Origin of the sequence: Sphingomonas sp. AX6, assembly GCF_902506605.1 — a bacterium.
Classification (GTDB): Bacteria; Pseudomonadota; Alphaproteobacteria; order Sphingomonadales; family Sphingomonadaceae; genus Sphingomonas.
Genome location: NZ_LR733979.1, coordinates 111579 through 342264 on the forward strand (window position 1 = coordinate 111579; position 230686 = coordinate 342264).

General features: G+C 64.6%; 213 protein-coding genes, 4 tRNA genes, 4 pseudogenes and 1 riboswitch (2 of these 222 only partly in view). Of the genes and pseudogenes, 126 read left to right on the plus strand and 95 right to left on the minus strand.

From position 1 onward, the window contains the following. The 23 genes and pseudogenes from rsmH to ENHY17A_RS00670 form a co-directional block, all read left to right on the plus strand. Positions 1–398: the 3' portion of a 16S rRNA (cytosine(1402)-N(4))-methyltransferase gene (rsmH, locus tag ENHY17A_RS00560; protein ID WP_443018275.1), read on the plus strand. It extends 571 nt beyond the left edge of the window; the window shows 398 of its 969 coding nt (coding positions 572–969); the start codon falls outside the window, past its left edge; its stop codon occupies positions 396–398. Then, positions 398–1096: a hypothetical protein gene (locus ENHY17A_RS00565; RefSeq protein WP_159709288.1), complete on the plus strand. Its 699-nt coding sequence runs from the start codon at positions 398–400 to the stop codon at positions 1094–1096. Before rsmH ends, ENHY17A_RS00565 begins: the two co-directional genes overlap by 1 nt. Continuing rightward, positions 1093–2814, plus strand: coding sequence for a peptidoglycan D,D-transpeptidase FtsI family protein (locus tag ENHY17A_RS00570; protein WP_443018276.1), 1722 nt, complete (start codon positions 1093–1095; stop codon positions 2812–2814). Before ENHY17A_RS00565 ends, ENHY17A_RS00570 begins: the two co-directional genes overlap by 4 nt. Continuing rightward, positions 2811–4226 carry a UDP-N-acetylmuramoyl-L-alanyl-D-glutamate--2,6-diaminopimelate ligase gene (locus ENHY17A_RS00575; protein WP_159709289.1) on the plus strand — a complete coding sequence of 472 codons (1416 nt, stop codon included), beginning with the start codon at positions 2811–2813 and terminating at the stop codon, positions 4224–4226. Before ENHY17A_RS00570 ends, ENHY17A_RS00575 begins: the two co-directional genes overlap by 4 nt. 169 nt (positions 4227–4395) lie before the next feature. Beyond that, complete coding sequence (locus ENHY17A_RS00580) at positions 4396–5769, plus strand: UDP-N-acetylmuramoyl-tripeptide--D-alanyl-D-alanine ligase (protein WP_159709290.1); 1374 nt, start codon at positions 4396–4398, stop codon at positions 5767–5769. Next, positions 5769–6839, plus strand: a complete 1071-nt coding sequence (gene mraY / locus ENHY17A_RS00585) for a phospho-N-acetylmuramoyl-pentapeptide-transferase (RefSeq protein WP_159709291.1) — start codon at positions 5769–5771, stop codon at positions 6837–6839. The genes ENHY17A_RS00580 and mraY overlap by 1 nt, the downstream gene beginning before the upstream one ends. Next, positions 6836–7333, plus strand: coding sequence for a hypothetical protein (locus ENHY17A_RS00590; protein ID WP_159709292.1), 498 nt, complete (start codon positions 6836–6838; stop codon positions 7331–7333). Before mraY ends, ENHY17A_RS00590 begins: the two co-directional genes overlap by 4 nt. Further along, positions 7330–8559 carry an FtsW/RodA/SpoVE family cell cycle protein gene (locus tag ENHY17A_RS00595; protein WP_443018277.1) on the plus strand — a complete coding sequence of 410 codons (1230 nt, stop codon included), beginning with the start codon at positions 7330–7332 and terminating at the stop codon, positions 8557–8559. The genes ENHY17A_RS00590 and ENHY17A_RS00595 overlap by 4 nt, the downstream gene beginning before the upstream one ends. After that, complete coding sequence (gene murG, locus ENHY17A_RS00600; protein ID WP_159709293.1) at positions 8556–9692, plus strand: undecaprenyldiphospho-muramoylpentapeptide beta-N-acetylglucosaminyltransferase; 1137 nt, start codon at positions 8556–8558, stop codon at positions 9690–9692. Before ENHY17A_RS00595 ends, murG begins: the two co-directional genes overlap by 4 nt. Positions 9693–9744: 52 nt before the next feature. Then, entirely contained in the window at positions 9745–11175 is a 1431-nt protein-coding gene (gene murC, locus ENHY17A_RS00605) for a UDP-N-acetylmuramate--L-alanine ligase (RefSeq protein ID WP_159709294.1), read from the plus strand. Continuing rightward, positions 11172–11369, plus strand: coding sequence for a hypothetical protein (locus tag ENHY17A_RS00610; RefSeq protein WP_159709295.1), 198 nt, complete (start codon positions 11172–11174; stop codon positions 11367–11369). The genes murC and ENHY17A_RS00610 overlap by 4 nt, the downstream gene beginning before the upstream one ends. A gap of 107 nt (positions 11370–11476) precedes the next feature. Beyond that, positions 11477–12349, plus strand: a complete 873-nt coding sequence (gene murB / locus ENHY17A_RS00615; RefSeq protein WP_159713950.1) for a UDP-N-acetylmuramate dehydrogenase — start codon at positions 11477–11479, stop codon at positions 12347–12349. A gap of 145 nt (positions 12350–12494) precedes the next feature. Continuing rightward, positions 12495–13433: a D-alanine--D-alanine ligase gene (locus ENHY17A_RS00620; RefSeq protein ID WP_201296321.1), complete on the plus strand. Its 939-nt coding sequence runs from the start codon at positions 12495–12497 to the stop codon at positions 13431–13433. Continuing rightward, complete coding sequence (locus ENHY17A_RS00625) at positions 13430–14320, plus strand: cell division protein FtsQ/DivIB (protein WP_159709296.1); 891 nt, start codon at positions 13430–13432, stop codon at positions 14318–14320. The genes ENHY17A_RS00620 and ENHY17A_RS00625 overlap by 4 nt, the downstream gene beginning before the upstream one ends. A 31-nt stretch (positions 14321–14351) precedes the next feature. Next, a complete protein-coding gene (gene ftsA, locus ENHY17A_RS00630) occupies positions 14352–15611 on the plus strand; it encodes a cell division protein FtsA (RefSeq protein ID WP_159709297.1) in 1260 nt (419 codons plus the stop codon). A 123-nt stretch (positions 15612–15734) separates the two neighbouring features. Beyond that, entirely contained in the window at positions 15735–17240 is a 1506-nt protein-coding gene (gene ftsZ, locus ENHY17A_RS00635) for a cell division protein FtsZ (RefSeq protein WP_159709298.1), read from the plus strand. Between the two features lie 395 nt (positions 17241–17635). Further along, positions 17636–19567, plus strand: coding sequence for a CHAT domain-containing protein (locus ENHY17A_RS00640; RefSeq protein WP_159709299.1), 1932 nt, complete (start codon positions 17636–17638; stop codon positions 19565–19567). Positions 19568–19652: 85 nt separating this feature from the next. After that, positions 19653–20855, plus strand: coding sequence for a deoxyguanosinetriphosphate triphosphohydrolase (locus tag ENHY17A_RS00645; protein ID WP_236547674.1), 1203 nt, complete (start codon positions 19653–19655; stop codon positions 20853–20855). Positions 20856–21077: 222 nt separating this feature from the next. Continuing rightward, entirely contained in the window at positions 21078–22571 is a 1494-nt protein-coding gene (locus ENHY17A_RS00650) for a DUF1800 domain-containing protein (RefSeq protein WP_159709300.1), read from the plus strand. A 4-nt stretch (positions 22572–22575) separates the two neighbouring features. Then, positions 22576–23730, plus strand: a complete 1155-nt coding sequence (locus ENHY17A_RS00655; RefSeq protein WP_159709301.1) for a DUF1501 domain-containing protein — start codon at positions 22576–22578, stop codon at positions 23728–23730. Positions 23731–23889: 159 nt separating this feature from the next. Beyond that, a pseudogene (locus ENHY17A_RS00660) lies at positions 23890–24179 on the plus strand (SDR family oxidoreductase); the annotation flags it as partial. A gap of 85 nt (positions 24180–24264) precedes the next feature. Next, the gene (locus ENHY17A_RS00665) at positions 24265–25278 is read left to right on the plus strand and encodes a sugar kinase (protein ID WP_159709302.1); all 1014 of its coding nucleotides are present in this window, start codon (positions 24265–24267) and stop codon (positions 25276–25278) included. A gap of 4 nt (positions 25279–25282) precedes the next feature. Further along, positions 25283–26833 (plus strand): carboxylesterase/lipase family protein, encoded by a 1551-nt coding sequence (locus ENHY17A_RS00670; RefSeq protein WP_159709303.1) that lies wholly within the window; start codon positions 25283–25285, stop codon positions 26831–26833. 143 nt (positions 26834–26976) lie between these two features. Here the strand turns inward: ENHY17A_RS00670 and ENHY17A_RS14660 are convergent, their stop codons facing one another. The 3 genes and pseudogenes from ENHY17A_RS14660 to ENHY17A_RS00680 form a co-directional block, all read right to left on the minus strand. Further along, on the minus strand, positions 26977–27321 hold the full coding sequence (locus tag ENHY17A_RS14660; protein WP_236547991.1) for a cupin domain-containing protein: 345 nt from the start codon (positions 27319–27321) through the stop codon (positions 26977–26979). A gap of 36 nt (positions 27322–27357) precedes the next feature. Then, positions 27358–28089: pseudogene (locus ENHY17A_RS14665) on the minus strand (ThuA domain-containing protein); the annotation flags it as partial. 30 nt (positions 28090–28119) lie between these two features. Beyond that, the gene (locus ENHY17A_RS00680) at positions 28120–29520 is read right to left on the minus strand and encodes a pectate lyase family protein (protein WP_236547675.1); all 1401 of its coding nucleotides are present in this window, start codon (positions 29518–29520) and stop codon (positions 28120–28122) included. Between the two features lie 259 nt (positions 29521–29779). On the opposite strand from ENHY17A_RS00680, the gene ENHY17A_RS00685 reads away from it, so the two are divergent. The 6 genes from ENHY17A_RS00685 (at position 29780) to ENHY17A_RS00710 (ending at position 39668) form a co-directional block, all read left to right on the plus strand. Next, positions 29780–32662, plus strand: a complete 2883-nt coding sequence (locus ENHY17A_RS00685; protein WP_159709305.1) for a TonB-dependent receptor — start codon at positions 29780–29782, stop codon at positions 32660–32662. Continuing rightward, positions 32659–34314 (plus strand): family 43 glycosylhydrolase, encoded by a 1656-nt coding sequence (locus tag ENHY17A_RS00690; protein ID WP_443018278.1) that lies wholly within the window; start codon positions 32659–32661, stop codon positions 34312–34314. The genes ENHY17A_RS00685 and ENHY17A_RS00690 overlap by 4 nt, the downstream gene beginning before the upstream one ends. A 135-nt stretch (positions 34315–34449) precedes the next feature. Next, positions 34450–35868 (plus strand): glucuronate isomerase, encoded by a 1419-nt coding sequence (uxaC, locus tag ENHY17A_RS00695; protein ID WP_159709306.1) that lies wholly within the window; start codon positions 34450–34452, stop codon positions 35866–35868. After that, complete coding sequence (locus tag ENHY17A_RS00700; RefSeq protein WP_159709307.1) at positions 35865–37298, plus strand: mannitol dehydrogenase family protein; 1434 nt, start codon at positions 35865–35867, stop codon at positions 37296–37298. Before uxaC ends, ENHY17A_RS00700 begins: the two co-directional genes overlap by 4 nt. Then, positions 37295–38797 carry a UxaA family hydrolase gene (locus ENHY17A_RS00705; RefSeq protein ID WP_159709308.1) on the plus strand — a complete coding sequence of 501 codons (1503 nt, stop codon included), beginning with the start codon at positions 37295–37297 and terminating at the stop codon, positions 38795–38797. Before ENHY17A_RS00700 ends, ENHY17A_RS00705 begins: the two co-directional genes overlap by 4 nt. 76 nt (positions 38798–38873) lie before the next feature. Next, positions 38874–39668, plus strand: coding sequence for a DUF72 domain-containing protein (locus ENHY17A_RS00710; protein ID WP_201296322.1), 795 nt, complete (start codon positions 38874–38876; stop codon positions 39666–39668). Between the two features lie 12 nt (positions 39669–39680). Here ENHY17A_RS00710 and ENHY17A_RS00715 read toward each other — a convergent pair whose 3' ends face one another. The 5 genes from ENHY17A_RS00715 to hemC all read right to left on the minus strand — a co-directional run bounded on the left by ENHY17A_RS00715 (position 39681) and on the right by hemC (position 44687). Beyond that, a complete protein-coding gene (locus ENHY17A_RS00715; protein WP_159709309.1) occupies positions 39681–40787 on the minus strand; it encodes a CaiB/BaiF CoA transferase family protein in 1107 nt (368 codons plus the stop codon). A gap of 138 nt (positions 40788–40925) precedes the next feature. Next, positions 40926–42110, minus strand: a complete 1185-nt coding sequence (locus tag ENHY17A_RS00720; RefSeq protein ID WP_159709310.1) for an acyl-CoA dehydrogenase — start codon at positions 42108–42110, stop codon at positions 40926–40928. Between the two features lie 17 nt (positions 42111–42127). Further along, positions 42128–43069, minus strand: a complete 942-nt coding sequence (locus tag ENHY17A_RS00725; protein WP_159709311.1) for a hypothetical protein — start codon at positions 43067–43069, stop codon at positions 42128–42130. Between the two features lie 32 nt (positions 43070–43101). Further along, positions 43102–43776: a uroporphyrinogen-III synthase gene (locus ENHY17A_RS00730; protein WP_159709312.1), complete on the minus strand. Its 675-nt coding sequence runs from the start codon at positions 43774–43776 to the stop codon at positions 43102–43104. Next, complete coding sequence (gene hemC, locus ENHY17A_RS00735; protein WP_159709313.1) at positions 43773–44687, minus strand: hydroxymethylbilane synthase; 915 nt, start codon at positions 44685–44687, stop codon at positions 43773–43775. Before hemC ends, ENHY17A_RS00730 begins: the two co-directional genes overlap by 4 nt. Positions 44688–44752: 65 nt before the next feature. Between hemC and tsaD the strand changes: the two genes are divergently transcribed. Then, entirely contained in the window at positions 44753–45790 is a 1038-nt protein-coding gene (gene tsaD, locus ENHY17A_RS00740; RefSeq protein ID WP_159709314.1) for a tRNA (adenosine(37)-N6)-threonylcarbamoyltransferase complex transferase subunit TsaD, read from the plus strand. Beyond that, positions 45787–46764: an NAD(P)H-dependent glycerol-3-phosphate dehydrogenase gene (locus tag ENHY17A_RS00745; RefSeq protein ID WP_159709315.1), complete on the plus strand. Its 978-nt coding sequence runs from the start codon at positions 45787–45789 to the stop codon at positions 46762–46764. Before tsaD ends, ENHY17A_RS00745 begins: the two co-directional genes overlap by 4 nt. Positions 46765–46890: 126 nt before the next feature. Here ENHY17A_RS00745 and ENHY17A_RS00750 read toward each other — a convergent pair whose 3' ends face one another. Beyond that, on the minus strand, positions 46891–48768 hold the full coding sequence (locus ENHY17A_RS00750) for an AsmA family protein (RefSeq protein ID WP_159709316.1): 1878 nt from the start codon (positions 48766–48768) through the stop codon (positions 46891–46893). A gap of 42 nt (positions 48769–48810) precedes the next feature. Further along, complete coding sequence (locus tag ENHY17A_RS00755) at positions 48811–48972, minus strand: DUF1674 domain-containing protein (protein WP_159709317.1); 162 nt, start codon at positions 48970–48972, stop codon at positions 48811–48813. Between the two features lie 62 nt (positions 48973–49034). Between ENHY17A_RS00755 and htpX the strand changes: the two genes are divergently transcribed. Genes htpX through ENHY17A_RS00775 form a run of 4 tightly spaced genes read left to right on the plus strand, consistent with a single transcriptional unit; the run spans position 49035 to position 53731 of the window. Then, positions 49035–49994 carry a zinc metalloprotease HtpX gene (gene htpX / locus ENHY17A_RS00760; protein ID WP_159709318.1) on the plus strand — a complete coding sequence of 320 codons (960 nt, stop codon included), beginning with the start codon at positions 49035–49037 and terminating at the stop codon, positions 49992–49994. After that, positions 49991–51292 carry an RsmB/NOP family class I SAM-dependent RNA methyltransferase gene (locus tag ENHY17A_RS00765; RefSeq protein WP_159709319.1) on the plus strand — a complete coding sequence of 434 codons (1302 nt, stop codon included), beginning with the start codon at positions 49991–49993 and terminating at the stop codon, positions 51290–51292. Before htpX ends, ENHY17A_RS00765 begins: the two co-directional genes overlap by 4 nt. Positions 51293–51338: 46 nt before the next feature. After that, entirely contained in the window at positions 51339–52004 is a 666-nt protein-coding gene (gene rpe, locus ENHY17A_RS00770; RefSeq protein ID WP_159709320.1) for a ribulose-phosphate 3-epimerase, read from the plus strand. After that, a complete protein-coding gene (locus ENHY17A_RS00775) occupies positions 52001–53731 on the plus strand; it encodes a heparinase II/III family protein (protein WP_236547676.1) in 1731 nt (576 codons plus the stop codon). The genes rpe and ENHY17A_RS00775 overlap by 4 nt, the downstream gene beginning before the upstream one ends. A 92-nt stretch (positions 53732–53823) precedes the next feature. Here the strand turns inward: ENHY17A_RS00775 and msrA are convergent, their stop codons facing one another. From msrA to pabB, 4 genes are all read right to left on the minus strand, one after another. Then, positions 53824–54495, minus strand: a complete 672-nt coding sequence (gene msrA / locus ENHY17A_RS00780) for a peptide-methionine (S)-S-oxide reductase MsrA (RefSeq protein ID WP_236547677.1) — start codon at positions 54493–54495, stop codon at positions 53824–53826. Positions 54496–54565: 70 nt separating this feature from the next. Next, positions 54566–54721, minus strand: a complete 156-nt coding sequence (locus ENHY17A_RS00785; RefSeq protein WP_159709321.1) for a hypothetical protein — start codon at positions 54719–54721, stop codon at positions 54566–54568. 185 nt (positions 54722–54906) lie between these two features. Next, positions 54907–56106 carry a pyridoxal phosphate-dependent aminotransferase gene (locus tag ENHY17A_RS00790; protein WP_159709322.1) on the minus strand — a complete coding sequence of 400 codons (1200 nt, stop codon included), beginning with the start codon at positions 56104–56106 and terminating at the stop codon, positions 54907–54909. Between the two features lie 42 nt (positions 56107–56148). Next, the gene (gene pabB / locus ENHY17A_RS00795; RefSeq protein ID WP_159713968.1) at positions 56149–57927 is read right to left on the minus strand and encodes an aminodeoxychorismate synthase component I; all 1779 of its coding nucleotides are present in this window, start codon (positions 57925–57927) and stop codon (positions 56149–56151) included. Positions 57928–58113: 186 nt separating this feature from the next. Here pabB and ENHY17A_RS00800 point away from each other — a divergent pair, with 186 nt between their 5' ends. Then, complete coding sequence (locus ENHY17A_RS00800; RefSeq protein WP_159709323.1) at positions 58114–58776, plus strand: MBL fold metallo-hydrolase; 663 nt, start codon at positions 58114–58116, stop codon at positions 58774–58776. Beyond that, positions 58773–59786, plus strand: a complete 1014-nt coding sequence (locus ENHY17A_RS00805; RefSeq protein ID WP_159709324.1) for a histone deacetylase family protein — start codon at positions 58773–58775, stop codon at positions 59784–59786. The genes ENHY17A_RS00800 and ENHY17A_RS00805 overlap by 4 nt, the downstream gene beginning before the upstream one ends. 109 nt (positions 59787–59895) lie before the next feature. Here the strand turns inward: ENHY17A_RS00805 and ENHY17A_RS00810 are convergent, their stop codons facing one another. After that, positions 59896–60333: an MAPEG family protein gene (locus ENHY17A_RS00810; RefSeq protein WP_236547678.1), complete on the minus strand. Its 438-nt coding sequence runs from the start codon at positions 60331–60333 to the stop codon at positions 59896–59898. A 218-nt stretch (positions 60334–60551) separates the two neighbouring features. Between ENHY17A_RS00810 and rpmF the strand changes: the two genes are divergently transcribed. The 5 genes from rpmF to ENHY17A_RS00835 all read left to right on the plus strand — a co-directional run bounded on the left by rpmF (position 60552) and on the right by ENHY17A_RS00835 (position 63523). After that, positions 60552–60731, plus strand: a complete 180-nt coding sequence (rpmF, locus tag ENHY17A_RS00815) for a 50S ribosomal protein L32 (protein WP_159713972.1) — start codon at positions 60552–60554, stop codon at positions 60729–60731. A gap of 38 nt (positions 60732–60769) precedes the next feature. Next, entirely contained in the window at positions 60770–61828 is a 1059-nt protein-coding gene (gene plsX, locus ENHY17A_RS00820; protein ID WP_159709325.1) for a phosphate acyltransferase PlsX, read from the plus strand. Beyond that, on the plus strand, positions 61825–62793 hold the full coding sequence (locus ENHY17A_RS00825) for a beta-ketoacyl-ACP synthase III (RefSeq protein ID WP_159709326.1): 969 nt from the start codon (positions 61825–61827) through the stop codon (positions 62791–62793). Before plsX ends, ENHY17A_RS00825 begins: the two co-directional genes overlap by 4 nt. 90 nt (positions 62794–62883) lie before the next feature. Next, on the plus strand, positions 62884–63183 hold the full coding sequence (locus tag ENHY17A_RS00830; protein ID WP_159709327.1) for an integration host factor subunit alpha: 300 nt from the start codon (positions 62884–62886) through the stop codon (positions 63181–63183). 7 nt (positions 63184–63190) lie between these two features. Continuing rightward, a complete protein-coding gene (locus tag ENHY17A_RS00835; protein ID WP_159709328.1) occupies positions 63191–63523 on the plus strand; it encodes a MerR family transcriptional regulator in 333 nt (110 codons plus the stop codon). 47 nt (positions 63524–63570) lie between these two features. Here ENHY17A_RS00835 and ENHY17A_RS00840 read toward each other — a convergent pair whose 3' ends face one another. From ENHY17A_RS00840 to nadB, 4 genes are all read right to left on the minus strand, one after another. Continuing rightward, entirely contained in the window at positions 63571–65091 is a 1521-nt protein-coding gene (locus ENHY17A_RS00840) for a lipopolysaccharide biosynthesis protein (protein ID WP_159709329.1), read from the minus strand. Between the two features lie 2 nt (positions 65092–65093). Next, a complete protein-coding gene (gene polA, locus ENHY17A_RS00845) occupies positions 65094–67880 on the minus strand; it encodes a DNA polymerase I (protein ID WP_159709330.1) in 2787 nt (928 codons plus the stop codon). A 47-nt stretch (positions 67881–67927) separates the two neighbouring features. Then, positions 67928–69121 carry a serine hydrolase gene (locus ENHY17A_RS00850; RefSeq protein WP_236547679.1) on the minus strand — a complete coding sequence of 398 codons (1194 nt, stop codon included), beginning with the start codon at positions 69119–69121 and terminating at the stop codon, positions 67928–67930. A 171-nt stretch (positions 69122–69292) separates the two neighbouring features. Next, positions 69293–70903, minus strand: coding sequence for an L-aspartate oxidase (gene nadB / locus ENHY17A_RS00855; protein ID WP_443018279.1), 1611 nt, complete (start codon positions 70901–70903; stop codon positions 69293–69295). A 226-nt stretch (positions 70904–71129) separates the two neighbouring features. Here nadB and ENHY17A_RS00860 point away from each other — a divergent pair, with 226 nt between their 5' ends. After that, positions 71130–71705, plus strand: coding sequence for a LolA family protein (locus ENHY17A_RS00860; protein ID WP_236547680.1), 576 nt, complete (start codon positions 71130–71132; stop codon positions 71703–71705). Between the two features lie 428 nt (positions 71706–72133). Beyond that, a tRNA-Leu gene (locus tag ENHY17A_RS00865) sits at positions 72134–72220 on the plus strand. A gap of 78 nt (positions 72221–72298) precedes the next feature. Here the strand turns inward: ENHY17A_RS00865 and ENHY17A_RS00870 are convergent. Both ENHY17A_RS00870 and ENHY17A_RS00875 read right to left on the minus strand, forming a co-directional pair. Continuing rightward, positions 72299–74704: a glycoside hydrolase family 2 TIM barrel-domain containing protein gene (locus ENHY17A_RS00870; RefSeq protein ID WP_159709331.1), complete on the minus strand. Its 2406-nt coding sequence runs from the start codon at positions 74702–74704 to the stop codon at positions 72299–72301. 134 nt (positions 74705–74838) lie between these two features. Further along, positions 74839–75999, minus strand: a complete 1161-nt coding sequence (locus tag ENHY17A_RS00875; protein ID WP_159709332.1) for a phospholipase D-like domain-containing protein — start codon at positions 75997–75999, stop codon at positions 74839–74841. A gap of 134 nt (positions 76000–76133) precedes the next feature. On the opposite strand from ENHY17A_RS00875, the gene rpoZ reads away from it, so the two are divergent. After that, entirely contained in the window at positions 76134–76478 is a 345-nt protein-coding gene (gene rpoZ / locus ENHY17A_RS00880; RefSeq protein ID WP_159709333.1) for a DNA-directed RNA polymerase subunit omega, read from the plus strand. 209 nt (positions 76479–76687) lie between these two features. Here rpoZ and ENHY17A_RS00885 read toward each other — a convergent pair whose 3' ends face one another. Further along, positions 76688–77365 carry an RlmE family RNA methyltransferase gene (locus tag ENHY17A_RS00885; protein ID WP_159709334.1) on the minus strand — a complete coding sequence of 226 codons (678 nt, stop codon included), beginning with the start codon at positions 77363–77365 and terminating at the stop codon, positions 76688–76690. Continuing rightward, positions 77362–78423, minus strand: a complete 1062-nt coding sequence (locus ENHY17A_RS00890) for a Ppx/GppA phosphatase family protein (RefSeq protein WP_159709335.1) — start codon at positions 78421–78423, stop codon at positions 77362–77364. The genes ENHY17A_RS00885 and ENHY17A_RS00890 overlap by 4 nt, the downstream gene beginning before the upstream one ends. Positions 78424–78572: 149 nt before the next feature. Between ENHY17A_RS00890 and ENHY17A_RS00895 the strand changes: the two genes are divergently transcribed. Continuing rightward, positions 78573–78646, plus strand: a tRNA-Gln gene (locus ENHY17A_RS00895). 165 nt (positions 78647–78811) lie between these two features. Here the strand turns inward: ENHY17A_RS00895 and ENHY17A_RS00900 are convergent. The 3 genes and pseudogenes from ENHY17A_RS00900 to ENHY17A_RS00910 all read right to left on the minus strand — a co-directional run bounded on the left by ENHY17A_RS00900 (position 78812) and on the right by ENHY17A_RS00910 (position 81366). Next, positions 78812–79558: a 5-deoxy-glucuronate isomerase gene (locus tag ENHY17A_RS00900; protein ID WP_236547681.1), complete on the minus strand. Its 747-nt coding sequence runs from the start codon at positions 79556–79558 to the stop codon at positions 78812–78814. Positions 79559–79748: 190 nt separating this feature from the next. After that, positions 79749–80335: pseudogene (locus ENHY17A_RS14880) on the minus strand (nucleotidyltransferase family protein). Continuing rightward, the gene (locus ENHY17A_RS00910) at positions 80332–81366 is read right to left on the minus strand and encodes a LacI family DNA-binding transcriptional regulator (RefSeq protein WP_159713980.1); all 1035 of its coding nucleotides are present in this window, start codon (positions 81364–81366) and stop codon (positions 80332–80334) included. Before ENHY17A_RS00910 ends, ENHY17A_RS14880 begins: the two are co-directional and overlap by 4 nt. 114 nt (positions 81367–81480) lie before the next feature. Here ENHY17A_RS00910 and ENHY17A_RS00915 point away from each other — a divergent pair, with 114 nt between their 5' ends. Both ENHY17A_RS00915 and ENHY17A_RS00920 read left to right on the plus strand, forming a co-directional pair. Next, the gene (locus ENHY17A_RS00915; RefSeq protein ID WP_159709336.1) at positions 81481–82275 is read left to right on the plus strand and encodes a 2-keto-4-pentenoate hydratase; all 795 of its coding nucleotides are present in this window, start codon (positions 81481–81483) and stop codon (positions 82273–82275) included. Positions 82276–82299: 24 nt separating this feature from the next. Next, entirely contained in the window at positions 82300–83601 is a 1302-nt protein-coding gene (locus tag ENHY17A_RS00920; protein ID WP_159709337.1) for an MFS transporter, read from the plus strand. 371 nt (positions 83602–83972) lie between these two features. Here ENHY17A_RS00920 and ENHY17A_RS00925 read toward each other — a convergent pair. Beyond that, positions 83973–84047, minus strand: a tRNA-Gly gene (locus tag ENHY17A_RS00925). A 166-nt stretch (positions 84048–84213) separates the two neighbouring features. On the opposite strand from ENHY17A_RS00925, the gene ENHY17A_RS00930 reads away from it, so the two are divergent. Next, complete coding sequence (locus ENHY17A_RS00930; protein ID WP_443018280.1) at positions 84214–85125, plus strand: tetratricopeptide repeat protein; 912 nt, start codon at positions 84214–84216, stop codon at positions 85123–85125. After that, positions 85122–85730 (plus strand): LON peptidase substrate-binding domain-containing protein, encoded by a 609-nt coding sequence (locus tag ENHY17A_RS00935; protein WP_268893982.1) that lies wholly within the window; start codon positions 85122–85124, stop codon positions 85728–85730. Before ENHY17A_RS00930 ends, ENHY17A_RS00935 begins: the two co-directional genes overlap by 4 nt. An 8-nt stretch (positions 85731–85738) precedes the next feature. On the opposite strand, the gene ENHY17A_RS00940 is transcribed toward ENHY17A_RS00935, so the two are convergent. Then, positions 85739–86953 (minus strand): TCR/Tet family MFS transporter, encoded by a 1215-nt coding sequence (locus tag ENHY17A_RS00940; protein WP_159709338.1) that lies wholly within the window; start codon positions 86951–86953, stop codon positions 85739–85741. Positions 86954–87152: 199 nt separating this feature from the next. Further along, complete coding sequence (locus tag ENHY17A_RS00945) at positions 87153–88370, minus strand: UbiH/UbiF/VisC/COQ6 family ubiquinone biosynthesis hydroxylase (protein ID WP_159709339.1); 1218 nt, start codon at positions 88368–88370, stop codon at positions 87153–87155. Positions 88371–88670: 300 nt separating this feature from the next. On the opposite strand from ENHY17A_RS00945, the gene ENHY17A_RS00950 reads away from it, so the two are divergent. Beyond that, complete coding sequence (locus ENHY17A_RS00950) at positions 88671–90986, plus strand: DNA translocase FtsK (protein ID WP_159709340.1); 2316 nt, start codon at positions 88671–88673, stop codon at positions 90984–90986. Between the two features lie 156 nt (positions 90987–91142). Here the strand turns inward: ENHY17A_RS00950 and ENHY17A_RS00955 are convergent. Further along, positions 91143–91622: pseudogene (locus ENHY17A_RS00955) on the minus strand (ABC transporter ATP-binding protein); the annotation flags it as partial. Between the two features lie 165 nt (positions 91623–91787). Further along, the gene (locus ENHY17A_RS00960; RefSeq protein ID WP_159709341.1) at positions 91788–92714 is read right to left on the minus strand and encodes an ABC transporter ATP-binding protein; all 927 of its coding nucleotides are present in this window, start codon (positions 92712–92714) and stop codon (positions 91788–91790) included. A 197-nt stretch (positions 92715–92911) separates the two neighbouring features. On the opposite strand from ENHY17A_RS00960, the gene ENHY17A_RS00965 reads away from it, so the two are divergent. Continuing rightward, positions 92912–93145, plus strand: a complete 234-nt coding sequence (locus ENHY17A_RS00965) for a zinc-finger domain-containing protein (protein WP_159709342.1) — start codon at positions 92912–92914, stop codon at positions 93143–93145. A gap of 18 nt (positions 93146–93163) precedes the next feature. Next, a complete protein-coding gene (gene tldD / locus ENHY17A_RS00970; RefSeq protein WP_159709343.1) occupies positions 93164–94591 on the plus strand; it encodes a metalloprotease TldD in 1428 nt (475 codons plus the stop codon). 4 nt (positions 94592–94595) lie between these two features. On the opposite strand, the gene ENHY17A_RS00975 is transcribed toward tldD, so the two are convergent. Together ENHY17A_RS00975 and ENHY17A_RS00980 are read right to left on the minus strand one after the other, a co-directional pair. Further along, a complete protein-coding gene (locus ENHY17A_RS00975) occupies positions 94596–94892 on the minus strand; it encodes a CcdB family protein (protein WP_159709344.1) in 297 nt (98 codons plus the stop codon). Continuing rightward, positions 94892–95137, minus strand: coding sequence for a type II toxin-antitoxin system CcdA family antitoxin (locus tag ENHY17A_RS00980; RefSeq protein WP_159709345.1), 246 nt, complete (start codon positions 95135–95137; stop codon positions 94892–94894). The genes ENHY17A_RS00975 and ENHY17A_RS00980 overlap by 1 nt, the downstream gene beginning before the upstream one ends. Before the next feature lie 51 nt (positions 95138–95188). On the opposite strand from ENHY17A_RS00980, the gene ENHY17A_RS00985 reads away from it, so the two are divergent. From ENHY17A_RS00985 to ENHY17A_RS00995, 3 genes are all read left to right on the plus strand, one after another. Then, positions 95189–95404, plus strand: a complete 216-nt coding sequence (locus ENHY17A_RS00985) for a putative signal transducing protein (RefSeq protein WP_159709346.1) — start codon at positions 95189–95191, stop codon at positions 95402–95404. A 144-nt stretch (positions 95405–95548) separates the two neighbouring features. Then, positions 95549–95887, plus strand: coding sequence for a P-II family nitrogen regulator (locus tag ENHY17A_RS00990; protein WP_159709347.1), 339 nt, complete (start codon positions 95549–95551; stop codon positions 95885–95887). Between the two features lie 20 nt (positions 95888–95907). Beyond that, a complete protein-coding gene (locus ENHY17A_RS00995) occupies positions 95908–97254 on the plus strand; it encodes an ammonium transporter (RefSeq protein WP_159713986.1) in 1347 nt (448 codons plus the stop codon). Positions 97255–97662: 408 nt separating this feature from the next. On the opposite strand, the gene ENHY17A_RS01000 is transcribed toward ENHY17A_RS00995, so the two are convergent. Beyond that, positions 97663–98589 (minus strand): peptidylprolyl isomerase, encoded by a 927-nt coding sequence (locus ENHY17A_RS01000; RefSeq protein ID WP_159713988.1) that lies wholly within the window; start codon positions 98587–98589, stop codon positions 97663–97665. 108 nt (positions 98590–98697) lie between these two features. Here ENHY17A_RS01000 and ENHY17A_RS01005 point away from each other — a divergent pair. Next, positions 98698–98788, plus strand: a tRNA-Ser gene (locus ENHY17A_RS01005). A 39-nt stretch (positions 98789–98827) separates the two neighbouring features. Here ENHY17A_RS01005 and ENHY17A_RS01010 read toward each other — a convergent pair. From ENHY17A_RS01010 to ENHY17A_RS01020, 3 genes are all read right to left on the minus strand, one after another. Next, a complete protein-coding gene (locus tag ENHY17A_RS01010; protein WP_159709348.1) occupies positions 98828–100072 on the minus strand; it encodes a serine hydrolase domain-containing protein in 1245 nt (414 codons plus the stop codon). Between the two features lie 243 nt (positions 100073–100315). Further along, positions 100316–101212 carry a hypothetical protein gene (locus ENHY17A_RS01015; protein WP_159709349.1) on the minus strand — a complete coding sequence of 299 codons (897 nt, stop codon included), beginning with the start codon at positions 101210–101212 and terminating at the stop codon, positions 100316–100318. A gap of 27 nt (positions 101213–101239) precedes the next feature. After that, positions 101240–102697 (minus strand): oligosaccharide flippase family protein, encoded by a 1458-nt coding sequence (locus tag ENHY17A_RS01020; protein ID WP_159709350.1) that lies wholly within the window; start codon positions 102695–102697, stop codon positions 101240–101242. A gap of 145 nt (positions 102698–102842) precedes the next feature. On the opposite strand from ENHY17A_RS01020, the gene ENHY17A_RS01025 reads away from it, so the two are divergent. Together ENHY17A_RS01025 and ENHY17A_RS01030 are read left to right on the plus strand one after the other, a co-directional pair. Beyond that, positions 102843–104039 carry a glycosyltransferase family 4 protein gene (locus ENHY17A_RS01025; protein WP_159709351.1) on the plus strand — a complete coding sequence of 399 codons (1197 nt, stop codon included), beginning with the start codon at positions 102843–102845 and terminating at the stop codon, positions 104037–104039. Then, a complete protein-coding gene (locus ENHY17A_RS01030; RefSeq protein ID WP_159709352.1) occupies positions 104036–104962 on the plus strand; it encodes an NAD-dependent epimerase/dehydratase family protein in 927 nt (308 codons plus the stop codon). The genes ENHY17A_RS01025 and ENHY17A_RS01030 overlap by 4 nt, the downstream gene beginning before the upstream one ends. Positions 104963–104980: 18 nt before the next feature. Here the strand turns inward: ENHY17A_RS01030 and ENHY17A_RS01035 are convergent, their stop codons facing one another. From ENHY17A_RS01035 to ENHY17A_RS01055, 5 genes are all read right to left on the minus strand, one after another. After that, the gene (locus ENHY17A_RS01035; protein WP_159709353.1) at positions 104981–106456 is read right to left on the minus strand and encodes a right-handed parallel beta-helix repeat-containing protein; all 1476 of its coding nucleotides are present in this window, start codon (positions 106454–106456) and stop codon (positions 104981–104983) included. Between the two features lie 5 nt (positions 106457–106461). Continuing rightward, complete coding sequence (locus ENHY17A_RS01040) at positions 106462–107766, minus strand: HlyD family type I secretion periplasmic adaptor subunit (RefSeq protein ID WP_159709354.1); 1305 nt, start codon at positions 107764–107766, stop codon at positions 106462–106464. 1 nt (position 107767) lies between these two features. Next, entirely contained in the window at positions 107768–109501 is a 1734-nt protein-coding gene (locus ENHY17A_RS01045; protein ID WP_328799117.1) for a type I secretion system permease/ATPase, read from the minus strand. Then, entirely contained in the window at positions 109498–111189 is a 1692-nt protein-coding gene (locus ENHY17A_RS01050) for a TolC family protein (protein WP_159709355.1), read from the minus strand. The genes ENHY17A_RS01045 and ENHY17A_RS01050 overlap by 4 nt, the downstream gene beginning before the upstream one ends. A gap of 177 nt (positions 111190–111366) precedes the next feature. Further along, complete coding sequence (locus ENHY17A_RS01055; RefSeq protein ID WP_159709356.1) at positions 111367–114249, minus strand: beta strand repeat-containing protein; 2883 nt, start codon at positions 114247–114249, stop codon at positions 111367–111369. Positions 114250–114634: 385 nt separating this feature from the next. On the opposite strand from ENHY17A_RS01055, the gene ENHY17A_RS01060 reads away from it, so the two are divergent. From ENHY17A_RS01060 to ENHY17A_RS01070, 3 genes are read left to right on the plus strand one after another with little or no spacing between them, the layout of a single operon-like run. Beyond that, positions 114635–115888: a glycosyltransferase gene (locus tag ENHY17A_RS01060; protein ID WP_159709357.1), complete on the plus strand. Its 1254-nt coding sequence runs from the start codon at positions 114635–114637 to the stop codon at positions 115886–115888. Beyond that, on the plus strand, positions 115881–116966 hold the full coding sequence (locus tag ENHY17A_RS01065; RefSeq protein WP_159709358.1) for a glycosyltransferase family 4 protein: 1086 nt from the start codon (positions 115881–115883) through the stop codon (positions 116964–116966). Before ENHY17A_RS01060 ends, ENHY17A_RS01065 begins: the two co-directional genes overlap by 8 nt. Then, a complete protein-coding gene (locus tag ENHY17A_RS01070) occupies positions 116963–118090 on the plus strand; it encodes a glycosyltransferase family 4 protein (protein WP_159709359.1) in 1128 nt (375 codons plus the stop codon). Before ENHY17A_RS01065 ends, ENHY17A_RS01070 begins: the two co-directional genes overlap by 4 nt. Before the next feature lie 18 nt (positions 118091–118108). Here ENHY17A_RS01070 and ENHY17A_RS01075 read toward each other — a convergent pair whose 3' ends face one another. Beyond that, a complete protein-coding gene (locus ENHY17A_RS01075) occupies positions 118109–119398 on the minus strand; it encodes a hypothetical protein (protein ID WP_159709360.1) in 1290 nt (429 codons plus the stop codon). After that, complete coding sequence (locus ENHY17A_RS01080) at positions 119395–120411, minus strand: glycosyltransferase family 2 protein (protein ID WP_159709361.1); 1017 nt, start codon at positions 120409–120411, stop codon at positions 119395–119397. The genes ENHY17A_RS01075 and ENHY17A_RS01080 overlap by 4 nt, the downstream gene beginning before the upstream one ends. A gap of 100 nt (positions 120412–120511) precedes the next feature. Here ENHY17A_RS01080 and ENHY17A_RS01085 point away from each other — a divergent pair, with 100 nt between their 5' ends. Then, positions 120512–121399, plus strand: coding sequence for a hypothetical protein (locus tag ENHY17A_RS01085; protein ID WP_159709362.1), 888 nt, complete (start codon positions 120512–120514; stop codon positions 121397–121399). On the opposite strand, the gene ENHY17A_RS01090 is transcribed toward ENHY17A_RS01085, so the two are convergent. The 5 genes from ENHY17A_RS01090 to ENHY17A_RS01110 all read right to left on the minus strand — a co-directional run bounded on the left by ENHY17A_RS01090 (position 121396) and on the right by ENHY17A_RS01110 (position 128342). Further along, positions 121396–122646 carry a sugar transferase gene (locus tag ENHY17A_RS01090; protein WP_159709363.1) on the minus strand — a complete coding sequence of 417 codons (1251 nt, stop codon included), beginning with the start codon at positions 122644–122646 and terminating at the stop codon, positions 121396–121398. The genes ENHY17A_RS01085 and ENHY17A_RS01090 overlap by 4 nt on opposite strands. 127 nt (positions 122647–122773) lie before the next feature. Continuing rightward, on the minus strand, positions 122774–123997 hold the full coding sequence (locus tag ENHY17A_RS01095) for a hypothetical protein (RefSeq protein WP_159709364.1): 1224 nt from the start codon (positions 123995–123997) through the stop codon (positions 122774–122776). Continuing rightward, a complete protein-coding gene (locus tag ENHY17A_RS01100) occupies positions 123975–126137 on the minus strand; it encodes a GumC family protein (protein WP_159709365.1) in 2163 nt (720 codons plus the stop codon). Before ENHY17A_RS01100 ends, ENHY17A_RS01095 begins: the two co-directional genes overlap by 23 nt. A 14-nt stretch (positions 126138–126151) precedes the next feature. After that, complete coding sequence (locus ENHY17A_RS01105) at positions 126152–126862, minus strand: polysaccharide biosynthesis/export family protein (RefSeq protein ID WP_159709366.1); 711 nt, start codon at positions 126860–126862, stop codon at positions 126152–126154. Between the two features lie 76 nt (positions 126863–126938). Then, positions 126939–128342, minus strand: a complete 1404-nt coding sequence (locus ENHY17A_RS01110; protein WP_159709367.1) for an O-antigen ligase family protein — start codon at positions 128340–128342, stop codon at positions 126939–126941. A gap of 117 nt (positions 128343–128459) precedes the next feature. Here ENHY17A_RS01110 and rfbC point away from each other — a divergent pair, with 117 nt between their 5' ends. Genes rfbC through rfbA form a run of 4 tightly spaced genes read left to right on the plus strand, consistent with a single transcriptional unit; the run spans position 128460 to position 131902 of the window. Then, positions 128460–129053, plus strand: coding sequence for a dTDP-4-dehydrorhamnose 3,5-epimerase (rfbC, locus tag ENHY17A_RS01115; RefSeq protein WP_159709368.1), 594 nt, complete (start codon positions 128460–128462; stop codon positions 129051–129053). A 9-nt stretch (positions 129054–129062) separates the two neighbouring features. Beyond that, entirely contained in the window at positions 129063–130115 is a 1053-nt protein-coding gene (gene rfbB / locus ENHY17A_RS01120; RefSeq protein WP_159709369.1) for a dTDP-glucose 4,6-dehydratase, read from the plus strand. A gap of 9 nt (positions 130116–130124) precedes the next feature. Beyond that, positions 130125–131036, plus strand: a complete 912-nt coding sequence (gene rfbD / locus ENHY17A_RS01125) for a dTDP-4-dehydrorhamnose reductase (RefSeq protein ID WP_159709370.1) — start codon at positions 130125–130127, stop codon at positions 131034–131036. Next, on the plus strand, positions 131033–131902 hold the full coding sequence (gene rfbA, locus ENHY17A_RS01130) for a glucose-1-phosphate thymidylyltransferase RfbA (RefSeq protein WP_159709371.1): 870 nt from the start codon (positions 131033–131035) through the stop codon (positions 131900–131902). Before rfbD ends, rfbA begins: the two co-directional genes overlap by 4 nt. Before the next feature lie 3 nt (positions 131903–131905). On the opposite strand, the gene wecC is transcribed toward rfbA, so the two are convergent. The 3 genes from wecC to ENHY17A_RS01145 are packed head-to-tail and all read right to left on the minus strand — an operon-like array spanning position 131906 to position 135776. Next, the gene (gene wecC, locus ENHY17A_RS01135) at positions 131906–133204 is read right to left on the minus strand and encodes a UDP-N-acetyl-D-mannosamine dehydrogenase (protein ID WP_159709372.1); all 1299 of its coding nucleotides are present in this window, start codon (positions 133202–133204) and stop codon (positions 131906–131908) included. After that, positions 133188–134321: a non-hydrolyzing UDP-N-acetylglucosamine 2-epimerase gene (wecB, locus tag ENHY17A_RS01140; RefSeq protein ID WP_159709373.1), complete on the minus strand. Its 1134-nt coding sequence runs from the start codon at positions 134319–134321 to the stop codon at positions 133188–133190. Before wecB ends, wecC begins: the two co-directional genes overlap by 17 nt. A 54-nt stretch (positions 134322–134375) precedes the next feature. Next, positions 134376–135776 carry a helix-turn-helix domain-containing protein gene (locus tag ENHY17A_RS01145; protein WP_159709374.1) on the minus strand — a complete coding sequence of 467 codons (1401 nt, stop codon included), beginning with the start codon at positions 135774–135776 and terminating at the stop codon, positions 134376–134378. A 158-nt stretch (positions 135777–135934) separates the two neighbouring features. Here ENHY17A_RS01145 and ENHY17A_RS01150 point away from each other — a divergent pair, with 158 nt between their 5' ends. Beyond that, on the plus strand, positions 135935–136090 hold the full coding sequence (locus tag ENHY17A_RS01150; RefSeq protein WP_201296324.1) for a hypothetical protein: 156 nt from the start codon (positions 135935–135937) through the stop codon (positions 136088–136090). Between the two features lie 126 nt (positions 136091–136216). Continuing rightward, positions 136217–137812: an isocitrate lyase gene (locus ENHY17A_RS01155; RefSeq protein ID WP_159713992.1), complete on the plus strand. Its 1596-nt coding sequence runs from the start codon at positions 136217–136219 to the stop codon at positions 137810–137812. A 90-nt stretch (positions 137813–137902) separates the two neighbouring features. Here the strand turns inward: ENHY17A_RS01155 and ENHY17A_RS01160 are convergent, their stop codons facing one another. Continuing rightward, on the minus strand, positions 137903–138277 hold the full coding sequence (locus ENHY17A_RS01160) for a hypothetical protein (RefSeq protein WP_159709375.1): 375 nt from the start codon (positions 138275–138277) through the stop codon (positions 137903–137905). Here ENHY17A_RS01160 and ENHY17A_RS01165 point away from each other — a divergent pair. From ENHY17A_RS01165 to ENHY17A_RS01175, 3 genes are read left to right on the plus strand one after another with little or no spacing between them, the layout of a single operon-like run. Further along, complete coding sequence (locus ENHY17A_RS01165; RefSeq protein WP_159713994.1) at positions 138276–139097, plus strand: sterol desaturase family protein; 822 nt, start codon at positions 138276–138278, stop codon at positions 139095–139097. The genes ENHY17A_RS01160 and ENHY17A_RS01165 overlap by 2 nt on opposite strands. Further along, positions 139027–139449 carry a DUF2141 domain-containing protein gene (locus tag ENHY17A_RS01170; RefSeq protein ID WP_236547992.1) on the plus strand — a complete coding sequence of 141 codons (423 nt, stop codon included), beginning with the start codon at positions 139027–139029 and terminating at the stop codon, positions 139447–139449. The genes ENHY17A_RS01165 and ENHY17A_RS01170 overlap by 71 nt, the downstream gene beginning before the upstream one ends. Next, complete coding sequence (locus tag ENHY17A_RS01175; protein WP_236547684.1) at positions 139446–139769, plus strand: hypothetical protein; 324 nt, start codon at positions 139446–139448, stop codon at positions 139767–139769. Before ENHY17A_RS01170 ends, ENHY17A_RS01175 begins: the two co-directional genes overlap by 4 nt. Here the strand turns inward: ENHY17A_RS01175 and ENHY17A_RS01180 are convergent. Further along, a complete protein-coding gene (locus ENHY17A_RS01180) occupies positions 139766–140062 on the minus strand; it encodes a transcriptional regulator (protein WP_236547685.1) in 297 nt (98 codons plus the stop codon). The two genes, ENHY17A_RS01175 and ENHY17A_RS01180, sit on opposite strands and share 4 nt — an antisense overlap. Further along, a complete protein-coding gene (locus ENHY17A_RS01185) occupies positions 140059–140508 on the minus strand; it encodes a hypothetical protein (protein ID WP_159709376.1) in 450 nt (149 codons plus the stop codon). The genes ENHY17A_RS01180 and ENHY17A_RS01185 overlap by 4 nt, the downstream gene beginning before the upstream one ends. A 124-nt stretch (positions 140509–140632) precedes the next feature. After that, a riboswitch (TPP riboswitch) is annotated at positions 140633–140740 on the plus strand. Between the two features lie 34 nt (positions 140741–140774). Between ENHY17A_RS01185 and thiC the strand changes: the two genes are divergently transcribed. Next, positions 140775–142781 (plus strand): phosphomethylpyrimidine synthase ThiC, encoded by a 2007-nt coding sequence (gene thiC / locus ENHY17A_RS01190; RefSeq protein WP_159709377.1) that lies wholly within the window; start codon positions 140775–140777, stop codon positions 142779–142781. Between the two features lie 147 nt (positions 142782–142928). Here thiC and ENHY17A_RS01195 read toward each other — a convergent pair whose 3' ends face one another. Then, on the minus strand, positions 142929–143948 hold the full coding sequence (locus ENHY17A_RS01195; RefSeq protein ID WP_159709378.1) for a ParA family protein: 1020 nt from the start codon (positions 143946–143948) through the stop codon (positions 142929–142931). 149 nt (positions 143949–144097) lie between these two features. On the opposite strand from ENHY17A_RS01195, the gene ENHY17A_RS01200 reads away from it, so the two are divergent. Continuing rightward, a complete protein-coding gene (locus ENHY17A_RS01200) occupies positions 144098–144769 on the plus strand; it encodes an SOS response-associated peptidase family protein (protein WP_159709379.1) in 672 nt (223 codons plus the stop codon). Positions 144770–144806: 37 nt separating this feature from the next. Here the strand turns inward: ENHY17A_RS01200 and ENHY17A_RS01205 are convergent, their stop codons facing one another. Further along, on the minus strand, positions 144807–145079 hold the full coding sequence (locus tag ENHY17A_RS01205; RefSeq protein ID WP_159709380.1) for a DUF3253 domain-containing protein: 273 nt from the start codon (positions 145077–145079) through the stop codon (positions 144807–144809). A 99-nt stretch (positions 145080–145178) separates the two neighbouring features. Here ENHY17A_RS01205 and ENHY17A_RS01210 point away from each other — a divergent pair, with 99 nt between their 5' ends. Beyond that, positions 145179–145976, plus strand: coding sequence for an exodeoxyribonuclease III (locus tag ENHY17A_RS01210; protein WP_159709381.1), 798 nt, complete (start codon positions 145179–145181; stop codon positions 145974–145976). Beyond that, positions 145973–147034 (plus strand): GTP cyclohydrolase II, encoded by a 1062-nt coding sequence (ribA, locus tag ENHY17A_RS01215; protein WP_159709382.1) that lies wholly within the window; start codon positions 145973–145975, stop codon positions 147032–147034. Before ENHY17A_RS01210 ends, ribA begins: the two co-directional genes overlap by 4 nt. On the opposite strand, the gene ENHY17A_RS01220 is transcribed toward ribA, so the two are convergent. The 3 genes from ENHY17A_RS01220 to ENHY17A_RS01230 are packed head-to-tail and all read right to left on the minus strand — an operon-like array spanning position 147031 to position 149658. Continuing rightward, entirely contained in the window at positions 147031–148320 is a 1290-nt protein-coding gene (locus tag ENHY17A_RS01220; RefSeq protein ID WP_159709383.1) for an Hsp70 family protein, read from the minus strand. The two genes, ribA and ENHY17A_RS01220, sit on opposite strands and share 4 nt — an antisense overlap. A 4-nt stretch (positions 148321–148324) precedes the next feature. Further along, on the minus strand, positions 148325–148990 hold the full coding sequence (locus ENHY17A_RS01225) for an HAD family hydrolase (RefSeq protein ID WP_159709384.1): 666 nt from the start codon (positions 148988–148990) through the stop codon (positions 148325–148327). Beyond that, on the minus strand, positions 148987–149658 hold the full coding sequence (locus tag ENHY17A_RS01230; RefSeq protein WP_159709385.1) for a YggS family pyridoxal phosphate-dependent enzyme: 672 nt from the start codon (positions 149656–149658) through the stop codon (positions 148987–148989). The genes ENHY17A_RS01225 and ENHY17A_RS01230 overlap by 4 nt, the downstream gene beginning before the upstream one ends. 22 nt (positions 149659–149680) lie before the next feature. Between ENHY17A_RS01230 and ENHY17A_RS01235 the strand changes: the two genes are divergently transcribed. After that, the gene (locus ENHY17A_RS01235) at positions 149681–150202 is read left to right on the plus strand and encodes a thiamine phosphate synthase (protein WP_159709386.1); all 522 of its coding nucleotides are present in this window, start codon (positions 149681–149683) and stop codon (positions 150200–150202) included. 192 nt (positions 150203–150394) lie between these two features. On the opposite strand, the gene ENHY17A_RS01240 is transcribed toward ENHY17A_RS01235, so the two are convergent. Then, entirely contained in the window at positions 150395–150982 is a 588-nt protein-coding gene (locus ENHY17A_RS01240; RefSeq protein WP_328799119.1) for a hypothetical protein, read from the minus strand. A 292-nt stretch (positions 150983–151274) separates the two neighbouring features. Between ENHY17A_RS01240 and ENHY17A_RS01245 the strand changes: the two genes are divergently transcribed. The 4 genes from ENHY17A_RS01245 (at position 151275) to holA (ending at position 155823) form a co-directional block, all read left to right on the plus strand. Beyond that, entirely contained in the window at positions 151275–151709 is a 435-nt protein-coding gene (locus ENHY17A_RS01245) for a DUF3576 domain-containing protein (protein ID WP_159709387.1), read from the plus strand. Positions 151710–151817: 108 nt separating this feature from the next. Next, positions 151818–154313 carry a leucine--tRNA ligase gene (gene leuS / locus ENHY17A_RS01250; protein WP_159709388.1) on the plus strand — a complete coding sequence of 832 codons (2496 nt, stop codon included), beginning with the start codon at positions 151818–151820 and terminating at the stop codon, positions 154311–154313. Further along, a complete protein-coding gene (gene lptE, locus ENHY17A_RS01255; RefSeq protein WP_159709389.1) occupies positions 154310–154813 on the plus strand; it encodes an LPS assembly lipoprotein LptE in 504 nt (167 codons plus the stop codon). Before leuS ends, lptE begins: the two co-directional genes overlap by 4 nt. Next, positions 154810–155823, plus strand: coding sequence for a DNA polymerase III subunit delta (gene holA / locus ENHY17A_RS01260; protein ID WP_159709390.1), 1014 nt, complete (start codon positions 154810–154812; stop codon positions 155821–155823). Before lptE ends, holA begins: the two co-directional genes overlap by 4 nt. Before the next feature lie 163 nt (positions 155824–155986). Here holA and ENHY17A_RS01265 read toward each other — a convergent pair whose 3' ends face one another. From ENHY17A_RS01265 to ENHY17A_RS01290, 6 genes are read right to left on the minus strand one after another with little or no spacing between them, the layout of a single operon-like run. Next, positions 155987–156904 (minus strand): ParB/RepB/Spo0J family partition protein, encoded by a 918-nt coding sequence (locus tag ENHY17A_RS01265; protein ID WP_159709391.1) that lies wholly within the window; start codon positions 156902–156904, stop codon positions 155987–155989. Then, on the minus strand, positions 156901–157680 hold the full coding sequence (locus ENHY17A_RS01270) for a ParA family protein (RefSeq protein WP_159709392.1): 780 nt from the start codon (positions 157678–157680) through the stop codon (positions 156901–156903). Before ENHY17A_RS01270 ends, ENHY17A_RS01265 begins: the two co-directional genes overlap by 4 nt. Then, complete coding sequence (gene rsmG, locus ENHY17A_RS01275) at positions 157677–158294, minus strand: 16S rRNA (guanine(527)-N(7))-methyltransferase RsmG (RefSeq protein WP_159709393.1); 618 nt, start codon at positions 158292–158294, stop codon at positions 157677–157679. Before rsmG ends, ENHY17A_RS01270 begins: the two co-directional genes overlap by 4 nt. Further along, positions 158291–160129: a tRNA uridine-5-carboxymethylaminomethyl(34) synthesis enzyme MnmG gene (gene mnmG, locus ENHY17A_RS01280; protein WP_159709394.1), complete on the minus strand. Its 1839-nt coding sequence runs from the start codon at positions 160127–160129 to the stop codon at positions 158291–158293. Before mnmG ends, rsmG begins: the two co-directional genes overlap by 4 nt. Positions 160130–160186: 57 nt before the next feature. Further along, positions 160187–161479: a tRNA uridine-5-carboxymethylaminomethyl(34) synthesis GTPase MnmE gene (gene mnmE / locus ENHY17A_RS01285; RefSeq protein ID WP_159709395.1), complete on the minus strand. Its 1293-nt coding sequence runs from the start codon at positions 161477–161479 to the stop codon at positions 160187–160189. A gap of 7 nt (positions 161480–161486) precedes the next feature. Next, positions 161487–161726: a DUF6489 family protein gene (locus tag ENHY17A_RS01290; protein ID WP_159709396.1), complete on the minus strand. Its 240-nt coding sequence runs from the start codon at positions 161724–161726 to the stop codon at positions 161487–161489. 146 nt (positions 161727–161872) lie between these two features. On the opposite strand from ENHY17A_RS01290, the gene ENHY17A_RS01295 reads away from it, so the two are divergent. Then, positions 161873–162574 carry a dienelactone hydrolase family protein gene (locus ENHY17A_RS01295; protein WP_159709397.1) on the plus strand — a complete coding sequence of 234 codons (702 nt, stop codon included), beginning with the start codon at positions 161873–161875 and terminating at the stop codon, positions 162572–162574. A gap of 58 nt (positions 162575–162632) precedes the next feature. Here ENHY17A_RS01295 and ENHY17A_RS01300 read toward each other — a convergent pair whose 3' ends face one another. The 4 genes from ENHY17A_RS01300 to hemE all read right to left on the minus strand — a co-directional run bounded on the left by ENHY17A_RS01300 (position 162633) and on the right by hemE (position 166466). Beyond that, complete coding sequence (locus ENHY17A_RS01300; RefSeq protein ID WP_159709398.1) at positions 162633–163325, minus strand: TerC family protein; 693 nt, start codon at positions 163323–163325, stop codon at positions 162633–162635. A 189-nt stretch (positions 163326–163514) separates the two neighbouring features. Further along, complete coding sequence (gene rho / locus ENHY17A_RS01305) at positions 163515–164771, minus strand: transcription termination factor Rho (RefSeq protein WP_159709399.1); 1257 nt, start codon at positions 164769–164771, stop codon at positions 163515–163517. A 179-nt stretch (positions 164772–164950) separates the two neighbouring features. Continuing rightward, positions 164951–165406: a CopD family protein gene (locus ENHY17A_RS01310; RefSeq protein WP_159709400.1), complete on the minus strand. Its 456-nt coding sequence runs from the start codon at positions 165404–165406 to the stop codon at positions 164951–164953. Positions 165407–165410: 4 nt separating this feature from the next. Continuing rightward, a complete protein-coding gene (gene hemE, locus ENHY17A_RS01315) occupies positions 165411–166466 on the minus strand; it encodes a uroporphyrinogen decarboxylase (protein WP_159714004.1) in 1056 nt (351 codons plus the stop codon). A gap of 322 nt (positions 166467–166788) precedes the next feature. Here hemE and ENHY17A_RS01320 point away from each other — a divergent pair, with 322 nt between their 5' ends. The 11 genes from ENHY17A_RS01320 to ENHY17A_RS01370 all read left to right on the plus strand — a co-directional run bounded on the left by ENHY17A_RS01320 (position 166789) and on the right by ENHY17A_RS01370 (position 173678). Further along, complete coding sequence (locus tag ENHY17A_RS01320; RefSeq protein WP_159709401.1) at positions 166789–167604, plus strand: pyruvate, water dikinase regulatory protein; 816 nt, start codon at positions 166789–166791, stop codon at positions 167602–167604. After that, positions 167601–168197, plus strand: coding sequence for a Maf family protein (locus tag ENHY17A_RS01325; protein WP_159709402.1), 597 nt, complete (start codon positions 167601–167603; stop codon positions 168195–168197). Before ENHY17A_RS01320 ends, ENHY17A_RS01325 begins: the two co-directional genes overlap by 4 nt. Beyond that, a complete protein-coding gene (locus ENHY17A_RS01330) occupies positions 168194–169024 on the plus strand; it encodes a shikimate dehydrogenase family protein (protein WP_159709403.1) in 831 nt (276 codons plus the stop codon). Before ENHY17A_RS01325 ends, ENHY17A_RS01330 begins: the two co-directional genes overlap by 4 nt. Next, entirely contained in the window at positions 169021–169611 is a 591-nt protein-coding gene (gene coaE, locus ENHY17A_RS01335; protein ID WP_159709404.1) for a dephospho-CoA kinase, read from the plus strand. The genes ENHY17A_RS01330 and coaE overlap by 4 nt, the downstream gene beginning before the upstream one ends. Positions 169612–169622: 11 nt before the next feature. After that, positions 169623–170312, plus strand: coding sequence for a DNA polymerase III subunit epsilon (gene dnaQ, locus ENHY17A_RS01340; RefSeq protein WP_159709405.1), 690 nt, complete (start codon positions 169623–169625; stop codon positions 170310–170312). A gap of 66 nt (positions 170313–170378) precedes the next feature. Continuing rightward, positions 170379–170960 carry a ribosome hibernation-promoting factor, HPF/YfiA family gene (gene hpf, locus ENHY17A_RS01345; RefSeq protein ID WP_159709406.1) on the plus strand — a complete coding sequence of 194 codons (582 nt, stop codon included), beginning with the start codon at positions 170379–170381 and terminating at the stop codon, positions 170958–170960. A 72-nt stretch (positions 170961–171032) separates the two neighbouring features. Next, positions 171033–171500, plus strand: a complete 468-nt coding sequence (locus tag ENHY17A_RS01350) for a PTS sugar transporter subunit IIA (RefSeq protein ID WP_159709407.1) — start codon at positions 171033–171035, stop codon at positions 171498–171500. Further along, the gene (locus ENHY17A_RS01355; RefSeq protein ID WP_159709408.1) at positions 171487–171960 is read left to right on the plus strand and encodes a PaaI family thioesterase; all 474 of its coding nucleotides are present in this window, start codon (positions 171487–171489) and stop codon (positions 171958–171960) included. Before ENHY17A_RS01350 ends, ENHY17A_RS01355 begins: the two co-directional genes overlap by 14 nt. Next, positions 171957–172298 (plus strand): DUF1491 family protein, encoded by a 342-nt coding sequence (locus ENHY17A_RS01360; RefSeq protein WP_159709409.1) that lies wholly within the window; start codon positions 171957–171959, stop codon positions 172296–172298. The genes ENHY17A_RS01355 and ENHY17A_RS01360 overlap by 4 nt, the downstream gene beginning before the upstream one ends. Before the next feature lie 350 nt (positions 172299–172648). Continuing rightward, the gene (locus tag ENHY17A_RS01365) at positions 172649–173137 is read left to right on the plus strand and encodes a cell wall hydrolase (protein ID WP_236547686.1); all 489 of its coding nucleotides are present in this window, start codon (positions 172649–172651) and stop codon (positions 173135–173137) included. Positions 173138–173186: 49 nt separating this feature from the next. Then, positions 173187–173678, plus strand: coding sequence for an MmcB family DNA repair protein (locus ENHY17A_RS01370; RefSeq protein ID WP_159709411.1), 492 nt, complete (start codon positions 173187–173189; stop codon positions 173676–173678). Positions 173679–173710: 32 nt separating this feature from the next. Here the strand turns inward: ENHY17A_RS01370 and ENHY17A_RS01375 are convergent, their stop codons facing one another. After that, a complete protein-coding gene (locus ENHY17A_RS01375) occupies positions 173711–174307 on the minus strand; it encodes an ankyrin repeat domain-containing protein (RefSeq protein WP_159709412.1) in 597 nt (198 codons plus the stop codon). Positions 174308–174364: 57 nt separating this feature from the next. Here ENHY17A_RS01375 and ENHY17A_RS01380 point away from each other — a divergent pair, with 57 nt between their 5' ends. From ENHY17A_RS01380 to ENHY17A_RS01390, 3 genes are read left to right on the plus strand one after another with little or no spacing between them, the layout of a single operon-like run. Further along, positions 174365–174985, plus strand: a complete 621-nt coding sequence (locus tag ENHY17A_RS01380; protein ID WP_236547687.1) for an SCO family protein — start codon at positions 174365–174367, stop codon at positions 174983–174985. Then, positions 174973–175419 (plus strand): YcgN family cysteine cluster protein, encoded by a 447-nt coding sequence (locus ENHY17A_RS01385; protein ID WP_159714006.1) that lies wholly within the window; start codon positions 174973–174975, stop codon positions 175417–175419. Before ENHY17A_RS01380 ends, ENHY17A_RS01385 begins: the two co-directional genes overlap by 13 nt. After that, the gene (locus ENHY17A_RS01390; protein WP_159709414.1) at positions 175416–176093 is read left to right on the plus strand and encodes a M48 family metallopeptidase; all 678 of its coding nucleotides are present in this window, start codon (positions 175416–175418) and stop codon (positions 176091–176093) included. Before ENHY17A_RS01385 ends, ENHY17A_RS01390 begins: the two co-directional genes overlap by 4 nt. 25 nt (positions 176094–176118) lie before the next feature. Here ENHY17A_RS01390 and ENHY17A_RS01395 read toward each other — a convergent pair whose 3' ends face one another. The 6 genes from ENHY17A_RS01395 to ENHY17A_RS01420 form a co-directional block, all read right to left on the minus strand. Further along, entirely contained in the window at positions 176119–177315 is a 1197-nt protein-coding gene (locus ENHY17A_RS01395) for an acetyl-CoA C-acyltransferase (protein WP_159709415.1), read from the minus strand. A gap of 78 nt (positions 177316–177393) precedes the next feature. Then, on the minus strand, positions 177394–178179 hold the full coding sequence (locus tag ENHY17A_RS01400) for a crotonase/enoyl-CoA hydratase family protein (protein ID WP_236547688.1): 786 nt from the start codon (positions 178177–178179) through the stop codon (positions 177394–177396). Between the two features lie 37 nt (positions 178180–178216). Further along, positions 178217–178846: a winged helix-turn-helix transcriptional regulator gene (locus ENHY17A_RS01405; RefSeq protein WP_159709417.1), complete on the minus strand. Its 630-nt coding sequence runs from the start codon at positions 178844–178846 to the stop codon at positions 178217–178219. 10 nt (positions 178847–178856) lie between these two features. After that, positions 178857–179798 (minus strand): HEAT repeat domain-containing protein, encoded by a 942-nt coding sequence (locus tag ENHY17A_RS01410; RefSeq protein WP_159709418.1) that lies wholly within the window; start codon positions 179796–179798, stop codon positions 178857–178859. Beyond that, positions 179798–180739, minus strand: a complete 942-nt coding sequence (locus ENHY17A_RS01415) for a hypothetical protein (RefSeq protein ID WP_159709419.1) — start codon at positions 180737–180739, stop codon at positions 179798–179800. The genes ENHY17A_RS01410 and ENHY17A_RS01415 overlap by 1 nt, the downstream gene beginning before the upstream one ends. Before the next feature lie 10 nt (positions 180740–180749). Further along, positions 180750–180905 carry a hypothetical protein gene (locus ENHY17A_RS01420; protein WP_159709420.1) on the minus strand — a complete coding sequence of 52 codons (156 nt, stop codon included), beginning with the start codon at positions 180903–180905 and terminating at the stop codon, positions 180750–180752. A 166-nt stretch (positions 180906–181071) separates the two neighbouring features. On the opposite strand from ENHY17A_RS01420, the gene ENHY17A_RS01425 reads away from it, so the two are divergent. Together ENHY17A_RS01425 and ENHY17A_RS01430 are read left to right on the plus strand one after the other, a co-directional pair. Continuing rightward, positions 181072–181533: a PaaI family thioesterase gene (locus ENHY17A_RS01425; RefSeq protein WP_159709421.1), complete on the plus strand. Its 462-nt coding sequence runs from the start codon at positions 181072–181074 to the stop codon at positions 181531–181533. Continuing rightward, entirely contained in the window at positions 181530–181910 is a 381-nt protein-coding gene (locus ENHY17A_RS01430; protein ID WP_159709422.1) for a PaaI family thioesterase, read from the plus strand. The genes ENHY17A_RS01425 and ENHY17A_RS01430 overlap by 4 nt, the downstream gene beginning before the upstream one ends. 146 nt (positions 181911–182056) lie before the next feature. On the opposite strand, the gene ENHY17A_RS01435 is transcribed toward ENHY17A_RS01430, so the two are convergent. Continuing rightward, positions 182057–183223 (minus strand): PQQ-dependent sugar dehydrogenase, encoded by a 1167-nt coding sequence (locus tag ENHY17A_RS01435; RefSeq protein ID WP_236547689.1) that lies wholly within the window; start codon positions 183221–183223, stop codon positions 182057–182059. A 156-nt stretch (positions 183224–183379) separates the two neighbouring features. Here ENHY17A_RS01435 and ENHY17A_RS01440 point away from each other — a divergent pair, with 156 nt between their 5' ends. From ENHY17A_RS01440 to ENHY17A_RS01510, 15 genes are all read left to right on the plus strand, one after another. Then, a complete protein-coding gene (locus ENHY17A_RS01440) occupies positions 183380–185089 on the plus strand; it encodes a sulfatase-like hydrolase/transferase (protein WP_159709423.1) in 1710 nt (569 codons plus the stop codon). Between the two features lie 156 nt (positions 185090–185245). Continuing rightward, positions 185246–185788: a ribosome maturation protein RimP gene (gene rimP, locus ENHY17A_RS01445; RefSeq protein ID WP_159709424.1), complete on the plus strand. Its 543-nt coding sequence runs from the start codon at positions 185246–185248 to the stop codon at positions 185786–185788. Positions 185789–185796: 8 nt separating this feature from the next. Further along, positions 185797–187470, plus strand: a complete 1674-nt coding sequence (nusA, locus tag ENHY17A_RS01450; RefSeq protein ID WP_159709425.1) for a transcription termination factor NusA — start codon at positions 185797–185799, stop codon at positions 187468–187470. A gap of 177 nt (positions 187471–187647) precedes the next feature. Next, the gene (locus ENHY17A_RS01455) at positions 187648–188355 is read left to right on the plus strand and encodes a DUF448 domain-containing protein (RefSeq protein ID WP_159709426.1); all 708 of its coding nucleotides are present in this window, start codon (positions 187648–187650) and stop codon (positions 188353–188355) included. 4 nt (positions 188356–188359) lie between these two features. Then, entirely contained in the window at positions 188360–191092 is a 2733-nt protein-coding gene (gene infB, locus ENHY17A_RS01460; protein WP_159709427.1) for a translation initiation factor IF-2, read from the plus strand. Positions 191093–191150: 58 nt separating this feature from the next. Then, positions 191151–191390 carry a type II toxin-antitoxin system RelE family toxin gene (locus ENHY17A_RS01465; protein WP_159709428.1) on the plus strand — a complete coding sequence of 80 codons (240 nt, stop codon included), beginning with the start codon at positions 191151–191153 and terminating at the stop codon, positions 191388–191390. Positions 191391–191398: 8 nt separating this feature from the next. Further along, a complete protein-coding gene (locus tag ENHY17A_RS01470) occupies positions 191399–191770 on the plus strand; it encodes a helix-turn-helix transcriptional regulator (RefSeq protein ID WP_159709429.1) in 372 nt (123 codons plus the stop codon). Positions 191771–191786: 16 nt separating this feature from the next. Continuing rightward, complete coding sequence (gene rbfA / locus ENHY17A_RS01475) at positions 191787–192194, plus strand: 30S ribosome-binding factor RbfA (protein WP_159709430.1); 408 nt, start codon at positions 191787–191789, stop codon at positions 192192–192194. 37 nt (positions 192195–192231) lie between these two features. Further along, positions 192232–192840, plus strand: a complete 609-nt coding sequence (locus tag ENHY17A_RS01480; protein WP_159709431.1) for a thymidine kinase — start codon at positions 192232–192234, stop codon at positions 192838–192840. A gap of 10 nt (positions 192841–192850) precedes the next feature. Then, entirely contained in the window at positions 192851–193204 is a 354-nt protein-coding gene (locus ENHY17A_RS01485; protein ID WP_159709432.1) for a DUF6491 family protein, read from the plus strand. A 49-nt stretch (positions 193205–193253) separates the two neighbouring features. Continuing rightward, positions 193254–195767, plus strand: a complete 2514-nt coding sequence (gene gyrB, locus ENHY17A_RS01490) for a DNA topoisomerase (ATP-hydrolyzing) subunit B (protein ID WP_159709433.1) — start codon at positions 193254–193256, stop codon at positions 195765–195767. A 91-nt stretch (positions 195768–195858) separates the two neighbouring features. Then, a complete protein-coding gene (gene crtY, locus ENHY17A_RS01495) occupies positions 195859–197019 on the plus strand; it encodes a lycopene beta-cyclase CrtY (protein ID WP_159709434.1) in 1161 nt (386 codons plus the stop codon). Continuing rightward, positions 197019–198497: a phytoene desaturase gene (locus ENHY17A_RS01500; RefSeq protein WP_159709435.1), complete on the plus strand. Its 1479-nt coding sequence runs from the start codon at positions 197019–197021 to the stop codon at positions 198495–198497. The genes crtY and ENHY17A_RS01500 overlap by 1 nt, the downstream gene beginning before the upstream one ends. Next, a complete protein-coding gene (locus tag ENHY17A_RS01505; protein WP_159709436.1) occupies positions 198494–199075 on the plus strand; it encodes a TIGR00730 family Rossman fold protein in 582 nt (193 codons plus the stop codon). The genes ENHY17A_RS01500 and ENHY17A_RS01505 overlap by 4 nt, the downstream gene beginning before the upstream one ends. Before the next feature lie 111 nt (positions 199076–199186). Next, positions 199187–200131: a phytoene/squalene synthase family protein gene (locus ENHY17A_RS01510; RefSeq protein ID WP_159709437.1), complete on the plus strand. Its 945-nt coding sequence runs from the start codon at positions 199187–199189 to the stop codon at positions 200129–200131. 111 nt (positions 200132–200242) lie between these two features. Here the strand turns inward: ENHY17A_RS01510 and ENHY17A_RS01515 are convergent, their stop codons facing one another. Next, positions 200243–200647 (minus strand): hypothetical protein, encoded by a 405-nt coding sequence (locus ENHY17A_RS01515; RefSeq protein ID WP_159709438.1) that lies wholly within the window; start codon positions 200645–200647, stop codon positions 200243–200245. A 69-nt stretch (positions 200648–200716) separates the two neighbouring features. Continuing rightward, positions 200717–200953, minus strand: a complete 237-nt coding sequence (locus ENHY17A_RS01520; RefSeq protein WP_159709439.1) for a hypothetical protein — start codon at positions 200951–200953, stop codon at positions 200717–200719. Positions 200954–201050: 97 nt separating this feature from the next. On the opposite strand from ENHY17A_RS01520, the gene ENHY17A_RS01525 reads away from it, so the two are divergent. Together ENHY17A_RS01525 and katG are read left to right on the plus strand one after the other, a co-directional pair. After that, positions 201051–202868, plus strand: coding sequence for an ABCB family ABC transporter ATP-binding protein/permease (locus tag ENHY17A_RS01525; protein WP_159709440.1), 1818 nt, complete (start codon positions 201051–201053; stop codon positions 202866–202868). Positions 202869–203026: 158 nt separating this feature from the next. Continuing rightward, the gene (gene katG / locus ENHY17A_RS01530; RefSeq protein WP_159709441.1) at positions 203027–205222 is read left to right on the plus strand and encodes a catalase/peroxidase HPI; all 2196 of its coding nucleotides are present in this window, start codon (positions 203027–203029) and stop codon (positions 205220–205222) included. Positions 205223–205286: 64 nt separating this feature from the next. Here katG and ENHY17A_RS01535 read toward each other — a convergent pair whose 3' ends face one another. From ENHY17A_RS01535 to ENHY17A_RS01545, 3 genes are read right to left on the minus strand one after another with little or no spacing between them, the layout of a single operon-like run. Next, positions 205287–206078 carry a hypothetical protein gene (locus tag ENHY17A_RS01535; RefSeq protein ID WP_159709442.1) on the minus strand — a complete coding sequence of 264 codons (792 nt, stop codon included), beginning with the start codon at positions 206076–206078 and terminating at the stop codon, positions 205287–205289. Further along, on the minus strand, positions 206062–206286 hold the full coding sequence (locus ENHY17A_RS01540) for a helix-turn-helix domain-containing protein (protein ID WP_159709443.1): 225 nt from the start codon (positions 206284–206286) through the stop codon (positions 206062–206064). The genes ENHY17A_RS01535 and ENHY17A_RS01540 overlap by 17 nt, the downstream gene beginning before the upstream one ends. Continuing rightward, on the minus strand, positions 206286–206786 hold the full coding sequence (locus ENHY17A_RS01545; protein ID WP_159709444.1) for a DUF2975 domain-containing protein: 501 nt from the start codon (positions 206784–206786) through the stop codon (positions 206286–206288). Before ENHY17A_RS01545 ends, ENHY17A_RS01540 begins: the two co-directional genes overlap by 1 nt. A 123-nt stretch (positions 206787–206909) precedes the next feature. Between ENHY17A_RS01545 and recQ the strand changes: the two genes are divergently transcribed. From recQ to ENHY17A_RS01570, 5 genes are all read left to right on the plus strand, one after another. Further along, on the plus strand, positions 206910–208682 hold the full coding sequence (recQ, locus tag ENHY17A_RS01550) for a DNA helicase RecQ (protein ID WP_159709446.1): 1773 nt from the start codon (positions 206910–206912) through the stop codon (positions 208680–208682). 11 nt (positions 208683–208693) lie between these two features. Then, positions 208694–209125, plus strand: a complete 432-nt coding sequence (locus tag ENHY17A_RS01555) for a TIGR01244 family sulfur transferase (protein WP_159709448.1) — start codon at positions 208694–208696, stop codon at positions 209123–209125. A 13-nt stretch (positions 209126–209138) separates the two neighbouring features. Further along, entirely contained in the window at positions 209139–209546 is a 408-nt protein-coding gene (locus tag ENHY17A_RS01560; RefSeq protein ID WP_159709450.1) for a hypothetical protein, read from the plus strand. A 161-nt stretch (positions 209547–209707) separates the two neighbouring features. Then, positions 209708–210667 (plus strand): sterol desaturase family protein, encoded by a 960-nt coding sequence (locus ENHY17A_RS01565; RefSeq protein WP_159709452.1) that lies wholly within the window; start codon positions 209708–209710, stop codon positions 210665–210667. Continuing rightward, positions 210601–212184 carry a GMC family oxidoreductase gene (locus ENHY17A_RS01570; RefSeq protein ID WP_159709454.1) on the plus strand — a complete coding sequence of 528 codons (1584 nt, stop codon included), beginning with the start codon at positions 210601–210603 and terminating at the stop codon, positions 212182–212184. The genes ENHY17A_RS01565 and ENHY17A_RS01570 overlap by 67 nt, the downstream gene beginning before the upstream one ends. Positions 212185–212398: 214 nt before the next feature. Here ENHY17A_RS01570 and ENHY17A_RS01575 read toward each other — a convergent pair whose 3' ends face one another. Then, positions 212399–212800, minus strand: coding sequence for a DUF1489 family protein (locus ENHY17A_RS01575; protein WP_159709456.1), 402 nt, complete (start codon positions 212798–212800; stop codon positions 212399–212401). Between the two features lie 36 nt (positions 212801–212836). Beyond that, entirely contained in the window at positions 212837–214246 is a 1410-nt protein-coding gene (mgtE, locus tag ENHY17A_RS01580) for a magnesium transporter (protein WP_159709458.1), read from the minus strand. A gap of 139 nt (positions 214247–214385) precedes the next feature. Between mgtE and ENHY17A_RS01585 the strand changes: the two genes are divergently transcribed. Further along, positions 214386–214832, plus strand: a complete 447-nt coding sequence (locus ENHY17A_RS01585; protein ID WP_159709460.1) for a peptidylprolyl isomerase — start codon at positions 214386–214388, stop codon at positions 214830–214832. A 93-nt stretch (positions 214833–214925) separates the two neighbouring features. On the opposite strand, the gene ENHY17A_RS01590 is transcribed toward ENHY17A_RS01585, so the two are convergent. Beyond that, entirely contained in the window at positions 214926–215819 is an 894-nt protein-coding gene (locus tag ENHY17A_RS01590; RefSeq protein ID WP_159714010.1) for a LysR substrate-binding domain-containing protein, read from the minus strand. Positions 215820–216151: 332 nt separating this feature from the next. On the opposite strand from ENHY17A_RS01590, the gene ENHY17A_RS01595 reads away from it, so the two are divergent. Further along, positions 216152–218440, plus strand: coding sequence for a CDC48 family AAA ATPase (locus ENHY17A_RS01595; RefSeq protein ID WP_159709462.1), 2289 nt, complete (start codon positions 216152–216154; stop codon positions 218438–218440). Here ENHY17A_RS01595 and ENHY17A_RS01600 read toward each other — a convergent pair. Both ENHY17A_RS01600 and ENHY17A_RS01605 read right to left on the minus strand, forming a co-directional pair. Beyond that, positions 218391–219692 (minus strand): MFS transporter, encoded by a 1302-nt coding sequence (locus ENHY17A_RS01600; RefSeq protein WP_159709464.1) that lies wholly within the window; start codon positions 219690–219692, stop codon positions 218391–218393. The genes ENHY17A_RS01595 and ENHY17A_RS01600 overlap by 50 nt on opposite strands. Continuing rightward, on the minus strand, positions 219689–220009 hold the full coding sequence (locus tag ENHY17A_RS01605; protein ID WP_159714011.1) for an antibiotic biosynthesis monooxygenase family protein: 321 nt from the start codon (positions 220007–220009) through the stop codon (positions 219689–219691). Before ENHY17A_RS01605 ends, ENHY17A_RS01600 begins: the two co-directional genes overlap by 4 nt. A 181-nt stretch (positions 220010–220190) precedes the next feature. On the opposite strand from ENHY17A_RS01605, the gene ENHY17A_RS01610 reads away from it, so the two are divergent. From ENHY17A_RS01610 to ENHY17A_RS01620, 3 genes are all read left to right on the plus strand, one after another. Continuing rightward, entirely contained in the window at positions 220191–220814 is a 624-nt protein-coding gene (locus ENHY17A_RS01610) for a class I SAM-dependent methyltransferase (RefSeq protein ID WP_159709466.1), read from the plus strand. 63 nt (positions 220815–220877) lie between these two features. Further along, positions 220878–221297 (plus strand): peptide-methionine (R)-S-oxide reductase MsrB, encoded by a 420-nt coding sequence (msrB, locus tag ENHY17A_RS01615; protein WP_159709468.1) that lies wholly within the window; start codon positions 220878–220880, stop codon positions 221295–221297. 68 nt (positions 221298–221365) lie between these two features. After that, positions 221366–223480 (plus strand): transglycosylase domain-containing protein, encoded by a 2115-nt coding sequence (locus ENHY17A_RS01620; RefSeq protein WP_159709470.1) that lies wholly within the window; start codon positions 221366–221368, stop codon positions 223478–223480. A gap of 18 nt (positions 223481–223498) precedes the next feature. Here ENHY17A_RS01620 and ENHY17A_RS01625 read toward each other — a convergent pair whose 3' ends face one another. The 6 genes from ENHY17A_RS01625 to ENHY17A_RS01650 form a co-directional block, all read right to left on the minus strand. Continuing rightward, positions 223499–224023, minus strand: coding sequence for an SRPBCC family protein (locus tag ENHY17A_RS01625; RefSeq protein WP_159709472.1), 525 nt, complete (start codon positions 224021–224023; stop codon positions 223499–223501). Next, positions 224016–224426 carry a VOC family protein gene (locus ENHY17A_RS01630; RefSeq protein ID WP_159709474.1) on the minus strand — a complete coding sequence of 137 codons (411 nt, stop codon included), beginning with the start codon at positions 224424–224426 and terminating at the stop codon, positions 224016–224018. The genes ENHY17A_RS01625 and ENHY17A_RS01630 overlap by 8 nt, the downstream gene beginning before the upstream one ends. Further along, positions 224423–224788 carry a DUF1428 domain-containing protein gene (locus ENHY17A_RS01635; RefSeq protein ID WP_159709476.1) on the minus strand — a complete coding sequence of 122 codons (366 nt, stop codon included), beginning with the start codon at positions 224786–224788 and terminating at the stop codon, positions 224423–224425. Before ENHY17A_RS01635 ends, ENHY17A_RS01630 begins: the two co-directional genes overlap by 4 nt. After that, positions 224785–225114, minus strand: coding sequence for an ArsR/SmtB family transcription factor (locus ENHY17A_RS01640; protein WP_159709478.1), 330 nt, complete (start codon positions 225112–225114; stop codon positions 224785–224787). Before ENHY17A_RS01640 ends, ENHY17A_RS01635 begins: the two co-directional genes overlap by 4 nt. Before the next feature lie 52 nt (positions 225115–225166). Continuing rightward, positions 225167–226456, minus strand: a complete 1290-nt coding sequence (locus ENHY17A_RS01645) for an adenylosuccinate synthase (protein WP_159709480.1) — start codon at positions 226454–226456, stop codon at positions 225167–225169. Between the two features lie 65 nt (positions 226457–226521). Next, positions 226522–229926 carry a PAS domain-containing protein gene (locus tag ENHY17A_RS01650; RefSeq protein WP_236547690.1) on the minus strand — a complete coding sequence of 1135 codons (3405 nt, stop codon included), beginning with the start codon at positions 229924–229926 and terminating at the stop codon, positions 226522–226524. Positions 229927–230036: 110 nt separating this feature from the next. On the opposite strand from ENHY17A_RS01650, the gene ENHY17A_RS01655 reads away from it, so the two are divergent. Then, positions 230037–230686 carry the 5' portion of a fumarylacetoacetate hydrolase family protein gene (locus tag ENHY17A_RS01655; RefSeq protein ID WP_159709482.1) on the plus strand. The gene runs 358 nt beyond the window's last position, so the window shows 650 of its 1008 coding nt (coding positions 1–650); it begins with the start codon at positions 230037–230039; its stop codon lies beyond the right edge, outside the window.

Here is a 230686-nt window from a genome sequence, read left to right on the forward strand (position 1 = left end):
CGCTGGGGCATAAACCTCACGACAAAAAAGACCCGGCGACGCGCAGTTTTCAGGCGATCCGCATCCATGTGAATCGCGAACTGGGCGAACTGGTCGATGGGTTGGAAGCCGCCGAGCGCGTGCTGAAGCCCGGCGGTCGGCTGGCTGTGGTCACCTTTCACAGCCTGGAAGACCGGCTGGTGAAACAGTTTTTCCGCGAGCGCTCCGGGTCGCAACCGGCGGGATCGCGGCACCGCCCGGAACTGGGGAGTAATCGGCTCCCCAGTTTCGACAAACCGGCCCGCGCAGTGCGGGCAAGTGAAAGTGAATTGGCGCGTAATCCGCGCGCGCGTTCGGCGACGCTTCGGGTCGCGCGCCGGACCGCCGCGGAAGCCTGGTCGAATAAAGGGGACGGATAATGGCGTTGGGCTTCAAGGGCATGGGGTGGTTCCTGTGCGGTCTCGTGGTGGCGCCCGGCTGCTACGTGGTCATGTCGCAAGTCGCGGCCGAACGCGCGCGTGTCGAAAGCGTCGACCGGGCGATCCGTCAGGCGAAGCGCGACATCCGCAACCTGGAAACCGAGTTCAAGACGCGCGCCAACTTCGCACAGCTCGAGCGCTGGAACGGTGAAGTCTTCGCGCTCGGCGCCCCCCAGCCCGAACAATTCGCAGGCGACATCGCCGAACTGGCGGCGCGCGGCATGGGTGAGGGCGATGCCGGTATGCGCTATGCCAGCTATGTCGTGCCGACGATGACGGCGGAAATCGACGACGCGGTGCGCGGCGGCATTCAGCGCGCGCAGATCGCCGAACGCGAAGCCAGCCAGTCGCCTGCGCCTGTGCAGACCGCTTCGGTTGCGGCAGCGACTCCGGCGCGCCAATTATCCGATGCGACGCCCAAGGCGGCTGCACCGAAACAACAGGCCGCTAAGCCGACTCGCGTCGCGGCTGCACCGGCGACCAAGCCCGTTCGCACCGCGTCGGCACCCGCCGCAAAGCCTGCGCCGCGCCAGCAACGGCGCGCCGAAGTCGCATCGCTTGACCGCAAGCTGCTGAGCGATTCGACGATGGGCGACCTGATGAAAGCCGCGCGCACGGAGGCTCGTCCCCGCAATTGATCGTCCTGACCGCCCCGCAGATGATCGACCGGCGAGGTGCCGGGTCACGCAATCCGATGGTCGTCGCCGCTCATGCGCGGTTGATGGTGCTGATGCTCGTCTTCACGGCGTGCGTCGCAGTGGTGATTTTCCGGCTGGCGCTGCTGGCGATTACGGTCGAGCCTGCAAGCGCGGCGACTGCTGCCAACGCGATGGTGCCGCTGCGCGGGGATGTGGTGGACCGCAATGGTGCGCCGTTGGCGCGCACGATCGATGCCTGGTCGATCGGGATTCACCCCAAGAAAGTGATCGGCGACAAGGCGGCACTGGCAGCACAACTCGCCGCCGTGATCCCGGACCGGACCGAAGCGCAGTACCGCCAGATCCTCGAATCGGACTTTACCTTCACCTATCTGAAGCGTCGTGCGCTTCCCGAACTGGTGGCGGACGTCAACGCGCTGGGCGAGCCCGGCATCGCCTTTTCGCGCGAGCCCGAGCGGCTCTATCCCCAGGCGACGATGGCCGCGCACGCGCTCGGTTATCTCAGCCGTGAAGGCGAGGGGATGCGCGGCATGGAGCGTGCGCTTAACGCGCAGCTCACCGATCCCACGGCGCGCGCCGCACCAACCCAATTGTCGATCGACGTGCGCGTGCAGGCGGCGCTGCAAAGCGAATTGTCGCGCGCGATGGCCAAGCATTCGGCGGCGGGCGCGGGCGGCATCGTGCTCGACGTCAATACCGGCGAAGTCGTCGCGATCGCGTCGCTGCCGACCTTCAACCCCAATAACATCGCCGGTGCCACCGACGACATGCTGCGCAACAACATGACGCAGAGCCAGTATGAACTGGGATCGACGTTCAAGCCGATCGCAATGGCAGGCGCGATGGATGCCGGCGTCGTCACGTCGATGGCGAAGCGGTACGACGCGACCGCGCCCCTGCAGGTCGGACGCTTCCGCATCCGCGACGATCATCCGCAGAATCGCTGGTTGAACGTGCCCGAATTGCTGGTTCATTCGTCGAATATCGCCACTGCGCGGATCGCCGAGGAAATGGGGCAGGCGCGGATGGAGCAACTGTTTCGCAACCTGGAATTCGACGAAGCGCCGAACATCGAAATCCGCGAAAAGGGCAAGCCGATCTGGCCGAGCTATTGGGGTCGGACCACGGTGATGACTACCGCTTATGGCCACGGGATCGCGGTGACGCCGCTGCATCTGGCCCAGGCCTATGCCGCGTTGGTCAATGGCGGCATCCTGCGCCCGGCAACGATGCTCAAGGTCGAATCGGGTCGGGCCTCGCCCGGCAAGCGCGTCTTTTCGCAGAATACGAGCTGGCGGATTCGCCAGATGCTGCGGATGATCGTGACCGAAGGTACGGGCCGTCGCGCCGAAGCGCCCGGCTACCGCGTCGGGGGAAAGACCGGGACGGCTGAAAAGCCGGGATCGGGTGGCTATAGCCGCAGCGTGAACGTCTCTACCTTTGCCGCCGCCTTTCCGATGGATTCGCCCCGTTATGTCGTCATCGCGATGCTCGATGCGCCCAAGGGCACGTCGGACACGTTCGGATTCACGGGAGCCGCCTGGACGGCAGCGCCGGTCGTGTCGCGCGTTATCCAGCGCACGGGGTCGATGCTGGGGGTGATTCCCGATCGCGGCACCGACATCGACACGGCGGAACTCAAGTCGCTGATGTGGCGCGCGCCGGGCGAGCGCGAAGCGATGGCGAACGCGGAATGAAGCTGTCCGCGCTTGCAGCCGGAGGGGGCGATGCGACCGTGACGGGCTTTGCCATCGACCACCGCAAGGTCGCGCCCGGCACGATCTTCGGTGCGTTCGAAGGCGCGCGGGTGAATGGCGAGGATTTCATCCACGCGGCGATTGCGTCAGGGGCGATCGCGGTCGTCGCTCGGCGCGAGGCCAGGGTCGAGGGCGCGCTGCACATCCCCGCCGACTCCCCGCGCGCCTGCTTCGCCGAACTGGCGGCGCAATTCTTCGGGCCGTTTCCTGAAATCTCGGTCGCGGTGACGGGCACCAACGGCAAGACATCGACGGTCGAACTGACGCGACAATTGTGGCGAATGGCGGGGCATCACGCCGCCTCGATCGGGACGCTTGGCGTCACCACGCCCGACGAGCGCGTGACGACCGGGTTGACGACGCCCGATGTCGTTACCTTCCTGTCGAATGTCGCCGGATTGCAACGCGAAGGCGTGACGCATCTGGCATTCGAAGCATCGAGCCACGGGCTGACCCAGTATCGCACCGAAGGGTTGCGGGTGAAGGCGGCCGCGTTCACCAACCTCAGCCGCGATCACCTCGATTATCATGGCGACATGGCGGCCTATTTCACCGCTAAGCTGCGGCTGTTTGCCGAGGTGCTCGACGCCGATGGCACCGCGGTCGTGTGGGCCGATGATCCCCAGTCGGAACGTGTCGTCGATCTGGCCCACGCGCGCGGCAACAAGCTGATGACCGTGGGCACGCATGGCGACACGTTGCGGCTGGTCAGCCGCGCGCCGACCCTGCTCGGGCAGGGACTGGTGATCGAGCATGAGGGGGTTGAGCATAAGGTCAACCTGCCGCTGATCGGTGCCTATCAGGCGGCAAACGCGCTGGTCGCCGCCGGGCTGGTGATCGCAACCGGCGGCGAGGCGAAGGCAACGCTGCCGGCGCTATCGCGGCTTCAGCCGGTACGCGGGCGGTTGGAACGCGCGGTGATCGCGCGGTCGGGTGCGCCGGTCTATGTCGATTATGCGCATACAGCCGACGCGCTGGAAGCGGCGATTGCGGCATTGAAGCCCCATGCGACCGGCAAGCTGATCGTGGTGTTCGGTGCAGGCGGCGACCGCGACGAGGGCAAGCGGGAGGACATGGGCAAGGTCGCGGTGGCCGAAGCCGATGTGGTGATCGTCACCGACGATAATCCGCGCAACGAAGACCCGGCGGTTATTCGCGCGATGGTGATGACGGGCGCGGTCGGCGCGACCGAAATCGGCGACCGGCGTGCGGCGATCCGCGCGGCGATCGAGATGGCGGGCGCGGAAGACATCGTCCTGATCGCGGGCAAGGGGCATGAACAGGGGCAGTTGGTCGGCGATCTGGTGCTGCCGTTCGACGACGTGGTCGTTGCGCGCGAGGAAGCGGCGTGATGGGTGTGCCGCAAACGATGATCTCCCTCCCACCTCGGGGGGAGGGTCGGGGTGGGGGTAGCGATTGCATTGGCAATCGCGCGCCGCGCCGTGCCGCTTCCCCCATCCAACTGCGACTAGGCAGCAAGCTGCCTAGTCATCGTATCCTTCCCCCCTTCGGGAGGAAGAAATGATTGGGCTATGGAGCGCCGCCGATATTGCTGCCGATAACGGCGGCACGGCATCTGCCGACTTCACCGCCACACAGGTCGCGTTCGATTCACGCGAAGTTACGCCCGGAACGCTGTTCATCGCGCTAAGGGGCGAGGCGACCGACGGGCACAAATTCCTGACCCAGGCATTCGATCGCGGCGCGTCGGGGGCGATCGTATCGGAGGATTGCGACCACCCGCACGTCCGTGTCGCCGATACGATGGCGGCGCTCGAGGCGCTGGGCATCGCCGCCCGCGCCCGCACCGATGCGAAGATCATCGGCGTCACCGGGTCGGTCGGCAAGACCGGGACCAAGGAAGCCTTGTTCGCCTGTCTCGATCGGATTTCGCGCGGTGCCGCGCACCGATCGGTCAAAAGCTACAACAATCATACCGGCGTGCCGCTGAGTCTGGCGCGGATGCCCGCTGACACGCGGTTCGGCGTGTTCGAAATGGGAATGAACCATGCGGGCGAGCTTGCGGCGCTGACGCGAATGGTGCGTCCGCACGTCGCCGTCGTTACGACCATCGCGCCTGCGCACACCGAATTCTTTTCGGGCGAGGAAGCGATTGCCGATGCCAAGGGTGAGATCTTCGAAGGGCTGGAACCCGGCGGCGTCGCGATCATCCCTTATGATAGTCCGCACCGCGACCGGCTGATCGCCGCGGCCAGTCCTCATGCGGCGAAAATCGTCACCTTCGGGTTGAGCAAGGACGCCGACGTTCATCCGATCGAACGGATGGCGGCACTGGGCGGTGGCACTTTCGTTTCCGCACGTGTCGGCGATAAGGAATTGAGCTTTACGCTCGCGCCCCCCGGCGAGCATTGGGTCGCCAATGCGATGGCCATTCTCGCTGGGGTCGATGCGGTGGACGGCGACCTGGCGCAAGCGGGGCTGGCGCTGGCCGAACTCGAGGGGCTGGCCGGGCGCGGCGCGCGACTGACGGTTGCGCTGCCAGGTGGCGAGGCACTGGTGATCGACGAAAGCTACAACGCCAATCCGGCATCGATGCGCGCGACGCTGAAGGTGTTGGGTGTGGAACCCGCCACGCGTCGCATCGCGGTGTTGGGCGAGATGCGCGAACTGGGCGACGACAGCGACGCCTATCACGCCGCGCTCACAGCACCGCTCGACGAAGCGAGCGTTTCCTACGCCATATTGGTGGGCGGCGGCATGACGGCACTCGCCAAGGCGCTTGAGGGTCACACCGAATTCGTCCATGTGGCGACCGCCGCCGAGGCACGGGACGCGCTGGACGCGATTCTGTCGCCGGGCGACGCCGTCCTCATCAAGGGTTCGAACGCAGTCGGGCTGTCGGCACTCGTCGCCAGCCTGTCGGGAAGGGGCTGATGCTTTACCTCATTGCCGAATATCTGGGCTTCCCCAGCGTCTCGAACCTGATCCGATATCTGTCGTTCCGCGCGGGTGCTTCGGTTGCGACCGCGTTGTTCGTCGGCCTGATCATCGGCCCCAAATTCATCGGCTGGCTTCGCGTTCGCCAGGGCAAGGGGCAGCCGATCCGCGAGGACGGCCCGCAATCGCATCTGGCGAAGCGCGGCACGCCGACGATGGGCGGATTGCTGATCCTGACCTCGCTGACCTTTTCCGTCCTGCTGTGGATGGACCTGTCCGATCCGTCGGTGTGGGCGTGCCTGTTCGTGCTGATCGGCTTCGGCATGATCGGCTTTCTCGACGATTACGACAAGGTTCGCAAAGCCACGACCGCAGGCGTTTCCGGGCGCATCCGGTTGCTCGGCGAGTTTGCGATTGCGGGCGTCGCGAGCTGGATCATCATCCAGCAATCGGGGACGATGCTGTACGTGCCCTTCTTCTCGCATATCTCGATCGATCTGGGCTATTTTTACATCCTGTTCGCCGCGTTCACGATCGTCGCGTTCGGCAATGCGGTGAACCTGACCGACGGGCTCGATGGGCTGGCGACGATGCCGGTCATCATCGCCGCGGTCGCGCTGATGGTCATCACCTATCTGGTCGGCAATGCGCGCTTCGCCGAATATCTGGGCATTCCGCATGTGCCGGGCGCAGGCGACCTCGCCATTTTCTGCGGCGCGATCGTGGGGGCGGGGCTGGCGTTCCTGTGGTTTAACGCGCCCCCCGCAGCCGTGTTCATGGGCGATACCGGCAGCCTCGCGCTGGGCGGCGCGCTGGGTGCGATCGCAGTGGTGTCCAAGCACGAACTGGTGCTGGCGATCATCGGCGGGCTGTTCGTGGTCGAGGCGCTGAGCGTCATCATCCAGGTGTTCTTCTACAAGCGCACGGGCAAGCGCGTGTTTCGCATGGCGCCGATCCATCATCATTTCGAACAACTGGGCTGGTCCGAGCCGACCGTGGTGATCCGTTTCTGGATCATTGCGCTGGTGCTGGCGCTGGCTGGCCTGTCCACGCTGAAATTGCGGTGAGCACGGGCGTCCCCCTCCACGCCAACGTGTTCGTGTGCGGGGTGGGTCCGCGCACCGCGAAGCTGATCGCGCATATCCTGAGCGATGCGGGCGCGGTGCGGCTGATCCGTGCCGATGACGAACCCGCAGGCGGCGTGACGGTGCTGACCGGGGTCGATCCCGGCATCGATGTTTCGCGTGACGCTTTGATCGTCCAGCATTTGCTGGCGCGACCCAAGAGTGCGCCCTTGGTGGTCGGAATCGGCGACGTGCGCGCGGGGACGATTGCGCGCCAGGTTGCGATGGCAGGCCGGGCCGAGGAATTGCATAAGGTCGCACCCGGCGTGTGCCTGAACGCATCGCGCTGGCCGGGATTACAGGGACCGGGCGACGATCTGGTCGCACTCTGCGCAATTGCCGCGTGCGAGGCGCTGGACGTGGATCAGTCTATGATCGACAAGGGGCTGGAAAGCTTTGGCGCGAATATTGCGCCGACCGTGGGGGCGGGAACATGACCGATGTGTTGCGCGGGACCGGAGGCGTATCGACCGGTCGCCTGCGCGAGAAATTCGACCGCCGCGTCGGGCGTTCCAGTCGCTCGCCGCTGGCCATGTGGTTCTGGGAAATCGACCGCGTATTGCTGTTGATGGCGCTGTTCCTGATCGCGATCGGGCTGATTGCGGTCGCGGCTGCGTCGCCTGCCTCCGCCGACCGTTATTCGGACATCCAGCACCGCATCGCGCCGATGGAATATTTCTGGAAACAGGCGGGCTGGGTCGGATTGTCGATCCCGGTGATGCTGGTGGTGTCGATGCTGCCGATCACGCTCGCGCGGCGACTGGCGCTTCTGGGCCTCGTTGTGTTTGCCGCATTTCTGGCACTGACGCCCGTGCTGGGCGTGACCGTCAACGGTGCCAAGCGCTGGATTTCGGTCGGGATCGGCCAGTTTCAGCCTTCGGAATTCCTGAAGCCGATGTTCGTGGTGACGACGGCCTGGCTGTTGTCGTTCCGGGCCAAAGACCAGACGCTGCCGGTCGTGCTCATCACCGGCGCGCTGACCGCGGTGATTGGCGGCCTGTTGATGCTCCAGCCCGATTTCGGACAGACGGTGGTGTTCGGCCTCATCTGGCTGACCATGCTGACGGTGGCGGGCACCTCTCACAAGATCATCGGCACGTTGCTTGGCGCGGGCGTCGGCGGCGTGGTCGCGGCATATTTCTTCTACGACACCGCGCGAATCCGCATCGACGGCTATCTGTTCGGCGAAGGCGGGCAGGTGACCGACACGTATCAGACCGACATGGCCCATTCGGTGCTGACCGCAGGCGGCGTGGTGGGAACCGGCCCCGGTGGGGGACGCGTCAAGTTCCTGCTGCCCGAGGCGCATACCGATTACATCTTTGCGGTGATCGGCGAGGAATTCGGGCTAATCGCGTGCGCGATCGTCGCGTTGCTGTTCCTGGGGATCGTCATCCGCGTGTTCGTCAAATTGCTGGACGAGGAAGACCCGTTCCGCGTGCTCGCCGCAGCAGGTCTAGCCGCGCAGTTCGGGCTACAGGCGCTGATCAACATGGCGGTCAATGTCGGGATCGCACCGTCCAAGGGCATGACGCTGCCCTTCATAAGCTATGGCGGGTCGTCGATGGTGGCGCTGTCGATCGCGATGGGACTATTGCTCGCCTTCACGCGGCGGAACCCGTATCTGTCGCGATCAACCTATAATGTGAGATATGGTGGATGAGCCGTTCGCGGCATTTCGTACTGGCGGCCGGGGGCACCGGCGGCCACATGGTTCCCGCAGCGGCACTCGCAGCGGAATTGCGCGCGCGCGGGCATCACGTCGCATTGGTGAGTGACGAGCGCGGCGTGCGCTTTCCCGGCCTGTTCGACGGTGTGCAGACGCATGTCCTGCCCGCCGGGCGGTTTGCAGGCGGGCCAATCGGTTATCTCCGCGCGGCGCGCAAGATGGTGGAGGGTCGCGCGATGGCGATCCGCCTGCTCGACAGCTTCCGGCCCGCCGCCGTGATCGGTTTCGGGGGTTATCCGGCGTTCCCGACCCTGCTCGCGGCGTTCCATCACAAGATCCCGACGATCATCCACGAGCAGAATGCGGTGCTCGGCCGCGTCAATCGGCTGGTCGCGGGCAAGGTCGATGCGATCGCCACTTCCTATGCCGATGTCGCGCGTTTGAAGCCGCGTCACGCCGCCAAGACGCAGCTAATCGGCAACCCGGTGCGCGCCGAGGTGCTGGAATTGCGTCACAAGCCCTATCCGATGCTCGACGAGGAAAGCATTTTCCGCGTGCTGGTGACCGGCGGCAGCCAGGGCGCGAGCGTGCTGAGTCAGGTGGTACCCGATGGCCTTGCCATGCTCCCTGTCCATTTTCGCCGTCGCCTGCAAGTGACGCATCAGGCGCGGATCGAGGACATCGACGCGGTGCGCGCCAAATATGCCGAGCATGGTATCCCGGCTGAAATCGCCACTTACCTGCCCGATATGCCCGAGCGGCTGGCCTGGGCGCATCTGGTGATCGCGCGCGCGGGTGCATCGACGATTGCGGAACTGACGGCGGCCGGACGTCCTGCCATCCTGGTGCCGCTTCCGACCTCCACCGACGATCACCAGACCGCGAACGCGCGGGAGATTTCGGATGCGGGCGGGGCGCGCACGATCCAGCAGCGCGCGTTCACGCCGGGCGAACTCGCCAAGCAGATGCAGAAACTGGGGCTTGAACCCCGTGCGCTCGAGAATGCTGCGGGCCGCGCCAAAAGCTGCGGTCGCCCCGATGCGGTGCGTGACCTGGCCGATCTGGTCGAGCGGGTCGACGGATCGCAGACCGCTGGTCCCGTCGCGCTGTCGAGGGCGGCGGCATGAGGGGCCCTTCGACAAGCTCAGGACAGGCAACACCTTTCATCGGAGGTATCCGATGAAAGGTGTTGCAACCGATATCGGCACGATCCACTTCATCGGCATCGGTGGGATCGGCATGTCAGGCATCGCCGAGGTGATGCACAATATGGGTTATAGCGTTCAGGGGTCGGACGCCGCCGACAGCTATGTGATCGAGGGGCTGCGCAAGCGCGGCATCCCCGTTGCCATCGGGCAGGATCCGGCCAATCTGGGCGACGCGGCGGTGGTCGTCACGTCGACTGCGATCAAGCGTGGCAATCCGGAAGTCGAGGCCGCCTATGCAAACCGCATTCCCGTGGTCCGCCGCGCGGAAATGCTCGCCGAACTGATGCGCCTGAAATCGACCGTCGCGGTCGCGGGCACGCATGGCAAGACGACGACGACCAGCATGATCGCCGCGATCCTCGATGCTGGCAATATCGACCCGACCGTCATCAATGGCGGAATCATCAACCAGTACGGATCGAACGCACGGCTGGGCGACAGCGAGTGGATGGTGGTCGAGGCCGACGAGAGCGACGGCAGTTTCCTGCGGTTGGACGGCACGATCGCGGTCGTCACCAACATCGATCCCGAACATCTCGACCATTATGGCTCGTTCGAGCGCGCCAAGGACGCCTATGTCGAGTTCGTCGAGAATGTGCCTTTTTACGGCGCGGCGTTGCTGTGCCTCGACCATGCCGAGGTTCAGGCGATCATCCCGCGCGTCCGTGACCGGCGGATCGTGACCTATGGATTCGCCGCCAGCGCCGATGTGCGGGGCGTCAACGTCCAGCCCTATCCGGGCGGCAACCGGTTCGAGGCGATCATCCGCCACCGCGACGGCACCACGCGGTCGATCGAGGACATCGACCTGCCGATGGCGGGGCGGCACAATGTCCAGAATGCGCTGGCCGCGGTCGGCGTCGCGCTGGAAATGGGTATCGACGACGCGACGATCCAGACCGGCTTCAAACAGTTTGGCGGGGTCAAACGCCGCTTCACCAAGGTAGGCGAGGTTGGCTTCGACGGCGCGGACCCGGCGATCGTGATCGACGATTACGGCCACCATCCGGTCGAAATCCGTGCAGTGCTGTCGGCGGCGCGGGAGAGTGCAACCGGTCGCGTGATCGCGGTGGTTCAGCCGCATCGCTATTCGCGGCTGGGCAATCTGATGGACGACTTCGCGCAAGGGTTCAATGACGCCGATCAGGTCTATGTGACCCCGGTCTACGCCGCGGGTGAGGCGCCGGTCGAGGGGGTCGATGCGGAGGCCTTGGTCGCGCGCACCGCCGAACGCGGCCACCGCGCGGTCGAGACGGTCGCTGATGCGGATGCGCTCGCACGGGTGCTGGCCGATCAGGCGCAGCCCGGTGACCTGATCGTATGTCTGGGCGCGGGCGACATCACCAAATGGGCGGCGGGCCTGGCTGATGCGGTGAACGCACAGCGGAAGGTCGCGGCATGAGCGACTGGTTCTCCACCGCGATCGAAATGCAGCGCGAAATTCTGCGCGCGCAGCAGGCGCAGGTCGATGCCGCGCAAAAGATGCTCGATGCGGGCAAGCAGATGACCGACTTTCAGGTAGCGGGCCAGAAAGCCGCCGATGCGAATATGGCGGCGTGGAAGGCCTGGGCCGGGCTGTGGGGTGTGAAGAAGTGAGTGGCTCCGCTACCTCTGCGCCGCATTCTCCGTTCGTTTCGAGCGAAGTCGAGAAACGTGAGTCCGGCGCTCGCGAGCGTTTCTCGACTTCGCTCGAAAGGAACGAGATCAGGGGGAAGTTGACGGCGGATGCCCCGCTTGCCCCTCTGGTTTGGTTCAAATCGGGCGGCGCTGCGCAGTGGCTGTTCGAGCCAAAGGATGTGGCCGACCTCCAGGATTTTCTGCGCAACCTTGACCCGCAGACGCCGGTGATGGCGCTCGGACTCGGCTCGAACCTGATCGTCCGCGACGGCGGGGTGCGCGGGGTCGTGATCCGGCTGGGCAAGGCATTCGCCACCGTTGAGCAGGTCGATGCGACAGCGCTGAAATGCGGCGGCGGGGCGAGCGGCATCCTCGTGTCGTCCAAGGCGCGCGACGCGGGCATTGCTGGCGTCGAATTCCTGCGCTCGATCCCCGGCACGGTCGGCGGTTTCGTGCGGATGAACGGCGGTGCTTACGGGCGCGAGACGGCGGATGTGCTGGTCGAATGCGAGGTCGTGCTGCGCTCGGGCGAGTTGCGGACGCTGGCGGTCGATGCGCTTGGCTATAGCTATCGTCATTCGGAATTGCCCGAGGGCGCGGTGGTCGTCTCCGCCACCTTTCGCGGTTCACCTGGCGAGCCTGCCGATATCCAGATCGAGATGGATCGCATCGCCACCTCGCGCGAGGCATCGCAACCGCTACGCAGCAAGACCGGGGGGTCGACCTTCAAGAACCCCGACGGCGACAAGGCGTGGCGGCTGGTCGATGCGGCGGGCTGTCGCGGGCTGACGCGCGGCGGGGCTCAGGTGAGCGAGAAGCATACCAATTTCCTGATCAACACCGGCGATGCGACCAGCGCCGATATCGAGGGACTGGGCGATGACGTTCGCGCACGGGTGAAGGCGGCGTGCGGGGTGGAATTGGAGTGGGAAATTCAGAGAGTTGGAGTGATTGCGTGAGTGTTTCGGGTGAATTCCTCCCCCATCGGGGGAGGGGGACCATGCGTAGCATGGTGGAGGGGGTTGGCCGCGGGAGTTGCGCTGTGTGGCAGACCCCCTCCGTCAGCGCTTCGCGCTGCCACCTCCCCCGGTGGGGGAGGAATTGATGGCGCATCCCCTGCACATCGTGGTCCTGATGGGCGGCTGGTCCGCCGAGCGGGAGGTGTCGCTGATGTCGGGCGCGGGCGTTGCCGACGCGTTGGAATCGCGCGGGCACCGGGTCACGCGGATCGATATGGACCGCAACCTTGCCGCGCGGCTGACCGAAGCGAAGCCGGACATTGTGTTCAACGCGCTGCACGGCACGCCTGGCGAGGATGGGACGGTACAGGGGATGCTTGACCTGATGGGCATCCGCTATACCCATTCGGGCCTCGTTACCTCGGTCATCGCGATCGACAAGGTGCTGACAAAGCAAGCGCTGGTGCCGCACGGCATTCCGATGCCCGGCGGGCGAATCGTCAAATCGGCCGACCTGTTCGAGCGCGATCCGATGACCCGGCCTTATGTGCTGAAGCCGGTCAATGAGGGCTCGTCGGTCGGCGTCGCGATCGTCACCGACGAAGGCAATATGGGCAGCCCGATCTCGGCGCAGGCGAAAGGCCCTTGGCAGGAATTCGACGAATTGCTCGCCGAACCCTTCATTCGCGGGCGTGAACTGACGACGGCGGTGCTGGGCGATCAGGCGCTGGGTGTGACCGAGCTGATCGTCCGCAATGGTTTCTACGATTACGACGCCAAATATACGGATGGGCTGACCCAGCATGTCTTCCCCGCGCAAATTCCCGACGACATCGCCGAGGCGTGCAAATCGCTCGCGGTCGAAGCGCACCGGCTGCTCGGCTGTAAGGGCGCATCGCGCTCCGATTTCCGCTGGGACGATGAACGCGGCGTCGATGGGCTATTCCTGCTGGAGGTGAATACGCAGCCCGGCATGACACCGCTCAGCCTTGTCCCCGAACAGGCGCGTCATTGCGGCATCGATTATCCCGAGTTGGTCCAGCGCATCGTCGATGAAGCGATGAAGGATGCGCCCGCGACATGAGCGCAGCGCGCCGCCCCTCCGCTCGAAAGAAGGTCAGCCCCAAGCGGCGGCCGCAGCGGTCGCGCGCGCGCAAGGCATCGATGATGGACCACGCCATCGCCGCGCTGCCTTTTGACGAAGCGACACTCAGGAAGATCGCGACCTGGTCGATCCTGGGCTTTGTCGGCGCAGTCGCATTGCTGATCGCGTCGGTCACCGGCGCGCTGGGCGCGGCGGGTACGGCGATGGCCGAGGGGATCGGGCGCGCGGGATTCAAGGTCAAGGAAATCGAGGTCACCGGCATCGACCGGATGGAGCGCATGTCGGTCTATGCCATCGCGCTCGACCAGCAATCGCGGGCGATGCCGCTGGTCGATCTGGATCAGGTCCGCGAACGGCTGCTCGATTATGGATGGATCGCGGACGCGCGCGTTTCGCGCCGCCTGCCCGATACGCTGGTGATCGACATCGTCGAGCGAGAGCCGGCAGCGATCTGGCAACATGAAGGCCAGTTGATGCTCATCGATGCGACTGGCGTGCTGCTGGAGCCGGTCGCCGCTAGCGCGATGCCCGATCTGCCGCTGGTGATCGGGGAGGGGGCGAACGCACAGGAGCCGGCGTTCCAACGTCTGATCGCCGCCGCGCCTGCGCTGAAACCGCAAGTCACCGCTGCGACCTGGGTGGGCAGCCGCCGCTGGGACTTGCGCTTCGAATCGGGCGAAGTGCTGGCGCTGCCTGAAGGCGAGCAGGAATCGGCCAAGGCTTTGGTCGAATTCGCACGCCGTGACGGGACGCAGGGTTTGCTGGGGCGCGGATATGTGCGATTCGACATGCGCGATCCGACGCGGCTGGTGGTGCGGATGCCGAACCAGGTGACGCGCGAGATTTCAGGTGAAGGTGGCGGCTGAGTATTTGCCGCATTTGGGGAAGTTTGGGGAAATGGCGAAAACGGCACCCGAGGGGTTGATCACGGTCCTCGACATCGGATCGTCGAAGGTTTCGGCACTGATCGCGCAAAAGGGCGATGGCGGCGAACTGGTCGTGCTCGGCACCGGCCAGCGCGAGAGCCGCGGCGTGAAGCGCGGCTACATCGCCAACATGACCGCGACCGAAATTGCGGTGCGCGAGGCGGTGGAACAGGCCGAACAGATTGCGGGGTTCAACATCGAGAATGTCTGGGTCAGCTTTTCCGCAGGCGGGCTGATTTCCGACATCGTCAAGCTTGAGGTCGATCTGGGCGGGCACCGGGTCGAGCAATCGGACATCGACGAGCTGCTCAAGGCCGGGCGCAACGCGATCGACCCGGCAGGACGCATGGTGTTGCACGCGCAGCCAACCCGCTATTTGCTCGACGGGCTGGCGGGGGTGAAGCAGCCGCTGGGGCTTCACGCCGATCGGCTTGGCGTCGAAATCCATGTCGTCGCAACCGACGGCTCGCCAGTCCGCAACCTCGACCTTTCAGTGCGGTCGGCGCATCTCGACGTGAAATCGATCATCGCCGCCCCCGTTGCGACCGGGCTTGCGTGCCTCTCCGAAGAAGAGCGCGAACTGGGTGCGGCGTTGATCGAAATCGGCGCGGGCGTGACCAATGTGTCGGTGTTCCAGGGCGGCGTGCTGACCGGGCTTGCCTCCATCCCGATCGGCGGCGCAGACATTACCGACGATATCGCCGCGGCGTTCGGCACCTCGCGCGCTTATGCCGAGCGGATGAAGTGTTTCTACGGCTCTGCCAATATGAGCCCGCGCGACAACCACGACATGATCGACGTCGCCCCCGTCAATGCCGAGGAAGGTGTCGAGGGCACGCGCATCACCCGTGCGCAGTTGATCGCCACCGTGCGCCAGCGGCTCGACCGGTTGATGGCGGAGATCCAGAAGGAACTGCGCAAGCTCAACTTCGACGACCCCGTCGGGCGGCAAGTGGTGCTGACCGGCGGCAGCGCCGAACTGAAAGGGATTGCCGATTATGCGCAACAGGCGCTGGGGCGCACCGTCAGGATCGGTCGACCCCGCGGATTGACCGCTTTGCCCGAAGCGCATGGGGGTCCGGCCTTTGCGACGCTCGCCGGACTTGCCATGTTTGCGGCGGCCGATCCGGTCGACCTGCGCAGCCTGCAATCGGCGCATCAGGTCGTGACCCGGCCAAGCCCGACGACGATGTTCAAACGACTGATGACCGCGATCAAAACGAATTATTAAGATTATGCTTCCGCATCGTTACTTTGCTACTAGAGTCGGTGGGGTCGTTCGTGCAACACGGGGCAATTACGCTATATCTAGTGTCGTCGGCGTATCAGGCGGCACGCGGGGAGATTTCAAGAAATGACGATCGAATTCCTTCCGCCCGACGTCGATGAATTGACGCCGCGCATTTCGGTGATCGGGGTTGGTGGCGCTGGGGGCAATGCCATCGCCAACATGATCCGGGCAGAGGTCCAGGGCGTCGAGTTCCTGGTCGCCAACACCGACGCGCAGTCGTTGAAGCAATCCTCGGCACCGCAGCGTATCCAGCTGGGCGCGAACATCACGCAAGGGCTGGGCGCGGGCGCACGCCCCGAAATCGGGCGCGCCGCTGCGGAAGAAACCATCGATCAGGTGCAAAAGGCGCTCGAGGGCAGCCATATGTGCTTCATTGCAGCGGGCATGGGCGGCGGCACCGGCACCGGTGCGGCACCCGTCATCGCGCAGGCCGCGCGTGAGATGGGCATCCTGACCGTCGGCGTCGTGACCAAGCCGTTCGCGTTCGAAGGCAAGCGTCGCTCGAAAGCCGCCGAAAGCGGCATCGAGGAGCTTCAGAAGTACGTCGACACGCTGATCGTCATTCCGAACCAGAATCTGTTCCTGATCGCCAATGCGAATACGACCTTCAAGGAAGCGTTCGAAATGGCGGACGAAGTCCTGCAACAGGGCGTTCGTGGGATCACCGATTTGATGGTCATGCCTGGCCTCATCAACCTCGATTTCGCCGACGTGCGGTCGGTGATGCAGGAAATGGGCAAGGCGATGATGGGCACCGGCGAAGCGAGCGGTGACACGCGCGCGATCGAAGCCGCGCAAAAGGCGATCGCCAACCCGCTGCTTGAAGGCGTCAGCATGAAGGGCGCCAAGGGCGTCATCGTGTCGATCACCGGCGGCGAAGACATGCGCCTGCTCGAAGTCGATGAAGCCGCAAACCACATCCGCGAGCTGGTCGACGACGACGCCAACATCATCTGGGGTTCGGCATTCAATCCTGACCTCGAAGGCAAGATCCGCGTGTCGGTCGTCGCGACCGGCATAGAGGCCGACGAAGGCGCGGTCGCGGTGCCGGTTCAGGCGCGCGATTCGGCCCAGACGCGCAGTTTCTCGTTCGGCGGTCCGCGTCGCGAGGCGGCCGCTCCAGTGGTAGCCACGGTCGCTTCGGAAGCCACCGCCAGCGAAGCGGAACAGGATGACGCCCCGCTCCATCTCGATGCGCCCGAGGGGAGCGAAGATGCCGCGCCGATGCCCAGCTTCGTCGATCCCGACGTGGCGGATGAGGGCGACGAATTGCTGTTAGGTGGCGAAGCGGTCGTGCCAGAGGCCGCCGAAGCGCCCAAGCCCGCTGCCAGCTTCATCGACGATGCCGTGCTGGGCGAGGAAACCCCGTCGCGCAACTGGCTGAGCGGCAGTGATGACAATGCCGACGAGGAAGCGGCACCGGCACCGCTCCCCACTTCCAAATCGGCAGGCGGCACGCTATTCGAACGCATGGCAGCCGCGACCCGCCGCGAAGCGCGCAGCGGTGAGGGCGAAGAGCGCGATCCGCTCGACATCCCGCGCTTCCTGCACCGCCAGAACAACCAGTAGATCCCCGCACCGGGTTGAAATGCGAAAGGCCGGGCCTACGCCCGGCCTTTTTGCGTGGGGAGCAGGGGGTGACCCGTACCCTTTCCGCTTGTTTCGAGCGAAGTCGAGAAACGCCCCCTAAGCCTGGATCACGTTTCTCCACTTCGCTCGAAACAAACGGTGGGAGGTCACGGCTTGACGGCTAACGATTAGCCGCCCTGTTTTATCACTTCCTCGAAGGCGATGAATGATGGAATAGTGTTTTATCCGGCATCATCATTCTCAAAGAGAATGCACCGATGGCACCCGGTTTCCCCGCAACCTCACACCTCGTCGCCCCCTCGGCTCGGTTGGCCGACGCGCATGATCCTTGTCATTGCTGGTTCAGGCGCGAACCGCTCTAAGGGTCGGTAACCATGACACATCCGACCCGAATCCGCCCCGGTATCCGCCGGTACGTGATCGCGCTGGCCCTGCTGGCCGGGGTGGCCGCGCCGTCGATGGCCGCCGCACAAGCGATGATCGCGCCGACATCGACCCCGACCGCCGATGCGCTTGCATCGCATATGCGTGCGCTTGCGGCAGACGCTGGCAACCTTCGCGCGCTGATCGGTGCAGGCGAAGCGAGCGCCAAGCTGGGTGACGGTGCGGCGGCGATGCAATTCTTTGCCCGTGCCGAGCGAATCGATCCGCGCAATCCGCGCATTGCCGCCGGTCGCGGTCGTGCATTGGTGGCGATGGAGCGGCCAGGTGAGGCGCTTAAGTATTTTGCCGAGGCCGAGCGGCTGGGGCTTTCGCCCGCCGACTACGCAGACGACCGCGGCTTGGCGTACGACCTGATGGGCTATCCTGCCAATGCGCAGGCCGATTACCGGCTGGCATTGTCGCGCGGGTCCGACGACGAGATCACGCGGCGACTGGCGCTGTCGTTGGGGATCAGCGGCAAGCGCGAAGAAGCGGCACGGCTGCTCGACACGATGCTGCGCGCCAATGATCGTCAGGCATGGCGGGTACAGGCGATGGTGGTCGCGATGGACGGCGACTTCGCGATGGCCGACCGGATCGCGGCGAGCATGATGCCGGGCTTCGGGCCGAACCTCGCGCCCTTCTTCCGCCGCTTGCCTGCATTGTCGCCGGGCGACCGTGCCTTTGCCGGGCATTTCGGCCAGTTGCAGCGCACGCCGCAGCGCATGGCCGACGCCAGCATGGCCCCGCCGATGGGCGCGCAGGCATCGACACCGACGATGCTTGCCGATGCGGGCACTGCGCGCCGCGAGGCGGAGGCCCGCGTCGAACCACGCACCACCCGCAACGCGCGCGCGCGCGAACGTACCCAGATGGCCGATAATCGTGCGTCGCGGCGCGCCACCCGCGACCCGCAAAGCGCAGTGCGCGCCGCGGTGGTCACCGACGTGCGCGAACCGGTTCAGCTTGCCGCCGCCGAGCGTCCGGCCCCGACGCCTGCGCCGTCCGCCCGCCAGTCGAATGCCGCGCTTGCGCAACTTGCGTCGATCGTGCCCTCGGGTCCGTCGTCGGTCGCGGCACCGCCGGGCGCGATGGTGCAGGCCGTACCCAGCGCTTCCGCACCGGGCGTGACGCTGGCCGCTTCGTCGGACGAGGGTCCGGTCGGCGCGCGGCTGTCTACCGATTCGCGCGGGGTGCTTAGCCTCACTCGTCCGGCCGAGCGCGCGCTGGAGATGCCGCCGAGCATGGCTGCCACGACAGCGCCCACCGCCAGCGCACCGCAACCGGCATTCGGGACTGCGGTATCGCCAGCGACGGTGACCGCTCCCGCCAATGCGCGGGTGGTCGGCGACAATGACGATGTCATCGGCCGGATCATGCGCGGCATTTCGGTGCCCGGTTCCGAACTCGGCGTTGCGCCGATGCCCGGTTCAGCGCCAGCGCCTGGCATCGCAGAGCCGATCGCGGCAGCGCCGGAGCCGAAGTCCGAACCCGCTTCGATCGAGAAGGTCGAAACTCCGCCGCCAGCCAAGGTTGTCGAAAAGCCTGCGGTTAAGGCGACCGCAAAACCGGTGCCCAAGCCCGCAGCGAAGAAGCCCGCCGCACCCGCGGACCCCGCACGCCACTGGGTTCAGGTCGCAGGCGGAGCACGCGCCGCCGACCTATACAAGGACTGGGACCGGCTGGCGAAGCAATCGCCCGCCGCGTTCAAGGGAAAGCAGGGCTGGACGACGCCCCTTCGCGCGACTAACCGCCTGCTGGCAGGTCCATTCAAGACTTCCGGTGAGGCGCAGACTTTCGTGAACGCAATCGCAAAAGACGGAATTTCAGCCTTCGCCTGGGAAAGCGAAGCGGGCCAGAAGATCGAAACGCTCAACCGCTGATGCAACGCAAAGCCTGCTTGGGTCCGCTCACGCGGACGCGGCACCGGCCCACTCCCCCACCCGGCCTCCCAGCGGCAGTATCTTAGTGGCAGGCCGGGTGGGGGAGTGGGCCGGTGCGGCTCCCAGAAATCTGGCGCCCTGGGCTTCCCACCCGGACGCGAGCAAAGGACGCCGCCACGAGGAACAAAACACGACCGCGCGCGGCCCGCGCGACGCGTTCCAGCGCGACCGCGACCGCATCATCCATTCGATCAGCTTTCGCCGGTTGCGGCACAAGACCCAGGTGTTCCTGGCCCCCGATGGCGATCACTTCCGTGTCCGGCTGACCCACAGCCTGGAAGTCGCGCAGATCGGTCGCACCGTCGCGCGCGCGCTGTCGCTGAACGAGGACCTGACCGAGGCACTGTGCCTGGCGCATGATATCGGCCATCCGCCGTTCGGCCATGCCGGTGAGGAGGCGCTGGAGGATGCGTTGCGCGGGGCGGGTGGTTTCGACCATAATGGGCACACGCTGCGGGCGCTGACCCGGCTCGATTGCCCCTATCCGATGTGGCCGGGGTTGAACCTCAGTTGGGAAACGCTGGAGGGGCTTGCTAAGCACAACGGCCCGGTGTTCGAACCTGGCTGGGCGCTGGCGGCGGAGGATGCCGATTTCCCGCTCGACCTGACGGCGCATTCGTCGCTGGAGGCGCAGGTCGCGGCGATCGCCGACGACATTGCGTATGACAATCACGATATCGACGATGGTATCCGCGCCGAGCTGCTGACGCACGATCAGGTAATGGCGGTCCCGCTGATCGCGCGCGGCTGGGACCAGGTGCGCGCGCGTTTTCCGGACATCGCAAGCGAGCGACTAGTCGGCGAATTGGTGCGGTCGCAAATCGGCGCGATGGTCAACGACCTGATCGAGGAAACGCGGGCTCGGTTGGCCGACGCGAAGGTCGAGTGCGCTGATGACATTCGTGGGGCGGGGCGATGCCTATCGGGCTTTTCCGAGGAAATGCGCGACGCCGAGCGCGAGCTGAAACGTTTCATGTACGCCAATCTCTATCGCCATCCGCGCCAGCTTGCGGCAGCCGATGCGGCGCGGGTGGTGGTGGCGGGATTGTTCGCCGCTTATGCCACCGACCCGGCGACGATGCCCCCCGAATGGCGCGACCGCTTGCCGGATAGCGAACCCGATCGCAGCCGCCACATCGCCGATTTCATCGCTGGCATGACAGATCGTTATGCGGTCTCGCGTTACCGCGAGGTCGTGGGAGAGATCGAGTTGCCTGAGGGGTTTTGATTCCCCGTCATTCCCGCGGAGGCGGGAATGCATTGCCGCCGACATGGGTTATGGGTTCCCGCCGTCGCGGGAATGACGAGTGAAAACGGCGATGCCACAATTTTTACGACATCATTTGAACCACGCCCAGCCGTCCCAAATCCACGACAAACCGCTTTCCGGGCATAATTCTGCGACAAATGAAGCGCATCCTCCTGGATGAACACGGGAAAGGTGTCCGCGATGGAAGCCAGTATTGCCCTTAATCGCTTCGGACTCGGTGGCAGGCCGGGAGAGGTGGCGCCCGAAAACCCGAAGCGCTGGCTGCTCGACCAGCTAAACCGTTACGAACCGCGCCCGCCCGCGATCGCCACCGCGCCGACCACCGCGATGGTCGCACAGGGCCTCGCCGACTATTTCCAGCAACTCCGCCAGGGCCGGATGCAGTTGTTTCAAGCGGGCGGCCAGAGCACAACCATTCAAGCTGATGCGCCCGCGACGATGCAACCCGCGGCGATGCCCGGCCAGCGCCAGCGTAACCCCGCGATGCGATCGCTCCGCATGGAAGCTGCGCGCGAAACCCGAGCCGACGGGCGCGGCCACTATATCGATGCGGTGGGCGCGCGAATGGAGGCGACGATGCGCACGCCTGCGCCCTTCGTCGAACGGCTGGTGCATTTCTGGGCCAACCACTTCGCGGTGTCCGCCGACAAGCTGACGGTGGTCGGACTGGCGGGAACGATGGAGTTCGACGCGATCCGTCCGCATGTGCTTGGCAAGTTCGCGGATATGCTGATGGCGGTGGAGCGCCATCCGGCGATGCTGCTCTATCTCGATCAGGCGCAATCGGTCGGGCCGGATAGCCCGCTGGGGCAACAGGTCGCGAACCGGGGCCGCCGCCAGGTCGGGCTCAACGAGAATCTCGCGCGCGAAATCATGGAGTTGCACACGATGGGTGTCGGCAGCGGCTATGCGCAGGCCGACGTCACCGAATTCGCGCGCGCGATGACCGGCTGGACGGTTGCGGGTATCGGCAATGGTCAGGCCGCGCGGATCGCGGGGACGCGGGGCGAACCCGGTGAATTCGTCTTTGCTGCTCGTATCCACGAACCGGGCGCGCGCACGATCCTCGGCAAACGCTACGATCAGCAGGGCGTGGCACAGGCGAACGCAGTGCTTGCCGATCTGGCGACGCATCCCGCCACCGCAAAACACGTCGCGACCAAATTGGCGCGCCATTTCGCGGGCGACACCCCGCCCGCGCCGCTGGTTGCCAAACTCGAACGCGCGTTTCTGTCTTCGGGCGGCGACCTGCCGACCGTCTATCGCGCGTTGATCGATGCGCCGGAAAGCTGGGCGGCGGGCGCCCCCAAGTTCAGGACGCCATGGGAATGGTCGGTATCGACGATGCGGGCGCTGGGTGCGCAATCGGTTGACGGGCAGGCGATGACCGGATTGCTCAACCAGCTTGGCCAGCCAGTGTGGCGGCCAGGTTCGCCGGCCGGCTATGACGACATCGCCGCAAGTTGGGCGGGGCCGGACGCGCTGATGCGCCGGGTCGAGGCTGCGGAGCGCATCGCGTCACAAATCCGGGGCGATGTCGATCCCCGCGCCCGCGCCGCGCAACTGTTCCCCGACGCGCTGTCCGATGCGACCGCGCAAGCCATTTCGCGCGCCGAAAGTCCTGCGCAGGGTCTGGCGCTGATGCTCGTCTCCCCTGAAATGCTGCGGAGGTAACGCCATGTTCGATCGACGCAAATTCATCCTGGGCGGTGCGGCAGGCGCGCTGTCCCTCGGCTTCGCGCCGCGCATGGCGTTCGCGCAGGCGGCGACCAACAAGCGGTTCGTCTTCATCATCCAGCGCGGTGCGGCAGACGGCCTTTCCACGCTCGCGCCAATCGGCGATCCGGCGTTCGCGGGCATTCGGGCTGCGCTGGCAGAGGATTTCGCGGGCAGCGCCGCGCACAAGATCGATCCGATGTTCGCGCTGCACCCGTCGCTTGGCGGGCTGGCCAAATTCTATCAATCCAAACAGGCACTGTTCGCGCATGCCATCGCTTCGCCCTATCGCGACCGGTCGCATTTCGACGGGCAGAACGTCCTCGAATCGGGCGGCAACCGGGCCTATGCGCGCAAGGACGGGTGGATGAATCGCATGCTCGGGCTGCTGCCGAGCGAAAGCGCGCGCGCGATCGCGGTCGCCGCCACCGTGCCGATGGCGCTTCGCGGCGAACGCGAGGTCGCGTCCTATGCTCCCTCCAACCTTCCCGATGCGTCGGACGATGTGCTCCAGCGCGTCGCCATGCTATATCAAGGCGACGCACAGCTTCACGGCATCTGGGAACAGGCGACCGCGACGCGGCTGCTCGCAGGCGATCTCGCCGCCGACAATGGGCGCAACGCCGCGGCGACGGGTGCGCTGGCGGCGCGACTGATGCTGCCCGACAACGGCGCGCGGATCGCGATGATCGAAACCGGCGGCTGGGACACGCACGCTGGCCAGCGCGCGCGGATCGGCGCGCAGTTGCGCGGGCTCGACGCGATGGTCGGCGCTTTGCAGACCGGGCTGGGGGATGCTTGGGGCGAAACGATGGTCCTCGTCGCGACCGAATTCGGCCGCACCGTCGCGGTCAACGGCACCGGCGGCACCGATCACGGCACGGGTGCAAGCGCGATGCTGGTCGGCGGCGCGGTAAAGGGCGGGCGCATCCTGTCCGACTGGCCGGGATTGGGACAGGCCGCGCTTTACGAAGGTCGCGATTTGAAGCCGACGCTGGGGCTGGATGCATTCATATCGAGCGCGGTAACGGCGCATTACGGGCTGGACCCGGCGCGGGCGATGACGGCATTGTTCCCGGATAGCCCCAAGGCGCGTGCGATTGAGGGATTAGCTTAGCGCGAGCCGCCCTTTTCCTGAGTTGCACTCCCCCAAAATGCCGTTCGTTTCGAGCGAAGTCGAGAAACGTGTCACAAGCGTTCAGCCCACGTTTCTCGACTTCGCTCGAAACGAACGGGAGGTGGGAGGGCGCAGTCGAGCGAATTTGCCGAATCTTCNATACCGCGTCCAAATCGGGGATTGGCGGGCTGACCAAGCTGCTCGCCTGCGAATGGGCCGCAAAGGGCATCAACGTCAACGCCATCGCGCCGGGATATATCGCGACCAACAATACCGCCGCCCTCCAAGCCGACGAGACCCGCAACCGCCAGATCATGGACCGCATCCCCGCCGCGCGCTGGGGCGAGCCAAGCGACCTTGGCGGGGCCGCGGTGTTCCTCGCGTCCGACGCCGCGCGCTACGTCCAGGGCCACATCCTCGCCGTCGATGGCGGGTGGCTGGCAAGGTGAACTTTACCCGCCCCGTTGGTGCTGAGCTTGTCGAAGCACCTTCCTTCTCTTTAGAGGTTCGAAGCGTTCGAACGGGGAGAAGTCAGTGACCAAAGGCCGCATCGTCTGTTTCGGGGAATTGCTGCTGCGCCTCACCGCGCCGGGGCGCGAGTTGTTGATGCAGTCGGGGCGGCTCGACGTGCATGTCGGCGGGGCGGAGGCGAATGTCGCGATCGGGCTGGCCTGTCTCGACCACCCGACCGCCATGGTCAGCGCGGTGCCCGACAATCCCCTGGGACGCGGGGCTATCGCCGCCTTACGCGCGCAGGGCGTGGACACATCCGGGGTACAACTGCGCGACGGGCGGATGGGGCTATATTTCCTTTCGCCGGGTGCTGGCTTGCGCGCGTCGGACATCGTCTATGACCGCGCCGCGTCGGCCTTTGCCGAGGCACCCGCCGATGCGTTCGATTGGGACGCATTGCTCAACGGCGCGGCGCGGCTGCATCTGTCGGGGATCACGCCTGCGCTTGGCCCTGCGACCGCCGCCGCCGCGATTGCCGCTGCCGAAGCGGCACAGGCGAAGGGCATCGCGGTGTCGTTCGACGGCAATTACCGCGCGCGGTTGTGGGAGGCGTGGGATAGCGATCCGAAGTCGGTGCTAACGAAACTGGTGAGCCTGGCCGACCTGTTGTTCGGCAATCACCGCGACATCTCGCTGTTGCTGGGGCGCGAATTTTCGGGCGATGGTGCCGATCGTCGGCGCGAGGCGGCGGAAGCGGCGTTCGCGGCCTTCCCCAACCTCCAGCGCATCGCGTCCACTGCGCGGCATGTTGACGACGCCGACCGCCACCGCATCGCCGCGCGGGTCGATACGCGCGAGCGCGGTTTTCAGACCGACGAAGTGGTGGTCGCGGGGATCATCGACCGGATCGGCGGGGGCGATGCGTTCGCGACCGGCATCCTGCACGGCGTTCATTCGGGGCAGGGGCTGGAAGATACGGTGCGCTCCGGTCTCGCGGTCGCGTGCCTGAAACATTCGTTGCCCGGCGATGCGAGCCTGTTCCGGCGTACCGACATCGACGCCTTTCTCGAAGGCGGGCTGGACGTGAGAAGGTAACGCGATGGTCGATCGGCGAGCGGTGCTGGGGTTGGGCGCGGGGCTGTCGCTGGTCCCGTTCGCCGCCGGGGCGCAGCGCGGCGATCCGGTTGCAACTGGCAAGTCCGGGCGCTGGCAGGGCACGCGCGAAGGCAATCTCTCGGTGTTTCGTGGCATCCGCTACGGTGCGGATATGAGCCGCCGCCGGTTTCAGGCACCGGTCGCGCCGAAGCCCGTCCGCGACATTCTACAGGCGACCGAGTTCGGCCCGTCCTGCCCGCAGCGCGGCGGCAGCGACCTGACGCAGCGCGAGGATTGCCTGTTCCTCAACGTCTGGACCCCCGGCACCGATGCGCGCGCCAGCCGCCCGGTGATGGTCTATTTCCATGGCGGCGCCTATTCGGGTGGGACGGTGATCGAGCCGCTGGTGTTTGGCCAGCATCTGGCCGGGCAGGACGTGGTCGTCGTCACCGTCAATCACCGGTTGAATGCGCTGGGCTATCTCTATCTCGACCGGCTCGCGAAGGGCTTTGCCGATAGCGGCAATGCCGGGCAGCTCGACCTGATCCTCGCGCTTCGATGGGTGCGCGACAATATCGCCGGGTTCGGGGGCGACCCGGGGCGGGTGATGGTGTTCGGGCAATCGGGCGGCGGCGCGAAGATCGCGACGCTGATGGCGACGCCTGCCGCCAGGGGACTGTTTCATTCGGCCGCGACGATGAGCGGGCAGCAGGTGACGGCGTCCGGGCCGCTCAATGCGACGCGGCGGGCGGAGGCGTTTCTCGCGCGGTTGAAGGCACGGCCCGGCGATCTGATCGACATGCCCGTCGAGCGATTGATCGAGGGGTTGGAGGCCGAAGATCCGATTCTGGGCGGCGGCGTCTATATGGGGCCGGTGCTCGACATGAAGTGGCTGACGCGCCATCCCTTCTGGCCCGACGCGCATCCGCAAGGGAATGCAATCCCGCTGATCCTTGGCAATACCAAGGACGAAACGCGCGCCTTTATCGATCCGCGCGGACCTGCGATGCAGGGGTTGGCCTGGGACAATCTGGCCGCGCGGCTGACGCCGCAGCTTCGGCTCGACGCGCATCCCGAATGGGTGGTGGCCGAGTTTCGCGCGCGCTATCCCGCGATGTCGCCTGCCGACCTGTTCTACGCTGCGACGACGGCGGGGCGCAGCTGGCGCGGGCAGGTGATCGAGGCTGAGGAGCGGGCACGGGCGGGGGCACCGGCGTGGGTCTATCGATTCGATTTGCAGTCGCCGGTCGATCGCTTGCGCGGTGCGGCGCATACCGACGATATTCCGTTCGTGTTCGGGACGCTCGACGCGTCGGGATCGAAAAGCGGGACGGGGCGCGCGGCGAGAGCTTTGTCGCAGGCTATGATGGAGGCATTCGTCGCGCACGCCGCGCGCGGCGATCCGAACGGGGCGGGGCTGCCCCGCTGGCCGCGGCACACGTTGGGCGAACGGCAGACGATGATGTTCGATGCCAAGGTTCGGGTGGAGAATGATCCGCGCGGCTGGGAGCGCGAATTGTTCTCGCGGTTTCAGTATATCCAGCCGGGGAGCTGAGCATTTCCTCAGCTTACGTCACCCCGGCCGAAGTGCCGGGGTCCACTTAGCCGCTAGCGTGTTGTAACCATTTCGAGCGCACGCTTGCCGGTCGGTAGACCCCGGCACTTCGGCCGGGGTGACGGTTATGGGGTGAAAACGCCCTATTTCTCCGAAATCGGATAGCTGATGATCAGCGACAGCGGCTCGCTCCCCACTTGCCGGATACCGACTTCGGCACCGGTATAGAGATACGCCGCCATGCCCCGTTTCAACCGCCGGGTGACGCCGTCCGAGGTCACATCGCCTTCGCCCGCCAGCACGTAATACACCTCGTCATGGTCGATGGGGTGGATGCCGATCGCAGCACCGACATGCAGGTCGCGGCGGCGGAATTCCATCGTGCGCGCGGGCACGGCGTCGGAGATGCGGTAGGCGGTGCTCATGCCGATCGCCCCGTGCGGTGGGGGTTCGTCGCGAACCTTGTCGCGCTGGTCGATGACCACCATCGCGGGTGCCTTGGCCGTGCCCGCAGCCCAGGCCAGGCCACCGCGCACATGCGCCAGGACGCGAGGATCGGCCCAGCTTTCCGGGCGGTGACCGAGCCCGGTATAGAAGACGCGCCCGCCTTCGAACCGGTGTGCCCAGGCAAGCGCGACGGGATTGGGGTCCTTCTCCCCGATCGATGCCGGGTCGAGCGTCAGCAGCATATCGACCGAGGGCGACAGGTCGGCGAACCAATACCATTCGTCCTCGATCCGAAAGGCGTCGGGGAGGGGGGCGGTCGAGGGGTGGGCGCGGGGCGTTTTCGTGACCGCGCCCTCGGGCGTGCCGTCTGGATGGCGGGCGAAGCGACCGCCGATCATCCGCGTGTACCACGGCCAGTGATGGTGCGAATCGGCCGCCGCGTGGATGGCAACGATCCCGCCGCCGTCGCGCACGAAGCGTTGGAGCGCGTCGCGACGCGCGCCGAGCCACCATTCGCTGGCTGGATCGTCGGGTTTGGTCGTGTTGCTGAGCAGGACGATCGCGTCGAAGCGGGCGAGTGCGGCGGGATCGTCGAACAGCGCGGGGTCTTCGCTAGCGACGACCAGCAAGCCTTCCTGTTTTGCGATCGCGCGTATCGCTTCAGTCGCCGGCTCGATCGACGCGTGGCGATAGCCGGTAGTGTGGCTGAAGATCAGCACCGATGGCGCAGGCGGCACGGACGCCACTTGCGGTGCCGCGCCGATGAGTAGCCATGCGGCCGCAGATAAGGCGATCAGTCTTGCCAGCATAACCCCTCCTGTCGGGTCGTTCCTTTACCCTTATCGCCGCATTTGCGCATCGCGGGCGCTTTGATTTTCCTGGATCGGGCCTTTTTGTCCCGGATAGCGACCCGATTTCGGCTCCATCGTGTCGAGATTCCAGTCGGCGTCGATGAAGGGCGCCTTGGTCGGCTTTTGCTTGGGATAGCCGCCGGTTTCCTTTTCGTCGTCGATGATTTCCCCGCGCCCTTCCGCGATGAAGAACAGCACGCGGATATCGTCGGCATCACGGTCCCAGGGCCGCGCGCCGGCATTGGCGAGCAGATAGGTTTCCAGTTCGGCGGCGGGCATGACCGGCAGTCCCTGTGGCCAAACCACCGGCTGCCTCGCCTCGATCAGCTTCGCTTTGGTGACGCCGTAGCGGCCGAATTGCGGAAGCGGTTCGCCATATTTATCGACCGCGATGTTGTCGCGCGCGTGATAGCGCAGGTCGCCATCGCCCCCCAGCATCATGAACGGCAGGCTATCGTCGGTGGACGGGCCTGCGCGCATCACGTTGCCGACCGCCGAGAGTTCGCCAAGCTGATACGGCACGCCCGCCCATTCGAGCGCCATCAGGTTGTAATGCACCGCGCGCGTGCCGGGGTCGTAGATGAAATTGTTGACCACGGCGGCATGGACCCCGCCCTTCAACAATGGCGAGCGTTCGACATTATGGGCGTAGATATTGCGATAGATCAGGATGCCGGTGGCATTGTCGTGGATCAGCGAGCCTTTGGAATGCTCGCCCTTGGGATGGGTCGAATCGGCCAGCCCTTCTGCGAGCAGATTGTAGCTGAAGGTGATGTTGTGGCTGGTGCCCTTGCGCCATTCCTCGACCGTATCGCCGGTAAAGCGCGGCCCCGAAGCCGAAAGATTCTCGTCCGGCGCCCAGGTCATGGTGCTGTGATCGACGATCACGTTGCGCGCGCCGACGGTGGATAGCGCATCGGGCTCCCATCCCGACCGCTTGGCACCGCCATCGGCACCGGGACGAATACGGATATGACGAATGATGACGTCGTGCGTCTTCACATCGAACCCGCCGCGGATGAAGGTGACGCCGGGCGACGGCGCGGTCTGACCGGCGATGGTCAGATAGGGTTCGGTGATGTCGAGCGCGGTCATCCCCATGTCGATCACGCCGCCGACTTCGAACACGATGATGCGCGGACCCTTGGTTTCGACCGCCGCCTTGAACGATCCGGGGCCGTCGGGGTTGAGATTGGTAACTCGGATGATGCTTCCGCCGCGCCCCCCTTGCGTGGCCGCAGCCCAACCCTGGGCACCAGGAAACGCAGGTTTCCCCGCATTCTGTACCGCCGGATTCGGCGATGAGCGATCGCTCACTTCGGCCTGCGCGGCGAAGGGAAGGGCGGGGATCGTTGCCATAAAGGCTACGGTCGCGAGCCATTTCATCATCGTCTCTCCTATTGGTTGACCCTTCTTGACACGGGCCGTTGTTCGTAACAATGTCGCTATGACACCGGTTACTCAAGCACTAAAACGGGTGTCGGATCGCGAAAACGCGACAGATCGGCGAGAGGATGCGGAAATCGGGCGCGACAGCGCCCCCTTCCTCAACCCGAAAAATCGAAGACTCCGGCGATTCGCGTCGGGTCTCGCAGGATTTGACTACCGGTGTCAGCTAAAGGCTGACCGGCGGGAGAGGGGATAGAAGATGGCCGATCGGAACCGCGCGCGGATGTTGACGCGATGGATGGGGGCAACCTCGTTGATGGTGATGGCGCAGGTGGCTCATGCGCAGGAGGCAGGCGCGCCGGTCGATCCCGAAGTCACGCAGGCCGAAGCGCAGGTCGCTCAGGAAGCGGACGGCACAGAGGTCGTCGTTACCGGTTTTCGTGCCTCGCTCGACGCCGCGCTCAACGTGAAGCGCGAATCGGTGGCGGCGGTCGATGCGATCATTGCCGAGGACATTGCCAAATTCCCCGACCAGAACCTGGCCGAATCGCTGCAACGCATCCCTGGCATCTCGATCCAGCGCGACGGCGGCGAGGGGCGTGCGATCACCGTTCGCGGGCTGGGCGCGCAATTCACGCGCGTCCGCGTGAACGGGCTGGAGACGATCGCAACCTCGCATGACGGCGCATCGTCGAACCGCGATCGCGCGTTCGATTTCAACGTGTTCGCGTCCGAACTGTTCAGTTCGCTGGTCGTGCGCAAGACCGCCGAGGCTTCGCTGGACGAAGGGTCGCTCGGCGCGGTGGTCGATCTAAACACCGGCAATCCGCTAGCGGGAAAGACGGGCTTCACCTTCGTCGCATCGGGGCAGGGATCGTACAACGACCTGTCGGAGACGGTCGGACCGCGGCTGGCAGGGCTGATTTCGTGGAAGTCGCCCGACGGCACGCTGGGCGCATCGGTGTCGGCCGCCTATCAAAAAACCGAGACGCTGGAGTTGGGCAACAACACCGTGCGCTGGGCGCAGGCGCGGTTCGATTCGGTTGCAGGCGTGCCGTGTTTCTTCACGACCGCGACCAGCACGGTGCGCGCGTCGAACAGCGGCGGCGTCTACCGCCCCAGCGCCGGCTGTGATGCGGCGGCGCTTGCCTTCCACCCGCGTATTCCGCGTTATGGCGCGGTCGAACATAGTCGCGAGCGGCTGGGGATCACGGGCAGCGTCCAATGGTCGCCGACCGATGCGACCCGCGTGTCGATCGACGGGCTCTATTCCAAGTTCAACCAGGATCGCCGCGAAAAATGGGGCGAAGTCCTGCTGCGGTCGAACGAACGCTCGATCGATGTCGTCGATTATCAGGTCGATGGCGACGGCAACATGATCTCTGCCACGCTCAACGATGCGTGGGTCAGGACCGAGCATTTCCTGAAACAGTCCGAAACCGAATTCTATCAGATCGGCGCGACCTGGGATCAGGATGTTACCGAAAATTTCCGCTTCACCGCGCTCGGCGGCTACTCGAAATCCAATGCCAGTGTGCCGGTCGAGACGACGGTGGTGTTCGACGATCGCGATGCGCAGGGGTATCAGTACGACTATACCGACATGGAATTCCCGCGGCTGACCTTTGGGACCAGCGTTACCGATCCCGCCAATTTCCAGCTCGCCGAAATCCGCGATCGGCCTTCGGACAACATCAACCAGTTCCGCACCGCGCAACTGCGCACCGAATGGGACGTGGCGGAGGGCTATATGCTCAAATTGGGCGGTATGTGGCGGCGCTATGATTTCGACATTACCGCGTTCACGCGCGACACCGCGGTGTGCGGCAATGGCGGGCGGGATCTGGTGCTGGGCACGATCACTTGTTCGCCGACATCGGCGTTCGGACCCAGCGCGGTGTATGGATTCCCCGTCACCGCTGCCTTGTCCGAACTGTTCCAGCTTGGCCGCGCGGGCCAGCCATCGGGCAACAGCAACAGCTGGCTGATCCCCAATCTCGACGCGGCCACCGCCTTCACCAACCTCTATGGTCGCACGGCTCGCATCGATGCGGGCAATAACCGCGGCGTAGTCGAGGAAACCTATGGCGGTTATTTCCAGGTCGATGCCAAGGGAGAGTTGGCAGGGTTGGAATATGCCGCGAACGCGGGGATGCGTTATGTCCGCACCGATCAGTCGTCCTATGGCATCAACAGCGGCGTCGTTGCCACGGTCGAGCGTAGTTACGACGATTGGCTTCCGTCGATGAACGTCGCGCTGTTTCCGCACCGCGATTTCATCATCCGCGGCGCCGTGGCAAAGGTCATCACGCGCCCGTCGCTTGGCAATCTGACACCGGGCGGGTCGGCCGACGGGTTCAATTTCCGCGTGACCAACGGCAACCCGTTCCTGGAGCCGTTCCGCGCCACCACTTACGACCTGTCGTTCGAATGGTATTTCGCGCCCCAGGCGATCGCGTCGGTCGCGTTGTTCAAAAAGGACATCGCCAGTTTCCCCGTCGGGATCACACGGACGGGCACTTTCACCGAAACCGGGCTGCCGGCATCGGTGTTGGTGCCGTCGTCGCCCGCCGCGCTCAACCCTGCGCTCCAGTCGCAGCCGATTTGGACGATCGCGACAACGGGCAACGGTGCCGGTGCGGAATTGAAGGGGATCGAACTTGCGCTCCAGGCCCCCTTCACGTTCCTGCCTGGGTTCCTGTCGAACTTCGGGGGGATCGTGAACGCGACCTTCGTCGATTCCTCGGCCACCTATACCCAGCAGGGACCGGCGATCGTGCCCGGCGGCGGTCTCCCGTCGCAGTCGTTGGAATCGACGCTCTATGGCCTGTCGAAAGAGTCGTTCAACGCGACGCTATACTATGAGGACGACCGGTTCAGTGCGCGCACCTCGGTCACCTATCGCGGTCCCTATGTCGATGGCGGGTCGGGCACCGGCAATATCTTTGAAGGCTATGAAGGCATCACCAATGTCGACGCGTCGATCCGCTACAAGCTGACCGACTGGGTCGAATTGTCGGTGGAGGGCACCAATCTGACCGACGCCTATCGTCGCCGTTGGGTCGATGTCGATGCGCGCCGCAATTATGAGAACAATCATTTCGGGCGCACCATATTGTTCGGCGCGCGCGTTAAATTGTGAGCATCGACAGGCGTGATGCACTCGGCCTGATCGGACTTGGCGCGGCGGGGATTTCCCTGCCGCGTGTAGCGTTCTCGCTTGGCGCGGACCAGGGATCGCGCGCCACCTCTTCGCTCGATCCGCACACCGCGATGCAATGGGCGCGGGGGATCGAGGGTCAGCGCAAGGCCGATCTGGGCGATGGCAATTTCCTCAACCCCGTCTTCTCGGGTGACCGGCCCGACCCGACGATCCTGCGCGACGGCGAGGATTATTACCTGACCTTTTCCAGCTTTGACGCCTATCCCGGCATCGTCATCTGGCACAGCCGCGATCTGGTGAACTGGCGTGCCGTCACCGCGGCGCTTCGGACCCCGATCGGATCGGTCTGGGCGCCCGAATTGTGCAAGCATGGCGACCGGTTCTACGTTTACATCCCGGCGCGCTTTCCCGATTACAAATCGATCTATGTCATCCATGCCGAGCGGATCGAGGGGCCGTGGTCGGAGCCCATCGACCTGAAACTGCCGCTCCACATTGACCCCGGCCATGCGGTGGGAGAGGAGGGCACGCGCTGGTTGTTCCTGTCGGGCGGCGACCGGGTGAAGCTGGCACCCGACGGGCTGTCGACGGTGGGCGGAGTCGAGCATGTCTATGACCCGTGGCGCTACCCCGAGGACTGGGTGGTCGAAACCTTTGCGCCCGAGGGGCCGAAGATCGTCCGGCGCGGCGATTATTACTATATGACCACCGCGGTCGGCGGGACGGCGGGTCCGCCGACCGGCCACATGGTCATCATGGCGCGGTCGCGGACCATCGACGGGCAGTGGGAGCACGCGCCCAACAATCCTCAGATCCGAACGCAAAGCGCGACGGAGAAATGGTGGTCGCGCGGTCATGCGACGCTGTTCGAGGGGCCGGGGGGGCAGTGGTGGATGATCTATCACGGTTATGAAAACGGCTATTGGACGTTGGGGCGGCAAGCGCTGCTCGAACCCGTTCGATGGACCCCGGACGGCTGGATCGAACCGCTGGGCGGCGACCTGTCGAAACCGCTCAAAAAGCCAGTGGAACGTGACGCGGTGCCGCACGGCCAAGCGCTGTCGGACGATTTCTCGACCGACAAATTCGGGGTGCAATGGAGCTTTTACGATCCGGCCAAGGGCGAAGCGTCGCGACTGCGGCGTGACAGCGGCATGCTGCATGTGAAGGCCAAGGGTACGACCCCCGGCGATTGTTCGCCGATCACCTGTATCGCGGGAGACCAGGCGTACCGGTTCGAATGCGACATCGAGGTCGATGACGGCGCGGAAGCCGGATTGCTGCTATTCTACAACCGGCGGCTCTATGCTGGCCTTGGCCTCGGCGCGAAGGGGTTGGTGATGCACCGGTACGGCCTGCAACGCCCGCGAGGTGCCATACCGGGGCAGCGTGAGGCAGGCGCCGCCGCCGTGCGCAGGCTGCGCATCCGAATGTTGAACGACCGCAACATCCTGACCATCCACACCAGCGCCGATGGCGGCGCACATTGGCAGAAGTTCGACGTCCAGATGGAAGTATCGGGCTATCACCACAATGTCGCGTATGACTTTCTCAGCTTGCGTCCCGCGCTTTATGCGGCGGGGAAAGGAGAAGCGCGCTTTCGCGATTTTCGGTTCGAAGCGTTGCCGTGACGGGCAGGCATGGGGATCGCCTTTAGGGCGTGATCGGAAAACTGCGCTCGATATCGACCGATTTATCGGCCAAATCATCCTGCGAGCGAGTATCATGCCGAACTCCGTGCCATTCAGTCCAACGGAAAGCGCCCAGTGACCGAACAACTCCAGCTTCATTCCGACCGCCTGTTTCCTGCCGATCCGGGCACGCGCGCGATCGCGCGGCGGCTGTATGAAAGGGTCGCCGATCTGCCGATCCTGTCGCCGCACGGCCATACCGACCCCAGATGGTGGGCGACGGATGCGCCGTTCGACAACCCCACCGCGCTGCTGATCACGCCCGATCATTATGTATTCCGGATGCTCTATTCGCAGGGGATCGACCTGGAGGCGTTGGGGATCCCGCGCGCCGATGGCCGTGCCGCCGACGTCGATCCGCGCGCGGTCTGGCACATCCTGGCGAACAACTATCACCTGTTCCGAGGCACGCCGTCGCGGATGTGGCTGGACTGGGTGTTTTCGAAAAGCTTCGGGATCGATGTCGCCTTGTCGGCGGCGACCGCCGATCATTATTACGACACCATCGACGCGGCGCTGAAGACCGACGCGTTTCGCCCGCGCGCGTTGTTCGAACGCTATAACATCGAATTGATCGCCACGACCGAAGGGCCGCTCGACGATCTGCGCCACCACCGCGCGATTGCGGAATCGGGCTGGAAGGGCCGTGTCATCACCGCCTATCGCCCCGATGCAGTTGTTGATCCGGAATTCGAGGGGTTTGCCGATAATTTGAAGGCGTTCGGTGAACTAACCGGCGAAGAGGTCTCCACCTGGGCAGGCTATCTCGCTGCGCATCGCAACCGGCGCGCCTATTTCGCGGAGGTGGGCGGGGCGACCTCGACCGATCACGGCCATCCTACGGCCGCCACCGCCAATCTGTCCGACGAAGACGCGGCTCAGCTATACCAGCGCGTGACAGCGGGCAGCGCGAGTGCGGCGGACGCCGAAACCTTCCGCGCGCAGATGCTGACCGAGATGGCAAAGATGAGCCTGGACGACGGACTGGTCATGCAGATCCATCCGGGTAGCTGCCGCAACCACAATGCGAAATTGTTCGACCGTTATGGCCGCGACAAGGGGGCGGATATTCCGACCCGCACCGATTATGTCGGGGCGCTCAAACCCATGCTCGACGTGGTCGGGAACGAGCGCGATCTGACGATCATTCTCTTCACGCTCGACGAAAGCGTCTATGCCCGCGAACTGGCACCGCTGGCGGGGCATTATCCTTGTTTGAAGCTCGGCCCGTCCTGGTGGTTCCACGACAGTCCCGAAGGGATGCGCCGGTTTCGCGAGATGACCACCGAGACCGCGGGTTTCTACAACACCGTCGGGTTCAACGACGATACCCGCGCGTTCCTGTCTATACCCGCGCGGCACGATGTCGCGCGGCGGATGGATTGCGGGTTCCTCGCGCGGCTGGTCGCCGAACACCGGATCGGCGAGGACGAGGCGCACGAACTGGCCCACGCGCTGACCTACGAATTGGCCAAGGCGGCGTATAGATTATGAGCGTGCGGCTCGATCGGTCGGCGTCGGCCAGCGCCCGCGATGGCGTTCTGTGGCCCGCATACGATCCGGGCGAACATGGCACCGGCATAATCCACCTGGGCATCGGCGCATTCCACCGCGCGCATCAGGCGGTCTATACCGATGATGTGCTGGCGAGCGCAGGCGGCGACTGGCGGATTACCGGCGTTTCGCTCAGGTCCGCCAGCGTGCGCGATCAGCTCGAGCCCCAGTACGGCCTCTACGCCGTGCTCGAACTCGGCAATGCGGGCGAGCGGTTGCGCGTGATCGGTGCGGTGGACCGCGTCCTGGTCGCGTCCGAACAGCCCGATGCGGTGATCGCCGCGATCGCCGATCCGGCGACGCACATCGTCTCGCTGACCGTCACGGAGAAGGGATATTGTCACGATCCCGCGACCGGGCGGATGGATCCGCACCATCCGGCCATCGCGCGGGAATTGACGGGCGGCGCGGTAGAGACCGCGATCGGTTATCTGGCAAAGGGTTTGCGCGCGCGCGCCGACGCGGGTGACGGGCCGGTGACGTTGCTGTCTTGCGACAACCTCCCGCACAATGGCGTGGTGTTGGGACAGGTACTGCGAGATTATCTGACCGCCTCCGACCCCGACCTGATCGACTGGATCGATGCGCATGTCCGCACGCCTGCGACGATGGTCGACCGCATCGTCCCCGCGAGTACGCCCGACGACCTCGACCGGGTGGAGGCGTTGCTCGGGCAGCGCGACGAAGGCGCGGTCAAGGCGGAGCCGTTCAGCCAATGGGTGATCGAGGATGATTTCGCCGGGCCGCGCCCTGCGTGGGAGACGGCAGGCGCGCAATTCGTCGCCGATGTTCGCCCGTTCGAACTCGCCAAGCTCAGGATGCTCAATGGCGCGCATTCGACGCTTGCCTATCTGGGGTTGATTGCCGGTCATGAAACGGTGGATCAGGCGGTCGCCGACCCCGCCATCCGGGATGTGGTCGATCGATTGATGCGCGAGGAGGCGGCGACGACATTGCCGGTAGTCGCGGGGCTCGACCCGCACGCCTATGCCGACGCGCTGCTCGCCCGCTTCGCCAATCCGGCGCTGCGCCACAAGCTGATTCAGATCGCGATGGATGGTTCGCAGAAGCTGCCCCAGCGGCTGCTCGGCACGATTGCCGATGCGCGCGCGAAGGGCATCGATCCGCATGCTGCGATCACCGGCGTCGCGGCTTGGATGCGCCATGTGGAACGCGTTGGCCGCGCGATCGACGATCCGATGGCGGACGCGCTTGGCCGTATTCCGGAAAGCGCTGCCGATGATGCCGCACTGATCGACGGCCTGTTGGACGTGCGCGCGATCTTCGGCGACCTGTCGGATGCCGACTGGCTGCGCGCCGCGCTCCGCTCCGCGATCGCGCGCCTTCCGATCGGTCGCGAGTCGGCATGAGCCGGTTGCTACACCCGAACCCGGGCGATCCCGTCGCCATCGCCCTCGATGCACTCGCACCTGGCGACACAGCAGGCGACGTAACCGTGCGCGACGCCATCCCGGCCGGGCACAAGATCGCGGTGCGCGGCATCGCGGCAGGCGAGCCGGTCCGCAAATTCGGCCATGTCATCGGTCGCGCCACGCGCGCGATTGGCGCGGGCGAACACGTCCATGTCCACAACCTTGCATTCGAGCCACAAGCCACGGCTCAGGGGATCGCGCGCGACGTGCCGCCCGCATTGCCACCGCGCGACGCTTGGTTCGACGGCTATCTCCGCGACGATGGCCGGGTCGGCACACGCAACTTCATCGGCATCCTGACGTCGGTCAATTGTTCGGCCAGCGTCGCGCGTGCGGTTGAACGGCACTTCACCCCCGAACGCCTTTCGCCCTTCGCGAATGTCGACGGGGTCGCGGCGTTCACCCACCAAAGTGGTTGCGGGCTGGCGCATGACGGCCAGGGGATCGCCAATCTCCGCCGCACGATCGCCGGTTATGCGCGCCACCCCAATTTCGCAGGCATCGTCCTGATCGGGCTGGGATGCGAAGTGAATCAGGTCGATCCGCTGTTGAGCGAAGCGGGGCTCACCCCCTCAGACAGCTTGCGCGTGGTCGGTATTCAGGACACCGGCGGCACCCGCGCCGCCATTGCGGCAGGCATTGCGGCGGTGGAGGCGATGCTGCCGCTGGCGAACGCGGAACGTCGTAGCCGGATGTCTGCGGCGCATCTGACCATCGGCATGCAGTGCGGCGGATCGGACGGGTATTCCGCGCTGACCGCCAACCCCGCGTTGGGCCGCGCCGCCGACCGGTTGGTCGCAGCGGGCGGGCGGGTGGTGTTATCCGAAACGCCGGAAATCTTCGGTGCCGAAGACCTGCTGCTCGCCCGCGCCACCAATGGCGAGGTCGCCGAAAAACTCACCGAGCGGATCGACTGGTGGCAGGATTACGCGTCGCAGCACGGTGCCGACCTCAACAACAATCCCTCCCCCGGCAATATCGCGGGCGGGATCACCACCATCCTCGAAAAGTCGCTGGGCGCAGTCGCGAAGGCGGGGTTGAGCCCGCTCAACGCGGTGATCGACTATGCCGCGCCGATTACCGCGCCTGGCCTGACCTTCATGGATTCGCCCGGTTACGACCCGGCATCGGCGACGGGCCAGATCGCGGGCGGCGCGAATCTGGTCGTGTTCACCACCGGTCGCGGTTCGGTGTTCGGATCGAAGCCTGCGCCGACGATCAAGATTGCGTCCAACTCCGCGCTCGCCGCGCATATGGCCGAGGATATCGACCTCGACTGCGGACGATTGCTGTTGGGTGAGGTGACGCTCGACCAATTGGGCGACGAGATGTTCAAGCTCATCCTGCGCATCGCCAGCGGCACGCCCAGCGCGTCCGAGCAAAGCGGGCTGGGGGGTGAGGAATTCGTCCCCTGGGTGCCGGGGGCGATGTTCTAGGTCGGCGCCTTCGTCCCAACATTTCACGGAAAGTTCCGGGCTGCCCCGCCGGGTCGTACCCGCTATCCTCCGCCAGATGACTCACATTCGAATCGGCATTGGCGGCTGGACCTACGAACCGTGGCGCGGCGGCGTGTTCTATCCGGAGGGCCATCCGCAGAGACGCGAACTGGAATATGCGTCGCGCGCGGTGACCGCGATCGAGGTCAACGGCACCTATTATTCGAGTTTCAAGCCCGACACTTTCGCCAAATGGGCAGCGGAAGTGCCCGACGATTTCGTGTTTGCCGTCAAGGCGTCGCGCTATGCGACCAACCGCAAGCGGTTGGACGAAGGCGGCGAATCGATCGCGAAGTTTCTGGGTCAGGGGATTACCGAACTCGGCCCGAAGCTGGGGCCGATTCTGTGGCAATTGGCCAATACCAAGAAGTTCGACCCGGATGAGATTGCCGGGTTCCTGAAGCTGCTGCCTGCGAAACAGGATGGTGTAGCGCTGCGCCATGCGGTGCAGGTGCGGCATGATAGTTTTCATGTGCCCGAATTTGTCGATCTGTGCCGGGCAGCGGGCGTGGCGATCGTCTACGCCGAGTCGGGCGATTACCCGGCGATCGCCGATGTGACGGGCGATTTCGTCTATGCGCGGCTGGAGAATGCGGAAAGTCGGTTCGCGGCGGGTTATGCGCCGTCGAAGCTGGACGAATGGGCGGATGCGGCTCAGGTCTGGGCAAAAGGTGGCGTGCCCGATCGGCTGCCGGTATTTGGCGGGGCGGCGGAGAAACGCGCACGCGACGTGTTCGTGTTCATGATCAACGGTGCCAAGGAAAAGGCACCCGCGGCGGCGCAGGCGTTGATCGAGCGGGTCAAACGCTGACGAACGGATGGTTTAAGGCCGCTCCGGGCTCGCCTTGTCCGAAACCATCCTTTCGCCGTCGATCACGATCGGGCTGGCGACACCGGGCAGGCCGTCCAGCATCACCTGCATCCCGCGCGCGATCACTTGCGGATCGGCGAAGACCTCTGCCACCGTGTTGATCGGGCCTGCGGGGATGCCTGCAGCCTCGAGTTTCTCGTAGAGTTCGGCCTTGTCCCAGGCCCCGATCGCGGCGGCGAGGACGGGGATCATTGCGCGGCGGTTCTCGACCCGTCCCGGGTTGGTCGCGAACCGCAGGTCGTCGGCGAGATCAAGGGCGAGGACCGCGCACAGCCGCCGGAACTGGCCGTCATTGCCGACCGCGATGATCAGGTCGCCATCGGCGCAGGCAAAGGCCTGATAGGGGGCAAGGTTGGCGTGGCCGTTGCCCATGCGGTGGGGGACGTTGCCGCTCGCCATCCAGTTGAGCGCCTGGTTGGCGAGCACCGCCACCTGGGTATCTAGGAGCGCCATGTCGATATGCGCGCCCTTGCCCGTCGCGTCGCGCTGGCGGAGCGCGGCGAGGATCGCGACAGCGGTATAGACGCCGGTGAAGATGTCGGCATAGGCGATGCCCGCTTTCTGGGGCGCGCCGTCGGGCTCCCCGGTCAGCGACATGATGCCGCCCATCGCCTGGATGATGAAATCGTACCCGGCGCGCGGTGCATAAGGCCCGGTCTGCCCGAAGCCGGTGATCGAGGCGACGATCAGGCGCGGGTTGAGGGTGCGGAGGCTGGCGGGATCGAGACCGTATTTGACGAGGCCGCCGACCTTGTAGTTTTCGATCACCACGTCGGCTTCGGCGACCAGCGCGCGGATTTCGGCCTGGCCTTGCGCCGTGGTGATATCGACCGCGCGGCTCGTTTTCCCGCGATTGGTCGAATGGAAATAGGCGGCGTCGAGATCGTGGCCGTCCGCATCGTGGAGGAAGGGCGGCCCCCAGTGACGCGTGTCGTCGCCTGCGCCGGGACGTTCGATCTTGACGACCTCGGCACCGAGATCGGCCAGGAGTTGCCCGCACCATGGCCCGGCGAGGATGCGGGCGAGTTCGACGACCTTGATGCCGGAGAGGGGTTTCATCTCATTCCCCATCCGTCACCCCAGCCAAAGTGCCGGGGTCCACCGTCCGGCAAGCGACGCGTCCGTTGCGTACGCGGCCCGGTGGATGCCGGAACAAGTCCGGCATGACGGAAAATGGGGGGCAGTCCCGCGCGAAACTCAAAAAGCCGCGATCCCCGTGATCGCGCGGCCCAGGATCAGGCCGTGGACGTCGTGCGTGCCTTCGTAGGTATTGACCGTTTCCAGGTTGATGGCGTGGCGCAGGACGTGGAATTCGGCGGCGATGCCGTTGCCGCCGTGCATGTCGCGCGCGACGCGGGCGATATCGAGCGCCTTGCCGCAATTGTTGCGCTTGATGATCGAGATCGCTTCGGGCGCGAGCGTGCCGTCGTCGAACATGCGGCCTGCACGCAGGCAGGCGTTGAGGCCGAGCGCGATTTCGGTCTGCATGTTGGCGAGCTTCATCTGGACGAGCTGGGTCGCCGCGAGGGGTCGCCCGAATTGCTGGCGTTCGAGCGTGTAGCTGCGTGCCGCCTCCATGCAGAATTCCGCCGCGCCCATCGTGCCCCAGGCGATGCCGTAGCGTGCGCGGTTGAGACAGCCGAACGGGCCTTTCAGCCCCTGTACCTCGGGCAGCAGCGCGTCCTCGCCGACTTCGACGCCGTCCATGACGATTTCGCCGGTGATCGACGCGCGCAGGCTCAGTTTGCCCTCGATCTTGGGCGCCGAAAGCCCCGCCATGCCCTTTTCGAGGACGAAGCCCTTGATCCCGCCGCCATGCGCATCGGATTTCGCCCAGACCACGAACACATCGGCGATCGGCGAATTGGTGATCCACATCTTGGTGCCCGTTAGCCGGTATCCGCCGTCGATCTTTTCCGCACGGGTCCGCATGCCGCCGGGATCGGAGCCCGCATCGGGTTCGGTCAGACCGAAACAGCCGACCCATTCGCCGCTGGCGAGCTTGGGCAGGTATTTGCGCTTCTGTTCCTCGGTTCCGTAGGCGTTGATCGGGTGCATCACGAGGGACGACTGTACGCTCATCGCCGAGCGATAACCGCTGTCCACCGCCTCTACCTCCCGCGCGACCAGCCCGTAAGAGACATAGCCTAATCCTGCGCCGCCATATTCTTCCGGGACGGTCGCGCCGAGCAGGCCGAGCTGACCCATTTCGCGCATGATCTCACGGTCGAAATCCTCGTCGAGATAGGCGCGGGTGACGCGCGGGAGCAGGCGTTCACGGGCATAGCTGCGCGCCGAATCGCGCACCATGCGCTCTTCGTCGGTCAACTGTGCGTCGAGCGCGAAGGGGTCCTGCCAGTCGAAGCGGCCCATATCTGCCATGTCGAATTCGTCCTTGTTCAGTTCGTGGGCGGCACGGTGCCGGGGGCGGCACCCGGTGCCGGTGCGCCGTCGACCGGCGCTGCGTTTCCGGGGAGGATGGTGGAGAGATCGGGCACCTGAATCGGCGGCGCGGCGGGCAGGATCAACCGGCCCTGACCCTGGATCGCCGCGGTCTCGATCCGGTCGAGCGCGCGCCTGGCATTCACGTACCGGCGCGCCGCCAGCATCCAGCTCTGCGCCTCGTTCGCGCCGGGCAGGCGTTCGATCTCGGCAATCGCGCCTTCGACCTGGCCTTCGTTCAGGCGCTGGCGGGCGCGTTCGAGGCGGTCTGCGGGGCGCGGGCTTTGCGATCCGCGCTGGCGAATGACGATCAGGCTACCGAGCGAACGGCGGCTTGCCGGCCCCCACCCGTCGGACAGATCGGTGCGGATCAGCGAGGGCGCGATCGTGTCGAGCGCCTCGCGCAGGTCGCCGATCGTCACCGGTTCGCGCGCGTTCCTCGTCACCACCGCGACCGCCTGGGGTTCCGATTCGGCGAAGCGCAGCCGCAACTGATCCTCGATATAGCCAAGCGCCAGCCCGCGATCGAGCGCACGGCGGGCGGCGAACGCGACCATCAGCCCTTCGGCGCGCGAGGCGAAGCCCGATGCGGTGCGAGAGCCCGTATCGACATCGTCCAGCCGTCGTTCGAGTTCGGCGATCCGCATCGTCAGCGTATCTGCCCGCGCCTGAAGCGCGACGGGATCGTTGGGGGAGGGCTGTTCGGTCGGCACGGTCAGCGCGGTTTCGACCGGCGCGGGTTCGGCGCGTTCGTTCAACCACCAGCGCATGCCCAGCGCCATCAGCGCGAGTCCTGCGACGAACGCGATCATCGCGACGATCAACACCGGGCTGACGCCCCTGGCGCGGGTCTCGCTGGGTATGGCGGGCGGCAGGTCCGTCCCGGTATCTAAGCTCATGGGCGTCCTTATCCCCGTCGCTCGTGCCAGCGTCAATCGGCGAGGGCGGTTGCGACCGCCAGCAGCGCGGCATCGTGAGGCTGTTCAGCGGCCTTTACGGTTTCCCAGCCCGATCCCGAAGCGTCGGCCACCGCCTCGCTGATCGCGGCGATGGCAATCGATCCGCGGTCCAGCCCGCCTGCATCGACGGCGAGCGCCAACCGCATCGCGGCGCGTGGGGAATGAAGCAGGGCGACGCAGCCGACCAGCCGGGTGATGTCTTCGCACGTCACTGCGACCGCTTCACTGGCATAGACGATGCGCACATCGGACAGGTGCAACGCATCGACGATCATCCGGTCGCGTCCCGCCAGATGCAGCGCGCGGCCGATGCGGTGCTGACCGAGGGTTTCCGAGAGTTCAGCCAGCCCGCCGCTGCCGATGGCGGTAACCTTCAATCCCGCCGCCTCTGCGGCCAGCGCCGTCGCCTTGCCGACCGTGAACACCGGCAGATGCGCATAGTCATAGAGCCGCGGCCCGGCGTTGCGCACCGCATTGGCGCTGGTCAGCACCAGCGCATCGTGCGTCGCCGGGTCGGCGGGGGTCCACGCCAGCGCGCGAATTTCAAACAGGGGCAAGCGGATGACGCGCAGCCCCAGCGCGAGTGCGCGGCCAGCGGTCGCGGCATTGCCGGGTTCCGGCCGCAGGATCGCGACCGGGCGGCTCACGGCCCGGCGAAAAGCTTGGCGACGGCGTGCGGCGCGCGTTTCAGCAGGTCGCGGGCGAGCGCTTCGGCAGCGGCGTCGTCATCGCCATCGCTGATAATGTCGCCGGTGATATGGTCGCTGCCGTCCTCGGCCAGCAGTTCCGCGCGAATCGTCAGCTGGTCGTCTTCGATCTGCGCAAGTGCCGCGACCGGCGAGTGGCAATCGGCCCCCAGCACCGCGAGCAACGCGCGTTCGGCCATGACGCAGCGCCAGGTCGGCTTGTGGTCGATCGCGTCGACGATGCGGCACGCGTCCTTGTCGTCGGCACGCACCTCGATCCCGACCGCGCCTTGCGCAGGCGCCGGGAGCAGGTCGTCGATGGCATGGCCGATGTCGGACTGGCCCAGCCGGTCGAGTCCGGCGGCGGCGAGCAGGGTTGCATCGGCTTCCCCTGCTTCCAGCTTCGCCAGTCGGGTCGCGACATTGCCGCGGAAGAGCAGGATTTTCAGGTCGGGGCGCAGGTTGAGCAATTGGGCCGCGCGCCGGGGCGAACTGGTGCCGACCCGTGCGCCCTTCGCCAGCGCCGCGATCGTTTTCGCCCCGATCAGCTTGTCGCGCACATCGGCGCGCGGCAGCATCGCTGCGATGCGGATGCGGGTCGGACGAATCGTCTCGACGTCCTTCATCGAATGCACCGCGCAATCGATGTCGCGGTCCAGCAGCGCACGGTCGAGTTCCTTGGTCCACAGCGCCTTGCCGCCGATTTCGGCCAGTGCGCGGTCCTGAACCCGGTCGCCGGTGGTCTTGATCGGCACGATCTCGACGTGCTCGTCGGCCCAGCCATGCGCAGCGATCAAGCGGACACGCACCATATTGGCCTGGACGAGCGCCAGCGGCGAACCGCGCGTGCCGATGCGGAAAGGTGCAGTCATGCGAATAGCGCCTAGAGGATCGCCCGCCCCTTCGACAAGCGTGCGGATCGGGCTATGGGTGGGATATGGCACTCATCCTCGGGATTGAATCGAGCTGCGACGAAACCGCCGCCGCAATCGTCGGCAGCGATCGGCAGATATTGTCGCACCGACTGGCGGGACAGGAATCGCGCCACGCCCCGTTCGGTGGCGTCGTCCCCGAAATCGCGGCGCGCGCGCATGTCGAAGCGATCGGGCCGCTGGTCGAAGCGGCGCTGGCCGATGCAGGGGTAAGGCTGGATCAGGTCGATGCGATCGCCGCGACCGCCGGGCCGGGATTGATCGGTGGCGTCATGGTGGGCCTCGTCACTGGCAAGGCGCTGGCGCTGGCGTCGGGCAAGCCGTTGGTGGCGGTCAATCATCTCGAAGGACATGCACTTAGCCCGCGATTGTCGGATCCCGATCTCGAATTCCCCTATCTGTTGCTGCTGGTGTCGGGCGGGCATTGCCAGTTGCTGCTGGTCGAAGGAGTCGGGCGGTATCGGCGGCTGGCGACCACGATCGACGATGCGGCAGGCGAGGCGTTTGACAAGACGGCGAAGCTGCTGGGGCTGGGCTTTCCGGGCGGGCCGGCGGTCGAGGAAGCGGCGAAGGCGGGCGATCCTTGGGGCGTGCCGCTGCCGCGTCCACTGGTCGGGACGGCGGAGCCGCATTTCTCGTTCGCGGGGCTGAAGAGCGCGGTACTGCGTGCGCGCGATGCGGGCACGCACAGCGCAGTAGATATTGCGGCGTCGTTCCAACAGGCGGTGGTTGATTGTTTGCTCGACCGCACGCGGCGAGCGCTTTCGACCATCGAAGGCGCGCCGACCGCACTAGTCGTCGCGGGCGGGGTGGCTGCCAACCGAACGATCCGCGCCGCGCTGGAGGGGCTCGCATCCGAACACGGCTTGCGTTTCGTCGCGCCGCCGCTGTGGCTCTGCACGGATAATGCGGCGATGATCGGCTGGGCCGGGGCGGAGCGGTTCGCGGCCGGATTGACCGACCCGCTCGACGTTGCGGCGCGGCCACGCTGGCCGCTCGATCCGACAGCAGAGAAGGCGCGCGGCGCGGGGGTGAAGGCATGAAGATTGGCGTGATCGGCGCGGGCGCATGGGGCACCGCGCTGGCGCAAGTGGCGGCGTCGGGCGGCGAGGACGTGGTGCTGTGGGCGCGTGAGGTCGATGTCGTCGATTCGATCAACGAAGCCCACGAAAACCGGCTGTTCCTGTCGGGCGTGACGCTGTCGTCCGCGATCCGCGCGACGTCGAATTTCGCCGACCTCGAGGGCTGCGATGCACTGTTGGTCGTGGCACCTGCCCAGCATGTCCGTGGCGTGTTGACCGAAGCGTGGGTCGGCGCGACGCCGTTGGTGCTGTGCGCCAAGGGGATCGAGGCGGGGACCGGGCTGCTGGTGGGCGAGGTTGCTGCTCAGGCCGCGCCTGACGCGCCAATCGCGGTGCTGTCCGGCCCTACTTTTGCGCATGAGGTGGCCAAGGGATTGCCGACTGCGGTGACGCTGGCGTGCGGCGACGACGCGCTGGGGGCGGCGTTGGCCGCTCGGTTGGCGGCGCCGACGTTCCGCACTTACGCATCGCGCGATGTGATCGGCGCGGAGATCGGCGGGGCGGTCAAGAATGTGCTCGCCATTGCTTGCGGCGTGGTCGAGGGTGCGGGGCTGGGGCTCAATGCCCGCGCCGCGACGATCGCGCGCGGTTTTGCCGAGATGACACGGTTCGGAGTCGCGCGCGGCGGGCAGGCGGAAACGCTAGCGGGCCTGTCGGGTCTGGGCGATCTGGTGCTGACCTGTTCATCGACCAATTCGCGCAATTTTTCGCTGGGCGTCGGACTGGGTCAGGGCAAGGCGGCGGGCGAGTTGCTGGCCGATCGGCGCACGGTGGCCGAGGGGGCCTTCACCGCGCCGGTTCTGCGCGGGGAAGCGCGCAAGGCCGGGGTGGAGATGCCCGTGACCGAAGCGGTGTGCGCGTTGCTCGACGGTGCACCGGTCGATGCGGTGGTGCGCGATTTGCTGGCACGGCCGTTGAAGGCGGAGGGGTATTAACGCCTCCCCGTCGGGGGAGGGGGACCAGCCGAAGGCTGGTGGAGGGGGTGCCACGGGCGTTGGGCTGCGTGGTGATCCCCCTCTCCGTCAGCGCTTCGCGCTGCCACCTCCCCCGATGGGGGGAGTTTATTTCAGCGCGCGCAACGCCAGCACGCCGCAATTGGCGTCGGTCGCCAGCGGCGGTTGCTTGCCCGTGATCGCCTTGCCCAGCAAGCGGAATACCGTGCCGACGCTCCGCGCATTTTGCGGCGGGAAGGCGTCGGGATTTTTGATCGTGCCGCCGATCGGCAGCGGGCGATCGTAGCGAAGCAGACTGCGTTGCTTCGGCGCGCCGGTCAGCGACCAGTTCAGGCGATCGGTCTTCATGTCGATCGTGCCGGTCACGTTCGCCTGGCTTTTCGACGTATCCACCACCAGCGGGTTCAGCCGCCCGGTGCCGCCGCGCAAATCCATGCGGAAGACGAGGCAATTGAGCCGTGCGCGCTCGTCCGAATCGCCGGTCACCCCGCGCCCGATGTCGAGGCCGATGAACGATGCCATCCGCCCGGGCAGCACGCCATTGGTCGCAACCAACCCGACCATCCCGTTCGAGTTCGCCACCGCCTGGCGCAAGGTTCGCCCCGGACCCGTCAGCACGGCACGCCCGCGCAAGCTGCCGGAAATATCGCCATGTCCGGCAAAGGTCGCGAGTGTCGAATCGGACAGTTTGAGGTCGAGCGTCAGCATCGGCACCTCGCGCCCGCGCGCGTCGATGAAGATGCGGCCCGACACCCCGCCGCGTGTCAGCGCCGCGGACAGCGGCTCGACCGTCAATTGCCGGTCGTCCATCGTCAACACACCGCGTGCTGATCGGAATGGCGCGGGTTGGCGCCAGAGCAGGCGGCGCAGATTGAATTCGATCCGCCCGTCGGTGGTGTCGATATTGCCGATATTGATGTCGGTATCGGGCACCACGCGCGGGCCGGTGCGTGCGGCTTTCGCAGCGCCGCGCGCGCGTCCGGCATCGTCGGCTAGGTCGTCGAAATCGAAGCCCGACGAATCGAGCTTGCCGGTGAGCTTCGTGCGCCCGCCGCGCTTCTCGACGGTCAATTCGCCCGAAAAGTTCGACCGTCCGACCGTTCCGTCCAGATTGGTGACGATCCAGTCCGGGCTGCGACGCTCGATATCGGCGGTAAACCGGACCGGTTGGGTGCCGGGCAGGCCCGCTTCGAGGATCGCATCAAGCGTTTTGAGCGAATCGCCGCGTGCAGTGACCTTGCCGGTGAATCGCCCGGTGTCGAGCGCTTGCGCCATGCGGCCATCAAGCCGCATCGATTGCGAGTCGCCGGTGACCTCGGCGCGGAACGGCCAGGGACCGTCGGTGATCGGCGGGGCGACCGCGACGATCCGTACCTGTCGGTCGCGCACCATGCCGCGTCCGCTGACCCGCAGGCCCTGGGCATCGAACGCGATCCGCACGGTCGCCGACCGGTTGCGCTGGGCATCGTCGTAGCGAACGACCGCATCCTCGATCGTCAGGTCGTTCAGGCGAGTCGGCGATCCGCTGCCCGCATCATCCTTTCGGTCGCGTTCCCAGTTGCGGCGGCCCTGTTCGTCGCGGATCAGATGCGCGCGAAGCCCGGCGATGCGGATGCCGTCGGGTCTGGCCTGGCCCCGGATCGCGCGCAGCACCGGCACGCGGAAGCGCGCTTCGGACAGCGTCAGCAGGTCGCCTTTCCCTGCCCAGTCGGGTTGGGCGATATGCACGTCGCGGACGATGATGGTCGGCGTAAAGGAAAAGGCTTCGGCCCGCTCGACGCTGCCGACTCGCGCGGGTGCACCCGTGGCGTCGGTGATCGCGGTTTCGATGCGGGGCTTGAGCCAGCCAACCGGGGCTGCTGCAATCGCCAGCACGGCGAGAAGCAAGAGTGCCACCAGGCCGATCGCGATCCGGATCGCCCAGACGCGCAGCTTCGCATGGCGGTGATCGGCAGCGGCAACCGATCCGGCATCGTCAGTCGTCAACCCTGCACTCCCCCCAAGCGCGTCGGCGCCGCAAAACCGGCGTCAAAAATCCACCGCTATGCCTTTTCGTTCCCAGTCGCCATAGCGAACCGGATCGGCGCCCAGCGGATCATCCGTTGGCCGCACGAGCGGCTCGGGTTTCGGCACCGGAGGGCTTTTCGACAGATGGGCAGGCGGCTTCACATGATCGGGCCGTTTGGCCATGGCGGATATCCTTGCGAAAATCGGGACTTTCCCCACATTATGGGGACAAGGAGTGACTTCAAGTGAACGGTTTCAAGACGACGATGCTGCTGGCGGCGATGACTGCCCTTTTCATGGCGCTGGGCTTCACGCTCGGTGGGCGCGGCGGCATGATGATCGCGCTGCTGGTGGCGGTGGGGATGAACTTCTTCACCTATTGGAACGCCGACAAGATCGTGTTGAAAATGCACGGCGCACGCGAAGTCGATGATGCCAGCGCACCCGAATTCGTGAGCATGGTGCGCGGCCTTGCCCAGCGCGGCGGGTTGCCGATGCCGAAAGTCTATATCGTCGATACGCCGCACCCCAATGCGTTTGCGACGGGCCGCAATCCCGAAAACGCCGCCGTCGCCGCGACGACGGGGTTGATGAACATGCTGACCCGCGACGAGCTGGCCGGCGTGATGGCGCACGAGCTGGCGCATGTGAAGAACCGCGATACGCTCATCATGACGATGGTCGCGACGATTGCGGGTGCGATTTCGATGCTCGCCAATTTCGGGCTGTTTTTCCGCGGCGGCGACAGTCGCGGCAACATGATCCCGATGATCCTGGCAGTGATCGTCGCGCCCTTCGCGGCGATGATCGTTCAGATGGCGATCAGCCGCACGCGCGAATATGGTGCCGACAAAGGCGGTGCGGAGATTTCGGGCAATCCCCGCGCGCTGGCGTCGGCACTCGCCAAGATTTCGCGCGGCGCGCAGGCCGTCCCGAACGAGACGGTGGAGCGCAATCCTGCGGTGGCGCAGCTCTATATCGTGCCCGCGCTGCGTGGACGCGGCGGCGACAGCCTGTTTTCGACGCACCCCGATACCGGCAACCGCATTGCGGCGCTTGAGGCGATGCATGGCGAGCTGGGCGGGGCGGCGGCGTTCGTGCCCGAACAGGTCGCGCGCGTCGAACGTGAAGTCGGCAGCGCGCCCGGCATTCCCTCCGTCCGCCGCAAGCGTTCGAGCGCCCTCAACCCGACGCTGCGCAATTGAGCCTGAACCTAAACCGCCCGCGCCTGGCGCCCGAAGCGCCGGGGGTTCCCGCACGCCGTGCAGCACTTCGCCTGATCGATGCGGTGCTTCGCCGCGGTCAGGCGTTGGAGCAGGCGCTGGATGGCGCTGCCAAGGATTTGGAGCTGCGTGAGGATCGCGCGCTTGCCCATGCGCTGGCCGCCGCCGTCCTGCGCCGCACCGCCGATCTCGATACGCTGATCGACAGCGCGACGCGGATGAAGCTGGCCGACGATGCCAAAGCGCGCACCGTACTGCGCATGGCGCTCGCGCAGGTGCTCGACATGGGCACGCCGCCACATGCCGCGATCTCGACCGTGTTGCCGCTGGTCGATGGCGGCCCGCGCAAGCTGGTCCACGGCGTGTTCGGCACACTGATGCGTGGCGAGGTGAAGCTGCCTGAATCGGTCGCGCTGCCGCCGCCCGTGTCGCACCGCTGGCGCGGTTATTGGGGGAACCAGGTCGTACGCGATGCGGGGCAGGCAATCGCCGCGCCTCCGCCGCTCGACCTCGCGCTCGCCGATCCTTCCCGGACCGAGGAATGGGCGACCCGGCTGGAGGGCATCAGCCTGATGCCCGGTCATGTCCGCCTGCCCGCGGGCGCAGCGGTGCCGTTTCTCGAAGGGTATGACGAAGGCGCGTGGTGGGTGCAGGATCTGGCTGCAACTTTGCCCGCGCGCCTGCTCGGTCGGGGCAAGGGGCGGGTGCTCGATCTGTGCGCCGCGCCCGGCGGCAAGACCATGCAGTTGGCGGCGGCGGGTTGGAATGTCACCGCGGTCGATGCGTCGGAAAGTCGTCTGGCGCGACTTTCCGAGAATCTGGCGCGCACGAATTTGAAGGCCGACGTGGTCGCCGCCGATCTGCGCAACCGCAACTGGCAACCCGAAGGCGAGGCCGATGCGGTGCTGCTCGATGCGCCCTGTTCGGCGACCGGCATCTTTCGCCGCCACCCCGACGTCCTCCACCGGGCGCACGGGCGGCTGATTGCGGAAATGGCCGAGCTTCAGGGGCAATTGCTCCACCGCTCGGCAAAATGGGTGCGGCCCGGCGGGACGTTGGTGTTCGCGACCTGCTCGCTGGAGCCGGTCGAGGGGGAGGAGCAGGTGAAGACCTTGCTCAACAGCCGCCCCGATTTCGCGATTGAGCCGGTGGGTGTCGAGGAACTGCCCGAGGGAGTGACGCCGCAGTCGGAGGGCTGGGTGCGGATTTTGCCGGGGATGCTGTCGGATGCCGGGGGGCTCGACGGGTTCTTCATGGTGCGATTGAGACGTCAGGACTGACCCACCAGCCTTGCGACCGCGCCTCTACATGCTAGAGGATCGGTCCATGCCCGCTAAACCCGTCCGCATCGCGCCGTCCATCCTCTCCGCCGATTTTTCGAAGCTGGGGGAGGAGGTTCGTGCGATCGATGCGGCGGGCGCCGACTGGATTCACGTCGATGTGATGGACGGGCATTTCGTCCCCAACATCACCATCGGCCCCGCAGTGGTGAAGGCGCTGCGCCCGCATACGACCAAGCCCTTCGACGTCCACCTGATGATCGCGCCGGTCGATCCGTATCTGGAGGCGTTCGCAGAGGCCGGGGCGGATTGCCTGTCGGTCCATCCCGAATCGGGGCCGCATCTCCACCGCACGCTCCAGACCATTCATTCGCTCGGCAAGCGGGCGGGGATCGTGCTCAATCCTGCCACGCCGCTGGAGGTCGTTGCCCCCGTCATCGACCTGCTCGACCTGATCCTGGTGATGAGCGTCAATCCCGGCTTTGGCGGTCAGAAATTCATCGACAGTCAGTTGCGCCGAATCGAAACCCTGCGCGTGATGATCGATGAGAGCGGTCGCGACATCGACCTGGAAGTTGATGGCGGCGTCGATCGTACCACCGCACCGCGTGTGATCGCCGCGGGTGCCGACGCGTTGGTGGCGGGGACCGCGACCTTTACCGGCGGTCCGTCCGCCTATGCCGACAATATCGCCGCGTTGAGAGGCGCGTGACGACCGAGCCCGACCTCGAAGCCGATGGAATCGATCAGGGCAAGCGGCTGATCCGCAGCGGCGGCGACAAGGGATTGTCGCTGGCAGAGCGGATTTCGGAGCGGCTCCAGCGGCTGGCATGGCGGACACCGCTGCATAGCGTGCGACTGCGCGGGCGTTATCCGCTGAAGCTGATCGCGGTCGCCGACGATCCGTTCTTCGGTGACGTGACGCGCGGCCAGGCGCTGCTCGACGGCATGGTCAGCCATTTGGGCGAGACGCAGAATCTCAGCGGCCTCAACCTCAGCCGCCCCAGTTTTTCGCCGCGCTTCGCCGACTATCTCCACAGCTTCGAATGGTTGCGCGACCTGTCGAGCGTGGCGACCCGCGCCAATGCGGTGCCGATTGCAGAGGCGATCATGCGTCAATGGCTCTCCGCGCATGCCGACAAGGTGTCCGATCCGGCGTGGCGCGCCGATCTGTGGGGGCGGCGGATGCTGTTCTGGATCGCACATGCGCCGCTGATCCTCTCCTCCAGCGACCTCGTCTATCGGTCGAAGGTGCTGAACACGCTGGCGCGCGGCAGCCGCCACCTGGAGCGCACCGCCGACAAGGCCCCCGAAGGCTTGCCCCGCGTCGCCGCATGGTGCGGGATCATGGCATCGGGGCTGATGATCCCCGGCGGCGATCCGCGGCGTGGGTGGTGCGAGACGGGGCTGTTCCGCGCGATCGACAGCGCGATGTTCGACGATGGCGGGACGATCGGGCGTTCGCCTGCGTCGCAGCGCGAGATGGTGATGCTGCTGACGATGGTGCGCGAATGCTATGCTGCGCGTCGTCTGGACTCGCCCGAACGGCTGCAGATTGCAATCGACAGTCTCGTCGCGGCCATGCTGGGCGTCTGCCACGGCGATGGTGGGCTGGCGAGTTGGCAAGGCGCCGCACCCATATCGGGCGAGATGATCGCGCAATGCGTCGAAGCCTCCGGCGCGCGCGTCAGACCCTTACGACAGGCGCGCGAATGGGGTTATCAGCGGCTGGTCGGTGGCAAGTCGGTGCTTATCATGGACGCTGCCCCGCCCCCCCTGGCTCGCGTGTCGGAGGGTGGCTGCGCTGCCACCCTGGCGTTCGAATTTTCCGACGGTCCGGCGCGGGTGATCGTCAATTGCGGGGGCGGGCGTCAGGCGCATGTCATCGTGCCACCACCGCTTGCTGCCGGGCTGCGGACGACGGCCGCGCATTCGACGCTGACGCTGGCGGACAGCAATTCGACCGCGATCCATCCCGACGGGACATTGGGCAAGGGGGTGGGCGAGATCGAACTCAGCCGCGTTGAGGCCGACAATGCCGCACGGATCGAGGCGAGCCATGACGGTTATGTCCGCCGCTTCGGCCTGATCCACCGGCGTCAGGTTACGCTGTCGAAGGATGGCGGCGATGTGCGCGGAGAGGATATGCTGCTGCCGTCGGGGCGCAAGCGTAAACGCGGCGACGTGCCCTTTGCCATCCGCTTCCACTTGGGCGCGGGCGTTCAGGCCTCGCCGACCGCGGACGGATTGGCAGCGTTCCTGCGCCTGCCGGGCGGCGGACTGTGGCAGTTTCGTGCAAAGGACGCGGTACTGGCGATCGAGGACAGCCTGTGGATCGGCTTCGACGGTCGCCCGCGCGCAATCAGTCAGATCGTGCTCACCGGCACCGCGCCTTCGGGTGGCGCGCATGTGAGCTGGGTCATGCACAAGGCCAAGTAGCGACCCGCTGTACTCCTGCGAAAGCAGGAGCGTTGGCAACCGGCGTCGTCCCTTGTAATCCAGCGCTTCTGCTTTCGCAGGAGTACGGCGGACTATTTGGACAGGCTCGGAAACCCCGCCTTGAACGCGGCGACCTTGGGTTTGTCCCAGCGCAGGATGTACGGATGCGCGGGGTTCTTGCGCATGAAGTCCTGATGATATTCCTCGGCCGGGTAGAACGCCCCGCTCTCGATTCCCGTCACGATGGGTGCGGGAAACGACTTTGCCGCGCCCAGTTGCGCGATATAGCGCTTTGCGACCATGGTCTGCGCCGATCCTTGCGGAAAGATCGCCGAGCGATAGCTGCGGCCGACATCCGGTCCCTGTCGGTTCAACTGGGTGGGGTCGTGGACGACCGAGAAGAAGATGCGCAGCAGCGTGCCGTAGGTGACTTGCGCGGGATCATAGACGATCCGGATCGCCTCTGCATGGTCGGTCGTCTCCGCTGCGACCTGCTTGTAATTGGCGGTTGCCCTCGTCCCGCCGGCGTAGCCGCTGGTTACCGATCGCACACCCTTTACGGCTTCGAATACCGCTTCGGTGCCCCAGAAACAGCCGCCGGCAAACACCGCGGTTTGAAGCTTACCCTCGGGCTTCACGTCCGCCTTGGGCGCAGGGATCGGCACGGCGCGTTCGGATGCTGGCGCACCGGTCAACGCGACGGCGGCGAGTGCAACGGCACCGCCGAGGGCAAGGATCGTCTTCATCGATGGAATATAGGTCATATGGGGTCCCGTCACAAAGGCTGACGAGACGGGTTCGGCATCGGCCAGCCCGGCGTTACACCGGACGTCGTTAGCCGACCGGCGTCACCACTGCCGACTGGGTATAATCCACGGGGATGGGCGCATCGACATTATGCGTCAGCTGCACACCGACCAGCGCGACCGCGCCGAGTGCAAATCCGCCAATGAAGTGCCGGAAAAATCCGGTGCGCTTGATCGTCCGCATGGTCATCCCCTTATCGGGCAAGTGGTTAACGAGCCGCAAATGCCGATCCCGTCTTCGTCACCCGGTCAGCTACGTGCCGAATGAAAGATGGGATGCGAACATCCGCTTTTGGAGGGATAGATTTAATGCAGGTTAGCTGAACCGGCGCTTGGCGGCCCGTTCATCCGCCAGTCGGGTTTGTCCGCTCAGGACAGCGCCTTGCAGGCTTCCTGGATCCGCGCGCACGCTTCGCTCAAGGCCTCGTCGCTGGTCGCGTAACTAATCCGCATCGCAGGGGAGAGGCCGAAGGCGGCACCCTGCACGGTCGCGACACGGGCTTCGTCGAGGAGATAGGCGACGAAATCCTCGTCGCTGTCGATGCGCTTGCCCTTGGGAGTCGATTTGCCGATCAGACCCGACAGTTCGGGATAGACGTAGAAGGCGCCTTCGGGCGTCGGACAAGTCATGCCGTCGATTTCGTTGAGCGCGGAAACCACCAGATCGCGGCGGCGCTGAAAAGCGCTATTGCGCTCTGCGAGGAACGACTGGTCGCCGTTCAATGCGGCGACGGCAGCGGCCTGGGCGATCGAACACGGGTTGCTGGTCGATTGCGACTGGAGCTTGGCCATCGCCTTGATCAGGCGTTCGTCGCCGCCCGCAAAGCCGATCCGCCAGCCGGTCATCGCATAGGCTTTCGAACAGCCGTTCACCGTCAGCGTGCGGTCGTAGAGGTTGGGGCAGACCTGCGCGATGGTCGCGAATTCGAAGCCCGGATAGACGATGTGTTCGTACATATCGTCGGTGAAAATCCAGACATGCGGGTGGCGCTCCAGCACCGCGCCCAGCGCCTTCAATTCGTTCGCCGTATAGCCCGCGCCGGTGGGGTTGGACGGCGAATTGAGGATCACCCATTTGGTCTTGGCGGTGATCGCGGCGTCGAGCTGGTCAGGCGTGATCTTGTATCCCTGATCCGCGCCTGCGGCCACGAACACCGGCTTGCCGCCCGCAAATTGCACGACGTCCGGGTAGCTGACCCAGTAAGGCGCTGGCACGATCACCTCGTCGCCCGCGTCGATCGTCGCGACGAAGGCGTTGAACAAAGTGTGCTTGCCGCCGACATTCACGCTGATCTGGCTGGGTGCGTAGGTCAGGCCGTTGTCGCGCGCGAATTTGGCGGCGATGGCTTCTTTCAGTTCATGCGTGCCATCGACATTGGTGTATTTGGTCTGGCCCGCGCGGATCGCCGCGATGGCAGCCTCTTTCACGAAATCGGGCGTGTCGAAATCGGGCTCGCCCGCGCCCAGCCCGATCACCGCGATCCCCTGGCGTTTCAGCTCGTTGACGCGCGCGGTGACGGCAAGCGTGGGCGAAGGCTGGATACGGCCGAGCGCGGCGGAGGTCTGCATGGTTCTGGTGGCCCGTTTCGCTGGAGAGTGGCGAGCGTGCCGTTAGCGCGGTGCGTGCTGCGGCGCAACCAGTCGCGCAATCATCAGCCCGCGAAGGGCATTGCCGATGTAAAATTCTTGCGTGAGATCGGCGGCGGTCAATTCGCCTTCGATGGCGCGACCTGTCGCGATCAGTTCGGCGCGGAGGACGCCGGGGAGCAGGCCATGCGCTGGCGGGGTCACCAGCACGCCGCGCTTTTCGACGAAAAGGTTGGTGAAACTGCCTTCGGTCAGCCGCCCTTCGGGGGTGGCGAACAGCACGTCGAACGCGCCGGATGCATGGCGCGCGGTGTCGTAGAAGGTGCGGTCGGTCGTCTTGTGGTTGAGCCGGAAATCGTGCGGCGACACCGGCAGGGGGGCGATTGCCACCTCGACCGGTCCATCGGGCGCGGGCGGCATCGCGGCGATTTCGATCGCGATCGCCCCGCTCTTGGCGAGCAACAGCCGTACGCGCGACGGGGCGAGCAGGCGAAAGGTCGCAACCTGAAGCGCATTGCGCGCGGCATGGCGATCGAAAGCGAAGCCGAAGGTCGCGGCACTGGCGCGCATTCGTTCCAGATGGCGTTCGAGCAGGACGACGCCGCTGAGGGGGTCAAATGCCATCGTCTCGATCAGGTCGAAACCGCGTTGCCCCGCGGTGACGAACGCGCCCTTCGCCAGACATTCGGCCCATTCCTCATTCGCACGAGAATCGGCGACGATGCCCGAGCCGAGACCCATCTGGAACGGTTCGCCGTCCGCCGCCCACAGCGTGCGGATCGCGACGTTGAACATTGCATCGCCTGTCGGATCGATGCGTCCGATCGCGCCGGTGTAGGGGCCGCGGGGAACGCCGCGTTCGACCGTCTCAATGACCTGCATAGCCCGAACCTTGGGTGCGCCGGTGATCGAGCCACAGGGGAACAATGCTTCGATCGCGTCGACGGCATCGCGGGCGGGGGCCAATGTGGCAGTGACGCCCGACACCATTTGATGCACGCTGGGATAGGTCTCCACCACGAACCGCTCGGGCACTTGCATGCTGCCCGGCATCGCAATCCGGCTGAGGTCGTTGCGCAGCAGATCGACGATCATCAGGTTTTCGGCGCGCTGTTTCGGATCGCTGCGCAGCAAATCGATGGCGGCGCGGTCGGCATCGAGGCTGGCCCCGCGCCGCGCGGTGCCCTTCATCGGGCGGGCGCGGAGGTTGCCGCCCTCAAGCGCAAAGAACAATTCAGGGGAGAAGGAGAGCAGCCATGCGTCCTCGGTCCGCACCAGCGCGCCGAACGGTGCTTGGGCGCGGCGTCTGATCGCGGCGTAGAGCGCGAGCGGATCGCCTTCGCTGGCGACCCGCGCCTGAAAGGTCAGGTTCGCCTGATAGATATCGCCTGCCGAGATATAGTCGGCCACCTGCGCCGCCGCCGCGAAATAGGCGTCGCGCGTGACCAGCGGTTGCGGTTCGCCCACCCAAGCCCCTGCTGCGTCGGGCAGCAGCGTCACGAGATCGGCGTTGGCAATCTCATGATAACCCTCGAACAGGCCGAACCATGCGACCGGCAGCGTCCCCGGTGCGACCGGCCCGCCCTTGGGCTCGAACGCCGGACCTGCACCATAACTGAGCCACCCTGCGGCGTGGAGGCCATCTTTCGATGCCTCCCGCAATCGCGCCATAAGTGGCGGCACCTCTTCCGTCCGGTGCGCCTGCAAATGATCGACCGGATGGCGATAGAGCCGCGCCGGACCGCCGCCGGATCGGGCATCGTCGAGCAGGACGAACGGACTATCGGCGGAAATCGGCCCCATCCCGTCGTCGATGCCGTGCTTAGGTCCAGGCTTCAACCCCTCGACCGTCTCTTGTACTCCTGCGAAAGCAGGAGTGGTGGCGGCAAGAGGGGGTGGGACTGTGCTTGTTGCCAACACTCCTGCTTTCGCAGGAGCACGCATGGCCCGATGTTGCCGCCCTGCGTCCCGTTGCCTATGTCGCCTGTTATGGAACAGCCTCCGCTTCGTGCCGCCATCATCCCCGTGACCCCGCTTCAGCAGAATTGCTCGCTGATCTGGTGTACGAAAACGATGCGCGGCGCGTTCGTCGATCCGGGCGGCGACTTGCCGCGGCTGAAGGCGGCGATGGCGCAGCACGGGGTGACCATCGAGAAGATCCTGCTGACTCACGGCCATATCGACCATTGCGGCGAAGCGGGGACGCTGGCCAAGGAACTGGGAGTGCCGATCGAGGGGCCAGAGGAGGCCGATCGATTCTGGATTTCACGGCTGGATGAAGACGGCAAGAATTACGGCATCCGCGGCGCCGTGTTCGAACCCGACCGCTGGCTGGTTCAGGGCGATACAGTGACGGTCGGCGAACTGACGCTCGACGTCTATCATTGTCCCGGCCACACGCCGGGGCATGTCGTTTTCCACCATCCGGCGTCGAAGCTGGCGCTCGTCGGTGACGTGCTGTTCCAGGGTTCCATCGGCCGGACGGATTTTCCGATGGGCAATCACCAGGATCTGATCGATGCGATCGTCACTAGGTTATGGCCGCTGGGCGACGATACCGCCTTCATTCCGGGGCATGGCCAAATGTCGACCTTTGCGCATGAGCGGCGCAGCAATCCGTTCGTCGCGGATGCGGCGTTGGCGTCCGCGTGATCAAGGTTTTCGACCCCCGCCAATTGACCCACGCACCCGCGCAGGAGTTCCATAATGGCGGCTGGGCACCGCATGCCGATGTGCCGAGCCGCGCAGAGAGCATTGTTGCCGCGCTTGGCGATACCAAGCCTCCGCGCGATTTCGGGCTCGATCCGATCCGCGCAGTGCATGCGTCCGACTATCTCGATTTCCTGCAATCGGCCCATGCGATGTGGCGCGATTCCGGTCGGGAAGGCGATGCGGTAGGCTATGTCTGGCCGGTCGTCGGTCGTCGTCCGCTCAACCTGTCGCGAATCGACGCGCTGCTGGGGCGGTTCAGCTATGATGCGGGAACGCCGATCACGCCCGACAGCTGGAATGCCGCTTATTGGGGTGCGCAGACCGCGCTGACGGCGCTTGCGCCGGTGCTGGATGGCAGCGCGCGGTCGAGCTTCGCGCTGTGCCGCCCGCCCGGCCACCATTCCGGCGCGGATTATCTCGGCGGTTATTGCTACCTGAACAATGCCGCGATCGCTGCACAGGCGGCGATCGATGCCGGGCAGGGGCCAGTTGCGATCCTCGACGTCGATTATCATCACGGCAACGGCACGCAGGATATTTTCCTCGGCCGCGGCGATGTGTTCTTCGCGTCGATCCATGCCGATCCGGCGACCGATTATCCCTTCTTCTGGGGCCATGCAGATGAACGCGGTGAGGGGGCGGGAGAGGGCACGACGCTGAACCTGCCGCTGCCGCGGGGCACCGATTTCGCGGCCTATCGCGGGGCATTGGCGCGCGCGCTGGAGGCGATCGCAGCGTTCGGCGCACGGACGTTGATCGTTTCCTACGGTGCCGACACGTTCGAGGGCGATCCGATCTCCTACTTCAAGATCCGCACGCCCGATTATGCCGATATGGCGGCGGACATCGCCGCATTGGGACTGCCGACGCTGATCGTCATGGAGGGCGGCTATGCCGTCGATGCGCTGGGCGCGAATGTCGTGAGTTTCCTGAGCGGCTTTGAGGTTTAACGAAGTCCCCCTCCACCGTTTGTTTCGAGCGAAGTCGAGAAACATGGACTGGCGCTTCGTCAGGGTTTCTCGACTTCGCTCGAAACGAACGGGATGGGTAGAAGTGAAGTCACCCCATGGCAGGCGGCAGGGGGATCGCCACACCGGGCGCGCCACCGCTCGCCAGGATCACGATTGCATAGATTGCGAGTCCCGCGGTTACGGCAAACGTCACGATGATCCCGAAGCCGCGCGCGGGCATCACGCCGTCCATGCCGATCGGGTGCGCGATCCGCGCCAGCACGAACGCCACCGCCGCGACCCACAATCCGATGTTTTCCCCGCGCGCCGTCTCCGTCAACGCCAATAGAATCAACACCACCGGCGCGAATTCGGCGAAGTTCAGTTGCGCGCGCATCCGCGCCGTCAATCGTTCGTTGCCGCCATCGCCGATGCTGATCTTTTCCGCGCGGCGCACCGCCCCGATTCGCATCGCCAGCCACAGGTTGATGAACGCACATGCCGCCGCCGCGCTCAGCGTCACCGGCAAGGTCAGGCCACCCATCATCGTCTCTCCCCCTTGGTTCTTATCTCGTTTCGTCGGCGTGCCACCGATGGCCAGCGCTTGCAACGCCGCGGAAATTCGGTATAGGCACCCGCTCGCCTCGCGACCTCGCTATCCCGCTGGTCCGGCGGTGGCCGGTGACGGTCGCTTGTCCGGAAAAGCGCGGTCGGCGTATCGCGACACCCGATTCGTTTTTGATCGATTTCGTAAAGGTTGCCGAGATGGCCGTTCCAAAAAGAAAGACTACGCCTTCGCGGCGCGGTATGCGTCGTTCACACGACGCGCTGACAGTGCAGGCATTCCAGGAATGCTCGAACTGCGGCGAACTCAAGCGCCCGCACACCCTGTGCTCGGCGTGCGGCCATTATAACGGCCGCGAAGTCATCTCGGTCGAAGGCTGATACGCCTCCCACCCCGTTAGTTGAGGTTGGACCCGCGCATGTCTGCAAGCTCCAGAATCGCCGTCGATGCGATGGGCGGCGATGAGGGGCTTGCGGTAATGCTGGCTGGCGTTGCGCGTGCGCGACGCCGGTTCGATGGTCTGCGTTTTCTGTTGGTGGGTGACGAGACGGCGATTCGCGCCGGGCTCGAATCGCATCCCAATCTGACCGCCGCCTCCGAAATCGTCCACGCGCCCGACCAGGTCGGCGCGAACGACAAGCCGAGCCAGGCGATCCGCCGCGCCAAGACCACATCGATGGGCATCGCCATCGATCTGGTGAAGCGGGGGGAGGCCGCCGCGGCGGTCTCGTCGGGCAATACCGGCGCGCTGATGGCGATGGCCAAATTGTCGCTGCGGACGATGAAGGACATCGACCGCCCGGCGCTTGCCGCATTGCTCCCCAGCCTGGGCAAGACCGACACGGTGATGCTCGATCTGGGTGCCAATACCGAAGTCGATGCCCGCAACCTGATCGAATTCGCGGTGATGGGCGCGGCCTATGCACGCACCGCGCTCGACCTCGAACGCCCGCGCGTCGCCCTGCTCAATATCGGCACCGAAGAGGGCAAGGGCACCGACGAAATCCGCGATGCCGCCGCCGCCCTTCGTCTTGCCGTTCACCTGCCGATGGAATTCGTGGGCTTCATCGAGGGCAACCGGCTGTCGCGCGGCGAAGTCGATGTCATCGTTTGCGACGGGTTTTCCGGTAATATCGCGCTGAAGACGATGGAGGGCACCGCGCGGTTCGTGGCGGACCTGTTGAAGCGCGCCTTCTCAAGTTCGGTGCGATCGAAGCTCGGCTTCCTGATCTCTCTGCCCGCGACGCGGTTGCTGCGCGATCATCTCGACCCCAACAATCACAATGGTGCGGTGTTTCTCGGCCTCAACGGGCTAGTGGTCAAAAGCCATGGCGGCGCGAATGAGATGGGCGTCGAGAACGCGATCGCGGTCGCGGCCAAGATGGTTCGCGACGATCTGACGACACGCATCCACGAAGATCTTCGCCATTTCGAGGAAGATGCGCGCGCCGCGCAAGGCGGAGTGCTCGCCAAGTGATCCGCTCGGTCCTCAAGGGTACCGGCGCCGCATTGCCGCGCAATCGCGTATCCAATGCACAACTGGCGGAACGCGTCGATACGTCCGACGAATGGATCGTCGAGCGCACCGGCATCCGCTTCCGCCACATCGCGGAAAGCGACGAGACGACCGGCACGCTCGCGACCGAGGCCGCGCGCAAGGCGATCGACGCGGCCGGTCTGGTCGCAACCGACATCGACCTGATCGTGCTGGCGACCGCCACCCCCGACCAGACCTTTCCCGCCACCGCGACCAAGGTTCAGGCCGCGCTCGGCATCGACGATTGCGTCGCGTTCGACGTGGCGGCGGTGTGCTCCGGCTTTCTCTATGCGGTACAGGTTGCCGACGCGATGATCCGGTCGGGCGTCCATACCCGCACGCTGGTGATCGGGTCGGAGACGTTCAGCCGCATCCTCGATTGGGAAGACCGCACCACCTGCGTCCTGTTCGGCGACGGCGCGGGCGCGATCGTGCTGGCAGCGGAGGACAGCGACGCCGAACAACCGCGCGGAATATTGGCCACCAAGCTCCATGCCGATGGGCGGCACAATGATCTGCTCTATGTCGATGGCGGGCCGTCGACCACGGGCACGGTCGGCAAGCTGCGCATGAAGGGCCGCGAAGTATTCCGCCACGCGGTCGTCAATCTGGCCGCGGTGATGAACGAAGCGCTGGCGGGTCTGGACCTGACGGCCGACGATGTCGATTGGGTGGTCCCGCATCAGGCCAACGCCCGCATCCTCGACGCCACCGCGCGCAAGCTTAACCTGTCGCCCGACAAGGTGGTGGTGACGGTCGATCAACACGCCAACACCTCGGCTGCGTCGGTGCCGCTGGCGCTCGACACCGCGATCCGCGACGGGCGGATCAAGCCGGGCGATCTGGTGGTACTCGAGGCGATGGGCGGCGGCTTCACCTGGGGCGCTGCGGTCCTGCGAGTCTAAACTGGGACAAGCGGCAGATGGGGGCGGCTTTCGCTGCCGCTAAACCCATGCTATCATGGCCGATCACGGCATTTCGGGGGTGGAAACCACATGGCGGCAGGCGAAACTCTGACACGGGCCGATCTGGCCGATGCGCTCAACCGGGAAATCGGACTGTCGCGTGCCGACAGCGCGGAAATGGTTGAGAAGATCCTGTTCCACATGTGCGAATCGCTGTCGCGCGGCGACAATGTGAAGATTTCGGGGTTTGGCACCTTTGTCCTGCGCGACAAGGGTGAGCGCGTCGGCCGCAATCCCAAGACCGGCGTCGAAGTGCCGATCGCACCGCGCCGCGTCCTCACCTTCCGCGCCAGCCAGATGATGCGCGACCGCATCGTCTCGGCGGGCTGAACCCCGCTTGGCCGGTTCCGACAAGGCAGAGGGTGCGTGGCGCACCATCGGTGAAGTCGCGGCGGAAATCGGCCTTCCCCAGCATCGGCTGCGCTATTGGGAAACGCGCTTTCCCCAGTTGAAGCCGCTCCAGCGTGGCGGGCAACGACGCTATTACCGGCCCGAGGACGTCGATCTGGTACGCCGGATCGACCGGCTGCTGAACCATGAAGGCTATACGATCGCGGGGGTGCAGAAGCTGCTTGCGGGCGCGCGCCGCGCGCCGCGTAGCGAGGTCGTGGACCAGCGCGCGCAGTTGCGGCTGATCCGTGATCGATTGAAACGGGCGCTTAGCCAGTAACCTTATCGCTCGTCACCCCGGCACTTCGGCCGGGGTGACGGAAGGGGTCAACCCGCCTTCGCGCCCGGATCGGGGGGTGCCTCGGGCCGCGGCAATTTCTTGAACAGCGCGCGGTCTTCAGGCTGGAGTGCCCATTTGCCCAGCACGAAGAAATAGACCGCGAGGATCATCGGGATGCCGATAATCAGTTCCGCCCATTCTGGCAGTTGCGTGACGAAATAGCCGGTGACGAGTGCCGCGAGGATCGCCCAGACGAACGGCCATCGCAGCCCCGATACGGGGTGTTCGAGAATGCGTTTCAGGAACCAGCTTTTGAGCACCGATCCCACCGCGAGCGACGCTGCCAGTGCAACCGCCGGCCCCGCCGCCTGCCACGTTTCCGGCCATCCGAGATCGCGCATCACGAAGACAAGCGCGAAGCTGAGCGCGATCTGGAAACTGAGCAGGATCGCCGACAACATCAGATTGCGGTGCCGCGCAACATAGACCAGTCCGGCTTCTGCCACAGCGCCCTGGGCGGCCAGCACTTCGGCGGCGAGCAGGAAGCAGAGCGCGCCCGCACCGACGACGAATTCGGGGCCGATCACCCCCATCACGCCCTCTGCCGGGATTCCGCCCGCGAGTGCCAGCGCGGCCTGGGCGGCCATGATCCAGAAGCCGACCTGGCGGATCTGGCGCGCGACCGCCGCCTTGTCGTTATCCGCCAAGCTGCGCGTAATGACGGGGCCGAGCACGGGATCGAAGCTGGTCTTGAGCTTTTGCGGCAGCGACGCGACCTGCTGCGCCATATAATAGATGCCGACCACCGCGGGGGAGAACAGCAAGCCCAGAATGAAGCGATCGACGTTGCGCGTGCCCCATTCCAGCGCATCGGCCCCGGCCAGCGGCGCGTTGCGGCGGGCAAGCGCGAACATCTGCGACACGCGCGGATTCCACCCCTTGGGCAGGCCGTAGCTTTTGATGAAGGGGATCATCGACGCGATCAGCGCAGCGGCCATCGACAGGACATAAGCGATGATCAGCCCGTCGCGCGACGACACATAGGACAGCCCCCACGCCGCGATCGAGATCGTCCAGGGTTCGACCACGGCACGCGCGGTCACGCTGGCCTTCACATTATGGCGATAGGCGAGTGCGGCAAGGCTGACATCCGACCAGGCGAGCGCGAAGATCACGCAGGGCAGCAGCCATTCGAGGCCGATGACTTCCGAATTCGGGTACATCGCCTGGGGAAAGACGAACAGGATGGCGCTGGCGATCATCGACAGGACGAGCGCGACCGCCAGTGCATCCCACACGACATGCGCGTGCGGGCGATCGGTGCTGGACAATGCCTGTGCCAGACCACGCTTTAGGCCCAACGTCGCCAGCAATGCCGCAAGTTCGACCACCACGACCGCCAGCGCGAACCGCCCGACGATTTCCGGGCCATAAATCCGCCCCGCGATGAACAGGAACGGTAGCCGCGCGAGCAATCTGAGCGCGAAGCCGAACACATTGGTCCGCCCGCCGCGTGCCAGCGCGTTGATATCGTCCGATGGCGGCTTTGCGCCTTCGGTCGGGGCCATGCTCAATGCGCGGCGCCCCAGCTTGGACCGACGCCGATTTCGACGCCCAATGGCACCGTCAGCATGATCGCGGGTTCGGCGGCGGTTGCCATGACGCGCTCGATGACGGGTCGCGCGGCGTCGACATCGCCTGCGGGCAATTCGAAAACGAGTTCGTCATGCACCTGCATCAGCATCCGCACGTTCGGCAGGCCCGCCTCGGCAAGCGCCGGGCCCATGCGGACCATCGCGCGTTTGATGATGTCGGCACTGGTCCCCTGAATGGGCGCATTGATCGCTGCGCGTTCCGCGCCCTGGCGTTCGTGCTGGAGCTTCGATTTGATCCGCGAGAAATGCGTCTTGCGCCCGAACAAAGTGCGGGTGAAGCCATGTTCGCGCACGAATTCCAGTGTCTCGGCAATATAGCGGTTGATGCCGGGAAAGCGCTCGAAATAGCGGTCGATCATCGACTGGGCTTCGTCCGCCGACACGTCGAGCCGCCCGGCAAGCCCCCAGCGCGAGATGCCGTAGAGGATGGCGAAGTTGATCGTCTTGGCGCGCCCGCGCGTCTCGCGATTGACCTCGCCGAACAATTCCTGCGCGGTCATGTTGTGGATGTCATCGCCTCGCGCAAAGGCATCGCGCAGCGCGGGCACTTCGGCGATGTGCGCGGCCAGCCGCAATTCGATCTGCGAATAATCGGCGGCGAGGATGACGTTGCCGGGCTCCGCCACGAATGCATCGCGAATCTGGCGACCTATTTCGGTGCGGATCGGGATGTTCTGCAAATTCGGGTCGGTCGATGACAGCCGCCCGGTCTGCGCACCGGTCAGCGAGTAGCTGGTGTGGACGCGGCCAGTCCGCGCATCGATCTGTTGCTGAAGCGCGTCGGTGTAGGTGGATTTGAGCTTCGACAATTGCCGCCAGTCGAGCACCTTGCGCGCGATTTCCACGCCGTCGCCCGCCAGCCGCTCCATCTCGTTGACGTCGGTCGAATAGACGCCGGACTTGCCCTTGCGACCGCCCTTCAGCCCCATCTGCTCGAACAGCACGTCGCCCAGTTGCTTGGGGCTGCCGATGGTGAACTTGGTGCCTGCGATCTCGTGGATTTCGATTTCCAGGCTCGCCATCTGGGCCGCGAACTCCTCCGACAGACGCGACAGCACCTTCGCATCGACCTTCACTCCGGCCATCTCCATGTCGGCGATGACCGAGACGAGCGGGCGATCGACGCGTTCATAGACCCGCGTGACTTCCTCGCGCGTCAGGCGCGGTTTGAAGCGCCGCCACAGGCGGAGCGTCACATCGGCGTCCTCGGCGGCATAGCGGGTGGCGGCTTTCAGATCCACTTCGTGGAAACCGATCGCCTTTTTGCCCGTGCCGGTTACGTCCTTATAGGCGATGCAACTGTGCGAGAGGTGGGTGGCGGCGAGTTCGTCCATGCCGTGGCCATGCAGACCCGCATCGAGATCGAAGCTCATGACGATCGTGTCGTCATAGGGCGCAACATTTATCCCCAGCTTTCGCAGGATGATGAGGTCGTATTTGAGGTTGTGCCCGATCTTGAGCACGCTTGGGTCTTCCAGCAGCGCTTTCAGCTTGGGGAGCGCGATGTCCGCCGACAATTGCACGGGGTTTTCGGCGAACATGTCGCTGCCGCCATGGCCAAGCGGGATATAGCAAGCGAGGTTCGGGTGGAGCGCCATCGAAACGCCGACCAATTCCGCCGACATCGGGTCTTTCGCCGTCGTCTCGGTATCGATCGCGATCCAGCCCTGATGACGGGCGATCTGAATCCAGCGGTCCAGCGCCGCCTCGTCCGTCACCGTCTCGTAATTGTCGTGATCGCACGGCGGGTCGTCGGGCAGGTCGGGCGCGGCGGCGGTGGTGGCCTCGGCCGTTGCGGGCGCATCGATACCCGCAGGCGCATCGCGCGACGCCAGCTTGGCGAGCAGCGAGCGAAAGCCGTGATGCTCCAGAAACGCGCGCAACGGCGGCTCCGGAATGCCTTTCAGCTCCAGTTCTTCAAGCGCATCGGGCAACGGCACGTCGCAGGCGAGTTCGACCAGCTTTCGCGACAGCCGCGCGGCGTCGGCATGTTCGATGAGGTTGTCGCGCATCTTCGACGGCTTCATCGTCGCGGTCGCGGCGATCACCGCCTCGACATCGCCATGCTCGTTGATCAGATCGGCGGCGCGTTTCGGCCCGATCCCCGGCACCCCGGGGACATTGTCGACGCTGTCGCCCATCAGCGCGAGTACTTCGCCCAATTTCTCCGGCCCAACGCCGAATTTCTCGCGGACATACGCCGGACCCAGCGTCCGGTTGTTCATCGTGTCGAGCATGTCGACCGAATCGTCCGTCAACAATTGCATCAGATCCTTGTCCGAACTGACGATGGTGACCGACCAGCCTTGCGCCAGTGCCGCCTTGGTATAGCTGGCGATCAAATCGTCGGCTTCCCAGCCCTGTTCCTCGATGCAGGGCAGCGAAAAGGCGCGGGTCGCGTCGCGGATCATCGGGAATTGGGGGACCAGATCTTCAGGCGGCGGCGGGCGATGCGCCTTGTACTGGTCGTACATTTCGTTGCGGAAGGTGTGGCTCGACTTGTCGAGGATGACCGCCATGTGGGTCGGCCCGCCCTCGTCCTTGGCGCCCTTGTGCAGCGCGTCGGCAAGCTTCCACAGCATCGTGGTATAACCATAGACCGCCCCCACCGGCTCACCATGTTTGTTGGTGAGCGGCGGCAGCCGATGATACGCACGAAAGATGTAGCCCGATCCATCGACCAGGTAGAGGTGGTTGGCCATCGCTGCGACTTAGCAAGCCCCGCGCGCGCACGCGAGATGCGATTAGGTCACATGCCTGTTTGGGTTTGGCCCGATCGTGTCCCGCCCGCCGCCATCCGGTCGGGGCGGTGGTTGGCGGCGACCGTGGCGGCGACGCGCTGCATCAAATCCTGACGCTGCGGAACCGATCGGCTGGTCTCGCCGATCAGTACGGCGACCGCATAGCTTTTGCCGTCGGGCGCGGTCATGATGCCGACATCGTTGAAGCCTGCGGTGCGCGGCGGCAGATCCTGGCCGGTGCCGGTCTTGTGGCCCCACAGCCAGCCCGAGGGCGTTCCCGCCTTGACCCGAGAGCGGCCCGTGCGCGTGTTCTGCATGGTCGAGACCAGCCAGGTGGTGGAGGCCGCCGACAACAGATTGCCTTCCTTCAACCGTGCCAGCGCATCGACCATCGCGTGCGCGCTGGCACCGTCTGGCGGATTGGCGACATAGGCGTTGAAGGCGCGGCGGCGAACCTCCATCGGTAAGGCTGCGCGCGCGGTATAGAAATTGCGACCGACGCTGTACGATTGATTCCAGGTCAGCCCCGCGGTCCCCGCTTGCAGCAGACGCTCGCCGGGACCGAATTTGATGCTGCCCAGCGATTTTCGCCGGATGAATTCATTGACCGCCGAAGGTCCGCCCGCCAGCGTCAGAAGCCGGTCATTGGCGGTATTGTCGCTCGATGTGATCGCACGGCGCAGCAGGTTTTCGACCGTGGTGGTGTGCGATCCGTTGCGCACCACCAGCGACGCGATCGGCTGGTGAAACAGCGTCAGGTCCTGACGGGTGATCGTCACCGAGTCCGACAGATCGATCCGCCCGCGATCGCGTTGATCGAGGATGGTCATCGCCACCCACATCTTGCTGACGCTCTGCTGGGGCATCGGCTGGTCGCCATTGGCGCTGACCGTCCAGCCATCGTCGATCGATCGGATGGCGATGCCGACGCGGCCGCCGAAATCGCTGTGCATCCGTTCGATGTTCGACACCAGCACGGCGGGCGGCGCGGCGGGGCGCGGCGGGGGTGGCGGCACGGGAATGGCGACGCGGTTGGTCGGCTGCACGACGAACGGGCGAGACGCAGGCGTAGCGGCAATAGATCGGGTTATTGGTGCGGGCTCTGCACGGGCGGCACCGGCCGGAATGATCCCTTCATGTAGCGCGCAGCCGAGCAGCACGACAGGGGCCAGCCCCGCAATGGTCATCGCCCGCTGTTTCACCGTAAATGCCTGAAAAAAACCCAACGCTTCTACTCGCCCCTTGCCCGTGTGCGATCATGCGCGCTTGCGAGTCCTCCCGGCAAGCCGGGTTCCACGCCCATGCGACGAATGTTGCCAGCTTAGCGACGAATTGTGAATCCCCCTGAAATATGGGGATTCTATCGCAGGCGATCAGGGGACGAGGATCGTATCTTCGGCGCATTCCGACTGTTCGGGATAATCGAGCGTGTAATGCAGGCCCCGGCTTTCCTTGCGGTGGAGCGCGGACTTTACGATCAGTTCGGCCGATTGGAGCAGGTTGCGCAGCTCGATCAGGTCGGGGGTGACGCGGAAATGGCCGTAATAATCGGCAACTTCCTCCTGGAGCAGCTTGATCCGGCTGGCGGCGCGCTGGAGCCGCTTGGTGGTGCGGACGATGCCGACATAATTCCACATGAAGCGGCGGATTTCGGTCCAGTTCTGCTTGATGACCACTTCTTCGTCGCTGTCGGTCACCCGGCTTTCGTCCCAGCCGCGGATGGGGGGGACGGGGGTCAGGTCATCCCAGCTTGCCGCGATGTGCTTCGCAGCACTTTCGCCGAACACGAAACATTCGAGCAATGAGTTGGACGCCAGGCGATTCGCACCGTGCAAACCCGACTGGGTGCATTCGCCCGCCGCATAAAGCCCGGGCAGATCGGTGCGCCCGTCGCGGTCGATGACGATCCCGCCGCACGTGTAATGCTGCGCGGGCACCACCGGGATCGGCTGCGTCGTCATGTCGATGCCCAGCCCCAACAGCTTGGCATGGATGGTCGGGAAATGCTCGCGCACGAATTCGGGCGGCTGATGACTGATGTCGAGATGGACATAGTCGAGGCCCAGCCGCTTGATCTCGTGATCGATCGCCCGCGCCACCACGTCGCGCGGCGCGAGTTCGGCGCGGGGGTCGAAATCGGGCATGAATCGGTGGCCCGTTTCGGGGATTTTCAGCTGCCCGCCTTCGCCGCGAACGGCCTCGGTGATCAGGAAATTCTTGACCTCAAGGTTGAACAGGCAGGTCGGATGGAATTGCATGAATTCCATGTTCGAGACGCGTGCGCCTGCACGCCAGGCCATGGCGATGCCGTCGCCGGTCGCGCCCCTGGGTGCGGTGGAGAATTGATAGGTCCGGCCTGCGCCGCCGGTCGCCAGGATCGTCGCGCGCGCGGTGAACAGGTTGACGTGGCCCGTGACCTTGTCGACCGCATAGGCACCCCAGACGCAGCCCGCGCCCGAATAGCGTTCCTCGTGACGGCTGGTCGCCAGGTCGATCGCGACCTGATTGGGGACGAGCGTGATGTTGGGATGGGCCTCTGCCGCGCGGATCAGGGCTTCCTGGACCGCCCAGCCGGTGGCGTCGTCGACATGGACGATGCGGCGATGCGAATGCCCGCCCTCGCGCGTCAGATGGAGCGTATCGCCGTCGCTGTTGAACGGCACGCCGAGTTCGACGAGGCGGGCGATGGCGGCAGGGGCGCCCTCGACGACGAATTCGACGATCTCGCGATCGTTCAGGCCAGCGCCTGCGACCATCGTATCCTCGACATGATTGTCGAACGTATCGCCGGGCTCCAGCACCGCAGCGATCCCGCCTTGCGCCCAGGCGGTCGATCCTTCGTTGAGCGCACCCTTGGCCAGCACCGTCACGCGAAAGCGGTCGGCCAGATTGAGAGCCGCGGTCAGCCCCGCCGCGCCCGAACCGACGATCAAGATGTCGCTTTGCCGCGTCTCGCCCAAATCCGTGCCTTCCGATCGCCTCAACTCGAAACCCCTGCGATCTAGCCGCAGTTGCCGCGCACATGAAACAAATCTTGCCCGCACTCCGATAAAGTTGCGGGAACGCAATGAAGGGTGAAGGGGTTGGGCGGGTTCACTATAGGTTCAAGCCAAGGGTCCTATCCCGCCGGGCATGATGTGGAGAAAGAACAACGTGAAACTGCGTGTTGCCCTAAGTCTCGCCGCGGCGGCAGTCGCGGCCCCGGCCCTCATGACGTCGGCCCCGGTCGCAGTCGCGCAAAGCGGCGACCTCGCCGCTGTCCAGCGCCATCTGCAACAGACCGAAAGCATGGTTGCCAGCTTTACCCAGACCGATCGCGCGGGAAAGGTGCTGGCCGGCACCATGACGCTGAAAAAGCCCGGCAAGATCCGGTTCCAGTATCAACAGGGCGTCCCGTATCTGATCGTGGCGGACGGCCGGAACCTGCATTTCCTAGACTATCAGGTGCGCCAGCAGCAGCGCTGGCCGATCGGCGATTCGCCGCTGGGCGTTTTGATCGACCCGCGCCAAGACATCACGCGCTATGCCAAGGTCGTGCCCGGCACCGATCCGCGCGTCCTTACGGTCGAAGCACATGACCCCAAACGCCCGCAATATGGCAGGATTTCCATGATTTTCGCCCGCGACAGCGCAGCGCCCGGCGGATTGCGCCTGCAAGGCTGGGTCGCGCTCGACAGCCAGAACAACCGCACGACGATCCGGTTGAGCGACCAGAAATTCAACGTGCCCGTCAACGACCGGACGTTCCGCTGGAACGACCCGCGTCGCGGTGGGCGGCCCGGTTAAATCGGCAATCTGAACGAATCTTTCAGTCCGTTCATCCCGGCGACAGCTTCGGATTGCTAGTAAAGAACGTGCGGAGAGCGGGGTTCCGGTGTTTCCCCCCTGTTGACCGGACCAAGTCCCTCTCCCGCCTGCGTGACGAACGCTAGGTTGGCCCTCGTTCCATGCCCCCGGAGCGAGGGCCTTTCCTTGTGTGACCGATATTCGGGCCGGGGCGGCCTGCAAACCGCCCTTGTCTGCGCTTCCGGTGCTCACGTGCTGAAGCACGCTGCGCGCCGGTTCTCTACAAGCGCAGTTTTCGGCACGCCCCAGCCCAAATCTCGACCACACAATCCGTAAGCAAAAACGACGTGGCGGCATTGCCAGTCCTCCCACCCTTTGCTAGGGGCTCGCGCCTGCCAGCGGCCGGAGCAATCCGGCGGCGTTTCCGTGCGGCCATGGCGGAATTGGTAGACGCGCAACGTTGAGGTCGTTGTGGGCGAAAGCCCGTGGAAGTTCGAGTCTTCTTGGCCGCACCAGGAAATCGGCAGGAGCACGCACCGGCGGTGGCGTCTCCTGCCCCATTGTCACCAGCAAAAACGAGCGGTGGCTTGGCGCTATTCAGTCGCGCGCAACTGGACGGTGCCGGTCTTCAATCCATCTGCCGTGGCTTGAATCGTGAAGTTTCCCGAACCAGAGCCCCGCACCAGCGCCGCTGCAACGCCATCGTTCGCAGCGCGGCTGTGCGAGGGGAATGGCGTGTGGTCGGTCGACGATGCATTGTCGGTCGCGATCAATTGCCCTGCACCCTTTACCGCAAACCTAAGGCGGTGCGATGCGCGCGGCACCGTGACGCCATTGGCATCAACCACGCGTGCGCGGACATAGGTCATGTCGTCGAACGTCGATCCAACCTCAGGCTTGTCCGGGGCCAGTTCGATTCGCGCCGCGCGGCCCGCGGTGCGCAGGGAGTCGGACAGATTGTTTGCGCCTGCGTCTCTACACACCGCGCGGACTTCGCCGGGGGCATAGGCCACGGACCAGCGGCGGGGGGCGGCATCCTTGTCGAGCGGCAACGAGCCGAGCGACCGCCCGTTCAGCATCGCCTCCACCTGCTGGCAATTGCTGTAAACCTCGATGATCTGCGGGCCGGGTGATCGCGCCTCAGGCGTCCAGTCGTCGAACAGCGCGATCTTTGGCTGGGGTGTGGCGACCGCGATCATCGTCGGCAGCACCGGCTGGTTCGGGCCGCCCGCGCCGTCGGTGGCCGGTCCTGCGGCACCGGGATCGGCGTTGCGTACGACATGGATCACCGGACGATCGGACCACCAGCTTTCGCGTTCCATGCCCCTGATCTTCTGGCGACCGGTGCGGTCGAGCAGCCCCGAGGGGTTCTGGATGTTGGGCCAGCCCGACCGGTTCGCCTCGCCCAGATAATCGATGCCGGTCCACAGGAACATGCCCGCAAAGGGAGCGAAATCGCGTACCGGTAGCCAGTTGCTGCGGTTATGCCCGTTCTCGGTGCCGATGATGCTACGTTTCGGATTCTGCTTGTGCGCCGCGATCAGTTCGTTCTCGCGGTAATTCTGGCCGACCACGTCGAGCATGTCGGCCAGGCCGTTCTCGTAATCCTTGGTCACATTGGGGCGGAACAGCGCCAGTGTCATCGGCCGCGAAGGATCGGCGGCATGGCCGATGTCGAGGATGCTCTGGAGCGCTGTCTTTGCCTGTACCGGATAGGCGGTGTCGTGGATTTCGTTGCCCGCGCTCCAGAGGACGATGCTGGGATGGTTGCGGTCGCGCCGGATCATGTCGAGCGCGTCGCGCTTGTGCCAGTCGCTGAAGAACAGGTGATAGTCCTCGGGCGTCTTGGCAACGTTCCATTGGTCGAACAGTTCGTTCATCACGATCAGCCCGAGTTCGTCGGTCAGGTCGAGGAATTCCGGGCTCGGCACGTTATGCGCCGTGCGGATCGCGTTGACCCCCTGGGCTTTCAACGCACCCAGCCGCTGCCGCCAGACGTCGAGCGGCACCGCCGCGCCGACCGCGCCGCCATCATGGTGCAGCGCGACACCCTTCAGCTTGAAGTTCCTGCCGTTCAGCCAGAAGCCGGTGGCGGGTTCGAACTTCGCCTCGCGGATGCCGAAGCGGACGGCCTGGTCGTCGAGGACGCTGCCGTCGGCGGCGCGTACGCGAATGGCGGCGGTGTAGAGCGCGGGATCGTCAACGTCCCAACGGCGCGGATTGGCGACGCGAACTTCGCGCGCGACGATCGCGGTTCGCCCGGCGGCGACATTGGTGAGCGCCGAGGTCGTCCGCCCCGCTTCGAGCCCGTCGGGGCCGGTCAGGACGACCTCGACCGTCGCGCCGCGCGCGGCGTCGCTCGCATTGTGGATTTCGGTCGAGATTGCCACCGTCGCGCTGTTCTTGGCGATCGTCGGCGTGTGGACGAAGGCACCGCCCTGAGGAATATGCACGTCGCTGGTTTCGATCATGCGAACATGACGATAGATGCCCGAACCGTTGTACCAGCGCGAGGAGGGCGCAGCCGAGGTGTCGGCGCGCACGGCGATCACATTCTTGCCATCGGCGCGCAAATGACGGGTGATGTCGTAGCGCAGGCTGACATAGCCCATCGGCCGGAAACCGACATGGTGCCCGTTCACCCACACGCCGCTGCGCTCCATGATCCCGTCGAACTCGACGAAATAGCGGCGACCGGGCTGAGGCTTGATGTCCAGCGTCCGGCGATACCAAGCGATGCCGGTGGGCAGGAAGCCGTTTTCACCTGCCGCTTTGGCATTGCGGTCGAACGGACCGGCGATCGCCCAGTCATGCGGGACCGACACGGTTTCCCATGCGCTGATATCGGCATCCGCCGTTTCTGCCCCTGCCGGATCGGCCTGAATGAAGCGCCAGTCGTCAGCAAGCGGAGTGGTGACGCGCTGGGCGAGGGCGGCAGCCGGTGGCAACAGCAGCGCAACGCCAAGCGCCAATCCCAAAGCGCGTGTTCGCTTGCTCATCCGCTCCACCCCTTTTGTCAGTCTTCGAAAACCGATCTTGGGCTGAGGCTATCAAAGTGGAAACGACAGTGATAGAGGTAATGTGGAACATGATCCCATATAATGGTAGCCACCATGGATATTAGAGTCGGGCTCTATTTGTCCTTCGGCCCGAAATTCAGCCGCCGCGACACGTTATAATCGAGCACCGTCATCACGAAGAACGCGCCGAACCGGGCAATGCGTTTCCACCAACTGCTGCGCGCGCGGTGCAACTCCCTGGTGATCCGTTCCGAATCGGCGATTTCGCCATCGACATAGGCGCGGACATGATCCGCGAACGCCTTATCCTCGATCCTCAGCATGACTTCCATGTTGATGAAAAAGCTGCGGATATCGAAATTGGCCGATCCGATATGCACGACGTCATCGATGACGATCAGTTTGGTATGGAATTTGGTCAGGCGATATTCGTAGATCTCGACCTGTTTGCGTAGCAGTCCGCGATAGGTGAAGCGGGAGGCCCAGATCGCCATCTGGTGATCGGTTTTGCCCGGCAGCACCAGCCGCACGCGCCCGCGTCGCCCCGCACGGCCGAGTCTTCGCAGGAAACTGACCCCCGGCGCGAAATAGCCCGCGAGAATGTCGATCCGCTTGCCACGCTTCAAATCGTGCCGGATCGCGCGCGCGAAGGGCGACAGCCGCCTTGTCGGTCCGCCATGCAGCCAGCGGACGGTGCCTTCGGGTTCGGACCAGGCGCGAAGCAGCCGCGTCAGCCCTCGAATCGGTGCCTTCGGAAAATGCGTCCAGACATTGAGCGCGTCGAAATAGCCCGCCAGCCGCCGCGCCGCACGCCCCTCGACCAGCAGCCCCAAGTCGCGCCATGCGCCGCTCGCGACGGTGCCGAAATAGGCATCCTCGATATTGAAGCCGCCGATGATGCAGCGCGTCTCGTCGGCGATCGCCATCTTTTGATGGTTGCGCAGCAGATATTTGCGCCCCAGTCGCGGGATGAAGCGGCACAGATCGGCACCAGCTGCTTCCAGCGGAGTAAAGAAATCATCGTCTGCCGCCGATGCGCCCAGCCCGTCGACGATCAGCGATACGCGGACCCCGCGTGTAGCCGCTGCGGCGAGCGCATCGCGCACCCGCGTGCCCGCGGCGTCATCGACGTAGATATAGAAGAGTACGCGCAGCGTTTCTTGCGCGCGGTCGATCAGATCGATCAGCGCCTCCATCCGCCGGGCGCCGGTATCGAGCAGCGTGAAGCGGTTGCCGTCGACGTGAAAGCTGGGTTGCGGGGGGCGATCGTCCATCACCTCCGGCTCATGGCGGGCAACGCCTGGCATCGCAAGCGCCGCCCCCGCACGATTTCTTGACAATCGGCCCGCCTGCCCCTAGTTCGCCAGCCTTTCCGACACCTGTCAGAAGTTTTGCGAAGGAAGCGTTCATGGCGCGCGTCACCGTCGAAGATTGCGTCGACAAGATCCCCAACCGGTTCGACCTGGTACTGCTCGCGGCCCAGCGCGCCCGCCAGATTTCGGGCGGTGCCGAACTGACGCTTGACCGCGACCGCGACAAGAATCCGGTCGTCGCGCTGCGCGAAATCGCCGAGCAGACGGTGCGCCCGAACCATCTGGAAGAATCGCTCGTCGGTTCGCTCCAGAAGGTCCAGATCGACGACGAAGAAGCACCCGACGAAATCGGTTCGCTGTCGGCATCGGCAGAGGCGCTGCGCCTCACCGCCGCCGCGCCGCCGCGCAACACCAATGTCGGTGGCGATTACGAAGGCTGAGGCTTTCGTCGGTTGCCAGGATTAGAAAAGGCCGCTCCGGAATGTCCGGGGCGGCCTTTTTCTTTGGCTTGCGGGTGTGACCAACTCACTTCGGCACCCCGGACCTGTTCCGGGGGCCACTGGGCGGCACGCGTGCGCTCGGTTTACGGAACGATGCGCAAACGGCTTGGTGGACCCCGGAACAAGTCCAGGGTGACGAAGGAGGCGTCTTAGCCCTCTTCTCCCACGTCAACCCGACCCTTGAACCCTTGCGCGATTACATACCATTCGGACGAACCCTTGCGGCTCGCAGGGGGCTTGGCGTGTTTGACCGCAGTGAAGTTGCGTTTGAGTTCGGCAACCAGGTCATGGTCGGCACCGCCTGCCAGTACTTTCGCCACATAAGCCCCGCCGGGGCGCAGGATTTCGCACGCGAACACCATTCCTGCCTCGACCAGCGCCATCGTGCGCAGATGGTCGGTCTGGGCGTGGCCGACGGTGTTCGCGGCCATATCCGACAGCACGATGTCGGCGTCGCCGCCCAGCGCTTCGGTCAGCACGCGCGGCGCGTCGTCCGATAGGAAATCCATTTGCAGGATCGTCACATCCTCGATCGGATCGACGGGCAGCAGGTCGATACCGACGATCGTCGCGCCCTTCGTCTTTTTCTGCACGACCTGGGTCCAGCCGCCCGGGGCGATCCCCAGATCGACGACGCGTTTGACCCCGCGCAACAGGTTGAACCGCTCGTCGAGTTCGAGCAGCTTGTAGGCTGCGCGGCTGCGATAGCCTTCGGCCTTGGCCTTTTTGACATAGGGATCGTTGAGCTGGCGCTCCAGCCAGCGGGTCGATTGCGCGGTGCGGCCCTTGGCCGTCTTGACGCGGGTATGTCCGGTGCTGCGGGTCATGCGACGCGTCCATTCATCAGGCGGCGAAGGATGCCTTCGCGAATGCCGCGATCGGCAATGCCGATGCGTTCGGCGGGCCATAAATCGAGAATCGATTCCAAAATCGCGCATCCCGCCACCACCAGGTCGGCGCGCTCGCGGCCGATGCACGGCACTGTCCCTCGTTCCTCCAGGCTCATCCGCGACAGCCGTTCGCTGACTCCGCGCATCGCCGCCGACGGCACGATCAGACCGTCGATCGCCGATCGGTCGTAACTGGTGAGCTCTAAGTGGACGCTCGCCAGCGTCGTCACCGTACCGCTGGTGCCGAGCAGGCGGTGGCCGTCGCCGTTCGCGGGGATTTTCTCGGCGAAGGGCGCAAACGCTTCGGTCACGACACGCCGCATCCGCGCATAGGCCTCGGCGCGCGCCGCGGCGCTTTCGCCGCCGCCATGCGCTTCGGTCAGCGAGACGACGCCCCAGGGTGCCGAATGCCAGGCGCGGACCCGCGGCACGGGTTCGCTGGCGTCGAGCAGCACCAGTTCGGTCGATCCGCCGCCGATGTCGAACACCAAAGCCGGGCCGTCGCCGGGCTCGAGCAGTGCATGGCAGCCCAGCACCGCCAGCCGCGCCTCTTCCTCGGCGGTGATGATGTCGAGCAGGATGCCGGTTTCGGCATGGACGCGTTCGATGAATGCAGCACCGTTCGACGCGCGCCTGCACGCCTCGGTCGCGACCGAGCGCGCCAGCGTGACGTTGCGGCGCTTCAATTTCTCGGCGCAGATCTTGAGCGCGGCGATGGTGCGTTCGATCGCCGCGTCGCTCAGTTGCCCGGATGCGGCCAGCCCTTCGCCCAACCGCACGATCCGCGAAAAGGCATCGACGACCGCAAAGCCGTCCTTGCCCTGTGGACGCGCGATCAGCAGGCGGCAATTGTTGGTACCCAGGTCGAGCGCGGCATAATGGCGCGCCGATGGCCAGCGGGGGCGAGGCGCGCCCGGATTCGCCGCGCGCGCGGTGGTCGTCTCACGGGTCCGTGGCCCCGATTGGGACGACAGATTGGCGGGATGGTCCCCCATGTCGTCACTCGCTTATATTCTATCCGTCACGGCGCAGTGCCGCTCGGTGGTTGGGGGCGACGCTATCGCAAGCGGTTGAACGGAGCAAGCGCAGTGGCGGGCAGGGGCTTGACCCCGCGAAACGCCCGTCCTATTCGCCGCCGCCTGATTGCCCCGTCGTCTAATGGTAAGACTACGGACTCTGACTCCGTCTATTGAGGTTCGAATCCTCACGGGGCATCCAGACTTTTCCTGACATCGATACGCATCATTTCGTCTTGCGAGGCGAGCGCGGCTTGTGACGTTTGCGTGACAACGCGGTTTCACGGGCATGACAATTCAACGTCAGAACAAAGACAATAAAATTCCACAAATCACGCCATTTGCATAACTTAATGTCACACGACTCTCACAATCGAACCCTAGAGGCGCTGTTGGACGGGCCGCGAACAGTGAGTCGCAGCGCCCGCGACAACCAAAGGGGCCAGGTCGATGAAGCGTTTTTCCACTTTTCTAATCGCAAGTTCGGCGATCGCGCTGACGGCATGTAACGGTGCGGCGGATATCGCATCGCCCGGTGAAGGCGTGATCGTGGTGCCCGCCCCGACGCCTGCCCCCACGCCTGCACCGACCCGCTGTCGCACACGCCGGGAATGACGAGCTGAAAGATCGTCCGCTCGTTGCTTTCTTCAAGACTGCCGCGCTCGAGCGCATTGGCGTCGGAGATACCGAGCTTCCTGGTCTTGAACCCCTGATGCGCTGGGCACGACGCCAGATAGAAGCGCGCGCCCTCACCTGAGAACACCACGTCCGTCGCGCCCATCGTCACGTAGAGGCAGTCCTTGTTGCCCAGCGTGAAGCTCTCGCCATCGACGGTCACCACACCCTCGACCGAGCCGACATTGACCACCGCCATCTCGCGGCGCTCCAGGAACGGATGCCCCTTGGCCGAGGCCGGTTCTTCCTGCGCGGGCAAGGCCACGTCCGCACCCGCCACCGCGACCCCGCCGATCACGAAGCGGTCGGCGTGGGTGTAGTTCAACACGCACTCGCCGTCGCGGAACAAGCCCTGGATCAGATAGCGATCCCGCAACTCCTCGTTCGACACCACCTCCATCATGTCCGGATGCGTGGCGTAGTAAGTGCGGTCGTACATGCGGGCTCTCCATGGAATGCGTTTTGCTCTTGGTAACCGGTGTCAGGTGCGGGTTCAACCCTAACATCTTCGATGCAACAGATTGCAGTCGTTCGCCCGCGCAGAGACTGTTCCGACACCCCTTACGGACCCCAATCCGTCATGCCAGCGAAAGCTGGCATCTCAGGCCGAAGCCACCGACACCCGAAATCTATGCAATCCGCGACACTATGAGGCGCGGATATCGCGCAATCCAGCGCTTGTCGGACACGCGACGGTCGAAAATGGGCAGCTTGCCGGTCGCGAACGCCAGTGTCGGTTTAAGCCGCAACGCAAAAAGATCTTCCATGCCGAACGGCGCATTGATTTCGATCGAACCTGCTGCATCTATCCGAGCTGCCATCGCGGTCGCCGTTTCAGGCCAATATCGCATCGCGTTGGCCACAGAGGTATAGGGCGCATCGCCGTTGCGACGATGCATCCGCGCCTGATTTTTACGGACCACTCGACATCGGGCAACGCAAACCCAAGCTGGCGTTCGATGCGCTGATCCATATCCTCGTGCTTTGCCGCAGGTCCGAACCACACGACATCGCCACTCGACGGACGAGTACCATAGCCGTGGAGATGGTCCCATACGGCATCGCGAACGAAACCCGCCCCGATCCAGCAGTCGGGAAGGTTGAGCGCCGCGACTGCCTCCAATGCGGCCCGTCTGACCTGGTCTTGGAACAGCAGCGTGCAAAGGGAGGCAATCTGGCTCAATTGCTGTCCCCGAAAGTTGCATCGCCCGCTCACCCCGGCGGGGGCGCGACAGAGGCCCGGCGGATCAGCGTCGAGACGAACAGTGCGTCCTCTCCGCCACTTTCGCCATTCTCCTCACCCCCGGCATCGCCAATCAGCTTCAGCGCCGCCGCGCGCGCCATCGTCGCGATCGGCCAGCGGACCGTGGTCAGCGGTGGCCACAGATGCGATGCGATCGAAGTGTCGTCGAAGCCGATGATCGACAGGTCGGCGGGCACGTCCAGGCCCCGCTGCCGCGCGACGTGCAGCGCGCCTGCAGCCATTTCGTCGTTCGAGGCAAAGATAGCGGTTGGGCGCGGCGACAGGTCGAGCAGGCGCTCGGCCGCGCGCATTCCCGATTCGAACGTGTAATTGCCCTGTGCGACCAGCGTCCGCTGAACGCCGATGCCCGCCGCCTCGATCGCCTCTTCATATCCCTGTTGCCGCTCGAACGCCGAACGGAATCCGTGCGGCCCCAGGATCATGCCGATCCGTTTGTGCCCCGCCTGGATCAGGTGATCGACCGCACCGCGCACCGCTTCGCGATCGTTCGACGCGACCATATGCTGCGCATCGTCGAACGGCGCCGATCCCATCCGCACGAAGCGACAGCCGATCTCCGCGCACAGTTCCGCCAGCGCATCATTTTCCGATATCGGCGGGAGCAGCATCACGCCGTAAGGACGCTGGCGTTCGAGGAACAGCCGGATGTCCGTCGCCATGCTGGGCGATCCGCGATCGACCGGGTGAACGATCAGTTCGAACTCGGTGTCGCGCAGCACTTCGAGCAGCCCCTGCTGCACGCCCAGCACCATGTGCGGATTGGGATTGTCGTGGATCAGTCCGATCAGGAAATTGCGCCTGAGCGCCAGTGCGCGTGCCTGCGGATTGGGGACATAGCCAAGCTCGGCAATCACTTCCTCGACGCGCTTGCGGGTGTCGCCGTTCAGGAGCGGCGACTGGTTGATGACGCGGCTGACGGTTTTCTTCGAGACGCCCGCGATCCGCGCGACGTCGTTGATCGTGGGCTGGGCGGTTTTCTTCACATCCAACGGCATAGCGCGCCGATCGGCCACCGCCAATCCATGACGATGCGATAGCCCCTTGCCAATGACACCGGTTTCCGTATTAATCCCGCGAAAGTATCGAAGAGGGGATGCATGAGCCAGGGCAGTCAGATTGCGAGCGCGTTTGTCGACGCGCGGCGCGCGGCACGGGCCCTGCCCGATTATCCCGGCACCCCGCCGACCAGCCTGGACGCCGCCTATGCGGTCCAGAACGATGCGATCCGTTTGTTCGGACAGCCCGTTGCGGGCTGGAAAGTCGGGCGGATCAACCCGCCGCTCGACCGACAACTCGGTAGCGACCGTTTGGCGGGACCGATCTTTCCAGACACCGTCGTCGATGGTCGCGGCACCACTCCAGCTATGCCGGTGTTCGCCGATGGCTTCGGCGCGGCAGAGGCCGAATATCTGATGCGGATCGGCACCGCGCCCGACCCGACACGCACCGACTGGAGCTTCGATGACACCGTTTCCCATATCGACGCGGTGCATGTCGGGCTTGAGATCGCGTCCTCGCCCTTTCCCGGCATCAACGATCTGGGACCGCTCGTCACGATCAGCGATTTCGGCAACAATCACGGGCTGGTGATCGGCGACGCGATCGACGGGTGGCGGGATCGCGGCTTTGTCGGCTGGCCGGTGCGGCTGGAGATCGACGGCGCGGTCGCGGGCGAAGCGACGGCAGAGACGATGCTCGACGGCCCGATCGGCGCGGCCGCCTGGCTGTTCACCACGCTGGCGGCGCGCGGCATCGCGCTGGCCCCCGGACAATGGATTTCAACCGGCGCGGTGACCGGGGTGCATGTCGTGCGCCCCGGTGCAAAGGTCACCGCGACGTTCAAGGATATGGCCGTCAGTTGCTCGATAGAGGCAGCGCGGCCGCAGGGATAAGCCTGCACCAGAGAGAGGATCATCATGGACGCGCAACCCGCCACGGCACCGGGGCCAATCGCGACGAAGGTCGGCAGATATCGCTGGTCGATCATCGCGCTGCTGTTTTTCGCGACCACGGTCAATTATATCGACCGCACGATGCTGGGGCTGCTCGCGCCGATGCTGGGCGACGAGCTGAGCTGGAACGAGAATGACTATGGCAACATCGTCACCGCGTTTCAGGCGGCCTATGCGCTGGGCTTCCTGCTCATGGGCTGGCTGGTCGATCGGTTCGGGCCGAAGATCGGCTATTCGATCGCGATCACGATCTGGACGATCGGTCATGTCATGCACGGCTTCGCGACATCGGTGTTGTCGTTCATGCTGTCGCGGATCGTGCTGGGCGTCGGCGAGGCGGGGCATTTTCCCTCGGTCGTGCGCGCGTCGAGCGAGTGGTTCCCGCAAAAGGAGCGCGCCTATGCGATCGGCTGGGTCAATTCGGCGACCACGATCGGCGTCATCCTGACCGCCCCGACGTTGTGGGTGTTCATGACCTGGCTCGGCTTCGGCTGGCGCGAGACGTTCTTCTACACCGGCATTTTCGGCGCGGTGCTGCTGGTGCTGTGGCTGCTCTTGTACAGCAATCCGCGCGAAAGCGGCAAAGTCAGCGAAGCCGAACTCGCCTGGATCGAACATGACCCGCCCGAAAGGATCGAAAAGATCGGCTGGGGCAAGGTCGTACGCACGCGCGAAGCCTGGTCCTTCGCGACCGCCAAGTTCCTGACCGATCCGGTGTGGTTCCTGATGCTGTTCTGGTTACCCAAATATTTCACGTCCACTTACGACGTCGATCTGTCGGTGGTGCTGCTCCCCATGATTGTCATGTACCTGCTCTCCGATGTCGGCAGCATCGCGGGAGGCTGGCTGTCGTCGCGGCTGATCCACAAGGGCTACACCCCCAATGTCGCGCGCAAGGTGACGATGCTGATCGCCGGGTGCTGCGTCACGCCGCTGCTATTCGTCACCAGCCTGGACAATATGTGGCTGGCGGTGGGCCTGATCGGGCTTGCGCTCGCCGGGCATCAGGCGTTTTCGTCCAACCTGCTGTCGATCCCGCCGGACATGTTTCCAAAGCGTGCGGTGGGATCGGTGATCGGGTTGGGCGGCTTTGCGGGTGGCATCGGCGGCATGATCATGGCCAAATCGACCGGGCTGGTGCTGGATGCGACCGCGGGAAATTACACGCTGATCTTCGCTTGCTGCACGGTGGTTTATTTCCTCGCGGTGGGGGCAATCCATCTGTTGTCGCCGCGGTTGAAGCCGGTGGAGATCGTACGGGTTTAGGCGGCTATTCGGGCGATGCGCGCGTGCTTGCCGGCTTCGGTGGAAGCGTGTCGGGCTGACGCCCCCATGTGTCGGAGGGGTGCATCGCCAAAACCTCACGGGTTCCGACACGGCAAAGCCGCGTCGTCGGTCGGGGCCTTGGCCCCGCCGTCCGTGCGGTCGCTGAAACACAAATTAGCGCAGCTAATTCGCTGCCACCGCTGGAGCGGGTGAAGAGATTCGAACCCCGCGCGTAGCCCGGAAGGGCGTAGCACCAACAAAATATTCGAGGGTTCCGACGTGGCAAAGCCACGTCGTCGGACATCGCCCAGGGCGATGCCGTCCGAACTGCCGCTGAGCACGATTTGGCGCAGCCGAATCGCTGAGGCAGTTGGAGCGGGCGAAGGGATTCGAACCCTCGACCCCAACCTTGGCAAGGTTGTGCTCTACCCCTGAGCTACGCCCGCTCTGGCGCCTGATCCCGGTTACGCGAACCGGGCGGGTAAGGCGGTGGCCTCTAGCAGCGGGTTCCGGGGTCGGCAACCCCCGATACGCAACTTTCGTTCGGGGGTTGGATGCCGCGCACAAAGCGCCCAAATAGAGCGCTTCCAATTCCCCGATCAGGAGCGCCCCTTGGCCACGCTAGGATTGTCCCCGCAGGAACGCGAAGCCGTCGAACAGTTCCGCAAGGACGTCGTCGAACCGTCCATGACCAGCCTCGTCATCCTCGATTTCTGGGCCGAATGGTGCGGGCCGTGCAAGGCGCTGACGCCGACACTGGAAAAGGTCGCCGCCGATTATGCCGACAAGGGCGTGGTGCTGGCCAAGGTCAATGTCGATGAAAACAAGTTCATCGCGGCCCAATTCCAGATTCGATCGATCCCGACCGTCTATGCGATGTTTCAGGGCCAACCGGTCGCCGATCTGACCCAGACGCGCACCGAATCGCAGCTAAAGACGATGCTCGACCAGATATTGAAGCAAATCCCGCTCGATTCGCCTGCGGCGCAGGCCGAAGCCGACATCGAGCCGCTCATCGCCATGGGCGAGGAGGCGTTGGCACAGGGGGATGGCGACCGAGCGCTGTCGATCTTCTCCCAGATTGCGGAGATGGCGCCCGACAATCCGGCCGTCCATGCCGGCACCGTGCGCGCGTTGGTGTCGCTGGGCCGCACCGACGAAGCGCAGCAATTGCTGGATGCGCTACCTGAGGATGTGACCAAAGCCCCCGAGATCGACCGCGCGCGTTCCGCACTAGCCCTTGCCACCACCGCACAGCCGGTCGGCGATCTTGCCGCGCTGGAGGCCGAAGTCGCCGCCAATCCGGCCGACATGGACGCGCGCATGAAGCTTGCCGACGGCCAGATGGCGGCGGGCAACCGCGATGCCGCCGCCGACACCCTGCTTGCGCTAATCGCCGAGGATCGCGACTGGAACGAAGCGGCAGCGCGCGCGCGGCTGCTCCAGATTTTCGAAGTCGTCGGCCTCGAAGACCCCTGGGTCTCCGCACAGCGCCGCCGCCTGTCCGCGACCCTGTTCGGGTGAGCACGCGGCTGTCGATCTTCCCCCTGGGGGGTGCGCTGCTGTTTCCGCACATGCACCTGCCGTTGCACATTTTCGAGCCGCGCTATCGATCGATGGTGTCCGACGCACTCGCTCGCGATCGCCGCATCGGCATGATCCAGCCGCGCGAAGGGGGCGAGAAGCCCGCCTTGTTCGACGTCGGTTGCGTCGGTCAGATCATCGATGTCGAAGCGCATGAGGATGGACGCTACGACATCGTGCTTCAGGGCGTGTCGCTGTTCCGCGTGACGCGCGAGTTGGAAGTGCCAACGCCGTTTCGCCAGGTCGAGGCGGAAATGCTGCCGGCGGAGAGTAAAACCGACTTGTCGCTTGGCGAACGCGCTAGCCTGGAAATGGAGTCGCGCCGCTTTGCCGATGCTCAGGGCTATGCGGTGGATTGGGAAGCCGTCTCTCGGCTCGACGACCAGAGCCTCGTCAATGGTATCGCCCAGATCGCCCCGTTCGACGCCGCATCGAAACAGGCGCTGCTGGAAGCGCCGGATATTGCGACACGCACCGAACTGATCGTGCAACTGATGCAATTCTACGGGCGGCACGGCGATGATGAGGCGGGCACGCTTCAGTAAGTGGGCATTTAGGAGCGCGAGGCCGGAGCCACCCCCCGCCCCGCAAAATGCCCGATCGCAGCACCACCCAGCAACACCACCGCCGCAATCACGAACACCAGCCCCGGCATCGCCACCACCGACACTCCGTACACCGCGCCGAAGAACAACGGCGAGATTACCCCCGCGACGCTCGCCACACTGTTGTTTGCGCCCTGCAACTGACCCTGTTCACGCTCGGACACCAATCGCGTCATCAGCGACTGGATCGTCGGCAACGCCAGCGACCACAAGGCATTGGGCACCAGCGCGGCGATGAACAGCCAGCCGGTCGGGGCCAGCCCCATGCCGAGAATGCCGAACGCGCCGAGCACCAGCCCGACTACCATCGTTCGCCGATCGCCCAGCCGTGCCGACACCCGCCCGACCAGGAAAATCTGCACCAGCATCTCGAGCAAGCCAGCGAACGCCAGCAACAACCCAGTCTCCAGCGGCCCGAACCCGTATCGGTGCGCGGCATAGAGCACGAACACCGCGGAAAAGACGTGGTGCGCGAAATAAAGCATGAAATAGACCCAGGCGAGCCCGGTCAGCTCCGCATGCCGCCGTAGCAGCCGGAACGCGCCCAAAGGATTGGCGCGGCTCCACGCGAACGCCATGCGCCGCTCCTTCGGCAGCGATTCGGGCAGCACGAACAGGCCGTAGAGGAAGGCCAGCGCCGAAAGCGCCGCCGCCACCCAGAACGGCGTGCGCGGCCCCCATTCGCCCAGCACGCCGCCCAGTGCAGGCCCGGCAATGAACCCCGCGCTGAATGCCGCCCCGACCAGGCCATACGCCTTGGCGCGCCCCTCTGGCGGGATGATGTCGGCGAGATAGGCATAGACCGCGGTGAAGCTGGACGAGGTGATCCCGCCGATGATCCGCCCCACCGCCAGCCACCACAAATTGGGTGCCAGCGCCATCAACACCCAATCGACCGCCAGCCCAAAGATCGAAATCAGGATGACCGGACGCCTGCCGAACCGGTCGGACAGCGATCCGATGATCGGCGAGAACACGAACTGCATCAGCGCCCACAACGCGACCATCACCCCGTTCCACCACCCGGCGGTCGATGCGGACCCGGCAAACTCCTCGATCAGGATGGGCAGCACCGGAATCACCAGCCCCATCGCCATCACGTCGAGCGCGGCGGTCACGAGCACGAAGGCGATGGCGGGCCGATGCCGGTTGAGCGCGGTCATGGGGACGGATTCCTGAACCGCAGCGGGAGCCCGCGCGATTCGATTATGGGAGTGGGTAGCAGGTAGCGTGCCGATAACTACTCGTCACCCCGGACTTGTTCCGGGGTCCACCGGGCGGCGGGCAAAACGCTTTGTGCGCGAGCGAAGCACAATCGGCTTAGTGGACCCCGGAACAAGTCCGGGGTGACGAAACGGGACTTTAGACCGTCATCCCCTGAAGCAGTTTCGGCAAATCGCCCGACTCACCGCGCGCTTCGGCCATGAACCGGTTCTTCAGCGGCGGCACCGCATTCACCGCCGAAATCCCGAACCGCCGCACTGCGCTGGCGGTCTTGCCGGGAATACCGAACAGTCGCGTCAGCAGGTCGGTCGATGCCGCCACCATGAACGTATCCAGCCCGCGCCACCGCTCGTACCGCGTCAGCACCTGCGCGTCGCCCAGATCGAGCCCCAGCCGTTTGCCCTCGACCAGCACCTCGACCAGCGTCGCGACGTCGCGATAGCCCAGATTGACGCCCTGCCCCGCGATGGGATGGATACCATGCGCCGCGTCGCCGACCAGCGCGAGCCGTTCGCCGGTGACCTTCGCCGCGTGGTGGAATCCCAACGGATAGCTCGACCGCTGCGTGACCGGGCCAAGCGTACCCAGAAACCCGCCCATCCGTTTTTCCGCCTCGGCCAGCCAACCGCGATTACCCAGCTTGAGCAGACCGGGCGCGTCCTTGGCATCCACCGTCCACACGATCGCCGAACGGTGGCCATTCTCGTCATCCAGCAGCGGCAGGATCGCGAACGGCCCCGCCGGATAGAAGATCTCGAACGCCGTATTCTCGTGCGGGTGTTCGTGGTTCAGCGTCGCGATCATCGCGACATGGTCATATTGCCAGCGCGCGACGTTGATCCCGGCGGCCTCGCGCATCGGCGAGCGACGTCCCTCGGCGGCGATCACCAGCGGCGCATGCACGGTTTCGCCGGATGACAGGGTGACAGATACCCCACCGACGCCGCGCTCGGTCTTCACCGGCAGGGTCTTCATCCGCAGATCAACCAGAGGTGCAGCACTGGCCGCCTCGAACAAGGCCGTCCGCAACCGGCGATTTTCGTACATCACCCCCAAAGCGCCATCATCGGCATCGGGTTCGAAATCGAGCGCCCCAGGCTCCAGCCCGTCGCTCACCCGGATCGCCCGAATCGGACAGCCATGCCCGGCCAGCCGCTCGCCCACGCCGATCGCGTCGAACATCCGGTGGCTGGCGCTCGCGACTGCCGACGCGCGTCCGTCGAAGCCTGCGCCCTGCACCACCGCCGGATCGGCGGGATCGACGATGATCGACGACAGGCCATGCGCGTCGAGTGCCACGCCCAGCGCGCTCCCGACCAAACCGCCGCCAAGGATGATGACATCTGCGCGTTCCATGAACCCGGACTTAGAGGGCGCTCGCACGATGCACAATCAACTCCTCGTCACCCCGGACTTGTTCCGGGGTCCACTACGCCGCTTGCGCGACGCTAGACCCTCTTGCGATGGTGATCGCCGCACGGTGGACCCCGGCACTCCGGCCGGGGTGACGGAGCGCTCATGGAGCACCGGAACCCTCCACCCACCGCAACCAACCTTGACGCCAGCGCCTCGCCAAGCCAAGATTCCCCTTATGTTTCGAGCCCGGGGCGCTCGAATTTCGGCAACCCGTGAAACGAAGCAATAAGGGGGCGGACGATGGCCAGCCGGGCAAGTCCCAGTCTGTGGCGCGATACGATGAAGGCAGGCGCGATCCGATCGACCGCGTTGGCGGGCGCGATCGCGCTGTTCTTCGTCACCATCGCCACGGCCATCGCGATGCTCAGCTATCGCAGCGGCGATCCGTCGTTCAACACCGCGGCCGCCGGCCCGACCCAGAACTGGCTGGGCGCGCCGGGCGCGTATCTGTCCGACCTGATGTTCGCTCTGTTCGGCGTCGCGGCAATCTTCATCCTGCCGCTGGGGCTCAAAATCGCGCTGCGGCTATGGCGGGACATCCCGGTCGGTTCCTGGGCGCGCATGCTGCGCCAGGTGCTGATCGGCGTGGTGCTGATGGGCGCAGCGCTGGCCTTCGTCGCACCCGGCGCGGTGCTCAAACTGCCTGCGGGCTGGGGCGGCATGGCCGGGCTCGCCATTTCCGGCGCGCTTCAACTCGCCATCGGTCTGATCGGCAACGAAGTCGCCGAGGTTTGGACCGCGCGGGGGCTCGCGCTGCTGCTCGGACTGACCGGCATCATCGTCTGGGCACGCGGCATGGCGATCGACTGGCGCGAGGCGCGCATCGCACTTCCCAAGCTCCCGAAGATCGAACGCGCGCCCGCCGCCGACGTGCCGCCCTTCGAGGTCGAGGACGATTTTGCCGACGCGCCGCGCGCTGCCCCTGCCCCGCGCAAGATCGCCGAACCGTCGAACAAGCCCGCGCCCGTCATCGCCGATCGCGCACTGGCACCCGCCACCGCCAAGCCCAAGGCGGCGACCCAGACCTCGTTCGACTTGCGCGACAATTTCAAGCTGCCGTCGCTCGACCTCCTCACCCCCGCACCCGCCAATTCGGCCAATCCCGTCGACAAGGCCGCGCTGGAACGCAACGCCCGGCTGCTCGAATCCGTCCTCGACGATTTCAACGTCAAGGGATCGATCGTCGAGGTCCGCCCCGGCCCCGTCGTCACGATGTACGAACTCGAGCCCGCGCCGGGGATCAAGGCCAGCCGCGTCATCGCGCTGTCCGATGACATCGCCCGCAACATGTCGGCGATTTCGGCGCGCGTCGCGACCATTCAGGGCCGCAACGTCATCGGCATCGAATTGCCCAATGCGCGGCGCGAACCCGTCTCCCTGCACGAACTGATCGGCAGCCAGAGCTTCGCCGACCAGAACGCCCAGCTTCCCATCGTGCTCGGCAAGAACATCGCGGGCGATCCCGTCATCGCCGACCTTGCCCCCATGCCGCATCTGCTCGTCGCGGGCACGACCGGCTCGGGCAAGTCGGTCGGGCTCAATTCGATGATCGTCTCGCTGCTCTACCGGCTGACTCCCGACCAGTGCCGGATGATCATGATCGATCCCAAGATGCTGGAATTGTCCATCTATCGTGGCATTCCGCATCTGCTCGCCGATGTCGTCACCGATCCACCCAAGGCCGTCCGCGCACTCAAATGGGCGGTCGAGCAGATGGAGGACCGCTACCGCATGATGGCGTCGGTCAACGTCCGGTCATTGGGCGGCTTCAACGAAAAGGTGAAGGCGGCCAAGGCCAAGGGCCAGAAGCTCGGCCGCAAGGTTCAGGTCGGTTACGACGACAATGGCCGTCCGATCCACGAGGAAGAAACGCTCGACCTCGAGCCCCTGCCCCAGATCGTGGTGGTGGTCGACGAACTCGCCGACCTGATGATGACCGCGGGCAAGGAAGTCGAATTCCTGATCCAGCGGCTGGCGCAAAAGGCGCGTGCGGCGGGCATCCACTTGATCATGGCGACGCAGCGCCCTTCGGTCGATGTCATCACCGGCGTGATCAAGGCAAATCTGCCCACGCGGATCAGCTTCCACGTCACCTCGAAAATCGACAGCCGAACGATCCTGGGCGAACAGGGTGCCGAGCAGCTCCTGGGCAAGGGCGATATGCTCTACATGCCCCAGGGCAAGATGATCAGCCGCGTCCACGGCCCGTTCGTCAGCGACGAGGAAGTGCAGGCCGTCGCCGACCATTGGCGCGCGCAAGGTCAGCCCGATTATGTCGACGCGGTCACCACCGAACCCGAAGAGGGTGCAGGCTTTTCGCTCGACGGCGCCCCTTCGGGTGAGGACAGCCCCGAGGACCAGCAATTCCGACAGGCGATCCAATATGTCGCGTCCAGCCAGAAAGCATCGACGTCATGGCTCCAGCGTCAGATGCGCATCGGCTACAACTCCGCCGCCCGCCTGATCGAACGCATGGAACGCGAAGGCCTGGTGTCGGCACCCGACCATGTCGGCCGTCGCGAAGTGCTGATGGATGAGGACGGGCGGCCTGGGTGATCGGCTCGCAGCACTCAGGCCGAGGCCGCGCCGCAACCACGCGTCACCCCGGCCGAAGTGCCGGGGCCCACTAGGCAGCAACCGAAGTGCTCAAGTTTTGAAGGCGGGCAAGCGGCTTGGTGGACCCCGGCACTTCGGCCGGGGTGACGAAATGAACTAAGCCGCGACCGGTGCCCGCGTCAGGTTGAGGAACACATCCTCCAGATCGGCCTCGCGCGTGGACACATCGACGATACCGAACCCCGCTGCCTGCACCGCGGCCAGCACTTCGCCAGCGTTCACCTGATCCTTTTGATAGGTGATCGCGAGTGTGCGCTCGCCCTTCAGCGCGATCTTCTGGAAGCAGCGATTGTCAGGCACCGTCGCGACATCACGGTCCACCGTAACCTCGACCAGCTTTTCCTGCGCCATGCCGATCAGCGTCTGGGTCGGTTCGTTGGCGATCAGGCGACCGTGATTGATGATCGCCACGCGGTCGCACAATCGCTCGGCTTCTTCCAGATAATGGGTGGTCAGCACCACCGTCACGCCCTGATCGTTCAGGCTGCGAACATAGGCCCAAAGCTGCTGGCGCAGCTCGATTCGGCACCCGACCATGTCGGCCGTCGCGAAGTGCTGATGGATGAGGACGGGCGGCCTGGGTGATCGGCTCGCAGCACTCAGGCCGAGGCCGCGCCGCAACCACGCGTCACCCCGGCCGAAGTGCCGGGGCCCACTAGGCAGCAACCGAAGTGCTCAAGTTTTGAAGGCGGGCAAGCGGCTTGGTGGACCCCGGCACTTCGGCCGGGGTGACGAAATGAACTAAGCCGCGACCGGTGCCCGCGTCAGGTTGAGGAACACATCCTCCAGATCGGCCTCGCGCGTGGACACATCGACGATACCGAACCCCGCTGCCTGCACCGCGGCCAGCACTTCGCCAGCGTTCACCTGATCCTTTTGATAGGTGATCGCGAGTGTGCGCTCGCCCTTCAGCGCGATCTTCTGGAAGCAGCGATTGTCAGGCACCGTCGCGACATCACGGTCCACCGTAACCTCGACCAGCTTTTCCTGCGCCATGCCGATCAGCGTCTGGGTCGGTTCGTTGGCGATCAGGCGACCGTGATTGATGATCGCCACGCGGTCGCACAATCGCTCGGCTTCTTCCAGATAATGGGTGGTCAGCACCACCGTCACGCCCTGATCGTTCAGGCTGCGAACATAGGCCCAAAGCTGCTGGCGCAGCTCGATGTCGACGCCCGCGGTCGGCTCGTCGAGCACCAGCACGGGCGGCGAATGAACCATCGCCTTGGCCACCATCAGCCGCCGTTTCATGCCGCCCGACAATGTGCGCGAATAGGCATTGGCCTTATCGGCCAGATGCATCGCGCCGAGCAATTCCATCGTCCGCCGCTTCGCCTTGGGAACGCCGTACAAGCCCGCCTGGATTTCCAGCGTTTCAGCGGGGGTGAAGAATGGGTCGAACAGGATTTCCTGATTGACGATTCCGATCGACGCCTTGGCATTGCGCGGGTGTGCGTCGATGTCGAACCCCCAGATGCTCGCGCGGCCTGCGGACTTGTTCACCAGCCCGGCCAGGATATTGATAAGCGTCGATTTACCCGCGCCGTTCGGCCCCAGCAGGCCGAAGATGCTGCCGCGGGCGACGTCGAACGTCACATCGCTGAGCGCCTGCTTGCCGCCCGCATAGGTCTTGGACAGACCGTCGATCTCGATTGCTGCCTGAGTCATGCGCACGCGATAGTCCGCTACGGCGTGCGCGACAACGGGCTCTGGGCAAACACTCCCCCTCCCCGTTCGTTTCGAGCGAAGTCGAGAAATGTGAACCAGGTGTGCGATCGCGTTTCTCGACTTCGCTCGAAACCAACGGAGGGGTGAAGCTCATCGGGATATTGTCGCGGACCCACCCCTTTGCTATCGGCGCAGTCATGATCGCACCGCCCGAAACCACTCGCGTTACCAGCCGCCGCGTCTCCTGCGACGGGGCCAGCGACATTCCCGGCGGCGCGGCGCTCGGCCATCCGCGCGTGTTCCTCGAAATCGACGAGCATGGCTATGTCGATTGCGGCTATTGCGACCGGCGTTTCGTGCTGATCGGCGGGCCTGCAGACGGCGCGGATCAGGGCCACCTCCCCGACATCGCGTCTGGCGCGAGCCTCTAACGCTCCTATATCGGCGGGATGACCATTCCCGCCGACCCCCGCGCCTTTCTCTATGGCAGCACGCTCGACCCCGACGCCGCGCTGAAACTGACCGCAGAGGCGCTGTCGCGTGCCGATGACGGCGAACTCTATCTCCAATATCGCAAGACCGAAGCGTTCGGCTTCGATGACGGCGTCCTGAAGACGGCCTCCTATTCGACCGACTCCGGCTTTGGCCTGCGCGGCGTATCGGGCGAGATGACAGCCTTCGCCCATGCCAGCGAGCTCAGCGCCGACGCGATCCGCCGTGCCGCGCAGACGATGACGCTGATCGACCCCAGCGACCGCGCCCGCGCCGCCCCGCCGCGTGGCAACAACCGTCACCTCTACACCGCAGCCGACCCGATCGAGCTGATGCCCTTCGCCGACAAGGTCGCGCTGTGCGAAGCGATCGACGCCGCCGCTCGCGCCCGCGATCCGCGCGTGGCACAGGTCTCGGTCTCGCTGCTGGGGTCATGGAGCGTGGTCGAAATCGTCCGCGCCGACGGCTTCGTCGCCACGGATATCCGTCCGCTCACCCGTTTAAACGTGTCGATTGTCGTCGAATCGAACGGTCGCCGCGAAACGGGAAGCGTCGGCATTGGCGGGCGCGATCTTTACGCCCCCATCGTCACCCCCGACGCCTGGAACCGCGCGATCGACGAAGCGCTCGCCCAGGCGTTGGTCAATCTGGAAGCCGTCGATGCGCCCGCGGGGGACATGCCCGTACTGCTCGGCCCCGGCTGGCCGGGCATCCTCCTCCACGAAGCGATCGGCCACGGGCTGGAGGGCGATTTCAATCGCAAGGGTACGTCTGCCTTTTCGGGCAAGATCGGCCAGCGCGTCGCCGCGCCCGGCGTGACCGTCGTCGACGACGGGTCGATCCATGGCCGCCGGGGTTCGCTTTCCATCGACGACGAAGGCACGCCGACCCAGGAAAATATCCTGATCGAGGACGGCGTCCTCAAGGGCTATATCCACGACCGCCTCAACGCCCGGCTGATGGGGGTCGAGCCCACCGGCAACGGCCGCCGCGAAAGCTTCGCCCACGCGCCGATGCCACGCATGACCAACACCTTCATGCGCGGCGGAAACGACGATCCCGCCGAACTGCTGAGCCGCGTCAAGAAAGGCATCTTCGCCAAATCCTTCGGGGGAGGGCAGGTCGATATCGTGTCGGGCAAGTTCGTGTTCAGTTGCACGGAGGCGTACCGGATCGAAGACGGCAAGCTGGGCGCGCCGATCAAGGGCGCGACGCTGATCGGCGACGGCCCGACGTCGCTGACCCATGTCCAGGGCATCGGCAACGACTTCGCGCTCGACCCCGGAATCGGCATGTGTGGCAAGGGCGGACAGAGCGTGCCTGCAGGCGTGGGCCAGCCGACCTTGTTGATTGGCGGACTGACCGTGGGGGGAACGGCGGCCTGAAGCTTCAGACCCCGGTCAGCAGCATGTCGAACGCGCCGATGATATCGAACCGGTAATTGCCCAGATGAGTGACGTGCTGTCGCAATTCACCTGTGCGAACCGCCGTCGCGAACTGGGTCACCATCGCATAGCGCTCGCCATCAACATCGAAGACCGGATTTAACCGCGCTTTTCGCTCGGGTGCGTCAGTGATTGGAATGAGCGGGGCGACAATCCGCGTGCCAAGATTTCCCAATGCGTCGGATTGGCAATCGACGAGTAATTCGCCTCGCGCGCCGCGATAGACATCGAACTGCGCCATCAGAACAAACGATAGCGCTCAAGCGGCAGGCCGTTCTGCTCCACCCAGCGATTGACCGATTCGGCCCATTCGCGATTCTCCTCCTTCCACAACCGGTCGCGTTCCTTCTTCGCGGCGTCTCGGATGGCCGCCTCGCTCACCTGCGACAGGTTGATCCCCGCCTGCCGTGCCGCGGCAACCACACCAGTGTCGATCGACAGGTTGACGGGTTTGCGCTTGCCCGATGCGATGGGATCATGCTTCATGCGCAAAGAATATGCGCATCCCCCATGCGCGTCAATCGAAGGAAGATGCGCATGGCACTGGTCGAAATCGGTCGCTTCGACATGTTCGAAGCGCATATTGTCGCCGGTCGGCTGGAGGCATCGGGCATCCCGGCTGTCTGTTTCGACACCGGCGCCAGCATCGCCGACGGCTCCGCATTGCTGATCCCCGTGCGGGTCATGGTCGATGACGAAGACGAGGACGCTGCGCGAGAACTGCTCTCCCGACCCGACGACCAGACTGCCTAAATTTCGGGCACCATTTCGCATCTGCACAAATTTCTGACTGCCCGCGACATTTGCTTTCGCCAAAGGCGTTGAAAACGCGTCGGTTCGACTCTGGCACAACCTTTGCTGCATTGCCCTTGGGAAAAACCAAAACAAGGGGGCGGCATGAAACTGGTCATCGCCATCATCAAGCCATTCAAGCTCGATGACGTGCGCGAGGCACTGACGGAAGTCGGCGTCGCGGGCATGACGGTCAGCGAAGTAAAGGGGTTCGGGCGGCAAAAAGGTCAGACCGAAATCTATCGCGGGGCCGAATACAGCACCAACATGGTGCCCAAGATCAAACTCGAGATCGTCTGCGCCACCGACCTGTGCGACCGCGTCGTGGAGGCGATCCAGGCGTCGGCCAACACCGGCGCGATCGGCGACGGCAAGATCTTCGTTCTCGATGTCGGACAAGCGGTGCGCATCCGCACCGGCGAAACCGATCAGACCGCGCTGTGATGGGGGTCCACATGAACAACATGCTTACCAAAGCCGGCATGGCCGGCGCGACGCTCGCCGCGTCGCTGTTCGCCGCCATGCCCGCCTGGGCACAGGACGTCGCGGAAGCCGCGGCGCCGACGCCCGACAAGGGCGACACCGCCTGGATGATGACCGCGACGGTGCTGGTGATGGCGATGATCGTCCCCGGCCTCGCGCTGTTTTACGGCGGCCTCGTCCGTACCAAGAACATGCTGTCGGTCCTGACCCAGGTGCTTGCGGTCGCCGCGCTCGCGATGATCCTGTGGGTCGTCTATGGCTATGGCCTCGCCTTTGGCGGCGATTTCAACCGGTTCATCTCGACCGGCAAATTCTTCCTGGCGGGCGTCACCGCGGATTCGACGGTCGCGACCTTTACCGACGGCGTGGTCATCCCCGAATTCGTGTTCATCGCGTTCCAGATGACTTTTTCCGCGATCACGGTCGCGCTGGTCGTCGGCGGGCTGGTCGAGCGGATGAAATTCTCCGCGTTGATGGTGTTCGCGCTGATCTGGCTGACCATCGTCTATTATCCGGTCGCGCACATGGTCTGGTATCTAGGTGGCACCGACGAAGCGACGGGCCTGATCTTCGGCTGGGGCGCGCTCGATTTCGCAGGCGGCACGGTGGTTCACATCAACGCCGGCGTCTCGGCGCTGGTCGGCTGTCTGATCCTGGGCAAGCGCCTGGGCTACAAGAAAGACGTGATGGCGCCGCATTCGCTGACCATGACGCTGATCGGCACCGGGCTGCTATGGGTCGGCTGGTTCGGCTTCAACGCAGGGTCGGCCCTTGAAGCCAATGGTTCGGCGGGCCTCGCCCTCATCAACACCTTTGTCGCGACCGCGGCGGGCGTGCTGTTCTGGATGCTGACCGAGCGCGTGTTGGGCCACAAGGGATCGCTGCTGGGCGCGTGTTCGGGAGCGATCGCGGGTCTGGTCGCGGTCACCCCGGCCGCGGGCAATTCGGGCCCGTTCGGCGCGATCCTGCTCGGCGCGATCGCGGCGATCGTCTGCGCGTGGTTCGTGGTGTCGATCAAGCCCAAGCTCGAACTCGACGATTCGCTCGACGTGTTCGGCATCCACGGCATTGGCGGCATCATCGGTTCGATCGGCACCGCCTTCACCATGCTGCCCGCGCTGGGCGGCCCCGGTGACGCCGATTATGCGCTGGGCGGCCAGCTCTATACCCAGGTCATCTCGGTCCTGGTCGCGATTGCATGGGCAGGCGTCGGCTCGGCGATCGCGTTCGGTGCAGCCAAGGCCCTCACCGGCGGACGCGTCAGCGAAGAGGTGGAGCGCGAAGGCCTCGACCTCGGCGAGCATGGCGAACGCGCCTATAATTATTGACGAGCTTGGGGAGGGGGACCGCATCCACCCTCCCCACCCACGGGTTCCTCCTGCGGACGACTGGGCCGGTGAGCGATCACCGGCCCATTTTTTTGAGCGCGGCGCACAACCACTCGTCCCCGTCGCCCCGGCCGACGTGCCGGGGTCCACCAAGCCGCTTGCCCGACGATGACGGTGGAATGCCCAGCGTGCGGCTAAATTGGAAATTGATTCGTGCGGAGGCCCAGAGGGCGCGGAGGGGGTGGGCCTTAAACACCGCGAAGCGGCCCCAACCGGCGATTTGCGAATAGCGTTACAGGCGGCGGCTAACGCGGACTCTCTGCGCCTCTGCGCGAACTCCTTCTTCTCTTCGCGCCTCCGCGTGAATCAATGCATACCGACGAACACCGCGTCTAATCCAGAACCGCCCTACGGCGTCCGCCGCACCGCGGGCATCGCGTTACAAATATCCGCCCCGCCCAGCTGAACGGTAAAGAATGGCGGCTCGCGATTCTCGCGCATCTTCACCCAGGCCGCAAAGCGCGGGTTGTCGGTTGCGCGATACTCGAACCGCGGCCGTTCTCCGACCGGCAACTCGCTCGCCAGCCGCACCGTATCGATCCGCACATATTGCTTGGGATCGTCGTAAATCCCCAGCGCTTCCATCCCCCGCGGCAAGACCGTCAGATGCTCGATCCCTTCGACGATCCGCCCGGCCAGCGCGATGTTGCGGTCCAGATGCCGCGGTCCATGCCCGATCACGGTATAAAGGTCGCTTCCCGTGCCCGTGCTCGGTGCCAGATCGCGCGCCACACCGACCATGCCGTAACAATGCGGCATCCACGACCGATCGCCATCGCCCACCAGCGGCCAACCGTCGGCGCTGTATCCCGATCGTGCGGCATAGGGGTCGCGCCGCGACAGCATCGTCACCCCGTCCCAGCCCGCCCAGTCATATTCGGGCGGCGGATTGGCAACGACCCCCGGCTGCGGTTTCTTCTCGGTCGGATCCCCCCATTGCACGACATAATTGTCCTGCACCCGGTACACGCTTTCGCCATCCCACCACTGCGCCACGGCCAGTTTGCGGATGTTGTCGACATGCACCGGTGCGTATCGCGGCGCCAGCCGGATGACGATCCGCCGGTCGCCCGACAGAGTCATCACCAGCAACTCGTCGGCGGGAATCCCACGCCAATCCTCCGCCGCCGCATCCCATGGATTGAAAGCTGTCGCAGACGCCGGTAAAGGCGCTGCGACGGGCACAGGCGAGGGTTGCGGAACCGCCTGTGGCGCGGGCGACGGCGCAGGCTGGGTTTGAACGAGCACAAGAAGCGCAAACAGGCTGGTCAACATGGCCACCAGTGTTGGCACGACCGCCCGCCCCCACGCAATCACCCTTGCGCTTGCGAACCCCCGCTCGCTCGCCTAGGGGAACCGCCTGTCCAGGCATTCAAACCCTGCGGAGCGGTGGCCGAGTGGTCGAAGGCGCTCGCCTGGAAAGTGAGTATACGTCAAAAGCGTATCGTGGGTTCGAATCCCACCCGCTCCGCCAAGGCCTTAGCCGACCTGAAGTCCTGTACGGCACCACCGGCTATTTCTGCTGATCCTGGTCGAGTTCGAGCCAATCCGTCGGCGGCAGCCCATAGAGCATGTCCATGAATTCGAGCTGAAGTCGCGCCGGCTTGGGCTGGTTGCTGTTCCACAGCATGACGATGCCGCTCTGGTGAAGCGGATCGAACAGGATCAGCGCCCCGTAACCATCGACCGATCCGCGATGTCCCACCAGTTTACGGCCGGCATAGGTAAAGGTTCGCCATCCCAGCCCGTAACCCGCATCGGTCAGCGCGCGGTCCATCGCTCCGCGCCGCCCACGCGGGGGCGTCGCCACGATGGGACGCTGCATCCTTTCGATTGCGGCGGGTGACAGGATTTCCGGCGCACCGGCCAACTGCGCGCGCATCCACAGCAGCAGATCGCGGATGGATGCGTTGACGCCACCCGCCGCCGGGACGCGGTAGTAATTGTCGTTCACGATCGTCGGCACCCGCCCCCGGCGATGCGGCCTTGCCCAACTGGGTGCGCGTTCCAGTCCGGCGCGGCCGATGCTGGTGCGCGTCATGCCGAGCGGCGCGAACAGCCGATCGGCGGCGAACCGGGCATAGTCCCGTCCAGACGCGCGCTCGACGATCTCGGCGGCGGCATCGAATGCGATATTCTGATAGGCATGGCACGTCCCCGGCGGACAATAAGGCGGCAGTGAACCAAGCGCGGCTCGAAGCGCCTTGGGATCCTCACCGGCCTCCAGCCGATCGTCCCAAGCATTTCGGACCAGGCCTGTCCGATGCGAGAGGATGTCGGCCACGCTGATACTGGTCACGCCACCCGGGAGTGTCAGCGTCGTGCCCGACGCCGCCACCGGGGCGTCGAGGGACAAGCGCTTTTCCTCTGCCAGGCCGACCACCAGCGCGGCCGCCACGCCCTTCGAAAGCGATGCCCAACGAAACACGGTGTCCGGGGTCACCGCTGATCCCGACCCGGCCAGCGTCTCCCCATATCCCTTGGCGAAGCGCACCTGCCCCATCTCGATGGTCCCGACCGCCAGTCCCACCATGTCGGGGTCGCGCATCAACGCGACGATGCGATCATCAAGCCGTCGGTAATCGACAAGCGACGGGCGTCCGTCCTCGACCGGATCGGCCGGATGGCGCATCATGGCTCGATCGGATGCGGAGCGCGATGCGGCCTGATCCGGACCATCGCCTCCAGACAGCGCCGCGCCGACCGATAGTGCCAATGCGACCAAGCCCGCCATCAGCATCATCGTTCGCCGCGCCATCGTCACCCCGCCTGAATCCCATACCCGAATAGATTGACGGCGGGTGCTGATCGACAGCGCGACCACCCGCCGCAAATGCTTGGCACGTCGTTGCTTAGACCGGGGGAAGGGCGGTGGAAAGCGCTGGCCTGACGCCCTTCGACCCGGCATCTGGTCGGGTGAGCTGCCAATTGATCCGGCACTTTCGGAAACGGTCGGGCGAAGCGGTGGGAAATCGTCGCCGATGACCGCCGCTTGCAACCGCTAGTCCGCCAACCGGTCCTGACCGGGCACGAACGGCGTCAGCACCGCCGGATCGGCACTGACTTGCGCGGCGCGGATATCGAGCAGCTTCATGCGCAGACCTTGGGGCAAGCGACCGAGCAACTGTGTTTTCCATCCCCCGCCGATCCTATGTCCCTGGATATCCGGGGTGGCACCCTTTTTGGCCCATTCGGCGCTATAGTCGCTTTGCTGGGGGGTGTTCGCAAAGATCGGCACGTCCGACACCCGCTGGGCGATCACGAACAGATACGTTGATCGTCGTGGCGCGTTATACCCCACTCTGCGCCCCGCTGTGGCGGGATCGCGTGCGCGCAGCCAATCGGCGTCGAGGAACATGGGCACCAGAAACACGTCGCGGATGCGGTAGCCATTCTCGCTCGACAAGGTGCGGAAGAATAATTCCGGGCTGAACTGATAGAAACCGTGGCCCATTTCGTTGTTCGACGGCACCGCGATGATCAAATGCCCCCCGACGCGGGGCAGCGCCATGTAATTGGCAAGCGCCGACGAGCAATTGAACACATGTTCCAGCGTCCCGCCGTCGAACACGGTCGAAAACCGCGTTCCCATCTCGGCAGGCAGGGGCTGGTTGAGGTCGTGGACCAGTGTGGCGCCTTCGAAATCGGAGATATCGAGCGAATCGACCTGTCGCGCACCCAACCGACGGAACAACGCATCGCTGAACCGGTTCTCCTGCCCCGACAGCGCCTCGGCCTCCTCCGCCGAGACGGGGTCGCCGAACGATGCGAGCGCGGCCCCCATGTCCGATGGCGAAATCAACAGATCCTGACGCCCGATGGTCAGCGTATCGCCGAAATCCACGCCCGCCGCCTTGGCCGCGAGGAGCAGTTTGACCGTCTGTAGTTCGATACCCATGGCCGCGTTCGTAATGCAGCGCGTTTTCTAAGTCGATGGTGCCGTTGAAATGCGGTTGCGCAATTGCGTTGTCAGGCGCACCATCTCGACGAACAGCGGATGTCCCATGATGCGGAGCGACACCACCCACAACGCGATTCCCCCCGCGATCGCCATCGCGATTGTCGAGAGCGACGTCGCCGGGCTCCAGTCGTTTTGGATCATCACGGCCAGCGCGGGCGCGGTTGCCGCGGCGGCAAGCACCGCCCCGCGCAGATAGACCACGAACAATTCGCGGCGCGCCGCACCCGAGAGTCGAGGGAGCAAGGGCACGAAGAGCGCGACCCCGAGCAGCGCGTCCAACAGCCGGGCGAGCGCCGCTCCCAGCAAGCCGAACGTACAGCCGATCGCGAACGCCGCCAGCCCGACGACCGACCGGATCATCTCAAGCCAGGTCTGTTGCGCCAGCCGATCGCGCAGGATGAACAGCTCGTGGTTCATCGCAAAGCACAGGCAGATCGCCTGCGACAACAGCAGCACCGTCAGCGGCGGCGCCGCCGCGAGCCACCGCTCGCCGAACAGGATGAGGATCACCGGCCCGGCCAGGATCGCCAGCCCGGCCAGCAGCGGCCACAGCAGCGCCAGGACTATATCCAGCCCCTTGAGATAGCTGGTCGACGTGCCGATCCCCGACCGGTGGTCCTCGGCAAGCCGCGGGAACAACACCCGCGCCAAGCTGCCATACAAATTCTGGTAGAGCGTGTTCGTCAGCGCGCTGGCCCGCGAATAGATTCCGAGCGGCGCGAATCCCAGGATGCGCCCCAGGATAAAGTCCGCTGCGCGGGCCGATGCGGTCGAAACCCCGCTGATCGCCAGCGTCTGGAACCCGAACCCGATCATCTTGCGCCATCCGAGGATCGACACCGATACCCCGATATGGCGTCGTCCGAAAATCGAAAAGCCCAGCGCCCCGACCACCGCCTGGGTCAGCCCCCCATAGGCCGCGCTGAGTGCCCCCGCACCGTACCAGGCCGCAACGATACTGACCAACGCCCCCATCACTGCACGCGCGGTCGTGACCAGCGAAATCACCCGAAAATTCATTTCCCGCTGAAGCATCGTGGCGGGACGCAATTCGAATGCGTTCAGCAGCGGAACCACCGACAACAGGTGCAGCACCGATCGCACCTGGGGCTCGCCAGCCGTGATCCAGTCGGAATATCCGGCCGCGAACACGATTCCCGCCAATGCGACGCACAATACGCCGTTCAGCGTGAATGCCGTCGACAGCGTGCCCGGCGTCAGCTTTTCTTCGCGGATGACATAATTGCCGACGCCAAAGGCGGAGATCGCTTGCAGGACACCCACGATTGCTAAGCCCGCGGCGTAGATCCCGATTTCGCGGGCCGTCAGCATCCGGGTCAACAGCACCGTCGCACCGAAGGTCGCGGCAAACGACATCATCTGACCGGTCAGCGACCAGGCGAATGCCGATCGAAGCGACATCAGAGCGTGCTACGCATATCTGGAGAAACCCGAAATTCGCACGGCGACGGGACCGTGTCGCGCGGATAGCCGTCCCCATGCCCGGCTGCAAGCCGCGGAGGCCTGCGCTTGCCAAACCGGCCGGGCTTCGCCAAGGCCAAGCGTAATGAACGACCACCCGTCGAATGGTTCGCGACCGCATGGCGGCGGCATGAAGCGCTGGCTGGACCGGGGCGGGCGCATCCTTCGACAGCGTTGGGCGCGGTTGAACCATGCGGTGGCGCGCAGGCGCGATCTGGCCGCGGTCTTGCAGGACGAACGACCCCATGTCCTGCTCGTCACGAACGACCTCAGCCGCAGCGGCGCACCGCTGCTGGTGTTCGAAATGGCATCGCTGCTGATCGACGACGGCGTCGTCCCGGTGGTCGCGTCCCCCGTCGATGGACCGTTCGCCGCGAAGCTGCGCGACCTCGGCGTCAGGGTCTTCATCGATCCGATGGTGCGGACATCGCCCGCATGGATATCGGCGCTCGCCAGTCACGCGCGGTGGGCCATCTGCAACACCATCGATACCGCAGACGTCGCCCGCACGGTGGCCGAACGCACGCCGGTCCTATGGTATCTGCACGAAGTCTCGCTGCTGGAGGATCGCCTGGCCGACCCCCAGGTTCACGCCGCGGTACTGGGCGTGTCGGTCCTGTGGGCGGGCAGCGCCTTGTGCGCAGAGAAGATCGCCCCGCTGCGCCCCGACGTCACCATCGTCCCGTACGGTGTCGCCCCGCTAGGCGATCCGCCGACCAAGATTCCAGACCGCCCCTTGCGGACCGGCATCTTCGGATCGATCGAGCCCCGCAAGGGCCAGGACTTGGCGGTCGAAGCAATGGCATTGCTGTCGTCCGACGAACGGCGATCGATCGCCCTCACGCTGTACGGCCGCATTCTCGACCGCCCCTTTGCCGAGGACGTGCTTGAACGCGCCCGCGCGCTTGGCGTCGATTATGCCGGCGAGCTGGATCACGGTGCGTACAAGGCCGCGATCGCCGCGACCGACGCGGTGCTGGTCAGCTCGCGCGACGATACCTTGCCGATCGTCTCGATCGACGCGCTGGGACTGGGCCGCATGTTGCTGCTGTCACCTGATGTCGGCACCGCTGCCTGGCTGGAGCCCGGGGTCGATGTTCTGGTCGCACCCGGTGGCGACGCCGCAGGCCTCGCGACGTTGTTGAAAGACGCGCTTTCCCGGATGGCGGAGGCACCCACGATCGGATCGGCGGCACGACGCGCGTTCGACGCCCATTTCTCCCGCACCGCCTTTCGCGACCGGTTGCGAACCGCGGCGGCGCTGTTGGAACGCCCGTCATGACCGCGTCGTTGGCGAACATTCGCTGCGTGGTACTGGGCGGCGGCGGCTTTATCGGCACCAACCTGCGCCTTGCGTTGTCGAATGCCGGTGCGCAGGTGATCGGCTTTGGCCGCCCCCCCCGCTTCGCAGTCGATGCGGGCCAATGGGTCGACGGGGAGTTCGACGACAGCGCCGCCATTGCCGCCGCAGTCCGGGGCGCCGACCGCGTATTCCACCTTCTGGGTGCCGCCGACCCTGGACAATCCAATCTCGACCCGGTGCTCGACGCGCGGGTCAACGTCCCCGCCAGCCTTGCAGTGCTCGAGGCCTGTCGCGACGCAGATGTCGGAAAGCTGGTGTTCCTGTCGTCCGGCGGCACCGTCTATCGTCCGGGACTGGCGCTCCCCATCGCCGAAGACGCGCCGTGCGATCCGATCTCCGCCTACGGCATCGGCAAGCTGACGATCGAGAAATATTGCGCGCTGTTCCAACGGCTTTACGGGCTCGACACCGCGATCCTGCGCATCGCCAATCCATTCGGACCCTATCAGTCGCCCCATCGCGGCCAGGGATTCATTGCCAAGCTGATGCACCGCGCGATGAACCGACAGACCATAGACCTATGGGGGGACGGCAGCGCGATCCGCGATTTCCTGTTTGTGGGCGATGTCGTGACCGCGATGCTCGCGGCTGCGGATCGCCCTGGCGTGCTCGGCCCGATCAACATCGGATCGGGCTTCGGCCGCAGCCTGAGCGACGTGATCGCCGACGTCGAGCAGGTGCTGGGTCACCCCGTCGGGATCAACTATCAGGTCAGTCGCGCCGCCGACACGCCTGCCAATGTGCTCGACATCCGGCGTGCCGCCGATCTGCTCGACTGGCGGCCCGCTTGTCCCTGGGTCGAAGGGTTGCAACGCACACGCGACTGGCTGGCGACGCTCTAGCTCGCCGACGATCCCGGATTATCGCGTGCTCAGAATCTGCGCCAGCGGATTGCCGACCGCTTCGTTGCGTTCCAGGCGAAGCGACCGCGCCTCGACCCGCGCATCCTTGAACAGCATCACCGATTGCGACATGCGCCCGTCGCCGCTGCGAAACCGGTTGCCGCGCATCGTCAGGCCTTTGACCACGCCCGAGACAAAGGCGATCGCAACCCCGCTGCGGTCACCGGCAGCCCCCGCATCCACGAAGTGATTGTCGGCGATCTCGATGCCATCGGCGTCGCGTACCCACATCGCCATGCCGGGCGGCGCGGCACCCACCCGCTCGAACCGGTTGCCCGACAGCGCGATGTCCACATTGGTGCCGCGATAGCCCATCTCTGCATGGCTGGCGCAATCGCGAAACAGGTTGCCCGCCATCCTCATTCCGCGAATGCCGCTGACGATGAAGGGCTTGTCGCACCCCGTGACCTGGTTGTTGCGGAACGTGATGGCATAGGGCCGGTCGCTGCGTACCGCGCCGTCCCCGACGAAACCGAACGCCTGAAACGCTGCTACCCGGTCCCGGATGCGGTTATTCTCGATCAGGATGCCTTGCTGGGGCGTGCGCACGACATCGTTCGGCAGCAGCAGCAGCGAAATCGCCGCTCCCCCGCCCCCTGCGAAATCATTGTCGCGGATGACGATATTGCGGATGACCGCGAACGCATCGGCATTGGGTTCCAGATCGATCGCCCCCGGCTGGGCAATGCCGGTCGCCGGGTTCATCGGATCGCCGGGAACCGCGGTGCCGTCGCCGGCCCGGGTGACGTTCAGGAAACGCGATCGTTCGATTCGAAGACCATCGACGTCGATCACCGATACCGCGTTGCGGTTGTTGGCGTTGATCCCGTCGAACACGCAATTCTCGATCACGACATTGCGATTATGCCGCTCGACCTGGCTGGTGACGCTCGACCCCAGATGAAGGCCGTCGCCGCGAAACCCGCGAAACGCGACTCGCTCGAACCGGACGTCGCTGACACCGTTCAGCATGACCAGATAGGAAAATTCGCTGAACCCCAACCGCTCGACATCGTCGACGAAGCTCAGGTCGCGAAACGTAAGGCCGCGGATGTTCCGCCCCGGATCGGGCGAGCCGCTATCGCCATGCAGGATGAAGGGGTTGCTCGCGCCCGAGCGCGCAATGACCGTTCGCCCGACCCCATCGCCAAACAGGGTCGCACCGCTGGGCAGCGTCGCCGTTGCGGTGTTTCCGATCAGGTAACGACCGCCCGGCCCGCTTCCGCGTCCCGCGGGCGCATGGACCGGTCGCCCCGTCGCAAATGCCCGCGCCAGCGCGGCGCTGTCATCGGAATCCCCTGCCCGACGGAAGTCGGGTAGCGCCACGGAATCCTCTTCCTGGCCACCGGGCGCCGCACGACAGGCAGCGGCGGCAAGCGGCGCGGTGGCGAACATCGATGCGACGAAGCAACGCCGGGTTAGCCCGTCGCGCATCCCGATCACCGTTCCCTGAACGCGTTTTCGGACAATCGGGTGAAGGGCGTCAAAAGGTAACTCATGATCGAACGCTTATCACCGATCAGGCTGACATCGGCAACCATGCCGGGCCCGATCGGTAGCGCCTGCCCGTTGCGATCGACGACGACATTCGCCTGGGTCCGGATGCGCACCGTGTAGAACGTCTCATCGGTTCGCTCGTCCAGGATCGCGTCGGGCGAAATGCCGATCACGCTGCCTTCGAGCCCGCCATAGAGCGAATAGTCATAGGCGGTGATCTTGACGAGCGTCCGCTGACCCTGCCGGACAAAGGCGATGTCCGCGGGCCGGACGCGCGCCTCGATCGTCAATCCCCGGTCGTCGGGAACGATCTCGACCAGCGGCTCGCCGGGACGGACGGTGCCGCCGACGGTATTGGTCAACACCCGGTTGATCCGCCCGGCCAGGGGCGCGCGGATCGTCGTTCGATCTACCCGATCCTCCAGCGCGGGCAGCGCCTGACGCTTGGCCGCGAGTTCGGCCTGCGCGGCCGCCAGTTCCTGCGCCGCGCGCGAGCGCCAGTCCTGCCGCACCTGCGCCAACGTCGCACGCGCCTCTGCCACGCCCGATTCGGCGCGAGCGAGCGACGCGCGCGCCTGGCTCGCCTGGCTGGCAGCCACCGACGCCTGGCGATCGGCCTGCACCAACGACAGACGCGGCTCGATGCCGGATGCGACCAGCGGGCGGATCATTTCGGCCTGATCGCGCGCCCCGTCCCGGTCGGCGATCGCCGCCTGAAGGCTCGCCTGCGCTTCGCCGACGCCGCGTTGCGCCTGCACCAACCGCGCGCTTGCCGCCGAGGTCAGGCTTTGGAGATCGAGCTGGCGCGACAGATACAGCGACTGTTCGATCGCGACCTGTTCCGCCACCGCCAGATCGGCCGATTGGGGGAATTGCGGCGCGCGACCCGCGACTTCCGCTTCCAGCCGCGCCACCTTGACCCGCAACGATTCATAGGCCGACTGATTGGAATTGAGATCGGCGCCCGTCGCGATCGGATCGAGCCGGATCAGCGGCGCGCCCGCCTGTACCACGGTGCCGGTCTTGGCGATGATTTCACGAACGATCCCGCCTTCCAGGTTCGATACCACCTGAAGCTGGGCGGTCGGCACGACCCGCCCCGCGGCGTTGACCGTGCGATCGAGTTCGGTGAAGACTGCCCACAGAACGAATAGGGCGAAGAACCCAAGGATGCCCCATAGCAGCGCATTCGATGCCCAGCGCGGTTTGATCCGCTCCGCATAGTCCTCAAGATGATCGTTCGACATGTTATGCGGCCTTGGGCGGCGCCGCCAGACGGCGCAGGATTTCGTCGCGCGGGCCGTCGGCCAGGATCTTGCCGTCGCGCATCAGGATCACGCGATTGACCAATCGCAGCAACGACATCCGGTGCGTGATCAGCAACAGCGTCCGGCCATCGATCTCGGGCGCGATGCGCTCGATCAGTGCCTGTTCGCTTTCATTATCCATCGCGCTGGTCGGTTCGTCGAACACCATCATGTGCGGGCGACCGGCAAATGCCCGTGCCAGTGCGATGCTTTGCCGCTGTCCCCCCGACAGGCTTTCGCCGCGGTCGGACAGCACCATGTCGTATCCGTTCGCGATCCTGCCGATAAAGTCGTGCGCACCCGACAGGCGGGCGGCCCGCAGCATTTCCTCGTCGTCGATGCCGTCGCGCTCCAGTACGATATTCTCGCGGATCGACCCGGTCAGTAGCACGCTTTCCTGAAGCGCCGTACCAATCATCGAACGCGTATGGCCCAGATCGAGCTGGCGCATATCGGTGCCGTCGAGCTGAACCAGCCCGTCCGTCGGCTCGTACAAGCCAAGTGCCAGCCGGGCCATCGTCGACTTGCCCGACCCGACGCGTCCCAGCAGCGCGACGCGCTCGCCCGGCTTGATCGTCAGGTTGATGCCGTTCAGCGCATTTTCGGCCGCACCGGGATAGCGGAACCCGACCTCGCGCATTTCGATCAGGCCATCGACCTTGGCGGGGCGCAGGGGGGTGGGGTTCGATTTTTCGCTGGGTTGTTCCATCAGCCCGTTGATCTGGCGATACGCCATGCGCGTGCTGGTCAGGCGGGACAGCAGCATCGCGATCTGGGCCAATGGTGCCACCGCGCGCGTGCCGAGCATCGAACAGGCGATCAGCCCGCCCATGGTCAGGTCGCGCGCGACGATCATATACACCCCGACGACGACGATCCCCGCATAGGTCAGCGTCTGCGCGGCATTGGCCACGTTCATGCTGATCGATCCGATCAGCCGCTGGAGCAGCGATTGTTCCGCATGCGCCTCGATCGAGGCGAGCCAGCGTCGCGTCAGCAGCGGTCCGGCACCCGACGTCTTGACGGTCTCGATCCCGCCGATCGTCTCGACCAGAACCGCCTGCTTGCTCAATCCCTGTTTCATCGCGTCCGCTGCCAGCCGGTCCATCGCCGGATAGGTCAGCCATGCACTGGCGAGCACCAGGGGCACCATGATGAGCGGCACGATCACCAACGGACCGCCGATAAAGCCGATCGCGATCATGGTCAGGATGATGAACGGCACGTCGATCATCGTCGACAAGGTGACCGAAGCGAAGAAATCGCGCAGCGTTTCCAGTTCGCGCAGGATCGCCGCCAATGCCCCCGTCGATCCGCGCCGCGCGTCCAGACGCAACGACAACAGCCGGTCGAACGCCGTCGCGCCCACGTCGCGATCGACATTGGCACCGGCGATATCGACGAAATAGGAGCGCAAGGTGCGCAGGACGAAATCGAAGACGATGACGATCAACAACCCGATGCTGAGCCCGATCATCGATGCGGTCGCGTTGTTGGGCAGCACCTTGTCGTACACGGTCATCGCGAACAGCGCCGATGCGAGCCCGAACAGGTTGATCATCGCCGCGGCAAGCCCGACCTTGATATAGACCTGTTTGTTCTTCAGCATCGGACGCGTCAGCCAGGCGGCAAAGCGCGGCGGCGTCGCGACGATTTCCATCTCATGTGGTTTCACTGGTCAGCCTGTCGGTAGGCGCTGTCGATTTCAAGCGCGGTCAGCAGTCGGCCGGTGCGCGCAAGCAGCACATAATGCGCAGCGTCGCGATCGGCCAGGCTTTCGATATAGGCGGCGGCGGCCCCGAAATAGGCGTCGTTGGCGTTGATGACGTCGAACAATGTGCCGCGCGAGATGCGGAACCGCGCCTCGACCGCATCGCGCGACTGGCGCGCCGACAAATAACCCTGTTCGAGCGATTCGGTCTGGCGATTGAGCGCCTGAAGGTCGCTCCACGCGATCGCGGCGTCGCGTGCCGCCTCTTCCTCTACCCGACGCGCGCGCGCCGATGCGCCGGTCGCCCGCGCGGTCGCCTGTTTCACCCGCGACGTGGTGCCGCCGCCCAGACGCTGGCTGAGCGTAATCCGGGCGCGCACGTCATAGTCGCGCTCGGTTTCGAACACGCCGTAGCGGCCGGCGTCGATGCCGGCGCTGATATTGGGCAGGACTCCGCGGCGTAGCGCCTGGGCGTCGCGGGTTGCGGCATCGGCCTGTTCGGACGCACTGCGCACCGCGGGCACGTCGATCGCGGCTGCGCGCGCGGTGGCCTGAGTGGCGGGCAGATCGCCCAGGAACGGCGCGCGCATCAACTGCGCAGGCGCGGCTTGTCCGGTAAGCTGGGCGAATTGCGCCTCGGCATTGGCGACCGCGCGTTCGTAGCGGGCGACGCGGGTGTTGAGCGACGCGAGGCTGCTGTCGATCCGCGCGACATCGACCTGGGCATTGACGCCCTGATCGACGCGCTGGGCGAATTCGCCCTGCCAGCGCGACTGGTTGGTCTGATAGTCGGCGCTGATCCGCAGCAGCGCGCGATAGGTATAGATGTCGTACCATGCGGCGATGGTGCGCAGCGCGATCTGCGACGCGGTGTCGTCGATCGCCGCCGCTGCCGCCCGCATCCGCGCACCGCCCGCCGCGATCCGGCTGAAGGTCGCGCCGAAATCGAACAAGGTCTGGTTCACCGCCAATTGCGCGTCGGTGCGCGCGCGCGGGCGCGATCGTTCGATGATATTGTCGATATCGTTCGAAAATGCGCGAGAGATCGTATTGTAGCTGGTGACGTTCAGCTCGGCACTGGGGAACAGGCCCTCGCGTGCCTCTCCCCGGATCGCCTTTGCTTCTTCGGCCGCAGCCTCGGCCTCTCCCAAAGCCGGGTTGCGATCGACCGCGGCGGCCACCGCCAGCCGGAAGGCCTGGGCGGAACTGCCCGCGCGCCCCAATTCCAGCACGGGATCGCCGATGCCCGAAATTTGCAACGGCTGGCTGAGCGGTGCCGCCAGGCTGGATGGCGATCCCGGACCCTGCCGCGGTTCGGCGACGGGCGCGGCGGCATCCTGAACGGAGCGTTCGGGTAGCGGCAGCGCTTCGCCTTCGATCGAGGGGAGCACGGGTGCCGCATCGTCCAGCCCGCCCGTCGTCGTCGGCATCGGCGGCAGTGGCGATTCGCTGGGCGGTGTCGGGCCGAAGGGCGAGGAAGGCGATGACGTCACCGGCCCCGGAACGCTGGCACGCGGCTGGCCCGCATCCTGGGCCACCATGCTACCGCCCGCGGAAATCGGCGCGGCAGCGACGCCGACCGGCGCGGCCATGGCGGACGCGGCCATCGTCAGGGCGAAGAAGGAAGCGGGGGAATGGGGGATGTTACGCATGGCCTATCGCATTCGGGCCGATACCGACCGAGCGGCGCTTATAGGGCGATGGCGCAACAGCGTCCAGCCGTTCGTGGCGGCGGCAGCGCGGTCCATCCAAGCGCGTGGTGCGCCGCGCCGAGACACAAAAAAAGGCCTCCACCTTGCGGTGGAGGCCCCTTTTTGAGGTTGGTGTGCTTATGCGGCCGGAATGGTCGCGGGCGTCGCACCGATGATGTCGAAGTCGTTGAAGCCAAGCTGCGTACCGGCTGCAACCGATGCGAACAGCACCGCTGCACCCGAACCCGTACCGTCGGCGTCGTAGAAGATTTCGCCGGTCGCCTGGTTGTACAGGATCTGAGCGTTCGTCCCGACCGCGGTGGTGCCGTTCACGAACTCGTTGAAGTCAACATCTGTACCGAGACCAGCAAACGCCGTCGTCGACAGACCGATGAAGTCGCCTGCAGCGAAGTCAGAGATGAAGTCCGCATTGGCCGCACCCACTTCGCCGAAGCCGAAGATGTCGCTGCCGCCACGGCCGGTGAGGGTGTCGTTGCCGGCACCGCCCCAGATCGTGTCAGCACCGTCGGTGCCGATGATCGTTTGAGCAAGCGAGTTGCCGATCATTTGAAGCCCGGTCGTGCTCTGCTGATCCGCAGCCGAGAAGGTCTCAATCGAGCCACCTTCGCGCAACTGATAGTTGCCGCTGGTGAACACGGTGTCGTTACCCTGGCCCGCGACTTCGCGAACCACGTCGTTCTGGCTGTACACACGGTAGATATCGTCACCGAACAGGCCGGTGAGGGTATCGCCAGCAGCCGTACCGATTGCGACGCCATTGCCGTCGACGGTGTCGTTGTCACCGTTCAGGATGTTGTTGCCAAAGTTACCGACGAGGATCTGTGCCGCGCCGTTACCGGTGAGGTTGATCGCGTCCGTACCCTGACCATCCGCTGCGATGATCTGTTCAATGCCAATAATACCACCAGCGGCCACGGCATTGGCGTTTTCGTCGGTGTAGGCAGCGTTGGTTGCTGCCAGATCGAAGCTGACCGAGGTCACGACACGATCGCTGTCGCCTACCGCACCGGCACCTTCGATGATCCGCGCCGTGTTCGCGTTGAACGCGGTGATGAGGTAGCTGTCGCTGCCATCGCCACCGATCAGCGTGTCTGCACCGCCCGCACCGTCGAAGGTGTTGGCAGCCGCGTTGCCGCGGATCACCTGAGCGAAGCCGTTACCCTGAAGGTTGATGGCATTGGTGCCGGTTGCCAGCAGATATTCGACTTCGGCAGCCGCAATCAGGCCGAAGAAGTTCGACGTACCGCCATCCAGGTTGACGTTGACCACATCGGTGCCTTCGCCGACATTCTCGTTCACCGTCGTGTTCTGGGCAGTGACGTTATAGGTGTCGTTACCGCGCAGACCGGCCAACTGATCCTGATACTGGACACCGTTGAGCAACGAACCACCATCGCTGATGACGTTGTTGCCGAAGTTGCCCTGAATGATCTGGCCATAGGCGTTGCCGGTCAAGTCGATGTCGGTCGTGCCAGCCTGATCGGCCGTCGACAAACGTTCGATCTGCATCGCGCCGTTGATGAAGCCGCTGATGCCGCGAGCATTACCAGCTTCATCCGTGAAGGACGCCAGTCCAGCGTTGATGTCGTTCTGCGCCAAGCTGAAGTCAGCGCTTGCGAAGATGGTATCGAACGCACCGCCATCGGTATCTTCCGCGACGACATCGGTCTGGTCGTAGACGCGATAGGTGTCGCTGCCGTTGCCGCCGATCAACAAGTCGGCAGTACCACCGGTGCCAGCACCGGTACGGCCGTTGAGGATGTTTGCACCCGCATCACCGAAGATGGTCTGGCTGGTTGCCGTGTCACCAACGAAATAGTTGCTGGTTGCCGTGGTGTTGAGCGCGTTCAGGTTGAGCGTGCCGTCACCCGTGCCCCCGGCCGCTGCGGCCAGATTGGTGCCTGCAGCAACCAGATATTCGATGCCGGTTGCCGAACCTTCCAACTGATAGCTGGACGACGCGATAACCATGTCGAAAGTGCCGGCTGTGTCGGTAATGACATCACCCAGCGCGTCGACGAGGTAGGTGTCGTTACCTGCGCCACCGTTCATGGTGTCGTTGCCTGCACCGCCGTTAATGCGGTTTGCCTCGCCATTGCCGTTGATCGTCTGAGCGCCCGCACCGGTCGTAACGTTGACTGCCGTCGTCGCCTGAACGTTCACCACTTCGACATTGTCGCCAATGTTGTAGGTGCCAGCAGCCGAGCCGGCCACGATGTTCACCGTGTCCGTGCCGCCACCGGCCTGCTCGACCACGCTCGTGCCAGTCGTGCTGACATTGTAGGTGTCGTTACCACCAAAACCGATCAGCGTGTCGGCTCCGCCGCCGCCGGTCAACACGTTAACGCCAGCGTTACCCGCAATCACCTGAGCAAGCGCATTGCCGGTCAGGTTGAGAGCAGTCGTGCCCGTCGCGTCGGAAGCGACCAGGTTTTCGACCGACACGCCAGCACCCAGCGTGTAAGTCGCGCGGTTTGCCGATGCGACCACCAGCACGGTGTCGTTGCCGTTCGCGGTGCCGTTCAGCGTATCCGCGCCTGCTTCGACGATGACGTCGTCGTTGTCGCGGATGATGTAAGTGTCGTTACCCTGGCCGCCGGTCAGCGTATCGAGCACGGTGTCAACACCGCCGTCCAGCGTGTTGTTGCCAGCATTGCCATTGATGATGTTTGCAAGGTCGTTACCGGCCAGCACGATGTTGCCCATGCCGGTACCCGTCAAATTCTCAACGCCAGCGCCCAGCGTGAAGTTGACCGACGTCTGTACGAGATCGGTGCCCGATCCACCCGATTCCGAGACTTGGTCACCGGCGTTGTCGACGACATAGGTGTCGTCACCGCCGCCGCCGATCATCGTGTCGAGGCCTTCGCCGCCATTCAGCGAATCGCCGCCGGTGCCGCCGATCAGAACGTCGTTACCCGCCAGGCCGTTCAGCGTATCGCCGCCGGCATTCGTGGATTCGAGGACATCGTTGCCCGCCGTACCATTGATAGTAGCCATGAATAAAACTCCCTTACCTTACTATTGTGTGTCGAGGAGCGGCCAGCCCACAACCTCGGCGATCCATTGGTTTTGACGGGTGTGTCGCAGGCGCAGACCGAAGCCCCCATCGCGCCCCTGCTGAAAATCGAACTCTGTAGGCCCCTTTATTCCTCTCACAGAACTACAGGTCCACTTAGCGTGGACGTTTAGTCCTTGGCAAGCCTTTCACTGGACCCCACAACCCCGAAAACGCAAGAAAATATCCCTAGCGTTGCTAATTTGTCTGATCGTAAGTGAAACTATCCGCATTTCCGATCAGAAATTGGTGTTGGATCAGGGCCGCTAGCGGTCGGCCGTCGGCATGATTTGACAATGTGTGCGCAAGCCGCTTTGTCCGCGCTCCATGCGTATCCTGATCGTCCACCAGAACTTTCCCGGCCAGTTCAAACATCTCGTCCCCGCGCTGCTGGCGCGTGGCGACGAAGTGGTCGGCATGGGGATGCGCGACGTCAAGGAAATGGTGGCCGCAAGCGGCGGCGAGCAGCGGATCAAGGGGCTGCGCTATATTCGCAGCACGGGGGCGTGCAACACCGCGACCGATGGCCATGCGTGGAGCCGCGATTTCGATTCGAAGATCATCCGCGGCGAAGCGACGCTGCGCAGTGCGACGCGGCTGCATGCAGAAGGCTGGACTCCCGACCTGATCCTGGCGCACCCGGCGTGGGGAGAGGCGATGTTCCTGCCGAACCTGTGGCCCGACGTGCGAATCGCGCTGTATTGCGAGATGCTCTACCGCGAAGAGGGGCTGGACAGCGATTTCGACCCCGAATTTCCGCGACAGAACGATGGCCCGTTCGAATCGGCGCGGCTGATGATCCGGTGCCTGCCGCAGCGATTGCTGTGGGACCATGCCGCCGCCGGGCTGTCGCCGACGCGGTTCCAGGCCGATACCTATCCCGATCCGATGCGTGGCAAGATCAGCGTGATCCACGACGGGATCGATACCGATGCCGTGGCACCGGGGCCGGGCCAGTCGATGAAGACGGGGGGTGGCCATGTGTTCAACCCGGGCGACGAGATCATCACCTTCGTCAACCGCAACCTGGAACCGCTGCGCGGCTATCACCGCTTTATCCGCGCCCTGCCGGAGATTCAGCGGCGGCGGCCGGAGGCGCACACGATCATCGTCGGTGGCACCGAGGTCAGCTATGGTGCCGCGGCCCCCAGCGGCAATTGGCGGGACCATTTCCTGGCGGAAGTGCGCGACCAGCTAGACCTGTCGCGGGTCCATTTCGTCGGCAAGGTGCCCTATTCGGTCTATCTGAACATGTTGAAGCTGTCGCGCGCGCACGTCTATCTGACCTATCCCTTCGTCGCGTCGTGGAGCCTGGCCGAGGCGCTATCGACCGGCACGCCGGTGGTCGCGAGCGACACCGCGCCGGTGCGCGAATTCGTGACCGACGGCGACAATGGCCTGCTCGTCGATTTCTTCGATTCCGACGCGCTGGTCGATCGAACCTGCAAGCTGCTGGAGGATCGCGCTCTGGCGACCCGGCTGGGCGAGGCCGGGCGGGCGCACATCGTCGAGCATTACGACCTGACGCGGGTCTGCCTGCCGCGGCAGCTCGCCTGGATCGACGCGGTCGCCCGTGGCTGATCCGGCCCGTCCGCTGGAGGGCAAGTCGATCCTGCTGCTGCCACGCTACACGCCGCTGGGGCCGAGCAGCCGGTTGCGGATGGGACAGTTCGTGCCGCTGCTGGAGGCGGCGGGCGCGCGCATTACCAGTTCGCCGTTTTTCGACGATGCGTATCTGACCGGATTCTTCGACGGCGGGCGCCAGTCGCGCGCGGCGGCGTTGCGCGGCTATGCTCGGCGGCTTGCGGTCCTGTCGCGTACCCGCGCCGACCTGATCTGGGTCGAGCGCGAGTTATTCCCGTTTCTGCCGGGCCTGACCGAGCGCCTGCCGAAATCGCGAGGGGTGCGCTATGTCGTCGACATGGATGACGCGGTGTTCCACCGATATGATACGCACGCCAGCGGGCTCGTGCGCGCGGTGTTGGGGCGCAAGCTGGTGCCGCTGCTGCGCGGTGCGGCTGCCGCGACGATGGGTAATCCCTATCTGGTCGATTACGCCAGGCGTGCGGGCGCGCCGCGCGTGGAGATGATCCCCACCGTCGTCGATCCCGCGCGCTATCCCGTCACCGCGCCGCCTGCCGGCGAACGGCTAAGGCTGGGCTGGATCGGCACGCCGGCCAATGCGCGCTACCTCGACATCGTCGTCGATGCGCTGCGCACGCTCGGCGCGCACGTGCCGGTGACGCTGGTCACCATCGGTGCGCCTCCGTTGGAAGGACTGCCCGTACCGCAGGAAGTGCATCCCTGGCACGAGGATAGCGAGGGACGCTTGCTCGCCACCATCGACGTGGGCGTGATGCCGCTGGTCGACGATCCGTTCGAACGCGGCAAATGCGGGTATAAATTGATCCAGTACATGGCGGCCGCGCGTGCCGTCATCGCATCGCCCGTCGGCGTGAACGGCGACATCGTAACCCCCGAAACCGGATTGCTCGCGACCACCGCGGACGACTGGGCCGCTGCCATCCGCACGCTGGCCACCGACCGCGCACGCACGGCGGCGATGGGTCGCGCCGGTCGCGAGCGCGTGGAACGCCATTACGCCCGCGACGTGGCGGGGGCGCGGCTGATCGATCTGTTCACGCAGGTGACGGCATGACTCGGGTCGCCATGATCACCAGTGGCGCGCGCACCGTGCCCAATTTTCGCGGCACCCTGATCGAGGAACTGGTCGCGCGCGGTGCCGAGGTGCTGGCGCTCGCGCCCGACTGGGACGATGAATCGCGCGCCGCCACGCGCGCGCTGGGGGCCGAGCCGATCGACATCTCGCTCGCGCGGACGGGGTTGAACCCGGTGCGCGACCTGGCCGACACGCTGCGAATGGCGGCGGTGCTGCGCAGCCTCGCGCCCGATGCGATGCTGACCTATTTCGCCAAGCCCAATACCTACGGCATGTTCGCAGGCGCGCTTGCCGGGGTGAAGCGCAGGATCGCGATGGTCGAGGGACTGGGCTTCGCGTTCGACAGCACCAGCGCATCGGGCGTCAAGGCGCGGGCGGTGGCGGCAGGGGCGAAGCTGCTCTATCGCCAGGCGTTCGCGCGCGCGGACAAAATATTGTTCCTCAATGCCGAGGACGAAGCCGTGTTTCGCGAAAGCGGGCTGGTCTCGCCCGACAAGGCGGTCAGTTTCGGCGGCATCGGCGTCGATCTGGCGGCCTTTCCGCCGACTGCCCCGGTGCTCGATCCGCCGACCTTCCTGCTGATGGCGCGGCTGCTGCGCGGCAAGGGGATCGTCGAATTCGCGCAAGCCGCCGCCTTGGTCAAACGGCAACATCCGAACGCTCGCTTCGTGCTGCTGGGCGATGTCGATGCCAATCCCGACAGCCTGACCCGCCCCGAAGTTCAGGCATTGGTCGATCAGGACATGGTCGAATGGCCAGGCCATGTCAGCGACGTTCGCGCGCGGCTGGCCGCCGCCAGCGTCTTCGTGCTGCCCGCCTGGTGCCGCGAAGGCCTGCCGCGCAGTACCCAGGAAGCCGCCGCCATGGCCAAGCCCGTCATCACCACCGACGTGGTCGGTTGTCGCGATACGGTGGTCGATGGCGTCAACGGGTTCATGGTTCCCGGTCGCGACGTTCCCGCGCTGGCAAGTGCGATGCTGCGGTTTCTCGACGACCCCGATCTGATCGCCAGCATGGGCCAGGCAAGCCGCCGCCTTGCCGAAGAGCGCTGGGACGGACGCAGCAAGAGCCGCCAGCTGGCGGCGCTGTTGTTGCCCGACTGACGACGATCGCGCCGCGCATCAGGCGTTGGCGGCCGTATCCGCATTGCCGGTGACCGGTCGCACCGCGATCGCCATGACCGGCAGGAAGTACATCCACTGGAACACGAAGGATTCGATATAGGGATTGGTCGCCGTCGCCAGCAGCGAGGGCACCAGTCCGCCGATCATGTAGATGTCCTCGCCGCGAAGATCGCGGGCACGCCAGCGCTTCAGGAATTGCTGGCCATACATGAAATAGACCGCAGCATAGGCGATGAACCCGAACAACCCGACGCGCAACAGGGTCGCCAGCGGCATCACTTCGTAGCGCCAAGGGAATAGCATGTTGCGGATATAGGGCACGCCCACGCCGTGCCCGACGCCCATGCCATAGCTGTCGAGAAACCCCTCCCACAGCGCCGCGGCCTGTTCGGTCCGCTCGGAACCGCCCGCGCTGGTCAGTTCTTCCCACAAACGCTCGATCAGGACGACCAGATCGACCGACACCAGCAGATAATCGATCGCCACCATGATGATGAGCGACACGACGCCGAGCAGGATGGTCGGCAGCAGCACCGATCGCGCACTGTCCCCCTCCCCACTCAGCTTCGACCGGCGGCGCAGCACTGCCCCGGTCAGAAACCCGATCGGGATCGCGATCATCAGCGCCGACCGGCCGGAGGTCAGCGCCGCGAGAAAGACGAGGCCAGGCAACACGATCCGCGCGATCGGACTGCGGACGATCATCGGCTGGGCGTAAAGCGCACCGCTCAAAAAGATCAGCGATCCATAAACCAGCATCGTCGCGCCGGCATAGCCGTCGGACACGTTGACGTTGGCTTCGGAAACCAGGAACGACACCGCCCCCTCGCCGAACGTCAGGAACAGAAAGAAGAACGCCGCAACAGACGCGACTGCTGCCCAGGTGAACCAGATGAGCCATTTCGTCGTGCGTTCGAGGCCGACATATTGCATCAGCGTCGTCGACATGATGATCCACATGAACGGTGCGATGATATAAACGAACAGCGTCTGGTTGGATGCCGCACGCGGCGCACCATTGGTGTATCCGACCCAGATATAGGCCGCGGTTACCGCCGTCGCGGCGAAGAACGCCAGGATCACCCGGTCGAGCCAATCGTCGCGACGCACCAACACCAGACAGATCAGCGTCGTTGCAACGAAGGTGGCGGCCTCGACTTCCTGAAACGAATGCGGCACCACCGCCGCCATCGCCAGCGAGACGAACAGAAAAAACCCCGCAATCTTGGCAAGCGCGTCGCGCGCCTCGGTCCGCGGATTGACCGCCAGCGCGGCGCGCATCGTCACCGCGCCTGCTCCGCCGAGCGGCGCGTCAGGCTGGCCCGGACGATCTTCGCGATTCCCGGCAGCGCGCGGTACAGCATCGCAAAGCCGCTGAGGGTAAAGCGGAACTCGTCGAACGAACCGCGCAAGACGGCCCGCCCCAGTCGGGAAAAGGGTTCGATCAGCAGCGTGACGATCGCAACCAGCCAGGCCTGACCCAGGGGAAGGTGCTTGAACGCGTAGATGATGTTGCTTTGAAGCGCGTAATAGAGCCGATGCGCCCGGACCTGTTCGGACGTGCCGCCCTGTTTGTGATAGGCGGTGACGTCGGCCAGATAATGCGTCTCCCGCCCCGCCTTGGCAACGCGACGCGACAGGTCGAGATCTTCGAGATAGACGAAATAATCCTCGTCGAACCCGCCCAGCGCCTCGAACAGGTCGCGGCGGATCAGGTAGAATGCGCCCATCACATGCTCGATGGGGCGCGTCTCCAGATGATCGAATTCGATCCGCGTTACCGGCGGAAACCAGCGCCGGGCGATGCGTGTCAGGCCCAGCGAATTGCCGATGAAACTGCGCCAGTTCGGAAAACGCGCACAATGGCGGTGCGCGGCGCCGTCGCGTCCGACCAGCCGGATGCCCACCACGCCGACCGTATCGCGGCGGGCCTCGGCATAGGCAAGCGATCCGTCGATCGCGCCGCCGTGCAACTCGGCATCGGGGTTCAGGAACAACAGGAACGCGGCGCTGCTTTGCCGCGCGGCCAGGTTACAGGCGCGCCCAAAGCCCAGATTGGCACCCGCCTTGATGATCTCCAGCGCGATATCGGACCGCACAATGTCCGCCGATCCGTCGGTCGAGCCGTTGTCGACCACGATCACGCGCCCCACCGCCGGACCGCCATGCGCGGCGATCGAATTGAGACAGGCGGCGAGTTGGTCGCCCGCGTTCCAGTTGACGATGACGATATCGACCGCGCCGACGGACGCAGCGACAGACGAACCGTCCTGGGAAATCGCGTTAACAGCTAGATTCATTGCGCTGCTTTAGGCGGAGGGCCCACGAAGTTCCAGAGCCTCTGACGCCGGTCCGCCTCTGACGCTCGACAGCCGGCAAGCGCCGCGGCACAGCGGCCCGATGGACATCGATTCCTTTTCGCGTTTCGCGGCGCTTCGACCGGACTGGCACTTTACGCCTTCGCTCCCGAACTGGCGCGTTCGCGCGACGCGCCTCTACTGCCGGTTTCGCGGCCGCATCGGCGCGCCCGCGCACCGCGTACTGACCCCGCCGGTCGAAACCGGCGACTGGACGATCTATTTCGCCTTTCTGCCCGATGGCCAGGTCCAACCGGCACACCGGTTCGCGATTCGCGCGTTGAAGGCGCTGGGGCGCAGGCTGATGATCGTTTGCGCGACCCAAGAACCGAACGCCATTCCAGCCGGGATTCGTGATGCTGCCGATGCGCTCATCTGGAAAGCGCTGCCGGGATTCGATTTTTCCGCGTACGGCATCGGTCTTCGCACCCTGGCAACGCATTGTCCGGGCAGCGATGCGCTGGTGCTCAACGATTCGACCTTCGGACCGCTGACCGACCTCACGCCCTGGCTGGCGCGTGCGCAGTGGGATCTGACCGGATTCACCGCAACGTCGAACGTCGAAAACCACATCCAGAGCTATGCCTTCCACCTGCGCGACGTGACGCCGCGGCGCATGAAGGCGTTGTCGGCGATCTTCCCTGCCACTCACAGCTATGACCGGTTCTGGTCGGTGGTGCTTCGACAGGAAACGCGCTTTGCTCGCATCGCCGCGCGCACCATGTCGGTGGGCGCATTCCTGTTCGCGGACCATGACGATGTCGAGGATCCGACGTGGCAGATGGCGCTGCCGCTGGTCGAGGCCGGATTTCCGTTCCTGAAACGATCGCTGCTCGGCAAGCTGGAGCATGTCGCCCCGCGCGAACAAACGCTCGCGACGCTGGCTGCCGCCGGTTACCCGGTCGAGGAAGAAATCGCCCCGCGCGCCTAACGCGAGCCAAAGCCTGTCAGCATCGTCCGCACCGTCCGCACCACGATCAGCATATCGATCCAGGGCGAATAATGTTTGATGTAATAGAAGTCGTAGTGGAGCTTGCTCCGCACATCGTCCAGATCGGTGACATGCCCCTGGCAGACCTGGGCCCAGCCGGTGATCCCCGGTTTGACGATGTGGCGATAGCGGTAGAAGGGCAGTTCCTCTTCGTACCAGCGTGACAGGATCTGCGCTTCGGGGCGCGGGCCGATCCAGCTGATCTCGCCGCGAAGAATGTTGATGATCTGCGGCAGTTCGTCGATTCGGCTACGCCGAAGGAAGCGGCCCAGTGGCGCGATCCGCACGTCGTCGGGACGTGTCATCGCCTCATTGCGTTCGCAGGTCACGTCGCGGACAGCGACCATCGTCCGAAACTTGTAAACCGTAAACGGCTCGCCCTTGTACCCGATCCGCTGCTGCCGGAACAAGGCGGGGCCGGGCGACGTCATCCGGATCGCGATGCCGATGATCAGCAGGAACGGGGCCAACAGGATTGCGGCCAACGCCGCAGCGATCCAGTCCAGGACATTCTTGACCGACATCCACGCCGAGATCGGGGCCAGCGACCCGAAACTGTTTTCGGACAAATGCTCAAGTTCGACCCGGCCGCTCAGCGATTCGACCAGATGCTTGGTATGATAGACGGGCAGCCCGGCCAGTGCGAAATCGGCGAGCCGACGATCCCATTCGCTCGGCAGATCGGTGCGCAGGTCGGCGGCGACCGCATCCAGCCCGGCGACCGGGGTGGTCGGGTCGGACAACAGCACCCATTCGACCCCCGGTATATGGTCGGCTTCCAGGCGCATCCCGAACGGCAGGATGCCGACGCGAAGCACATTCTGCCGCTGGCGTCGGGAATGCATCACCAGGAACCAGATGACGCTCAGCGTATATCCGCTGAAGATCATGATGCGGTTATATTCGAGCCGCGTCATGAAGAAGATCAGCATCAGCGTGGCAAAGGACAGGCTGAACGCCGGCAGGACATAAGCCGCCTTCTCCACCCCCGGATAGGCGCTGACATTGTGGAACAGCGCGTAGCCGATGACGATCGCCAGCACCGTGCCGTAAAAAGCCTGGGTGACGGGAACCATCTGCGCCGCGCTGTCGATCGCCAATACGCGCAGCAGGAACGGAATGACCGCCGCCAGCAGCAGCGCGCCGCCCAACTGGTAGCGAAGACGATCGTACTTGCCGCGCCTCATGTTCTCGAATTCGCCGACATGTATCCGTTCTTCGGGGCCCCGCGCGCTCGAACGGCGCGATCCGTATCCGCGCCATAACCCCTCGTCCCATTCGAGGCAAACGTCCGCACCCCGGAATCGCTTCGCTTCACCGGGAAGGCGCGACGCTGATCTGGTCGATCGCACCCTCGACCGTCGCCAGCCCGGACCCGGGCTGAATGATCAGTGCCAGCGATTGACCCGCGCATCCCGCAGGGACCGTGAAGGTCGCCGACGATGGCGCGCGCGCCGCCAGCGGAACCCGCGACAGTTCGTTGCCCGCCGGAAGACAGGTGACGCGCAGATAGGGCGGTGCTTCGTCCGCCCCCTGGAGCGTCGCGACCCGCGACTGGAGCCGGTACGGGCCGGACGGCAGCGCCAGCATCTGCCGCGCGGCCTCTCCCCCTTCGCCCGACGCCGTCGAAAAGCTCAGCCGTCCCTGTCCACCCGCCCCGGGTTCGATCTGGGCGGAAACGAATTCGGTATCGGTGGTTTGCCAGTCGAACGGGGTCGGCGATACCGGCTGCTCGGAGAAGCGCGGATTGCGCACGCCCGCGCGTGCCGCCTCCGGCGTGTCGGTGGCGTAAACCGCCCATGCGACATCGAACAGCCGCGCCTCGATCAACCGGGAATAAAGCGCCGCATCCGCCGCCGCCCCGGTGGGCACGCCCTGACGCTTGAGGCGCATCAGCAATGACGCGGCCGCACGGACGTCACCGCTCTGCGCGAGTTGCTGGATGTACAGCCCGCCCCATGAAGGGCGTCGTGCCAGCGTGTTGGCGATTTCGACCCGCAGGGCTTCGTCCGATGCCGCACCGATCAGTACTGGAAACAGGATCGACGGTGCCGCACGCGAAGTGCGCATTGCGGTGTCGTAATGGCGCAGCGCGCCCGCAATGTCGTTGTCGGCGACCGCCGATTCGATCATCCACAATTGCGTGGACAGGTCGCGGCGCGACAGCCGCTCGGCCGCTGAGAATGCCGCGTCGGATGCAGCGGTCCGATCGCTGGTCAGCCCCATCACCGCCAGCGCGGTGACGTTGCCGGCATCGCGCTGTAACGCGCCCAATGCCAGGGCGCGTGCCTCGCCGAACCGGGTGCGGTCGGTTTCGCCATCGACCATGTCGAATGCCGCGCGGGCGCGCACGATCGCATTCTCGCGATCGATGTTGAGCGCCGCCTCCGGACTGCGGTTCGCCAGCGCCAGACCCAGGCTGTGGCGGACCGCGAACGTGCCGGTCACCAGGACGATGGCGACCAGGAACATCCGCCACCAGAAAGCGGGCGGGCGGGCGCGCCCCGCAACACCGTCAGTCTTTGTTGCCGTACCCATAGCCATATTCATAACCATAGCTGCTCCGGCCCGATTCGAACTTGGTCAGCACCGCACCCAGCACGCGGACATGCGCGCTTTCCAGACGGTGAAGCGCGGCGCGCACCAGGCTGGATCGGATGCCGTGCGATTCGATCGCATAGATGACGCCATCGACCCGTCCACCGATCAGCGGCGCGTCGGCGAGCCCCATCACCGGCGGCGAATCGATCACGACATGATCGAATTGCTCGAGCAGGCTGGCGATCAGCATGTGCAGCCGTTCGCTGGTCAAAAGCTCCGCGGCGTTGGGCGGGACCGGCCCGGCGGTGACCGCGTGGAATCCATACTGCGCTACCGGCTGGATCAACCCCGTCACTTCGTCGTTCCCGGCCAGATAATTGCTCAGTCCGCGATCGTTGTCGGTGCCGATCAGGTGATGGATCGACGGCGACCGCATATCGCCATCGACCAGGACGATGCGCTTCTGCGCACGCGCCAGCATCGTCGCGAGCGCCAGCGCGGTCGTGGACTTGCCTTCCGACGGGCGCGTACTGGTAACGGCCAGCGACCGTGGCACGCCATGTTCGGTCGAAAAGGCCAGATTGGTCTGAACCGCGAGATAGGCATCGACCATGCTCGACTTGCGATCGGCGAGCGCGTCGCTCGGCTGCGTGCCCGACAATTTCGGGATGCTGCCCAGCAACGGCACGCCGATCAGCGGCTCGACCTCGGTCGGGTCCGATATCGCCTCGTCCGCCTGTTCGAGCAGGAACGCCGCCATCCCGCCCAATGCACAGCCGATGATGAGCGCCAGCAGCATATTCAGCACCAGTCGCGGACTGGAGGGCCGCTGCGGCATTTCGGCGGCATCGACCACCGAAATGTTGTTCACCCCGACGCCGCCGGCGATGCCGATTTCCTTGTAGCGCGCCAGCAGCGCGTCATAGAAACCGCGATTGGTATCGACCTCACGCTGCAAGATCCGGTACTGGATCGTGCGATTGCGCAGGTCGAGCGAGCTGTTGGTCAGATCCTCGACGCGCGCCTGAAGCCCACGTTCGCGACCCAGCGCCGCGCGATAGGCCAGCTCGATCGAGCCAGCGATCCGCGCCTCTTCGGCAGCGATGCTGCGTTCGGTCTGGGTGATCTGGGTCTGGACCGCGCGCGCGGCCGGATATTCCGGTTCGAATTGGAGCATCAAGCGCTGATAATCGGCCTGAAGCTCCGCGCGCTTGGCGCGCAAGGTGTTGAGCGCAGCGTTGGTCAGCGCCTCGGTTTCCTGGCCGCCGCGTCCCTGGCCAGCACGATAGCGCGCTTCGGCCTGAACCCGGTCGGCGGTCGCCTCCGACAGCGCGGTGTTGATCGCGGTCAAATCGTCCGAATTGAGCGACCGCTCGGTGCCCGCCGCGCCGGGAATGTTGATGATCCGTTCGGCAGATGCATAGGCCACCAGCGCGCGTTCCGAGGTTTCGAGCCGCTGGCGCAATTGTTCGATGCGCTTTTCCAGGAATTCGCGCGCATAGCCATTGGCTTCGTAGCGACGCTGCAACGTCGCCTGGATGAAGTTGGTCGACCACGCATCGGCGACCTTTTGAGACAGCGCCGGATCGGGGCTGCTGAAACTGAGATCGACAAGCCGCGACGAGCGTACCGGCGATATTTCCAGATTGTCGAGCAACAGATCGCCCGCAATCCGCAGCCGGGCCGGACGTCCGGCGGTGCCGAGCCTGCCACCCGCATCGGTCCGGAAAATGTCGCTTTCGGTATCGACGTCGAACGTCTGGAAAAACGCGAGATCGTCGACCAGGCGAAGCTGCGTCGCGACGCGTTCGGCCAGCGAACGCGCGCGCAGCAGACCATATTGCGTCTGATAGAATTCCTGGTCCGCGTCGCTCGATTCCTGCTGTGCGCCACGCAGATCAACGATTTGGTCCGATTCGCGCGAAATCTCGATCGTTGACACCGCAGTATATTGCGGGGTCATCAGCAGCGTGATGATCAGGCCCAGCAACAGACATCCGCCGACGATCGCGGCGATTGTTTTTTTCCAGCGCGTGACCAATCGCCAGACATAACGCAGCAACGGCGTCTGTTCCGCCGGTGCCACCACCAGCGCCGTGCCCGCGGGTCCGCGTGGAATGGGAGTGTGCGTGTTCATAAATATTCCGCGCGTTACTGGAGGACGGCGATCAGCGGTGCCGCCAGCAACGGCGAGACGGCAATGAAATCACGGAACAATCGACGCGACGGCGAATCGCCGACGACGACGACGTCATTGGGATAGATTGGCGGATCGACATAGGCACCGCGACGAATCTGGCTGACATTGTACAGCCCCGCCATCCGCTGCTGACCGACGGTCCGCAGGATGACGACATCGTCGAGCTTGGCATTTTCGGTGAAGCCGCCGCTAAGCGCCAGCGTCCGCAACAACGTCGACTGGTTGGTGACCGGATAGGTGCCGGGGTTTTCGATCTCGCCATCCACCGTCACGACCTGGCTCACCGATCCCTTGATCGTGACCGTCACCTGCGGGTCGCGAACATATCGTCCGCGCAGCGATTCGTCGATCCGCGACGCCAGCTCCACTGCGGTCATGCCATTGACGTCGATCGTCCCGACCAGCGGCATGGTGACGCGGCCGCCGCTGTCGACGACGATGTCGCGCGTCAGTTCGGTGACGTTGAACACCTCGACGTTGATCGTGTCGAGCGGACCGATGAAGCTGGGTCGATCGGGCGCAACCAAATCCTCGCGGCCCGGCGCAGGCAGCACGGCCATCTCGACGACGGTCAGGTCCGCCGTGCTCTGGATCGGCTCATTCCGCGCGCAGCCGCCCAGCAGAACCAGCCCGGAAATAGTCAGGAAAAACGCGCGCAACATTGCATCTGCCAATCATTGAAGGTCCAAACGCCAGCGACCGGCCTTACTGGGGTTGCGATGCAGCGTAAAGGCGGCATTAGTCGCCCGCGTCGCGACGGGGCGAAACCGGGGTCAGCATCCACGCCGCCGCCAACGCAAAGATCGCGAGCATCAACGGGGTCCGCAGCGGATAATCGACAATGCTGGCCAGCAGGCACAGCAGCGTGATCACCGACCCGGCGCGTGCCGCGAGCGATTGCGCCGACACCGGCGCCCGCCACGCCCTGACGGTCGCAATCATCCACCAGATCGCGAACGCGACCAGCAGCAATCCCGCAGCAATGCCGCCTTCCAGGACCAGCTGGACGATGTCGTTGTGCGCCTCGTTGAAATAAGGCCGTTGAAGCAGCTCGAACGGCTCATATTGTCGGAAGACGCGATCGAAGGTGCCGATTCCGCTTCCGAACGGCAGGAAATCGCGCGTCATGTCGAACACCACCGGAAAGGCGCGGATGCGCTGGTCGCTCATCGGGTCTAGCCCGGCGATCCGGCTGAACGCGACATTCTGGCCCAGGAAGACGAGCACCGCGACGAACGCCAGCGCCGCCGCCACACCGCCACCTACGAACAACCGCCGCTTCTTCCGCCGCATCGCCATCAGCCGCTGGCGCATCGCGGGCGCGGCGATCGCCAGCGCGGCCAGGATCGATAGTCCACCCAGCGCCAGTCCGGCGCGCGATCCGGTCGATGGCAGCATCAGCACGATGAACGCACCCGTGCCCAGCGCCACCCAGTGGATCGCGACCCAGCCGCTGCGCTGTTTGACCCCCGCCTTGGGGGGCATGCTGGCGAGCGCCGCCAACACCGGCAAGGCGCAGGCCAGCAACAGCGCCTGATGATTGCGATTGGCCAGGAACCCGACCGCCGAACTCTCCGATGTGAACGCGTACCAGCGCAGCGCACTGCCGTCGCCCCCCGACAATTGCGCCAGCCCCAGCACCCCGCTGGCAAAGATCAGCACCGCCAGCGGCAGCATCAGGTCGGCCCGCTTGCGCGGCGACAGGCAGGCCAATCCGACCAACAGCGCCACCGGCACGATCAAACCGAAAAAGGCGCTCCACCCCAAGTCGGGCGCGACCGAAATCGGCCGCCACTGGCCATCGACGCCGACCGCCGCCGCTGCGACCGCATAGGCGTCGCGCGCCGGCAAGGCCGCCCACCAGGATGGCGGCAGCGGCACGAGCTGCACCCCGATCAGAACCGCGCACAATCCGATAAACACGAACGCCGGGCGCAGACGCGGGTCGCCGCCGCTGCGCATGGCAAATACCAGCCACCCTGCCGCCGCGAGCGTCGCTGTGGCACGCACCAGCACCTGGGCGAAGGAGGATGGATTGGAGGCACCGCCGGCCAGCGCGACCGCGACCAGAAAGGCCACCACCGACCAGAACGTCACTGCGCCCGATCGGGCAAAGCGCTGCCGCAACAAGGATTGGCTCATCGGCGCAACTCATCATAAACGGCTGGTTCGTCAACCCTTGGCGGCACTTCGGCCCTGCCAACTACCGCGCCGGGGAGCATGATTGTCGCGTTTCGAAAGAGGGGCTATAGCGCCGCCATGTCGTCTCCCGTCCGCCTGTTGCCCCCCAAACGCTTCGGCGACAATCGGGGCTGGTTCACCGAAACCTACAACCGCGAGCACTTTGTCGCGCTCGGGATCGATTGTATCTTCGTTCAGGACAATCATTCGCTCTCTAGGCCGGTACACACGCTGCGCGGCTTGCATTTCCAGACGCCGCCGCGCGGCCAGGACAAACTGGTCCGCTGTATCCGCGGACGCATTTTCGACGTTGCGGTCGATGTCCGGCGCGGCTCGCCCACCTATGGCCAGTGGGTCGGGGCCGAACTGTCCGCCGAGAACGGCCACCAGCTCTTCATCCCGATCGGCTTCGCGCACGGGTTCGTGACCTTGGAATCCGATTGCGAGGTCACCTACAAATGTTCCGACACCTATGCCCCCGACCATGACGGCGGCATCCGCTGGAACGATCCGGCGTTGACCGCCCTGGGTGGACAGGATGGCGGCATCGATTGGCCGATCCCTCCGGGCGCATCGCCCGAATTGTCGGAAAAAGACGGGCGCCAGCCGCTGCTTGCCGATTTCGACAGCCCCTTTCCCTATGACGGTCGCCCGCTGGCACCGCTGACCTGAAGGATCTTCATGCGTATCTTCGTCACCGGCGGGGCCGGCTTTATCGGCTCGGCGCTGGTCCGGCACCTGATCGACAATACGAGCTACGAAGTGCTCAATTTCGACAAGCTGACCTATGCGGGCGACCCTTCGACCGTCGAGCAGGTCGCAGGTTCCAACCGCTACCGTTTCGTTCAGGGCGATGTGTGCGACGCTGACGCGGTGCGCGCGGCGATCGCCGAATTCCGTCCAGACGTCATCACCCATCTGGCGGCCGAAAGCCATGTCGATCGGTCGATCGACGGACCGGGCGCGTTCATCCAGACCAATGTGGTCGGTACCTATCTCATGCTGGCAGAGGCGCGCGCCTATTGGCAGACGCTGGACGGCGACCGGAAAGCCGCGTTCCGCTTTCACCACATCTCGACCGACGAAGTGTACGGCTCGCTGGGCGACACCGGCTTGTTCACCGAGGAAACCCCCTACGATCCCCGCTCGCCCTATTCGGCGTCGAAGGCGGGCAGCGACCATCTGGTCAGCGCCTGGGGCCACACGTTCGGGCTACCGGTGCTGATCACCAATTGTTCGAACAATTACGGCCCCTATCACTTCCCCGAAAAACTGATCCCGCTGATGATCGCCAAGGCATTGGACGGCGAGCCGCTGCCGATCTACGGCAAGGGCGATCAGGTGCGCGACTGGCTTTATGTCGAGGATCATGTCCGCGCGTTGCAGGCGGTGTTCGAACGGGGTGAGATCGGCCGCACTTATAATGTCGGCGGTCACAACGAGCGCCAGAATATCGAGGTCGTAAAGACGCTGTGTGCGATCCTCGACGAGTTGCGCCCGCGCGCCGACGGCAAACCCTATGCCGATCAGATGACCGAGGTTGCCGACCGCCCCGGCCACGACAAACGCTATGCCATCGACGCCAGCCGGATCGGCGACGAGCTGGGCTGGACCCCGGCGGAGACGTTCGAAACGGGCATCCGCAAGACGGTCGAATGGTATCTGGCGAACGAGGATTGGTGGCGTCCGCTGGTCGCGGCCAAGGCAGCGGCACGTCGCGGCGTCGCGGCCTGATCCGTCGACATGCCGGATCATGACGTCAACCCATCCCGCGCGGTCCTGATCACCGGCGCGGGGGGTCAGCTCGGCATCGAGCTTCAGCGCTGCGCCTGGCCGCAGGGCTGGGAAGTGGTAGCACTCGATCGCGCCGCGCTCGACCTGACCGATCCGTCCGCGATCGCCGCGAAAATGGCCGAGCGCGACTGGGCCGCCGTCATCAACGCCGCCGCCTATACCGCAGTGGACAAGGCGGAAAGCGATGTCGTGACGGCCTGGGCCGTCAACGCGCTTGCCCCAGCGGCGTTCGGCGCGGCGTGTGCAGCCGCCGACATCCCAATGGTTCAGGTCTCGACCGATTACGTCTTCGCGGGCAACAAGGACGGCGCCTGGGACATCGACGATCCGGTCGGTCCGCTGGGCGTTTATGGCGCATCCAAATTGGGCGGCGAACTCGCGGTGCGCACCTCGGGCGCGCGCCATGCGATCGTCCGCACCGCATGGGTGGTGTCGGCGCACGGCCATAATTTCATCAAGACGATGCTTCGCGTCGCCGAAAGCCGCGATACGCTGACCGTGGTCGACGACCAGCGCGGCAGCCCGACCAGTGCCGCCGATCTGGCGCACGCGCTGATGGAAATCGCGCTACGGCTGGTCGACGACGATGCCGCACCCACCGGCACCTTTCATTTCAGCAATGCAGGCGCGGTAAGCTGGGCGGGCTTCGCCACCGAAATCTTCCGCCAATCGACGGCGCGGGGTGGTTCGAGCGCACAGGTTGCGCCGATCACCACCGCCGACTATCCGACCCCCGCCCGACGACCCGCCAATTCGCTGCTCGACACGCGTGCGATCCGCGAGGCTTACGGTATCGAACCGCGTGCATGGCAGGTCGCGCTGGGCGACATTCTCGACGAACTCATCGGAGCAAAGAAATGAAGGGCATCATTCTGGCAGGCGGCTCGGGCACGCGCCTTCACCCCGCGACGCTGGCCGTCAACAAGCAGTTGCTGCCCATCTATGACAAGCCGATGATCTATTATCCGCTCAGCGTGCTGATGCTGGCGGGGATTCGCGACATCCTGATCATCTCCAGCCCCGAATATCTGGACAATTACCGCCGCCTGTTCGCCGATGGCTCAGCACTCGGGCTGAGCATCGACTATGCCGAACAACCCAGCCCCGACGGACTGGCGCAAGCATTCACCATCGGCGCGGATTTCATCGGCGACGACAATGTCGCGCTGGTGCTGGGCGATAACATCTTTTTTGGCGCGCATCTGACCGATCTGCTGGCAAGCGCAGTCGCGCGCACGTCGGGCGCAACCGTGTTCAGCTACCGGGTCGAGGATCCCGAACGCTACGGCGTGGTCGAACTCGGCGAAAGCGGTAAGGCGCTCTCGCTCGAGGAAAAGCCCGCACAGCCCAAATCGAACCACGCGGTGACCGGCCTGTATTTCTACGACAATCGCGTGGTCGAGTATGCCCGCAACCTGAAACCATCGGCGCGCGGCGAACTGGAAATCACCGATCTCAACCGGCTGTACATGGAAGCGGGCGATCTGTTCGTCGAACAGATGGGCCGCGGCTATGCCTGGCTCGACACCGGCACCCATGACAGCCTGCTCGAAGCGGGCGAATTCGTCCGGACGCTCCAGCATCGCCAGGGCATCCAGATCGCCTGTCTAGAAGAAATCGCGTTCGAAATGGGGTTCATCACCGCCGACCAAGCGCGCGACGCCGGCGAGCGATTCAAGAAGACCGCCTATGGCCGCGCCATCCTGAACGCAGTCAACGGGCGCTGAAGGTTAAACCGCAATCTTCAACGGTTCGTCGCGGGCCATGATCGCCGGCTGATCCGGCCAGATCCCGCGCGTGTCATACACCCGCTTATCCGCCCGCTCGTCGAGAGGAATCGATTTGAAGATCTCATGATCGACCAGCACGATGAAGATCGGGCAGTCCTCGATCGCGGCGTCCACATCGATCAATGTCGCACCGCTGCCGTCGAAGGCGGGCGGGAGCGCGTCGGCATAGGGTTCGACGATGCGCACGCGGTCGCCGAAGCGGTGCGCCAAATGGCTGGCGACCTTCATCGCCGGGCTTTCGCGGAAGTCGTCGATGTTCGCTTTGAACGCCAGGCCCAGGCACGCGACAGGCACGCCCGGCAGGCTCTCGATCAAAGCCTCTGCGCGACCAATGGTGTAGCCGACCTTGGCGTCGTTCACTTCACGTGCGGTACGGATCATACGCGCGTTTTCGGGATCGCCATGGACGATGAACCAGGGATCGACCGCGATGCAGTGCCCGCCGACGCCGGGGCCGGGTGACAATATGTTGACGCGCGGGTGGCGGTTGGCCAGCCGGATCACTTCCCACACATCGATGCCCAGATTGTCGGAAATGACCGACAATTCATTGGCAAAGGCGATGTTGACGTCGCGAAACGCATTCTCGGTCAGCTTGGTCATTTCCGCCGCGCGCGAATTGGTGGTGACACACGCCCCGCGCACGAAGCGTCGGTAGAATTGCAGCGCCTTTCGCGCGCATCGCGGCGTGATCCCACCGATGACGCGGTCGTTATCGACCAGTTCGACCAGGATACGCCCCGGCAACACGCGTTCGGGGCAATAGGCGATGGCGATGTCGGGCGTGCCTGCCGAATGGCCCGGCACCTTCAGGTCGGGGCGAAGCTGCGACAGTAGTTTCGCGACTTGCTCGGTCGTGCCCACCGGCGACGTCGATTCGAGAATCACGACATCGCCCGGCTTCACCACGGCCGCGACATTGGTCGCGGCTTTCAGCACATACCCGATGTTGGGCGCATGATCGTCGTCGAACGGGGTCGGCACTGCGATGACGAACACATCGGCGGGCTCGACCTGGGTCGAGGCACGAAGATTCCCACGCGCGACCACGCCGGAGACGAGCCCGTCGAGATCGATCTCCTCGATATGCACCTTGCCCGAATTGACCGTATCGACGACCGACTGATGCACGTCGATCCCCAGCACCTGCGCGCCCGTGCGTGCGATCACGGCGGCGGTCGGCAGGCCGATATAGCCAAGGCCAAGGACGACGACCTTCAGTTCAGAGTCCGAAACCATCCGCAATAATCCCCGAAATCCTAGTCGAGGCATGGCCGTCGCCGAACGGATTGTGCGCGCGCGCCATCGCCTGATAGGCGGCATCATCGTCGAGGAGAGTTGAGATTTCGGAAACGATCCGCGCCGGATCGGTCCCGACCAGCTTCGCGGTGCCCGCCGCGACCCCCTCGGGCCGCTCGGTCGTCTCGCGCATCACCAGCACCGGCTTGCCAAGCGCGGGCGCTTCCTCCTGCACCCCACCCGAATCGGTCAGCACCAATTCGGCCATCCCCAACGCGCGGATGAAATGCGGGTAATCGAGCGGGTCGATTCGCGCGATGTTGGCGCGGTCGCCCAGCATGTCATCCATGACCGACACCACATTGGGATTGGGATGCACGGGGAACAGGATCGCCACGTCGTCGCGCGCCGCGATGCGCCCGATCGCGTCTGCAATCCCCTGCATCCCGCCCCCGAAGTTCTCGCGGCGGTGGGTAGTGACGAGCACCAGCCTTTTTTCCGCAAAGCGTGCCGCGATCGGATCGAGCCCGGCGGCCAGCGATGGGTCGCTCTCGATCCGCGCGGTCGTCGCATGAAGCGCGTCGATCACCGTATTGCCCGTCACATGGATCGTGTCGGCCGCCACATTCTCGCGCTTTAGCGCTTCCGCCGCGGTTTCGGTCGGCGCGAAATGCTGGTCGGCGATCGGCGCGACGATCCGCCGATTCACTTCCTCGGGCCAGGGATGGTGGATATCGCCCGACCGCAGCCCCGCCTCGACATGGGCAACCGGCACCTTGCGGTAATAGGCGGCGAGCGCCCCCACCATCGCGGTCGCGGTATCGCCCTGGACGATCACCCGGTCGGGCCGCTCGCGGTCCATCACCTCGCCAAGTCCGGTCAGCAGCCGCGCCGTCAACCGGTCGAGGCTTTGCCCCGCCTCCATCAAATCGAGGTCGATATCTGGCACCAGCCCGGCAATCGACAGCACCTGATCGAGCAGCCCGCGATGCTGCGCGGTCACGCACACGCGCACGTCGAGATCACCGCGGCTTTTCAACGCGGCAATTACGGGGAACAACTTGATCGCCTCAGGGCGGGTGCCGAAAATGACGAGGATGCGGGGTTTTGCACTCATGACCGGCATCCTAGCGCGCATCGCTTAAAACCGCCCTAAAGGTTCACGCGCGCCTCAATCCTCCACGAACCGGAGCGGCGACACACCCCGCTCGCGGTCGTTGACGATCAGTGCGCGGTTGGCGGGGGGATGCGCGCGCTGGGGGCAGTCGGGGCGCAGGCAGGCGCGACACCCCGGTCCGATCGGCGTCGCCCGGGCAGTGGGGTCGATGTCGTGCGCGGGTGCAAGCGCGCTCGCCTGGTCGGCGGGGACGCCCAGTCCGATCGCAAATTCCGCCGCGGCTTCCGACGGCGGCGCTCCGGGACGACTCCCCTGTCCACGCACGGTGCGTGCCAGCGTCAACCAACGCGCACCATCCTCGATCTCGACCAGTTGCGCGCGCACCACGCCGGGCATGTCGAACGCATGGTGCAGCCGCCACAATGGGCAGCGCCCCTCGCCATCGATCAATGCTCCGCCGCTTGCACCGCCATAGCGTTTGGACACCTGACCCGCGCGGTCGATGCGGATCATGAAGAAGGGCAGGCCCCGCGCACCGACCCGGCTCAGCGTCGTCAGCCGATGTGCAACCTGTTCGAAACTCGCACCGAACCGCCGTTCCAGCACGCCGATCTCGTACCCCGTACCCTCGCACGCACGCAGGAACCGACCATAGGGCATCATCAGCGCGGCGGCGTAATAATGGGTCAGGTGACTGCGGAACAACCGCTCGGCCACCCGGTCGGCAAAGCCCGCGCCGCGCGCCAGCGCATCGATTTCCACCCGCGCCTCGATCTGGGCGAGCTGTACCGCCAGCGCAAAGCTGCGCGCCGGGCCGCTCAGCAATTCGCTCAGCTGCAACTGGCGCGCATGCAGGTCCAGCCGACGCAACACATCGGGCAGCACGTCGACCGGCAGGATGCGCACCGACAGGCCGTGGCGCACGCGCAGGCGTTCGACCAACGCGGCATGGGTATCGGCATTGGTCAGCCGCAATTCGTCGGCGAGCGATTCGGCGTGCGCGTCGAGGTCGGCGAAATGATTGCGCCACCGTTCGATTTCGCGTCGAACCAACGCGGTGGGCTCGTCGAGTGTCGCAGCCCCGCTCGCCGCGCCGCCGCCCACTCGGTCGAACACGCGCGCGAACGCCTCTGCGCCGCCGGGTGCCGCGGCCAGCCATTCCTCGACTTCGTGCCGGTCGATTTCCAGATCGGCGAACATCGGATCGGCCAGCCGCCGCCGGATCGCGTCCATCCCCCCGCCCGGCTCGCCCGCCGCCAGCGCGCGCGGATCGAAATCGAACTGGTCGGTCATCCGCACCAGCAGGCCGGCGGGAAGGGCGCGCTGATTGCGCTCGATCAGGTTGAGATAGCTGGGCGAGATGTCGAGCATCTCCGCCATCGCCGCCTGGGTCAGCCCGGTACGGCGGCGTAATCGCCGGATCGCATGTCCCGCCAACAGCTTTTCACGCGCCACCGCTCACCTGTAAAGATCATGACAACAAGACAGGATGAGTACCTCATTATCCGACTTTGCGACACTAAAATGCGTAAATTGCTATCGCCAGGAACAATGGCGCGGCCGTATCAAGGTGTCACCGCAGACAAGCGGACGAACCGAGCAGGAGCGTCGAAATGACCACCGAACCCCAGCGCAGCCGCGCCGTCTTCTCCAACGAGGACTTCGGACTGATGAAGGAAGCGGTGGCGAATTACGTCAAACAGATCGCCGACGATCCGCGTTCGTCCAAATTCTCGAATCTCTATCACCGCCTCGGCCGTCTCGGCTGACGCCCGGCCCGGCTCCGGCCCCGCGCCAGAGCCAACCAGTTCCTGGGGAGGAAAGGTGTCCGTCGGTGCGCTTGGCGTGCCGACGGACATTTCTTGCCCGCACAGCCCATCGGGGGAATTCTCGACATGACCTATCAGGATCAGATCACCGGCACCCAAGCGCTCATCGAGCGCTTCGGCGGCACATGGGACGGCATCGATGCGGAAAGCGTCGCGCGGATGCAGGCGCAGAACCGCTTCCGCACTGGGCTCGACATCGCACGCTATACCGCAGGCATCATGCGCCGCGACATGGCGGCCTATGACGCCGATCCTTCGCAATACACCCAGTCGCTGGGCTGCTGGCACGGATTCATCGGCCAGCAGAAGCTCATCAGCATCAAGAAGCATTTCGGATCGACCAAGGGCCGCTACCTCTATCTCTCCGGCTGGATGGTCGCCGCGCTGCGCAGCGATTTCGGCCCGCTGCCCGACCAGTCGATGCATGAAAAGACCAGCGTCCCTGCGCTGATCGAGGAACTCTACACCTTCCTCAAACAAGCCGACGCGCGCGAACTGGGCATGATGTTCCGCGATCTCGACGCCGCACGCGATGCCGGAAACCATGTCGAGGTTCAGCGACTGACCAACGCCATCGACCATTACGAAACCCATGTCGTGCCGATCATCGCCGATATCGACGCGGGCTTCGGCAATGCCGAGGCAACCTATCTGCTGGCGAAAAAGATGATCGAGGCGGGGGCGTGCGCGCTCCAGATCGAAAATCAGGTCAGCGACGAAAAGCAATGCGGGCATCAGGATGGCAAGGTCACCGTGCCGCACGAGGACTTTCTCGCAAAGGTCCGCGCCTGCCGCTACGCCTTCCTGGAACTGGGCGTCGAAGACGGGATCATCGTCACGCGCACCGATTCGCTGGGTGCGGGCCTGACGAAGCAGATCGCCTATTCCAAGGAGCCGGGCGACCTGGGCGATCAGTATAACGCGTTTCTCGATTGTGAAGAGATCACCGACCTGTCCTCCTTGCGCGGCGATGTGGTGATCGAGCGCGACGGTAAGCTGATGCGCCCCAAACGCCTGCCCTCGAACCTCTACCAATTCCGCGAAGGCACGGGTGCCGATCGCTGCGTGCTCGATTGCATCACCTCGCTACAGAATGGCGCCGATCTTTTGTGGATCGAGACGGAAAAGCCGCACATCGAACAGATCGCATCGATGGTCGATCGCATTCGCGACGTCGTGCCGGGTGCCAAGCTCGTGTACAACAACTCACCCAGCTTCAACTGGACGCTCAATTTCCGGCAGCAGGTGTTCGACGCCTGGGTGGAGGAAGGGCGCGACGTCGCAGGCTATGATCGCGCCCGGCTGATGAGTGTCGATTACGACACCACCGATCTGGCGGTCGAGGCGGACGAGCGCATCCGCACCTTCCAACGCGATGCCGCGGCACGCGCGGGCATCTTCCATCACCTCATCACGTTGCCGACCTATCACACCGCCGCGCTATCGACCGACAATCTGGCCAAGGAATATTTCGGCGACGCGGCCATGCTCGGCTATGTGAAAAGCGTCCAGCGCGAAGAAATCCGCCAGGGAATCGCGTGCGTCAAGCACCAGAACATGTCGGGCTCGGACATCGGCGACGACCACAAGGAATATTTCGCCGGGGAAGCCGCGCTGAAGGCTGGCGGATCGCACAATACAATGAACCAGTTCGCGGCCTGATCGACCGCTAGCCAAAAAAAGGGCTCGCAGGCAGCAACGCCTGCGGGCCTTTTTCTCGAGCCTGCGAAGGCTCCCCCGCGGAAAGCGAGGTCAGTGGCCGTAGGTCTTTACGCCACGGCGCCGCAACCGCTCGCGCTTGCGCCTGCGCAGCGTATATCCCAACCAGGGCACACCGATCGCTATGACGACAGCGACAATCCCGTAAGCGATCATTTCGCGAGACAGCTCGAACATGAACATCCTGTGACGACTGATCCCGTCGGCTGCCATGCCATCGCGCAATTGCCTCGGTGAATGGTTATTTTCCCACGATGAACCGATAATCGACTGAGAAATCTGGCCGCGGCACGGTCGAAATGCGGCACGAACCGACCGAAAAGGGGACGGCGGGTTGCGTGGAGTCTCGCGCCCATCGCGCGTTCCAACCCTAGTCGCGCGCATCATCGCCGCGTAGAAGGTGCGCATGTTCGCCGCGCTCGCCATCGCCCTGTCCGCCGTCGCGATGACGCTGATCGTCGGCGTGCGCTACCTGATCGCGTCGGGCGGCTTCGCCTGGGCGACGCGCCTTCGCCATCCCGGCCTCTACACCGGCCTCGATGCCCAGATGCGCAAGGAAATCGGCTGGAGTCTGGCGTCTGCCGCGATCTATGGCATCCCCGCCGGGATCGTCGCCTGGGGTTGGCAGAATCGCGGCTGGACCGCGATCTACACCGACGTCACCGCCTGGCCGCTCTGGTACGTGCCCGTGTCGATCTTCGCCTATCTCTTCGCGCACGACACCTGGTTCTACTGGACCCACCGCTGGATGCATCGGCCCAAGCCGTTCCGCATGGCGCACGCCGTCCACCACGCCAGCCGCCCGCCGACCGCCTGGGCGGCGATGGCCTTTCACCCGATCGAGGCGCTGACCGGCGCTGTGGTAATTCCGCTACTGGTCTTCGTCATTCCCATCCATGTCGCCGCCCTCGGCTTTGTGCTGACGGTAATGACGGTTATGGGAGTGACCAACCATATGGGGTGGGAGGTTTTTCCCCGGTTCATGTGGAAGGGGCCATTGGGGGCGTGGCTGATTACCGCCAGCCACCACCAGCGGCATCACGAACGGTACGGGTGTAACTATGGCCTCTATTTCCGCTTCTGGGACCGGCTCTGCGGGACGGACGGTGGACTCGGTTCTTTCGAGCCTGCTCGCCGCCGGGCCGACCGAGCGGTTGCTGCGGCGTCTGGGCGCGGCGCTGATTCTGGTGGCGCTGCTGCCGGGGGCGAGCCCCACCACGCGGCTTGACGTCGATGTATCGGGGGTGCGCTCCGACAAGGGGATGATCCGCGTCTGCCTGACCGCCGATCCCGAAAACTTCCCCAACTGCGTCGATGACGCCCGCGCCAGCACCAAGAGCGTCCCCGCCCGCCAGCACGGCATCGGCTTCGACGCGCTGCCCCCCGGCCGCTATGCCGTCGCGGTGATCCACGACGAAAATGGCAATGCCAAACTCGACACCTTTGCCGGCATCCCGCGCGAAGGATTCGGCTTTTCGCAGAACCCCGCCATCCGCTTCGGCCCACCCAAATTCAGCGCCGCCCGGTTTGAGATCACCGGCCCCACCCGCCAGCAAGTCCGCATGAAATACATGCTGTGAGCCAACGCGCGGGCGGCCATCCGGTCACCCCCGACGGTCGCTACTTCGTCGTGCGCGGGCGGCTGTGGCGGATGAGCAATCCCGCCTTGTCCGAAGAGTCCCGCGAGCGGCTGGTCCGCGACCTCATGACCGCCCGCCGCGCCGTCCGCGCAAAGGAACCCGACGCCCGCGCCCGCGTCGATGCCGCCAAACGCGCCCTCGGCGAACGCGGCCCGGTCTGGTGGGATGACGGCGCCAAGGACTGGAACCGCCACCTCGCCAAGAGCACCCCCTATGCCGACTGGTACGCCAGCATAAGCGCCCCGGACACCCTGCGCTAATCGGCGATCCCCGCCACGATCGCACGCAGCGCCGCGACATGGCGGGTCAGCGCGTTCCGCCCTTCCCGACTGAGCGAGGCCCATGTGCGCTGACGCCCGGCTTCCGCCGCCTTGCGCAACCGCACATAGCCTGCCTCGGACAGCGCGGAGAGGTGCTTGGACAACACCGAATCACTGACTTCTACCAACTCGCGCAGTCTTGCGAATTCCATCTCGCTAACCTTGGTCAACAGCGTCGTGATCCGCAACCGCGCGGGGGCGTGCAGCACCATGTCGATCCCGTCGGCGCTCACGCCGCATCGTCCAGCAACTCGCGCTGATAGATACGCGTCCAGATCAGGCTGACTGCAAAGGCGAGGCCAAAGGCACCCGCCGCGATCCCCAGCTTGACCCCCAGCGACAGGCCATTGACGCGCGCATAATATTCGGCACCCATCGCCCCCAATAGCAAACCGACAAGCGACAGCGTCAGTGGCAGGGTACGCCCCTTGCGATATCCGTTGACGAACGTGCCATAGCGCCGACGATCATCCATCGTGATCGCCGCAACCCCGGCCATCGAAAGCACGAACATCACCGTGCCCCACGGCATCTCCAATCCCTGGCTGAGCACCAGCATCCCCATCACCACGCCGAACGCCGCGTGCCGCCACAAGGGATATTCCGGTCCGTCCAGCGCCAGCTTTCGCGTCGTGTTGCTCATATCGTCGAGCGCCGCCCGTGCTTCATCGCGGTTCATTGCAATTCCCTTCCCTTTCCAGTTTGGAAACTCATACTGCATCACTTTCCAAAGTGGCAAGTGATAACTTTCCGAATCGGAAAATGATGGCGGCGTGACATTGCATCGCCAGCGAGCTAGACCTTGGCCATCCCCGGGGGACCGCGCGTGAGCGGTTGAGAGTTGGCTGATGCCAAGACCCGCTGAACCTGATCCGGCTGACACCGGCGTAGGGAGGGAGCGGTCCAGATCCCACGGCCCGTTCCCTCCGAATGGAGTGGAACATCATGGCTGACATCCCCGCACGCACCGAACTCAAAGTCACCACCGGCCCGATCCGCGGCAGCCGCAAGGTCCATGTCGGCAAATTGGGCGTCGCCATGCGCGAAATCGACCTCGAACCCTCCTCGGGCGAGCCGCCGTTGCGCGTGTACGACACCAGCGGCCCCTACAGCGACCCGCAAGCCCGCATCGACATCATGGCGGGCCTCCCCGAACTCCGCCGCGACTGGATTCGCGACCGCGGCGATGTCGAGGAAGTCGCCCAGCGCGAAATCCGCCCCGAAGACAACGGCCAGCTCGGCCCCGACCGCTCGGGCGGGGTCCAGCCCTTCCCCAATGTCCGCAAGCGCGTGCTGCGTGCCAAACCCGGCATGAACGTCAGCCAGATGCACTATGCGCGTCAGGGCATCATCACCCCCGAGATGGAATATGTCGCCACCCGCGAAAATCTCGGTCGCCAGCGGCTCGCCGAATATGTCCGCGACGGCGAAAGCTTCGGCGCCGCCATCCCCGATTTCGTCACGCCTGAGTTCGTCCGCGACGAAGTCGCACGCGGCCGCGCGATCATCCCCAACAACATCAACCACCCCGAATCCGAACCGATGGCGATCGGCCGCAATTTCCTGGTCAAGATCAACGCCAATATCGGCAACTCGGCGGTCGCCAGCGACGTCGCGGCAGAGGTCGATAAGATGGTCTGGTCGATCCGCTGGGGCGCGGACACCGTCATGGACCTGTCGACGGGCCGCAACATCCACGACACCCGCGAATGGATCCTGCGCAATTCGCCCGTCCCGATCGGCACCGTCCCCATTTATCAGGCGCTGGAAAAGGTCGGCGGCATTGCCGAGGAACTGACCTGGGAAATCTTCCGCGACACGCTGATCGAACAGGCCGAACAGGGCGTGGATTACTTCACCATACATGCCGGCGTCCGCCTGCCCTATATCCCCATGACCGCCAAGCGCGTGACCGGCATCGTGTCGCGCGGCGGCTCCATCATGGCGAAATGGTGCCTCAGCCATCACAAGGAATCGTTCCTCTACGAACATTTCGACGACATCACCGAAATCTGCAAAGCCTATGACATCGCCTACAGCTTGGGCGACGGCCTGCGCCCCGGCAGCATCGCCGACGCCAATGACGAAGCGCAATTCGCCGAACTCTACACGCTGGGAGAACTCACCAAGCGCGCCTGGGAACAGGATGTTCAGGTGATGATCGAAGGCCCCGGCCATGTGCCGATGCACAAGATCAAAGAGAATATGGACAAGCAGCTTGAGGCGTGCGGCGAAGCCCCCTTCTACACGCTCGGGCCGCTCACCACCGACATCGCGCCCGGCTACGACCACATCACGTCGGGCATCGGTGCGGCGATGATCGGCTGGTACGGCACCGCGATGCTTTGCTACGTCACGCCCAAGGAGCATCTGGGCCTGCCCGATCGCGACGATGTGAAGGTCGGCGTGGTGACCTACAAGCTCGCCGCTCACGCCGCCGATCTCGCCAAGGGGCATCCGGCGGCCCAGATGCGCGACAACGCGCTAAGCCGCGCCCGCTTCGACTTCCGCTGGCGCGACCAGTTCAACCTGTCGCTCGACCCCGACACCGCCGAGCAATATCACGACCAGACGCTGCCAGCCGAAGGCGCCAAGACCGCCCATTTCTGCTCGATGTGCGGCCCCAAATTCTGCTCGATGCAGATCTCGCAGGAAGTTCGGGAATTTGCTGCCGGACGGGCAGCAAATAGCGGTCATCCGGGGGATGGACGCGATCTCGAACTCGGGACTTTCGCCGCCAAGCAGAACCAGAGCGCAGACAGCTTCCTCGCTGCAAATCCTCCCCGGCACGGGGAGGGGGACCATTCGGCAACGCCGAATGGTGGAGGGGGCTCACCACAAGCCCCAACCACCGTTGAGGAAGCGGAAGCGGGGATGGCCGCGATGAGCGAGGTATTCAAGGAAACGGGCAGCGAACTGTATATGGGCGCTGGAGACCGGGAGCGAGGCTAAATCTACTCTCTTTGTGCCTCCTATCTGCGGGTCGAGAAATTAAGGAATTCCTCCGCCCGCAGACCCCATACTTACATTTGCTCAATCCTCCGTTCATCGGCCGAACAATAAAGTGCTTTTTGAGTATAGATCTCGCCGGATTCGTCGCTATAGGTGAGCTACTAGCCCGTCGATGGCATCCAAACAATTCAGGCGGTAAGGCTCATTTACCTCTACCCGATGTCCACCAACTGACTGCTTGCCGGATTTCAATCGGCTAAAAGGCAGACCCTTAGCGAACGCCACAACTCCGGTAGTTTGGAAATCTCTAATACTTACCGAGGCCTTTTGAGCAGACGTAAAAGTGAAAAGATTCGGGTGAGCTTTCTGAAGGTTAATGATGTCAGTCTCGATCGCGTGAAGAACCGCGGCGTAAGCCGACGCTGGACCCATATATTGGGTGATCCTATTTTTCGCGATTAAATGAACTTTAGGCAATTGTCTATTGGCAGCGTGCAGCTTCGCACTAAAGGCATACGTAGCGTAGATCGGTGAGGGCAGGCTAAGACCATACACTAGCGACAATGCATTTTGAACAGCGCGTCTTGAACTATCGTCGGCCATGACCGGAAGGATGAGTCTGTCTACACTTGCCAAAGCAATTTGGGTATAAAGTGAGAAGCTCGGATTGCAGTCTACGAAAACAACATCATAGTCGTTTTCTACCTTTTCGAGAAAGTCTCTAATCCAGTCAGCTACTTCTATCCAAGTGTCTGTACCTGGAATCTGAGCATTTGCTAGTGTATTGATAGCGTTGGATTGCAATTCCAACAAGGGGTCACCACAAACCAGCGATATGTTACTGGGAATATATGGATTAACGGAATCTGGCTTCATAATGTAATCGGCTGCGTTGAACATCGGCGCTGAGTAGGGCGAAGGCAGCCGAATTTGGAAATATCCACCCACGCTGCAACGAGGTATTTTTCCTTGTTGTTGCAGAAGCTGTGACCCACCACCGCTTGTCATTCCTCCGAGAAGAAGTTCAGACATATTTGCTTGGGGACACATGTCGATCACGAGTATACGAGCAAGTGGATGCTTTTCTGCATATCGAGTCACCGCTTGGAATGCCAAGCTTGTCTTCCCCGTGCCACCTTTATTATTCCAGAAAGCATATTTCAGCATAATCAGCTCCAGCCTGTCGTTAATGGACGCATAGCAGTCCAAACTGGACGTGTCAACGTCTGTTTTGGACATTAGGCAGTTCTATGCTGCCGCGCCGTACCGATCTCCCGACCCTTCAATCATCTGCCCAACCCCGCTACCCTCCTCCCATGTGCAACGAAGCCTATCGCCGCACCCAGATTGCAAAGCTCATCCGCGACTTTGGCGAAACCCGCATTGCGCTCGACTTTCCCGAAGGCGTGCCCAATTTCGCACCCCTCGATTCGATCCGCATCACCGACCGGCTGGAAATCGTCCGCACCGGCGCCGACCGATCCGACAGCGCCCCCGCCGATCCCGTCGCGCCGATGACCGCCGAAATGGTCACGCGCCGCTGGAGCTGGCCCGCGCCCTCGCGCGGCGGGGGTGGCGGGTGGCCCGTCTATAATTTCCGCTCCGATGGCCGCACCCTGACCAACAGTGCGACGGGCGGCCGCTGCCTGATCCCCGTCGACGGCTTTTTCGAATTCACCGATCCCCCCGCCCCCGCAGCCGATGCGCCCAAACCGGCGAAGAAGCCGCTCAAATCCAAATGGGCCTTCACGCTTGCGGGCCATGACTGGTTCTGCATTGCCGGGGTGTGGAAAGCGGACGCGACCGTGGGGGAGGCCTGGGCGATGCTCACCTGCCCGCCCGGCCCCGACATCGCCCCCTATCATGATCGCCAGGTCGTCGTCCTGACCCCGCCCGACTATGCCCGCTGGCTCGACGGGTCGGCCCCCGCGTCCGAACTCTGCCGCCCGCTCCCCGCCGGATCGCTCACCGTCGAACAGGTCCGCTGACCCCTCGGTGGAGGCGCGCCCGCCGCGTTCTTCGCGATCAGCCGTCCTCGCCCCGGTCCCCGGCACGCCCGATTCGATACGGCCCGCCCCGCACTGCCATCGCAGCACCCTTCCAGCTCAACCGCACCGCCCCCGCCGTGACCAGTCCATCGACCGCCGCATGAACCTCCTCCATCCGCGCGCGCCAGTCGCCGTCCTCCCCCGCCAGCGCCCGCGCGACTTCGCTGGGGCATAAAGTCGCGTCCGGCCGCCGCGCCGACAGCATCTCCGCGATCTTCGCCCCGATCTGCCGATCCTCATCCCCGCTCATCGCTCGTCCCTTACCTGCACATCCGCCTCGACACTGGCGCCTCGACACTGGCGCCTCGCCACTGGCGCTTCCCCGCGCGGCTGGCTACATCGCCGGGCGATGAGCGAGAAGATCAGCATTGCGTCGTGGAACATCAATTCGGTGCGGTTCCGCATGGACATCGTCCAGCAATTCTTGCGCGAAGCCGCCCCCGACGTCCTGTGTCTTCAGGAAACGAAGGTCATCAACGGCGATTTCCCGCACGCGCCGCTTCGCGCGCTCGGCTATGAACACATCGCCATTCACGGCCAGAAAATGCACCACGGCGTCGCCATTCTCAGCCGCATTCCCTTTACCGAGGACGACCGGCTCGACTGGCAGGCCAATGGCGAAGCCCGCCACATCGGCGTCCGCCTCGAAAACGGCCTTCGCCTGGAAAACGTCTATGTCCCCGCGGGCGGCGACATTCCCGACCGCGAGGCGAACCCCAAATTCGGGCAGAAGCTCGATTTTCTGGAGCGCATGACTCGCTGGTCCGAAGGATTGGGTGACCTGCCCGTCATCCTCACCGGCGATTTCAACATCGCACCGCTCGAAAGCGATGTGTGGAGCCACAAGCAGTTGCTCGACGTGGTCAGCCATACGCCGATCGAGGTTCAGGCGCTGGCGGGGTTGCAGGCCGCGAACGACTGGGTCGATCTCGGCCGCAAATTCGTCCCCGCGCCCGAACGGCTCTACACCTGGTGGAGCTACCGCGCGAAGGACTGGGCCGCGTCCGACCGCGGCCGGCGGCTCGACCATATGTGGGCCTCGCGCAGCGTCGCAGACAAGGCCGTGGCCCACCGCGTCTACGAACCCTGCCGCAACTGGCTAAAACCCTCCGACCACATCCCGATCCTGACCGAGTTCGTGTTGTGAGCGACCCGCGCGCCGTCGCCCGCGCCATCGACGCCGCCCGCCGCGGCTGGCCGATCGCGATCGCGGGCTCCAACGGCGTGCTCGAACTCCTAGCAATCGAAACCGCCGACGCAAACCGGCTCGCGGCCTTAGATCCCGCAGGCGAAGCGTTCGTTCTGCTGTCGGCAGGGCGCGCGACAACGCTGAAACTGGCCAACCAGCGTGACGCCGCCGATCCGGTCGCGCCGGTCGCGGTTGAGCGCAGCCCCTGGCTCGATTTCGACGCCGCGACTGCGCTGGCCGATCCGCAATTCGACCTGGCGACGCCGCTCAAGGGACCGTTTCGCAGCGTGCCGCTCGCCCAACAGGACGCCGCACGCGCCGCGCTGGAGCTGGCGCGGATCGCAGGGCTGCTTCCCGCATGGTTCGCGCGGGTCCGCCATGACGCCAGCGACCCGATCACCCCCGCCGACATCGCCGCGCACGAAGATGCCGGGCGACTGGAAATTGCCGCCCGCGCGCGGCTGCCCGTCGCTGGTGCCGAGGATGCGGAGATCGTCGCCTTCCGCACCCCCGACGCAGCAGGCGAGCACATCGCGTTGCTCATCGGCCAGCCGACCGGCGCACCGCCGCTCGTCCGCCTGCACAGCGAATGCCTGACCGGCGACGTGCTCGGCAGCCTGAAATGCGATTGTGGCCCGCAACTCCACGCTGCGATCCACGAGATCGCCGCGAACGGATGGGGCATCCTCCTCTATCTACGACAGGAAGGACGCGGCATCGGACTGGTCAACAAGCTGCGCGCCTATGCGCTTCAGGATCAGGGGTTCGACACGGTCGATGCCAACACTCGGCTGGGCTTCGCGATCGACGCGCGCGATTTCGGGGTGGCGGCGCGGATGCTGACGCTGCTGGGTCAGGACAAGGTGCGGCTGCTCACCAACAACCCCGAAAAGGTCGCCGGACTGGAGGCGGCGGGCGTCACCGTCCTAGAACGCGTGCCGCATCATCTGCCCCCCAACCCGCACAACGCGCGCTATCTGGCGACCAAACGCGACCGCACCGGTCACCAGCTTTAGGCCGCCCACTCGCTCAAATCATCCTGCTCGCCGATCAACGCAAGGCCATGAGCGATCGAGGTGAGTTCGTTACCACCGGCGATGCGCTCACCGCCGAACCGTGCTTCGAAAATGCGCCGGATGCGCGGGATCAACGACGATCCGCCGGTCAGGAACACGCGGTCGATGTCCGTGGCCTCGACACCGGACCGCGCCAACGCACGGTCGACCGCCGCTTCGATCCGGACGATATCGGGCGCGATCCAGCGTTCGAAATCGGCGCGGGTCAGCGGCGCTTCGATGCTTAGTCCCGCACCGCTGAACGCGAACCGGGTTTCTTCCTCAGACGACAAGGCGCGCTTTGCCTGCCCCACCGCGTCGTACAGCCGAAAGCCCAGTTCCTGCTCGATCACCGCGATCATGCGCCCGATGGCTTCGGGGTCAATCGCCGATCGACGCAACTTGTCGAGTTCCGCCAGCGTCCGGCGATTGCGCATCAACGCCAGCCGCGACCAGTCTCCGAACTCGGAAAAATAGCCGCCGGGGATGTCCAATACCTTGTCGAACGATCGATATTTCCCGCCCTTGCCCAACAGCGGCAGCACCAGATGATCGACGATCCGGTAATCGAACCGGTCGCCCGCAATCCCCACACCCGCATGACCCAGCGGCACGCATCGCTTCGCCGCACCGGGCGCGGCGATCCGCACGACCGAGAAATCGCTGGTCCCACCACCGAAATCGGTAACCAGGATCGTCGCGGCTTGATCCAGTCGCGATGCATAGCTGAACGCCGCGCCCAATGGCTCGAAGATATAGTGCGTCTCCACCCCGAATCCGGCAAACATCGCGTCATAGCGTTCCCGCGCCAACACCTCGTCAGGCGCGTGCCCGGCATATTCGACCGGGCGCCCGACGACGACGCGCGACACGCCGTCGAACGCGCCACCGCTGCGGGCCTGCATCTTGTTCAGCAGCAACGCGCCCAGTTCTTCGAACCGGAAACGCTTATGGAACACGCTGGCATGTTCGAAACTGGTCGAGGCGGCGACCGATTTGAACGACTGAATGAACCGGCTACCTTCGGGATATTCGATATATTCGGCGATCGCCCACGGTCCCGCTTCGGATGCGATACCCCCGCGCACGGCTTCGTCTTCCCAGAAGCACAAGGCCGATCGAAACACCGCCTCGCGCTCTGTCGGCGCGTCGAGCAGCACCATGTCCGACCGACCCCCGCACGCCAGTGCGGCAACCGAATTGGTGGTCCCGAAATCGAGACCGAGCGAGCGGGCGGCGTCGGTCATCGGGCTAAAGCAACACCAGCCGCGCGACGTCGTCGAAACCATGCGCGATGGCATGGACGCCCAGATCGCGGAGGCGCTGGTCATGCCCGGCCAGGCAATGCGTGCCCGCGCACAGCCCGATGACGTACGCCCCCGATGCGACCGCGCCTTTCGCGCCGACGGGCGAATCCTCGATCACCGCCAGCCGCTCGATCGGCACGCCGATTTTGGCCGCCGCGTGGAGGTATAGATCGGGTGCGGGCTTGCCGTGCTCGACATGCTCGTGCCCCGAATAGAGATGATCGCCGAACCGATCGCGCAAGCCGAGGTGGCGAAGATGCGCGTCGATCCACCCCGTGCGGCTGGACGAAACGATCGCACGCGGCAGATCGTCGGGCAGCGATTCGACGAAGCCGATTGCACCCGCCACCGCGGGCAACCCCTCGGCGACCACGCGCATATCTTCCGCCGCGCGGGCTTCCGCAAAGCTGTCGGGCAGCGGGCGACCGATCCAGTGTTCGACCGCGCCGGTGAACGCACTGCCCGACAGCCCCATGAAATGGTGCATCGATTGCTCCGGCGTGGTCGGATGGCCGTTATCAGTCAGCCACGCGGCAATCTGGGCATTGCCCGCATATTCGCTCTCAAGCAGCACGCCGTCGAAATCGAAGAGTAGTCCGTCAAGCTTCATGGCATCCGCGCGCCGAACAGCGCGGAACCGATGCGGACATGCGTCGCGCCGATCGTTACCGCGGTTTCGAAATCGTCGGACATGCCCATGCTGAGGGCGGGCACGCCGTGATCGCGCGCCAGTTTGGACAGCAACGCGAAATAGGGCGCAGGCTCAACCGATGCAGGGGGCAGACACATCAATCCCGCGACCGGCAAGTCAGCGGCACGCGCTTCCGTCAGCAAAGCAGGCAGATCGGCGACTGCGCATCCGCCCTTCTGGTCCTCATCGCCGATATTGACCTGAATGAAGCAAGCCGGCCGCTTGTCCGCCTTGTCCATAGCTTTTGCGAGCGCGGCCACCAGCGACGGGCGGTCGACCGAGTGGATCGCATCGAACAGTGCAACGGCTTCTTCCGCCTTGTTCGATTGAAGCTGACCGATCAGATGGAGTTCGATGTCTGACGTCGCATCGCGAAGTGCGGGCCATTTGTCGGCGGCTTCCTGAACGCGATTCTCGCCGAACACGCGCTGGCCCGCATCGATCAGCGGCTGGATCGATGTCGCTGGATGCGTCTTCGACACCGCGATGAGCGTGATATCCGTGACCTCGCGTCGCGCTATCCTGGCGGCGGCGGCAATGCGATCTTGGATCGCGGACAGGGCAGCGGCGGGGTCGTGTGCTTGCATGGCCTGCGCTATAGAAACCGCAATGCGTCGCCGCCACCCCCTGCCCCGCATCTGGCTGATGACTGACGAGCGGATGGGCGACGCGTTATGGCGTGCGATCAACCGCCTGCCGCGTGGCGCGGGCGTGGTGTTTCGCCACTATTCGCTCCCGCTGCCCGAACGCCGTACCTTGTTCGCGCGAGTCAGTGTCCAGGCACGAAGGCGCGGCCTGGTGCTGATCGTCGCGGGCCGCGATTGGTTGGGCCGTGCGGATGGCACGCATAACGGTTCGAAACGCCAGGGCGGCCTGCGCACCTGGTCGGTGCATTCGCGGTGCGAACTGGTCGAGGCGCGACGGCGCGGCGCCGATCTGATTTTCATCTCCCCCGTATATGCCACGCGCTCGCACTACGGCGCGCGGGCGCTCGGCCGACTGCGACTGGGGTTGCTGATTCGCGGAAACACGATCCCGGTGGTCGCGCTGGGCGGGATGACCGCGAGCCGCTTCCAAACGCTGCGGGGATTAAGTCTTCACGGCTGGGCGGGGATCGACGCGTTTCTCTAAGCCGAAGGCTTCGACAAGCTCAGCCTGAGAGCGGTGATACTCGCAACCACGATCGGGCCGTATTCGGCTCAGGGCGAGGCGAAAATGGCGCTTGTCGGGCACCGGCGCGCAGCGTGCTTAACGCACGTGAGCACCGGAAGCGCAGACAAGTGGTATTTGCAGCCCGCCCTGAGCCGAATACGGCCCGATCCGTCAGAAGCGGAAGGCGGTGCCTACGTAAACCGCCTGGCTGTCACGGCGGTCGTCGGCGATGCGGGGAAGCCGCTCGCGTTCGGATTTATAACGAAGCCCGGCCGTCACATCCAGGTTGCGGGTCAGCGAATAGCTGCTGCCGACATCGATCGAATAGCTGGGATCGACCGCAACCAGCGCCGGAACGTCGCCGGTCGGACGCTCTGCACCGGCTTTGATCCGGGCGGAGGCGCGCTTGCCGGTGTAGCTGATGCCCAAATCGGCCATTTCGCGGCTGCCGGGCTGGCCTGCCATGTCGATCTTGGCGACGTCGCCGGAAACCGCAAAGCGCTTCCAACCGACCGCGACACCCAGATTATAGGCGATTGGCGCGAGCGACACCGATTCGCTGGCACTGGCAATGCGATCTTCGCGCGTCGCACGGTTCGACCGGGCACGCACCGCGACGGTGATGTCGCGCGACGATTTCCGAGTCGATTCGGACGGGGTGAAGCGGAAACCCGACCCATTGAGGCCACTGCGTGCCAGCACGGCGGCCAGCTTGGGATCGGCGGATGCCGGCGTAAAGGAACCGATGCCGCTGCTCATGGGAAGCGAAGGCCTTGAGGCCAAACGGCTTTCCTGAGCGTAGAGCGCGGGCGCAAGCGTGAACGCCGCGGCGACAAGCGCCCCGAGCCCAGCTCCTGCGATCCAGCGTTTCACGTTCATCGTTTCCCTCTGCCTTCGTGTAAGCGTTACCACAGGCGCAGGTGATTGTTCCACAGGCGGAATCCGTTTAGCGCGCGACTGTTGCAGCTTATCCACAGGTGCGCCGACGCTTGCGGGTTATGCGCGACCTTCTATAGATGCGTCCCTGAATGGTATGTTTAAGGAATTGCCGATGATCCGCCGCTTGCGTTTCGCTGTTCTGGGGTCGCTCGCGCTCGGCCTGGCCGCTTGTGCCGGTGGAAACGACCGCCCGGCAGCCGACCTTGCCGCGTCGCAGGTGACGACGATCGGCGTGAACAGCTATCTGTGGCGCGCCAGTTTGGAGACGCTGAGCTTCATGCCGCTGCTCCAGACCGATTCGGCCGGCGGCGTGATCGTCACCGACTGGTACGTCAATCCGGCCACGCCGACCGAGCGGATGAAGGTGACCGTGTCGATCCTCGACCAGGATCTGCGCGCCGATGCGCTGCGCGTCGCGACCAGCCGCCAGATCAACCAGAACGGTCAATGGGTCGAAGCGCCCGTCCAGGCCGCGACGGTGCAGAAGCTGGAAGACATCATCCTGACGCGCGCCCGCGACATCCGCCGCTCGTCGATCCTGAATTAATCGGTTTCGCGGTGCCAGTCCGCTTCCCCTTCTGACCTTCACGTACAATCTGGGAGGTCGGGAGGGGGAGCGGGCTGGCACCGCCTTCACCAACGGAGTTGGTCAAACATGTCGCGCTTCAACGCGCTGAAGGCCGATGCGGCATGGCAGGCGGTCTGGGAAGAACGCCGCACCTTTGCCGCGCGGGACGACAGCCCCAAGCCCAAATCCTATGTGCTCGAGATGTTTCCCTATCCATCGGGGCGCATCCATATGGGCCATGTCCGCAATTACACGATGGGCGATGTGCTCGCGCGGTTCCGGCGGATGCGTGGATACGAGGTGCTCCATCCGATGGGCTGGGACGCGTTCGGGATGCCCGCCGAGAATGCGGCGATGGAAAAGAAGGTTCATCCTGGCGCGTGGACGTACGAGAATATCGCGTCGATGCGCGCGCAGCTCAAACGGCTGGGCTTTGCGCTCGACTGGACACGCGAATTCGCGACCTGCGATCCTGCATATTACGGCCAGGAACAGGCGCTGTTCCTCGACCTGATCGAAGCGGGTCTGGTCTATCGCAAGGAAAGCGCGATCAATTGGGACCCGGTCGACATGACCGTGCTGGCCAACGAACAGGTCATCGACGGGCGCGGCTGGCGCTCGGGCGCCCTGGTCGAGCGGCGCAAGCTGAACCAGTGGTTTTTGAAGATTACCGACTTCGCCGATGAGTTGCTGGACGGGCTGACGACGCTCGACCAGTGGCCCGACAAGGTGAAGCTGATGCAGGAAAACTGGATTGGCAAGTCGGTGGGCTTGCAGTTCCGCTTCGCGCTGTCGGACGGCGGATCGGTCGAGGTGTTCACCACCCGCCCCGACACGATTTTCGGCGCGAGTTTCGTGGCGGTTGCGGCGGACCATCCGATCGCGCAGGCCCTTGCTGCCGATCAACCGGAAGTCGCCGATTTCATCGCCAAGTGCAAGGCGGGCGGGACGAGCGCCGCGGAAATCGAAACCCAAGAGAAGCTGGGCTTCGACACTGGCGTCACCGCAACACATCCTTTTGATATCAATACAAAACTGCCGGTTTACATCGCCAATTTCGTGCTGATGGAGTATGGTACCGGCGCGGTGTTCGGCGTGCCCGCGCACGACCAGCGCGACCTCGACTTCGCGCGCAAGTATGCGCTGCCGGTGCGCCGAGTGGTGTCCGAAGGCAGCTACGACGACGCGGAGTTCGAAGGCAACGAGGCGTGGACCGGTCCCGGCACGCTGTGCAATTCGCATTTCCTTGACGGTATGGACGTCGCCGACGCCAAGCGGGTCGTGATCGAGCGCGCCGAAACCGAAGGCTGGGGCAAGGGCACCACCGTCTGGCGCTTGCGCGACTGGGGCGTGTCTCGCCAGCGTTACTGGGGCACGCCGATCCCGATCATCCACTGCGACGCGTGCGGCGTTGTGCCGGTTCCGAAGGACCAGTTGCCGGTGGTGCTGCCAGAGGATGTTTCGTTCGACATTCCCGGCAACCCGCTCGACCGCCATCCGACCTGGGGAAAGGTGGATTGTCCGACATGCGGTGCTCCAGCGCGGCGCGAAACCGACACGCTCGATACGTTCGTGGATTCAAGCTGGTATTTCATCCGCTTCGCCAGCCAGCCCGACGACCAGCCGTTCGACAAGGCGGTGGCCGAGCAATGGCTGCCGGTCGGGCAATATATCGGCGGGGTCGAACATGCGATCCTCCACTTGCTCTATGCGCGCTTCTGGACGCGGGCGTTGAAGCATATCGGGCGGCTTGACGTCGCGGAACCGTTTGCCGGGCTGTTCACGCAGGGCATGGTGACGCACGAGACTTACAAATCGGCTGAGGGCAAATGGCTTGCCCCCGACGAAGTGCGCGACGGCATCGAAATCGCAACCGGCCATCCGATCACGCTCGGCCGCGTCGAGAAGATGTCGAAGTCGAAGAAGAATACCGTCGATCCCGGCCCGATCGTCGATCAATATGGCGCGGACGCGGTGCGGTGGTTCATGCTGTCCGACAGCCCGCCCGAGCGCGACCTGCCTTGGAGCGAGGCGGGGATCGAGGGGGCGTGGCGGTTCGTGCAGCGTTTATGGCGGCTGTTCGATGGCCTCTCGACCGAAGCGACCGGTGAGGACATCGCACTCCGCAAGCTCGCCCACCGAACCGCAAACGGCGTCGCCGATGCGATCGAGGCATTGCAGTTCAACAAGGCCGTGGCCCTGCTCTATACGCTCGCCAATGCGGTGGAAAAGGCAACGCCATCCGCCGACCGCAGCGACGCGATCCGCACGATGCTGAAACTCGTTTCGCCCATGGCGCCACATATTGCCGAGGAAGCCTGGGCAGCGAGCGACGGTTACGGCCTGATCGCCGATGCCGATTGGCCTGCGGTGGACCCCGCATTGCTGGTAGACGACGAAGTCACCGTCGCGGTGCAGGTCAACGGCAAGCTCCACGATACGCTGACGTTTCCCAAGGGGCTGGACAAGGACGCGGCAGAAGCGGCAGCACTGGCATCCGAAAAGATCGTCCGTGCGTTGGACGGCAAAGCCCCGCGAAAGGTGATCGTCGTGCCCGACCGTCTGGTGAATATCGTCGCATGAAGCGCGCCCTGATCCTGATCGCGCTTGCCGCCCCTGCCCTGACCGCCTGCGGGCTTCAGCCGCTTTATGGCGGGCCGCAGGGCGCGAGCGCCCGCGCGGTGCTGGGCAATGTCGATGTCGCGCCGATCCAGGGCCAGTCCGGCTGGCTGGTAACCCAGGCGCTGCGCGATCGGCTGAACGCGGTGCCGCAAGGTGCAGGGCCGCAATACCGGCTGGACATCGTTCTCGACGACCAGATCATCGGGTTGGGCACGCGGCGCGACGACAGCATTTCGCGCGAGCGGCGGACGCTGCGTGCGCGCTATCAGCTCGTGGACGCGACCAGCGGCGTGGTGCTGGTGGACGACACCGCAGGGTCCGACGCCGGGATCGACGTGGTCGATAGCGAATATGCGACGATCGCTGCCGAACGCACCGCGCTGGAGCGGCTGTCGGGGATCGTCGCCGACCAGATCGTCGCCCGCCTCGCGCTCTATGCGCGCCGCGCCGAGACCCCGTGAAAGCCAAAGCCCACGAAGTCCGCGCGCGGCTGCAGAAGCCGCCCGAAGATATCCGGCTTTATCTTCTCCACGGGCCGGACGAGGCCGCAGCGAACGAACTCGCCGACCTGCTCGGCCGCGCATTGGGACCGGAGACGGAGCGCGTTGAATTCGACGGCGCGACGCTCAAGACCCGCCCCGGCGTGCTGGCGGACGAGGCCGCGTCGATGTCGCTGTTCGGCGAGCGTCGTTACATCCGCGTGACCGCGGTGGGTGAGGAATCGCTTGAGGCATTCACCCTGCTGCTCAACGCCGATCGCGCGGGCAATCCGGTGGTCGCGATCGCGCCAACGGCTCGCAACACGGCCAAGATCGTCAAACTTGCCCAAGGTGCGCCGAACGCGATGGCGGCACCGCTTTATTTGCCCGAAGGCGCGGATGCGGCGAAGCTCGCGGCAGGCATCGCGCGCGACCACGGCATACGACTGGCCCCCGATGCCGCGGACACGCTGGCGCGCGGGTGTGGATCGGACCGCGCGATCATCACCCGGGAGATCGAGAAGCTGGCGCTGTACCTCGACGCCGCTCCGGACCGCCCCAAGGAAGCCGATGCCGCGATGCTGGCCGAAATCAGCGCGGTGATCGACGAAGGCGAATTCGGCGGCGCCATCGACGCGCTGGTTGCGGGCGATGCCGCGAAGCTGGGCGAAGAGATGCGGACGCTGATCGGTGCAGGCACGTCGCCGGTTCCGCTGCTGCGCCAGATGGGCAAGCGCCTGATCGCGCTGGCCGATATGCGCGTGCAGATCGAAGGCGGCGCGTCGGCGGACCAGGTGCTGGCGCGCGTGTTCTGGAAGGAAAAGGAATCGACCGCGCGGGCATTGCGCCGCTGGGATTCGGCGCATCTGGTGCGCGGACTGGAACGCGTGCGCGAGGCCGAGCGCGCAGTGATGGCGAGCGGGAATGCGGGGCCGGTGGTGGCGGAGCAGGCAGTCGTGGTGCTGGCGCGAGCAGTTGCTCGGCTACGCTAGGCTGTTGCAGGCTGCGGCCGTTCGATATCCACCTGAACGCCCCTTCCCCGTTTGTTTAGAGCGAAGTCGAGAAACGCTCGCGAACGCCAAGTTCACATTTCTCGACTTCGCTCTAAACAAACGGGTTTTTTTGGGGCTAGCCTGTCCGCTCAAACGCGGGCGGTCAGATAATCTCGCCGCTCAGCCGCTGGCACACCATGTCGAGTTGGTCGAGGGTGGCGTAGTTCAGGGTCAGCGTGCCGCCCTTGTCGCCATGCGCGATCCGCACTTTTAACCCCAACACATCGCCCAGTTGCTGCTCCAGCGCGGCGATGTCCGCGTCGCGCGAGAAATCGGCGCGCCCATGGTCGAAACTTGGCTGGCGTTCACGGCGGTTCGATTCGGGTTTGGCGTTGCGCGCGAGTTTTTCGGTATCGCGCACCGACAGACCGTCATCGCGCACCCGCATCGCCAATCGCTCGGCATCGGGCGCGCCGATCAGCGCACGGGCATGACCCATCGACAGATCGCCTTCGATCACCATCGTCTGAACGAGATCAGGAAGGTCGAGCAATCTCAACAGGTTGGCGACGTGGCTGCGTGATTTGTTGACGATCTTGCCCAGCGCTTCCTGGCTGTGGTCGAATTCGACGATGAGCTTTTTATAGGCCGTTGCTTCTTCGATCGCATTGAGATCCTGACGCTGAATATTCTCGACCAACGCGATCTCAAGCGTCTCCGAGTCGGCGAGTTCACGCACGACGACCGGGACTTCGTGCAGCCGCGCGCGCTGGGCGGCACGCCAGCGCCGTTCGCCGGCGATGATCTGATACCCCTTGCCACGCGGGCGCACGACGATCGGCTGGATGATGCCATGGGCTGCGATCGACTCCGCAAGTTCGTTCAGCGCGGTTTCATCGAAGTGGCGGCGCGGCTGTCCGGGGTGCGGAGACAGCGCACTGACCGGCATGGTCCGCACATTTTGCGGCGCTTCGTGCCCGCGCTCATTCTCTTCGGGCTGCGCGCCATCGCCGAGCAGTGCGCTCAGACCGCGACCTAGGCCGGGGCGCGCTTTGGTGCGGGACTTGTCGGTTTCGTTCATGCCGCCTTCGCCGATTTGGGGAGTCGATGGATCAGTTCTCGCGCCAGCGCGATATAGGCTTCCGAACCCGCGCAGCGATGGTCGTAGATCAGCGCAGGCATCCCGTGACTGGGCGCTTCGGACAAGCGCACATTGCGCGGGATCACGGTGTCGAAAACAACCTTGCCAAGCACTGCGCGGACGTCGTCCGACACTTGGTCGGTCAACCGGTTGCGGCGATCGTACATGGTCAGCACCACGCCCAGGATCGAGAGGCCGGGGTTGAAGCGGGTACGAATTCGCTCGACGGTTCCGAGCAGCTGGCTGAGCCCTTCGAGCGCAAAGAATTCGCATTGCAACGGCACGAGCAGCGAGTGCGATGCGACCATCGCATTGACGGTGAGCAAACCGAGCGAAGGTGGGCAGTCGATCAGCACGACGTCCCAGCGATCCGCACCGCGCGACAGGGCACGATCAAGGCGATGGGTGCGCGCATCGAAATCGATCAGTTCGATCTCCGCCCCCGACAAATCGACGGTGGCAGGCACGATGTCGAGCCGCGGCACCTTTGTGGGGATCGCCGCTTCATCCGCGGTCATGTCGCTGATCAACAATTCGTACGAAGACTTGTCCCGCTCGCCGCGCGTCACGCCCAACCCGGTTGATGCATTTCCCTGCGGGTCGAGATCGATCAGCAAGACGCGCGATCCGGTGGCAGCCAACGCCGTGGCGACATTGATCGCGGTGGTGGTCTTTCCCACGCCTCCCTTTTGATTGGCGATCGTGACCACGATCATCTTGGCCGAACTCCGCGCGCGACGACGATCTTTGAATCAGGATGGGTGATGCTTTGTTCCACGTGAAACGAACCTTGCCACGACTTGCGCGCTGCATCCACCTCCGATTGTGCCGATTGCCCCTTGGGAAGCAACCAGATGGTGTCTTTACCCGCCAGGTGGTGCGCGCTGACGAACAGAGCAGGGAGCGCGGCGACTGCACGCGCGCTTATGACCGCCGCACGGCGTGGATCGATCGCCTCCGCTTTCGACAGGGAAACATTTGCACAGCCAAGGCCCAGTACATCGATGCAGTGGTCGAGAAATTCGACCCGTTTTCGGCGGGGTTCGACCATCTGGATAGGTCCGTCCCGGAGAATCGCGATCACGATCCCCGGCAAACCGGCACCGGTGCCAATATCGACCCATAACCCGTCCGCAGGCGTATCGACAACCGCCAACAACTGCGCCGAATCGACGATATGGCGTGTCCAAATCTCGGCAATGCTGGCTTTCGATATCAGATTCTGTTGGTTGGACTCGGCTATCAACAAGTCAACGAATATCGCCAGCCGGGCTTCGCATGGCGCGCCGAAACGGCCGAGGAGCCAGTCGCGGGCTTCGCGTTCGGTCACGCTGCTTTTCGCTTTTTGCTGTGCAGCAGAATCGCCGACAGCGCCGCCGGGGTGACGCCGCGAACGCGCGATGCGGCTCCCAACGTCTCCGGCTGTGCTTTCGACAGCCGCTCGATCATCTCCCGCGACAGACCCGGGATGCCCGACCAATCGTCGATGGCGGTAAGCGTCGTTGCATCGCTGAGATGTAGTGCGTCGACCTCCGCCGCCTGGCGCTCGAGATAGGGCGCGTAGCGCGCATCCTCGAGTGCCTCATCGAGCGCTGCCGAATCGAACACAGCAGAGTCGAGTACGTGGGCTGGGTCAACACCGGGGAAACGGAGCCACTCGCTTCCCGGACGCACCGTACCATCGCTGCTCAGCGTCGCACCGCGTTCGATCAATTGGCGTGCGCTGTGTCGCGTTTCGAGCGCCGTCGCGACCTCCGCAAGGGCCTCAGAGTGCTTCGCCTGGTGCGCCCGACGCGCCTCGCCCAGCACGCCCGCCGCCTTGGCAATGGCGCCAAGCCGGGTCTCGGCATTGTTGGCGCGCAACCGCAGCCTGAACTCGGCGCGCGCGGTCAACATGCGGTAAGGCTCGGTCACGCCCTGGAGGATCAAATCGTCGATCATGACCCCGAGATAGCTGGTTGCGCGATCGAGAATCGTCGGCGCGCGACCCAATGCATGGGCCGAAGCATTGATCCCGGCGACGAGCCCCTGCCCTGCCGCTTCCTCATATCCGGTCGTCCCATTAATCTGACCCGCGCAAAACAGCCCCGGTGTCGCGCGATATTCGAGCGTCGACGACAAGGCACGCGGATCGACATGATCATACTCCACGGCATAGCCATGCGTTTCGATAACGGCACGTTCCAAGCCCACGACGCTGCGGATCATCGCGTCTTGCACATCGTCGGGGAGCGAGGTTGAAATTCCGTTGGGATAGACGAGATGAGTATTCAGCCCTTCAGGCTCGAGAAAGATCTGGTGGCCATCGCGGTCCGCGAAGCGATGGATCTTATCCTCGATCGACGGACAGTAGCGCGGCCCCTGTCCCCCGATCGCGCCGGAAAACAAGGGCGAGCGATCGAGCGATGCGCGGATGATATCGTGCGTCACGCTATTGGTGCGGGTAATCGCGCAGCGGAGTTGTGGCAACATTCGACGCGATGTCATTGCCGACATCGTCCATTGGTCGATGTCCGACGGCTGTTCGTCGAGCGCACCCCAGTCGATCGTGCGTCCGTCAATTCTTGGCGGCGTTCCGGTTTTCAATCGTGCGAGCGGCAATGCCAAATCGCGAAGCTGGACGCCCAATCGGGTCGCCGCTCGCTCGCCCACGCGACCGCCCTCCGCACGGATATCTCCCCGAAAGATACGGCCTGACAAGAATGTGCCCGTCGCCAGAACGACCGATGGAGCGTCAAGGGTCGATCCGTCTGCGAGTTCGATCCCCGCAACGCGATCTCCGGACAGAATTAGCGCGGCAGCCTCGGCCTCGACGACTTGCAGTCCCGGCTGGGCGGCGACCATCGCTTGAATCGCAGCCGCGTACAGCGTGCGGTCGGCCTGAACCCGCGGTCCCTGAACCGCACTCCCTTTCGACCTGTTGAGCATCCGGTAGTGGATGCCCGCCGCATCGGTCGCGCGTGCGATCAACCCGTCAAACGCATCGACTTCGCGAACCAGATGCCCCTTGCCTAACCCGCCGATTGCGGGATTGCACGACATTGCGCCAATCTTTGACGCCTCGAAGGTGACCAACGCGGTCCGCGCGCCACAGCGGGCTGCGGCCGCCGCTGCCTCGGTTCCGGCATGGCCGGCACCGATTACGATCACATCGAACTGGGTCATACAATCGCGCTACTTCAAAGCCGCTCGGTGGTCAAAACCGTTCCACGTGGAACACTCTCATTTTCCGATGCAGAAGCGTGAAAAGAGGGAATCGAGCATCGCCTCAACATCTCCGCGGCCCGTGATACGGTCGAACGCGCCGCGTGCAGCCCGCAATGACTCGGCTAAGAGTATCAGGTCGTGCTCACCCAGCCCCGTCTCCAGCCAATGATGCGCTTCGGCGGCGAGCATACGTTGACGCGCGTTCAGTGCAGGGCGATCGAGCGTTGGCAGCCGCGATTTTGCAACATCGGCGATCGCATTCCACAAATCTTCGATCCCCTGCCCCGTCTCCGCCGAAAGCGCCAACCGGTCTCTCGCGTCGCCGCGGCCCGGCTGGTCGCTACGCGGATACAGCGCCAGCTTAACCGGCCCGTCGAGCGCGGGTGGCGGATCATCCCCCAGCCAAAGTAGAATATCCGCGCCATCGACCGCTTCGCGCGCGCGCGCCATGCCAATTTCCTCGATCGCATCGTCGCCGGGCGCTCGTAAACCGGCAGTGTCGGTAAACAGATACGCGATGCCGCTACGCGATACCGGCACCTCGATCCGGTCGCGGGTGGTCCCCGCGATCGGCGAAACGATCGCCGCATCGCGTCCGACCAAGCGATTGAGCAATGTCGATTTCCCGCTATTGGGCGGACCCGCCAACACCACACGGATGCCATCACGCAATCGTTCGACCGGGGGTTCGGCGAGCACCTTGCCAATATCGCTTGCCAGCGCTGCCATCTCGCGTCGGATCTCCGGCAAGTCGCCCTCGTCGCCGACATCGTCTTCGTCGCTATGATCGATCTGCGCCTCGACGCGTGCCGACAGTGCGACGGTGCGCGTAGACCAGCCATCGACCATCCGCCCGATCGCACCTTCGACCGCAGTGATTGCCGCGCGGCGTTGGCTTTCGGTTTCAGCGGCAAGCAAATCGCCCAACCCTTCAGCCTCAGTCAGGTCGATCCGGCCGTTGGTCAGCGCTTGGCGTGTGAATTCCCCAGCCTGGGCTTCGCGCAAGCCATCAATCCCAGCGAGCGCGCCGAGCACCGCGGCCACGACTGCCCTGCCGCCATGAAGATGAAGTTCAACCAGATCCTCTCCGGTCGCGGTTGCGGGTGCGTCGAAGCGCAACACCAATGCCTGGTCGAGCAACTCTCCGGTCGTCGGGTCGCGGAGGCTGCGAAGCACCGGCACCCGCGGGCCGGGCACGCGCTTCATCAGACGAGCCACGGCATTGTTCGCGCGCGGACCACTAATTCGGACCACCGCGATTGCCGCAGGCGGCGATCCGCTCGACACCGCGAAGATCGTGTCGGTCACTGCGGTATCAACCCTTTTTCGACGTCGTTCCTGCGAGATCGAACAACTGGCGCCACATGCCCAGCCCCGCTTCGCCCATCGGTGCCCAGCTCCTCATCATCTGGTCGAGCATTTCGGGGCTGGCACCCTTTTCCAGGGATTCCAATAACATACCGATATAATGATCATGGACGGGGGTGAAATCGGGCAACCCCATCGCGCGGCGCGCCTCTTCGGGGGTGCATTCGACTTCGACATTGATCTTCATGGCCCGTCCCTTCGATTGAGCGATGTCCGCTCGTCCATCGCCCTGCAATGTCTATGCACAGGACCGCCCGACAATCGCAACGACGATGGTTGCGAAACCAGAACCTGCGCGTTGGCGTTCGATCCTTGCAACCGACAGGAGAATGCATGACCGACACCCTCACCCTCGACGCGCTGGACGGCAGCGGTAGCTTTAACGTCTATGTCGCCCGCCCTGATGAACGTCCCCGCGCAGCGATCATCGTGATCCAGGAGATTTTCGGGGTTAATCGCGGCATCCGGCGGAAATGCGACACGCTGGCGGCCAACGGATATCTTGCAATCGCGCCCGACCTGTTCTGGCGGCTAGAACCGGGCATCGAACTCGATCCCGACGTGCCCAGCGAAATGCAGGCCGGACTCGATTGGATGGGCAAGTTCGATCAGGACAAGGGCATCGCTGATATCGAAGCGACGATCCGCGGGGCGCGTGCCCAATTGGGCGATGACGGAAAGGTCGGCGCGGTTGGCTACTGCCTGGGCGGACGGCTGGCCTATATGACCGCGGCGCGAACCGATGTGGACGCGACCGTTGGCTATTATGCTGTCGGAATCGACGGCCTATTGGGTGAGAAGCACGGTATCGCCCATCCGCTGATGCTGCATATCGCAGGCAAAGACGGATTCGTCGATAATGCGACCCAAGCCAAAATGCACGATGGGCTGGACGATCATCTCAAGGTCACGCTGCACGACTATCCGGGTGAAGATCACGGCTTCGCCACCGAAATCGGTGCGCGTCGATCAGACACCGCGGCAAAACTGGCAGACGAGCGGACAATAGCATTCTTCGCCGAACATCTTGGCTAGTTAATGAAAAGGGGCGGCTCCCACGTGGGAACCGCCGCATTTTTTACCCTGGTCTCGTTCAGGGGATGAGGGTCATCAGCCCAACTTCCTGATCGGTGATGCCGGTATAGATCATTGATCCAGCGACATAGACGATCACGATCAGACCGATCCACGCGATCCAGCGATAGCGTTCGATATATTTGGCGATGAGGTTCGCCGCCACGCCCATCAGACCGACCGCAATGACCAGACCGACGATCAGAATGCCTGGATGCTCGCGCGCGGCACCCGCGACTGCAAGCACATTGTCCAGGCTCATCGACACGTCGGCGACCGCGACCGCCCAGGCGGCAGCGGCAAAGCTCTTGGCAGGCTTCACACCCGCATGTTCGTCGCCTGTGATTTCAGGCGAACCATGGCTCAACCCGCCTGCCGGGCGCAATTCGCGGTACATTTTCCACGCGACCCAGACCAACAACACGCCACCGGCAAAGATCAGACCGACGATCTGCATCAACTGCGTGACTACCAGCGCGAACCCGATGCGCAGCACCAAGGCGGCGATGATGCCGATCAGGATGACTTTCTTGCGCTGATCGGCTGGCAAGCCGGCAGCCAGCGCGCCGATAACAATGGCGTTGTCGCCCGCCAGCACGATGTCGATCAGCAACACCTGACCGAAGGCGAACCAGGCGGCACCGATGTCGCCGCCGCCAGCCCCGAATAGCGTCGCCATATCGCTGACGATGTGATTCCAGATTTCCTGCATCGTGTTTCCCTGTTGCAGTGTTCTTGACGCCGACAAAGCCGTTCGGGCGCGTCGGGTCAAGTCAGAGGTTAGTTATAGCAACGCAAAGCGACACAGGCGTTTGCCTGCGCCGTCGGTCGGGGTAGGGCCTTGCCCACCCCGCCGGCCGAACCGGTTTCGGACGCGCGGGCGTCGCCGCGCTGAAACCGGTTACTGATTCATTGAATCGAAGAAATCCTCGTTGGTCTTGGAGTTCTTCATCTTGTCGAGCAGGAATTCCATCGCATCGACAGTGCCCATCTGCATCAGGATGCGGCGGAGTACCCACTGTTTGCTGAGCTTGTCCTTGTCGACCAGGAGCTCTTCCTTGCGCGTGCCGGACTTGCCGACGTCGAGCGCCGGGAAGATGCGCTTGTCTGCGACCTTGCGATCAAGGACGATTTCGGAGTTACCCGTACCCTTAAATTCCTCGAAGATAACCTCGTCCATCCGGCTGCCAGTATCGATCAGCGCGGTGGCGATGATCGACAGCGAGCCGCCTTCCTCGATGTTACGCGCCGCGCCGAAGAAGCGCTTGGGACGCTGGAGCGCATTGGCATCGACGCCGCCAGTCAGCACCTTGCCCGAACTGGGCACGACGGTGTTGTAGGCACGGCCGAGACGCGTGATCGAATCGAGCAGGATGACCACGTCTTTCTTGTGCTCGACCAGGCGCTTGGCCTTTTCGATCACCATTTCAGCGACTTGCACGTGCCGCGTCGCGGGTTCGTCGAAGGTCGAAGAAACGACTTCACCCTTCACCGAACGCTGCATGTCGGTGACTTCTTCCGGCCGTTCGTCGATCAGCAGAACGAGCAGGAACACTTCCGGATGATTTTCCGAAATGGCGCGCGCGATGTTCTGGAGCATCACCGTCTTGCCGACGCGCGGTGGTGCTACGATCAGCGTACGCTGGCCCTTGCCCTGGGGTGAGACAATATCGATAACGCGCGCCGATTTGTCCTTCTGCGTCGGATCGAGCGAATCAAGGCTGAGCTTGGATTCGGGATAAAGTGGGGTCAGATTGTCGAAATTGACGCGATGACGGACAGCGTCGGGATCGTCGAAATTGACCTTTACCAGCTTCACCAGCGCAAAATAACGCTCGCCATCCTTGGGCGCGCGGATTTCACCTTCGACCGTGTCGCCGGTGCGAAGACCGAATTTGCGGACCTGATTGGGCGAGACATAGATGTCGTCGGGACCGGCGAGGTAATTGGCTTCGGGCGAGCGGAGAAAGCCAAACCCGTCCGACAGCACTTCGATCGTGCCTTCGCCGGTGATCTGGTCGCCCTGTTCGGCCTGCGCCTTGAGGATCGCGAACAGGATGTCCTGCTTGCGCATCGTCGACGCGCCTTCGACGCCCAGCCCTTCGGCCATTTCGACGAGTTCGGCGGGCGCTTTTTTCTTGAGGTCTTTGAGATGCATATCGGTCGGTCCGATTGGTGCGCGCGAAAGGCGCTATGGGGAGAGTGGCGTCGGTTTGCGGGTGTCGGGACGAACGCGCGAACGAAGCTGAGAGGAGGGAACCGCCCGGATGCGGATCCGCACGGCGTTGGTTGGCGAATTAGGATTCGCGAGGGCTCAAGTCAAGCCGGGAGCAACGCTTAGAAAGGGCGAACCACCGCGAGGATGACGATCAGCGACACGCCGATCGCAGGAATTTCGTTCAGCATCCGGAGCTGGCGTGGCTGAAGTGTGGGTTTTCCAGCCTCGAGCTTGCGCGCATAGCCGACCATCCAGCCGTGATAGCCCGACAACAGAATGACGAGGAACAGCTTGGTGTGCAGCCAGCCCAGCCCCGCTTGCCCGTCGAACAGGCCGAGATTGGCGGACAGCGCGAGACCCAGCACCCAGACCATGACGAGCGACGGGGTCAGGATCACGCTGCGCATCTTCTTCTCGCGCGCCAGCCAGCGTGGCGGCTCGGCAGGGTCAGTCAGCCCTTCCTGATGATGGACCAGATAGCGTGGAAACAGGAACAACCCCGCCATCCAGAAGATGACGAAGATGATATGGGCGGCCTTCACCCACAGATAGGCATTTCCCAGAAATCCGGTCATGGCGTCAGCCTCTACCGCCGCGCACCCTTGCAATCAACGCTTCGACATGGGCGATGGGCGTGTCCTGCTGAATGCCGTGACCCAGGTTGAACACGTGCGGGCGGGTCGGGAAGGCAGCGAGGATGCGGTCCACCGCGGCGTCCAGCGTCGCGCCACCCGCAATCAGCGCGAGCGGATCGAGATTGCCTTGTACCGGCAAATCGGTGGGGAGATTGGCGTCGGCCCAGACCGGATCGACGCTTTCGTCGAGCGCGATGGCATCGACGCCCGTTTCGCGCGCATAAGCGGCCAGCTTTCCGCCCGCGCCCTTGGGAAAGCCGATAATCGGCGTATTGGGACAGCGCGTCCGAAGTTGTTCCACGATTGCGGCATTGGGTGCGATTACCCAGCGTTCGAACTGTGCGGGCGAGAGGCTGCCTGCCCAGCTGTCGAACAATTGGACGGCTTCGACTCCTGCCTCGATCTGCTTTGCGAGATAATCGACGGTCGAGGCGATGATCTTGTCGATCAGCACCTGCATCAAACCGGGGTCGGCATAGGCGAGACGCCGCGCCGCTGCCTGTTCGCGGCTGCCTTGGCCGGCGATCATATAGGTCGCCACCGTCCAGGGAGAGCCTGCAAAGCCCAGAAAGGTCACTTGAGGCGGGAGCATCGCCGCGACACGCCGAACGGTCCCATAGACCGCCTCCAGCGCTTCCGGATGATAGGCCAGCGTGTCGACGGTCGCTTCATTGTCCATCAGCGGTGCCAGCCGTGGCCCTTCGCCGGTTTCGAACCAAAGGTCCTGGCCCAGTGCGCGCGGGATCATCAGGATATCGGAAAACAGGATCGATCCGTCGAAGCCGAAGCGGCGGATCGGCTGGATTGTTACCTCGGCCGCCGCGTCGCTATCCTCGACCAGCGCCAGGAACCCGCCCTTTTCAGCGCGCAGGGCGCGATACTCGGGAAGGTAGCGCCCGGCCTGGCGCATCAACCACAAGGGGGGCGTCGCCTGCCGCTCACCCTTCAGCGTGGCGAGCAATGGCTTGGCGGAAACAGGCGTTTTGGAAGGATCGGTCAGCGTGTTCGCTCCCCCTTCTTCAATAGAAGAATCTATAAAAGAAGGATGTAGTGGTTGTTGGCGCGTGGAACCCGGGGCTTATGCGTCCCCCACACAAAAGCCAACAGCTTGACGGCCGGCGCCGTCGATTGTGCTTGCGATTCGAAGGCGTCTTCCCCGTTATTCACAGCCTGTGGATAAATCAGCGTACTGTGTGCGAGACTGTGGATGAGGTTCGGGGTTATCCACGCGGGTCGACCGACTTGGCGAGGGGCCGGGGTTACGCTAGCGGCTGTCCCGGAGTTTTCCACAGAGCTGTTCCTGGCGGCGAAAAGGGCATGGATTGAAGCTGCACCTGCACCTCCTTTCGGACTCCACCGGCGAGACGCTGGAGAACATCGCCAAGGCGGCGCTGGCCCAGTTCGACGATGTCGAGACGGTCCGCCATTTTTGGCCGATGGTACGCTCGGAAACGCATCTCGAGCGTATCCTTCAGGAAATCGGCCAAAATCCGGGGCTGGTAGTGTTTACCCTGGTCAACAGCCAGATCCGCGAGATGCTGGAGGGCCGGTGCGCCGCAATGGGTCTTCCCGCGATTGCGCCGCTCGACAGCGTGTCCAACGCGCTGTCGATGTTGTTGGGTCAGGAAGCCAAGGCGCGGCCCGGGCGCCAGCATGTCCTCGACGCCGCCTATTTCGCGCGGGTCGATGCGATCCAGTTCACCATCGCGCATGATGACGGCGTCAATTGGGAGAATTGGGAGGAAGCCGATATCGTGCTGGCGGGCGTATCGCGCACGTCGAAGACGCCGACTTCCATCTATCTCGCCAATAGGGGGTTCAAGACCGCGAACATCCCGATCGTCGTCGAAAGTCCGCCGCCGACCAAATTGTACGAACTCAAAAAGCCGCTGGTCGTCGGGCTGACTACCAGCGCCGACCGGCTGATCCAGGTGCGCCGCAACCGGCTGCTGTCACTAAACGAGGAAACCGAGACCAGCTACGTCGATCAGGAAGCGGTGAAGGCGGAGGTCGCCTATGCCCGGCGGATGTTCGCCGATAACGACTGGCCTGTGATCGACGTGACGCGGCGCTCGATCGAGGAAACTGCGGCGGCGATCATTACCATGTGCAGCGAGCGCAAGGCGGTCGGGGCATGAGGCTGATCCTGGCGTCGAACAGCGCGTCGCGAAAGGCGATGCTGACGGATGCAGGCATACCGTTCGCGGCCGAGGCGAGCGGCGCGGACGAGGATGCGGCAAAGGCGGCTTTGGCCGAAGTCGGCACGTCTGCGCGTGACACCGCCGATGCGCTGGCCGAGTTGAAGGCGATTAAAGTGTCGATGCGGCATCCGTCCGATCTGGTGCTGGGCAGCGATTCGATCGTGGTGCTGGACGACGGCACGATCCTCGACAAGCCCGCGACGCGCGACGATGCCGAGCGGCATTTGAACGCGATGTCGGGTAAGACCCATCGGCTGATTTCGGCAGCGGTCGTCGCCGAGGCCGGACGCCCGGTATGGCGACATGTCGATATCGCCAAATTGCAGGTTCGCGCGCTGTCGGACGATTTCATCCGGACCTATCTCGATGCCGAATGGCCTGCGATTGCCGGGTGCGTCGGTTGCTTTCGGATCGAGGGGCCGGGGGTGCAATTGTTCGCGCGGACCGAGGGGAGCCACTTCACGATATTGGGGATGCCGTTGCTTCCAGTCCTCGATTTTCTGCGCGTTCGGGGCATATTGGCGTCATGACGAAGCCCGATGCCCCCCCTTATGCAGACGTGATCGGCGATCCGATCGCTCAGTCCAAGTCGCCGCTGATTCACGGATACTGGATCGAGCGGTTGGGACTGGAGGCGGCCTATCGCGCGACGCATGTCACCGCAGAGGGGCTTTCCGACTATATCGCCCGCCGCCGTGACGACGCCGACTGGCGTGGGTGCAACGTCACCATGCCGCACAAGCTGGCGGTGATGGATCTGGTCGATGATCCAGGAGGTGTGCGCGGATCGATCGGTGCGATGAACACGATTTTGCGCCAGCCCGACGGGTCGCTGATCGGCACCAACACCGACGCCGCCGGATTCTACGCGCCGCTTGCCGATTTCGACCTCGAAGGCGCGCCGGTCGCGCTTTACGGGACCGGTGGCGCAGCACGCGCAGTGCTGTTCGCGTTCAAACAGATGCGCGTCGGGCCGGTGACGATGTTCGCGCGCAATCCGCTGAAGGCGGCGGGGCTGCTCGCGACCTTCGGGTTGAAGGGTGATGTGGTGTCGATCGATTCCCCGCTGCCCCCGGTCGCGTTGCTGGTGAACGCTAGCGCGCTTGGCATGACCGGACAGCCTGCATTGTCGCCCGATCTGTCGGTGCTGCCGGACGACGCCGTGATTTACGATATTGTCTATAGTCCGCTGGAGACGCCGTTGCTCGCAGCGGCGCGAGCGCGCGACCTCGCGACCATCGACGGGCTGGAGATGCTGATCGGTCAGGCAGCGGCGGCGTTCGAGCTGTTCTTCGGCAAGGCTCCGCCGCGCGACGATGCAAGCGAAACCGAATTGCGGCGGAGACTGACGTCATGATCACCATCGGGCTGACCGGCTCCATTGGCATGGGTAAATCGACCGTCGCGCAGATGTTTCGCGACGAAGGTATCCCTGTGTTCGACGCAGACGACGCGGTGCATGAATTGCAGGGAGTAGGCGGGCGGCTGGTGGCGGAAATCGAGCGGCATTTTCCTGGCACGACGGGGCCGCAAGGTGTCGATCGCCAGGCGCTGGGCGCGCAGGTGTTCGACAACGAGCCCGCGATGCGCAAGCTGGAGGCGATCGTCCACCCGGCGGTCGGCGAGGAGCGCCGGCGCTTCATCGATTCGCATGGCAGCGCGCCGTTGGTGGTGCTCGACATCCCGCTCTTGTTCGAAACCGGCGGTGCCGCGCATGTCGATCGCATCGTCGTCGTGTCGGCCGACGCGCAGACCCAGCGCGACCGGGTGCTGGCGCGCTCGGGTATGACCGAGGCCAAGTTTCTGACGATCCTCGAAAAACAGACGCCCGATGCGGAAAAGCGCGCGCGTGCCGATCATGTGATCGATACCGGCACGCCGATTTCCGAAACCCGCGATCAGGTTCGCGCGCTGATCGCTTGCCTGTTGCCGCAAGCAGGTTGATAATCCCACCCATGCGCGAAATCATCTTCGACACCGAAACCACGGGATTGAGCTTCTCGGGGGGTGACCGGCTGGTCGAGATCGGTTGTATCGAGATGATCAATCGGGTGGAGACGGGGCGGACCTTTCACGCGTATGTCAATCCGCAGCGGTCGATGCCGCCCGAGGCACAGGCGGTGCACGGCTTGTCCGAAACCTTCCTGTCCGACAAGCCGCTGTTCGCCGATATCTGTGAAGACTTGCTCGCGTTCCTGGGCGATTGTCCGCTGATCGCGCACAATGCCAATTTCGACATGGGATTCCTGAACGGCGAGCTGAAGCTTTGCGGTCGGGCAATCGTGCCGATGGACCGGATGGTCGATACGCTGGTGATCGCGCGGACCCGCCATCCGGGTGCCAAGCATAGCCTGGACGCGCTGTGCAATCGCTATGGCATCGACCGCAGCCACCGCACGCTCCACGGCGCGCTGCTCGACGCGCAATTGCTCGCGCAGGTCTATGTCGAGCTGCGCGGCGGACGCCAGATCGGGCTAGGATTGGCAGAAGTGGTGGTCGAGGAAGTCGCGATATCGACGGTGAGCGTCCAGCGCGCAATACGCCCGCCACGGGTGTTTGCGGTGAGCGATGCCGAGCTTGCGCGCCACGCCGCCTTCGTCGCGGGGCTGAAAGATCCATTGTGGGGGACCGCCGCATCCGGTTGATGCGTTGAGCGTGTCGGCGGGTGTGACGACCCGTCGATATTACGTTCATCTCTAAGGAGGAAAAACATGGAAATCCGCGTCTCGGGACATCAGGTCGACACGGGCGAAGCGCTCAAGACTCACGTCCAGGACCGCCTCCAGGGGATCGCCGACAAATATTTCTCTCGCGCGTTATCGGCACACGCGATTTTCGGGAAAGGCCCACATGACAGCTTCACCTGCGACATCATCGCGCATGTGATGCAGGGGCTAGTCCTGAAGGCATCCGACAATGCGCAGAACGCGCACGCCGCGTTTGAAGGTGCCGCCGACAAGATCGAAAAACAGCTCCGCCGCTATATGCGCCGGTTGAAGGATCGCAAGACCGCACCCGTCGCGCCCATCGATGCCGATGCAGGCATGTTCGACAATGCCGGATACACCGTGTTCGGCGGTGGACAGGAAGAGGAAGAGGTCGAGGACGCGCCCCTGATCATCGCCGAAACCCGCGTCGATGTGCCCGATGCCAGCGTGTCGGATGCAGTGATGATGCTCGACCTACGCAACACCAACGCGCTGCTGTTCAAAAATAGCGGGACGGGGGCGTTCAATATGGTCTATCGGCGCCACGACGGAACCATAGGCTGGGTCGAGCCCAATCGCGGCTGACCACGACCGGACCTGTAATGCGAAGGACGGACGCGCGCGCAGCGTATGGCGCGCGCGTCCGATATTTGATTGATGACCGACCTGACCGATCTGCTGATTCCCGAAGCCGTGCTGGCCGATATGCCGGTGGCGGGGAAGAAGAAATTGTTCGCGCAACTGGGCGACGCCGCGCATCGCGCCTGGGGTCTGGACGCGCGCATGGTAACCGACCGGATCGCGGACCGCGAACGGCTGGGCACCACCGGGTTTGGGTTGGGAGTCGCGATACCGCATGGCCGGATCGACGGAATCGACCGGGTGCGCGGGCTGTTCGTGCGGCTGGCCCAGCCGGTCGATTTCGACGCGATCGACGATGCGCCGGTCGATCTGGTGTTCATGCTGTTGTCGCCGGGCGATGCCGGGGCGGAGCATCTGAAGGCACTAGCGCGCGTGTCGCGGGCGATGCGCGACCGCGGTTTCGCGGACAAGCTGCGCGGCGCGGGCAGCGGCGATGCGCTATATGCGCTGCTGGCGGGGGTAGAGGCGCGTGACGCTGCCTGACGGCGAAGCGAGCGCGGGCGCGTCGCGCCATTACCGTGCGCTCGAATCACTTTATGCCGCCGCACCGATCAACCGGTTCTTCGAATCGCGGCTGGAAATCGTCGATGCAGGGCTTTCGCGGATTCATTTCACCATCGACGAACGCCATTTCCACGCGGGAGGCGCGGCGCATGGGACCAGCTATTTTAAGATGCTTGACGATGCGGCCTTTTATGCTGCGAACAGCCTGGTCACCGACCGGTTCCTGCTGACGACGCAGTTCAACCTGCTGTTCACTCGCCCCTTGTCGGTCGGGCCGGTAATTGCGGAGGGGCGCTGGATTTCGGGCCAGCGTCGGGTGTTCGTCGCCGATGCGCGACTGATCGGGCCGGATGGTGACGAAGCGGCGCGCGGCACCGGCACGTTCATGCGCTCGCGAATCGCGCTCGCCGACCTGCCCGGTTACCGCATTCCGGCATGAACGATCGGCTGCCGACACATCTGCTCGCCAGTGCGCTGGTGCGCCGCGTGAATCAGGCAGGCGGATCAGCGATGATCCTGGCCAAGGGGCATGCGGAAGCGGGCGCGATCCTGGTCCTGACGCTCGATCGCGGGGTCGATCCCCGGTTTTTCGAACGGGGTATGGGTCAAAGCGGGACAGTCCAACTGATTGCATCGGGACCGGACAGCTTTGCCGATTCGCATGCCGTCACCGATTACTGGCAGCGCAGGCGGCGCAGCGACCCCGATTTATGGGTGATCGAGGTCGATGTCGCAGAGGCAGAACGATTCGTCGCTGAAACGATCGTCCAGGGTTGACTTTGCTGCACTGCGACAAGATAGGGCGCGTCTGTTTTGATGCGTTGTGCCGTTTGCCGGGTCTTTGCCGGGCGGTTACGCAGTCGGGGGATCACCCGGACGTCGGCGATCGATAGCGATCCTTGTGCCCGGCGTTCCGCGGATCAACCGCATTTGAACGTTTGTAGATGAAGTTTCCGTTTCGCGCCGCGTCCTTCGCGGCGATTGTCGTTGCTGCTGCCGGTACGCTCGCGGCCACGACTCCCACGATCGCCCAGGAGCAAGTCCCCATAGCGATCGAACAAGATGTAAATGGTCGAGCCGTCACTTCGGTTCCCGCCCCCGCCCCGCAAGCCGTCCCCACCGTGTGGATGCCCGGGGAAATCGTTCAGCCCCTCCCCGCCGAAACGCAGGAAGACGATGCGAGCGATGCCGCACGCGCCGAATTCGCGTCGCTGGCCGCTGCGGTCGATGCGCATCACGGCACCGACGATCTGAACGAAGAACTCCGCTGCCTCGCCACGGGAGTTTATTTCGAATCGAAGGGCGAACCGCTGGCCGGCCAGCTCGCGGTTGCCGACGTCATCCTCAACCGCTCGCAATCTGGGCGCTTCCCGGGTTCGGTCTGTTCGGTGCTGACCCAGCGCGGACAGTTCTCGTTCGTGCGCGGCGGCAAGCTGCCGTCGGTCAATCCGGGCAGCAAGGCATGGAAGACCGCGGTCGCCGTTGCCCGCGTCGCGCAGGCCGAAGCATGGGAAAGCCCCACCGATGGCGCGCTGTTCTTTCATGCCCGCTATGTCTCACCGCGTTGGCGGCTGGCGCGTGTCGGATCGGTCGGCAACCACATCTTCTACCGCTAAGGGCAACCGAGCCCTTTCAACTGTTCCCCACTTGTTCTAGAGTTGCGGCATGAATATGCCGTCGCCCGCGTCCACGTCGATCTCCCCTCCCCCCCTCGTGGCGATCGACGTGGCGCGCGGCGTTAGCCGGATGCTGCTGCGCCACGATTATGTGGCGATGGCCGAAGTGCCGCTGGCAGGTGGCCGCCGTGCCGACCTGATGGCGATCGACGGCAAGGGCCGGATCGTCATCGTCGAGATCAAGGTATCGCGTGCCGACCTGCTCGGCGACTGCAAATGGACAGAATATCTCGACCATTGCGACCGATTCTTCTGGGCGGTGCCGGGTGGCTTCGATGCCTCCCCGCTCGATGGCGCGGCATTCATGCCCGAACGATCGGGGGTGATCGTCGCCGATCGCTACGACGCCGCGATCATGCGAGAGGCGACGAGCGCGGCAATGCCCGCCCATATGCGCAAGACCTGCACGCTTGCCTTTGCGCGGCGTGCCGGACGCAGGCTGTTAGGCCTGGTCGATCCCGATGCGGAGATTCTGTTTTGATGAAATTTGGGCGTTAGGCGGGTCGCGTTCGCTCAGCGGACGCGGGGACCGCTGACCGTCGCTGCCTTCGCCTTTGGCGCGTCTTCGATGAGCTTCAAAATCGGCCGCGAACGCCCGTCGCGGGTGGCATAGTCGCGTGCCGACATCCCGGCGAAACTGTCCGATTGATCAGGATCGGCCCCGGCTTCGAGCAACACGCGTACTGCCGCCAGATTGCGGTTCTGCACCGCGCGGATCAGCGGGGTCTCTCCCCGAGAATTGCCCGCGTTCATGTTCGCCTTGTACCGCGCCAGGATCGGGATCGCATCGACGAAGCCATTCTCCACCGCGATCATCGCCGCGGTATTGCCCTGCCCATCCTCCATATTGGGATTGGCACCCTTTTGCAGCAGAAAGCGCAGATAGACCGCATCGCTACGCCGGGTGACGATGTGCAGTGCGCCATCGCCATTGGCGCCGCGCGTATTGATGATGGTCGATCCCGGCTGATTGAGCGTCGCGGTGACCTTTTCGCCCTCTGAATCGCGCACCGATTCCAGAAACTGGTAACCGGGCGAGTAATTCTGGGCGGTGGCAATGCCGGGGGTCAGCGACAGCGCGAGCGCGGCGATCGACAGGCGGAGGGTCATTGGTGTTGGGTATCCCGATACTCTGACTCGAACTTGCGCTTGGGCATCTAACAGATCATGGCTGGCTTCGCCATGAACCAGATCGTTTTTCGCAGCGCCATCGCTGCCGCCCTGCTCGCGCTCGCCGGATGCGGCGATGCCTCCCCCGCCGACAATGCCACTGCCGAAGCCCCGCTTGCCGGCGCGACGATCGGCGGGCCGTTCACCCTGACCAACCAGGATGGCGAGCGGGTTAGCGACACCGAATTCGCAGGCAAATACCGCGTGATGTATTTCGGCTATACCTATTGCCCCGACATCTGCCCGGTCGATGCCCAGCGGATCGGTGCAGCGGTGCGGTTACTGGAAAAGACCGATCCGGCAATCGCGGAGCGGATCGTACCGTTCTTCGTCACGGTCGACCCCCAGCGCGACGGCCCCGCCGAAGTGAAGGCGTTCGTATCTAACTTTCACCCGAGGATGGTCGGGCTGACGGGAACGCCCGAAGAAATCGCCGCGGTCGCCAAGCGATTTGCTATCTACTACGCTGCCCAGCCGACCAGCGAAGGCGGCGGTTATCTGGTCGATCACCAGCAGCTCTCCTATCTGATGGGGCCGAACGGAGAGCCGATCGCGCTGTTGCCCGTCGAGGAAAGCCCCGAGGCGATCGCGGCCGAGATCAAGCGCTGGGTGACGTGACGACCAAGCCGTTCTGGGAAACCACGCCGCTCCACAAGATGGACCGTGCGCAGTGGGAGGCATTGTGCGACGGCTGCGGCAAATGCTGCCTCCACAAGCTGGAAGATGACGAGACGGGTGAGGTTCATGCGACCAATGTCGCGTGCCGGTTGCTCGACAGCCAGACCGCACTTTGCACCGATTATCGTCATCGCCGAGCGCATGTGCCCGAATGCGTGCGGCTGACCCCGCAATCGCTGGCCACCATCGCCTGGCTCCCGTCCACCTGTGCCTATCGCCTGTTGGCGGAAGGACAGACGCTCCAGCCCTGGCATTACCTGATTTCGGGTGACCGGGAGACGGTTCACACTGCCGGGATTTCGACCCGCGGCTGGACGGTGTCCGAAGTCGTGGCGGGAGACCTCGAACATCATCTGACCGACCGAGTGTTGTGAGCGAAGCGCCCGAGATCACCGTCGTTCGCAATCCGCGATCCCGCGGTGCGAAGCTGTCAGTGGACCGGGTGACCGGCGAGATTCGTCTCACCATTCCGCCGCGCGCATCGGCGCGGTCGGCACTGGCCTGGGCGCAGGGGCAACAGGCGTGGATTGCGGCACAACAATCGAAACTGCCATGCGCGCAGCCGATCCGCGACGGTAGCCTGTTGACGGTGGACAGCGTGCCGCTGACCGCGCGCATGGTGGATGGGGGGCCGCGCACGCCGCAGATCGAGGACGGTGCGCTGATCTGTACTGGACCGGAAGCACTGTTTCAGGCGCGCATCTTGCGCTGGCTGCGTCGCGAAGCGTTGCGGCTGTTGAGTGTGGACACCGCCGAATTCGCAGGCCGCGCGGGTGTCGTCGTCAGCGGTGTGTCGGTGGGCGATCCGCGCGGGCGCTGGGGGAGTTGTTCCTCAACAGGCGCAATCCGTTATTCGTGGCGACTGGTGCTCAGCCCCGCCTGGGTCCGCCGCGCGATCGTCGCGCATGAAGTCGCACACCGGGTGCATATGAATCACGGTCGCGAGTTCCGCGCGCTGGAGGCGGAATTGTCCCACGGAAAGGCGGTGCTGGCGCGCGCCTGGCTACGCGGCAATGGCGTCGCGCTGCACTGGGTGGGGCGGGAATAGCCGGGAATGATCCGCGCGATCGGGGTCAGACGATCTCGAACAATCCGGCAGCCCCCATGCCGCCTGCGGTACACATCGACACCACCACCCAGCGTACGCCGCGCTTCCGTCCCTCGATCAGCGCGTGGCCAACAAGGCGCGTGCCGGTCATGCCGAACGGATGGCCGACCGCGATCGCGCCGCCGTTGACGTTGAGCTTGTCGGGGTCGATGCCCAGCGTGTCGCGGCAATAAAGCGCCTGGCTCGCAAACGCTTCGTTGATTTCCCACAAGCCGATATCGCCGACTGACAGACCGGCGCGTGCCAACAATTTGGGCACTGCGAAGACCGGGCCGATGCCCATTTCGTCGGGCGCGCATCCTGCGACCTGAAACCCGCGATAGATGCCCAAAATATCCTTGCCCTCGGCCTCTGCCGTCTTGCGGTCCATCAGCAATTGTGCCGATGCGCCGTCCGACAATTGGCTGGCATTGCCCGCGGTGACGTGGCGTCCTTCGGGGACGAACTGCCCGTCCTTCCACACCGGTTTGAGCGCCGATAGCGCCTCAAGCGTGGTTCCCGCGCGAATGCCTTCGTCCTGGGTGACGGTCACCGTCTCGGTGCCCGTGCGATTGCCCGCCTTGTCGAACAACGCCTTTTCGACCGTGATCGGGACGATTTCTTGGGCGAACGCGCCGCTGGCCAAACCGGCCTCCGCGCGTTGCTGGCTCATCGCGCCGAAGGCGTCCTGCGCCTCGCGGCTGATACCATAGCGTTCCGCGACGATCTCTGCGGTCTCGATCATCGGGATATAGGCGGCAGGCTCCTTCGCCAGCACCGCTTGCGACGGCGCGCGCGGTGCGTCCTTGGTCACGGTCAGGCTGATCGATTCCTGGCCGCCCGCGAGCGCGACTTCGATTTCGTCGCACATGATCGATCGCGCCGCCAGCGCCACGGCGTTCAACCCCGACCCGCATTTGCGGTCGAGCGTGAAGGCGGGGATCGACTGCGGCAATCCGGCGGCGAAGATCGCCATGCGCCCGGCATTGGCCCCGGTCGCGCCCCATTGGTTGCCCACGCCCCAGAACACGTCGTCGATCCGCGCGGGGTCGATGCCTGCCCGCTCGACCACCGCATTCATCACATGGCCGCCAAGGATCGGCGCTTCGGTCGCGTTGAACGCGCCGCGATAGGCCTTGCCGATGGCGGTGCGAGCAGTGGCGACGATGGCGGCTTCGCGCATGGGATCGTTCCTTTGCGGTTTCGGGTATTGCCCAATCCCTAGAGAATTCGCCACCGATCGCAAAGTTGGAAGATCGGGTCAGTCGGTGAACACCGCCTTGCGCTTTGCCATGCCGGCCATCACCGCTTCGACCTGATTGGGCTGGCGGATCACCTTCGACTGTTCGTCGCTTTCGGCCAGAAGGATCGATTTTCCGTCACTTTCGGCGACCAGATTGGCCAGTCGCTTGGCCGCGCGGATCGCCTGCGGAGAGCGTTCGGCAATCTCGCGCGCCAGGCTCATCGCATGGGCGTGGGGGTCGTCATTCACATGCGTGATAAAGCCGTATTCGGCCGCATCCGCTGTATCGAATTCGCGCGCAGTATAGGTCAGTTCCCGCAGGACATCGTCGCGCACCAACCCGCGCCACAGCGCATAGCCCGCCATATCTGGGACCAGCCCCCATTTCATCTCCATGATCGCAAAGCGCGTTTCCGGTGCGGCAATGCGGATGTCTGCGCCTGACATGATCTGAAACCCGCCGCCGAACGCGATGCCCCTGACGGCTGCAATGACCGGCACCGGCAGCGTGCGCCATCCCCAGGCGACCTGCTGGACGATGTTGGCGTCGCCCCAGGGGCGATGGTCGAGGTCGATGCCCGATCCGCCACTTGCCATCGCCGCCATGTCCAGGCCGGCGCAGAATGCACGGCCTTCGCCCGACAGCACCACGCAGCGCAGGCCTGGCGTCTCCGCCAGCCGGTCGATCGCGGCGACGATGCCGTCGAACATCGGGCGGTCGAGCGCATTGAGCTTGTCCGAACGGTTGAGGCGCACATCGGCGACGCCATCGGTGATCTCGATCGTGACGCGGTCTTCGCTCACCTGATGCTCTCCCTGAATATCTGTGGCGAGCCTATCGTCATCCGGGGGCGAGGCGATAGCCCTTTCCGCGTTCGCTGAGCAGCATCGGATGCGGCTGCCCGCGATCGAGCTTGGCGCGCAGGCGCGAGACATGGACCTGAACGACATTGGTGCCGGGGTCGATCCGCAGTCCCCACACGGCATCCAGCAGCGCGCCGCGGCTGACGACCTGGTCTGCGCGTTCGGCGAGGTGGACGAGTAACGCATATTCGCGCGGCAACAGGTCGATCGGCCGCCCGGCGCGTTGGGCGCTGCGCTGAATGCGGTCGATGACGAGATCGCCGACGCCGATCCGGTTTGTGGGCGCGCGGACGGCAGCGGCAAGGCGGGCGGCGATTTCCTCCGGTCCCGCGCGGCCATCTACGGCGTCGTCGGCACCGGCATCGATCGCGAGCGCCACCATCGCGCTGCCACCCATCGCGCGGAGCACGATCGGCCCGCGCCAGCCGCGACCACGGATGGTATCGACCAGCTCGCGGGCAGGTCCGATCTGCATGCGCCAATCGACGAACAGTGCAGCCAGCCCGCGCCAGTCGGCGGCATCGAACGACACCAGGCTTAATCCGCGCGCCGACGCTGCGGCGTCGAGTCCGGCCAGATTCACGTTGGTTGCGACGATCTTCCCCACCAGCACAATCTTATCGTGCGAGGTGAAGGCTTGCCGACCGATCGGTCCGGTTCGGAGGCGATTGCGCGAGGCCATCCAGCCGGACCGCCGCTGCGAGCGCGATCCGACGCGCCGGATCGGCAGTCGCCCGTTCGAGGATCGGGATCGCCGCATCCGGGTCGGCGCGGAACAAGGCGTCGATCGCGGTCAGCCGCATCCGCTCGCACGGGTGGCGCAATGCAAAGCGCGCCGCCAGATCGATGCCGTTGCCGTCACCGAACCGTGTGCCGAGCGCCAGCAACGCTTCGCCGGGAGTCGTCGTCAGGATCGCATCGACCGTGCCCGCCTGCAGGTCGTAGCGATACTGATCGGTCCAGGGCTGCGCCGGGTCATGCCCCAATATGTTGAGCGACACCGAAAACGCATCGGGCGGAGCCTGCGAATGCACGTCGCGGCGCATCCGGTAGAGCATCAGCTTGCCCGGCCCCAACCGGCTGCGTTCGATGAATCGCAACCCGGCATCCTCGCCGACGCAACCTTGGACGCGTGCGGGATCGACTTCGTAATAATCGCTCCAGTATCCGGGGCCGAGATAACCATAGGTCAGGAACGGAAAATTATGGTCGTGCGGTAGGCCGTAGAAGAATGCTGCCGCGCCGCTCGCGACGAAGGCGGGATCGTGCTCGCTGGGCCAGAAATTGGCGCGGACAACGAACCGCCCATCGGCGGGCCGGAGCAGAAACACCTGCGCGCCATAATCATTGCCCCGCGCTTGCCCATCGCATCGCTGCGCGAGTTCGGCGATCGCCAGATCGGCGAGGAAGCGGGGATTGCGCCCAAGCCGCGCGAGCGCCGGGCCAAGCGAGGCGAACGCATCCTCGTCGCGCACGTCGATCCGGCTGTCGTCGAGGATCGCGAACAAATCATCGAGCGTGATCGCATCGCCACTACCGGGATCGATCGTCCGCGGCATCAGGCGTGCGCCGCCCGCGCGGCTGCGACCTGAACCAGCGTCGCACCGGCAAGCGTGCGAATATCGTCGTTCGGATCACTTGCCGCCATTTCAGTTAGCCGCGTGACCGCGGACTCCGCGTCGCTCGCCAGCCATTGACGCATCGCGTCCCACCGCACGAAAAAGGCCGGGTCGCGGCTCGCCGCATCGAAGGCCGGGCCGCAATCGCCGCGCCCGTTCGCGCGCAGCAAGGTCAGCAGCATCTGGCTGCGCGCCGCGCGTTCGTCGAGCGTCGCGCCGCGGCGTGCGCGCCCGTCGTGGCGATCATATTCGCGCATTACCGGTGCGGCACCGATGCGCAGCGTCGCGGTGAGCGTCACCACATCGCGTGCCGCATTGGTGATCAGCATCGCATCGCTGCGCCCGTCGATGCGCAGCACCACCCCGTCGTCCAGCGCAAGCCGCGGCAGCGGGTGTGCCGGGCCAGCCGTTGCGAGCGTGAAGTCCCCGGCGACCTGTTCCGCCCGCCACCGACGCAGCGTGGCACCGCCGCCAACATGGACGCGCATGATCGACAGCCGACCCGGCACGACGATCGTCGTTGCGGGTTTGCTGCGCCGCAACGCCGCCGCCGACAGCAAGGTCGCGGTGAGCGAGCCGGTCGGGCAGTCGTGGATCCGCGCGCTGGTGCGAAGCGCGTCGCGGCTGACCTTGAACGGCGGATCGAACAGCGGATCGGCGGCCAGTGCGTCGATCAACGGCGCGAAGATGGCAGCCACCCATGCCCGATCGGCCAGCAGCCGTGCCGCATGGGTAGCGGCGGTTTCCACGTCCGCCACCCCGTCCCATGCATCGCGCAACCGCCGGATGGGATCGCCGTCGCGCCACGCCTGTGCGATGCGATGGTTCGGCGCGCGCGCGGCGACGATGGCGTCCCGCAATCGGTTGCTGACGGGCGGCACCACGGGCGCCTCAGCTATTCGGTTGGGTCTCATAGATGATCGTGACCACTGCGATCACCATCTCGAAAATGTCGTCGCCCGATATTTCCGCCACGCGCAACGCGGTGGAGGTCGCGATCTGGGTCGGCAACTCGGCGATTTGGGCGAGGTCGAGCGTGAACTTCATCGCGGTGTCTCCCTTGTCAGGTGCCGGCATCGTGGGCGGGCACCGACAGCCTAACGGGGGCAACGACCGCAATCCGAGTTACAACGATGTAATTTTCGATCTTCGCTCTCCTTCCTGCAGCGACGATTGCCCGTGGCCCCGCGCTTCGTGTAGGCGCTCGTCCATCATGTCGGATGCCAGCCCTGCCAAAGCCGTCGGATTCACCGGCCCGATCGACCCGCAGCGATTTTTCGCCGCGCGGCTGGGTGGGCATGTCGGTGCGCTCGGGATGCGCTATCACGCGCATGGCGAAGACTGGATCGAACTGGCGCTGCCCTATGCCGACAAGCTGATCGGCGATCCTGAAACCGGGGTGATGGCGTCGGGGGCGATTCTGGCGCTGATGGACATGGCGTGCGGATCGTCGATCTGGCTGGCGCGCAAGATGTTCGTGCCGCAGGCGACGCTGGACCTGCGGATCGATTATCTTCGCCCCGCAACGCCCGGCGAGACCGTCATCGGGCGCGCCGAATGCTACCGCGTGACGCGCAGCATCGCGTTCGTCCGCGGCCAGGCACATGACGGCGACCCGAGCGATCCGCTGGCCCAGGTTGCCGCCACCTTCATGTTTACCGGTGCACCGACATGAGCCTGCCGCCCTATGCCGAATTCCTGGGAGTGACAGTCGAGCGGTCGGACGACGGCCAGCCGCCGGTGCTGGTCATGCCGTTTTCCTCCGATGTTCCGGGGCGCCCCGGCTTCCTGCATGGTGGGGCGATCGGCGGTCTGCTCGAAATGGCGGCGATCGTCGCGCTCTGGCATGCGCTGGACGACGAGGATGCGCGCGGCAAGCCGATCGGCGTGACGGTCGATTACATGCGCGGCGGACGCGAATTGCCAACGCGTGCGAAAGGGACGGTCACCCGGCTGGGTAGCCGGATCGCCAATGTCGAGGCGGTGGCGTGGCAGGATGATGCGACAAAGCCCATCGCGTCGGCGCGGATGAATTACCTGCTGACACGATAGGGGACCACAGGGACTAACCATCACCCCGTTCGTGCTGAGTAGCGCCGAAGGCACGTATCGAAGCACTGTTCTTCTGTCTTCCTTTCCGCCCAGCGGCACGAAGAAAAGGACAGTGCTTCGACAAGCTCAGCACGAACGGTTAGGGATTACCCGGTCGGCGAAAGCTTCATCAGCTTGCCACCCGCACCGCGACCGCCGTCTTCAAGCAGCCAGATCGACCCGTCGGGCGCTTCGGCGACGTCACGAATGCGCGTTTCCATATCCCACTGATCGCCCTTGGTCGCGTTGGTGCCGTTCACGTCGACCCGCACCAGCGCCTGGCCCGACAGCGCGCCGATGAAGGCGTCGCCACGCCACTGCGGCCACAACTTGCCCGAATAGATCATCAGACCGGCAGGCGAGATCGCGGTGCCCGGCCAGGACACCTTGGGCGCTTCGAGATCGGGGCGGGTCGAATGATCGGGAATGTCGCGCCCGTCATAATGGTCGCCGTCCGACACCATCGGATAGCCGTAGTTGCGGCCTGGTAGCACGACGTTCAACTCGTCGCCGGCCTTCGGCCCCATTTCCTGCTGCCAGAAACTGCCCGAGGCATCGAACGCCATCCCCAGGATATTGCGGTGACCGTACGACCAGACTTCGGGACGGAAGCCCTGCGTCGCCAGCGGATTGCCGGGCGCAGGCTGGCCATCGAGCGTCAGCCGCGCGATCTTGCCCAGCGTACCGCCCTTGTCCTGAGCGGGATCGAATTTCTGACGGTCGCCCATCGCGAAGAACAGGTGCTGGCCATCCGGCGAAAAGGCGATCTGGCCCGAATAATGGCCGTTACCCTCGACATAGGGCGTCGCGCGATAGAGTGTCGATACCTGCTCCAGCCGCGCCTGGCCATCGGCTGCGACGAGACGACCGCGCGCCAGCACCACGCCCTTGCCGCCTTGGCCGCTGGCGGAATAGCTGAAATAGACGAGGTTGTTCTGCGCGAACTGCGGGTGGAGCGCGACGTCCATCAACCCGCCTTGCCCGGCGCTGTCCACCGCAGGAATGCCCGCGACCTGGATACGCTGTTGGCCATCGGCGGACGCGAGCAGCATCTGGCCGCTCTTTTCCGTGATCAGCATCCGCCCATCGGCCAGAAAGGTCATCGCCCAGGGTGCGTCGAGGTCGGCGACATTGGCGACGGTGAAAGGCCGTTCGCCCATCGGCGCCGCGGCTTGCGCGCTATTGTCGCTGACATTGCCGGCATTGGCGACGCCGCCCTGATTGCAGGCGGCGAGCAGAACGAACGCAGTCGCTCCGTAACGAAGGTTGAGCACGCATCTTCCCCTTAAAATTTAATGGTCGTGATTATCGCTCAAGCCAACGCACGATATTGTGAGATGGTTCATCGCATCCCGGCGCGCATTCGTCGAGCGGATCGCGCCTCAGACGGTTAACCCGATGAAAAGCGACCGCGATTAAGATCGATCCCCATGCCACGCACCGCCCTTCCTCCTGTCCGTCGTCCGAGCGACTGGCCGATCAAGGAAATGCTGCTGCTGGTGTATCTGGCGCTGGGGGGGGATGCGATCGTCGAACGGGTGCAGTCGCTGGGCGTGTCGGCGGCGTTGCCGGCCTATGTCGCCTTGTTCGGCGCACTGGTGCTGGCCTTGTGGCTGGTGTCGCGAATCCATAGCGACCGGATACGCTGGCCGATCGCATTGCTGCTGTTCGTCTCCGCCGGATTCATGGCTGCGAACGAACGGATCACGGGTCAGCATTTCACCTATGAAAGCTTCCTCAACATGCTGGATGCCGCCGGGTTCTTCGGCGATGCGCTGGCGCAGCATGGCGGCCAGATCGGGCTGGCGGCGCTGAGCGCGCTGCCATTGTGGCTGGGGGTCGGATTGCGTCCGCGCACGCGACCGCAATTCGGTTGGAAAGCGGGCATTGCGATACCGCTGGCGATCCTAATCGGCTTTACCGCGATGCTGTTCATGCGCGGCGGCGATGGCGCGCGCGGTGTGCCAGGCGCGTGGCCCCCGATCGCCTATGCGTTGCTGCTGGGGAGCGAACGCGCGACGCGCCCTTCGGTAGAGCCGCGTGGGGTGGAACTCACCCCCGGACGTCCGAGCGCCAGCGGCGACATTGTGTTGCTGATCGATGAAAGCATCGCGCCTACCTATCTCGACGTCAACGACCCCGCTGGCGTGCGGTCGGGTCTGGCGCAGCCGCGCTCAGGCGTCGCAATCCACAATTTCGGCATCGGTGCGGCGGTGACGCATTGCAGCCTGGGGTCGAACCTGACGCTACGCCATGGCGGCACGCGCGAAGACTATCATCTCCGAAACACCGCCGGACCGACGATCTGGCAATATGCGAAGGCTGCGGGGTATCGCACTGTCTATCTCGACGCGCAGCGCACCGGCGGCGCGTTTCAGAACGGTATGGACGCAAGCGAGGCGAAGGATATCGACCGGTTCGTCCAGTTCGGCGACGTCGATGTGATCGACCGCGACCATGCGGTGGCTGCGCGGCTGTCCGAACTGCTGCGCGACAATGTGCGCGACGTGATCGTCGTCAACAAGATCGGCGCGCATTTTCCGGTTCAGGCCAAATATCCCGAATCCGCGACCCGCTATGCGCCGGTTCCGTCGCGCGGTGGCTTTGCGGGGATCGTCGATACCGCCAGTCGGGAGGGGTTCGACGATTCGGGGAAAGGCTGGCGGCGCTATCGCAACGCCTATCGCAACACGGTGGAATGGAATGTCGGCGGATTCTTCGACCGGCTATTCGCGGGCGGGGTCGGCAATGCGACGATTCTCTACACCGCCGATCACGGGCAGGATTTGAACGAAGTCGGACGACCGGGGGCGAGTACGCATTGTTCGGGTAGCCCAACCCCTGCCGAAGGCGCGGTGCCGATCGTCGTGCTGGCGGGCGAGGGCGCGGGCGGGCCGGACTGGGGCGGGGCGGCGTCGGCCAATGCGAATCGAGCGAGCCATTATCAGTTCTTCCCTACGCTGCTCGGGCTGATGGGCTATCCCGCCGGCGATTACGGCGCGACCCTGACGATGCCGCTCGACGACGAGATGCGGTTCAACACGCGTTTCAACGCACGGCTGGGACGCCTGCCCCAGTGGCTCGCGATCTATCCCGACGAGCTGCCACGGCCCCCGGCCACGGATAGCGAGACGCGCTGAACCGCTATCGCTTGCCAGCGAATGCGATTCGACTTATATCGCGCCTTGTTCTCGACATCGGAAACCTTGACGAGGCTGGCCCCACCGGGACCGGCAACGACCCGGCGCATTTGCGCGACACGACCCGCCTTCGGGCAGACAGGATATGGACCACGCATGGCGAACATCGCCGCATTGACAGCGCTGATCGAACCCGAAGCCGCTGCTTTGGGTCTGGCGCTCGTGCGCGTGAAGATGTTCGGCGGCGAGAGCGATCCGACGCTTCAGGTGATGGCCGAGCGCCCCGACACCCGCCAGTTGACGATCGAGGATTGCGCCGCGCTGTCGCGCCGGATTTCGGAGCAACTCGACGCACTGGAAGAAGCGGGCCGCGATCCCATCGACCATGCGTATCGGCTGGAAGTCTCCTCCCCCGGTATCGACCGCCCGCTGACGCGGCTTGCGGATTTCGAGGATTGGAAGGGCCATGAAGCTCGCGTGACGCTGACCGAGAAGGTCGACAATCGCAAGCAACTGACCGGCATCCTGATGGGGGTCGAGGGCGACCAGGTGACGGTCGATGTGCGCAAGCATCAGCCGATGACGGTCGCATTTGCCGATATCGCCGACGCAAAACTCACGATCACCGACAAGTTGATCGCAGCAACCCGCCCGCTCTCCACCGAGGGCGCAGACGACATCATCGAAGTGGAAGGTTGATTCAAACGATGGCCACCGCAGTTACCGCCAACCGTGCCGAACTGATCGCGATCGCCGACGCCGTCGCGCGCGAAAAGCTGATCGACAAGGGCATCGTCATCGAGGCGATGGAGGACGCGATCCAGCGCGCCGCGCGCTCGCGCTACGGTGCCGAAAACGACATCCGCGCAAAGCTCGACCCCAATACCGGCGATCTGCGCCTGTGGCGCGTCGTCGAAGTGGTCGAGGCGGTCGATGACTACTTCAAGCAGGTGAATCTGAAGGAAGCCGAGAAGCTTCAAAAGGGTGCGGTCGTCGGCGACTATATCGTCGATCCGCTGCCCCCGATCGAATTCGGGCGCATCGCAGCCCAGGCCGCCAAGCAGGTCATTTTCCAGAAGGTCCGCGACGCAGAACGCGACCGCCAGTTCGACGAGTTCAAGGACCGCGTGGGTGAGATCATCACCGGCGTCGTCAAGCGCGTCGAATTCGGCCATGTGGTCGTCGATCTGGGCCGTGCGGAAGGCGTCATCCGCCGCGACGCGCAGATCCCGCGCGAAGTGGTGCGCGTCAACGACCGTATCCGCTCGATCATCCTGAACGTCCGCCGCGAAAACCGCGGGCCGCAGATTTTCCTCAGCCGCGCGCATCCCGACTTCATGAAGAAGCTGTTCGCGCAGGAAGTGCCCGAAATCTACGACGGCATCATCGAGATCAAGGCTGCGGCTCGCGATCCCGGCAGCCGCGCCAAGATCGGCGTGATTTCGCACGATAGCTCGATCGACCCGGTCGGCGCGTGCGTCGGCATGAAGGGCAGCCGCGTTCAGGCGGTGGTCCAGGAAATGCAGGGCGAAAAGATCGACATCATCCCCTGGAGCGAGGACACCGCGACCTTCGTCGTCAACGCGCTTCAGCCCGCCAGCGTCAGCCGCGTGTTGATCGACGAAGAGGATGACCGCATCGAAGTCGTCGTCCCCGACGATCAGCTTTCGCTTGCCATCGGCCGCCGCGGCCAGAATGTCCGCCTCGCCAGCCAGCTCACCGGCAAGGCGATCGACATCATGACCGAGGCCGATTCGAGCGAGAAGCGCCAGAAGGAATTCGTCGAACGTTCGGAAATGTTCCAGAACGAACTCGACGTCGACGAAACGCTGGCACAGCTTCTGGTTGCCGAAGGCTTCGGCGAACTCGAAGAAGTCGCCTATGTCGAAATCGACGAGCTGGCCGGCATCGAAGGGTTCGACGAGGATCTGGCGGGCGAGCTTCAGAACCGCGCCGCCGAAGCACTGGAGCGCCGCGAAGAAGCCAATCGCACCGAGCGTAAGGCACTGGGCGTCGAGGACGATCTGGCCGGAATGCCCTATCTGACCGAAGCGATGCTGGTCACCCTCGGCAAGGCGGGGATCAAGACGCTCGACGATCTGGCCGATCTGGCGACCGACGAACTGGTTCAGAAAAAGCGCATCGAACCGCGCCGCCGCAACGAGGACGCGCCCAAGCGCACCGAAGACAAGGGCGGAATCCTGGCGTCCTATGGCCTGAGCGACGAACAGGGCAACGAGATCATCATGGCCGCCCGCGCCCACTGGTTCGAAGACGAAGACGCAGCGAAAGCTGAGGTCGAGGCTGAGGCTGAAACCAACGCGGATCAGGAAACCGGTACGTCCGGTGCGGAGGACGCTGTTGCGGAATCCGAGCAATGATACGGCTGGGCTGACCCAAGCTACCCGTCACCCCGGCCTCGTGCCGGGGTCCACGGTGCCGCGATTCCGGAACTGGGTTGGCGCACGGATGCGTGCCGCCCGGCCTCCTTTCGACGCGCCTGACGCACGGTGGACCCCGGAACAGGTCCGGGGTGACGAACAGATGGAGGCGCGCGCATGAGCGACCCCATCCGCACCTGCATTCTGTCACGCGAATCCGACACGCGCGATCACCTGATCCGCTTGGCGGTGTCGCCGGACGGAGACGTGCTGCCCGACGTCCGCGCCAAGGCACCGGGGCGCGGCGCGTGGATCGGCGTGACGCGCGGCGAGTTGGAAACCGCGATTGCCAAGGGTAAGCTGAAAGGTGCGCTGGCGCGCGCGTTCAAAGGCGCACCGTTGGCGATCCCCGACGACCTGCCGCAACGCATTGCCGATGCGCTGGAACGCGATGCGCTCAACCGCTTCGGACTCGAATCGAAGGCCGGGCATGTCGTGATCGGACATGAAAAGATCGACAAGGCCGCGCGCTCGGGCAAATTGCATCTGCTGGTCCATGCCGACGACGCCGGTGCGGATGGCACGCGCAAGCTGGACCAGGCATGGCGAGTCGGGCGCGATCAGGAGGGTTCGGGCGCGACGGGCTTGGATTTGCCCGTTTCGCGCACCATATTGTCTTTAGCCCTTGGCCGCGAAAATGTGGTACATGCCGGGCTGATCGACGCGAGAGCGGCAAAGCGGGTGGGCGAAAGCCTGGCCCGCTGGTTGTATTTTATCGGACCTGACGGTGCGACCAAGCCTTGCGAAACGCTTTCGCAGGGGCCATCGGACGGCGCGACAGGCGCGTCGGACGAACCGACGAACGACGCTAGGGAATTTGAGTAACCGGATGAGCGATACGGACAACGAAAAGCCGAAACTCGGCGCACGCGCACCGCTGGGCATCAAGCGCACGGTCGAAACGGGCAAGGTGAAGCAGAGCTTCAGCCATGGCCGTTCGAATACCGTGGTGGTTGAGGTCAAGCGGCGTCGCGTCATTGGCCGTCCGGGCGAAGAACAGCCGGTCCAAGCCGAGGCACCTGCTGCGCCACCCGCGCCTGCGCCCGCAGCCGCTCCGGCTGCGCCTCAGCGTCCCGCAACGGCGGGCGAAAGCCTGTTGTCGCGTCAGGAGCTTCAGACGAAGCTGCTGCGCGAGGCCGAAGAAGCGCGGATGAACGCGCTTGAGGAAGGCCGTCGCCGCGACGAGCGCTTGCGCGTCGAGGCGATCGAGGAAGAACGCCGCCGCGCCGAGGAAAAGGCCAAGGCCGATTTCGAGACGCCCGTAGCGCCCGTTGCTGCGCCGACGGCCAAGGCCGCGCCTGCACCGGCGGAGCCGCCAAAGGTCGAAGCGAAAGACGCGCCCAAGGCCGAGGACGCCGGGGTCGTGGATGCACCTGCCCCGGCACCCGCCGCAGCACCTGCGCCCGCACCGACGCCAGCCGCGCCGCCGGAGCCGATCACGCTTCAACTCGATCCGTCGATGCCCGCACCGCGCCGCTTTACGCCGGTGCAACGTCCCGAAATCCCGAAACCCGCGCCCAAGCCAGCGCCCGAACCAGCGGCACCCGCCTCGGCGTCGCAGCCTGCGCGCACCGGTCCTTCGGGTCCGAACGCGGCTCCGCTTGCCAAGCGTCAGGATCCGCCGCAGCGGCCGACGCGCGGTGCCCGTCAGGGCGACGATCGTCGTCAGTCGGGCAAGCTGACCGTTAATCGCGCACTGGGTGGCGACGATGGTGCGCGTGCGCGCAGCCTCGCCGCTCTTAAACGTGCGCGTGACAAGGAAAAGCGCAGCCACATGTCCGGCTCGCGCGAACCGCAGGTCAAGCAGGTTCGCGACGTCAAGGTGCCTGAGGCGATCACCGTTCAGGAACTCGCAAACCGCATGGCCGAAAAGGGCGCGGACTTGGTCAAGACCCTGTTCAAGATGGGCTCGCCCGTCACCATGAATCAGGTCATCGATCAGGACACCGCCGAATTGCTGGTCACCGAATTCGGCCACAACATCGTTCGCGTGTCGGATAGCGACATCGATCTGGTGCTCGACACTGCCGACGATACCGAGGACGCGCTGTTGCCGCGTGCGCCGGTCGTCACGATCATGGGCCATGTCGATCACGGCAAGACCAGCCTGCTCGACGCGTTGCGCGGCACCGATGTGGTGCGCGGCGAAGCGGGCGGGATCACCCAGCATATCGGCGCGTATCAAGTGACGATGAAGGACAAGTCGTCGGTCACGTTCCTCGACACGCCGGGCCACGAAGCCTTTACCGAAATGCGTCAGCGCGGTGCCAATGTCACCGATATCGTTGTGCTGGTCGTCGCTGCCGACGACGGGCTGATGCCGCAGACGATCGAGGCGATCAACCACACCAAGGCGGCAGGCGTGCCGATGATCGTGGCGATCAACAAGATCGACAAGCACGACGCCAATGCCCAGAAAGTGCGCGAGCGTCTGCTGGAGCACGACATCCAGGTCGAGGCGATGGGCGGCGAAACCCAGGACGTCGAAGTGTCGGCGCTCAAGAAAACCGGTTTGGACGACCTGATCGAAAAGATTCAGCTTCAGGCCGAACTGCTGGAACTGCGCGCCAATCCCGATCGTCCGGGCGAAGGCACCGTGGTCGAAGCCAAGCTCGACAAGGGTCGCGGCGCAGTCGCCACGATTCTAGTCGGACGCGGCACGCTGAAGGTCGGTGACATCTTCGTTGTCGGCGCCGAAAGCGGCAAGGTCCGTGCGCTGATCGACGACAAGGGCCGTCAGGTGAAGCAAGCCGGGCCGTCGATGCCGGTCGAGGTGCTCGGCCTGTCCGGTGTGCCGATGGCGGGCGACACGTTGCAGGTGGTCGAAAGCGAAGCGCGTGCGCGCGAAGTCGCCGAATATCGCGCAGGCGTCATCCAGCAGCAGCGGACAACCTCTGCCCCTGCCAGCCTCGAGAGCATGTTCAGTGCGCTCAAGGACAAGCAGGCGATCGAATATCCGCTGGTGGTCAAGGCCGACACGCAAGGCACGGTCGAGGCGATCCTGGGCGCGTTGCACAAGATTTCGACCGACGATATCAAGGTTCGGATTCTGCATTCGGGCGTTGGTGGCATCACCGAAAGCGATGTGAACGTGGCCGCGGCCAGCGGCGCGCCGATCATCGGCTTCAACGTGCGTCCCAATGCCAAGGCACGCGAGATCGCCGACCGGAACAAGGTGGCGTTCAAATATTATGACGTCATCTATGCCCTGACTGACGAAATCCGTGCAGGCATGGCAGGCGAGCTTGGCCCTGAGGCTTTCGAAACGGTCGTCGGCCGTGCGGAAATCCGCGAAGTCTTTTCGGCAGGCAAGCATGGCAAGGCGGCAGGCTTGTTGGTCACCGAAGGCATCATCCGCAAGGCGCTCAAGGCACGCATCACCCGCGAGGATGTCATCATCTATCAGGGCGAAATCGCAAGCCTGCGTCGCTTTAAGGACGATGTGGCGGAGGTCCGCGCCGGTCTGGAATGCGGCGTGACGTTCAGCCAGAACTTCGTCGACATCAAGGCCGGGGATTTCCTCGAAACCTTCGAAGTCGAAATGCGCGAACGGACGCTGTAGGCGCTAGAGGAAAGGCTATCGGTGGCAACACCGATAGCCTTTCCTCTAAGATGATGGTGTGGAGGTTCGGTTCTCATCCTCGGCGGCTCGATCGCTGCTTAGGTCGAACAAGCGGGCATTGATCCGCACAAAGATTGACGATTTAGCGCGTGATCCGTTGTCGGCCAGTGCCAATATAAAACGGTTGCAGGGCCGACCTGAATATCGGTTGCGCGTGCAGGATTGGCGAGTCATCTTCCGGATTGAGGACGACATCCTGTGGATCGATGACATCGCGCCGCGTGGATCGGTTTATTAGGTGATGCAGTGACCGCCCAGATCGTTGAAATTTCCGGCCAAAAGATGGTCGTCCTACCAATTAGGGATTATGAGCGGCTGGTCGATCTTGCCGAAGAGCGTGCGGACGTTGCCGCCGCCACAAGTGCCGAGCAGCGACGAAACGATGGCGAGGAGTTTCTGCCTGCCGATATGGTCGATCGGTTGTTGGCGGGCGAGAATCCTCTTCGGGTTTGGCGGAATCACCGCGGACTTACTCAAGACGCGCTGGGGCAAGCGGTTGGAGTAAGCAAAGTGATGATCTCAAAAATGGAACTTGGCGATCGCAACGGCTCCCTTCAGACGTGGAACGCAATCGCTCACGAGCTTGGCGTCGCGATCGACGATATCACGCCCAATTGAATCGTTCGAAAGCCTGATGAAACCCGACAACACCACCGAAACCCGCTCCGTCCGCCTGCTGCGCGTGGGCGAGCAGATGCGTCACATCCTGTCCGAAATCCTTCAGCGCGGTGACGTGCATGACGAGACGCTCGCCAAGCATCTCGTTAGCGTCACCGAAGTCCGCATGTCCCCCGACCTGCGCCACGCGACCGTGTTCGTGAAACCGCTGCTCGGCCAGGACGAGGAAAAGGTGATCAAGGCGCTCAGGACCAACACCGCCTACCTCCAGCGCGAAGTCGCGAGCCGCGTGAAGATGAAATACGCCGCCAAGCTCAAATTCCTGGCCGACGATAGCTTCGACGAAGGCACGCGCATCGACCAGCTCCTCCGCGCGCCCAAGGTCGCCCGCGATCTGAGCGAGGATGGCGACGGCGAAAGCTGATCGCGTTTCGCTTCCGCTCGGTTAAGGTCGCAGCGTCATGGCCAAGCTCTATTTCTACTACGCCTCGATGAATGCGGGGAAATCGACCACGCTGCTCCAGGCCGATTTCAATTATCGCGAACGCGGGATGCACACGATGCTCTACACCGCCGCACTCGATGACCGGGTGGAGGCGGGGATCATCGGATCGCGGATCGGACTGGCGGCGAAGGGGCAGCTGTTCGATGCGATGACCGATCTGTTCGCCGACATCGCCGCCGAACATGGCGAGCGCACCGTCGGCTGCGTGCTGGTGGACGAGGCGCAATTCCTTACGCCCGCGCAAGTCGACGCGTTGGCCGCGGTTGCCGACCGACTGCATATTCCGGTGCTTGCTTACGGCCTGCGCACCGATTTCCAAGGGGAGTTGTTCCCCGGTTCGGCGCGGCTGCTGGCGATCGCCGATGCGTTGGTCGAGCTGAAATCGGTCTGCGCATGCGGGCGCAAGGCGACGATGAACCTGCGTGTCGACGACAGCGGCAACGCCGTCGCCATCGGCGCACAGACCGAGATCGGTGGCAACGACCGTTACGTCGCGATGTGCAGGCGGCATTTCAGCGAAGCGTTGGAAAGCTCGCTCAGCACCGGTTCAGAACGGGCGAATTAGGGTCACCTCCATGTCGATGCTCCTGCTTCTCGCCGCGCTCGCTTTCCCGGCGCAACACAGTGCTCCTGAAATCGGTCGCGAAGTGAAGCGGATTGGTTCCGCTGCGAATGGCGGGATCAGCGACTGGCAGGAGGGGGAGGACGGCAGCACCGTCTATTTGCGCGGGCCTGGACGCTGGTACCGGGTGACGTTGTCCGGACCGTGCATCGATTTCGCAACGTCGCCGCGGCTGTTGTTCCGCACCCATATCGACGGCTCGTTCGACCGGTTTTCGACGATCACCGTCGCCAACGAACCGCGCCGGACGTGCGGGGTGAAGGCAATCCACCAAAGCGCCGACCCGCGCCGCTCGCGCGACCGCTGAGACCCCCATTTCGCTTCCCCTGAAGGGGGCAAGTGCCTATAGGATGGGCATGGCAGAACCCACTGAAAATGGCGGCGCGAACGCAGGCGCCGCGACCAGCAACCAGAATGAATATGGCGCGTCGTCGATCAAGGTCCTCAAAGGGCTAGACGCCGTGCGCAAACGCCCCGGCATGTATATCGGCGACACCGATGACGGGTCGGGCCTCCACCACATGGTGTTCGAGGTTTCGGACAATTCGATCGACGAGGCGCTGGCGGGGCATTGCGACCGCGTCATCATTCAGCTGAACGCCGACGGATCGGTCACGGTCGAGGACAACGGCCGCGGCATTCCCACCGGCATCCACGCCGAAGAAGGCGTGTCGGCGGCCGAAGTCATCATGACCCAGCTTCACGCGGGCGGTAAGTTCGAGAATACGTCGGACGACAATGCCTACAAGGTCTCGGGCGGTCTTCACGGCGTCGGGGTGTCGGTCGTCAACGCGCTCAGCGAATGGCTCGACCTGACCATCTGGCGCGATGGCGAAGAAAATTACATGCGCTTCGCTTACGGCGATGCCGTGGCACCGCTGAAGGTCGTCGGGCCGTCGGACGGGCGCAAGGGGACGCGCGTCACCTTCCTGCCATCGCCATCGACCTTCAAGATTACCGAGTTCGATTTCGACAAGCTGGAGCATCGCTACCGTGAACTCGCCTTCCTCAATTCGGGCGTGCGGCTTTTCCTGCGCGATGCCCGGCACGAGGAAGTCAAAGAGGTCGAGCTGTATTACGAAGGCGGCATCGCAGCGTTCGTCAAATATCTCGATCGCAACAAGGCGGCGTTGATTCCCGAGCCGATCGCAATCGTCGGCGACCGCGACGATGTCGGCATCGACGTCTCGCTCGAATGGAACGACAGCTATTACGAAAACGTGCTGTGTTTCACCAACAACATCCCGCAGCGCGATGGCGGCACGCATCTGGCCGCGTTCCGCGCGGCGCTGACGCGCACGCTCAACAACTACGCCGACAAGTCGGGGATGTTGAAGAAGGAAAAGGTCAGCCTGACCGGCGATGACATGCGCGAAGGGCTGACCGCGATCGTCTCGGTCAAGCTGCCCGATCCCAAATTCTCGTCGCAGACCAAGGACAAATTGGTGTCCTCCGAAGTGCGCCAGCCTCTTGAGTCGCTGATGGCCGACAAGCTTGCGGAATGGCTGGAGGAGAATCCCCAGCCCGCACGTCAGGTGATCCAGAAGGTCATCGACGCCGCCGCCGCGCGCGAAGCCGCGAAGAAGGCGCGCGAATTGACCCGGCGCAAGGGCGCGATGGATATCGCTTCGCTTCCCGGCAAGCTCGCCGATTGCCAGGAACGCGATCCGGCAAAGTCCGAACTGTTCCTGGTCGAAGGCGATTCGGCAGGCGGCTCGGCGAAGCAGGGCCGCGACCGTCATTTCCAAGCGATCCTGCCCTTGCGCGGCAAGATCCTGAACGTGGAGCGCGCGCGGTTCGACCGGATGATCTCGTCGCGCGAAATCGGCACGCTGATCCAAGCGATGGGCACCGGGATTCTCGACGAATTCAACCTCGACAAGCTGCGCTATCACAAGATCGTGATCATGACCGACGCCGATGTCGATGGCGCGCATATCCGCACGCTGCTGCTGACGTTTTTCTATCGCCACATGCTGCCGATCATCGAGGCCGGGCATCTCTACATCGCGCAGCCGCCGCTCTACAAGGCGACGCGCGGACGGTCCGAGGTCTACCTCAAGGACGATGCCGCGATGGACGAATATCTCGTCGAAAACGGCGTAGCGTCGGTGCGGTTCGAACGTGAGGGCGAAGTGCGCACTGGCGCCGACCTGCGCGCGCTGGCCGATCATGCGCGGCGGATGCGTACGCTGATGCGCTATGTCCCGCGGCGTTATTCGGCGAACATCATCGAGGCGTTGGCACTGGCCGGCATCTTCGATCCCGAAGCCACGCGCGACCAGCGCGCCGAACGGCTGGCGATCACCGCCCAGCGGCTCGACCAGACCGATGCCGACGCGCGTTGGACCGCCTCGCTGTCCGAAGAAGGCGGAATCCATTTCAAGCGGATTTGGCGCGGCGTCACCGACCATCATGTGATTGAGGCGGCGTTCCTGACCTCCGCCGAAGCGCGCAAGCTCCATGGTTTGGCAGCGGAAGAGACGCTCAGCTATGACGGTGCGGCCAAGCTCGTGCCGGTCAAATCCGCGTCGACCGCCACCGACCAGGCCGAGAGCGAAGAGGACGAAGCACCCGCGCTGGGCAAGGGCGAAATCGGCATTTCGCGCCCGAGCCAGTTGCTCGACGCGATCCTGGCCGCGGGCCGCAAGGGCCTTTCCATCCAGCGCTACAAGGGGCTGGGCGAAATGAACGCCGAGCAATTGTGGGAAACCACGCTCGACCCCACCAACCGGTCGATGTTGCGCGTCGCGATCGACCAGGCCGATGTCGCGGACGAAATCTTCACCCGCTTGATGGGCGACGTCGTCGAACCCCGCCGCGAATTCATTCAGGAAAACGCGCTGTCGGTCGCCAATCTCGACGTTTGATCTTACCGGGATCGGTGCGGTTGCGCCGAGCCGATCCCGTGCGGTGACCACTGCCCTTCCCCCCCCTGCGCACATCGGCTAGGCGGCGGGCATGTCGTCCACGCTTAGCTGTGACGTCGCCATTGTCGGCGGCGGCCTTGCCGGTGCGCTGATTGCGCTGGCGCTCAACAAGTCGCATCCCGAACTCGACGTTCGCGTGATCGAGGGTGGGCGGGCGATCGGCGGCAATCATATCTGGTCCTTTTTCCCCAGCGACATTGCCGACGCCGATCGCTGGCTGGTCGCCCCGCTCGTCTCCTATGGCTGGACCGGCTATGATGTGCGGTTTCCGGCGCATCAGAGAACGCTGAAATCCGGCTATTATTCGATCGAATCCGAACGGCTGGACCGCGTGCTGCGCGAGGCGATGCCCAAGCGTTCGGTGATGCTGCGCCGTCAGGTGCTGGGGGTCAGCGGACGCCGCGTGCAACTGGCAGACGGCACGCGGATCGACGCGAAGGGCGTGATCGATTGCCGCGGTCCCGCCAATCTCGACCATCTCCAGCTCGGTTGGCAAAAATTCGTGGGCCAGGAACTGGAACTCGGCGAGCCGCACAATTTGACGCGGCCGATCATCATGGATGCGAACGTCGAACAGATCGATGGATATCGGTTCGTCTATAGCCTGCCCTTTGCGGCAACACGGATGTTCGTCGAGGACACCTATTACAGCGACACGCCCGATATCGACCTGCGCGGCTACAAGAAGCGCATCTATGCCTATGCCGATGCGCGAGGGTGGCCGATCGAGCGCGTCCTGCGGACCGAAACGGGGGTGCTGCCGGTGGCGATGGGCGGCGATTTCGAAGGTTATTGGGCAAGCGGCGGTGCGCAGGTGGCAAAAGCGGGCATGCGCGCGGGGCTATTCCATCCGCTGACCGGCTATTCGCTGCCCGATGCGGTTCGGCTGGCGAGCCTGATTTCCAAGCAATCGGATTTCTCTGGCTCGGCGCTCCACGCCCTGACGCATGACTTTGCGCGCAAGACGTGGAAATCACGCGGCTTTTATCGGATGCTGAGCGCGATGCTGTTCAAGGCGGCGGAGCCGGAAGAGCGTTACGGCATTCTTGAGCGTTTCTATCGGCTGGACGCGGGACTTGTCGCGCGCTTCTATGCCGGGCAATCGTCATGGCTCGACCGCGCACGCGTGTTGAGCGGCAAGCCACCCGTGCCCATCTCCCGGGCCATCGGTGCGATCAGGGGAATGCGTTGATGAAGACCGCAGCGGTCATCGGATCGGGCTTTGGCGGACTGGCACTTGCCATCCGCCTGCAAGCCGCCGGAATTTCGACCACCATCCTGGAATCGCGGGACAAACCGGGCGGTCGCGCTTATTATTGGGAACGCGACGGCCATGTGTTCGATGCCGGGCCGACCGTCATCACCGCGCCCGAATCGCTGACCGAACTCTGGTCGATTACCGGCCACGACATGGCGCAGGATGTGACCCTCGATCCGGTCAGCCCCTTCTATCGGCTGAACTGGCCCGATGGCACGAACTTCGATTATTCGAACGACGACGTGTCGCTGAAGGCGGAGATCGGCAAGCTCGATCCGCGCGATATCGAGGGGTATCGCAAGTTTCTCGATTACTCCGCGGGCGTCTATCAGGAGGGATACGTCAAGCTAGGCCATGTGCCGTTCCTCGACTTCGCATCGATGATCAAGGCGGCGCCTGCACTGATGAAGCATCAGGCGTGGCGGTCGGTTTATTCGATGGTGTCGAGTTTCGTGAAGAACGAGAAATTGCGCCAGGCGCTGTCGTTCCACACGCTGCTCGTCGGCGGCAATCCGATGAACACCAGCGCGATCTATGCGCTGATCCACAAGCTGGAGCGCGATGGCGGCGTCTGGTTCGCGCGCGGCGGGACCAACCGGCTGGTGGCAGGCATGGTCAAGCATTTCGAGCGGCTGGGCGGCACGATCCGGCTGAACGATGCGGTCACATCGATCGACACGCTGGGCGACAAGGTGACCGGGGTGACCACCGCCAGCGGCTATCATATCGACGTCGATGCGGCGGCGTCGAACGCCGACATCATGCACAGCTATCGCGACCTGCTGAAGACGTCGCGCAGCGCGCAGCGGACCGCCAATTCGCTGGAAAAGAAGAAATATTCGCCATCGCTGTTCGTCGTGCATTTCGGGATCAAGGGGACGTGGCCCGGGATTCCGCACCACATGATCCTGTTCGGCCCGCGCTATCAGGGACTGCTCGCCGATATCTACGATCACGGCGTGCTGCCCAAGGACTTCTCGCTCTATCTGCACCATCCGACGATCACCGATCCGTCGATGGCGCCGCCGGGGCATTCGACCTTTTATGCGCTGGCACCCGTGCCGCACATGGGTAAATTCCCCGCCGACTGGGATCAGATCGGGCCGGTGTTCGAAAAGCGCATTCTGGACGAGATCGGACGCCGTTTGATCCCCGACATCCATGAGCGGATCACCACCAAGTTCAGCTATATGCCGACCAATTTCGCGACCGACCTGAACGCGCATCTGGGATCGGCATTCAGCCTGGAGCCACTGCTGACGCAAAGCGCCTATTTCCGCGGGCATAATCGCGACGACCATATTCCCAATATGTATCTGGTCGGCGCTGGGACGCATCCGGGGGCGGGGATTCCGGGGGTTGTCGGCAGCGCCAAGGCGACCGCGAAATTGATGCTGGAGGATTTGCGGTGAAGCGTTTGGCCATTTACTGTGGCTCCGCGACCCCCACCGATCCCGTCTATGTCGAAAGCGCCAAGGCCGTCGGCCGCGCGCTCGCCGAACGTGGCATCGGCGTCGTCTATGGCGGCGGTCGGCTGGGCCTGATGGGCGCGGTCGCGGATGCGGCGCTTGAGGCGGGCGGCGAAGTTATCGGCGTTATCCCGCAAGCGCTGGTCGATGCCGAAGTCGCACATCGCGGCTGCACCGAACTCCACATCGTCCGCACCATGCACGAGCGCAAACAGGCGTTCACCGACCTGTCCGATGGCTTCGTGACGCTGCCGGGCGGCACCGGCACGATGGACGAATTGTGGGAAGCGATGAGCTGGGCGCAGATCGGTTACCACGCAAAGCCGGTGGGACTGCTCAACGTCGCGGGCTTCTATGATGGGTTGATCGAATTCGTTGGCAAGATGGGCGAGGTGGGTTTCCTGCGCGCCCAGCATCGCCGATTGCTGCTGATCGACGACAGGCTGGACGGATTGCTCGCCAAGATGGCGGCGCACGTCCCGGCCCAGACCGTCGGCCAGATCGGCGCGAAGGATTTGTGATACTCGTAATGATCGCCGAACCCTCTCCGTTCGTTTCGAGCGAAGTCGAGAAACGCTTACGAGCGCCCGGCTCACGTTTCTCGACTTCGCTCGAAACGAACGGATAGCGGCATGACCGCCACCCACCCCTCCCGCGCTGCCATCGTTGCGACTGCGCAGGAATCGATCGCGCGCGGGTCGAAAAGCTTTTCCGCCGCCAGCCGCTTGTTCGACCGCCGGACTCGTGAACGCGCCTGGCTGCTCTACGCCTGGTGCCGTGCGTGCGACGATCTGGCCGACGGGCAGGACCACGGCCACGGCATGGTACGGGTGGACGATGCGCCGCAGCGGCTGGCGCTGATCCGCACGCTCACCGACCGCGCGCTGGCGGGCGAGTGGGTCGGCGTTCCCGCTTTCGACGCGCTGCGGATCGTCTGCGAGGAAACGCACATGCCGCGGCGGTTCGTGGACGACGTCATCGCGGGCTTCGCGCTCGACGCCGACGACTGGCGGCCGCGATCGACCCACGACCTGATGCAATATTGCTATCACGTCGCCGGTGCGGTGGGCTGCATGATGGCCGTGGTGATGGGGGTCGATCCGCAAGACGACGCGACGCTCGACCGCGCGTGCGACCTGGGCCTCGCATTCCAGCTCGCCAATATCGCGCGCGATATCGAGGAGGACGACCGCGCGGCACGCTGTTACCTACCCGAGGAATGGCTTGTCGAGATGGACATGCCCCCGGGCCAGCACATGAAACCGCCATTTCGCCCGCGGCTGACGGTGTTGGCGCACCGCTTGGCGGAACTGGCAGCGGCGCACGAAGAAAGCGCTAGGATCGGCACCAAGCAGCTCGCCTTTCGCCCGGCCTGGGCGGTGCTGTCGGCAGCGGGCATTTACGGCGATATCGCGCGCAAGGTCGCCAAGCGCGGCGATCATGCGTGGGATCACCGTGTCACTACGTCGAAAGCAGAGAAAGCGGGCTTCATCCTGCGCGCCTTCGCCCATGCCAGTGGGCGGGCACGCTTGCCCGACACCCCGCGCTCCCCCGAATTGTGGACTCGGCCGCGATAGTGCGATTCCTCTCCCCGTTCGTGCTGAGCCTGTCGAAGCACTGTCGTTCTTGGCGTCGGAAGAAAAGGACAGTGCTTCGACAAGCTCAGCACGACCGGGATAGGAGCAGGTTCAGTTCGCTACCGGCCTGTCCGTCGGTAGCTTGGTGGCGACCCATCCCCCCAAGAACGGTGCCGCGACCGCCGCGATCTGCATCCACAACGGCGCCGGGATCAGGAACAGGTTGATGATCCCGCCGACGAGCACCAGCCCGGCGATCACCCAACCCGCCCAATGCTTGCGCGTAATGGACCGCGCTGCCCAGCCGCCGATCGCGGCACCGGCGAACCAGCCGAGGGGCGGAAAGATCAGCGCCATGACCGGGGCGGTGGCGATATAGTCGGCAACGATTTCGGGGCTGTTCATCGAGACGCCGACAGGCGGCGGGTAGAGCTGGTGACCCACCCATTCGACCACGAAGATGCTTCCCATCGATACGGCGATGCCGACGATGATGCCCAATACGACTCGCGCCATAAAAAAACTCCCCCCGGTTGCCCGGAGGGAGGGTATCAGTTCAGGGGGGTATCAAAAAGTCGGTTGGGATCAGCCGCGATTGGCGTCTGGCATCGGCTTGTTCTGTGCAGCGCGTTCGCGGTTCGACTGGCAGGCTGCACCGATGGTCGGGTAATCGAGGTCGGTGCTGCGCATCAGCACGTTGGGAATTTCGGTCCGGCATTGCGCCGCGCTGACATAGGTCACGGGCTCAAGGCGCGCTTCCTGGCACTGGGTGCCGGGGTCGCCGCATCCGAGGATGGCCATGACGTAAACGAGCGGTTCCATATTCCCTCCAATCGCATCTTAAACACTTGGCCATGGCGGTGGTTCCACGCCGACGCGTTGCGGACGTGCGACGGAACCCCCAAATAGCCCCTCGACAATGCCGCCGCTTCCCCCCGCCTCCACCGACGCCGATCGTCCCGTCTTCGCGACCGTGCGGCGATTCCTGCCCTATCTGTGGCCCGCGAACATGCCGGGGCTGAAGGCACGGATCGTCGTCGCCATGGGATTCGTGATCCTGTCCAAACTGGTGCAGGTTTACGGCGCGCCGTTCGCGCTGAAAGGCGCGGTCGACAATATGGCGACCGGCGATCGTTCGCTGGCCACGCTCGTGGTGCTGCTGGTGATCGGTTATGCGGTGGCCAGGCTGGGCACCGTCTTGTTCGACAATCTGCGCAATGCGGTGTTCGAGCGGGTGGGACAGGATGCGACGCGGCGGCTGGCGGCGACGGTGTTTCGCCACCTCCACAATCTGTCGCTACGCTTTCATCTGGAGCGGCGAACGGGTGCGGTCACTAAAGTGGTCGAGCGCGGGACCAAGAGCATCGATACCATGCTCTATTTCCTGTTGTTCAACATTGCGCCCACCATCCTCGAACTCGCGCTGGTGCTGCAAATCTTCGGATCGCAATTCGGCAGCTGGCTGGTCGCGAGCACGCTGGGCATGGTGGTCGTCTATATCGGCTTCACGCGGTTCGTGACCGACTGGCGAGCAAAGCTGCGCGCCGAGATGAACGACCTCGACACCGGGGCGGTCGCCCACGCGGTGGACTCACTGCTCAATTTCGAGACCGTCAAATATTTCAACGCCGAAAACCGCGAGGCGCAGCGTTACGACAACGCCATCCACGCCTATTCCGAAGCGGCGGTGAAGTCGGAGAACAGCCTGGCGTGGTTGAACGTCGGGCAAGCGGTCATCACCAACGTCATGCTCGGCTTCGGCATGGCGATGATCGCCTGGGGCTGGTCGACGGGCGAATTCACCAGCGGCGACGTGGTGCTGGTGTCGACATTGCTGGTGCAGTTGTTCCGGCCGCTCGACATGCTGGGCTTCGTCTATCGCACCGTGCGTCAGGGTGTGATCGACATGGGTGCGATGTTCGATCTGGTCGACACCGATGCCGAGGTGAAGGATGTCGCCGACGCGAAACCGCTGGCGGTGCGGGGTGCGGCGGTGCGGTTCGACAATGTCGTGTTCGGCTATGATCCCGACCGCACGATCCTGAACGGGCTGAGCCTGGACGTGCCTGCCGGGCATACGGTTGCGGTCGTCGGCCCGTCGGGCGCGGGCAAGTCCACGCTCGCTCGGTTGTTGTTCCGCTTCTACGATATTCAGGGCGGGGCGATCACCGTCGATGGGCAGAATATCGCCCAGGTCCAGCAAGCGTCCTTGCGCAGCGCGATCGGCATCGTGCCGCAGGATACGGTGCTGTTCAACGACACCATCGGCTACAACATCGCCTATGGCCGCGAAGGCGCGGGCGAAGACGAAATCCGCAATGCCGCCCGCGGGGCTGCGATCGCACCGTTCATCGAAGCCTTGCCGGATGGCTATGACACGCGCGTCGGCGAACGCGGGCTGAAACTGTCGGGGGGTGAGAAACAGCGCGTGGCGATTGCGCGCACCTTGCTCAAAGACCCGCCGATCCTGATCCTGGACGAGGCGACCAGCGCGCTCGACAGTCGTACCGAAGCTGCGATCCAGACCACGCTTGAGGCGATTGAGCGCGGTCGTACGACCATCGTCATCGCGCACCGCCTGTCCACCGTGGTCAATGCGGATCGTATCGTCGTGCTGGATGGCGGGCAGGTTGCAGAGCAGGGCACCCATGCCGAATTGCTGCGCGCCGACGGGCTTTATGCCGCGATGTGGCGCGCGCAGGCCGAGCAGCGTGAAAAGGCGCTCGACGCGGTTTAGCCCGCGTCAATCGCATCGCCGCTGTTCGCTTTCGTCAATCACGGATAGGGTGGCTGATCGATTCTTCCACTAGCCCTGACCTGATTATCTCGTTTCAATCGTCAGGGCCGCTTCGATAGCCTGAACGCAACGACAACTGATAGAATGGAGAGCTTCCCATGGACGCCAAGACCGGATCGATCGACGGGGGCTGCCCGATGAAGGGCGATGGCGGGGTTCGCTCGCTGCTGGGTCGCACCAACAAGGATTGGTGGCCCGAAATGCTGGCGACCGAGGTGTTGAACCCCAATGGCCCGTCGAACCCGATGGGCGACGACTTCAACTATGCCGAAGCGTTCAAACAGCTCGATTACGACGCGCTGAAGGCCGATCTGACCGCGCTGATGACCGACAGCCAGCCGTGGTGGCCCGCCGATTACGGACATTATGGTCCGTTCTTCATCCGCATGGCCTGGCACGCGGCCGGCACCTATCGCACTGCCGATGGTCGCGGCGGCGCCAGTAGCGGTCAACAGCGTTTCGCGCCGCTCGATTCATGGCCCGATAACGGCAATCTCGACAAGGCGCGCCGCCTGTTGTGGCCGATCAAGCAGAAATACGGCAACAAGATCAGCTGGGCCGATCTGTTCATCCTGACCGGCAACGTCGCGATCGAAAGCATGGGCGGCCCGGTGTTCGGCTTCGGCGGCGGTCGCGCGGACGTGTTCGAGCCAGAGCGCGATATCTACTGGGGTTCGGAAGACAAATGGGTGAACGAAGGCGTTCAGACCCGGATTTCGCCCGAACACGGCATGCACGAACTGGAAGGCCCGCTGGCGGCGATCCAGATGGGCCTGATCTACGTCAATCCCGAAGGCCCGGGCGGCAACCCCGATCCTTTGCTGTCGGCACGCGACATGAAGGCGACGTTCGAACGCATGGCGATGAACCATGAGGAAACCGTCGCGCTGACCGCCGGGGGCCACACCTTTGGCAAGGCGCACGGCAATGGCGATGCGTCGCTGCTGGGCAACGCGCCGTCGGGCGGCGATCTCGTCGCCCAAGGCTTCGGCTGGGTCAGCGGCCATGAAAGCGGCGGCATCGGCGAGCACACGGTGACCAGCGGCATCGAAGGGTCGTGGGTGAACACCCCGACCGAGTGGACCGAGAATTACTTCCGCCTGCTGCTCGATTACGAATATGAGATCGTCCATTCGCCTGCGGGCGCGCAGCAATGGCAGCCGATCAACCAGCGCGAAGAGGATATGGCGCCTGCGGCCTGGGACCCGAACGTCAAGGTTCCGACGATGATGACCACTGCCGACATGGCGCTGAAGGTCGATCCCGAATTCCGCGCGATCAGCGAGCGGTTCCGCAACGACCATGAAGCGTTCAAGGACGCGTTCGCCCGCGCCTGGTTCAAACTGACGCACCGCGATATGGGGCCGAAGGTCCGGTATCTGGGTCCGGAAGTGCCCGGCGAAGACCTGATCTGGCAGGACCCCGTGCCCGTCGGCACGACGCCGTCGGACGCGGATGTCGCGGCAGTGAAGGCGAAGATCGCCGACAGCGGCCTGACCGTCAGCCAGCTTGTCAAAACCGCCTGGGCGTCGGCCAGCACCTATCGCAAGTCGGACCATCGCGGTGGCGCCAACGGCGCGCGCGTCCGTCTGGCCCCGCAAAAGGACTGGGACGTCAACGAGCCCGAAATGCTGGCGAAGGTGCTCACCACGCTCGACGGCCTGCGCGGTTCAATGTCGATGGCCGATGCCATCGTACTTGGCGGCGTGGTCGGGCTTGAAAAGGCAATCAGTGACGCCGGGTTCAGTGTCGCGGTGCCGTTCACCGGCGGACGCGGCGATGCGAGCCAGGACCAGACCGACGCCGAAAGCTTCGACGTGATGGAGCCCGAAGCCGACGCATTCCGCAACTATGTCGGCAAGAAGAAGCTGGCGGTGAAGACCGAGGAAATGATGCTCGACCGCGCATCGCTGCTCGGCCTGTCGGTGCCCGAAATGGTCGTGCTGATCGGTGGCCTTCGCGTGCTGGGTGCCAATCATGGCGAGCGCGGGCATGGCCATTTCACCAAGCGGTCGGGGCAGTTGACCAACGACTTCTTCGTTAACCTGCTGGGTATGACCAATGTCTGGAAGGCGGTCGAGGGATCGGACGACCAGGAATATGTCGCGACCGACCGCAAGGGCGGCCACGAAACCTGGCACGCGACCCGCGCCGACCTGATCTTCGGATCGAATTCGGAACTGCGCGCGGTGGCCGAGGTCTATGCCGAGAACGGCCATGAGGAGAAGTTCGTAAAGGACTTCGTAAAGGCTTGGAGCAAGGTGATGAACGCCGACCGGTTCGACCTGAACTGATCGCATTCTTGCCAACTGGATACGGCCCCGACTGAAAATGTCGGGGCCGTTTTCGTATGCGGCATCAGGCCATCACCGCCTTTGCGGATGGACGGCCCGGTCCGGCGGCTGCCAGATCGATCCCGGCGCGATCCGCCACCCGGCGGGCGATGACATAGCTGGTCGCGATCATCGTCACGCCCATGTAGCCGACCAACAGTGAATCGACCGCCATCAGCGCCCAGACCAGCGCGGACGACTGACCCACCGCGAAATAGGCGAGCGCATAATGGGCGACCATCAGCGGCAGCATCGCGATCAACGACAAGCCTAGGGCGCGCACATAGACTGGCCGGGTCAAGCGGATCGAGCCGACAAAGCCGATGGCCGGGTTGGCCGCGGCGGCCGAAGTCTTCCACGCGCTGAGCAATGGTTCGAAGAACAGGCTGGCGATCATGACCGACAGCAGGACGATGCTGGACGTCGCGGACGCGATGCCAAGCGCACCGGCGATCAGCGGCCCGTCCTGGATCGCCAGCAGCCAGAACAGGCCCCATGCCATGACCGGCAGGAACAGGCGCACCGCGCGCGGATCGATTCGGCGTGCGGCTGCGGGGTCGTCTCCGAATACCAAGAAGCGTGCCGCCCAGTATCCGACCAGGAACAGTGCCACGACCTTCAGATGCCCCATCGCCATGCGCAGCGGATCGTCGCCTGCAGCGCGCATTCCGTCGGCATCGACATACATGCCCCCGCGAATTTCGACCGCGTGCTGGATCATTTCCAGTCCGACCGGAATCAGGAACAGGATCGGGCATAGCAGCGCGTAGCGGCCCGATCGTGCGAAGATCTCCTTCAGGTCATTCCACATCGTCATCCTCCCCCTCTTCGAAACTCAATATGTCGCCCGGCTGGCAGCCGAGTTCGCGGCAGATCGCGTTTAGCGTCGAAAAACGGATCGCCTTGGCCTTGCCGGTCTTCAGGATCGACAGATTGGCGAGCGTGATATCGACCCGCTCCGCCAGTTCGGTCAGCGTCATGCGGCGATCGTGCAGGATCGCGTCGAGCGTTACGCGAACGGCCATCAGACCGTCGCCTCAAGCTCGTCCTGCATCGCCGCGCCCTGCTGGAAGACGCGGGCCAGGACGAAGAGCAGCAGCACCGCGAGCCAGCCGGTGACCGAGAATTGCCAGCCGATCAGCTCGCCCGTCGCCTCGCCCAGCCGCCACGCGAACCAGCCGAATGCGATGTCGATGAACTGGAGGGCGAGCATGCCCCAGGCGATGTGGCGCAGCCGGTCGGCATTCGCCGCCACGAAGGGGTGTCCGGCACGCACCGTGTCGATCATCGCGATGAGCCGGGTAAAGATGACATGCACGGGCACCGCCGCGACGACCCCGACCGCCATCATCCCGATGATCGCATGACGCGCGGCATCTGCGTTGGCGCCGAAATCCTCCGTGAACTGCGTCGCCATGTGGTCGGGCGCGAAGGCGAGAAACCCTGCGAAGACGACGAACCCGGCAACCGCTACCCAGTTGAGCACCAGCAAGACTTGCAACAGGCGACGAACGACGTTCAGCATCGACTCACTCCCTCAAAGATCGATTATCGATAATCAGCATATCGTAAAACGGCAAATCATTTTATCGTTTAACGATATTCTGTCGGGGGTGACGCCTCGCTTCGTTGCGCTATAGAGGGCGCGATGCGTCCCGATCCCTTGCCCGTCCTGCAATCGACTTTTGGTTTTCCTGCCTTCCGCGGGGTGCAGGCCGATGTCGTCGACCGGGTGCTGGCGGGCGATCGCACGCTGGCGGTGATGCCGACGGGGGCGGGCAAGTCGCTGACCTATCAATTGCCGGCAGTGATGATGAAGGGGACGTGCGTCGTCGTCTCTCCGCTGATCGCGTTGATGCACGACCAGCTGCGCGCCGCGACCAGCGTCGGCATCCGCGCCGCGACGCTGACATCCGCCGACGACAATCGCGCCGAGACGATCCAGCGTTTTCGCGACGGCGAACTCGATCTGCTTTACGTTGCGCCCGAACGCGCATCATCGGGGCATTTCCGCGACTTGCTGGCGAGCGCGCCGCTCAGCCTGTTCGCGATCGACGAGGCCCACTGCGTCTCCGAATGGGGCCACGATTTCCGCCCCGATTACCGGTTGCTCAAACCGCTGCTCGACACGTTTCCGGACGTACCGCGCCTGGCACTGACTGCGACGGCGGACGCGCATACCCGTGCCGATATCCTCGAACAGCTGGGCATTCCCACGGACGGCCTGATCGTCGCGGGGTTCGACCGGCCCAATATCCGCTACACCATCACCCCGCGCGATGTGGTGGCGCGGCAGGTCGGCGACCTGATGGCCGAACATCCCGGACCCGGCATCGTCTATGCCCCGACGCGCGCCGCGGTCGAGCGGCTGGCAGAGAAATTGGGATCGGGCGGGCGGCGCGTGCTGCCCTATCACGCCGGGCTCGATTCGTCCGTGCGCCAGCGCAACCAGGCGGCGTTCGTCGCCAGCGAGGACATGGTGATGGTCGCGACCGTCGCGTTCGGGATGGGCATCGACAAGCCCGATGTCCGCTTCGTCGCGCACGCCGCGTTGCCCAAGTCGATCGAGAGCTATTATCAGGAAACCGGTCGCGCGGGCCGCGACGGTGATCCGGCCGAAGCACATCTGTTCTGGGGCGCCGACGATTTCGCGCGCGCGCGCCAGCGGATGGGCGAAGTCGGCGAGAGCCGGGTGGCGGGCGAGCGCACGCGGCTGAACGCGCTGGGCGCGCTGGTCGAGACCGCGACGTGCAGGCGGCGCATCCTGCTTCAGCATTTCGGCGAAACGCTTGAGCGCGACTGCGGCAATTGCGACAATTGCCTCACCCCGCCCGATGCGGTGGATGCGAGCGTCGTCGCGCAGAAATATCTCTCCGCCGTATTTCGCACGGGTCAGATGTTCGGCACCGGCTATGTCGAGAGCGTGCTGACCGGTCAGTCGAGCGAGCGCAGTTTGATGAACGGGCATGAGAAACTGTCGGTATGGGGCATATTGGAGCCCGCCGAGCAGGCGCTGCTCAAACCCGTCGCGCGGGCGCTTCAGGTACGCGATGCGCTGCGCGCCAATGCCCATGGGGGGCTCGAATTCGGCCCCGGCGCGCGGCTGATCCTCAAAGGTCAGGAAGCCGTTTCGCTGGTCGTCCCGCCCAAACGCGAACGGCGGCGCAAGGGCAGCACACGCGGTGGGGGCGAGGCCAATCCGGTCGGCAACCCGCTGTTCGAGGCACTGCGTGCCAAACGCCGCGAGATCGCCGCGGAAACCGGCCTGCCGCCCTATGTCATCTTTCACGATTCCACGCTGCGCGACATGGCGCTGGCACGGCCCGCCAGCCTTTCGGCGCTGGGCCAAGTGCCCGGCGTTGGCGCGAAGAAGCTGGAGGCTTATGGTGACGACTTCCTGCGGGTGATCCGCGACAATTGACGAGGGGTTCGATGGATATCCGCCGCATCAACGACCGGGTTTCGGTCAGTCCGCAGATCGACCCGGCCGACGTCACCGAACTGGCGCGTCTGGGGTTCAAGAGCATCGTCAACAACCGCCCCGACGGCGAGGAAGCGGGCCAGCCCGAAGGCGAGGCGATCCGCGCAGTGGCCGAGACTTTAGGGCTGACCTATTCCGCCATTCCCGTGACCCAAGCCGGGTTCAGCCATCCCCAGATCGATGCGATGACCGCCGCGGTCGAAGATGCGGGCGGGCCGGTGCTTGCCTATTGCCGGTCGGGCACGCGAAGCTGCAATTTGTGGGCGCTGACAGAGGCAAAGGGCGGCGGTGCGCCGGGCGAGATCGTCGAGGCGGGCGCGGGTGCGGGATATGACCTGAACGGCCTGAAGCCGATGCTCGACGCGCTGTCCGGCAAGCAGTGAGCGGCGCGCGCGCGTGAATTGGGCGCTGCTCGGCGGATCGCTGGTCGCGGTGCTGGCGCTCGCGGGCATCGCCGCGTGGCTGAAGCTGGGCGGCGATCCGCTGGACGAGGCCGCGGCGATCGACGCAGCGGGCGACATGCTGCCGGGCTTCGTGCCTGAGGCGGTGCTGCTAGGGAGTGAAGGTGACGCGGCGTTGGTGCGCGGGCGCGGCGACCGGGTTGCGCTGGTCAAGCGACATGGCGCGCAACCGGCGGTGCGGGAATTGGTGCGGCCGGTCGGGCTGGCAGCGGCGGGCGAAGGAACGATGCTGCGGTCGGGCGATCGGATGTTTGGGGATGTCGTTTTGCAAGGGCGAGCGTTGGGCGAGGTCGAGGGGTTTTTGGCGGGACATAACCCCACTCACTCGTCACCCCGGCCGTAGTGCCGGGGTCCACCGGGTGGCGGGCGCAACGTTCTCATCTGTGGCGATGCGCGAGCGGCTTGGTGGACCCCGGCACTACGGCCGGGGTGACGGTAGCGGGTAGCGCGCGCCCCACAATCGCGCTGGCGCGCCTGCTGACAGCGATGTAAGCTCGCCTGCAAATGCCCAACCTGCCCGATCCCGTCGATCTCGCCATTCCCGCGTTCGTGGCGCTGGTGCTGGCCGAGATGATCGCAGCGCGGTTTCGCGATCGGCGGCGCTATTGCCCAAAGGATACCCTGACGTCGCTCGGGCTCGGGCTGGGCAGCACGGTCGCGGGGGTGTTGTCGGCAGGGCTGGTGTTCGCGCTTGCGGTCTGGGTCCACCAGTTCGCGGTCTTCGAGATTTCATGGGCTTGGTACTGGTTCGTCATCGCCTTCGTGCTCGACGATCTGGCTTACTACGTCTTTCACCGATCGGCGCACCGGGTGCGGTGGTTCTGGGCGAGCCATGTCATCCACCACAGTTCGCAGCATTATAATCTGTCGACCGCGCTGCGTCAGACCTGGACCGGCTTTTTCTCCGCCACCTTCCTCTTTCGCCTGCCGCTGTTCCTGATCGGCTTTCCGCCAGCGATGGTGTTCTTCGTCGCGGCGCTGAACCTGGTCTATCAATTCTGGATCCATACTGAGACGATTGGGCGGATGCCGCGCTGGTTCGAGGCGGTGATGAACACGCCGTCGCACCACCGCGTCCATCATGCGACCAATCCGCGCTATCTCGACAGCAACTATGCGGGCGTGTTCATCGTCTGGGACCGAATGTTCGGGACGTTCGTGGCCGAACGCGATGAGGATCGACCGCGCTATGGCATCGTCCGCAACCTGGGCAGCTTCAACATATTATGGGCGGCATTCCACGAATGGATCGGCATCGCGCGCGACGTGAAGGCCGCGCCGGACTGGCGCGCCCGCACAGGCTATATCTTCGGACCACCCGGCTGGAGCCATGACGGCAGCCGCGACACCAGCGATACGATCCGCCAAAAATGGCGGGCGCGAGAGGAGCAGGGGACATGGAAGAGGTCGACTATATCGTCGTCGGTGGCGGATCGGGCGGAAGCGCCGTCGCGGGTCGCCTAGCCGAAGACGCGCGCACGACCGTCGCGGTGCTGGAGGCGGGCGGGCGCAATGACGGGTGGAAGACCGTCATGCCCGGCATGATGCCGTTCCAGCAGGAAGGCACCAACTGGCGCTTCGACACCGTGCCGCAGGTCGGGCTGAACGGCAGACGGGGATACCAGCCGCGCGGACGCGGGATGGGCGGATCGAGCGCGATCAACGCGATGCTCTATGTGCGCGGCCATCCGTGGGATTACGACAATTGGGAAAGGCTGGGCTGCAGCGGTTGGGGCTGGGATGATGTGCTGCCGGTGTTCAAGCGTGCGGAAACCAATGTGCGCGGGAGCGACGCATTTCACGGCGACAGCGGCCCGCTGCATGTCAGCGATCAGGACTATGCGCACCCCGGCAGCCGCGCGTTCATCGAGGCGGCGGAGAGCCTGCAAATCCCGTTCAACCCCGATTTCAACGGTGTGCGTCAGGAAGGCGTCGGCCTGTATCAAGTGACGCAGAAAAAGGGCGAACGCTGGTCGGCGGCGCGCGCCTATCTGGGCGACGGCAAGCCGCCTGCCAATGTGAAAATCCTGACCGATGTCATCGCGGAGCGCGTGGTGTTCGACGATGGCCGTGCGGTCGGCGTTACCTATTCGCGCGGTGGAGAGGCGCACACCATTCGCGCGCGGCGTGGCGTCGTGCTGGCGGGCGGGGTGTTCGGGACACCGCAACTGCTGATGCTGTCGGGGATCGGGCCGGGTGCGCATCTTCGTGACCACGGCATCGACGTGCAGATCGACCGCGCGGCGGTGGGGTCGGATTTGCAGGATCACCTCGATTATACCGCTGCGTTCGAGACGCCGGGGGACCTGTTCCTGGGTCGATCGCTGAAAGGTTCGATGCGCTCGCTGGGGCAGATGTGGGAGTGGTTTCGCAAACGCACCGGCGCGATGACCACGCCCTATGCGGAGGCGGGGGCATTCCTGTCGTCTCAGCCGGGACTGCCGGCGCCCGACCTGCAACTCCATTTCCTGATCGCGATCGTCGAGGATCATGGCCGGACCAAGGTGCCGGGGCATGGGTTTAGCTGCCACGCCTGTGTGTTGCGTCCCGAAAGCCGGGGAACGGTGCGGCTGGCGTCCGCCGATGCGCGTGCTGCACCGTTGATCGACCCGGCCTTTCTGACCGATCGCCGCGACGTCGACCTGCTGATGAAAGGGGTGCGGGCGATGTACCGTATCCTGGAACAGCCCCAGATGACGCAGTATCAGGGACGCGACCGCTATCCCGTCGACCTCGACGACGACGACGCGCTGGAGGCACTGATCCGGTCGCGGGCGGACACCATCTATCATCCCGTCGGCACCGCACGGATGGGGGGCGATGCGGATGCCGTGTGCGATTCGCGGTTGAAGGTCCGCGGCGTGGACGGGCTGTGGATCGGCGACGCATCGATCATGCCGCGGCTGGTGGGGGGGAATACCAATGCGCCGTCGATCATGATCGGCGAGCGGTGTGCGGCGTTCGTGCGGGGGGATGGTTAGATTGGCGTCTATAAGCGCCAACCCCACTCCTCACCTCTCCACCCGTTTGTGCTGAGTAGAGACCGAGTAGCTCCGAAGGAGCGTATCGAGGGCGCGTATCGAAGTACGGATTTGGGCGCTCTGGCTTGGCCTCCTTCGATACGCCCTCTCGATACGCGGCTACGCCGCTACTCGATGGCTACTCAGGACAAACGGGGGAGAGAGGCGAAGATAGCTACAACAACGCCAGCGCGTTTAGCTTCCCGACCAGCGCGAGCGGCATCGCCGCCACCCCTTCGCCATCGCCACCCATATCCACGGGCGCATCGGCGCCCTCGAGATAGCGCCAGCCCTGATGTGCGCGCTTTGGGCGCGGATTGACCAGGATCAGGCGCGGTTCGAGATGGATCGCGACTCGCCCCCCTTCGGCCTCTCCAAATCTCAGGATCGGCGAGCGTGCGACGAGTTGGTGCTTGATGATCCAGTAGAGCGAGCCGCCGTCGATTTCGGCCACGCGTTTGGGCAGGTAGCGCGTGGTCAGTACCAGCCCGCCTTCGGACTCGCGCAGAGCGATGCGGTCGCGCAGATGCTCCAGGCTGTCATGACCGTAAGCGACTTTTGTGAGGTGAAGCGGCACCGGTGCGATTTGGGCGGACGAGCGCCCGCGATCAAGTCAATTGCCGACCAACCCGGTCGCGACCGCCAGTCCCAGAAACGCCAGAAAGCCGATCGAATCGGTGATCATCGTCACGAATACCGAGGATGCGACCGCGGGATCCTGATCCAGCCGTTCCAGCACGACGGGCACCAGCACCCCGGCCAGTCCCGCGACGAGCACGTTGATGACCATTGCGGAGGCAATGACGATACCGAGTTGCACGTCGCCGAAGAACGCCGCCGCGCCCAGCCCGATCAGCACCGCGATCGTCGCGCCGTTCAACACCGCGAGCAGGATTTCGCGGCGAATCGTCCGCGCGGTGTTCGACTGGGTCAGCTGATTGGTGGCGAGCGCGCGGACCGCGACTGCCATAGTCTGCGTGCCCGCATTGCCACCGATCGATGCGACGATCGGCATCAGCACCGCCAGCGCCACCATCTCTTCGATGGCTGCGCCGAAATAGGCGATGATCCCCGAGGCGACGAGCGCAGTGAACAGATTGGCGATCAGCCACCGCACGCGCGCGGTATAGCTGTCGCGGATCGGTTCGTTGATGTCGCCTTCGCCTGCGCCCGACATCAGCAGCGCGTCTTCGCCGGCTTCTTCGGAGATGATGTGGACCACGTCATCGACCGTAATCATGCCGACCAGCCGCCCGCTCGCATCGGTGACGGCCGCCGAGATCAACCCGTATTTCTGGAAGCGCAGCGCGACTTCTTCCTGGTCCATATCGACCGGGATCAGCGTCTGTTCGCGCTTCATCACGTCGCCGATCGCGACGGAGCGCGGCGTGCGGAGGATCCAGGACAGGTTGCAGGTGCCGACCGGGTGGTGGGCGGGATCGACGACAAAGATTTCCCAAAAGTCGGTCGTCAACTGATCGTCGGCGCGCAGGAAATCGATCGCGTCGCCGACGGTCCAATGCTCGGGCACCGCAATCAGCTCACGCTGCATCAAGCGACCGGCGGATTCCTCCGGATAGCTAAGCGCCTCCTCAATCGCGGCGCGATCGTCGGGGTCTAGCGCACGCAGCACCGCCTGCTGCTCGTCGGCCTCCATATCCTCGATGATCGCAACCGCGTCGTCGGTGTCGAGGTCCGAGGTCAGGTGTGCGACCTGATGCGGCTCCAATGCGTCGATCAGTTCCTCGCGGACCCAATCGTTCATTTCGGCGAGCACGTCGCCGTCGATCAGGTCGGCGATGGCGGAGGCCAACGCGGCACGCTGATCGCCCGGCGTCAGCTCGATCAGATCGGCGATGTCGGCGGGGTGGAGCCGTTCGACCTTTTCGCGTGCGGCCTCACCGTCGCCTGCCTCGACTGCGGCCAGAACGGCGCGGACGAATTCGGGTTTAAGGCGATCGTCCTCGTCGAGTTCGCTGGTCCGCGCCTCAATGGCCTCGCGGGAAAATTCGGTCTCGCTCATCGTTCGACCTCCACGCGGGGTTTCCAAGGGGTTGGGCTGCGCTTCTCTAGCGAGTGGGAACTCCCCTGCCAATGGACCGCTTTACCTGAAGGACCGCGCCCATTAGGCGCGTTGCCATTCCCATCCACGGAGATTATCAATGGCCGAAACCCTGACCCTGACGCTCGACACCGGCGACGTCACGATCCGCCTGCGCCCCGACCTGGCCCCCCAGCACGTCGAACGCATCACCGAACTGGCAAGCGACGGTTTCTACGATGGCGTGGTGTTCCACCGCGTGATCGACGGCTTCATGGCGCAGGGCGGCGATCCCACCGGCACCGGCACCAGCGGTTCGGACAAGCCCGACATTCCGGCGGAATTCTCGAAGGAGCCACACAAGCGCGGCGTATGTTCGATGGCGCGGACGATGGACCCCAACTCGGCCAACAGCCAGTTCTTCATCTGCCTCGACGATGCGCGCTTCCTTGACGGGCAATATACCGTGTGGGGCGAAGTGACCGACGGCATGGAACATGTCGACAAGCTGCCCAAGGGCGAACCACCCCGCACGCCGGGCAAGATCGTCAAGGCGACCGTGGCGTAACCAAACCCCATTTACATTGAACCTGTCGAAATGCTGTCCTTCTTTCCTGGAAAGAAAACGGATGGCGTTTCGGCGGGCTCGGCACGAACCGATTTAGGAGGGTTGCTGGGCTCCGAACGCCTCGACCAGCCAGTCGTGGAACAGCTTTACCGGGCGCTGCGATAGCGCGCGCGGGCGGCAGACGAACCAGTAGCTATACCCCGAATCGACCGCACGCCCGAACAGGTTGACGATGCGCGGGTCGCGGGCTTCCTCGAAGTGAGATTCGAACATGAAGGCGATGCCCAGCCCCTGGGCTGCCGCCTCCAGCATCAGCGCGCCTGAATCGAAATGGTCGATCGCTGCGGGCTCGAGATGTGGATGGCCCATGCCTTCGCGCCAGATTTCGAACGTCGTCGGCATGTCGCGGTGGATCAGGATGGTTTGACCGGCCAATTGCCGCGGATCGGTGATCGGGTCGTCGCCTTCCACCACTGCCCGCGCCGCGATCGCGAACACGCGGTTTCGGTTCAGCCGCACCGAATAATAGGCCGGATCGACGCTTTCGCTCAGCACGATCGCGGCATCAATCCCCTCCCCCAGCCGCGATGCACCGTGGGCGGCGGTATCGACGTCGAGGTGCAGTTCGGGATGGCGACGGCGAAGCTCCGGCAATTTGGGAAGCAATTGTTGCGAGGCAAACAACGACAGAACGCTTAATCGCAGCCGCATCACCCCGACGCCACTGGTCGTGGCCTCGATCGCATCGGACATCGCGTCGAGCGCAGGGGCAAGCTGGCCGATCAACCGTTCGCCGTCAGCGTTGAGCACCATCGCCTGACGTCGCCGGTCGAACAGGCTGCGCCCCATGAATCGTTCCAGAGTCTGGATACGGCGGCTGAGCGCAGGCGAGGACAAAGCGAGTTCCTCTGCCGCCGCCTTGATCGACCCCAGCCGCGCGACATGCACGAACGCTTCGATCGCGGACAAGGGAGGCAGCCTGCGCATCGCGATATTGTGCGCCGCGACATTGCAATTTGCAACCGATACCACGGTGGACCGCGCCGGGTTACCGGTATCAATTGCAAAAAACGCAACTTACCCTGTTTATTTCGCACTTGCACAATATGCCGCACCGCCGCAAAAAGAACGGGCCTTTCAGGCATCCTCTCCTAAACCTTTCACGGCCGGTCCCCAGGGATCGGCCTTTTTTTTGGCGTGCTCCCGCTCGCGCTCATCGCCGAGGGGCGATCACACAACGAAGCCCGTATGCTGGCGAATTACGGACCCCCACCCTATCTCCCGCGTTCGAGATTAAACGACTGGCGGGAGGACGGCGCGTGGCCGATCAGGAAAGCGATACGATCAAGCTTCAGGTGGCCAATTCACGGCCCGACGATTCGGGGCGCGGTCTGGCGCGGCTGCCGCGATCGATCATGGCGCAACTGGGCGTGACCGAAGGCGATATCGTCGAGCTGATCGGCAAGCGCGTGACGCCCGCGCGCGTCGTCTTCCCCTATCCCGAGGACGAGACCATCCAGGTCGTCCGCATCGACGGGCTCCAGCGCGCCAATGCCGGGGTCGGGTCGGGCGATTTCGTCGAAATCCGCAAGAGCGATCCCAAGCCCGCGACTCGCGTCGTGCTTGCCCCTGCGCAAAAGAATCTCCGCCTCGAAGGGTCTTCGCCTGCGCTTCAGCGCACCTTCGCCGGGCGTCCGATGTGTCAGGGCGATACCGTCGCCACCGTAGGGCAACAGCGAGTCGGGGATATCCCGCCGCATGTCGCGCAATATCTGCGCGCGCCCGCCTATGCGCTTCAGGAAATCCGGCTGACCGTGGTCCAGACCGTGCCCAAGGGCGTGGTCCAGATCGACGAGAATACCGAGATCGAACTGCGCGCCGATTATCAGGAAGCGCAGGAAACCCGCCGCGCCGACGTTACCTATGACGATATCGGCGGGATGGCGGCGACGATCGACCAGTTGCGCGAGATGGTCGAGCTTCCCCTGCGCTACCCGGAATTGTTCGAACGGCTGGGGGTGGAACCGCCCAAGGGCGTGCTGCTCCACGGTCCCCCCGGCACCGGCAAGACGCGACTAGCGCGCGCGGTCGCCAATGAATCGGATGCCGAATTCTTCCTGATCAACGGCCCCGAGATCATGGGATCGGCCTACGGCGAGTCCGAAAAGCGGCTGCGCGAGGTATTCGAGGAAGCCGCCAAGTCCGCGCCCTCCATCGTGTTCATCGACGAAATCGATTCGATCGCGCCCAAACGCGGCCAAGTGTCGGGCGAGGCCGAGAAGCGCCTCGTCGCGCAATTGCTGACGCTGATGGATGGGCTGGAGGCGCGCGCCAATCTGGTCGTGATCGCCGCCACCAACCGCCCCGAGGCAATCGACGAGGCATTGCGCCGTCCTGGCCGCTTCGACCGCGAAATCGTCGTCGGCGTGCCCGATGAGCGCGGCCGTCGCGAAATCCTGGGCATCCATACCCGCGGCATGCCGCTGGGCGAGCGGGTCGATCTCGACGAACTGGCGCGCACCACATTCGGTTTCGTCGGTGCCGATCTGGCGGCGCTGACCCGCGAAGCCGCGATCGAGGCGGTGCGGCGGATCATGCCGCAACTCAACCTTTCCGAACGGACGATCCCACCCGAGGTGCTCGACAATCTGTCGGTCACGCGTGAGGATTTCGTCGATGCGCTGAAACGCGTGCAGCCGTCGGCGATGCGCGAAGTCATGGTCCAAAAGCCGAATGTCCGCTGGGAGGATATCGGCGGGCTGGGCGATGCGCAGGCACGGCTGAAGGAAGGCGTGGAATTGCCGCTGAAAGACCCCGACGCCTTCCTGCGTCTGGGCATTCGTCCGGCCAAGGGATTCCTGCTCTACGGCCCGCCCGGCACCGGCAAGACGCTGCTGGCAAAGGCGGTTGCACGTGAGGCGGAGGCCAATTTCATCTCCACCAAATCGTCCGACCTGCTGAGCAAATGGTATGGCGAAAGCGAGCAGCAGATCGCCAAGCTGTTCGCGCGTGCGCGTCAGGTGGCGCCGTGCGTCATCTTTATCGACGAACTGGATTCGCTGGTGCCTGCACGCGGCGGCGGGCAGGGCGAGCCGCAAGTGACCGAACGCGTGGTAAACACGATCCTGGCCGAAATGGACGGGCTGGAGGAATTGCAGTCGATCGTTGTCATCGGCGCGACCAACCGCCCCAACATGATCGACCCGGCGTTGATGCGTCCCGGACGGTTCGACGAAATGGTTTATGTCGGGGTGCCCGACCAGCCCGGACGGCGGCACATATTGTCGATCCAGACCGAAAAGATGCCGCTGGCCGCCGATGTCGACCTCGACGCGGTTGCAGCGCGCACCGAACGCTTCACCGGCGCGGATCTGGAGGATGTGGTGCGACGCGCGGGCATGTTCGCGCTGCGCGAATCGCTGTCCACTCGGGAAGTCGCCATGGCGCATTTCGAAAAGGCGCTGGGCGAATCGCGCGCATCGGTCACGCCCGAGATGGAGGACGAATATCGCCGCATGTCGGCGCAGTTGAAGCAGGAGGCGATGACGCCGCTCGGCTTTATCTCCCCCGGTCAGGTGACTCCGCGCGGCGAAAAACACCAAGACTGATCGCGGCATAGATCAACAGCAGGACCAGCACGGCGCTCGCAGTCAGATAGGGCAGCGGGCGCCAGATTTCGTACATGCCGACCCCGATCGAGGGGCCAAGCACGAACGCCGCGCCGTTGATCGACGTGACCTTGCCCGCGACCGACCCTTGCCCTGCGGCACCCACCGCCAGCGACGACCCGGCGGTAAATCCGGGACGCAGGAACCCGAAACCGAGCGACGCCAGCGCGAACCCGGTGGCGATGCCATAGAGCGAATCGGCGGTGCCCGTTACCAGACACCCCGCCGCGCCGATGGCCATGCCCCACAGCACCAATTGCCGTGGTTTCAGGTTCAGGATCGGAATGATCCCCCATTGCGCCAACAGCGCCGCGCCCGCGCCCATCATCAGCACGATGCCGGTGGGTTGCAACGCCTCCATCGGCGGCACCGCCAGCCGGTCGATGATCAGAAAGCCGATCGCCTGTCCCGTCATCGCCTGGGCATGGCCCATCACCAGCCCGATGATCATCCAGATGCGGATGCGCGGATCGAAATAACCCACCCGCTCGCTGCGTTCGGCCGTTGCGGCGGTGATGCTCGCGCCCGACGATTGTCCGCCGATCGACGGATAGGCCGATGCCGCCCCGCGCGCCTCGGGTGAAGGCAGCGATTCGCCCAGCATCCGCGTCGTTGCGACCGCGATTCCGATGCCGACGATCGCAAAGATGAACGCCGGTCCCGCCAACCCGACCTCGATACGTCCCAGGCTGCCGAGCACCAGATAGGGCGCGAAGGCGGGGCCGAGGATCGTCCCCAGCCCGAAGGCGGATCCCAGCAGCGTCAGCGCACGGGTGCGTTCTTCACGTGTCGTCGCACTGGCCACCATCGCCTGAACCGCAGGCGGCGCGGCGGCACCGAACGTGCCGTAGATCAGCCGCGCGCCGATAAAGAGCAGAAATGCCGTGGCCGGCGCGACCCAGCCGTTGATTCCCATCATCAGGAACAGCCCGCACAGGAACAGCGACGCCGTAAATCCCCAGATTCCAAGCAGAACCATCGCTCGCCGACCGCTACGGTCCGAACGATTTGCCCAGAACGGTGCGGCCAGCACCCACAGCAATGCCGATACCGAAAACGCCGCCGCCACCGCGCTGTCGGGCACGCCCAGCAATCGCCCCAGCGCGGGCAGCACCGATTGCAGCGCGGTATTGCCGGCCGCGATCACCAGCATGATCAAGAACAACAGGATGAAGGTGCGGTCGCGCGTCATCCGCCGCGCTCCCAGTCATAGCTGCGCGCGACTTCGCTGACGGTCACCTGATAACGGTCGTACCAGACCGCGCGGCCCGCATCGCGGATCGCGGCATGTTCGGAATGGTCGCGCCAGGCAAGCGCGGCGGCGTGATCGGTCCAATAACTGATGGTGATGCCGAACCCATCGGTGCCGCGCGACGATATGATCCCGCGATAGCCCGGCTGGACCGACGCCAGTGCCTCCATCGCGTCCGCCGCTGCCCGATATCCTGCATCGTCCACGCCATTTCGCTGCGAGGCGAAGATGACGGCGATCTCTCCTGGTTGCGGCATGCGCGTGGGATACGCGATTGGTTGCGGATCGCAACCCGTTGCCCGCATGTGCCATCCCGGCTTTCGCGGGATCGCGGTTGGGTCGTCCCGCAACCACCCTCCTTCCCGCACGTTACAGCTTTGCGACGCCGCTTCGCTCCGCTATGTCCGCCCGCTCCGGGCCATTTTACGGAAATTTCGAGTGAACACTTCCACTACGCGCGACACTGCCACGCGGACCCGCCGCGCTTCGCTTCCCACCCCCTGGGGCATGTTCTTTCGCGGTTTTCTGAAGCATCCGGTAATGGTCGGGTCGGTCATCCCGTCGTCGGACCGGCTGATCGCATCCATGCTCGCACCAGTCGATTGGGCCAAGTGCAAGGTGTTCGTCGAATATGGTCCGGGCGTCGGCACCTTTTGCCGCCCGATCCTCGAAAAAATGGCGCCCGATGCCCGGTTGATCGCAATCGACACCAATCCCGATTTCATCGGCTATCTCGACGCGACGATCCTCGATTCGCGCTTTACCGCGGTCGAAGGATCGGCCGCCGATGTGGCGCAGATTCTCGCCGATCTTGGCCTGGATGGCGCGGATTACGTGCTTTCGGGTCTTCCTTTTTCCACCCTGCCCTCGGGGGTCGGTGCGCGGATCGCGACCGCCACCGCCCAGGTGATGCAGCCCGGCGGCGCGTTCCTCGTCTATCAATATTCGCCTAGGGTGCGCGATTTCATCGCCCCGCATTTCGCTCGGATCGACCACCGGATGGTATGGTGGAACGTGCCCCCCGCCCAGCTTTACTGGGCATGGAGCGACAAGCCCGCCTGATCCGGGCTTCTACGTAATTGCCGGGAATTGACGCGGGCGCATCGCGACCACACATTCCCTCTCATGAACCAGATGAACCTGTCCGAAGCCGAGTGGCGCAAGAAGCTGTCGCCGGAGGCCTATCACGTGCTGCGCGAAGCCGGGACCGAGCGCGCGTATGCCGGGCATTTCACCGATAACAAGGCCGATGGCGTGTATCGGTGCGCAGGTTGCGGCAATCCCTTGTTCGATTCGCTGGACAAGTTCGATTCGGGATCGGGCTGGCCCAGCTTCACCCAGCCGGTTGCGGAAGAATCGCTCTCTCATCACGAGGACGTCACTCACGGCATGCGCCGGGTCGAAGTACGCTGCGCGGTGTGCGACGGACATCAGGGCCATGTCTTTCCCGACGGCCCGCCGCCGACGGGAATGCGTTACTGCATCAATTCGGTCGCGCTCGATTTCCGCGCGCGCGATGCGGCAGAGGGCAGCGCGGCTGCTTAGGGCTGTCGCGTGCCATCAGAACCGCTTGTGACAGCGTGCGTTAACGCTTAATCACGCAAGCCAATCCCATGGCATCTTCCCGCTCATCGAAAAAGAAACCGCGCAACTGGCGGCGCATCGCCGCCTGGACCGCGGGGATCGTCGCCGCGATCGGCCTTACCGCGCTGATCGCGCTGGTCGTGGCGGTCTATAGCGCGCGCGCCTCGCTCCCCAGCTATGAAGCGCTCAAATCCTCGCCCAATGGCCAGATGATCCGCGTACGCGCTGCCGATGGCACCGTGATCGTGTCGCTTGGCCCGAGCTATGGTGAGTGGATTTCACACGACGAAATCCCCGCGGTGATGCGCGACGCGATGGTGGCGGTCGAGGATCGCCGGTTCGAATCGCACTGGGGCGTCGATCCCATCGCGCTGGCACGGATCGTCAAATTCGCATGGGACAATTACGGCACCGACCGACGTTTGCAGGGCGCGTCGACCATCACCCAACAGGTCGCGCGCACGATCTTTCTGTCGAACAAATACGATATCGGCCGCAAATTCCGAGAGATGATCCTGGCGCTCGCCATGGAGCGCAAATTCTCGAAGGAGCAGATCCTCGAGCTCTATCTGAACAAGGTCTATTTCGGCGGCGGCGCGTACGGAATAGACGCGGCGTCGCGTAAATTCTTCAACCATGACGCCAACACGCTGAGCCTGTCGGAAGCCGCCGTGATCGCGGGACTGGTCAAGGCGCCCTCGCGCTATTCGCCGACCGCCGATGCCGAAGCCGCGGTCGGCCGCGCGGGCGTCGTACTCGAACTGATGCGCCAACAGGGCCGCATCACCGCTGCCGAAGCCGCCGCTGCCGATCCCGATACGGTCGAACTCGCCGCCGCGCCGCGCCAGAACAGCGTGCGGTACTTCACCGACTGGGCGTTGCCCCAGTTGGAAGTGTTGATCGACGAGACGCAAGCGCCGCTCGACGTGTGGACCACCATCGACCTGAACATGCAGAATGCCGCGACCCAGGCGGTGCAAGCGAACGCACCGTCGGGGGCACAAGGCGCGCTCGTCGCGCTCGACCGCGACGGCGCGGTGCGCGCGTTGGTCGGCGGCAAGGATTATGTCGCGTCGATCTACAACCGCGCGACCCAGGCGACGCGTCAGCCGGGATCGTCGTGGAAGCTGTTCGTCTATCTCGCCGCGCTGGAGGCGGGTATCAAGCCCGACGACCAAGTGGTCGATAGGCCGATCGACATTAACGGCTGGCGACCGCGGAATTCTTCCGGGCGGTTCAGCGGCACGATGTCGCTGCGCAACGCCTTTGCCTATTCGATCAACACGGTGGCGGCGCAACTGGGACAGGAAGTCAGCACGGGGACGATCGCCGACATGGCGCGGCGTTTCGGGGTGACGACGCCGATCAATACCCAGCCGTCGATGGTGCTGGGAACGTCCGATGTCCGCCTGATCGACATGACGCGCGCCTTTGCGACCGTAGCCAACAAGGGCGTGGCGGTGGTCCCCTACGGTATCACTCGCGTCACCGCGAACGGCTCGGTCATCTATGAGCATGAGGTCAACCGATCGCTCGTCCTGATCGCGCCCTATGTCGCGGCCGAGATGACCGACATGCTCCAGACCGCCGTCAACACCGGCACCGGTCGGGCGGCGCAGATCGGACGTCCCGTCGCTGGCAAGACCGGCACGACCACATCGAACAAGGATGGCTGGTTCCTGGGCTTTTCAAGCGGAATCACCACCGGCGTGTGGATGGGCCGTGACGATGCGCGTGCGGTTGGCGGCTTGCAGGGCGGCACCGCGCCAGCGCGTGCCTTTGCCAATTTCATGCAAAAGGCCGTCGCAAACCGCCCGGTCGAACAATTCGATACTCAGGTGACGTTGCCCGAATGGCAATTGGAGCCCGACGACGAGAGCTATTACGGGGAAGCCGACAACGGCCTGTTCGTCGATGAGGACGGCAATCCGGTCCAGCCTTATGGCGTACTGCCGATGCCCGATACGCCATCGTCCGATGACGGCAGCGAACCCGCACCACCGCCCGAACGGCTCGACCAGCAATGGATCGACCGCGCGATCGGACGCGGTCAGCGCGAGGAAGCCCCGCCGCAGAGGCGTCGTCCCAATGAGGGGCCACCACCTTCGCAGCCGCGCGAGGATGCGTTGCAGGGGGTTTACTGAGCGACGCCTGCTCCGTTCTCAATCCCCTAAGACGCGTTTCACCGTCGCTTCCGATTCGGCGTGCAATGCCCAGAAATTTCGCACGACATCGCCCGACAGCTTCGCCTGAAGCACCGCGAGATGCGAATGCCAGCCGCCGCCGAAATTGGCCATCGGTGCCGGGCCGGTGATGCCCGAATGGGTGAGAACTAGGCGCGTGCGCGCGCCATCCTCGAACAGTTCGAACCGCGCGACGCCTTCCGTGCCGCCGTCCCAGGTGAAGGCGATCAGGCGCGGCGGATCAGATTCGGTGATCGTCTCGCGCCCGACCGCGCATTTATGTTCGGCATAGTGCGGAGGATAAGGCACGTCGTTGGCGGAAAGATTATCATGGTCGAAAACCAGTTCGATCTCGCCCCCGACACGCGGTTGCAAGGGTCCGCCCGCAAACCATTGCTTTCTCAAGTCGGGTTCGACCAACCAGCGCCAGACGGTTTCGCGCGGGGCATCGAGCAATCGCTCCATCCGCAGCGTGTCGGGCGCAAGGCGTTCGAGATCAACCATCCGCTTTCTCCTCATACAGCATGATCCAATTGCCACACTGGTCGTCGAACACCGCCATGCGCGGTGCGCCGTCGCCGCCTGCGCTGGGCGGCGATTTGAACGCGACCCCCGCCTCGGTCAGCCGCGCATGTTCGGCATCGATATCGACGACGGCAAAGGCGGTCAGCGGGACGCCGTTGTTCTTCAGCGCCTTTTGATACTCGGCGACGAAGGGGAAGGCATTGGGCTCGAGCGAAATCCGGGTGCCACCCGGCACCTCGGGCGATTCGAGCGTGATCCAACGCGGTGCACCCGGTGGTCCGGTCGCCAGGTCGTCCTTGAGCACGAAGCCCAGCGTGTCACGGTACATGGCGAGCGCGCGATCCTGGTCCGCGACGATGATGCTGAGCAGCGTGACTTTCATGTCGCGCGCACATCCAGAAGGGGGCTGAAGCCGCCATAAATCATGCGGGTGCCATCGAAGTGGCGCTGTTCTTTGGCGTCGGGTTGCATCCGCGGATCGTTGGCGACCTTGTCATTTCCGGCGTCGCGCGCCGCGCGCGACGGCCATTCGATCCACGAGAACATGACAGTCTCATCGTCCTTGGCCTGCACGGCGCGGAGGAAATCGGTCTTCTCGCCTTCGGTCACCTCCTCGCCCCAGCACTCGATCACGCGCAGCGCGCCATGTTCGATGAAGACCTTGGCCGCGAATGTGGCTTGGTCACGAAACGCCTGCTTGTTTGCAGTCGGCACCGCGAGAACGAACCCATCAATGAAGCTCATACCTTCTCTCCTTTTTCGATGGCGATCAGCGAATCGAGTCGATCGAGCCGACGCGTCCACAAAGCTTCCCATTGAGAAAGCCATGCCTGTGCCTCTGCCAGCGGTGTGACGCGCAAGGTGCAGAGATATTGGCGGCCTTGACGGCGGCGTTCGATCAGTCCGGCCTTTTCCAGCGTTGCGACATGTTTCGATGCGCCCGCGAACGACATGGTGAAAGGTTCGGCGAGTTCGCCGATTGAACGCTCTCCGTTCGCGAGATGCGCGAGCATTGCCCGACGGGTCGGATCGGCGAGCGCCTGAAACGTGGCATCGATTCGTTCAACCATGAAGTTGAACGTGCACGTCTGTTACAAAATAGTCAACCGCCTGGTTGAACGATCAGTCCGCAAAGGGGTCGCGAACCAGGATCGTGTCCTCACGTTCGGGGCTGGTCGATACCAGCGCTACCGGGCACTGGATCAACTCCTCGATCCGGCGGATATATTTGATCGCCTGTGCGGGCAGGTCGGCCCAGCTACGCGCGCCCGCGGTCGATTCCGACCATCCGGGCATGGTTTCGTACACCGGCTCGACCTCGGCCTGATCGGCGGCATGGGCAGGGAAATAGTCGAGCGTTTCGCCGCGCAAGCGATAGCCGGTGCAGATCTTCACCTCGTCGAAGCCGTCGAGCACGTCGATCTTGGTCAGGGCGATGCCGGTGATGCCGCCGACCGCCGCCGACTGGCGCACCAGCACCGAATCGAACCAGCCGCAGCGGCGCTTGCGCCCCGTGACGGTGCCGAATTCATGCCCGCGCACGCCCAGCCGCTCGCCGGTTTCATCGTCCAACTCGGTCGGGAACGGCCCCGATCCGACGCGGGTGGTATAGGCCTTGGCGATGCCCAGCACGAAGCCAACCGCGCTTGGCCCTAGGCCCGATCCGCCTGCCGCGGTGCCCGCGATGGTGTTGGACGAGGTGACGAAGGGGTAGGTGCCGTGGTCGATGTCGAGCAGCACGCCCTGCGCGCCTTCGAACAGGATGCGGCGTCCGCGTGCGCGCTGTTCGTTGAGCATCTTCCACACGGGCGATGCGAATTGCAGGACGAATTCGGCGATCTCGGTCAGGTCGGCGACGAGCCGGGCGCGGTCGATCGGCGGCTCGCCGAAACCCGCACGCAGCGCGTCGTGATGCGCGGTGAGGCGGTCGAGTTGGGCGTCGAGCTTGTCGAGATGCGCCAGATCGCACACCCGGATCGCGCGGCGGCCGACCTTGTCCTCATAAGCGGGACCGATGCCGCGCCGCGTCGTCCCGATCTTGCCCGCGCCCGATGCGTCTTCGCGCAACGCGTCGAGATCGCGGTGAAACGGCAGGATCAGCGTGCAATTGTCGGCGATGTGCAAGGTGTCGGGGGTGATGGTTACGCCCTGCGCCGACAGCTTCTCGATCTCGGCCTTGAGCGCCCAGGGATCGAGCACGACGCCGTTCCCGATGACGCTGGGGGTGCCGCGGACGATGCCCGACGGCAGCAGCGAGAGTTTGTACACCGCCTCACCGACGACCAGCGTATGCCCAGCATTGTGCCCGCCCTGGAACCGGACGACGACATCGGCGCGCTCGGCGAGCCAGTCGACGATCTTTCCCTTGCCCTCATCACCCCATTGGGCGCCGATCACTGCGACATTGGCCACCGCGAAATTCCTCGTGCGATTGGAAGCGCCCGCTCCCTAGTCGCTGGGGGGCATTGCGGCAAGGATCAGGCGGCGACGCGTTCCGAATCAAGCGCCTCGCGGATACGACGCGCGAGTTCGTCGATCCCGAACGGTTTGGCCAGCACGTCGCGTTCGATCAGCGTCGCATCGCCGTCGCGGCGCGCGATCACGTCTCGGGTATAGCCGCTGGTGTAGAGCACGCGCAGCCCCGCGATCCGCTCACTGGCGCGCTCGGCGAGTTCACGCCCCGTCATGCCGGGCATGATGACGTCGGTGAACAACAGGTCCACGCGCGCGCCGCGATCGATCAGCGACAGTGCCTCGGCGCCGTCCACGGTCTCGATCACCGTATAGCCCAGGTCGCGCAGCGCTTCGGCGGAGAAGGTGCGGACGCGTTCCTCATCCTCGACCAGCAGGATCGATTCGCCCGCGCCGCGCGGGGTCGAACGGCGATCGTCGGGGACGGCGTCGGGCAGGGGGCCGATCAAATCGCGGGGCAGGACGATCCGAACCGTCGTCCCGCGCCCATGCGCGGTATCGATCGCGACATGCCCGCCCGACTGGCGGACGAACCCGAAGACCTGGCTCAGGCCAAGTCCGGTGCCCTTGCCGACTTCCTTCGTGGTGAAGAACGGTTCGAACGCGCGCTGGGCGACATCATCCGGCATTCCCATGCCGGTATCGCCCACCGCGATCTCGACATAATCGCCGGGGGCCAGCCCCATCACTTGGGCATCGTCGCGGCCGATGGTGCGATTGGCGGTGCGGATGGTCAGCGTACCGCCGCGCGGCATCGCATCGCGGGCATTGACCGACAGGTTGATGAGGCAATTTTCCAACTGGCTCGGGTCGGCCTTGGCGCGCCAGGATTCGCGTTCGAGCACGGTTTCGACCCGCACGCCTTCACCCAGTGTCCGCGTCAACAGGTCGATCATCCCCAGCAACATCTGGTTGGGGTCGATGCTGGCGGGTGCCAGCGGTTGTTGGCGGGCAAAGGCGAGCAGACGCTGGGTCAGCCCGGCGGCGCGCTGCGCCCCGTCGCGCGCGGCATCGATGTAACGCGACAAATTGGTCTCGCCGCGTGCCATGCGCCGTTCCAGCAGGTCGAGCGCACCCAGCACGACCGCCAGCATATTGTTGAAATCATGCGCGATCCCGCCAGTCAGCTGGCCGATCGATTCCATCTTTTGCGCCTGGCGCAATTGTTCTTCGGTCGCCATCAACTGGCGCGTGCGTTCGTCGACCGCAGTTTCGAGTTCGGCGCGCGACCGGGCCAGCACTTCGCGCGCATCGACGATGTCCTGAATGTCGGTGCAGGTGCCGAACCAGCGGGTGATGCGCCCGCGCTCGTCGCGCACCGGGTGCGCACGTCCCATCACCCAGCGATAATCGCCGCTGCGGTGGCGCAGACGATATTCGATCTGATAGGGTTCACCCGTCTCCAGCGAATGCGACCAGCGTGCCCAGGCGCGCTCCTGATCGTCGGGGTGGAACATGTCGTTCCACCCTTCGCCATCAGTCGATCCGGGCGGGGTGCCGGTATATTCGTACCATCGGTCATTGTAATAATCATGGAAACCGTCGGGTCGGGTCGACCAGATCATCTGTTCGATCGAATTGACGATACCGCGAAACTTGGCTTCGCTGTCGACCAGCCCACCGATCGCCTCGACGCGTTCGACGGCATCCCAGCTGATCTCGGCAATCCCCTCGATCAGCGCGATTTCTTCGTTGGTCCAATCGCGCGCGGTCGCCTGGCTGACGTAGAGGCTCGCGACCCACCGGCCCTGACGGAGGAGCGGCACGCCGATTCCGGCAGGCGACAGCCGTGCGAGCGGGGTGTCGGCATGGTCGGGATCGGTTGCGGCGTCGCGGATGACGACCGTCCTGCCGACCGCATATTGATCGCGTACCTGCTGCCCCATCGTGCCGCCGGGAACCGTCCCCGTGATCGGCGGCAGCTTTCCGCTGGTCCAGCTCGGCCCGAATTCGAGCGCGCGGTCGTCGCCGACCCGGAAAAAGCCGACGCGGTCGAGCCCCAGCCGCTCGCCCAGCGCCTGCGATGTCGACGCCATGATGTCGTCGACATGTTCTGCGGCGCGCTGCTGTTCGGCAAGCGCATAGACGAAGGCCTGGGTTTCGGTCGCATCGCGCAGCTCTTCGGCGGTCGCGAGCGCATTTTCCTCGGCCTGAACCCGTTCGGTGATGTCGAACGCGACGCCCAGGAAGCGGTTCGGCTGTCCCGCGTCGTCCCGCGCGCACTGGCCATGGGTGGATACCCAGCGCACCTTCCCGCTGGGTTGAACGATCCGGTAGTCATGAGCGTAGGGCTCGCCGGTCGCGACGGCATGGTCGATCGCACGGCCCAGCGCCTCGACATCGTCGGGATGGATGAAGGTCAGGAATTCGGAGATTGGAACGCCTTCGGCCGCGCGGTCCGGATCGACGCCGTACAATGCGGCGAAGCGCCGATCGGCAACCACCCGGTCGCCTGGCACGTCCCAATCCCAGATGCCGATCCCGATCGACGTGTGAAGCGCAAGTTCGAGCCGTTCCTCGGTCGCGCGCAGCCGTTGTTCGGCGCGCGCACGGTCGGTGACGTCGGTCGCCTCGACGAAGATATCGGTGACGTTGCCGTTCGAATCCTTGATCGGCTGATAGACGAAATCGATCAGCCGTTCCTCGATCGCCCCGCCTTCGCCCCGCGCCAGTTCGACCGGAACGCCGAACCCGCGATGCGCTTCCCCGCTGGCGAACACGCGGTCGAGCAGATCGAGAAACCCCTGATCGACGACCTCGGGCAATGCATCGACGAACCGCCGGTTCAGGATTTCGCGCCGCCCGGTCAGCTCCAGATAGGCGTCGTTGGCGATTTCATAGACATGGTCGGGGCCGCGCATCAGCGCGACCGCGCCGGGTGCCTGTTCGAACAGGTCGCGCAGCCGTCCGACCTCCGCCAGCCGTGCACGCTCGGCCATGATCGTGCGCGTCGTCTCGTTTCCCTGGTTGAGAATGCCGACCACCGCGCCGTGCTCGTCGCGGATCGGCGTGATGCTGTAATTCCAATAGGTTTCCTGCGTACGACCGTCGCGGAACATGTCCAACCGCTGATCAAAGGCGGCGAAACCCTCACCCGTTTCCATCACCCGGTCGAATTGCGGCCCGACAACGCTCCAGATTTCGGGAAACACGTCCGCGCCGCGCTGCCCCAAAGCCCAGGGGTGCCGTTCTGCCGGAATATGCGCCCACGCGTCATTGTAGAACAGCCGAAGCTCCGGCCCCCAGTAGATCGCCGTCGGAAAGCTCGATCCCATGCAGATATTGAGTGCGAAGCGCAGCGGCTGCGGCCACGCATCAGGTGTGCCAACCGGATTGCCGGACCAGTCGTGATCGCGGATCAATCGACCCATCTCGCCACCGGAATCCAGAAAATTGAGCGCCGAGAACATGTTGGCGTTCGTTGCCCCGCTTTACGTCTGTGTCAATCGCCCGGATAACCGCCACCGGCTCGACAAGTTGCGTTGTCCCACTATGTCTGGGGCCAATCAAGGGAGACTCCATGAAACTCGCCAGCCTAAAGCACGGACGCGACGGCAAGCTCGTCGTCGTATCGAACGACCTCGCCTGGTATGCCGATGCCAGCCACATCGCGCCGACGCTGCAAGCCGCGCTCGACAATTGGGACGCGGTAGAGGCGGACCTTCGCAACCTGTCGACCGACCTCGACCATGAGGCGATTCCGATGATGCGTTTTCACGAGCGGCTGGCGGCGGCGCCGTTGCCGCGTGCGTACCAGTGGGCGGACGGATCGGCTTATGTGAATCACGTCGCGTTGGTGCGACAGGCGCGGGGTGCGGAAATGCCCGAGACGTTCTGGCACGATCCGTTGATGTATCAGGGGGGGAGCGACGGTTTTCTCGGCCCGCGCGATGATATCCCGCTGAAAGACGAAAGCTGGGGCTGCGATCTGGAAGCCGAAGTGGTGGTGGTGACCGGCGACGTGCCGCTGGGCGCGTCTCGCGAGGAAGCGCTGGCCGCGGTTCGGCTGGTCGGTCTGACCAACGACGTGTCGCTTCGCAACCTGATCCCCGGCGAACTGGCCAAGGGATTCGGATTCTTCCAGTCGAAGCCCGCCAGCGCTTTCTCGCCGGTGTTCGTGACCCCCGATGCACTCGGCGACTGGTGGCAGGATGGCAAGCTGCACCGTCC

Bases quoted from the DNA above. Each gene is read 5' to 3' on its own strand.
- ENHY17A_RS00565 (WP_159709288.1), top strand. From the start codon at position 398: ATGGCGTTGGGCTTCAAGGGCATGGGGTGGTTCCTGTGCGGTCTCGTG.
- ENHY17A_RS00575 (WP_159709289.1), top strand. From the start codon at position 2,811: ATGAAGCTGTCCGCGCTTGCAGCCGGAGGGGGCGATGCGACCGTGACG.
- ENHY17A_RS00580 (WP_159709290.1), top strand. From the start codon at position 4,396: ATGATTGGGCTATGGAGCGCCGCCGATATTGCTGCCGATAACGGCGGC.
- mraY (WP_159709291.1), top strand. From the start codon at position 5,769: ATGCTTTACCTCATTGCCGAATATCTGGGCTTCCCCAGCGTCTCGAAC.
- ENHY17A_RS00595 (WP_443018277.1), top strand. From the start codon at position 7,330: ATGACCGATGTGTTGCGCGGGACCGGAGGCGTATCGACCGGTCGCCTG.
- murG (WP_159709293.1), top strand. From the start codon at position 8,556: ATGAGCCGTTCGCGGCATTTCGTACTGGCGGCCGGGGGCACCGGCGGC.
- murC (WP_159709294.1), top strand. From the start codon at position 9,745: ATGAAAGGTGTTGCAACCGATATCGGCACGATCCACTTCATCGGCATC.
- ENHY17A_RS00610 (WP_159709295.1), top strand. From the start codon at position 11,172: ATGAGCGACTGGTTCTCCACCGCGATCGAAATGCAGCGCGAAATTCTG.
- ENHY17A_RS00620 (WP_201296321.1), top strand. From the start codon at position 12,495: ATGGCGCATCCCCTGCACATCGTGGTCCTGATGGGCGGCTGGTCCGCC.
- ENHY17A_RS00625 (WP_159709296.1), top strand. From the start codon at position 13,430: ATGAGCGCAGCGCGCCGCCCCTCCGCTCGAAAGAAGGTCAGCCCCAAG.
- ftsA (WP_159709297.1), top strand. From the start codon at position 14,352: ATGGCGAAAACGGCACCCGAGGGGTTGATCACGGTCCTCGACATCGGA.
- ftsZ (WP_159709298.1), top strand. From the start codon at position 15,735: ATGACGATCGAATTCCTTCCGCCCGACGTCGATGAATTGACGCCGCGC.
- ENHY17A_RS00640 (WP_159709299.1), top strand. From the start codon at position 17,636: ATGACACATCCGACCCGAATCCGCCCCGGTATCCGCCGGTACGTGATC.
- ENHY17A_RS00650 (WP_159709300.1), top strand. From the start codon at position 21,078: ATGGAAGCCAGTATTGCCCTTAATCGCTTCGGACTCGGTGGCAGGCCG.
- ENHY17A_RS00655 (WP_159709301.1), top strand. From the start codon at position 22,576: ATGTTCGATCGACGCAAATTCATCCTGGGCGGTGCGGCAGGCGCGCTG.
- ENHY17A_RS00670 (WP_159709303.1), top strand. From the start codon at position 25,283: ATGGTCGATCGGCGAGCGGTGCTGGGGTTGGGCGCGGGGCTGTCGCTG.
- ENHY17A_RS14660 (WP_236547991.1), bottom strand. From the start codon at position 27,321: ATGGTGGTCATCGACCAGCGCGACAAGGTTCGCGACGAACCCCCACCG.
- ENHY17A_RS00680 (WP_236547675.1), bottom strand. From the start codon at position 29,520: ATGATGAAATGGCTCGCGACCGTAGCCTTTATGGCAACGATCCCCGCC.
- ENHY17A_RS00685 (WP_159709305.1), top strand. From the start codon at position 29,780: ATGGCCGATCGGAACCGCGCGCGGATGTTGACGCGATGGATGGGGGCA.
- ENHY17A_RS00700 (WP_159709307.1), top strand. From the start codon at position 35,865: ATGAGCGTGCGGCTCGATCGGTCGGCGTCGGCCAGCGCCCGCGATGGC.
- ENHY17A_RS00705 (WP_159709308.1), top strand. From the start codon at position 37,295: ATGAGCCGGTTGCTACACCCGAACCCGGGCGATCCCGTCGCCATCGCC.
- ENHY17A_RS00710 (WP_201296322.1), top strand. From the start codon at position 38,874: ATGACTCACATTCGAATCGGCATTGGCGGCTGGACCTACGAACCGTGG.
- ENHY17A_RS00715 (WP_159709309.1), bottom strand. From the start codon at position 40,787: ATGAAACCCCTCTCCGGCATCAAGGTCGTCGAACTCGCCCGCATCCTC.
- ENHY17A_RS00720 (WP_159709310.1), bottom strand. From the start codon at position 42,110: ATGGCAGATATGGGCCGCTTCGACTGGCAGGACCCCTTCGCGCTCGAC.
- ENHY17A_RS00725 (WP_159709311.1), bottom strand. From the start codon at position 43,069: ATGAGCTTAGATACCGGGACGGACCTGCCGCCCGCCATACCCAGCGAG.
- hemC (WP_159709313.1), bottom strand. From the start codon at position 44,687: ATGACTGCACCTTTCCGCATCGGCACGCGCGGTTCGCCGCTGGCGCTC.
- tsaD (WP_159709314.1), top strand. From the start codon at position 44,753: ATGGCACTCATCCTCGGGATTGAATCGAGCTGCGACGAAACCGCCGCC.
- ENHY17A_RS00745 (WP_159709315.1), top strand. From the start codon at position 45,787: ATGAAGATTGGCGTGATCGGCGCGGGCGCATGGGGCACCGCGCTGGCG.
- ENHY17A_RS00755 (WP_159709317.1), bottom strand. From the start codon at position 48,972: ATGGCCAAACGGCCCGATCATGTGAAGCCGCCTGCCCATCTGTCGAAA.
- rpe (WP_159709320.1), top strand. From the start codon at position 51,339: ATGCCCGCTAAACCCGTCCGCATCGCGCCGTCCATCCTCTCCGCCGAT.
- msrA (WP_236547677.1), bottom strand. From the start codon at position 54,495: ATGACCTATATTCCATCGATGAAGACGATCCTTGCCCTCGGCGGTGCC.
- ENHY17A_RS00785 (WP_159709321.1), bottom strand. From the start codon at position 54,721: ATGCGGACGATCAAGCGCACCGGATTTTTCCGGCACTTCATTGGCGGA.
- ENHY17A_RS00790 (WP_159709322.1), bottom strand. From the start codon at position 56,106: ATGCAGACCTCCGCCGCGCTCGGCCGTATCCAGCCTTCGCCCACGCTT.
- pabB (WP_159713968.1), bottom strand. From the start codon at position 57,927: ATGGGGCCGATTTCCGCCGATAGTCCGTTCGTCCTGCTCGACGATGCC.
- ENHY17A_RS00800 (WP_159709323.1), top strand. From the start codon at position 58,114: ATGGAACAGCCTCCGCTTCGTGCCGCCATCATCCCCGTGACCCCGCTT.
- ENHY17A_RS00810 (WP_236547678.1), bottom strand. From the start codon at position 60,333: ATGATGGGTGGCCTGACCTTGCCGGTGACGCTGAGCGCGGCGGCGGCA.
- rpmF (WP_159713972.1), top strand. From the start codon at position 60,552: ATGGCCGTTCCAAAAAGAAAGACTACGCCTTCGCGGCGCGGTATGCGT.
- plsX (WP_159709325.1), top strand. From the start codon at position 60,770: ATGTCTGCAAGCTCCAGAATCGCCGTCGATGCGATGGGCGGCGATGAG.
- ENHY17A_RS00830 (WP_159709327.1), top strand. From the start codon at position 62,884: ATGGCGGCAGGCGAAACTCTGACACGGGCCGATCTGGCCGATGCGCTC.
- ENHY17A_RS00840 (WP_159709329.1), bottom strand. From the start codon at position 65,091: ATGGCCCCGACCGAAGGCGCAAAGCCGCCATCGGACGATATCAACGCG.
- polA (WP_159709330.1), bottom strand. From the start codon at position 67,880: ATGGCCAACCACCTCTACCTGGTCGATGGATCGGGCTACATCTTTCGT.
- ENHY17A_RS00860 (WP_236547680.1), top strand. From the start codon at position 71,130: ATGACGTCGGCCCCGGTCGCAGTCGCGCAAAGCGGCGACCTCGCCGCT.
- ENHY17A_RS00870 (WP_159709331.1), bottom strand. From the start codon at position 74,704: ATGAGCAAGCGAACACGCGCTTTGGGATTGGCGCTTGGCGTTGCGCTG.
- ENHY17A_RS00875 (WP_159709332.1), bottom strand. From the start codon at position 75,999: ATGGACGATCGCCCCCCGCAACCCAGCTTTCACGTCGACGGCAACCGC.
- rpoZ (WP_159709333.1), top strand. From the start codon at position 76,134: ATGGCGCGCGTCACCGTCGAAGATTGCGTCGACAAGATCCCCAACCGG.
- ENHY17A_RS00885 (WP_159709334.1), bottom strand. From the start codon at position 77,365: ATGACCCGCAGCACCGGACATACCCGCGTCAAGACGGCCAAGGGCCGC.
- ENHY17A_RS00890 (WP_159709335.1), bottom strand. From the start codon at position 78,423: ATGGGGGACCATCCCGCCAATCTGTCGTCCCAATCGGGGCCACGGACC.
- ENHY17A_RS00900 (WP_236547681.1), bottom strand. From the start codon at position 79,558: ATGTACGACCGCACTTACTACGCCACGCATCCGGACATGATGGAGGTG.
- ENHY17A_RS00915 (WP_159709336.1), top strand. From the start codon at position 81,481: ATGAGCCAGGGCAGTCAGATTGCGAGCGCGTTTGTCGACGCGCGGCGC.
- ENHY17A_RS00920 (WP_159709337.1), top strand. From the start codon at position 82,300: ATGGACGCGCAACCCGCCACGGCACCGGGGCCAATCGCGACGAAGGTC.
- ENHY17A_RS00940 (WP_159709338.1), bottom strand. From the start codon at position 86,953: ATGACCGCGCTCAACCGGCATCGGCCCGCCATCGCCTTCGTGCTCGTG.
- ENHY17A_RS00945 (WP_159709339.1), bottom strand. From the start codon at position 88,370: ATGGAACGCGCAGATGTCATCATCCTTGGCGGCGGTTTGGTCGGGAGC.
- ENHY17A_RS00950 (WP_159709340.1), top strand. From the start codon at position 88,671: ATGGCCAGCCGGGCAAGTCCCAGTCTGTGGCGCGATACGATGAAGGCA.
- ENHY17A_RS00960 (WP_159709341.1), bottom strand. From the start codon at position 92,714: ATGACTCAGGCAGCAATCGAGATCGACGGTCTGTCCAAGACCTATGCG.
- ENHY17A_RS00965 (WP_159709342.1), top strand. From the start codon at position 92,912: ATGATCGCACCGCCCGAAACCACTCGCGTTACCAGCCGCCGCGTCTCC.
- tldD (WP_159709343.1), top strand. From the start codon at position 93,164: ATGACCATTCCCGCCGACCCCCGCGCCTTTCTCTATGGCAGCACGCTC.
- ENHY17A_RS00975 (WP_159709344.1), bottom strand. From the start codon at position 94,892: ATGGCGCAGTTCGATGTCTATCGCGGCGCGCGAGGCGAATTACTCGTC.
- ENHY17A_RS00980 (WP_159709345.1), bottom strand. From the start codon at position 95,137: ATGAAGCATGATCCCATCGCATCGGGCAAGCGCAAACCCGTCAACCTG.
- ENHY17A_RS00985 (WP_159709346.1), top strand. From the start codon at position 95,189: ATGGCACTGGTCGAAATCGGTCGCTTCGACATGTTCGAAGCGCATATT.
- ENHY17A_RS00990 (WP_159709347.1), top strand. From the start codon at position 95,549: ATGAAACTGGTCATCGCCATCATCAAGCCATTCAAGCTCGATGACGTG.
- ENHY17A_RS00995 (WP_159713986.1), top strand. From the start codon at position 95,908: ATGCTTACCAAAGCCGGCATGGCCGGCGCGACGCTCGCCGCGTCGCTG.
- ENHY17A_RS01000 (WP_159713988.1), bottom strand. From the start codon at position 98,589: ATGTTGACCAGCCTGTTTGCGCTTCTTGTGCTCGTTCAAACCCAGCCT.
- ENHY17A_RS01010 (WP_159709348.1), bottom strand. From the start codon at position 100,072: ATGGCGCGGCGAACGATGATGCTGATGGCGGGCTTGGTCGCATTGGCA.
- ENHY17A_RS01015 (WP_159709349.1), bottom strand. From the start codon at position 101,212: ATGGGTATCGAACTACAGACGGTCAAACTGCTCCTCGCGGCCAAGGCG.
- ENHY17A_RS01020 (WP_159709350.1), bottom strand. From the start codon at position 102,697: ATGTCGCTTCGATCGGCATTCGCCTGGTCGCTGACCGGTCAGATGATG.
- ENHY17A_RS01025 (WP_159709351.1), top strand. From the start codon at position 102,843: ATGAACGACCACCCGTCGAATGGTTCGCGACCGCATGGCGGCGGCATG.
- ENHY17A_RS01030 (WP_159709352.1), top strand. From the start codon at position 104,036: ATGACCGCGTCGTTGGCGAACATTCGCTGCGTGGTACTGGGCGGCGGC.
- ENHY17A_RS01035 (WP_159709353.1), bottom strand. From the start codon at position 106,456: ATGCGCGACGGGCTAACCCGGCGTTGCTTCGTCGCATCGATGTTCGCC.
- ENHY17A_RS01040 (WP_159709354.1), bottom strand. From the start codon at position 107,766: ATGTCGAACGATCATCTTGAGGACTATGCGGAGCGGATCAAACCGCGC.
- ENHY17A_RS01050 (WP_159709355.1), bottom strand. From the start codon at position 111,189: ATGCGTAACATCCCCCATTCCCCCGCTTCCTTCTTCGCCCTGACGATG.
- ENHY17A_RS01055 (WP_159709356.1), bottom strand. From the start codon at position 114,249: ATGGCTACTATCAATGGTACGGCGGGCAACGATGTCCTCGAATCCACG.
- ENHY17A_RS01060 (WP_159709357.1), top strand. From the start codon at position 114,635: ATGCGTATCCTGATCGTCCACCAGAACTTTCCCGGCCAGTTCAAACAT.
- ENHY17A_RS01070 (WP_159709359.1), top strand. From the start codon at position 116,963: ATGACTCGGGTCGCCATGATCACCAGTGGCGCGCGCACCGTGCCCAAT.
- ENHY17A_RS01080 (WP_159709361.1), bottom strand. From the start codon at position 120,411: ATGAATCTAGCTGTTAACGCGATTTCCCAGGACGGTTCGTCTGTCGCT.
- ENHY17A_RS01085 (WP_159709362.1), top strand. From the start codon at position 120,512: ATGGACATCGATTCCTTTTCGCGTTTCGCGGCGCTTCGACCGGACTGG.
- ENHY17A_RS01090 (WP_159709363.1), bottom strand. From the start codon at position 122,646: ATGAGGCGCGGCAAGTACGATCGTCTTCGCTACCAGTTGGGCGGCGCG.
- ENHY17A_RS01095 (WP_159709364.1), bottom strand. From the start codon at position 123,997: ATGGGTACGGCAACAAAGACTGACGGTGTTGCGGGGCGCGCCCGCCCG.
- ENHY17A_RS01100 (WP_159709365.1), bottom strand. From the start codon at position 126,137: ATGAACACGCACACTCCCATTCCACGCGGACCCGCGGGCACGGCGCTG.
- ENHY17A_RS01105 (WP_159709366.1), bottom strand. From the start codon at position 126,862: ATGTTGCGCGCGTTTTTCCTGACTATTTCCGGGCTGGTTCTGCTGGGC.
- ENHY17A_RS01110 (WP_159709367.1), bottom strand. From the start codon at position 128,342: ATGAGCCAATCCTTGTTGCGGCAGCGCTTTGCCCGATCGGGCGCAGTG.
- rfbC (WP_159709368.1), top strand. From the start codon at position 128,460: ATGTCGTCTCCCGTCCGCCTGTTGCCCCCCAAACGCTTCGGCGACAAT.
- rfbB (WP_159709369.1), top strand. From the start codon at position 129,063: ATGCGTATCTTCGTCACCGGCGGGGCCGGCTTTATCGGCTCGGCGCTG.
- rfbD (WP_159709370.1), top strand. From the start codon at position 130,125: ATGCCGGATCATGACGTCAACCCATCCCGCGCGGTCCTGATCACCGGC.
- rfbA (WP_159709371.1), top strand. From the start codon at position 131,033: ATGAAGGGCATCATTCTGGCAGGCGGCTCGGGCACGCGCCTTCACCCC.
- wecC (WP_159709372.1), bottom strand. From the start codon at position 133,204: ATGGTTTCGGACTCTGAACTGAAGGTCGTCGTCCTTGGCCTTGGCTAT.
- wecB (WP_159709373.1), bottom strand. From the start codon at position 134,321: ATGAGTGCAAAACCCCGCATCCTCGTCATTTTCGGCACCCGCCCTGAG.
- ENHY17A_RS01150 (WP_201296324.1), top strand. From the start codon at position 135,935: ATGACCACCGAACCCCAGCGCAGCCGCGCCGTCTTCTCCAACGAGGAC.
- ENHY17A_RS01155 (WP_159713992.1), top strand. From the start codon at position 136,217: ATGACCTATCAGGATCAGATCACCGGCACCCAAGCGCTCATCGAGCGC.
- ENHY17A_RS01165 (WP_159713994.1), top strand. From the start codon at position 138,276: ATGTTCGCCGCGCTCGCCATCGCCCTGTCCGCCGTCGCGATGACGCTG.
- ENHY17A_RS01160 (WP_159709375.1), bottom strand. From the start codon at position 138,277: ATGCGCACCTTCTACGCGGCGATGATGCGCGCGACTAGGGTTGGAACG.
- ENHY17A_RS01185 (WP_159709376.1), bottom strand. From the start codon at position 140,508: ATGAACCGCGATGAAGCACGGGCGGCGCTCGACGATATGAGCAACACG.
- thiC (WP_159709377.1), top strand. From the start codon at position 140,775: ATGGCTGACATCCCCGCACGCACCGAACTCAAAGTCACCACCGGCCCG.
- ENHY17A_RS01195 (WP_159709378.1), bottom strand. From the start codon at position 143,948: ATGCTGAAATATGCTTTCTGGAATAATAAAGGTGGCACGGGGAAGACA.
- ENHY17A_RS01200 (WP_159709379.1), top strand. From the start codon at position 144,098: ATGTGCAACGAAGCCTATCGCCGCACCCAGATTGCAAAGCTCATCCGC.
- ENHY17A_RS01205 (WP_159709380.1), bottom strand. From the start codon at position 145,079: ATGAGCGGGGATGAGGATCGGCAGATCGGGGCGAAGATCGCGGAGATG.
- ENHY17A_RS01210 (WP_159709381.1), top strand. From the start codon at position 145,179: ATGAGCGAGAAGATCAGCATTGCGTCGTGGAACATCAATTCGGTGCGG.
- ENHY17A_RS01220 (WP_159709383.1), bottom strand. From the start codon at position 148,320: ATGACCGACGCCGCCCGCTCGCTCGGTCTCGATTTCGGGACCACCAAT.
- ENHY17A_RS01225 (WP_159709384.1), bottom strand. From the start codon at position 148,990: ATGAAGCTTGACGGACTACTCTTCGATTTCGACGGCGTGCTGCTTGAG.
- ENHY17A_RS01230 (WP_159709385.1), bottom strand. From the start codon at position 149,658: ATGCAAGCACACGACCCCGCCGCTGCCCTGTCCGCGATCCAAGATCGC.
- ENHY17A_RS01235 (WP_159709386.1), top strand. From the start codon at position 149,681: ATGCGTCGCCGCCACCCCCTGCCCCGCATCTGGCTGATGACTGACGAG.
- ENHY17A_RS01240 (WP_328799119.1), bottom strand. From the start codon at position 150,982: ATGAGCAGCGGCATCGGTTCCTTTACGCCGGCATCCGCCGATCCCAAG.
- ENHY17A_RS01245 (WP_159709387.1), top strand. From the start codon at position 151,275: ATGATCCGCCGCTTGCGTTTCGCTGTTCTGGGGTCGCTCGCGCTCGGC.
- leuS (WP_159709388.1), top strand. From the start codon at position 151,818: ATGTCGCGCTTCAACGCGCTGAAGGCCGATGCGGCATGGCAGGCGGTC.
- lptE (WP_159709389.1), top strand. From the start codon at position 154,310: ATGAAGCGCGCCCTGATCCTGATCGCGCTTGCCGCCCCTGCCCTGACC.
- ENHY17A_RS01265 (WP_159709391.1), bottom strand. From the start codon at position 156,904: ATGAACGAAACCGACAAGTCCCGCACCAAAGCGCGCCCCGGCCTAGGT.
- ENHY17A_RS01270 (WP_159709392.1), bottom strand. From the start codon at position 157,680: ATGATCGTGGTCACGATCGCCAATCAAAAGGGAGGCGTGGGAAAGACC.
- mnmG (WP_159709394.1), bottom strand. From the start codon at position 160,129: ATGACCCAGTTCGATGTGATCGTAATCGGTGCCGGCCATGCCGGAACC.
- ENHY17A_RS01290 (WP_159709396.1), bottom strand. From the start codon at position 161,726: ATGAAGATCAATGTCGAAGTCGAATGCACCCCCGAAGAGGCGCGCCGC.
- ENHY17A_RS01295 (WP_159709397.1), top strand. From the start codon at position 161,873: ATGACCGACACCCTCACCCTCGACGCGCTGGACGGCAGCGGTAGCTTT.
- ENHY17A_RS01300 (WP_159709398.1), bottom strand. From the start codon at position 163,325: ATGCAGGAAATCTGGAATCACATCGTCAGCGATATGGCGACGCTATTC.
- rho (WP_159709399.1), bottom strand. From the start codon at position 164,771: ATGCATCTCAAAGACCTCAAGAAAAAAGCGCCCGCCGAACTCGTCGAA.
- ENHY17A_RS01310 (WP_159709400.1), bottom strand. From the start codon at position 165,406: ATGACCGGATTTCTGGGAAATGCCTATCTGTGGGTGAAGGCCGCCCAT.
- ENHY17A_RS01325 (WP_159709402.1), top strand. From the start codon at position 167,601: ATGAGGCTGATCCTGGCGTCGAACAGCGCGTCGCGAAAGGCGATGCTG.
- ENHY17A_RS01330 (WP_159709403.1), top strand. From the start codon at position 168,194: ATGACGAAGCCCGATGCCCCCCCTTATGCAGACGTGATCGGCGATCCG.
- coaE (WP_159709404.1), top strand. From the start codon at position 169,021: ATGATCACCATCGGGCTGACCGGCTCCATTGGCATGGGTAAATCGACC.
- dnaQ (WP_159709405.1), top strand. From the start codon at position 169,623: ATGCGCGAAATCATCTTCGACACCGAAACCACGGGATTGAGCTTCTCG.
- hpf (WP_159709406.1), top strand. From the start codon at position 170,379: ATGGAAATCCGCGTCTCGGGACATCAGGTCGACACGGGCGAAGCGCTC.
- ENHY17A_RS01350 (WP_159709407.1), top strand. From the start codon at position 171,033: ATGACCGACCTGACCGATCTGCTGATTCCCGAAGCCGTGCTGGCCGAT.
- ENHY17A_RS01360 (WP_159709409.1), top strand. From the start codon at position 171,957: ATGAACGATCGGCTGCCGACACATCTGCTCGCCAGTGCGCTGGTGCGC.
- ENHY17A_RS01365 (WP_236547686.1), top strand. From the start codon at position 172,649: ATGCCCGGGGAAATCGTTCAGCCCCTCCCCGCCGAAACGCAGGAAGAC.
- ENHY17A_RS01370 (WP_159709411.1), top strand. From the start codon at position 173,187: ATGAATATGCCGTCGCCCGCGTCCACGTCGATCTCCCCTCCCCCCCTC.
- ENHY17A_RS01375 (WP_159709412.1), bottom strand. From the start codon at position 174,307: ATGACCCTCCGCCTGTCGATCGCCGCGCTCGCGCTGTCGCTGACCCCC.
- ENHY17A_RS01380 (WP_236547687.1), top strand. From the start codon at position 174,365: ATGGCTGGCTTCGCCATGAACCAGATCGTTTTTCGCAGCGCCATCGCT.
- ENHY17A_RS01395 (WP_159709415.1), bottom strand. From the start codon at position 177,315: ATGCGCGAAGCCGCCATCGTCGCCACTGCTCGCACCGCCATCGGCAAG.
- ENHY17A_RS01410 (WP_159709418.1), bottom strand. From the start codon at position 179,798: ATGCCGCGGACGATCGATCCCGGTAGTGGCGATGCGATCACGCTCGAT.
- ENHY17A_RS01420 (WP_159709420.1), bottom strand. From the start codon at position 180,905: ATGAAGTTCACGCTCGACCTCGCCCAAATCGCCGAGTTGCCGACCCAG.
- ENHY17A_RS01425 (WP_159709421.1), top strand. From the start codon at position 181,072: ATGTCGGATGCCAGCCCTGCCAAAGCCGTCGGATTCACCGGCCCGATC.
- ENHY17A_RS01430 (WP_159709422.1), top strand. From the start codon at position 181,530: ATGAGCCTGCCGCCCTATGCCGAATTCCTGGGAGTGACAGTCGAGCGG.
- ENHY17A_RS01440 (WP_159709423.1), top strand. From the start codon at position 183,380: ATGCCACGCACCGCCCTTCCTCCTGTCCGTCGTCCGAGCGACTGGCCG.
- rimP (WP_159709424.1), top strand. From the start codon at position 185,246: ATGGCGAACATCGCCGCATTGACAGCGCTGATCGAACCCGAAGCCGCT.
- nusA (WP_159709425.1), top strand. From the start codon at position 185,797: ATGGCCACCGCAGTTACCGCCAACCGTGCCGAACTGATCGCGATCGCC.
- ENHY17A_RS01455 (WP_159709426.1), top strand. From the start codon at position 187,648: ATGAGCGACCCCATCCGCACCTGCATTCTGTCACGCGAATCCGACACG.
- infB (WP_159709427.1), top strand. From the start codon at position 188,360: ATGAGCGATACGGACAACGAAAAGCCGAAACTCGGCGCACGCGCACCG.
- rbfA (WP_159709430.1), top strand. From the start codon at position 191,787: ATGAAACCCGACAACACCACCGAAACCCGCTCCGTCCGCCTGCTGCGC.
- ENHY17A_RS01480 (WP_159709431.1), top strand. From the start codon at position 192,232: ATGGCCAAGCTCTATTTCTACTACGCCTCGATGAATGCGGGGAAATCG.
- ENHY17A_RS01485 (WP_159709432.1), top strand. From the start codon at position 192,851: ATGTCGATGCTCCTGCTTCTCGCCGCGCTCGCTTTCCCGGCGCAACAC.
- gyrB (WP_159709433.1), top strand. From the start codon at position 193,254: ATGGCAGAACCCACTGAAAATGGCGGCGCGAACGCAGGCGCCGCGACC.
- crtY (WP_159709434.1), top strand. From the start codon at position 195,859: ATGTCGTCCACGCTTAGCTGTGACGTCGCCATTGTCGGCGGCGGCCTT.
- ENHY17A_RS01500 (WP_159709435.1), top strand. From the start codon at position 197,019: ATGAAGACCGCAGCGGTCATCGGATCGGGCTTTGGCGGACTGGCACTT.
- ENHY17A_RS01510 (WP_159709437.1), top strand. From the start codon at position 199,187: ATGACCGCCACCCACCCCTCCCGCGCTGCCATCGTTGCGACTGCGCAG.
- ENHY17A_RS01515 (WP_159709438.1), bottom strand. From the start codon at position 200,647: ATGGCGCGAGTCGTATTGGGCATCATCGTCGGCATCGCCGTATCGATG.
- ENHY17A_RS01520 (WP_159709439.1), bottom strand. From the start codon at position 200,953: ATGGAACCGCTCGTTTACGTCATGGCCATCCTCGGATGCGGCGACCCC.
- ENHY17A_RS01525 (WP_159709440.1), top strand. From the start codon at position 201,051: ATGCCGCCGCTTCCCCCCGCCTCCACCGACGCCGATCGTCCCGTCTTC.
- katG (WP_159709441.1), top strand. From the start codon at position 203,027: ATGGACGCCAAGACCGGATCGATCGACGGGGGCTGCCCGATGAAGGGC.
- ENHY17A_RS01535 (WP_159709442.1), bottom strand. From the start codon at position 206,078: ATGACGATGTGGAATGACCTGAAGGAGATCTTCGCACGATCGGGCCGC.
- ENHY17A_RS01540 (WP_159709443.1), bottom strand. From the start codon at position 206,286: ATGGCCGTTCGCGTAACGCTCGACGCGATCCTGCACGATCGCCGCATG.
- ENHY17A_RS01545 (WP_159709444.1), bottom strand. From the start codon at position 206,786: ATGCTGAACGTCGTTCGTCGCCTGTTGCAAGTCTTGCTGGTGCTCAAC.
- recQ (WP_159709446.1), top strand. From the start codon at position 206,910: ATGCGTCCCGATCCCTTGCCCGTCCTGCAATCGACTTTTGGTTTTCCT.
- ENHY17A_RS01555 (WP_159709448.1), top strand. From the start codon at position 208,694: ATGGATATCCGCCGCATCAACGACCGGGTTTCGGTCAGTCCGCAGATC.
- ENHY17A_RS01565 (WP_159709452.1), top strand. From the start codon at position 209,708: ATGCCCAACCTGCCCGATCCCGTCGATCTCGCCATTCCCGCGTTCGTG.
- ENHY17A_RS01570 (WP_159709454.1), top strand. From the start codon at position 210,601: ATGGAAGAGGTCGACTATATCGTCGTCGGTGGCGGATCGGGCGGAAGC.
- mgtE (WP_159709458.1), bottom strand. From the start codon at position 214,246: ATGAGCGAGACCGAATTTTCCCGCGAGGCCATTGAGGCGCGGACCAGC.
- ENHY17A_RS01585 (WP_159709460.1), top strand. From the start codon at position 214,386: ATGGCCGAAACCCTGACCCTGACGCTCGACACCGGCGACGTCACGATC.
- ENHY17A_RS01590 (WP_159714010.1), bottom strand. From the start codon at position 215,819: ATGCGCAGGCTGCCTCCCTTGTCCGCGATCGAAGCGTTCGTGCATGTC.
- ENHY17A_RS01600 (WP_159709464.1), bottom strand. From the start codon at position 219,692: ATGACGCGCGACCGCACCTTCATCCTGTTGTTCTTGATCATGCTGGTG.
- ENHY17A_RS01605 (WP_159714011.1), bottom strand. From the start codon at position 220,009: ATGCCGCAACCAGGAGAGATCGCCGTCATCTTCGCCTCGCAGCGAAAT.
- msrB (WP_159709468.1), top strand. From the start codon at position 220,878: ATGAACCAGATGAACCTGTCCGAAGCCGAGTGGCGCAAGAAGCTGTCG.
- ENHY17A_RS01620 (WP_159709470.1), top strand. From the start codon at position 221,366: ATGGCATCTTCCCGCTCATCGAAAAAGAAACCGCGCAACTGGCGGCGC.
- ENHY17A_RS01625 (WP_159709472.1), bottom strand. From the start codon at position 224,023: ATGGTTGATCTCGAACGCCTTGCGCCCGACACGCTGCGGATGGAGCGA.
- ENHY17A_RS01630 (WP_159709474.1), bottom strand. From the start codon at position 224,426: ATGAAAGTCACGCTGCTCAGCATCATCGTCGCGGACCAGGATCGCGCG.
- ENHY17A_RS01635 (WP_159709476.1), bottom strand. From the start codon at position 224,788: ATGAGCTTCATTGATGGGTTCGTTCTCGCGGTGCCGACTGCAAACAAG.
- ENHY17A_RS01640 (WP_159709478.1), bottom strand. From the start codon at position 225,114: ATGGTTGAACGAATCGATGCCACGTTTCAGGCGCTCGCCGATCCGACC.
- ENHY17A_RS01650 (WP_236547690.1), bottom strand. From the start codon at position 229,926: ATGTTCTCGGCGCTCAATTTTCTGGATTCCGGTGGCGAGATGGGTCGA.